This window comes from Bdellovibrio bacteriovorus (assembly GCF_048286975.1).
GTDB lineage: Bacteria > Bdellovibrionota > Bdellovibrionia > Bdellovibrionales > Bdellovibrionaceae > Bdellovibrio > Bdellovibrio bacteriovorus_H.
The window spans coordinates 56,580-285,079 of sequence record NZ_JBLVRT010000001.1 but is presented as its reverse complement, the minus strand read 5'-3'; the positions used below and the strand labels follow the sequence as shown (position 1 = coordinate 285,079).

Here is a 228,500-nt window from a genome sequence, read left to right as displayed (position 1 = left end):
AGTATCATGCGGGCCCGTCCGGTGGGTTGCATGCGCATGCTGGATCAGGGTGAGATGGACGACAAGGTCATTGCGGTGCATGAAGATGATCCCGAGATGGCGCACATCCATTCGATCAAGGATCTGGCGCCGCACCAGTTGAAGGAAATCCGTAATTTCTTTGAGATCTATAAGGGTCTTGAAAACAAAAAGGTCGAAGTCGAAGGCTTCCATGATCTGCCGGAAACCCTGAAGATCATCAAAGAGGCCTTTGATCTGTACAAACAGGAACGAACGACGCTGTTGAAGCAGTCTGAAAGCGGCCATGATTAAAGAAACAGCCCACGACATCGTTGCTGGCGGTATCTATCAGCATTATTCCGGCAAACAGTACCGTGTGATCGGCGTCGGCCGTCACAGTGAAAGTCTGGACGAGATGGTGTTCTATGAATCTCTTTACAACAACTCCGTCGGTCGTCTGTGGTGCCGTCCGCTGCCAATGTGGAATGAGATCGTTGAAGTCGACGGACAAAAAGTCCCGCGTTTTAAATTTCTGTTCAAATAACGAGGTTCGACATGACTGCATCCCGCTGGCCACTGACAAAATTACCTGTGATTCAGGGACCGATGGCCGGGGGATACACCACTGCGGAATTGGTGGCCGCTGTCAGCAATGGCGGGGGACTTGGCTCAATCGGGGCCGGCTATATGTCCCCGGAGTCTTTGCGCACGTTGATTCAAAAGGTAAAGGATCTTACGACAAAACCCTTTGCGGTGAATCTTTTTATTCCGACGTCACCGGCTGTGGATTTGCCCCAGGTTGAAAGAATGAAAAAGCATCTGCTGCCTTATTATCGGCAGCTGGGCTTTGAATCCGTACCAGAGCTTGCCTATGACCCGGGCCTGTTTCAGAAACAGTTCGCTGTCGTACTAGATGAAAAGGTGGCAGCCTTCAGTTTCACTTTTGGAACTTTGAAGCCCGCTGAAATGTCCGCTCTGAAGTCTCAGAATGTTTTTGTCATGGGTACTGCAACCAGCGTGGAAGAAGCCGAGTATTTGCGCAAGCACGGCTGTGATGCGGTGGTGGCGCAGGGCTTGGAGGCCGGTGGGCACCGGGGCTCTTTCCTGAACGGCAAGTTCCCGTTGGTGCCGGCTCTGGAACTGGTGCGTGAGATTTCACTCAAAGTAAAAGTTCCGGTGATCGCGGCCGGTGGCATTGTAACTGCCGATGATCTTCGCAAGATGCTGGAAGCCGGGGCGTGCGCTGTGCAAATCGGAACGGCATTTTTGGTTTGTCATGAAAGTGGAGCTGCTCAGGAATACCGCGAGCTTTTGCTGAAGGGAAAACCAGAAGACACGGAACTGATCAAAGGATTCACGGGGCGATGGGCAAGGGGTTTGGCCAATCGTTTTTCTCGCGAAATGAAAGTTTATGATTCCGATGTTCCCGACTATCCAATTCAGCATTGGCTGACCACACCTCTAAGAAAAAAAGCGCAGGAAAGTGGTCGTACCGAGTTTCAGTCACTATGGTCAGGACAAGGTTTGGGCTCTCTGCGACCGTGTTCTGTGGCAGATTATCTGGCCACATTAACCCAGTAGAATTTTCCAATTATTCAGGAGTTTCCGCCACCTAGGGTGGGCTTATCATTAAGCTTTCAGTTGGCGTTCAAGGCCTTCTCACTTATCTCGAAATAGGGTGGGGGCCTTTACAGTTTCCAGGGGCGGGCCTACAAACGGGCCTCACTGGAGAACTAGATAAATGAAATGGGCCCTTGCACTTATTTTTGCCATGTCTTCTGCTGCCCAGGCGCAGGAGCAAACCACTACAACAACCACCACTAACGCGGAAGTGGCTCCGGCAGTCACTCAAGTCGCCACTGTGACAGAAGTTAAGAAGGAATTCCCACAGTTCGAGTTCACATCTTATGGCTACATCTCTTTCACTCAGGGCGAGACTTTCAAAACCGTTCAGAATCTTGAGCCTATCGTTCGTCGTTCCATGGATCTGGCGGAGTTCGCCTTTGAAGGTGAGTACAAACTGACTGACAGCTCCAAAATTGAGTTCGAAGTTGAAATTGAACACGGTGGTGTCGGTACGACCATCGAATTCGACCCATTTGAAGAGTTCGGTGAATTTGAACAGGAAATCGAAAAGGGTGGGGAAATTGTTCTTCACGAAATCTACTATAAAAAGGATTTCAAAAGGACCGACACGTCGGTGCGTTTCGGTAAGTTCCCTTTGTTCATCTCTTTGGGCTCTGTGCTGACCAAGCCGCACAAGTACCCAACCATTCTGGCGTCCGATCTTGAAGGCCGTATGATTCCACTGGGCTGGACTGAAACCGGCGCGGGCATTGAGCAAAAATACAAAGGCTTCACCGGCCGCGTGTCTTTGGTGAGCGGTTTGAATTCAGAGTTCTTCCGTACCTACTCCTGGGTGGGCGGCGGTTATCAGCGCCACTTTGAAAGTATGAACGCCGACAATCTGGCGACGTTATTCAGTCTTGAATTCGGCTCCGTCTCCAAAGGTGCGGGCATCGCGGTTTCCCAGTACTCTGGTGACACCACGGACAACCGCTACAAAGTCGACAAACTGAAAGTTCCTGCTGTAGTCCGCATCACATCCGTGATGGGCAACTACAAATGGAAAGGTCTTGGTATCGCAGCGGAGTACATCGAGGGTTCTCTGGACAATTCAGACAAAGTATCCGCAGCCAACGCCACCTTGGGTGGTCTGGCGAAACCAAAGGCGTTTGCGCCACTGGGTCACAAAGCCCGTCTGGAATCCGTGCAGCTTTCCTATGACTGGGAAACTCCGGGTCTGGTGTTCTTCCTGAAAGCCGAACACGTGAACACCTTTGCAGATGTTCAGGGCAGCATCGTTAAAAATCCGCGTTACGATGTCAGCCGCCGGTCGGGTGGTTTCATGTGGATGTGGGACACGGCGGCCTTCATGAAGGTACAGTATGCCCGCGACAAAACCGAATTGGAAGGTTTGCCTGAGACCTACCAGGCCAACGTGGCCTTCGGTTTCGATCTGTCCGCCTTTGAAAAGTAATTTAAATTTTTTATTAACAACCAAGGAGACTTAAAATGAAAGCTCTTAAAATGATGTTGGCAGCAGTGGCGTTCGCCGGTGCGACGGCTCAAGCTGCAACCAACAAAGAAATTATCAATCACGTTTCTTACAATGTGATTCTTGCGACTTACAACGACCTGGCGGTTAAAACTGCGGAATTGTCTGCAGCCGTTGACGCTTTGGCAGCCAACACCAATCAGGAAAATCTGGATAAAGCTCAAGCCGCTTGGCGTGCAGCTCGTATCCCTTGGGAAAGCTCTGAGTCTTTCCTGTTCGGTCCGGTGGACTCTTTGGGTATCGATCCTTTGTTGGACACTTGGCCTTTGAACAAGTTGGACCTGGACTCTGTTATGTCCTCCAACCGCAAGATCACAGTTGATCTGGTTCGCGCACTGGGTACCAACCTTCAGGGTTTCCACACTTTGGAATATCTGTTGTTCGGTGACGGCAAAGTTTCCAACACAAAACCGGCAGCTTCTTTGACTGCAAAACAACTTGAGTACTTGAAAGCAAGTGCACAACTTTTGGCAGAGCACACGGCGGAACTGGCGCACGCTTGGACGACGAACTATGATCCGGAAAACCCAGCGGCTCCAGGTTATGTAAAAGTGATCAGCACTCCGGGTTTGAACAATGAATTCTACTCTTCTGAAAGAGCCGTCATGGAAGAATTCGTTCAGGGCATGATGGGTATCGTTGACGAAGTTGCCAACGGTAAAATGTCTGACCCAATGGGCGCTGACATCGGTTCTGCGAACATGGCGCTGGTTGAATCTCCATTTGCCTGGAATTCTTTGAAAGACTTCCAGCACAACATCCGTTCCGTTTACAGCATCTACACTGGCCACTACAAAAACAACAAAGGCCCGGGCGTAAAAGCTTTGGTTGAAAAAGTGGATGCGTCTTTGGCGGCTCGTGTTGAAGCTGACATCCTGAACTGCATCGCTTTGATCGAAGCGATCCGTCCAGCAGGTGGTGGTGACTTCGGTCAGGCGATCTTGACTAAAGAAGGCCGCGCCCGCACGCAGGCGGCAATTGATGCTCTGAATGCACTTCACGCAACACTGGAGTCTGAAGTTCTTCCGACTCTGGACATGTAATCGGGAAATATATGAAGGCTTGGATTGTACTGACTGTTTTGAATTTGATGGCAGGGGTGGCGACAGCTGCTCCTCAAATTGACATGGACTATGTTCATGCGGAGAAATCCGGTGGCGAGACCACAGTGTTTTTCAAAGGCCAGTCCATCTGGGCCTTCCGTAACCCGGCTGCAAATTTGTCTGAAGAAGAGATCGCTCGTCACCTGACGGGGGATGCTCTTTTTGAGAGAAATTTCTCTGATGATCCGAACCGCTTTGAATACGGTCTGGGTCCGGTCCACAACAACACCAGCTGTAATGCCTGCCACGCCAAAGATGGCCGCGGGGCTTTGCCGGTAGTCCCCTTCAATAAAGAGTGGGTGCCTTTGCGCCAGAATGAAGCGGTCTTCCTGCGTATCAGCATCGAAGACGGCGTGAAGAAGCCAAAAACAAAAGAAAATAAATTTGGTGCTCCAGTGCCGGTTCCGGGTTTCTCGGATCAATTGTTCCACCTGGGTTCTTTGGGGGTTCGTGAGGATCTGCCGGGGACAGGTCAGGCGCAAGTCTGGATGAAATATGAAAAGACCCAGTTCACCTATCCTGATGGGGAAGTGGTTGAATTGCGCAAGCCGGTGTTCAAAGTCACTGGCGCGTATGACGAATACTTCGACTCTGTGACTGGTGAAATGAAAAGCCGTCTTTATGAAAAAGACGTTCGCATGGGTGCGCGTATCGGGACTCCGATGATTGGTCTCGGTTTGCTTGAGGCGATCAAAGAATCCGATATTCTGGCATTGGCCCAGCGTGATCTTTCTGCGGAAGGTGTTTCTGGAAAAGCCAACTGGGTGTTTGATATCGAAAAAAGCATGGCGGGTGATCCGTACCCGGTTTCCATGGGCCGGTTCGGCTTGAAGAACAACACTCCATCCGTATTGCACCAGTCTTTGGGGGCTTTGCGGGGTGATATCGGCGTGACGAACTATGCCTTCCCGGATGAAAGCATTGCGGGAACTCCTTTGTATGAAGCTTACAGAAGCGGACGTGAACCTCACGCCGGTGTGGAAGCGACTGATCAGGTTGCCAACGATATAGTATTTTATTCTCAGACCCTGGCTGTGCCGGCTCGTCGAGGGGTGACGGAAGCCGAAGTGATCCGCGGTGCGGGGATCTTCCATCAGGTCAGCTGCACAACTTGCCATCAGCCAAGCTTTACGACTGGCGATCATCCGATCAAAGCGTTTGCCAATCAGAAGATCTATCCCTACACCGACATGCTTTTGCATGACATGGGGGATGGTCTGGCTGACGGTCGCCAGGATTTCGATGCTGACGGACGCGAATGGAAGACTCGTCCTCTTTGGGGTATGGGGCACACGCAAACCATCAATCCGCGTGCGGGATTCCTGCATGACGGTCGTGCACGTAATCTGGAAGAAGCGATCTTGTGGCATGGTGGTGAGGCTGAATACTCCAAAAACAAATTTGCACGACTTCCCAAAGCGGATCGTTCCGCTTTGATTCAGTTCATCAAGTCTTTGTAATGACTTGATTCAGTCTGAACTGATTGCGTGAAAACTGGACCTCAGATTTGTGGCAAAACACAGTTCGAACATAGTATCATCTAATCTAAGCTTCTATTGGGGCTGGTAAGGAGGTGATGCTTATGGTTAAAAACGTAGACATAACCAAGGCGGAGGTGACGTCCTCTTAGGACGCCTAGACCTTCGCCGAGGGTTCGAAAGAATCATAAACCTAAGAGCGCCCGTAAGGTCGCTCTTCTTATTTGTACCACTTGTAATTCAAATCTAGCCTAAATAAACCGCCGTCCGTTCTAACTTAAATCCCTGAAATACCGATAAATTCCCTAATATGTCGGACGAAAACAAACCCCAGGACAGCCAAGAGGTGGATCTTTCTGCCTTTATCGACTTTGAACAGGTCGAAGAGGTGTCCCGTGCGTTTTTCGAAGAGTCCAAGGAAATTCTGGAAGACCTCGACACTCTGATCTTGAAGCTGGAAAACAATCCGGAAGATCAGGATCAGGTGAATGTGCTTTTCCGGAAAATTCACACGATCAAAGGCAGTGTTGGCGCTGTTCCCGGCGGTCAGCTGCTGGGCTCCCTGTCACATGAATTCGAAGCGCTGCTTACCCGAATCAAACGCGAATCCCGTCCGGTCACCAAAGCCTGCATCGATCTGTTCCTGAAAAGTTCACGCATCCTGAAAGTTCTGGCGCAAAGCCTGCGCGACAAGCGTGAAGTTTATCCGGAAGAGCTCAGTGAAGCCATTGAGGTTATTTCTGCCTACGGAGTCTTTGATTTCGGGGATGAGTCCGCCGTTCGCAGTCCGCGCCCTCAAGTGGGTCGTGCTGTATCCGCTGCCGATGACGAAGGTGTGTGGCTGTCGGTAAAACAACTGAATGAATTTCTGCGCTTGTCCGGTGAACTTCTGGTGTTGAAAAACTTCTTCCAGATGATGAATCAGACCGTGAACTTCCGCATACAGCCGGAGGTCTTTGAGCGTCGTCAAAATGAATTTGCTCAGAATCTGGGTAAAATCAGCGATCAGTTCCAAAGCCAGGTGCAAAGTGTGCGCAAGGAAAAGGCCAGTGACAGTCTGTCCGGACTGCCGTTGCTGGTGCGTCAGGCTTCGACTGAACTCAACAAAAGTGTTCATTTGGAATTTACCGGCTCAGATCTTCTGATCGACAAGGGTCTCGGTAAGGATCTGTATGAATGCCTGGTGCATCTGGTGCGGAACTCCATCGATCACGGGATCGAGGATCAATTTGAACGAGCCGTGCAGGGGAAACCCACTATTGGTTTGTTAAACCTGGATGTACATGAAAAAAACGGTGCCGTTCATGTGGTCTTTAAAGATGACGGAAAAGGCCTGGATCGCGAGCGCATTCTTCAGAGAGCGGTTAGAAATGCTCTGGTGACAGAAGATGATGCCAAAGCTTTGAGTGATGAACAGATTTACAAATTCATCTTCAGCGCCGGTTTCTCGACCAAAGAAAAAGTCACTACGATTTCAGGTCGCGGTGTCGGGATGGATATTGTTCTTTCCACGGTGGAAAGATACAAAGGCCGTATTCATATCGAAAACAACCCGGGGGCCGGGGCGACATTCCATCTGGAAATACCAATTCCTCAGCACATCATGGTGGAAAGCGCCTTGCTATGTGCGTGGAACTCTTACCAGTTGGCGGTGCCTTTGACATCCGTGGCCCACATCACATCCTGTGACGAATTGCAGATCACCACTGTGGATCATCTGCGCTATTGCCAGTTCAGTGGAATGACTGTGCCTATTTTGAACTATCACGAGATCCTGAACCTGCGCACGTCCATTCCGGAAGAGGCGGTTCGCAGGTCTTCTGCTGTGTTTATCCGCCTGAAAGAGGCTGTGTTTGCCCTTCTCGTGGATCGTATCGAGGCCCAGACGGATCTGGTCGTGAAATCCTTTGGCCCCATGATCGGTGAACAAAAAGGCTTCAAAGGCATTTCCATCCTGGCGGATGAAAAAGTGACTTACATTGTGGATCCGGAAAGAATGATGGCTTTGATGATGTATGAACAGAAGGTGCACGAGGAGGCCGCATGAGTGATTTCTTCGGTGATGACTTTACAGCGGAACTCAAGGCCTATTTCCTGGACAGCGTGATCAGGGAGATCGACAAATTCATCGATCTGACTGATGAAAAGTTGTGGCGCCGTATCTTGTCTGAGGTGAGCGAACAAACGCGCGCCTGGGCCGTGGACGCCAAGACCAATGAGTTTTTATATCTGGCTGCATGGCTGGAAGGTTTTGATGAAAAGAGCCGCAACCTGGAAGGGGCTGCGGAGTTGATCAAAGCTTTGAAAACTCTGAAAGGCTATATTGAGGCTCTGGGAGTTGATAAGACCGACACCGCTGATCTGGCGACGCGTTTTGCACTGAATGCGCAAAACCTGCGTGAAATTCTGCTTCTGCACTGCCGTTCGGGGGCGCAGGAGTTTGCGGTGCCGATTTTAAGTGTGATCGAAATCAGCGGCAAGCTGCCGTTGTTTGATCTGCCTGAAAGAAAAGAGGGGCTTTTGGGGGTGATTCCATTCCGCGGTGAGGCCGTGCCGGTGGTGAACCTTCAGGATCATGGCTTTGCCCGAATGGATGCTGATAATTTCTTCTATGTGATTTGTGAAGAACAGGGGGTTCGCTTCTGTCTGCAGGTTACGGACACCGAGGATATGATCAGTGTTAAAGAAGCCGATCTGCAAAATTTTGAAAACCAATCCACTATGATGTCTGCGAACTTTGTGCACCAGTTTTTCATCAAAGACCGCCGCAGTATTATGGTTCTGGATCTAGAAAAACTGGTGGCTTGATGAACACTCACTATCTGTTTCCCGGTAAACTTGCGGCCTTTAAAGAAGAGACCGTGATTTCCACTTTGTTGGGTTCCTGCGTGGCGGTGGCTTTGCATGATCCCACGACCCGTATTGGTGGCTTGAATCACTATCTGCTGGCCGACGGCATGCCCGATGAACGCGAAAACACCCGCTATGGTGCCCACGCTATTCCCTTGCTGATTGAAGAGTGTGTGCGTCTGGGGGCCAATCGAGGCCGCCTGCAGGCGAAGATTTATGGTGGCGGCAATGTCATCAGCGTTTCCCAGATCGGGGAAGGTATCGGCAAGCGCAATATCGAATTTGCGGAAAAGATGCTGCGTGATTGTGGTATTCCTGTTGTGGAAAGAAATGTTGCCGGTGAATCCGCGCGCACGATCAAAATGAACACCGCGACTTTCGATGTTATTCACAATTCTTCCGGTGGCAGTGTTGATAAACCTGTGGATGTCTCTGGCTTCAGACCCTTGGCAGTGGCCAAAAGCGTGAAGGTGCTGGTGGTCGATGACTCGGCAACTGTGAGAACTTTATTTACAAATATCTTCACGAAAAGCGGACTTGAAGTTGTCGGCTCTGCTGCCGATGCCTATCAGGCCCGTGAAATGATTTTAAGCAAAAAACCCGACGTGCTGACTTTGGATATCGAGATGCCGAAAATGTCCGGCGTGATGTTCCTGGAAAAGCTGATGAAGCATCACCCAATCCCGGTGGTGATGGTCTCTTCACTGGCCAGTACCGGGGAAGCCGCCATGAAATCCCTGGAGCTTGGTGCGGTCGAATTTGTGCACAAGCCTTCGCAATTTGATCCGGCAGTTCTGAAGGATCTGGCGGGCATGCTGGTGGACAAAGTCCGCGCAGCGGCGTCGGTGAATATTCTAAAAAAGCTGAAAGAGACTCCGGCGCCTCAGGAAATCAAGACCACAACCTTTGCGACTCCGACCCGTCGTCGTGCGGCCGAGTTGAAAGTGGTGGTGCTGGGTGGAAATGCCGGCAGCGCGGATGCGCTGGAAAAGTTTGTCAAAGGCCTGGCGGCCGACACGCCTCCAGTGGTGGTGGCGTGCAGTACGGTGGCGAACTTTGTGACGGCTTTCATCAGTAAGTTGAAAGTCGGCTCCAAAGTCACACCGGTGGTGGGTAAAGACGGTGATTTCCTCAGAATGGGTCATGTTTACTTTATCCCGGCTGAACATCACGGAAAAATTGTGACCGGTCCTCAGGGCCCGGTACTGAGTCTTTCAAAAGGGGCTCCCGTGGCGTCACAATTACCGTCAGCGAATGTGCTTTTCAACTCTGCGGCGCAGTCTTACGCACAAGGTGTGTATGCTTTGCTTTTGGGTGGATTCGGCACAGACGGCGTTGATGGCCTGGTGGAAGTGCAAAAACGCGGTGGTGCCAGCGTGGTGCAGCACCCGGAAGAAGCTCAATTTCCCTATGCTCCACAAAAAGCGATTGAACTGGGAGTGGCGGATGAGATACTTAAAGCCGACATGTTGGCGCATCACCTGATGCAGTATCGAAACCAAAACTTATACTAGGATCTTCGTTGGAACTGCAAAACTTTATCGGAGGGGCGTTTGTCCCTTCCGACAGTCAGAAAACCTTCGCAAAAATTTCTCCTTTTGATGGCACGGAACTGGCGCGCGTGACGGCGTCGGATGCCATGGATGTGATCAAAGCCATCCAGTCCGCTAAAAAAGCTGCACCGGTGATGAAGGAACTTCCGTTGTCTGACCGTGCTTCTTTTTTGCTGAAGCTGGCCTCAGCGCTGGAAGAAAAATCCTCTGAGTATGCCTATCAGGAAGCTCTTCATCAGGGCCTGCCACAAAGTTTTGTTCTGCAGCACAGTCTGCTTCCGGCTATCAAAATTCTTAAAGACGTGGCGGCAAGTCTGAATCAGCCTTTGCCAGCTCAGGTGTTGCCTCAGCCCGTGGGGCTTGTGGGTATCATCACGTCGTGGAATCTGTCTTTGCTTTTGGTGATCGAGCGCATGGCCCCTGCTTTGGCGGCGGGGAATGTATGTGTGGTGAAGATCTCGGAACTATCACCGATCACAGCGCAAATTCTGGGCGAAGCTTTGCAGAAAGCAGAAGTCCCGGCGGGTGCGGTGGCGTTGCTTCAAGGTGATGCGGAAGTCGGCAAGATCGTGGCGGGTCACCCCAGCATTCATGCGGTGACAGCTGTAGGGAAGACCTCAACCATGGAACAAATTGCCAAAGCAGGTCTTTCGCAGTTTAAGAAACTTCAACTGGCTGGCAGTGTGAAGAACTCTTCCGTGGTGTTGGCAGGAACTGACTATCAGTCACAGATGGCCGATATTATGAATTCTTTCCTGCTGGGTCAGGGCCAACTTTGCTGGAACAGTTCTCGTTTGTTCCTTCTGGAATCCATGTCGGCTGAGTTTATCGAGGCGATGAAGGCTTATCTTGATAAGCTGGAACCTTTGATGGACCCGAAAGGCCAATCCCCATGGACGCCTCTGATCACGTCCGCCCGTCGCGAAGAACTGCAGAAGAAAGTTCAGGAAGGCAAAGTCGAACACGGCAAAGTTCTTTCCGGTGGCGACAACGGTCCGGGCACAGGTTTTCACATGAAGCCGGTGATGATGCTGGATCTGCCGAACTGTTCGGTGCTGCAGCAGGATGAGTTGCAGGGGCCATTGTTCCTGATGACTCCGGTCAAATATCAACATGAAATTCTAAAATGGGCGAACACGTCTTACCTGGCTCAGTCCGCGGTGGTCTGGGGTCCTCAGGAAAAACTGGGTAAGGTGGTTTCGCAATTGGATTGCGCACAAGTGTGGCTGAATCAATGGCAGCCCAATTCCGAAAGCAATGTCTTTGGATTCAAACAATCCAGCTTCGGAAATCCGGACAGGGCCTGGTCAGGCACCTTCTATTCGGATGTTAAGATCTTGACGGGGACACTGTAACGTCAAAGAGGTGACGAAATCCCCGTCGAAAAGTTGACCGGACCCTAGTTCAGAACGTGGGTGCGGTTGCGGGTTTTGACTTCGCAATGAGGGCAAAAAGCCTCTTCCTTCACTTCAGAAACTTCCCGGTCGGCAATGTGTTTTAGCTCCAGGACAGTGCCGCAAAGTATGCAATTGTTTTGGGAAATGATGAACTCACGGTGTTGTGGAGAGTCCGCTTTTTCAAAGTAGTTGATCTTGTTGTAATTCATGCGCCTCAAATCCTTGGCAGTTCATCGTCATCCTGACGAAGTCTCTTTCCCAGAGCATCTCTGTGCCACTGCAAAACCCGTTCACAGGCCAAGGTCCGGAATCCGACTGCGGTAATCCGCTATACTCAATCGGCCCCGGGGCGGAACTTGTAAGGACCCAAGCGATGTTCAACTTTTGAAAGGAATTAATATGAAATACGGAATGCTTGGATTTTTGGTGGCGGGCCTGACATTAACAACTGGATGCGTGGAGGTGAGGGACAAAGACGACTCAGCCCCTGTAAAACCCATGGTTCAGGTCAATAAGGTCAGTCGCATGGTGGTGGATGGTGAGATGTACCTGTTTAACGGTGCATTTTTGAACAGGGTCGAACTGGAGCTGGAGCTGCGCAAAGCCCCTAAAATCTGGCCTGTGGAGGAACTGGAATTTCACTATAAGGAGGTTATTCTGAAAAAGAACGCCGTCCTATACACCATGGGTCACCGCGTGCGCCTGCATATCGATCGCCTGGAATCCGACGGTGCAAGAATTCAAACCCTGCCCACAGAATTCAAAGCTGGTGTTGGTCAGTCCGGACGCCATGGCGGACATATTCTGTTGGATGTGGGAACGGCTAAAGGCTCTTTGCGAATTCAAATGCTGGGGCAGGACGGCGCAGCTGGGAGCGCCGGAGCCGCGCCAGATGAATCCATGCGAGGACTTGCTGGAGAAAACGGTAAATTCGCCCTGTGCGCGAAATCTGGCGAGGATTTCGAACTGGCCAGTGGAAAAGACGGCGGCAGAGGTCGTACAGGCAAATCCGGCAGCAATGGTTCGCCGGGTGGCGACAGTGGCACTCTGGAAGTGGTGATACAGTCTGGGAAAGAATTTCAGTTGGATCACTATCGCAATCCCGGCATGGGCGGCGCAGGAGGCTCCGGAGCTAAAGGTGGGCCGGGCGGTTATGGCGGGAAAGCGATGGGGATGGTGAAAGGATCGGACGGAACGTTCCTTCTTTGTCCATACAAAGCTTTGGACGGAAACCAAGGACCGGAAGGTCATGCTGGCGTTAATGGTCAGCCAGGCCCCCCGGGGGCTTTGCAGTCTGTCTGCATCACCCGTCAGAAGATCATCGAATGTATCTAAGTGGTTTCCATCGAATAAGTCAAAATCGTATGAATCAGTGATTCCACCTGCACGGGCTTTGTCAGATAGTCCGTGCAGCCAGCTTCAAGGCAGCGGTCGCGATCATCTTTCATCGCGTGCGCCGTCAGGGCGATAATCGGTTTGGTATAACCGGCCTGACGCAATTTGCGGGTGGCTGTGTAGCCATCCATCACGGGCATTTGAATATCCATCAGGATGATATCAAATTCCTTCTCCAGCGCTTTGGTCAGGCCTTCCTGCCCGTTTGTCGCCAATGTCAGATTAGCACCTCGTTTGGCCAGCATTCGCTGAATCAAAAGGCGGTTGTCTTCAACGTCATCGACCAAAAGAATGGAAGTGGATGAAAGCTGTTCGCCCAGATGAACTTCTTTGGCAGGAGCAGGGGCGATTTTCGCCGTGTGGATTTTCGGGATATCCAGAGCGATTCGAACAATGAAAGTGCAGCCCTTGCCTGGTTCAGAGTCTTCCAGAACAACGTCACCACCCATCATCTGCGCCAGGCGGCGGGACAGAACCAGCCCCAGGCCGGTGCCTTCATATTTGCGCGAAACCGAGTTGTCGATCTGCGAGAAGGCCTGGAATAGATTCGATCTTTGCGAAGATGAAATCCCAACACCGGTGTCTTTGATGGTGAACAGCAGGTTGTTGCCGGAGATTTCATAGGTCATGCGCACATACCCTTGATCGGTGAACTTGATGGCGTTCCCGATGATGTTGGTCAGGATCTGGCGCAGACGCAAAGGATCCGTCCGGATCATGTCGGGCACAATGCCGCGGCGGTTGAACTCGACATGCACGGGTTTGTCGCCCACACGAGCCACCATCAGGATGTGCAGGTCCTCCAGCAGTGAATTCAGATTCACCGGATTGCTTTGCATTTCCAAGTGACCCGCTTCCACTTTGGAAAGATCCAGAATGTCATTGATGATGCGGGTCAGATGTTCGCCCGTGCGGTGGATAATGTTCACGTACTGCAGGCGTTCACTTTCATCCAGATTCGATTCTTTCAGCAAATCCGAAAAGCCAATGATCGCCGCTAAAGGTGTGCGTATCTCGTGGGACATGTTGGCCAGGAACAAACTTTTCAGCTGACTTGCTTGTTCCGCCTGCTGTCGTTCACCGATACTGCTGCTTAGATGGTGGGCCATTAAGTTAATCGACTCAGCCAGCTGCCCCAGTTCATCGCCCGAGCGAACCGGCACGTGAACATCAAAGCGACCCTCGCCCACTTCGTGTGCGGCTGTGTTCAGTTCGGAAAGACCTTTGGAAAGATTGCGGCTGAAGCTGATCGTCAGGAACAGGCCGGTGCCTTCGACAATCAGCACGGCAAAGATCAGCGTGACCATCAGCATGTTTTCCAGCCAGCGCGAACCTTCACCCAGAGTGTAAGAAAACGACGCTTCCAGAACGGTCAGGCGGTCATTCAGATCATCGACACTGTTCAGGGCTTTGAAGATTTCTGATTCGGGCGCATTTTTTTGAATCAGCATGTGCAGGTTTTCACCCATGACAATCAGCTCTTGAGTCATCTGGTCACCTTCGCGCCAGATCTCAAGGGCCTTTTTCACGTGTTTGAAATTATGAAATCTCAGCACCAGTGAAATCACACCGGGAATATCATCCGGATGAACTTTTCCTTCCAGCAGACCTTCTTTGGCTTTTGCTGTGTCCGGTGGAGCTTCCTCCAAAGCACTGCGTGCTTTGCTGTCACCCAAAGGCACACGCACGTTTTCCTGGAAGGTGGTGTAAAACTGCGGATCACGGGTGCGGGCATACTTGTGCAAAGTGATGACGGCGTCTTTTTGCCCCTTTGACCACATGCTTTCCCCGGCAACGAATGCGCGCACCGAAGAAAGAGAATTCATGGCAAAATAAAGCGTGAAAAGCTCCAGGGCAATAAGCAGTGCCATGACGCCGATAACGATATACAGCTTATTTGCGACCGAAAGATATTTCCAGAAACGTCTGATGCCCATGATAGTAGTGTATCGACTAAATGGACGACTAAATAAACAAAAATAATTTTTAACGGCGCTTCAGGACATAGGAAGGAAGACCCTGAAAACTTTCAGGGTCTTTAATGCGATTATTGCAGAAAGTTAATCTAAGTAGCTGGTCTTGAGGCTTTGCTCGCTTTCAAACTTTTCAAAGCCCAATTGAATCAGTTGAGTGATCAATTCCTTGTAGTTCAGGCCCGAGGCCTCCCACATTTTAGGATACATTGAAATCTTGGTAAAACCAGGAATGGTGTTGATTTCGTTGATGTACAACTCTCCGTTGGGACGAATAAAGAAGTCCACACGGGTCAACCCATCGCAACCCATGGCCTGATATGTTTGCTCGGCCATCTTTTGCACGGCTTTGGTGGTCTCTGGTGACAGCTCTGCCGGAATTTTCAGAAGGGCGCCGTTGTCATCGATGTATTTGGCTTCATAGGAATAGAATTCGTGCTGCGGGATCACCTCGCCCGGCAAAGAGGCTTTGGGAGCGTGGTTGTGGCCCATCACGGAGCACTCCACTTCGCGGCCCTGGATGAATTCTTCGGCCAGCACCTTGGTATCAAACTGGAAAGCATCTTTCAGCTTCACGACAAAGTCTTCAGCCGTTTTGATTTTATGAACGCCGACAGAAGATCCGGCATTGGCCGGTTTGATAAAGAACGGGGAGCCCAGTTCCTTTACGATTTCGTTGTAATCGTTTTTCTGATGCGGAGTCAGCAGCAGATAGCGGGCATTGGGAATTTTCGCCACGGCCAAAAGACGCTTCATGATCTCTTTGTCCATGCCCGCCGCTGAAGACCACACGCCGCAACCCACAAACGGAAGCTGAACCATCTTAAACAGTCCCTGAATCGTTCCATCTTCACCCATGGTTCCGTGCAGAATAGGGAAGGCCACGTCGACCGCGGTCTTGGACTGATCTTTCAAAGAATAAAGAACCGGCTTACCTTGCAATGACATCAAAGCCACCGGCTCTGCCTTGGAAGGAAGGGCACTATCAACAATCTTGGTCGCTTCAGTGAAAACACCCATATCCGGGAAGCGATACCAGCTGCCTTCTTTGCTGATCCCAATCAAAACGGGCGTAAACTTGTCTTTATCCAAAGCATCCGCCACATTCTTAGCTGAACGCAAAGAAACTTCATGCTCCGCAGACTTGCCACCAAAAATCAAAGCCACAATTTTCTTCATACTCAAAATCCTCTAACGTCCTACGGCTTACGCCAATTTCTAATCTCTAATATCCAATATCTATCAAGCCCATTCCACGATTTCGTGGGCCAAGCCAAAGATGCCGGCAAAGACCTCATTCGGTTTTGCATCTCCGTACATGTAAGCCGGAGTTGTGACCACTTTGCTTTCGCGGTCGGTGATATAGTCATTCACCGGGCACTCTTCGTGAATGGCTCCGGTTTTTTCAATTTCCGCCGCCGTGGCTGCATCATCACCAATGGTCACCGTGACTTTCTTGTCGCCCAGAACTTTTGCCACCAGAACCGGAGCAATACAAAGGGCTCCGATAGGCTTGCTGGCCGAGTGGAATTCCAGAATCACCCGCTTTACATCCGGATTCACTTCACACTGGGCCCCTTTTTCTGCCCAGTTGCTCAGATTCTTCGCAGCACCATAGCCGCCGGGGAACACAACGGCATCGAAATCTTTGGCGTGAAGTTTGTCCAGGCTTTGAATGTGGCCGCGGGCGATGCGGGCTGCTTCAGCCAGCAGACTGCGTTTTTCGTTTTGGGTTTCGCCATTGATGTGATTGGTGATGGGAATCTGAATATCAGGTGCGAAGCAGTGAACTTCGGCACCAGCCTGGTGAAGGCCGATCAACAAACTGACGGATTCAGTGATTTCACTTCCGTCGCGGTGACCGCAGCCGGAAAGTACAACGGCAATTTTTTTCATAAAACCTCCACAGGAGGTTTTAGCCTACAAGATTCACCAGGTGTTGGCAACGAATCGCGGGGCGGACTAGGTGCCGCCCGGTTTATAATTTTTCAATCGAGTGCAGACAGTCACGAGAGCTTTTTGTGATCCGGCTTGCGCCAGCGCACGATAGCAGTAATCCGTCACGCGAGAGAAGAATGGCAGGTCCGGAGTAATGGAGATGCTGTAATTGACCTTCTGCTTCTCGGTGGCTTCGCCTTTTTTATAGTAAGCAGCCCAGTCAAATGAAACGGTTTTCACTTTCATGGTGCAGTTGGCAAGTCCGCCGCAGTTGGCCTGAGTTTTCATCAAATCCGGAGCCGGGCGCATTTCTTCCGTCACCTGCAGGTTGGAACACTTCACCTCGCAGCTGTCATAGCCAAGAGTTTCCGTGCAGATTTTCATCTGTTCGCTTGTCAGCTGGCAGGCATAAGCCAGGCCGATCAAACGCTCAAAGCCCAGAGACATTTGCAGGTCATCGGCTTTGGCGGATATTTCACCTTTCAATTTCGGAGCACGGGCGAAGACTTCCATCGCTGGTTCCGCTTTGGTGACCGAGCGGTGATCTTCCCGGGTGGACTGCTGGGTGTTGCCGTCAGAGGTCAAAGACTCGGTCTGGTACAGGTACGTGTACAACCAGTCATTGGCGCGCTCTTCTTTTTTGGAAATGGTAATGCCTTCCTGCAAAAGCATACGGTCTTCGCCAGTTTCAATTTTGCGGAAGGTCTGCTGCAGCAGGAAATCATTCGGAGTCATGGTCATCGGGTCCGCAGAACCCCAGGCTTCAGACAAAGAATCCTGAACCTGCGCCAAAGATGAAGGGTTTTCCTCCTCTTCCAGCTCCGGAGTTTTAATGCATGACACAGCGGTCGCTGCCAGAAGCAGAGGCAGCAGGGGTTTTAAAAATCGGTTCATATAGAGTCCCATCCCCAGATCCACAGATTCAGTGGCAGTATTTTTTCAAGTTTGTTCGCGGTTTCTTCTTTGAAGATTCCCAGGCCGCGGAAGTCCACCGGGCCAAACAGCAGGCGCACCATGTCTGTTTCGTTATTAATGGTGTAAAGATCCTGGCCCACCCCGAAAACAAAGTGGTTGGGATGTTTTTCCAGCACGATGTCGGCAATGCCTTCAGCGCGGAATGCACGTTTGATCTTGGCTGCCAGCTGGTCAAAGTTCACCAGTTTGATCATGCCCAGATAACCGTGATTCATCGTCACGTCCTTGGTTTGCAAAGCCTGAATCAGGTTGGTTGCATGACGTGGACAGATGATTGTGTAAGGCTGATCTTTTTGGGCGCGAATGAATGCAAACAGTGCCATCAGTTTGGAAACCGAGCCGCCCCATTCATGGATATAGCCACCCAGATCCGCACCTTTGCCTTCAATCGCATAAGCCGCCAGCTGACCGGTCGGTTCCCAGGCAGTGTATACTTTTGTTTGCGGGATTGAGAGGAACTTTCTGGTTTCTTCAATCGTGCGCACAGAGTTGACGGAATGAGCCGCATAAAGGCGGTAAATCGCATCCGGCGACACTTTGTTGTCGGTAGAGAAGCGCAGATTGATCGGCGGAACATCAAAGTTTTCCTCGATCACAAAGCTGACCTCAGATCCCGCAAGTTCAAAGCCCATGCGGCGGTAGAAATCAAACAGGTCCGTCCAAAGAATCGCGATGTCGCAGGATTGCTCGGTCGCGGACTTCAGGCAGTCGTTGATGATCTGCGTGCTGTAGCCCTGACCCTGGTGCTGATCGTCGGTAACAACAGAACCAATCGCGCCCACTTTAAAGATCACATGGGGGCTTTTAATGATAAGCGGTTTCATGACCGCGTGGGATAGTACGGAGCCCTCATCGGCGATGATACGCATATTATGCAAGTTGTTAGAGGAAAAGGCCGTTGGATATTCCGCAGCAATGGACCAAGCGGCATCATTGCGAAGCTTTTTGTTGAGGAAATCCAAAACCTGAGGAAGCTCAGCTTCCAGGGGGGAACGAGGTCCTTCCATGAACTCTCCTTATATCTACATAGAGCGCCCCAGAGGGCCTTTAGGACCAAACCGCTTCGGACACATCCTCGCGGACGTGGTCCCTTTCGGGACCTACTGCTGCGGAACTTGCGGTTTGTTCCTAAAGGCCCTCTGGGGCTCATATATAGATACTATACGAGGGACGGGGTGGGGACCCAGTGAGTAACATAGGACGGCCTGAAAAATGCGACCCAAGTCGGGAAGGGGGTTTGACATCAAGGGCAAAAGCCTTATATTAAGGCGGCTTGGCCCCCCTAAGGAGTTTGTAATGGCAGAGAAAAGTCAGTCTTGGAAAGAAAATAAGCCCGGCAAGATGTTCGTGGATCAATCTTGCATTGCTTGTGATGCCTGCGTTCTGACGGCGCCAAAGAACTTCTCTATGCATGAGGAAGACGGCCACGCGTTCGTATCCCGCCAGCCAGAGACTCCGGAAGAAGAAGCTCTGTGCAAAGAAGCGATGGAAGGTTGCCCGGTTGAGGCAATCGGAAACGATGGCGAGTAAGAAGTCCCCGGCAAAAAAGCCCTCTGCCAAAGAGGCGGCGGCTCTTGCAACTATTGAACTTCTCAAGAGATATTACCCTGACGCTTATTGCGCCCTGAACTATACCAATCCCTTTGAGCTTTTGGTGGCCACCGTTCTTTCTGCCCAGTGCACGGATGAGCGGGTTAATATGGTGACTCCGGCGCTGTTTAAGAAATACCCAACCCCGAAGGCCATGGCGAAAGCGCCGGTCGAATCCCTGGAAGAGCTGATCCGCTCGACCGGTTTTTATAAAAACAAAGCCAAAAATCTGAAAGCCTGTGCGACCACCCTGGTGGAAAAGCACGGGGGCGAAGTCCCGCAAAATCTCGAGGCTTTGGTCGAGCTGGGCGGCGTAGGCCGCAAGACCGCCAATGTGGTGCTGGGAAATGCCTTTAATATTCCAAGCGGGATCGTCGTGGACACCCACGTGACCCGATTGGCCAACCGCTTTGGGTGGGTAAAGACTGACAACGCGGTGATGATTGAGCGTCAACTGTCAAAGTTCGTCCCCGTTGAAGATTGGATCATGTTACCTCATTGGCTGATTTCTCATGGTCGAGCTGTCTGTAAGGCGAGAAAACCTGCGTGCAGTCATTGCTTTCTCGAGGAGACTTGCCCTAAGAAGGGTGTCTAGTTCACAATGGCTTCATGTTAGTTTCATTCTTTGAGAGCGTTAAATACGTAGGTCATCTTCTTCCGATCTCTTTTTTAAGAATCTTCCTGGGTTACTATTATCTGGAACATGCCCTGATGAAATATCGTGGTGATTTCCTGACCCGCCCGCGCATTGCGGATCAAATGGCTGAATGGCTTCCGGCCAGTCATGCTCCGAACTGGTTTAAAATCTTCGCCAGCTCCACGATGATTCCCAACTGGCAGACTGTGGCCTTCATTGTTCTGGGTCTGGAGTTTGCGGTCGCTATTTCCTACATCATCGGATACGTGGTTCGTCCGGTGGCATTCCTTGGGGTGCTGTTGTGTGTGACCATGCTCTTTATCTCGGGCCCGGCTATGGAGGATTTGTATAAAACCTTCCTGGCGATTCACCTGATTCTGGCTTGGGTCGGAGCGGGACGCTGTCTGGGCTTTGACTATTATTTCTTCAAGCGCCGTCGCGGACTTTGGTGGTAGAGCGTGAAGCACTTTGTTCTTTTCCTGACTGTTGTATTTTTGGGCCTGTTCCTGGCAGTGCTGAACCGCACGGATACGTCAGCCCCGAACAGTTCACTTCCCACTGTGCGTGTCTTTGGTTATGCGTCCTTCACCGGTCGCTGGGGACCGGGACCGGCATTGAAAGACCTGTTTGAAAAAAGCTGTAAGTGCAAAGTGGAGTTCATCGAAGGCAGTGATTCTGGAATTTTGCTGCAACGTCTGAAAATCGAAGGTGAAAGCCTTGGTGCGGATGTTGTGGTGGGCCTGGATCAGTTTGATCTTTCCAAAGCGGTGTCTGAGCAAAGCTGGAGAAAACTTAGCCTGGGTCAGCTGGATGTCTATGATGCCGTGAAACCAGCCTTGGCTAACAGCTTCTTTGTTCCTTACGACTGGGGTGCTTTGACCTTCGTTGCCCGCAAAAATGAACTGATGCGCATGCCATCGTCTTTGGATGATTTGCTGGCGCCAGAGCTTGCCAAGAAAATCGCCCTACAAGACCCGCGCACCAGTTCGCCGGGGATGCAGTTCCTGTACTGGGTGATTCGTTCCAAGGGCGAGGAAGAGGGTTTCCGTTATCTGCAAAAGCTGATGACTCAGGTTCATAGCTTTTCCCCGACATGGTCCACGTCATATGGTCTTTTCACCAACAAGCAGGCCAAATTGGTTTACTCCTATGTGACATCGCCGCTGTATCACGAAATCGAAGAAAAAAAGAAAGACTATGTGGCTTTGCCGTTCAGCGAAGCCCTGCCAGTGCAGTTTGAATTTGTGGGCATTCCTGAATTCTGCCGCCACTGCGATTTGGCTGAGCAGTTCGTGAATCTGATGCTTTCCAACGAAGGCCAGAAGATCATCATGGAAAAGAACTATATGTTCCCCGTGATGAAGGGTGTGATGGAAAACACCGCCTTTGCTCCTTTGATGAATGTCAAAACCATGCAACAGGTTGAGATTCTTTCTTCCACCGAAGTGGACCGCCTGCTTCGCCGTTGGACAGAGATCCGCCGGGGCGATCTCAATTGAACCTGCGCCAGTGCCTCAGAATTGGCCTGGTGCTGTTTCTGATTTTTCCATTCCTGTTTTTACTGACTCAGTTTGGTTTTTCCGGCTGGCCCGACATGGGCGAGCTGGTCTGGGCGTTTAAGAACAGCTTCCTGCAGGCATTTTTTTCTTCCGTCTTTTCACTGATCATGGGTTTTTGGGTGGCGCTGGGTTTATTGACCCTGCACTCGGCCCGCGGGACCAGGATTCGCTGGGGGCTTGAGATTCTGTGCCTGCTGCCGAACTTTATGCCGCCGATCTTTATTCTGCTTTCCACTCTGAACGTGATTGATCCGTTCCCGATGGGAATCCCCGGGATTGTGATCGTGCACACATTAATGAATTTCGGCCTGGTGGCGGTTTTGTTGGCGTCGACCATTGAAAACAAACTGGGCGGCATGATCGAGCTTGCTTATGTCGAAGGGGCGGGCCGCTGGCAGTTCCTGCTGCGCGGGTTGTTCCCGATGCTGAAAAAAGATTTCTGGCTGCTGGGTTTGTTTATTTTTGTGATCTGCTTTGGCAGCTTCGCGGTGCCATTGATCGTCGGCGGTGGGCGTGGCACCACCGTGGAAGTTCTGATTTATGAAAAGATCCGTCTTTCCAGCAATTGGGGAGATGCGGTTTTGCTGGCCTTCCTGCAATCGGTGTTTATCTTTGCCCTGTCCTTTGTCGCCAGCCGCGGCAAAGGCGTGCACAGCACTCGCACAGCGAACTTAAGTCTGCTGAAAACACCAACTGGGATCATTGTTATTGCCGGGCTTTCCTTCTTGTATCTGTTTGGGTATGTGCAGGGTTTCTTGTCAGGACTTTCGCAGATTTCCACTTTCTATGAATTGCAGTCCGCTCTAATCTGGAACTTTATTGGCAGTCTGACATTGGGAATGAGTGTGGGGATTTTATCCTATGCCGGCCTGATGCTGATTGCTTACTGCTGGCCGAAGGCTTGGTTTGAAAGATTCCTCAATGGCTATGTGGCGCCGTCAACTTCCTTGGCCTGTTTCTGTCTTTTGATTTTAGGCCCCAATGAAGGTTTCTATCCGTTTATCAAAATTCCTGTGGCATTGACGTTGCTCAGTCTGAACAGTTTGTTCCGCATGGGCTGGGACAGCGAGCTGCACGCTTTGCAAAATCAGATGACGGTGGCTTATTCCATGGGGGCTTCCAAGGCGCAGATATTTAAAGAAATCCTGTTCCCACAGCTTTCAGGGCGTGCGGGGTTGCTGGCGGGGATTGCGTCGATCTGGGCTGCGGGTGACTTCGCCGTATCGCGGATTCTGGCACACCGGGATCTTAGCATCGCCATGATGACGGAAACTTTGATGTCAGGTTATCGCCTGAATCAGGCCATCGTCTTAAGCAGTTTGATTATTGTCGCCGGTTTGATTTGTTTTGTTTTATGTGTGGGAGGCAGCCGTGTCCTTGGTCGAAAATTTGCACCGTGATTACGGAGACTTCAAGTTGGACATCGATACCTGGGAAATCCTGGATGAGGGCGTCACCGTGTTGTGGGGGCCGTCGGGCTCTGGAAAAACCTCGGTGTTTCGCATCCTGCTGGGGCTTGAGAACTGCCCGGGATTTAAGTGGACTTATCAGGGGACGGATCTGGCAAAGCTGAAAACTCCGGATCGTCATTTGGGCGTGGTGTTTCAGACTTTGGATCTTTTTCCGCACCTGAGTGCTGAAGAAAACATGATGTTTGCGGCCCGGGCCCGCAAAGTGGATCCGGCGAAATCCAGTGCGCGATTAAAGGAACTTTCATCAATCCTGAAAATGGAGTCCTTCCTGCAAAGGCCGGCGGCGGTTCTTTCCGGTGGAGAAAAGCAGCGTGTTGCCATTGCGCGCGCCTTGATGGGCGAGCCTCGTTTGCTTTTGCTGGATGAACCTTTTTCCGCTTTGGATCAGGAGCTGCGCGATGAAAGCCGTAAACTGGTGAAAAGTGTGATTGAGACCGAGAAAATTCCAACCTTGCTTGTGACCCACGACCAGCGTGACGTGGAGATCCTTGGCAACAAGGTCACCACCATCCGCAACGGCCGCTTCGCTTAACCGGCTGGTGAAAAAGGCCCATCTGCTGCGTTGTCGGGCGGCCTTCTCGCTCCGACGTGCTTGGAGCACGCCTGCGCTGCGAGGGCCTACTCCGCCTTGCATCTGAACCTTTTTGACCAGCCTTAAATTTTGGTAGGCTGTTATCCCAGGTATCTTTGAATCATTTCCAGCAGGGCTGATTTTTTGATGGGCTTTGTGACGTGTTCGCTGCAGCCCACATCCAGGGATTTTTGCATGTCTTCAGCCATGGCATTGGCGCTCACTGCGATGATCGGAATCGGTTTTAAGCCCTGGTCTTTTTCCCACTGACGGATCTTGCGGGTGGCCGCATAGCCATCCATCACCGGCATCTGAATGTCCATCAGAATCAAATCAAATGGTTCAGCCAGAACTTTTTCAACAGCTTCTTTGCCGTTTTCGGCCTGCACAACTTCAAAGGGCAGTTTCTTCAGGTAAGTCAAAAGCAGGAAGCGGTTGTCTTCGGTGTCATCCACCACCAGAATGCGCGCAGAACGGGTGACCGTCAGTTCACTCATCGGTGTTCGTGGTGTGGTGTCGGCCACCGGCATTTTTTCCGGTGCCGCCAGCTCTCGCGGAGCTTCGGTTGGAACGTAAGGAACTGTGAAATAGAACGAACTTCCGGTGCCTTCTTCACTCTGGAACCAGATGCGGCCGCCCATCAGCTCAACCAGATTTTTTGAAATGGTCAGGCCCAGTCCGCTGCCGCCGAATTTGCGGGTGATGGAACTGTCTGCCTGAACAAAGCTTTGGAACAGCAGATGTTGTTTGTCTTTAGGGATCCCGGTGCCGGTATCACGGATCGTGAAGCGCACAAACTTTTGCGAATTGCTGTCAAAGTCCAAGGACACGGCGATCTCGCCTTGCTGGGTGAACTTGATGGCATTCCCGATCAGGTTGAACAGAATCTGGCGCAGACGGGTCGGATCCCCGATGACCAGAGGAGCGCGGTTCTTCGGCAGATTCACACTCAAAGAGAACTTCAGATCTTTTTCCGTCGCCTTTTGTTTCAGGATGTCGCAGATATTCGTGGTCGTTGATTCCAGGTCAAATGCGATTTTTTCCAGACGAACTTCACGGGCTTCGATTTTGGAAATATCCAGAATATCGTTGATCAGCGCCAGCAGATTTTCACCGGCATTCGCACACACACGCACCAGCTGGGATTGCTCCGGCTTCAAATCGGATTCCGCCAGGATGTCGGTGATACCGATGATGGCATTCAGCGGGGTGCGGATCTCGTGACTCATACGAGCCAGGAATTCGGATTTTGCCTGAGATGCTTTCACGGCCTGTTCACGCGCCTCGATCAGGGCGGTTTCTGCGGTGATACGGTCGGTGATGTCGGTGCAGACGAACACGAAGGTCAGATCTTTGCTGGTTCGGTTGGGAAGGGCCGCCCAGTTCATCAGGACCGGCAGGCGACGTCCGTCCTGAGCCGTGATCTCGGCTTCGATACTGTGACGGGTTTGCAGCAGCCAGGTGTAGTTATTGAATTCTTCCTGTGTGTTGATCAGTTGTTTAAGATCCACATGGGAAATCTGATTCATGGAATAGCCCAGGAACTTCAGCGCCGATTCATTGGCCTGGGAGATCATGTACGACGCCTGTCTCCAGTCGTCGTGATGGCTCACTTTGACGATGAACAGGAAGGCCTTGATGGATTGAATGACACTGTCCAGGAACTCTTTGGAAACGGTGGTGGTTTCCAAACGGTCGGCCAGCTGATTGTACTTGCTTACCAGCAAACCGATTTCGTCTTTGGAATTGTAATTGATCTTCTGGGTCAGGTTGCTTGTTCCCAGCTTTTCCAGGCGGTCGGTCAGAAGCTGGATCGGTTCCACGACTTTTCCGGTGGCGGCAAAGGTTGCGAAGAAGAACAGGATAAAGATCAAAACAGCCGCAGCACTGGAGGCAATGGCGATGCGATCCAAAACGGCAAAGGCTTCGCTTTCGTCAATCTTGGTCTGGATGTACCAAAGCTCTCCGTTGGGCAGATAAATCTTTCCGATGGAACGAATGACTTTTTGCCCGCGATAGTCGGTGCCCAGTTCGCGCACCTCGCTCAGGTTTTCAATTTTCTTGATGTCTTCATCGCCGCGGTTGGAGGAAAGGACTTCGGCTTCAAGGCTGCCTTGGGCGGCTTGGCTGGCCTCGACACGGAATCTTCCGGTGTTGCGCAGACTCCAGTCTTCACCGTAGATCAGCGTCTCGCCCGTTTGGCCCATGCCGTGGGTTGGCCACGCGAAGTTGTCACTGGTGATACGATCGATCTCCGAGATTGAGATTTTCAGGACCAGAACACCAACGGGGCGCAGGTTGCGATAAATCGGAGAGGCAACAAATCCGGTGGCAGAGTTGGGGTTCAGGCTGTCCTTGTCGAAGTCCAGGAAAAGGGTTGAGCCCTCTTGAGCCTTCACACCCCAAGTGTAGATGTCCTTGAGTTTTGATCCTGGTGCCAGACCGGTGGACACCGAAGAGCCGTCTTCGATGTCTTTGCGGGTCGTGTAGACCACAACGCCCTGATTGTTGATCAGCGCCATGTCGTAAATGTTGAAGTCCAGGACATAGTTGTCCAGCAGGCGGCGGAACTCAGGCAGGCTGTCGACTTTCTTTTCGTGCAGCAGATCGTCCGTCAATTCGTGAGAAGAAATCAAATTGATCGCCGTTTGCAGATCACGGAAATAGTTTTCAATGGAGCTGGTCTTGCTGATACGGATTTGAGTCAGACGTTCATAGGTGCTGTCGATAACAGTGGATTCGACAATTTTGAGGCCAATAAGCGCAACAACAAACGTCGCAAGAAAGACGGAGATTAAATTGAATAAGAAAATTCTTAAACGTAATGTCATGCTTATTGATTAGCCTATGCATTTTTAGTGATATCGTATACGTCTTCCTAGTTCAATCAGCGAGTGACATACAAGCAGGAAACTAGGCTTGGGAGTAGAGGTTAAATGAATGTAATCAAGGCGATCTTTCTGACGGCAGTGCTGCTGCTCACAAGCTCGCGGTCCTATGCGGAACGCTGGGTTGTGATGACACTGGAATGGCCTCCTTTCACCTGTTCTCGCTGTCCCGAAAACGGAGCGGCAGCAAAGGCTTTGAAAGACACTCTCAACAAGGCCGGTGTGAGTGTCGAGTTTGTCTTCTATCCTTGGACTCAAACACAGAAAAAAGCCGAACAGCCCGATGTGATCGGCTATTTTCCTTCTTGGAAAGAGGTGCTGCCGGGTTTTACTCGCTCGGAGCCTTTGTTTAAATCTCCTTTGGGTTTCATTCAGCAAAGAAGCAAGCCTCTGGTCTGGTCAAAGCTGCCGGATCTCAAGGGAAAGAAGTTGGGAGTCACAGACGGGTACAGTAACACCACGGAGTTCAATCGTCTGGTAAAGGAAAAAGTGCTGACTGTCGAATCTGTGCAAAGTGACGACACCAACGTAAGACGGGTGGCGCTGGGGCAGATTGATGGTGCCTTGATGGATATCAACAACGCCCGGTATCTGATTTCAAGAACTCATCCGGACTATGTGGGCCGGGTTTCTGTCAATCAGAGAATCCTGGAAGACAAAGAGCTTTACGTTGCCTTTAACACCCATAATCGTGATAAGGCGGCTAAGCTTAAAAAGGCCCTGGAGAAGGTCAATTTTCAGCGCATCGTCGATGACTATCTGCTGAAATACTTTCTGCGCATTGATTAAACTTTTGCCATCAGTGTAAGCCTTACATGTGCTCTCTGTATTTTTCCTGCCAAGTCGGAAAACCCCTCTGAAGTTTGCTATAAATAGCAGGAACAAAGGAGGGCCTAAATATGAAAATTTCCATTCAGATTCTGGCTCTTCTTGCGTCTGCCTTGTTGCTTAATGCCTGCGCGGCTTCGAAATCCAGCGACGGTTCGGGGTTAAGTCCGACCATTTACTACAAACCCACAATTCAGCTTGATAAAAACAAGTGCTCTTCTGCATCACTGCGCGATCTGCTTTCACCCGACGGGCGTGTGCTGACGACCCTGTGTGATTCTGATTATGCCCAGTGTCTGCTTCAAGGTTCCTGCCTGATAGAGGATGATGGTGTGGCGACCTCTTACAACTATCATTCAACCAAAGACGGCGTGGCTCGTTTTATCGTGACGGACACCAAGGCTTGTCCTTTCGGTTACGGTGTCAGCAATGCATGTCTGGATCCTTATTTCTCGGCGGCGGCGGATTTGAAAATCTATAAGTTGGGTGATGTGCTTTACATTCCACGCCTGGTGGGTGCAAAGATGCCAAATGGTGAAGTTCATGACGGGTACATCGTCATTCGCGATGCCGGTGGTGGAGTCAAAGGGGCGGGCCGTTTTGATTTCTTCACGGGATACATGGATCATCGCAATAAGAAAAACACCATGGCGCGGCTCGGTTTTGGGGATCCCAAGAATCGCATTGAATATCGTGTGGTCCGGGGTGAAGAAGCGGCCAGTGCACGAGAACGCCGGGGATTCCCGGGGCTAAAAAAATCCATTCTTGAAGAACAGCAAAACTAGGTTAAAAGCTCTAATTTTTTGCTGTTGCCAACACCCAGAGCCTTTGTTACTTCCAGCTTCATGAAAACAATCGCTCTGTTCATTTCAGTTTTTCTGGTATCACTGACAGCCGCGGCCAAGGTTCAACATCTTCGTTTGGGAACAGGCAGGGTGATTGCCTATGAATACATCCAAACCAATAAAGCCTCTTCCACTTTGATTTTACTTCCCGGAGTCAACCGCGCCCTTGGTGCGGGCGATCGGTCGGTGCAACTGCTGGCAGAACAGGGGTGGAATCTTTTGCTGCCTTCATTGCCAGCCCATCCTCTTTCCATTGAAGGCCTTTCAGCAAGTGAGACGCCGTACTTCCTGTACGATTCGACAATTCGTTCTGCGGATTTTTCTTCTGACATTGAAAAACTGGTTGCGGCTTTGAAAATCAAAGACGCCGTTCCGGTCACGTTGTCTTACACGTCGACCGTAGGGGCATTTTTAAATCCAAAACTTTTCCCGCATGTGATTGAAACTGTGCCGTTGGGCATTCCCACTGAAACTAATCCTGAAGCGGCCAGGAACGCCGAGCTTTGGGAAGGCTGGCTGCGCATGAATCCGCTGATGGCTCCGTTCTGGATTCGTCAGTTCCGTGATCAGGCTTACACTAAGCACTGGGGGGCGACTGTTGATGCGAATCTTGCCAGTGACCCCGAATACTACGGCGCAAATCCGCGCACGGCGGATATCAAGGCGGGATACGTGACGATTGCCCGCGCGGCGGAAGATTTTGATCTGACCAAGGTGGATTATAAAGCAGACGCGGTGACTCGTGATTTTATTCTGGCGGGCGAGGAAAATTCGGAACGTTTAAAAAATCAGATTGTGGCTTTGAAAAACTATCTGCGCACAGGTAAGCCCGTGCGTGTGATTGTGGTGGCAAATGCCGGGCATGTGCTGCCGTCGGAATCCCCGTCGGTGTATGCGGCGGCGATTGGATTACTTGCGCAGGAACCAGTGTCTGCGACGGTGTCTTTCATGGTGGTGCGCAAGGCAGCGGATGTGCGCAAAACCCAGTGGCTGGGGGCTTCTGAACTGGAGGCCTGGATGAGCGAGGCCGTGAAGTAGCGGCTTTAAATGTCGCTGTGTCAAAGTGATACACAGTTTTTGTCGGCGAGAATGAATTAAACGGGGGCTCTTTGAGTCCCCGTTTTGCTTTGTAGGGGAATGCTGGATTTTCATGAGGTGACTATGAAACGTTCTCTGCTTCGATCACTGCTTGTGTCCTCCCTGATTATGGGGATGGTGCCGGCTTATGCGTTGGCCGAAGTCACCGGGACAGAGCAGCGCCTGCAAAGCCTTTACACCTCAACAGCGCAATTGAATCAGGGGCAGGGCAAAGACCGTGTGTCGTTGTTTGCTTTGCAGTTCCTTTCTGAAAAAAGCCCGTACATCGTGGATCCTCTGGGTGAAGGCCAAGGCGGTGATGTCAGCCAGGGACCGCTTTATCGCTTTGATGGTTTTGACTGCACGACGTTTGTGGAAACAGTGCTGGCATTGTCGTTGTCGTCGACTCCGGAGCAGTTCCGTGTTCGGATGAATCAGATTCGCTATGAAAAAGCGGTGGTGTCATACGAGTCGCGCAATCACTTTCCGAGTATCGACTGGATTCCCAACAATATCGAAAACGGCTTTGTGAAAGACATCACCGGGTCTATTGCCGGGTCTAAAACCAAGTGGTCGCAGACGTGGATTGAGAAAGACGTGTGGTTTGCAAAGAAGGGGCAGGCTTTTGTGGGCATGAGCCGCGACTTCAAACCCGAGCTGGGACAGCTTCCTTATATCGCCAAAGAGGATCTGCTGAAAAGTCCTGAGCTGATGGATAAAATCCCCTCTGGGACCATCTTCCATGTGGTACGCCCGAACTGGGATTTGCGCAAAGCTATCGGTACGCGTCTGGATGTTTCGCACATGGGCTTTTTGATTCGTGAAAAGGGTGTGCTTTACATGGTTCACGCCAGCAACGGGGCTTCTCGTGATGGCAGTGACGACGATAAACGTGTGAAGAAAGAGTCTTTGCACGGCTATGTCGAGCGCGTGATGATGGCTTCGCCGACCACCGCGGGAGTCAACATCCTGGCCGTTCGTAAAACACCTTAGGGTTTTATGCGTGTAACATAAGTCTTCGATAAAACATCGTTTTTTAGCCCTTGGTCGGGCCTCACCTAGACCTTGGTCAAAAATTTTTGAGTCCTTAATATCCAGTAAAATCAAGCACTAGCAAAACCGCCAAAAAAAATCCTAGACCTTGGGCTAAAGTTTTCTGGACCTAGGTCCGAAGAGTTTGTTGTACACGTTGGGCAAGCTAAAAAGGATCTCCAGATCAAATCAGGATACCTCCTCTCGAAGCTCAAGCTCCTCTCAAGAAACGTCCAATCACCGTTTCTTAAGAGGGGCGGCTCCAACCTTAAATAAATTTTTTAAAAGTTTTAAGAGTTACTAAAAACAAAATCAGATCACGGGACGTAGGCGGATTTCGGGTGTTCAAAGGGTAAGTGGTGCTACCTTAGATCATTTTAGATTCCATCAAAAACCAGCGGCTCGGATCTCTAATCCCAAGGGGGGTTCTATGGGCTTAAGAATCGCAACAAACACCGCATCTATCGCAGCACAACGCGTGCTATCCAAACAACAGAAACGCGCAGAGCATGCCGCACAGGCATTGGCTTCTGGTAGCCGTATCGTAAATGCGGCCGACGACGCCGCGGGCTTGGCGATTTCTGAGAACTTCAAAGGACAATTGAAAGGTATCGGTCAGGCGCGAAACAACGCCAACAATGCCATCTCATTTGTTCAGGTCAGTGAGGGGGGCTTGAATGAGGTCTCCAACATTCTGGTGCGTCTGCGAGAGCTGGGCGTACAGGCCGCTTCCGATACTGTGAGTGACACAGAGAGGGAGTTCCTAAATAAAGAAACCCAACAACTTATCCAAGAGGCGGATCGTATTGCCAAGACGACAGTCTTCGGTACGAAGAAAATGCTTGATGGTTCTGCCGGAGCTATGGAGTTCCAGGTGGGTGCCTACTCGGATGAGAATAACGTAATCAAATTTGAATTCGATGCTGATGCCACTTCAAGTGCGCTGGGGATTGATGGTATTGCGATGGCCGAAAGGGGCGATGCGCGAGACTCTTTGGAAACGGTGGATAAGGCCATCGAAAAGGTCTCGGGTATGCGCGCGAACTTCGGTGCGATGCAATCCCGAATGGAGTCCGCAGTGAGTAACCTGGATGTGTCCTATGAGAACTTGTCAGCGGCAAATTCTCGTATCCGTGACACCGACGTGGCCAAAGAAACTGCCGAAATGACGTCTGCAAGTATTTTGCAGAATACGGCGGTGTCGGTACTGGCACAAGCCAACCAGTTGCCTCAAGTGGCGATGAAACTGGTCTAATTATAAAAAAACAAAATTTTTAAGATTCACATTCGCGATTAAGGAATGTCGGGAGAAGCCTGTTCTGGGATAAGGCTTCTCTCGGGAAGAGGGGTCGCCCACATATACTCCTCGTCTTAAGCCCACCCCGGGGACACCCGTCCCCGGGGATTTTTAGAAGGTGCCTGGTGATTTTTTACACCTACAGCGCGTCAACTTCTAAATGGGACGGACGACTTTTATAGGGGCTGATTTTAAAAATACTTCTTCTCAGACCTTTTTGAATCTTTTCCCAATCTTCGTGTCCGGGATCCGTATTTAGCCACTCTAATGTGGCAAACCGTGAGCCCCAGGTCTCCCAGTGAGTGTCATCACATACGGGAACTTCCATCTTTTCCAATCCAAGAAGGCTTCTTAATGTCGAATATCGATAGTCTTCGACTCTTTCGCAAAGCCCCGCCATGACCGGATTTCTATATAAGTATTTATAGGCATGTTGATAGTAGAGCTGGTTCGACAGCAGACTGCGGTGAAACCTTGATCCGTAGGTGACGTTGATTCGGTCGCTGAATGTCCGAAGGTCTCTTCCGGATTCCGACATGAAGAAGCGCATTGCTTCACTTAAATTTCCATCGGGTGCTGAGGCAATCAGATGGAAGTGGTTACTCATCAATACAAATGCATGAATTCGAATTCCAAACGCCAGATGTATGAAGTGCAGATGCGTGGTCATCACTCTCCAAACATTCTCTGGCTCTACAGAAAACCAGTCGCGATTAATGCATCTGGCAGTGATGTGATATGGCAGTTCCGTATGACAAATGAATCTGTTTCTTCCCATACATAAGTAGTCATTCAAATGAAATTCCTAGATCAAAGCCTTTCAGACCTTCGTTTTAGATCCGGATTCTGACTTTTTGATGCGGTGTAGGTGTAAAAAGTCACCAGGCACCTTTCTTTTGGTCGGGTTGGACGTTGGGTGGGACTGGACCTTGGTATTGAAAAAGGCAGGGTTTTGGTCTGTTTTTCAGGATCTTAGTCCAACTTTTACTGGATCATGGTCCAGAAGTGCTGGACGCGACTAAAGCCTTTCAAGACCTCGCCGAAAGGTATGTCAGAAGCAACGACGCAAACCAAGTCGAAGCTCTCGAGGAACCCGCAAGGAGTGATTGCCTTACGAAGATTCGCTTGAGAGAGCCAGACAAAAGTTTGGGTCAACAACGTGTACAAACTGGCTAGCCTAAGTAGGTATAAGGCGGCCGATTTAATGGAGGTCCCAAATGGGAATGAGAATTTCTACGAACGTATCCGCTATCAACGCACAGAGAACAATGGTGAACTCTCAGCGTGAAATCGGTAAATCAATGTCACAACTTGCATCCGGCTCCCGCATCAATAAAGCGGCGGACGACGCAGCAGGGTTGGCGATCAGTGAAAACTTGAAATCACAGATCAGATCCCTGGGCCAAGCTTCCCGAAATGCGAACGATGGTATCTCCATGGTTCAGACGGCAGAGGGTGGTTTGTCCGAAATTTCCAACATCCTGACTCGTATGAGAGAATTGGGTGTACAGGCTTCCTCTGACACTATCGGTGATACAGAGCGCGGCTTCCTGGATAAAGAGGTTCAGCAACTTAAATCTGAGGCTCAGCGTATTACTCAGACTACTAGATTCGGTACAACAAAACTTCTGGATGGTTCCGGCGACAAGTTCGACTTCCAGGTAGGTATCAACAATGACCCTGAAGCAGATAGAATCTCCTTCAACGCCGGTGAAACAAATGCATCCACGTCTTCTTTGGGAATTGACGGTTTCGACTTCTCTTCCAAAGAAGGTGCACAAGAGGCACTGGCAGCAGTGGACTCTGCACAATCTCAAGTGAACGGTTACCGCGCAAATCTTGGTGCCCTTCAGAACAGATTGCAGTCCACAGTTGATAACTTGGGTGTGCAACACGAGAACATCTCCGCAGCTAACTCTCGTATCCGTGATACAGACGTAGCAGCAGCAACTGCAGAGACGACTCGTAACCAGGTTCTATTGCAGGCGAATACATCAGTGTTGTCTCAAGCCAACGCGATGCCAAACTCTGCACTAAGACTGATTGGTTAATATTAGAATTGTTTTATAAGGATTTGACCTGAGAGGATACCTCCGTTTCCTCTCGGTACCAACCTACCCAGGAAGACATGGGTCTTCCTGGGGTACTTTACGGGTTGGGATTCCTCGCAACATAATTAGGATCATACGGTTGCCTCGGTTCACGGGGTTTTTTGCGTTTGGTCTGTCAGTCTGATGTCAGCCTAAGCCGTGGAGCAGTTCTTGCTTTGCTGTAATTCCTGAAAGTTTAAGCCTGTTAAGTTGGATATGGTGTCCGGCTTAGACCCAATTTTGGGTTCGCTGTCTCGTTTTTAGACGGCGGCAAGTGGTTTAAATCGATTTGGGAGTACGTATGCTGTCCTGGAGCCGTTCTGCATTTGCCATGCTTCTTTGCTCATCCATGCTGGTTGCTTGTAGCAAAGAGACTGAAAAAATCATCGTCAAGGACTCTCTGCCTCCCGGGAAAATCGAGGCATCCGCCAAGGTCAGTAAAAATCATGTGACCTTTGAAAAGTCCTCTTTGGGAAAGCTGTTCATGCTGGTTCCGACGGTTATCGAGTCGTCCAGGTCCGCTGCGCCCAGCTTCTTCCGCCCTCAGTTGATTTCTTTTGAAAGAAGCGGAGATCGCATCGCGATTTTCAATCAGACCGTCAAAGACGTCGTCGAGACTGTCACCGCTGACCAGCTGATCCAGAGTTTTGCAATTGTCGATGAAACCGCCGATCAGGTGGTGTTCGACATGGGTCAGGGCTTCCTGTCCATGAATTTACAGGATTCGATGGAAATAGTTCTGCCGTACACGTATTCCGACGTGATCGAACGTGGCGAACGCAAGCTGGAATCTCATCTGGATATCAAGGATTCTTACGTTAGTTCTTTGTCCCTGCGTAACAACTCGATCTTTATGAAGCAGGTGATCCGTGTTGTGGAAAAGGCCCGTGAAGCGGGCGACGCAAGCAAGGAGGCCGAAGAAAAGCTGAAACAGATCGGTATGAAAAAGCCTGAAAAGTTTGAGACCAGCAAAACTCTTTTCTTCGAGATCAAACCTTACGTTCAGAACGATGAGTTTAAGTCCAAGCCCATGGATGCGCAGAATCGTTTTGGGTTCTTCATCAACAACACCTTCAAGAAAGGTGAAGACAACATGAAAACCCAGATCATCCGCTGGAACACCGATGAAAAAGCCGGTGACATCCGCGTATTGATCGACGCCAACGTTCCGAAGAAAATGGAGACAGCAGTCAGAGAGGGCGTGACATACTGGAACCGCGTTCTGGGGCGTGACGTTCTGAAGATTGAAACCGGCTACAAGGATTCCGATCCGCAAACAGACCGTTCAATCGTGATTCGCTGGATTCACTGGGATAACGGGTTTGGTGCTTACGCCAATGCCCAGGTGGATCCCCTGACGGGCGAGGCCTTCCGGGGCTTTGTTTATATGACGTCCTCTTTCACCAAAAAAGAAGACATGACGGGCGGTGGACAGAACGATTTGTTCTCGTTCAAACATGGCGATCTGTGCGGGATGAGAGTCGATATGAATCAGCCGGATCAGGAAGACAATGTGCGTGCTGTGATAGCCCATGAAATGGGTCACGTTCTGGGGCTTCGCCATAACTTCGCAGGCAGTTCTTCCGTCGACCATTCGGATGCCGAAATCAAAGAGGCTCTGGAACAGCGTAAGAATGGAAATCCAGTCGCGGAAAAGTCTGTCGTTACCACGGTAATGGATTATACGGATAATGCCGCATCTTTGGTGTCGGGGGCTTTCATCAAAGACAAGGTCATGCCTTATGATCAAAAAGCCATCGACTGGGCTTATAAAGGCATCGAGTCCGTGAAAAGCAAAGGCATGTATTGTTCGGACGAACATATTCTGGAAGCGGGAACTGGCGGAAGAAATATCATTGGTTGTGATCGTCAGGACACGTACCGCAATGTCTTCTTTGCAGAGCGTGAAAAGATTCTCAGCAGTGCGAAGGACAGTTTGAATGGCACCATTTCTTCTTTGGAGTACATGAAGAAGGCCGGATACAAGATCGAGCACAAAGCCTATGTTCAGGTCACCTTCAATCCGTCATTGGAGATTGCAGAACTCCTGTACAAAAGCGACAAGAAAAATCCTCTTTTGACAATTGCCGATGTGGTTGAGGACTACATTACTCCGTACATGCGTTGGGGCTACACTGGGAAAGACTTTAACAGTGGGAGTACAACAGGGGACGCTGAAATCAGCGAGCAACTGAAAGAAGTGGGCGGATTGACGGCTTATCTGAAGAGCTTAAGTCCGACGGTGAACGATCCTGAATTCTTCCAGAATCTTGCCAAAGAAGCCCTGGCGGCGGGCAAGTTCGACAAGATCGGTTTGACCCCTGAAGAGCTTGTCGTGGTTAAAGAAGGCCTGTTGGAAAATTCGGCGAAACTTGACGCCGAAGCCACAGACCTTGCCATGAAGGCCATCGACGTTAACAAGCTTCGCGACACCATCACTAACCGGTAGTCAGCATCCCACTGGCAACACCGGTGACTGTTTCCCGCAGCAGCTTGATATCTTTGGTTTCAAGGGCGACAAGCTGCAGGACGTTCAAGGGATGAATCAGCGGCGAGCGCAGGCCGATGCTGGTTTCAAGCCACGGGCGGTACCATAAAAGACTTTTCTCCCGGGCGATTTCCCGGATGCATTTGACAGCTTCCGCATACTCTTTGCGGAAGCTGTTTTCGTATTTAGCGATGGTGCCTTTGCTTAAGCGTGAAGAGCGCAGATACATAAAGAACACGTCCATCTCGATTTTTTCCAAGGTGAAACCCACGGCCTTGATATAGCTGCGGAACATCGCGGATTCTTTAAAGGCACTGCGGTACTGGTTCTTCTCTGAAGCTGTTAGATCTTTCCAGTGACTTCCCAATCCCCACCATGTCGGGAACAGGGCGCGGGTTTGGGTCCAGCACAGAACCCAGGGAATGGCGCGCAAGCTTTTAAGTTGCACCGGCCCCTGGCGCTTGGAAGGACGTGAACCCATGCGCAGGTCCTTCATGAACGAATAGGGCGTCGCTTTTTCAATCAGCTCCAGAAAGTCCGGCTGTTGCAAAGTCTGCTGATAGCTTTGTTGAATTGAATCTGACAGCTTCTGCAGGACTTTGCGGTTGATGGTTGAAGTCCGTGTTGCCGGGGCCTGTTTGCGTGCATCGCGGTTTTGAACCAGCAAGTTCAGTTGTCGCTGCAAAATAGCCGGAGAATTGTAACTGCGATAGATCATTTCCCCTTGAACCGTCATCTTAACATTCTTCAGGGCCGAAAGCGGCCACCACTCGGTCTGCTCTTGAATCGAACCGCCACCGCGTTCGATGCTGCCACCGGACCCGTGGAAGAAGATCGGAACCAAGCCCTGTTTTTCAATGACGGACTCAAGCCCCTGCATCGCAGACTGGATCAGGAATCGAGACGGGAAGGATCCATTTTCTTTGGCCGAGTCAGAATACCCCAACATCACTTCCAGCTGAGCTGACCAGTGCTTTTTGATCAGGGCTTTGTTTTTCTTTACGGCCAGGAACGTGCTTATGATTTCCGTACTGTTTTTCAAAGAATGCGAACTTTCAAACAGCGGCACCACCGGCAGTCGGGGGCCTTTTAGCATTTTTGAGCTAAGCTGGATCCCAGCCTCGATGTCTTTTGCGGATTCGCACTGACTCAAGATAAAGCCACGCACATAGTTGCGCGGACTATGGTCAGGACTTAGGCGTGCCAGGGTCTTTAACATGCGGCTGATGTTCATACGCGACCTTGAATCACCCAAAGCCTCATGCACCAGGCTGCTGTCTTCGCGAATTTCAAGCGGCACCACAAGGCCCGGAAAGATTTTTAGCAGATAGCGGATGCGGTTCAGGGTCGGGGACTCGGCTCCAAAAATGCTCTGCTGTTCCATCGCAAGGTCATGGACTGATTTGCTTAAGGCGTGCACCCGATTGGCATCGCCGGTGGAAATACGACGGGTTTTTATCAGGTTTCTTTTTACAGCCACAGCGTGCCTTTGCAGTTTTCGAATGTCGTTTTTTTGCTGCAACCCAGATCGTGACAGCGGAGCCAGGTCGGCAAGATAAGCAGTGAATTGTGTTTTGACCCAGCTGTGCAGGCGGGCCCGGGACATACTAAGGCTTCCCAGCATGGTTTTGTCATTTACTCCCGGATGTCCGTCCTTGTCTCCGCCCACCCAGGTGCGGATGTAAAACGGAATCTGGGCATGGCGTTGTTGCAGATAGATTTCAATGATGTCGTCTTGAAGCACCAGTGAGTAGATGTACTCGGCCTCGTTCATGACTGAGGGCTTTCGCTGCTTGGACATCGGAAGCTGCCAGGCCATCCGAAGCAGTGCATGCAGTTCTGCGGTCTGATCATGCCTTTCTGTGGTCAGACGCTGCAAAAGCAGCTGATGAATCTTGCGGAAGTAAAAAATGATGTCGCTGTTGCGGGATTCCGTCGGGTGCGCCGTCAGCACATGAATAATGCGCCCATAAGCGTGGCCTTCTTCACTCAGCGGCGCTGTCTTTTCTTCCAGCAGGCGGTGAGTGCGATACGCAGATTCGCAGGCATTGATCAGCTCCAGCATCAGAGCAAAGGAATGGGCGATCTCAAAGCGCTGCTGGGGCGAAAGAATTTCCATGTCGTTCTTCAGTTTCTGCAAACCCTTAAGCTGTCCGCCTTCTTTGGACTTCACAAAGCGGCGGATATTCTCGATTCGCTGAGACTGCTTGGCACCCAGTTCGGCTTCGATGACGTGTCCGAGTTCCGTCACAGCCCAGTTCACAAGTGAGGTTAATTCTTTTGCCAGAGCTTTTTGCATGCTTGCTCCTATCCGTTGGAATAGTTTAGGACCCTTTCCTTCGTCGAGGGAAGTCGTATATTGGGACGACTTCTGTCTGGTTATGATGCGGTGTAGGTGTAAAAAGTCACCAGGCACCTTTTGGGGAGGGGGGAATGTGCCGATATGTTGGGCATGAATATCAAGGGACTGATTTCCAACATTATACCGAACAATGAAGTTCGCCATGTTGATTCGATCGGAAAGACGATTCAGTCCGACTCTACTCACGATCGTGATGCCAATGGGCAAGAGCAATATCAGAATCAACAGCAGCAGCGCGAGCCGATGACGGAAGAGCAGCTTGAAAAAGCCATGGAGCATCTTCGTAATTTGCCTGCGATGAAAGAACACAAGTGGACTGTCGAGCTTGAAGACGAAGGCGACGGCCGCTTTGTTGTCGTGAAGGACAACCTGGGAACGATCATCCGCCGAATTCCTGAATTGGAATTATGGACCTTGCCATCTGATAACTCTCCTCGAGGACAGCTACTTAAGCGTTCGGCTTAAGTTTTAATTTCAAAAGTGCATAAGATTCCCGGCAGGAGGTCCAGCAAATCAGGACCCTGTCAAAATCCCTGTGGGTTTATTTTCATTAGAGCCCTGAAAGCCTCTCCGCTGGCCTTTCCTAGAGACATTTAATTGACTCACGGTCACTGAATCATTTTGACACAATGAATTCATGGCAGGGATTCGTATAACCGGCATGGCCTCTGGGCTACCACCAAATATCGTTGAGCAGCTGATGGAAGCTGAGCGAATTCCCGTGAAACAAATGGAAGTCGGTCGCGCCAAGCAGGAAGACAAGCTCAAGTTGGTGCAGGATCTGGAATCAAAGGTGAATGATATCACCAAGAATCTGGGTGAGATGACTTCCACCAGCGGTTTTGTCGACAAAAAGTTTCTGAGTGGCGATCCCAATGTAGTGGAGGGCCAAGTCGACCCGCAAATGGCTATTCCCGGCGAATACTCTGTGGAAGTAGTGCAGCTGGCGCAAAAACCAGCGGCCATGTCCAATGGATTCCCGGATAAGGATCAGACTCAGATCGGTGTTGGCTACATCAAATTCCAAACCCCCGAGGGGACGAAAGAGGTGTACATCAACGGATCCAATTCCACTCTGGAAGGCGTGATGAAGCAAATCAACGCTGCCAACGTGGGATTAAAAGCCCAGGTGCTGGAAGACCGCAAAGACAAGGAAAACCCGTTCAAGCTGCTGGTGTCGGGTCTTTCCACCGGTAACGACAGTCAGGTGACCTTCCCGAAGATTTATCTTCTGGACGGGGATCAGGACATGTACTTCGAAGAGTCGCGCAAGGCGCAGAACGCGAAGGTCAAAGTCGACGGCTTTGAGATTGAACTTCCCGACAACAAATCCACGGATTTGGTGCCGGGTGTGACTTTGGATTTTAAATCTGCGGCGCCGGGACGCGAGATTCGTCTTTCTGTGAAGGAAAATCTCGAGGTCATCAGCGGCAAGATCAAAAGCTTCGTGGACGCTTACAATGCGGCTCTGGATTTTATCCAGAAGCAGAGCAAGCTCCAGGCTGGTAACGGTAAGAATCCGTCTCTGGGCCCTTTGGGTGGTGACGGTATGCTGCGCTCGATTGAGAACAGCCTGCGCCGGGTGATTCTTAATCCGCAGATGGGTGTGGAATCTCCGATTCGCCGTGTGGGTGAGCTGGGGATTGAGTTCAACAGAAACGGTACCCTGAACTTCTCGCAAGACAAGTTCAACAAAGTACTGCAGGCCAACCCTCAGGCGGTGGCGGCGTTCCTGCGCGGAGACGGTTTTAACACAGGTTTTGTGGCGACCGTGAAGCGTGAGATCGGGAATCTGGTGAACGGGCAGTTCGGCACCATCTCCAATCGTAAGCGCGGTTTGGAGGATCGTATCAAGCAGGTGAACAACCGTATTGAAACGAAAGAACGCCAGTTGGAAAGAAAAGAAGACAGTCTGCGACGCAAATTCGCGGATCTGGAATCAAAGATGTCGGACCTCAATGCGCAGCAGGCACGCTTCGCAGCGATGGCACCCAAGGCATAAGAACGTTGAATAAGTGAAGGACGGAGTGAGGGGTCTATGAATAAAAATGCATATCAGAAGTACAAAACGACTTCGGTACAAAGCGCCAGCCGCGAAAAAATCCTGCTGATGCTTTACGAGGGTGCCATTAAATTCACGAAGCTGGCAATCAAGGCCGCTGAGGAAAAGAAGATCGCGGATCGCGGTATGAATATCGGACGCGCCTTCGATATCATTATGGAACTCAACAACACTCTGGATCACAAGGTCGGTGGTGATGTCGCGAACCAGCTTGAACAGCTTTATATGTTCATGATGGAGCAATACACCAAAGCCAATATCACAGGCAGTCCTGAGCCATTGAAAGAAAACTTGAAGCTTCTGAACACGCTGTATGACGGCTGGGTTCAGGCAGTGGAAAAGTTGAAGCAGGAAACCAACAATTCACCAGATAAAAAAGCAGGCTAAGAATGAGTCACTGTGGAGGGGACATGACCAGAATTATCACCTTGTTGAACGAAAAGAATCATTACCTGGAAAAGTTCTATGCACTGAATGAAGTGGAGCTTGCAAACTTCGCCCAAGGGCAGTTTGACAATCTGGAGCACTTCTATCAGACCCGTGACCGTATTCTGGATGTGCTTAAATATGTGGATGCCCAGATTGAAAAGGCGCACTCCGAGATCGGTGCCGAAAGCGTCATCGCTGAAAACGAACGCCGCGAGGTGAAGTCCGCGTTGTCCATCAAGGATGAATATGTTGCCCGCATTATCGAGCAGGATATTCAAGTGTTGGCATGCATTGAAATGGCCAAGAACTCGATTATCCGTGAACTGCAGGAGGTTCGCCGCAACCGCAAGGCTGTGGGTGGTTACAAGACCAAGACCTTCAATCAGCGTCTGGATGAAGAGGTCTAGGAAAAAATTTCCTGACAAAAACATGACGGCGAGTTTGGCCAAAGAGTCAAACAACTGGCTGAACTTGCCTCAGATTCAATTAAATCACCAACGACCCATTGGCATCTGTGTTGCTCCATCAAGTCTTCGCGAGGAGAGCACAACAGATGTTGGAAAATCAGATCGTTCAAAAGTCCAGTGAAATTTCCGGTGACCATTCCGGTCCTGAGTTTGTTCAGGAATCCACTAAAATTTATTTTGATCCGCAACAGGCTATTGCCGATTTCGATGCGGAACTGCCGGAAGTCAAAGAAGAGAGAATCACGGACCCTCGTGTTGCCAACTTCATTCGTCACGCTCAAGTATTGATGAAACATCGCGAATACCCTCTGGCGATGAATCTGTTGCGCGAAGCCAGCAAAAAAGATTCCAAAAATCCTGCGACTTTGAACATGCTGGCAAACTGCCTGGACAAGATGTCCCGCAATTCCGAAGCTTTGATCGTCAGAAAGACCCTGGCACAAGTGGATTATGGCTTTGAAAGCCTGCATGGCTACGCCACGTCTCTCTATAAATCCGGTCGTGATCAGGAAGCTTTGGACAAGTACTTTGAAGCTTTGGCGGTTCTGACTGATGAAACTGACACGCTTTTTGAGACCTATAAAAACATGGGCAATATTTTCGTGCGTCAGGGCGACTTCGACGGTGCGGAAGAATACTATAATAAAGCCTATACCATGAACCCGCAGTCCGATGTGCTGCTGGTGAATTTCGGCACTTTGGAAGTTCAGCGTGGCGACTATGACAAGTCCCTGTACTGCTTCCGTAAAGCCGTTGAAATCAATCCGGAAAATGACAAAGCCTGGGTTGGTCTTGCCATGGTACACAGTCAATTCGGTGATATGGAACTGGCTTGGGCCAATATTGAAACGGCCATCGATATCAATCCACAAAACCGTACGGCCGTTCATCTGGCGGCGAACTGGGGCCTTCGTGATGGTAAGTTACAAAAAGCCATCGAAGCTCTTCAGGGTTATCTTGCAAGTGTGGAAGAAGACGAAGACATGTCTCTGGTTCTGATCAATCTGCTGTGCAGCGCGGGTCAAGTGGACCAGGCGATGCTCGAGATCGAGCGTGTCCTTCTTTGGAATCCAGATCACAAAGAAGTCAGAAATCTGAAAAAGAAAATCACCGCATCACAGAAGGTTGCTTAAAATGCCTATGATCACATTCTCTGAAAATCACGAATCATCCTTGGTTGCTTTTGAAGAGGGTCAAGCCCTGGCTTCTCTGCGCGATCCGCGCGGTGAAGGTTTGAAGTGGGCATATTCTTTGGGGGTTTTACCGGCAGAGCATGTTGTCGTCGTGGGCCTTGGTGCCGGATTTCATGTGGCGGCTCTGGCGGATGTGGATCCTGATGTGCGTATCACGGTGATTGAATCCCGCGAATCCCTGATTCCGGTGTTCCGTTCTCAGTTCCCTGATCTTGAAGACCGTGTGGAGATTCGTGTGGTGCAAACCGCTCAGGATCTTTTCAAGTCTGAACTTTTCCAGGAAGTGCTGAATCACCGCTCTTTTGTTCTTTCCTTCCAGGAATGCTGGGGGGCGCAGGCTCAGTTCTTTACTGAGTGTTTTGCGCACCTGACCGGTCGTTCAGTGGAATCCGTTCGCTACCATTTCGAAGAATTCGGAATCAACATGAAAGCCCTTTACCTGCAGCCAAATCAGTTGTTGTCCATCAACGACGTGATTCCGGTGATTGAGGCTTCTGCGATGCCTGAAACTAATAAACAGATTTTCCGCGTGCTCGGTGAATTGGTGAAATAAATGAAGATTCTGGTTGTCTCTCTTCTGAGGCTTGGTGACATCATCCAGCAGGAACCTCTGCTGCGCGGACTGCGGGAAAAACATCCCACTGCCGAGATTCATCTGCTGATGAACCGTCAATTTGCAAATGTCGAACGCATCCTTCATGGCGTGGTGGATAAGTACATCCATTTTGACCGGGAAACTTTGCAACGGGGCTTGGGCGAGAGCGGCTTTAATATTCTGTATTCCTATTCTGTGCTGGAAGAACTTGTGCAATCGCTGAATGGCGAGAAGTACGATCTGGCTTATAATTTTACGCACAATAGGCTGAGTGCCTATTTGCTTGGGGCTTTGGAAATCCCGGAAAAGCGCGGTCTTCATCAAGAAGACGGCCGCTTCCGTGGCATGGACAACCGCTGGCTTAAGTACTTTAACGACCGCTTTTCAGGAAGCCAAAAGTCTCTGTTCCATTATGTGGAGCTTTTGGGAAATTCCTTCAACCTTCCGGTTCGCCCTCAGGCGGCCGGGGTTCGCAAGAAAAGCAAATCCATTTTGTTCCAGTGTCTGACCAGTCAGGCTGCGAAAAACTGGGGCCTGGATAATTTCGTTCAGCTGAAAAGAACCATTGAAATGTCCCTCGTGGACTACAAGGTTCAGATTCTGGGGGCGCCGTTTGAACGGGAGACTTTGTTAACTGCATTTTCTGAAAAAGATCTTTTGATCTGCGATCTATCTGAAGCCCGCAAACATTTGCAAGACTGTGCTTTGCTGGTCACGGGCGACACCAGTATCAAACATCTGGCGGCGCAAATGGGCGTTCCTTTGGTGGAACTTGTTCTGGGCACCAGTGATGCCGTAAAAACCGGTGCGTTTTCTGAAAACGCAAGAATCCTGACTGAAGACATCACCGTCGAGCGCGTGTTTGGTGAAGTCTGGGATGAACTCAGTGGTGAATCCAAAAATATTGAAAATACGGCAGGCTCTTTGGAGCGTGTGACTTGGAAGCTCTATTTGGATAAAGCCTCCCGAGATGCAGAGCCGGCGTATGTTGCGGCTTTGCAACAGCTCTTGGATTCTCATCCGGAAAAGAACCTGTTGCAGGCTTTGTCCGGCTATCAGGAAAAGACGCAAGTTTATCTTTCCTGGCAAAAACGCATCATCGCGGCGCTACCGTCGCGGGAAGTGCTGGCCAGCCGCAAGGCAGTTTCAGCAACAGATGTGGCTGAACTGATTTTGGTGGCTCAGGATATAATTAAAAGTAAAAAAGATGACGCGGGATATTTCCAGGGGTTCGTGGAATCCCTGTTGGCCCGGTATTCACAGGCGACCCAGATTTTGGATCGCGTGCAGGCGGACCTGGAAGATCAAGCCGAGCTTCTGGCAATTCGTGAAACATTGACTCGTCATTTGCAATCTCTCTCCATGGAAGGAGCGTACTATGCAAAAGGAATTGGACAACTATCTATCAGTGGCTTTGAAGAGACTGGAAAAAGCCTACAGCGAGATCTTGAAGACGCAAAGTTATAGCAAGGAAGCTGAAAAAGTTCAGTTGTTGAAAGAACTCGTTAAGGAACAGATTAAAAATGAAAATACTCATCCTGCAACTCGCTAGGCTCGGGGATATCTATATGACCTGGCCTGTTTTGCAGGGCCTGCGTCGTACTTATCCCACGGCAGAGATTCATATTCTGACTCGTCCGCGCTTTGAAAGCGCCCTTGAAGGGTTGCAGGCGGTGGATCGTCATTGGTCCCTGCCTTCAAGTCATATTCTGACGCCGCTGATTCAGGCCGAGCCGGATCTGGAAGCGTCTTTGAGTCATATGGATGAATTCGTGACGACTTTGAAGTCCGAACAATTCGACCGCATTATTAATTTCACATTCTCGCCCTTCTCAAGCTATCTGACTCACGCGTTGTCTGGCGCGAACACCGTGGTGAACGGGTACACCCGCAACGCCGACGGCAGTTTGTGTTTTGCTGATGACGTCAGTGCTTATTTCTATGCTCAGGTGGGGCTAGATAAGCCCAACCGCGTTCACGTGGCTGACATTCTGGCGTCGATGGTGGATGTGCAGTACACGGAAGAAGACTGGGGCATTTCCACTTATCAGGAAGTTTCAGTGACTTTGCCAGAACGCTACATGGTTTTGCATGTCGGTGCCAGTGATCCACAGAAAGCTTTAAGCCCCGATGCGTGGGTGCGCGCCTTGAAGGTGACTTCGCAGAGATACGCGCATCTGCCGGTGGTGCTGATTGGTTCCGCCGCGGAAGCCCCATTGGCGCTGCAGATTGAATCCCAGGTGCCGGATATGACGTTTGTGAATCTGGCGGGCCGCACGCAAGTGTCCGAACTGCCAGCAATCATCAAAAAAGCCGAAGTGCTGGTGGGGTGCGACAGTGCGCCAATTCATATCGCCTCTTTGACGGACACACCGACTTTGAACGTCAGTGTGGGTCCGGTGAATTTCTGGGAGACCGGCCCGAAAGCAAGTCTGTCCTTTATCTATCGCCGTGAAAGTGAAGCCGAAGTGGTGGCCGAGGATCTGGGCGCTGTGCTGGGGGATCTTTTGGATGGTCAGGTGCGCGAAGGACTGATCGTCAGAACGGGCGGCCTTGTGAGCTATGCTCGCGAAGAGGCGCCTGCTGAAAGCTTCCAGTGGCAGCTGGTGGAGGCCCTTTATATGGGCGGCAATTTCCCGATCGCCGACCGCATGGAGATCCTGCAGGGGGCGATGAAGCTGAATGATATCAATACTTTTGCTATGGAGCAGCTGGCGTTGATTCCCGAGCTGGGGGTGGCCAAGGTTGCTCCTTTCCTGGACAGCGCCGAAGAAGTTATCAACAACATTAGCCGAATGGTTCCGGAATTGAGTCCTCTAGTAAGCTGGTATCACGCGGAAAGAATCCGCATTGCTCCCGGCTCGCTCGAGGAAATCCGTACCGCAACATTGAATGTGCATGAGCGATTCAAACGCTACCTTCATGTATACATTCCGCATGAGGCACTCAAGGAAGAGGCAGGCAATGGAGCGGTTTAAAGTCAGCGGAGACGATCTTCGCAATTTCTATAATGAGAATATTCCCTTAGCGCGTGTGTTCAGTGATATCGAATCAGACCTGCGCCATACCAATCAGGTTGTTTGCCGTTACATCGTCAACGGCCTGGAAGTGGCTGAAGCCGATGAGGCGCGTTTTTCAACAGTGACTTTGGAGCAGATTGAAACTCTGGAGTACCTGACTGAAAACAGCCGCGATCTGACGGGCATTGTTTTGCGCGGCTGGATTGAGGCGATGCCGGAACTGATTCAACAGACCGAAAACCTGGCCAAGCGCATGCGTGCTCAGGGCCTGAGCGGTCTTTTAAAATCCATTCACGATCTGGTTCACAATTGTGAGTTCCTGATCGACAGTGCCATGACGATCAAAGAAACCATGGGGGATCAGTTCTTTGGCGCCACACCTCTGGACTGGGGAAAAACCGAAGCTGAGAGCAAAAGAACAGTTCTTGAGGCTTTGCGCGCTCTGGAAAATAAGGATTTTGTTCTTTTAGCGGATGTCCTGGAGTATGATTTAAACAATGTTCTTCAGATGTGGCTGGACCACCTGAAGGTGTTGGAGAAATCACTTAATGGCGAATACACAGGAAATCAGTTCGATTCCGAACAAGCTCGATCCCATTCTATGGGTCGGAAACGTATCGCCAATTAGACTTCCGCACTTCTTCCCGTTTCAAAAGCGGGAAGTGGAGATCATTTTCAGGGCCTCTATTGCTGAGGCCCTTTTGCTTTTGCAGAATCAGCGCTTTTCCTCGATCTTAGTCCAGGAAGTCGGCAACTCCGATGCGTTGGAGTTCCTGTACCAAGCCCGCCTGTTGCAGCCGATGGCTCCGCGTATTTTGATCGCAGAAGAGCTTAACGAACAGGAAGTCCGTGAGGGCATCAACAAAGCCCAGGTGTATCGTTTCATGCGTTGGCCTTTGACGGAGCATGAGATCTGGGAACAGCTTGAAAACGCTTTGCAAAAGCACGCGATGTTTCTGTCGCGCTCTTTGCTTCTGAAAGAATCTTCGCACCAGAACAAACAGTTGGAAGCTCTGACCCATTCCCTGGAGGGCATGGTTGAAGAGCGCACCCAGTACATTGAAATGTCCCACCACGAGGAAAGCGAAAAGCTGACCCGGGAGCGCCAGCTGATTCGTTTCATCAAGGATCTGGCGACGCAGACGTCGTTTGAAGAAATCCTGGCGATCCTGCGTAAGGAGCTTCGCAAGTTCCACAAGATGGGGGATCCGATCTTGGCCTTCCGCTTGGGTGGATCAAAAACCTTCTTCTTAAGTTTTCAGTCCGGGCATTTTACGCAAACGGAGTCTTCGAGTTATTTTGAGTTCCCCAAGACCGCTCAGGTACCCAGCGCCGAGCTGATTCGCTCGTTTGCCAATCACTTTGGCCGTCCATTCGTTAAAGCCTATGTCGTGCCTTTTGAACTGCGTATGACCAGTCACCTGACCAGCGGTGAAGGTGAAGCGATTTTGTGCATTGAAAACTCGCTGAACGACAAAGAGATGGGCCCGTTCATGGATTTCATGAATGACCGGGTTCGTCCGCTAAGTATGGCTTTGGATCGTGTTCTTTTGGAAAACCAGCTTTCCAGTTTCTCGTATCGTTGGGAAAAGACCTTCGATGGCATGCGCGACCCTATTGCGATTGTGGACATCGATTACAACGTGGTTCGTGCCAATCGCAAATTCAGTGATCGTTTCATGCATCACAAATGTTATGAAAGCTTTGCTCACCGCAAGGCCGCTTGTGAAGGCTGCCCGGTGCCTCAGGCTTTGAAAGAAGGCGCGCCGGCCGCAGGCCAGATCCAGGTGGATGGGCGCATCTATCAGGTGCACAGCTATCCGGTGCTTTTGGATCAGGGCAGTCGTCCCACGAATATTGTGAACCAGTATGTGGATATCACCCAGTCCCGCGAACTTTACCTGCGCATGCTGCAAAGTGAAAAAATGGGAGCCATTGGTTTGCTGGCTGGAAACATCGCCCATGAGCTGAACAATCCTTTAACGGGTCTTCGCTCGTTGTCGCAGGTGCTGCTGCAGGAAGCCGAAGAGGGCAGCAATCTGCATTCTGATCTGGTCGAGATTGAAAAAGCCACCGCACGGTCTCAGCGCATTATTAAAAACCTGCTCGATTTCTCGAAAGGGGAAGACCAGCCGTCTGAATATATCAGTGTGGACGAGGTTGTCGAGCGCACGTTGCCGATGTTGAAGTCAGCGTTGCGCACCCACCGCCTGGAGGTGGATTTACAAACTTTGGGCTCCACGGTTTATGTGGAGCCGCATTTGCTGCAACAGGTGGTGTTTAATCTGATTAACAATGCCTGTCAGGCCATGAAAGATCCGGGCCGCTTGAGCTTGCGCACCAGTTTGGTCAATGGCTCGGTGGTGCTGGAGATTGAAGACTCCGGGCCGGGCATTCCGGAAGACATCCGCCGCCGCATCTTTGAACCTTTCTTTACGACAAAAAAAGAGGGACTTGGTACCGGTCTTGGGTTAAGTATGTCTAAGTCAGTCATTGAAAAATTCGGAGGCACCATCGAGTTCCGAAACGTGGATCCCCACGGGACCTGTTTCACGATCGTGCTTCCGCAAAGGAATTCGCCTTGAAGATTTTAATTGTTGATGATGAAGCTCTGGTCCGCCGCTCTTTGAGCCGTGCCTTGAAAGGCAAGGGTCATGAAGTGCTGGAGGCCGGTGATGGCAATGAAGGCCTGCAACTGTGGCAGACTTCAAATCCGGATCTGGTGTTTTTGGACGTGCTGATGCCGGGTCGTACCGGTCCTGAAGTTTTGAAGGAAATGCGCGATCAATCCAAGGCCAAGGTGATTCTGATGTCGGCTTTCGCCGGTGAACACAACATGGAAACCGCTCAGCAGATGGGCGCGAATCTTTTTGTGCCGAAGCCTTTTGAAGATATTTTTGCCGTTGTGAAAATGGCAGAGGATTTGTAGTCATGAGAATTATTGCGGGGAAATATCGTGGACATCAGCTGGTGGCATTTGATGCCGACCACATCCGCCCCACAACGGACCGGGTGAAAGAAACCCTGTTCAATAAATTGCAATTTGATATCGACGGCGCCCGTGTGGTGGATTTGTTCTGCGGCACCGGCAATCTGGGCATTGAAGCTTTGTCCCGCGGGGCGGAGTTCTGCACCTTCGTTGAAAAGAACCCCAAGTCTTTGGTCATCACGCGCAAGAATTTTGAAAAGCTGCGTGTGCCGGCTTCGGATTACAAGATCGTCAATATGGACGTGATCGCTTATTTGAAATCCTACGAGGGCGAACCGTTTAATATTATCTTTGCCGATCCTCCGTTTACTGAAAAGATGGCCCACTTCGTAATGGAAGCCGCCAGTACCAGTGCAGCGTTTGGGAAAACGACCCTGCTGGCGATTGAATCCCAGGCCAAAGAACGCATGGAAGATCGTTACGGCTCTGTGGTTCGTTACAGCAAAAAAGAATATGGCGATAAAATCCTAAGTCTGTTCTGCCACGAAAGTGCCTTGGAGCAGGATGAAGAACCGGCAGCCGAAGAGGAACATCATGAGTAAAATTGCCGTTTACCCAGGAAGCTTTGACCCCATCACAATGGGGCATGTGGATATCATCAACCGTATTTCCCCTTTGTATGACGAAGTCATCGTGTTGGTTGCACAATCTTCACAGAAGCAAAGCATGTTTTCTGTTGAAGAACGAAAGACTTTGATCGAAAAAGCCTTGTCCCATCTGAAAAACGTCAAAGTCGATATATTTGGCGGCCTGACGGTGGAGTACATGAAAAAAGCCAAAGCCCAGGTGATCGTACGGGGCTTGCGTGCGGTTTCGGATTTCGAGTACGAGATGACCATGGCGAACATGAATCGCAAGTTGGCGCCGGACTTTGAAACCCTTTTGGTCTTTGCCAGCCCCGAGTTCTATTATATTTCTTCGCGCGGGGTGAAAGAGGTCGCCATCAACGGTGGCGCCTTGAAAGGCCTGGTTCCCGACGTGGTGGTCGAAGCCATGGAGAAAAAAATCAGAAAGTAAGGAGCGAATCTTGATTCAGCTTTCCAAACGAGCGCAAAATCTGAAGCCTTCTCCAACTCTGTTTCTGGTGGCAAAGGCCAAAGAGCTGGCGGCCCAGGGGCACGATGTGATTTCCCTGACTGTTGGAGAGCCCGATTGGCCCACTTTCAAGGGGGCTTCCGACGCAGGCATTGAAGCCATCCAAAAAGGCATCACCAAATACACACCGGCCAACGGCACGGTGGAGCTTAGAAAATCCATTTCTGAAAAATTGAAATCTGAACTGGGGTTTGAATATTCCCCAAAAGAAATCACCGTGGCTTCGGGTGCGAAGTACATCATCTTTTCGGCGCTGCAGATGATCTGCTCGCCGGGGGATGAGGTGGTGATTGCGACGCCTTACTGGGTCAGTTATCCCGCGATGGTGGAGCTGGCGGACGGTGTGCCCCACATCGTTGAATGCGGAGAAATGGAAAACTTCAAGATCACCCCAGCCAAACTGGAAGCGGCGATCAATGCCAAAACCAAAGGTTTCCTGTTCTGTTCACCGAGCAACCCGACGGGTTTGCAGTATTCTGCGGAAGAACTAAAAGCCCTGGCTGAAGTTCTGCGTAAGCACCCGCAGGTTGTGATTATTTCTGACGACATCTACAACCGCCTGGTCTTTGACGGCACCAAGGTGGCTCCGCACATTCTGACGGTGGCACCGGATCTGAAGGATCGCACGGTGCTGGTGAATGGCGGTTCTAAGGCCTATTCCATGACCGGCTGGCGCATTGGCTGGGCTTCGGGCCCTGAGCGCCTGATCACGGCGATGGCGGACTATCAAAGCCAAAGCACGGGTTCACCTTCCAGTATTTCCCAGCATGCTTTGCTGGCGGCGATTAAGACTTCTGAGGCGGACATCAAAGGTGTCGTGGATAAACTGGTGGCCCGCAAGAATTCAGGTTTGAAAGAGCTTGAAACCGTGCCGGGCTTTAAAACCGCAGAACCGCAAGGGGCTTTCTATTTCTGGGTCGACATCCGCGCGCACTTGGGTAAGTCCTATCAAGACCGCGTGATCCGAACTTCAAAAGACTTCTGTGATGTGCTGCTGGAAAAATTCTTTGTGGCGACCGTGCCGGGGGCAGAATGCGGAACCGAAGGGTTCATGCGTTTAAGCTTTGCGGTTTCAGAAGAGACCATGAAGCGGGGAGTGGCCCGCATGAAAGATCTGGTCAGCCAGCTAGTTTAATCTCGAGGCCTTGGTTCCCAAGGCCTGCGGAACACTTCCCTGTTCAATTGAAGGAGTCTGAGCTGGAGGGAAAGGGCAAGGGAAAGTACTTGGTAGTGCTGTATCAAGCCTCCCAGTCAGTTGCGGATAATTCATGTGAACTTGTAGTAATTAAAGTTAATGGAGGTGTTGTGGGGGATAGGACGGTCCTTCATGATAGTCTATCAATTGGTAATTGCGCTTTCTTTGAGATGCGAGATTTGGACGGCAATGGGATTGAAGAGGCTTTAGTTACTACTGTAAATCTAAAGGCTGTAGAGAACCCACCTAGTATTTTTCATTGGAACGGTCGTGGCTTTGTTGAAGTAACGCCTGTTGATTCAAAAAAAATGAATTTGCTGAATAGCTTTTTAATTACCGATGCTAAGGTTGGGAAAAGTGCTTTGATGGTTGGCTATAGCGATGAAATGGCTATTCCAGACCGATTTACTCGGACATTTATCCTGAAGGATTCAAAAGTCAGTCAATTGGGAGTCTTCGATTGGTATTTGTTCAGGAAGAAAGCTGCGGCATTGCCAGAGGTTGATACGGGAGGTTTCAGTCTTCCTGCAGGCGACTACACAATCAATGTAGAAAGCCGATCAGCAGATCCAACAAAGGCCGTTCGTGTGGAATTTAAAGTTGGAGACAACGTTATAGTTAAGGCCTCAGACATGTGCTCCGGCCCAGCGCCGAAGGGTTATAAGCCACCAAACGACGGTGATGGCAATGAGGATAAGAACAAAGGTTGTATCGCCAGAAAGTCCACCTATACGGTTGTGAAGTTGACAGGTAAAGAGACCTTCAAAATGACCGTCTATGGGGCGACGGGATCCATGGTGGATGTTTCTTTGAAGAAAAAATAGGAACTACGGTAAATCCAAAAAGAAAAGGCCTTGATCGCTCAAGGCCTTTTTTATTTTCATTTATTATCGCGGATTAGAACAAGTTACGGAAGAAGCTCAGCATTCGGCTTAAGAAGCCTTCTTCTTTCAGCGGGGTCACTTTGCCGCCTACAGAGCTTGGGCTGCGGCTGTCATCGGCACACTTATAAGTGATGTCGATGGTGCGGCCTGCAGGAACCGCCGTGCTAAAGACGATGCTTTGACCTTCCACGCGGGATTCAACAGTCCCGATACTTGGTGTGATGGTCACATTCACAGTACCCACCGGAGTACACTCCAAAGGCACAGAGCTTAAAGAGTCTTTGATCTTATCAATGAACAGATTCAAGTTCGTGGAATAGTCACTGTCACAGATACTGCCGATCCCACCACCAGTCAGCTGGGACAGTTCCGCGTACTTAAAGCCGTAATGGCTTTTCGCGCCGCCAGCGTCCTGGGACGCCTTACAGGAAGAATCACCCGGCTTTACGATGATGGAATTCACCGTGAAACGCTGAGTAGCTCCGAAAGTGGAGCGAACATAGTCGACAAACACTTGTGGCTTGTCTTCATTTTCAAGAGCTTTCAATTCACCCGCGTAAACCTGCTGGGAAGCATCGCCACCGATACTGCGCTCGTCTTCGTCAGAGATAATGATATAAGCGATACCGGCATCCGCACGATAGCAGCCGTTGTTTGGATTGTAGTGATAGTCACCGTTATAAACATGGTGATAAGCGGCTTTGATCGCGCGCTCATCGTCAGAGTTCTTATAACCGGCACCAATGTATTCAATAGTGTGGGCGAATACGGTGTTCAAATCCACGTTGCTGGATTTTTTAAGCACCATGCCCAGGGAAGTGGAAGCAGTGGCGTTTTTCTGCCAGTAAATGGAAGCACCCCACGCATTTGTCGTGTCAGTCACCGGAAGGGCGCGGGTGACGGTGGCACACATCTGCCAGTCGATATTGGAGTTTTGCAGTTTGGTGATAAAAGCTGAAAGATTCGCCGCCAGTTTGCGGTTGTCCGGAAGCATGGAGTTGGAATCGTCGATCACCAGAATGATATCCAGCTTATTGTCAGAGGCTTGAACCGTGCTGTTATAGTGAACGTCACGAAGAGTGGCGCCCGGAGTTGGAACCGGATCGGGAGTTTTTCCATCTGTACCGACATCATCTTTGGAAGGGGCAGAAAATTTTACAGGTCCACAGGCACTCAAAGCCAACACCAGCAACACAGAGGCCCAACGCGCCCCTTGCCATTTTTTCAACGACATAATCCACACTCCCCTTTGTTGCATAATAACACACGGGTTTTTGTGTCCCAAAGCGAGTTAGGGTCTAGGTCCTGCTTTGATACATTTAGGACCTTGGTCTCATTGTGAGACGGACCTTCGCCAGTCTAAAATAAATAACAGAATAGCCGGGGAGGCCATGGGTGAGCTTTTGGGTCTTGCTTCAAGTACTTGTGAATTTGATTTTGTTGGCGGGCGTTGTAGGTATGTGGGTGCGCTTGAACCGACCTCCTAAAGACGATCCAAGACTGAGCAAAGGTTTGCAGTTGCTGCAATCCAAGATCGCCGTTTTGGAAGACCTTTCCGATCGCACGGAAACTCAAGTCAATCAGCTGACCGCGCTGCTTGAACAAAAAGTAAAAGACATCCAGGCCAAGATTCAGGCTGCCGACAAACAAATCGGCAAGATCGACCAGAACATGCAAAAGAGCATGGAAGTAGCCAAGATCTTCCAGGATCGTATTCCCCACACGGAAATCATCGAACGCCAGAACACCGTAAAATATGTGAAGGCTGCGCGCATGGCCCATCAGGGTTCCAGCGTGGATGAGATCGCCCGGGAAGTGGATCTGTCCCGCGGTGAAATTGAATTCATCGCCAAAGTGAATCGCGATCAGTTGATGTTCTGCGAAGACAGCCTGCCAGAATGGGCGAACGAAGAAATGGAAGAATCCGCTCAATCTGACTTGAGCGACGTGGATAACATCAGCTTCATGACCCCGCTGCAAAGAGAAATCCCGATTGAAATCAGCACCGCTTTTGAGGTTCCAAAAACTGATCAGGAAGCTTTGAAAAAATTGGGTGATGCCTTTAAAGCTGCCTGCAATGAAGTGAAAGCTGAAGAAGCCGCCGCTCAGCAGACCGCGAACAACGTATCTGCTTTGTTCAACGTGACCCAGAATATCGCGCAAACTTTCCTGAGCGAAAAGCCAACTCCGGCAGCGCCGACGGCGGCTCCGGTGGAAAAGAAAAGACCGGTCCTGCATATCGGTGAACCAGAGATCCGTCCGGTTCAGTTCCGCCGTATTGATCTGGCGAAGGACTTGGACTAAATGGCATCCCGGGCCTTTCTTAAGTCTTTGGAGAAAGGCCAGATCCTGCGCGCCCAGGTGGAAGAGGTCACATCCCCCACCGAAGTTCTGTGTAACTTTCAAGGGGAGCTGCTTCTTATCTTTAATCACACGGGCAGCAAATTTAAAAAGAACGACCCTATTTCCTTGCAGGTTCTCAGTATCAATCCCTTGAGATTTCAGGTGTTTTCGCCCTCCAGCCCCAAGTTTCAGCGGGTTGTGTAATTAGGTAAATCGGCCCTTTCAGACAAAAACCCCACAAAAGTGTCAACCAATACGCTGGAGTATCCAGGCCCTGTGTAATAAACCTCCGCCCATACAAACGGAGGCTTTATGAACAAAGCATTACTATTGGTTTCTTCCCTTTTCCTGATGGCTGCTTGTGCGCCACAGAATTCCCCGAATCTGACCGTAGCGGATAACGCAGCTATCGTAGGTGGTGACAAGGTTGAAGCTGCCAGCAACATCGGTCGCAGCACCGTGGGCATCTATGAATCCAAAATCGGTTACATCTGCTCTGGAACTTTGATTGCAAAAAATCTGGTTCTGACCGCGGCTCACTGCGTGGATCCCAACGCGAAAGACCTGGCGATCTACTTTACTGCTGAAATGAAGAAAGCCAGCAAAGAACAAATCCGCCGCGTGACTGGTCAGGTTGTGCATGATGGTTACACGGGTGCGGTTCAAACCAAAGACACCAACGACATCGCGGTTCTGCGCTTTGAAGGCGAAGCTCCAGCGGGTTACACTGTGGCGCCAATCTTGTTTGAACAAGGTCACCTGAACAACGACGTAAAAACGATCGTTGCTGGTTATGGCTTGAACTGGACAATTGTGATGAGCAAAGGTGCGGGCACTCTGCGCACGACAAGACTTTCCATCGACGATATCAATTTTTCCAGAACCGAAGTGATGCTGGGTCAGTCCCTGCGTAAAGGGATCTGCAGCGGTGACTCCGGTGGTCCGGCGTACCTTGAAATCAACGGCCGTCTGCATGTGTGGGGTGTGGCAAGTCGCGGAGACTCTTTGCCGGGTCTATTGACTCCGAAGTGCATGCTGTTCTCTGTGTTCACTCGTGTGGATGCTCATCAGACATTCATTCAAGATGCTGTAGCGGAACTGTCCCGCTAGAGAATACAAAGAAGATCGACGAAGGCTAAAGATGAATTGTCTTTAGCCTTTGAGTATCCAGGCGCTCAAGTTCGCCTGCATTGCCTTCTCGAAGGACATGTTTAAATTCTGAACTCTGTCTTTATGTACAAATACTGTGAATCCCCCGCCGACCATGTAGGCCAGAGGGATATAAACGGCCACCAGTTCGTCCATCGAGTCCGCCGTCGGCAGGGTGTTCAGATCTGTTCTTGTCAGGAATCCCGCAATTCTAAATTCCGGATTTTCAAACCTCACAATGACCGCTTGTCCGTGGGGACTGCCTTCGGCTTTTCGAAAGAAGTCCGTTAAGTCGCTGATAGAAACAAAGATGGATCCCAACACGGGGATTCTCTTGATTGTTCGTGTAAGCCATTCCTTGATAAATTTGGCGACAAAAAGATCCGAGGTTCTTCCCAGCACATAGATCAAAATGAGTCCCCCGACAATGCCAGAACCGAAAGGCAGGGTGATTCCAAGTGGGACAAGTATTCCGGAAAAAACTTTGTCAAAAAAATCTGCCATCCAGTAAAGAAAATAGAAGCTCAGGATAAACGGAAGAAGGACAATAGCCCCTTTGAGCATATTGTCAGAAAGGTTTTGTCTGAGTCCGTTGGTTTTCATAGGCTGCCATTCCTTTCCCGCTTCGACAAAGTTCGCTTGATCGCACACAACAGTCCTACCCTTGCCGGGACGACAAAGGAACTAGGACCTTGATTACATTTTTATTAGTCGCGGCTCAGGAGATAATTGCGTTCGCTCTTCCTTTGATTGGATGGCTCTGCAAAAATGAAAAAGGCCCCTTCCGGGGCCTTTCTTATTTGGAGCTCTCTTTGATGAAGAGAGTCAGATAATGGCGAACCATGTATTCCAGCTTTGCCGGCTGGTTCTGGTATGTCCAGATGACTTCGCCGAAGGCACCCCATTTGGCTTCGATGATGTGTTCGTCCATCACGTTGGTCGCCGCCTGAGCCGCTTCCGCGCCCGGAGTAGGGATGTAGTTGGTTCCGATAAAGTTAAAACGAATGCTGATCTGGCCCGGAGCTTTCAAAGAGAAGATCATCTTGAAGCCGTTACGGAACAGCATGAAGTCAGCGTGGGTCTTCGCGATACCGTAGATTTTGATGCGCCCCAGAGCCGAAGGTTTTAGTTCGTTGAAGGATGTGGATGCATCCACGAACTCAGTTTTCATAGCTAGAAGGAACTGAATCGTCTCGTTGATCAGAATCTTTTCGGCATCAAAGCCGAAACTCATGTCCACAAGACCGGACTCTTCCATCTGTTGTTCAGCCTTCACAAGTTCTTTAATCCAGCTGATTTTTTCCATGAATCCCCCCAAAATGACAGCGCAGCATCCTCGCCGCTAGTTGTCGATATTCTCAATAATTTCGAGGGGCTGTGTCTTTGTCAAGATGGAGCGGTTTGGCTCACCGCAATAACAGGGTCTAGAACCCCGTTATTTGCAATGCCGTCGCCAGAACACCCTCGGGTCCCTTCGGCGCTTGGAAGGCGACATAGTAACCAAGGACCACATTCACCGGGATCACGTAACCCAAAGTCGTTTCCAGTTTGGCTTCGACTCCGGCGCTGTAATACGGCTTGTTCATGCTGGTGACTTCATAAACCAGATCCACGTCGTTCACGAAGCGGCCCTCGGCAGCAGCGGCATCACCCACCACGGCGGCAGATAGGCGGCGCAAGAACAGGGCATCCGTGCCCGAGCCGCGATAAAGATCCTTCAGTGGCAGGCGGTACTCGGCATTGACGGTTACCAGATTTCGGCCAAACAACTGCCCGCGTTTGTAGCCACGCAAAATATACTGAGGCAGGGGACTGTTCGGGATAAAGACCATGGATTCAGTGGAAACCCCGTAAATCGGCGACACCTTTTCCGGAGTGTACACGCCGTTCAGTCTTAGCATGATCGCATGGTGTTTCGGCAAGAAGCGGGAAAGATAGATTTCCCCACCCGCCAAAAACTGCGAGTGGTTCAGATAACCTTCCTGCGCGATATAGTTGTAGGCCCCCAAGTACGCTCCGCCTCCGGATTCAGGAGAAATTTGCGCGCCGGACTGGGAATAGTTCGCGTAACTTAAATAAGCAAAAGGCCCCGTGCGTTTCACCTCGGTCGTCAGGGTGGATCTTTCCAGATACTGCCAGCCCACTTGCAGGTTGGAATAAATCGACGCCCAGTGGGTGTCAGGAAGCACGGACAGTTGTGCGCCGAAGTCTTCAATCTCGTTCGACACCGTTCCCAGATAATAGCTGCGTTTATAACTTAAAACCGCAAACGGCCACGGGGTTGTCTGGTTGATGTAGCTTCCTAGGATGCTTCCTTTGTTGATACCCGTGTCCCAGGAGGCGGCAATTTCATACATGTGCTTTTTGAGCGGATCAAAGCCCGAGGTTTGAGCTTCCAGCACCAGACCGGTTTCGCTGGAAGAACCTGAGATGAACGGCATCCAATACCGTGGCAGCAGATAGCCATAAGGAGAATAGTCATCAAGCTCGGAAGCTTTCACGGCATTCTTAGCTTCTTCTTCGGCCTGAGGGTTGCGTTCAGCTTTGCTGTAGCGATCCCCCATCAAAGAGCTGACCTGAGGCAGAGTGTTCGGTGTTTTCTGCCATTCATCGGGTTTGATTGCCGAAACACGCAAGCCTTGGGAGGTCATCTCGGTGACAAAGATCTCTTTGTTTAAAGGATCCATGTCGGCGGTGAAAAGGGCGGTCAGGGTGTGGGAAATCGGGCGGACGTTTTTAAATTCTGAATCTGACAAATAAAGATTCGGCACGCCGTTTTTAGCCGAGGCAAAGATCACACCATCGGCCGTCTTTCGTGCAAAGCGGGCGTTGGGGTAGTCCGTCAGCACCGCTTCGGAAGTTTTGGTTGAAATGGAATAGCGGTGCAGATTTTCACGGCCATCTTCGGTGCGAAGGGAAAACACGATCGTGTCTTCGTCCAGGAATGTCGGATAGGACACCCGCTGCTGCATCGGCGGGGAGAAAAGCAATTCTGATGGCGGATTCTTTTCGCCCGTCAGGCGAAGCAACCCCAAGTGAGTGCGATTGCCATCCAATTTAACGAACACCACCTGGTTGCCGGACGGGGACACGGCAGGTTCACGTCCGCGAAGTCCCTTGGTCAGGGCCTTGGCTTTTCTTTCCCCCAGCTCATACACGAACAGGTCGGAATATCTTTGGATGCGGTTGGTGTAGTCGATCTTGTCGTAAATCAAACGCTTGGAATCCGGGAACCAGCTGATGCGCTGAATGCTTCCCGTTGGTGGGCCGTCTTTTTGGGTGGCCGGGATGAAGCTTTCACTAAACCGTTCAATGGTGTCGGTCATGCGCGAATCCAGGAAGCTTTGACCTTCCTTTTCTTTGGTCAGGATTTTCACCGCGCGGGAATTGCCGTCATCTTCGGTGATCAGGGCCAGATGCTTTCCGTCAGGTGAAATCGCTGGTGCACTGACCGATTGGAAGTTGTTTTGTGGGGTGATCGTGGCAGTCGGTGAAACTTCGCGCAGGGTTTTTAGCTGCTCCAGGGCGCGCAGTTCGGTTTCTTTCATCATGCTGTCGTATTCGGTGCTGTAGCTGGCACCCAAATAGTCCCGAGCCGGGGTTTCAATAAAGTACGGAACCCGGCCGCCCTGGCGTTCGTGCAGTTCGCCGACAACTTTGGTGCCTTTGTCTGCGATCATCTGACTCCACATCAAAGAGCCAAACAGATAAGGCCGTGCCCCTTGGGGCCAGGTGTAGATGTTTTCGTTAGCTTCGGCGATATCAAAATCATGCAGGGTTTTGGCGTCGACCATCGCCCGCAAGGTGGCATCCTGATAGTGCGAACGCAGACGGCCGTGATCAGACAGGCGGGTTTCCATTTCTACGGCCACACCCTCTTTCCACCACTGGGGCATCAGGATGTTCGGCGCGATGATGGTTCCAAAAACCGCACGCAGGGGTTTCATGATCCCGTTGGCGGGTTCGAACGTCAGGATGTGGGTGTATTCATGGGCCAGAAGCTCAAACGCCCAGTCGCCTGTATCAGAAAGACTTTCTTCGGGGCCGGGCAGAACCGGATAGACCATGATGTGTGGATATGGGATTCGGGTGGCGTATCCATTTGTGACATCGGTTTTGTCATTGATAATGACGATTGTTTTGTCAGGGCGGGAATGAAAGTAAGAGCGAAGTTCTGAATAGGCTTTCTCTAATTTTTCCGCATACAGGTACCCAAGGTCCTGCTGCTCGGCATTAAAGATCGCTTCGAAGTGAGGAGTTCTGAGAGTTTTCCATTTTAACTGCGGAGGCACTTCAAGTTGTGCCTTGGCTTGGGACATTGAAAGTAGAATTGTCAGAAATAGAGACGCCAAGCTGTAAACTGCGGAGTATTTTTGCATAAATCTCTGTTCGTGGTCCGGCTGTACAGCAACGCAACATCAATTTTGGAAATCTAAGGTTTGACAATGAGCTGCTATAAATTAAAGTTTTTAATGTTATAATAACGACTCGAAGTTCATAGGAGGACATCATGGTTCGTAAATTGGCTCTTGGTCTTGTTGCCATCGCATTCGTAGCAGGTTGTAAAGGAAAACAAACTCAGTCTGATCAGTCTATCGAGACTTTGCCTACGGGCGGTCAGTCCACAGCGATTGACTCCACTCCGCTGAATTTTGATCCAATGGGTTCTGATTCCGGCAAGATTTCTGGTTTGGTAACTGTTCACTTCGGTTATGACAAATCCAGCCTGGATGCTTCTTCCAAAAAAGATATCGCGACTAACGTCGAGTGGATGAAGGCAAATCCTTCTGTTCGCGTTCAAATCGAAGGTCACTGCGATTCTCGTGGTACTATCGAATACAACGTGGCTTTGGGTGAAAGACGTGCCAACGCGGTGAAAGCTTACATGGTATCTTTGGGTATCGCGGCTGACCGTTTGAGCACTATCAGCTACGGTAAAGAAAAACCACTTGAGACAGGCGACACTGAAGCTGCATGGGCGAAAAACCGCCGTGCGAACTTCGTACCTGCTCAGTAACATCTAAGCAGAAAGGCGCAGAGTGAACCTACAGAGACTTTTCATCGGAGTTTTACTTTTCACGGTGATCGTCAGCTGTCAAACTGCGCCTGTTCCCCTGGATGACTATTCCTTAGCTCGAGCCGCACTGGATGCGGCTCGTTCTGTTCAAGCGGCCCGCCATTCCCCCGGATACTGGCATCAGGCGGAAGAGGCCTATCGTAAAGGCCGCATCTATTTCGAAGACCGTGATTACGGCAAAGCCAAAGAACAATTCATCCGCGCCCGCATGGCAGCTGAAAAAGCTGAGAACTCGGCTCGTCTGATTCGTCAAAAAACTGGAGATGTCTTATGAAGTTGATCATTCTTGTTGTCGCTGCCGCGACTTTGTTGACGGGCTGTTTGAAAACCCGCACCGATGTTCGTGAAAATGAACAGCGTCAGGTGATGCAGCAGCAGGTTGTGACTTTGCAAAAGACCAATGCGGATGCTTCCGGCCGTGTGGCCGACCTTGAAGAGCAAATGCGTGAGCTGAACGGCCGCGTGGATGTGGTTGAAAACAAGCTGGGCTCCAGCCACTCGGGTGTGGAAAATGCCCTGAAAAGTTCTCAGCAGCAGAATCAGGATCTGAACGGCAAAGTGGCCATAATGCAAGAAGCCCTCACAACCATGGAAAAACAAATCTATGCGTTGAATGCCGAAGTAAATGCCCTGCGCGCTGAAAAAGCCGCGGTTCAGGCTGAAAAGTCCGCGAAACAGGCTAAAAGGGACGCTTTTGAAGCGGCTCAGGAGTTCTTTGGTAAAAAAGACTGGAAACAGTCCATCCTGAACTTCCAAAAATACCGTGATGAAAACCCGAAAGGTCCTAAGTTTGCGGATGCGACCTATAAAATCGGGGTGTCCTTCCAGGAATTGGGCATGAAAGACGAGGCAAAAACCTTCTATGACGAGGTGGTCAGCAAGTTTCCGAAGTCAGAAGAGGCTCGTCGTGCTAAGATCCGTTTGAAGGGTTTAAAAAAGTAATACTGTGATTGAAAGAGTTCTCGCCATTGAAACCAGCTGTGATGACACCTCTGTCGCGATCGTCGATCGTACCGGCTGGGTTCACTCTGTGGTGGCGGCCTCTCAGGATCTGGATCACGAAATCTATGGCGGCATCGTCCCTGAAATTGCCGCCCGCAACCATTCCATCGCTTTAATTCCATTAATCGAAGAAGCCTTTAAGAAAGCCAATATGAATTGGTCTGACGTGCAGGGAATTGCCGTCACCAATCGTCCGGGTTTGATTGGCGCTTTGATTGTGGGGCTGGTGACAGCGAAGTCCTTGTCTCAGGCAAAACATTTGCCGTTTCTGGGTGTGAACCACCTGGAAGGGCATCTGCTGGCGCCGTTCTTGCGCGATGATAAATATGCTCCACCGGAAGATTTTGGTTACCCGTATGTGGGTCTGGCCATCAGCGGGGGGCACACAAGTTTGTATCAAATCAAAGGACTGGGCGACTATCGTATCTTGGGTGCTACCAAGGATGATGCGGCCGGGGAGTGTTTCGATAAATTTGCAAAGATGGCAGGCCTGGGGTTCCCGGGTGGTGTGCGCGTCGATCAAATGGCCAAGGCGGGTAATCCGCAGGCGTTCGAATTCCCCCGCAGCATGATCCATGATGACACTTTCGACATGAGCTTCTCGGGGTTGAAAAGTTCCGGTCAGCGCATGCTTGAACAACTGGGACCAGAACTTGTGCAGGAACGTCTGCCGGATCTGTGCGCCTCGTTCCAGGAAGCCATCGTGGACGTCCTGATCGCAAAGCTGGATCGGGCGGCGAAAGTCTTCCGCTCCAAGCGTGTGATTCTGACCGGCGGGGTCAGCGCGAATTCGCGCCTTCGTCAGCGTGCTCAGGAATGGGCCGACAAAAAAGGTTATACGTTGGTGATCCCACCTCTGCGTTATTGCACTGATAATGCTGCTATGATCGGCTATGTCGGAGCTTTGCGTATGGCTCGCGGTGAAGTGTCGGCTTTGGATCTGGGACCGTCCCCTCAAGCTCTTGCATCGGATTTTAAATGAGTTATTCACGCGAACGTCTGCAGCGCGCGCAAGAAGCCATGGGCATTGCCGCGAAAAAATCTTTGGGCCAGAACTTTCTGGTCAGCGACACGGTCATCAATCGTATCATCGATCAGGTGAAGGCCTTTGCGCCGGAAGAACTGCTCGAAGTGGGCCCCGGCCCGGGGGCATTGACGGATCTGTTGTTAGAGCTGAATCTGCCGATGCAGGTTATTGAACTGGATTCTGCGATTGCGGCTTACTGGCGCGAAAAAGGTCTGACGGTTATCGAAAAGGACGCCCTTCGCTTGGACTGGAAGCAGTTCTATACCGGCAAGCGCGTGGTCTTTGTCAGCAATCTGCCGTATCAGATTTCATCCAGCATCGTGATTGAGCGTTCGTTGGAAAATGAAGGTGTGGCGGCGATGGTGCTGATGTTCCAAAAGGAAGTCGCCCAGAAAATTCGCGGAACCGTGGATAGCGACCTGTACGGTCTTTTAAGTGTCTTTGCACAAGCTTTCTGGAAGATTGAAACCGTGACCGATGCGGGGCCAAGGGATTTCCAGCCGCCTCCCAAGGTGGCCAGCCGGGTGCTGTCCTTTGAGCGTATTGAGTCTGACGTTAAAAACCGCAAGGCTTTCCTGACATTTGTAAAGTGCGCCTTCGCGCAAAGACGTAAGCTTTTGAAGAAAAATTTGTCTGGTCTTTTAAGTCAAAAGAAGCTAACTGAAGAGCAACTGGTCGGCTGGTTGGCCGAGCTGGGCTTTAAAGAAACGGCCCGCGCGGAGGAGCTTTCTCCAAAGCAGTTTGTGGCCCTGTATAAGCATTTTGGATTTGAGTAAATGAGCGAAAACATCCTGATTGTTCATGAGAACAAAAAAGCACGCTTTGACTACACGATCGTGGAAACCTACGAGGCGGGTCTGCAGCTTATGGGCAGCGAGGTGAAATCCCTGCGCAACAAGGATGTTCAGTTGAAGGATTCCTACATCTCTTTCAAAGGGGATGAAGCGTATCTGCAAAATGCGCACATCGCGGAATACAAGGCTTCCAGTTACAACAATCACGTGCCTGAAAGACATCGCAAACTTCTGATGCACAGAAGTGAGCTTGATGAAATTTTCGAGGCTTTGCGTGAAAAGGGTTATTCTTGTGTGCCGCTGAAGATCTACTTCAAAAACGGCCGCGCCAAGCTTCAGATTGCATTGGTTAAGGGTAAAAAGACCCACGACAAGCGCGAGGCGATCAAGAAACGCGACGTTTCTGATCAAATTCGTTCTTCTCTACGACGTTCTAGATAGTTCCTTAATCCCGGAATCGGGAATTAACTCAGAAAGAATTACAGCGAAACAGTGCTCAACTCCATTTTACGATGGACCGGGCCCGATTTGGCGTGGGCATGAGCTATGCAATACTTTGATTCGGAGGCTTCGTATGGAATCAAAGATCAGAACTTGGGCCAATACTGGAATTTCCGTTCCGATGGGCGTGGTTGTTGTAGCAGCTCTTATTTCGAGTTTTGCGCCTGAAAGGGTCAGTCACTATGGATGGTCTTTGGTGATGGTGGCGATTTCGTTTCAGTTTCTGGCGACGAAGAATGTGGGAGCTGCTGTCGGAGGTATCAATAAATTCCTACGTCTTTGTCTCGCAGGTCTTTGGATCGCAGGGTTTGTTTTGAACATCAGTATTAGAAAATGAAAAAGCCCTCTCCGGAGGGCTTTTTTTATGAAACTCTTCGTTTCTGATCAAATTCGTTCATCTCTACGACGTTCTCGTTAAGGATAAACTCTTCTTTGATGCCCAAGCGGGCCCGTTTTTCAGACAAAAGGTGTTTCCACGCGGCATAGGCCTCGCGGTTTTGTGGATCGATGCTGAGCTTTTCCAGTAGCTTCAGTTCGGTCTCGGTGTTGGCTTTCAAAGCACGATAGAAATAGTCATAAGTCATGGACAGGTCGCGGAAGTCATCTTCTTCCGGCAGGTGATAATCCGGAATATGCCACTGACCCAGCATCAACTGGTGCATGTGTTTTTCCATCGCCACCAGCGGGGACAGCAGATTTTTGGTCATGCGGATCACCAGGAATAGAGTCACTCCGGTCAGGACGATAAAGCTTGCTGCCAAGAACACTTGCAGCCAGGTGATCTCACGCTCCAGATGCTGAACCAGCGTGGGATGGGTATCGTAGGCAAGACTTTTGAACAGTTCGTAGTTCTGATTGATGAAGTAATAAGCCGGAAGCAGGAACAAGATAGCGCCACCCGCAACGGCCGTGATCATGTACCAGCAATACTTGTACTGGAAGGCTTTGTTCAATATGAAGCGGCGGGGACCCTGTCCCTGAGGCACGCGTTGAGGTTCGATCACTCTTCTTCCATACAACATATGTCCCACTTATCGGCGGGTTGTGTTTTGTGTAGAGTCCAATTATTCTCAAAAAGAAGCAAATTCACGGAGGACAGCATGAGTTTATCACCGGCTTTCGCAACTGCGGGGTCCAAGCCGCAAGATACATTGAGACTAAGGTCTCATGAAAATCAGAGACTAAGGTCTTTGATTTACGTTCTATTTCTTACCTTGGTCGTCCTGCTGTCAGCGATCGAGTCCCGCGCTCAGAACGAAGGTCCTGAATCGACCACCCTGGTCGATGAAAGTTACTCTTTGAAAGCCGACCGCGAGGCTTTTGAAGAGCTTCGTAAAAACATCCCGGCCAATGTAAAAAAAGACAACGATGAAAAGGCCTTCATGGATGGTCTGGTTTCGGATTTGTCCCGCACACCTTCCGAGGTGCGCGGCAAGTTCAGCTCTATCGTGAACAAGAAGCGTGATCTGTTTAATAAGGACATGACCAAGGCGCGCGAACAGTTCGGCAAGATTCAGAAAAAAGAGCGTGATGAATTTACCAAGGATCTGGCGGACAAACGCAAGGCCTTCGCCAAAACCAAGTCGACATCCGATGAGCGCAAAGAGTTCTATGACGAGCACGAATCCAAGCGCAAAGACTTCTACGAAAACCAGAAAGAAAAGCGCGACGAGTTTGAAGCCGACATGCGCGACAAACGTAAAAACTTCGACGACTACATCCGTTCAAAGACGGACGAGTTCAATCAGCTTCACCGCGATTACACCAAGCGCTTCGATGAAAACAAAAAAGCCCTGGCAGATCAGAAGAAACAAGCCGAGCTAAAAAAGAAACAGCAGCAGCAGGATCTGGAAAAAGAATACGAAGCGATCCGCAAACAGGATCCGACGATTCTCGGACCCACCGGCGAATAACGCGCTGTAGGTGTAAAAAGTCACCAGGCACCTTTTAGCGGCGGAAGACTTCTTTGTGGATTTCTAGGGTGATGGCGAAGAGTTTGTTTTCCAGGATTGTTGGCAGGGGGGTGAACTCTATGCCGAAGGTTTGGATGACCTTGTTGCCGTCGTCGACTTTGATGTGGCGGACTTCGCCTTGGACTTCGATTGGACTTCTTTTGCCGATCAGGAGGTGGCCTGTGACTTTGTCGCCCATCTTTAGTAACGGAGCGTCCATACGGTAAACCACGCGGCAGCCCTGGCTGCTCAGATCGGCCAGCTGGCCGGTGATCTTCTGGGGTTTATCGTTCACCAGAATAATATTATAGAAAGCCTGATAACCATCCGGGATGCGCACGCGATAGTTCTGGCGGCGCTGCAGGTGATACAGCTCCTGCGGGACCGGGATCAGCACCTTGCCGTTAACGACTTGGGCTTTGGCTTGGAAATAGTATTTTTCACCACCCAAAAAGAAATGACCCAGGTATTCTTCCTGATCTTTCATCAGTGTCGGGGATTCAAAGGTGCACTCCAAAGCCTGATGTTTGGAATTGAACAGCACCACACGCAACTTACAAATCGAATCTTCCGTGCCCTTGCACAGAAACTCGCCGCGAGCTTTGGCCATATCATCCCAAAGTTTCGCTCGTTCATCAGCGCGTGCTATCAGCTTGAAGGTGCTTTGATCCATACCGTGACCTCGTGCTTGTTGTGGTGCAAGTGCAGTATACGTACGTTCTCGAGCGCCAGAAACTTTTTCAAGGTTTCAAAGTCGGTCTTACCTTGGAATTTTATAGTGCAAACGAAGTTTGAGCAAAGTCCTGAAGCTTGCCAGCTTAGAACTAATTCGAGCAATTTCTCGGGATAGCAGATGATATCGGAGTAGAACCAATCAATGGCCCCAATGTCCTCGGGCTTCACGTTGAAGGCATTGGTCTTGATGAACTTCACACGTGGCAGTTTTTCAATTCTTGGCTCCAGCGGGGCACGGTCGATACTGATGACCTCGCAACCCATCTGTTGCAGCACCCATGTCCATCCACCCGGGCAGCTGCCAAAGTCGACGACCTTCTGCCCCGGTTTCGGGCGAACGCCATAGACGGTGAAAAGCTCCCACAGTTTCAGGTAAGCGCGCGAAGGCGGGGTGTTCTTGTCTTCATTGAACTGAACCTCACCCAGCGGAAAACGCGAATTCGTGGTCGGAGAGGCCAGCAGGGTGTTTTTATCCAACAGCATCCAGGCACCCAGATTGTCTTCAGGCAGGGGCGACAGGAAGTCCATCACGCGCGGGCGCAGCTTTGGCAGCTGGTCCTGAATCAGTTGGGCGCGGCGGTGATTTTCAGTGGAGTAAAGGGCCCAGAACTTACCCAGAGCCTTTAAAGCCTTGGAAGCCTGAGTGATGGATTCAAAAGGAATGATTTGAGCATCGAGCCAAATGCATTGGGCCCACACAGAGTTCTGCAGGGGCCCATCAGTAAGAACCAGGTTTCCGTGAACAGACTTTACGTCTTTAAGTTCCTCTAGAAGCTCTGGCAGAAATTTATCCGGGGCAAGGTAAGCGATCATGCCGCCTTAGTTGCCACAGCCGGAGTCAGAAGTCCACGGTTATCCCAAACAACCATGCAGTCTGCCCAGAACTTCTCTTTTAGTTTTACATCCGCAGGACCCATTTTCACTTTTGGGAAATCCTGTTTTTCAAAGTGTTCAGTGAACTGGGATTCGTTGCACGCGCGAACCACTTTCATCATCAGATTAAAGTGCGCTTCTGTGAACGGCTTGTTGTCCACGAGCATTTTTCTGAGACCGCCCTCTGGAGTGTGCAGAAGGAAATTAAAGAGGTTCGGTACATCATATTTTTGACTCATATTGAGACTCCCTTTTTGTTGTTTACCTACCCCTTTATTATCGGAGGACCGTTGGCAGTTCTTAAACCCAAAGTACGGTCCAAGGTCCAGAGGGTTTCTGTTTATTAATTTTTCAGTTTTCCCAGACTTTACCAAGATCCTGAAAACTGGACCTTAAAATGGTCCAGAACGCCTTTAGTCGCGCGACCTAACTCCGATCTAGGAGGTATGAAAACACAAAAAAGCACAACCAACATCCTGATGGCTCTTCTAGTAACAACAACTGTTTCCTCCACGACCTTCGCCATGGCGAAGAAGCCGGTGAACTCCGGCGGTGGCAGCAACGCAGGGACAACTCCTCCTGCTACGACGCCTCCGACAACAACTCCACCAACGACAACCCCTCCGGTTCGTGAACCCGCGGCGGTGACCGACTCTATCACTCCAGAAGGTTTCAACGTCTTTACAGAAGTTGCATACCCAGTGGGTGGTGTGGTTGATGCGAAGTACAGCAACTACCGCGAGCTTTTGCCGGTGCGTAACGCCCAGGAAGCACACACTACAGATAAGTGTGACACGAACCTTGATACTAATGACCGTTTCGCAGATCGTATTGCTTACGCAGTTGAACTGAAAATGCAGCCAAGCAAAGCGCAACTGGGTTATGTGGCTTCTTATTTCAATCTGAATAAAGACGTGAATACATATCTGCCAAACAGTTTGATTTCACATCCACTGTGTAACGTGACGTCCTCCACTTTGAACACGACCTTTGCGGGTAAAAACATTCCCAGTGCAGCGACAATCAAAAAGATCAATGACTTCACAAATCTGATGAACGGCTATCGCCGTGAAGCTTTGTCCGGCAACCGCGAAGGTTACGTGAAAGCTTCCAAACTTTGGTCCAAGTTCATGATGTGTCTGTCTTACATGGAGTCCTTGACGACAGCAGATACAGCGAAAGCTCAGAAAGTGGCGGATAAGTATGGTCCATCCGGTTATCGCCGCCCAGCTGGTGTGAACTTCTATGAAGATCCAAATCAGCCAGCTGAATCCCGCTTGAACATCGGTCTGTTCCAGTTCACTCCGGACGCCGGTGGTAACATCCAGGCTTGTATCCGTGAATGGAATCAGCTGTATCCTAAGTGCGGTATCAAAACGAATGCATCCCAGTCTGAATTGATCCGTGTTCTGGGAAGCTCTTTGCAAACCTTCAATGCCTTCTGTGCGGCAGCGAAAGTGACAGGCAGCTTCGCAGTTCAGGTGAATGCGACCAGCTCCAAGAACACGCACCCGTACAACGTGAACTCCAATGGTTCTTTGAAAGCACCGGCAGAGCGTTGCGTGAGCCCGCACATGTCCGTGGGCAGATCTTATAACCACTTCGGTCCGTTCCAGAATACATCTGGCTTTACTTTGGACAACATCATCAGCTGTACGATGGCTGGCGAGTAGTCACTGGAAACTGGAAGTGTGAGAAAGAAAAAGCCCGCTGTTGTAAGCGGGCTTTTTTTATCTATTCGGCAGCGGGTTTTTGGCCGATTTCTTTCATTTGTTTGATCAGGCGTTCGAAGTAGCCGTTGATTTGATCTTTTTCCTGGGATGGGAATTCACTCCAGAATTTGTTGATGCGGGTTTGATACTCCGGCAGGATTTCGCCGGTTTGTTTCTTGCCCTTTTCCGTCAGCTTGATCACGTAAGAGCGACCGTCTTTTTCGTGCGTGGTTCTTTGCACAATCTCGGCCTTCTCAAGACTGTTGATCAGCCCAGAAATAGTGGCTTGAGTCACACCCACCATCTGCGCCAACTCTGAAGGCATCAGGCCATTCACATATTTGTTCAGCAAAATCATCAGCGTGAAACGACCTGAGGACAAACTGTACTGCGAGAAAAATTTGTCCAGGTTGATTTCAAACTCCGTGGTGATTTTGCGCAAAAGAATATGCGAGTACCACGCCTCGGGATTTACCTGAGGATAAAGAACACCGGCCTCTTCTTGAATGGCTTCACGGGAGGGGATTTCAGTAAGAAACAGCTTTGCCATAGAACCTCCTAGAACTGTCAGCAAGCATACTAAAGCTTCCTTATCATTTTAATTAGGGGGCTAAGATGAGGCAAGTAAAAGGACGCAAAAAAAGCATAAGGTCTCTCGCCTTTTCAGGTGAGATCGCACTTAATCGAGATGAGCGAAGACGAAAAAAAGGAAGAAGTGTTGAAGCACTTCTTCCTGCAAATGAAATGATAATCGCGTTGAGCAATTATTCCAGAGTGTAAACGATCACTTTCACGAAATCTTTGTCGCTCAGAGATCTTTCAAGGCACGCACGGGAAGTTTCAAAAGAGGATGGAGACTTTGTGCCAGCGAAAGTGATCAGCACAACGCCGTTCATCGCTTCACCCACAACCTGACAACGATCATCCAACAGCTTCATCACGCGGCCTTTGGTCACAGGAAGCTCACCATCAGTTGTGAACTTGATAGCGCAAGAGAAGAAGCTTTGAGGTTTGTCTGTCGCACCAGATACGTTCTTCAAGCACGTGTTGTAAAGGTTGGAGATTTCTCTTTCAACTGCGATGATGTTTCCGACTTTACGGTCAGAAGCTTGAGCAGAGAAAGCCACTAGCAAAGAAGCGATAGCAAAAAACAGTTTCATACAGTCCTCCGATTATTTTGGAACGACATCAGCCTTTCACCTTTTTCCTCTGGCTCAAAGCCTTTCGGCAGTGTGTCGCGGAATCTTGTGTTTCAATTTCCTAGTCGATCCTTGATTTTGTCGATTCCAGCTTGAGCGCACTGGTCGTCCAAAGGACCGCCTGGAGCACCACCCACGCCAATAGCACCAATGACGATACTGCCAGCTCGAATGGGAAGGCCCCCGCCGAGCAATAGGAATCCGTCAATGGCGCCAAGATTCTGGGCGGCAGGATTGCTTTGAGATGCTGCAAGCATTGCGGAGGTTCCGTTCTTTGCAGAAGCGGAAGTGTAGGCTTTGCGACGGCTGGCATCGACGGTGTGAGGGCCCGCGCCATCGGCGCGAAACATCGCTTTAACGTCGCCTGCCTTATCGACGACGGTAGCGGCCACTTGATAGCCCTTGGTTGCGCAGTTGGCGACAGCTTCTTTGGCAGCTTCTTCAGCCAGGGCCAGAGTGATGTTGGATTCTATTTTGAATCCTGCGGAAGGGGATGCGGCTTGTGCGATGGGGCTGGCCATCAAAGCCACGGTCAGAGCGGCGATGCGTTTGTTCATAAGGTCTCCTAAGGGTGAGGAGAAAATCTTAGAACTTTTAAAAGGCTCTCTGCAAAGAAAGCCCTCGTGTATTTAAACAGAGTCAGGAATGGTCACGATCAGAGCGCGGTCCTTCAGAACCACCATAGTGTGTTCGAACTGGGCGGTGCGATGTTCTTTGCCGGCCACCAGTGTCCAGTTGTCGGGTTCTTCATCGACGAATCTTGCGCCGGTGGAAACAAAAGGCTCAATGGTGATGACATGGCCTTCTTTCAGTTTGCGTTTGTCGGCCTTATCAAAATAACCCGCGATGAATTTTGGTTCTTCGTGCAGGCCGCGGCCCACACCATGACTGCCCAGATTTTCAATAACGGTGTAACCGTGGGACTTGGCGACTTTTTCGATATTGTAGCCGATCACATTGATCAGCTCTCCGGCTTTCACGGCCTTGATCGCTGTGTCGAGCGCCAGACGGGTGACTTTCAAAAGATCTTCGTCCGTTTTCTTTGCCGGAGGCACGATGAAGGATCCGCCGTTATCCGCAAAGTAGCCGCCGAATTCAGCCGACACGTCGATGTTGATCAGGTCACCGGCTTTGATGATCTTCTTGTCAGAGGGCACGCCGTGGGCGACTTCGTGATTCAGGCTGATGCAGTTATAGCCAGGGAAGTTGTACGTTGCCATGGGGCCGGACTTGGCTCCATGCAATTCCAAATAATTACCACCCAGCTGATCCAGCTCTTTGGTGCTCATACCGGGTTCCATTTTGCGAGCCATGTATTGCAGGCAGTTGGCGACGATTTTCCCGATTTTTTTAAGACCTTCCAGGTCGGCTTCTGTCTTTACGATCATGGATTTGGTTTATACACTAAGGTTTATGGAAAAAGCCAATGATCCCGTTCGCATCCTGAAGAAATCAACTGCGCGGAAACTTTTACCCGCTGTCAGCGCCCATGATAATAAAGCCACAAGGGGCCGCAGTCTTTTGCTGGCGGGAAGTGCCCAGTACCCCGGAGCCGGGATTCTGGCCGCCCGCGGGGCTTTGCGCATGGGCAGTGGCTATGTGATGCTGGCCCCGCAAGGGGTGACGATTTCGTCTTTGGAAAATCCGGATTTTTTGGTTTTGGACCTTAAGAAAAGCAATTGGCAGCAGCAAAAATTCGATGCGCTTTTGTGCGGACCTGGATTTGGAGTCACTCCATTCACTGCCGAGGTGATTCGCGATCTGAAAGCCCGCAAAGTTGAGCGAGTGGTGCTGGATGCCGATGCCCTGACCGTGTGTGCGGAACAGGATCTGTTTCCGCTGCCCGCAAGCTGGATAGTCACACCTCATACCGGGGAGCTTGCGCGCTGCCTGGGGGTGGAGGCTGAAGAAATCGCCGACAACCGCTATGGATTTATTCGCATTGCTCAGGAGCTGATGGGCTGCGTGGTTTTATTGAAAGGCGCACAAACTTTGGTGGCCGGTCCCAACCGGGTTTATGGGATTTCCACCGGAAACGCCGCCTTGGCGAAATCCGGAACCGGTGATGTGCTGGCGGGGATTATAACGGCTTTGAGGGCGCAAAAGGTGCCCCCTTTGCGGGCAGCTCTGCTGGGGGCCTACGTTCACGGAGCCACCGCGAACCTGTGGAAGTCGCGAAAGAGGGATCTTTTAAGCATGACGGCGTCCGACGTGGTCGAATATCTGCCTCAGGTGCTCTATAAGTTACGTGAGGGATTTTAGAAAAAACTACCTGCCCCGTTCCATAACAAAAGCATGACTTTCCTTTTCCCTCTTGGGCGGGTACAACCTGCCGAAACTTTGGGGGATTTAATGACTAAAGGGCTTTTGTTCGCGGCAGTGCTGGGTCTTTCGTTGGCAGCCAACGCTCAGACTTCTTCTACCACTCTTTCCACTCCATCTGTGGAATCCGGAACTCAGAAAACAACCACTTCTGTGGGCGACGTTCTGAAAAACAAAAAATTCGAAGACGACAAAGACATCACTGATTCCAAGCTGAAAGCGGAATCCGGTTCCTTGTCCCGTTACTCTTTGAAATTCTCTTTGTCTTACTTCGGTCCTCCAATTGGCGATCTTGACAGCAAACTTCAGCCGAATCCAGATGGATCCATCGGTGTGAATCAGGTTTCCCTGAGCGGTTCCATCAGCGGTCGTTACCGTTTGGACTCCAAAGCAGCGATCAGCGCGGGCACGGGCATCAATGTTTTGACTCCATTCCAGGGTGCTGAGCGCACGGATGTTAAAACTCCTTTCATCAGCTATGACCGCAATGCGCGTTTGGGCGATGTTCAGGTTCGTAACTCTTACGGTGCCTCCCTGACGACAGTTCCCAACTTCCGTGACGTGGGTCAGTACTCTTCTCTTTCTTATGACAACTCTCTGGTTTACAACATCGGTTCTTCCGGTGTGGCCGTGGGTCTGGATACAGGCTTGAGCGTGTTCTTGTATGAGCGCGGTTATGAGCCCAAAGACGGTAAAGCTTCCCGTTACCACCTGGGCTTCTATCCACAAGTGAAATACAACTTCTCTGACAAGCTGAACGTTTACACTTCTGTGGCGATGAACTTCTGGAATCCACGTTACCGTGACGGCGAGATGGATTTGCTGAACAAAACCCTGAGCGGCCGTGTGGGCATGGGTTATGCGTTCTCTCGTGACATCTACTTTGCACCTTACCTGAATTACTACCCTAAAGATGCTCGTACAGAGTCCACGACTCTGAGCTTCTCCACGATCTTCTCGATCCTGTAGTTTCGGACGGCATTTAAAAAACAAAAAAACCAGGGCGCCTTAATCGCTCTGGTTTTTTTATTTAATCACCAATCAAAAATCTGATCTTGTCGCTTAAGGTGGACCCGTCTCTGTCAGGAGAGCCAATTCACGAATCTCCCGGTTCCAGATATATTCCTTACGTACGACATGCTTTTTAGCCATTCAAGGCTCCTTTCGCAGAACCTAACCTGAGGTTCATAAAACTTATCGGCCAGACCTTTGGATAGTTGAGCGACTTTTTTTAAATTCTGGAAAAAAACGAACGTCGTCCAAGCGTGAGACGTAAAATTCACTGCGAACAGCGATAAAAAAGGGGTGTCGTTCTTTTTGACGATCAGTGGTGAGACAATTTGATGGTTATTTGTTCGCGGCTGCCAGAACTTCGAGCAGATTCAGGGTCATCATGTACGACAATCCCCATAGTGGCGGCTCACGATCCAGATGCACGGCAGGAAGTTCAAGGCCGATATTTTCCCGTTGCAGACGATAGGTGGTCTTTCTTTGCGGATTCTGGATTTCTTTGATTGGAATCCAGAAAAAATCAGCCACTTCTGTCGGATCCAGCACAATATTGAAGTCACGCTCGGTGAAAAACACGAACGGGCGGATATAAAAATCCAGCATCGTTCCGGCCTTGCGGGCCTGAATATCATTCAAGCGACCCAGCAGTTCCGGGTTGGTCAGATCAATGCCGACCTCTTCCAGCGTTTCACGAAGGGCGGCATCCAGATCGGTTTTGTCGGTGTCTTCGCGTTTGCCGCCGGGAAAAGCCAGTTGACCTGACCAGCGGTCGGAATCACTGAAAGCCCGCTGGATAAAACCCAGCTCCAGACTTTCCAAAGAATCTCCGCGCAGGATCAAGGCCACGCAGGCATGACGACCCAGCTGCGTGGAAAGATCCACGGGCATGGTCACATTGATGGCGGAATAAAGAGATTCTTTGAGGGAATTCATGACTCCCTCAAAGATAACCGGAAATTCGAACTAGCGGCAAGATCTGCGCGACACTGTTTCATTCTTTTCGTTGCAGGAAGTGATGCGGCAGTTGCTGTAGCGGTAGTGGCAGCGGTCAATGGCCTCGCGTTCAGCAGCGTACTGAGTGTTGCCACGGCTTTCGATCGTCATGCGATAACCGCGATAGTCGACACCTTCGGCAGTGCAGGCATAATATTTGGCAGAACAAGTTTCGATACAGTTGCCGTGTTTTTTCAAACACTCGCGACAATCACGGTGTCCGCTCCAGTGTTCCTCCCAGCCATCATCGCTGGCCGAACAGCTGACTTGCGGGCGTCCATAACCAGGGCGGTCTCCTGGGCGGTCAGGCTTCACCCAGTCAAAGATACTGGCGGCAAACACGTTCATCGAGAACAGACAGATCATTGCGAAAGTCATTAGTGGTTTCATTTTTCCTCCGTTATTGGTTCACGCAGGAAAATATTTCAAAGAAAGTGCCAGTCCGTTCAGGGTCAATGTGACACTTAAATCAGATACAAGAGAATGCAGAAGTACTGACACGCACTTCCACCCAGAACGAACAGATGCCAAATGCCATGGAAGTGTTTGACCTTTTCATCATACAAAAAGAATCCGATGCCGCCAGTGTACAACAGTCCACCCAACGCCAACCAGAAAATCCCGGCTGATGGCAATGCCGCCGTCAGTGGTTTCATCGCGACTACCACCAGCCATCCCATCAGAACGTAAATAATCAATGAAGGGATGCGCGTGCGATGTGACAGCGTAAGTTCATAAATGATTCCCACAAGTGCCAGCGTCCAGTTGATACCAAACAGCCACCAACCCCAGGGGCCGCGCAAAGTAATCAGTGTGAAAGGAGTGTAAGTTCCGGCAATCAAAAGATAGATCGCTATGTGATCCAGCTTTTGAAAGATCTGTTTCGAGCGCCCCTGAAAGCTGTGGTACAGAGTCGAGATGGTGTAGAGCAATACCAGCATGCCACCATAAACGCTGGTGGCGACGATCTTCCAGATGTCCCCAGTGACCGTAGCCAGGGTGATCAGGACAGAAGTGCCTGCTACTGACAAAGCGGCGCCAACCAAGTGAGTGATGCTGTTAAAGCGTTCGCCGTGGTAGATATGGACCTCCCGTTTTCTTGAGCATAGCATGATTGCCGCAAGAACGAGAGGTCAAGATTTGATGTAAGCGCATCGAGAAAGTTAGCAAATCTCTGGTTAGGCTTTGCGGCGATACATGATTGCCCATGAGATGAAGCAAATCAGTGCGCCGAAGTAATACGGTGCCCCCGGGAGGTAGAGAGTTCCCGGATTTCCCGAAGAGAAGTGTGCGAACAGTTTGGTCGTGACCAGCGGCGTGATGATCGCGGCCAGGCTGGACAGACTGACCAAAGAACCCTGCAGTTCGCCTTGTTCCTGGGGCGGTGTTTTGTGGCTGATCAATGATTGCAGCGCCGGAGGTGAAGTCCAGAACACCGCTGACAAAATCAGAATTGCATACATCATCCAACCTTCTGTGGCCATGCCATAGAAAATAAAAGAAACTGCGTAACCAAAAGCCCCAATCACCACGGTGCGATGTTCACCAAACTTTGGAATCACCAATCGCGTCAGCCAGCCTTGGGCGACGGCAGATAACAATCCGACCACTGCCAAAGAAAGTCCCACCTGTGCCGTCGTCCATCCGTAACGGGTTTCCGTGTAGAGCGTCCAGATGGATGGATGCGTCTGGCCTGCCAGCTGGAAGAAGAAGTAAACCAGCAACAGAGCCAACAGGTGTTTAGAACGCAAAACCCCCAATAGGGAGTACAGCGGATTGGTACGGCGCAAATCGATTTTGCGTCGCAGGTTTTTGGGAAGTGATTCCGGCAGAATCAGCAATCCAAAGAGGAAATTCAGCAGATTCAGTCCCGCGGCCACCAAGAACGGGTATTCTGGTCCTAAATGTCCTAGCAGTCCCCCGATAGCTGGTCCAATGATAAAACCCAGGCCGAAGGCGGCGCCCACCATCCCGAAGTTGGCTGAACGGTTTTCATCATTGCTGACGTCGGCAATATAGGCCATTGCCACGGTGATGTTGGCTCCGGTCAGACCCGCGATGATTCTACCGGCAAAAAGGATTTCTAACGTCGGCGCATAAGCCATCAGGATATAGTCAAAGCCCGCCACCAAAAGTGAAATCAACAAGACGGATCGGCGACCGAAACGGTCTGATAAAGCTCCCAATAGTGGCGAGGCCAAAAACTGCATCAGCGCATAGATCGAAATGAAATAGCCAAAGTATTCCGTGACCGAGGTTTCGCTGGATACAAAACGGCGCATAATGTCCGGAAGGGACGGGATCACCAAACCCAGTCCGATCATGTCCAAAGTCACGGTGATAAAAATAAACCAGATGCCTGCAGTTTTCTTTGTCATAGGCCTCAGACTAAAAGATCGTTCCCGGCTTGTCACAGGAATCTTGCCGGGATCAAAACAGCTTGATACCTTCGTTATCATGATTTTACATGAGCAGCTTCTGCAGATTCTTGCGTTCCTTGGTTTTTCCGTCGTTCTTGTTTCTTTGTTTCAAAAGCTGGGCTTGGGAACCATTTTGGGTTACCTGGCAGCCGGGATTCTGATTGGTCCTTTGGGATGGGGATTGATTTCAGACTTCCAGTTTGTGCAGACCATTGCGGAATTTGGCGTGGTCTTCCTGCTCTTTATTATCGGTTTGGAGCTTCAACCTAAAAAACTATGGGGCTTGCGAAAAACCCTTTTGGGTTTCGGTGGCCTGCAGATCCTGTTTTGTACCGTGGTTTTCACGGTTGCGGGACATCAACTGGGGATTTCCTGGGCCAGTGCCGCCGTGGTGGGATTTGCCCTTTCACTGTCGTCAACGGCATTTGCCCTGCAAAGTCTTTCTGAAAGAAAAGTTTTAAACACCGAATTTGGCCGGGCTTCATTTGCGATCCTGCTGATGCAGGACGTGGTGGCCATTCCGGCCTTGGCAGTGATCCCAAGTCTGGGGCTGGTGACAGCCTCCACCCGCGAAGTGAACTGGGGCGGGGCTTTGGCGATCTTTATTGGACTGGCACTGGGCAGTCGTATCTTGATGGGCCGGTTCCTGCAAGTGGTGGCCGAAACCCGCAGCCGAGAGCTTTTTACCGGGGTGACTTTGCTGACGGTGATCGGTGTGGCTTTCTTGATGGAAAGTGTGGGCTTGTCCATGGCTTTGGGGGCCTTTCTGGCCGGGGTGCTGTTGTCTGAATCAGAATACCGTCACGAACTGGAAGCCGACCTTGAGCCTTTCAAAGGTTTGCTGATGGGTCTGTTCTTTGTTTCCGTGGGTATGTCAGTCAAGCTGTCACTGCTGCTTGAAAGTCCGGGACTGATTCTGGGAATCACCGTGGGCTACATGGTGTTGAAAGGCTTCCTGATTTATGGCGTGGGTCGGGTGATGAAGCTTCACCGTCCGGCCTCCAATAATCTGGCGGTGTATCTGGTGCAAGGCGGGGAGTTTGCCTTTGTGATCTTCGGGGTGGGTCAAAGCGCGCAAGTGCTTTCGCCGGAATGGACTCAAAGATTCACTTTGGTGGTGACCCTTTCCATGATCGCAAGCCCGATCATCATCGTACTGAATGAAAAGATTCAGGCCATGATTGCCTGCAAGACTCCGGCAGGGGGGCCTCAGTACGATAAGATTGATGAAGCGGACAATGGCAACACCGTGATTATCGCAGGCTTTGGCCGTGTCGGTCAGATCTTTGGCCGTATTCTGCGCACGCAGAATGTGAAATTCACCGCGATTGAACATGACACTGAACAGATCGATATGCTTCGTCGTTTTGGCAACAAGGTTTATTATGGTGATGCCTCCCGCCCCGAGATTCTGGAGGCGGCAGGTATTAAAAATGCGAAGTACTTTGTACTGGCGGTGGACGATGTCGAGACCTCGAACAACATCGCGCAGATTCTGCGCACCGAGTACCCGCACGTGAAAGTGTTTGCCCGGTCCCGCAACCGTCAGCACACGTTTGATCTGATGGAAGCCGGTATCACCCATGTTCGCCGTGAAACGATTGATTCCAGCGTGGCGCTATCTGAACAGCTGCTGGTGGCGATGGGGACCCCTGCCAAACGCGCGCATGAAATTATCGAACGCTTCCGTTTGCACGATGAACTGATGTTGCAGGAGCAATTCAAGGTTCGCCACGACCAGAAATCCTTTATCGACGTTTCCCGCCAGGCGACGCAGCAACTGGCTCAGGTTCTTAAAGAGGACGCGGAAAAGACGTATATTGATCCTCAGCACCCGCCAGAGGCCACTAAATAATTATTTAACCGACCGAAGCCCTGCTTGTTTCCTATAAATAGGAACAGGAGGGCACGGATGCGCTTCTTAATAATTTCACTGATTTTAATGTCTGCTTCGTTATCCCAAGCTGAGGTTCAGGGATTCAACGAAATGATCAAGGAAGCCTCAATCAGCGAAAAGATTCTGCGCAAAAGGTTGCTCAGAATTCTGAATAGCTCGGAAGTGGCGATTGCCGCCAACGAACAGGCCCAGGAACAGCTTCAAAAAAGCCCCTCCCAGGATTTTGAAGTGAAACTGGTGCGAGTGAATCAATAAGTTATCCCCCCAAAGACCGCCATCCCCCGGCGGTCTTTTTTTTGGCCTTGTGAAAAGGGCCCATCTCCTTCGTTGTCAGCCGGCCTTCTCGCTCCGACGTGCTTGGAGCACGCCTGCGCTGCGAGGGCAGGCTTCCGCCTCGGACCTGAGCCCTTTTGACAAGGCCTCGTCCGGGCAGTTTCGGTCTTTTTTAGTAGATGTCTTTGTAGAAGGTTCGTTCTGGATTATTCGTTTCTAATTTAATCACTTTGAAATAGATGCGTCCGATTTCGCGGCCGTCGGTGGTTTCCACGCTGATTCGCCAGTCTCCGGCAGAATAGTTTTGCTTTGAGGCGAAACCGCGATAGCCGTTCTTGCGGCCTCCGGTGATGTTCATCGGAATCTTGTCGGTGGTTTGCCAGCCGCGGACCGGGTCTTTGAAGTACCAGTGCAGGATCACGGAATCGCTGAATCTTGCCGGGGAAAAGATCTCGGCAAAGAAGTAAACTGTGTCACCGGGTTCAGCATAGAACTCCTGATCCCCGCGGCGCCAGAATCTCCATGAAGCCTGTTCGTGGGAAAGGATGTATTTGCCCTCGGATTTTTCCACGCTGTGATAGATACCCATGTTTTGAATCGACAGGGGCACCGGCGGAATCCAGCCCACCAGATAGAAAGCCAAAAACAGAACCAGGATTGTGGCGCCGGGAAGCAGCAGGGACTTTTGCAGGGTGCGCTGATCCTGGATTTTTCTTTTCAGCAGCAGGAAGGCCCCATAAATCGCAACCCCGGTAAAGGCGATGGACAGCAGGAACGGGAACAGTCCGACAAACCCCAGGATCACCGGGATCGTCATGGAAAAGAATGAAAACACGCAGATCACATACAAGCCGATCTTGATGTTGATTTCACTGCGTTGAACCCGCTTCATTTCATTGGCGACCATCAGACCCATCAACAGGGCGACAAAGACCACGGATGAAAACAGCGATGCACTTTTCAGGAAGAACAGTGAATACACGCTGAGAAGGCTGCCCAGCAGGAAGTGCACGATCAGTTGGCGGTACTCCCAGACTTTACCTAAGCGACGGGAAGGTTGAAACAGTCCGTGGGTGAACAGGAAGTCATAATAAAGCACCGACCCCAAAATCAGCAGATAGATGATTTGTTGGGAAACACCCCACAGATCATCTATGGCCGACAGGGTCAGGATATCAAAGAAGAAACCACCCAGGAAAAAGGCGATGTCGACCTTAATTTCGTTTTCTTCGTAGAATTTTAACAAGCGCTCTTTAATCTCGGTCATGAAACGAAGCTACCACATGACAGTCCGTTAATGAAGGCATGTTAATTTGTCTCAAGAAAAGTTCTGCACTATCCCTTATGTTCCTCACGATAAGGAGTTCTTCTAATGAAAACATGGATTGTGCTATCCATTCTGGGTTCTTTTGTCTTTTCTTCCGCCGCATTTGCCGCAGAAAGCCGCCAGTTTACCAAAGTTGATGCTGAAAAGGCTGTGGTCAAAATCGTCACTGATGAAGGGCAAGGAATTCAGGCAGCCATGTTTGTCGATGGTGAAGAAAACGAAAAGTTCATGAAGATGCTTTTGGAGGACTCCAACACTCGTTTGGCCAGTCTGCGCGATGAGCTGGAAAAGGAAAACTGTGATCCTTCCGCCCAACGCTATGACAGCTGGATCGAGGATTGTGGCTCTGTTGAGTTCACAGATCCGGTTCAAACTTCATTTGCTCGTGGTGGGTGGATGAGTGCCGGGGCTCAGTACACTTACTTTGTGGGCTTCCGTCATGCGGGGACCGGTCATATCTTTGAAGCGACTTATATGGTTGTGATTCAAGAGGAAGTGAACGCTGAAATGAATCAGCAAAACGGAACTCCCAGTGTTCTGAAGAAGGACTTGTCCCTGGTTCGCATCGTGCGCATGCCGGGTCAGATCCGGATTCTTCCTATCCGCTAGATTTCGCATGGGATCCAACTTTTGTGCTATCGGTCTATGCTCTGGTTCATCTTGAGATGAACCAGATGTGAGTTAATTCAGAGAACTGTCCCAACTTTACAATTTCGTCCAAGTCCTTCAGATGGTCCTGTTTTCCTCCGAAAGAAGAGAGAATCTTTTAAATCAACTCTTTTAGAGGTTTTCAAAAAAGCTATGACAATCACTTCTTGGTTCAAAGGAATTAAAGGCAAGCTCTTTGTGTGTGCTCTGATCCCGATGGCGGGCTTTGCAGCTCTTGGTTGGGTCGCCTATCAAGACATGAACATCGTGGGCACAATGCTGAACGACGCTTATGTTAATGTCATTCCGAACATGAAGGCTCTTGGCGAGATCGAAGGAAGTCGAGCCCGCATCGGTCAATATCTTTGGGGGGCGCTGGCGAACAAAGATGTTCCCAAGCACCGCGACAGTTATGTAGGCAAAGCGAAAACCGCTATCAATGAATATAAGGACGCGATCAAGGCCTACGAAGCGGCCTCCTTCCAGCCCGGTGAAGCCGAGATGTATGAGCCGGCAAAGAAAATCAATGCGGAATATATTCAGGAGGTTGAAGCACTAATTGCTGCTTTGGAAAAGCCGGGTGCCGACTTCGACAAGTTGCGTGAGGTGATGACGGAAGGTTCCTACTTGAAGCATTCCACGGTCATTAAAAAAGTGGCAGGCGACGTGGTGGTGATGTATGAAAAACTTGCTGCCGATAAAAACCTTTTGCAAAAAGCTGAAATCCACAAAGGCCTGATCATGCTGGCTGTCATTGGCGGTGCATCAGCGGTCTTGGTGTTTGGTCTGTTGATGTTTATTGGTATGTCATTGAGCCGTACAGTGAACAGCACCGTATCCCGTCTTGCGGGAGCAGGCCACCAGGTGAATGAAGCCATCACCCAGCTGACACTGGCGGGGCAGGGCTTGTCCCAGTCTTCTACATCCGCAGCGGCATCTTTGGAAGAAACAGTGGCATCGCTGGAAGAAATGACTTCCATGGTTAAAATGAACTCGGACAATGCAAAACAAGCGGCGACTTTGTCCCAGTCCTCCCGTACTGCGGCTGAAGACGGCGAACGCGAAATCAAGAATCTGGTCGAATCCATGCGTGATATCTCTCAATCGTCCAAAAAGATCGAAGAGATTATCAACGTCATTGATGATATCGCCTTCCAGACCAATCTGCTGGCCCTGAATGCGGCCGTCGAGGCGGCCCGTGCTGGCGAGCAGGGGAAAGGATTTGCGGTTGTGGCGGAAGCGGTTCGTGCATTGGCACAAAGATCCGCGTCGGCGGCGAAGGATATCACTTCCCTGATCAAGGATTCGGTGGAAAAAATCGAAAATGGAACCCACATTGCTGATAAGTCCGGGGATGTTTTGAACAACATCGTGAATTCCATCAAAAAAGTGGCGGATCTGAATAACGAGATTTCCGCAGCCAGCGCCGAGCAGACGACGGGCATTCAGCAGATCAATAAGGCCATGAACCAGCTGGATCAAAGTTCTCAGTCCAATGCGGCTTCGTCTGAAGAGATCGCGGCGACGTCTGAAGAGATTTCCTCTCAGTCCGAGCAAATGCAGGTCATGGTTCGTGAATTGAGCAACTTTGTGACCGGTTCAACTGAGGTTGAGGCGAAGGCCGATGCACCGGCGCGTATGCCATCTGCCAAGTCTGCAAAGAAGCCTGAAGTGAAATCGGCGAAGGTGATGAAATTCACACCTCCACCGAAGAAGGCGGCGCCCGTACCGGCTGCAGCAGTCATTCCATTTGACACAGATGAAGACCCGCGCGCCAAAGTGGGCACCACCGACGGCTTCTAGGCGGTTGAAACACAAATGGACCCAGTATAGTCGCCCTTATATTGTGAAGGGATGGGAAAAAAGACTCTGCTGGTCCTGGTTGCTGTGCTGGTTGGAGCCAGCTGGATCACCATGCAAATAACACCATGGCCGAAGGCCATGGTGATTCGCTGGCTCTTTGATGAAGGGGCCGAAGAGGCCTCTGCGGTGCTGGCCAAGCACCTTCCCGCCAATATTGGTCAAAAGCTTGATGTCTCTTATGATCCCGGAGATAAAGACGCCTTTGTGGATTTCTATTTTCCGACTGAAGCAGAAGCTCAGGGGACATTGCTGCCTTTGATTGTCTGGGTTCATGGGGGCGCCTGGATTTCGGGAGACAAGGCGGATGTTGGCAACTATGCCCGGATCCTGGCCTCGCGCGGATTTGTGGTGGCCTCGGTCGGATATTCAATAGCACCCGAGTTTCAATATCCCACACCTCTTCGTCAGATTCTGTTGGCACTTTCTTTTATTGAAGAACATGCCTCTGAATATCATGGCGACTCAAGCCGGATTTTTTTGGCCGGAGATTCTGCCGGCGCCCAATTGGTCGCACAAGCGGCCAACATTCTGACCTCGTCAACGTACGCCGAACAAATGGAAATGCTGCCAACTCTGGCGAAGGATAAACTGAAAGGTCTGCTGTTGTACTGTGGGGCTTATGATCCCACGCTGGTGAACTTTGAAGGATCCTTCGGTGGCTTTCTGAAAACGGTTTTTTGGTCCTACTTCGGGACCAGGGACTTTCTCAAGGATGAAAGGATGAAAGAGTTCTCGGTCCTTCAGAATATCACCCGGGATTTTCCGGCGATGTTTGTCTCTGCCGGTAATGCAGATCCATTGCTGGGGCAATCCACAGCCCTGGCTGAAACCGCAACACGCTTGGGAGTTCCGGTGCAGACTCTGTTCTTTGCGCAGGATCACGCCCCGGGTTTAGGCCATGAATATCAATTCAATCTGGATACAGCGGCAGGGCAGGAGGCCTTGCAACGGTCTGTTGAATTTATGCAAAACCAATTGAAAAAGGAGACGTCTTTATGAAGGTGCTATCCGTTTTTTTAAGTCTGCTCTTGGCAGTTCCCGCCTATCCGTGCACCCGCATTTTGTGGGACGGGAAAAACCAGGATGTTATTGTGGGTCGTAACATGGATTGGTCCGAGGACACCGGTTCCAACATGTGGTTGTTCCCGCGGGGGATGGAGCGCGACGGGATGGCCGCGACCAATCCAGCAAAATGGACATCAAAGTATGGCAGTGTGATTCTGTCCATGTACGATGTGGGGACGGCCGATGGGCTGAACGAAAAAGGACTGACTGCCAATTTGCTGTACTTGTCCGAAAGTCATTTCGGTACGCGCGATGAAAGGCTGCCGGGTTTGTCGGTAAGTCAGTGGGCGCAGTATTTCCTGGATAACTTTGCCACTGTAGCGGAAGCCATGGCGTCCCTGGAAAAATCACCGATTCAGGTGCTGATGGCCAGTGTGCCGACAGCGCATGGGGTGCGCCAAGGCACTGTGCATCTGGCCTTGTCAGACAAGACGGGTGATTCCGTGGTGATGGAGTATATCGATGGCAAAACCAGAATTTATCACGGCAAAGAATATCGTTTTATGACGAATTCTCCGCCGTTTGATCAGCAGCTGAAATCCATGAAGCAGTATCAGGGCTTTGGCGGCAGTAAAAAACTGCCGGGAACAACTGAGGCGGCAGATCGCTTTGTGCGCGCCGCCTTTTATACCGAACGTCTGCCTGAACCCAAAGACTATCGCGAGGCGGTGGCCGGGGTTTTGAGTGTGATGCGAAATGTGTCGCAGCCTTTTGGAACACCGGATCCGGCGCGTCCGTATATTTCAACCACGCGCTGGCGCACGGTTGCGGATCTGACCCGCGGTCTTTACTTTTATGAAAGTACTTTGAGCCCCTATCTGGTTTGGGTTGAACTGCCGAAACTGGATTTCAAAAAGGGCGCAGCCGTTAAAAAGATCAATCTGGTTAAGAACTATGACTTGATCGGGGATATCACTGGAAAATTCAAAACCACGCCGGTGTTCCGGTTCTTAAAACCTGACGCCGAGGGATCTTTGAAGGCGCAAAACTAAGTCCGTTTTGACTTCGTAAAGCCCCGCTTGTTAGGCTGTATATCGGCCCAGGGGCTTTCGAGGTTTCTATGAATCTGTTTTTTCGTCTTTTGCATGTTCTGATTTTTTCCCGCTTCCGTTCCCGCGTGGGGATTATGGATGAATGCGCAACACCTTTTCGGGTGTGGCCGACGGATCTGGATGTGCTTCGTCACATGAACAACGGGGTTTACCTGTCTTTGCAGGACTTGGCGCGAACGGATTATATGATCCGCGCTCAGGCGGCCGGTGCGATCGCCGCTGAAGGCTGGTATCCGGTGGTGGCTTCTGAAACCATCCGCTTTCGCAGATCTCTGAAGGTCTTTCAGAAATTCCATCTGCACACACGACTGATCACCTGGGATGACAAATACCTGTATCTTGAACACAAATTCACCAGCCGCGGAGAGCTCATTGCCATCGGTATGATTCGCGCCCGTTTTCTTAGCAAGAAAGGCGGGACGGTATCACCCGTGGAGCTGATGAAGGCTGTGGGGGAAAACCTGACTGCGCCAGCTATGCCGGAATACCTGCAGGCCTGGATCACGGCCGATCAGGGGCAGTCGAAGGCCGCCGGAGTTTGATTCAGAACTTGTACCCCAAAACGACATAGTGTCCGAAGCCGGAGGTTTCTCCGGCGACACCACCGTCGACAAATTGTCCATAGTCTTTGTAGTACTTCAAGCCGTAGCCCAAAGAATAGTCGGTTTGATGCCAGTAAAAACCATTATACCATGCCACTGAGCTGGTGGTTCTGCCGGGCTCCTGGCCGATTTGATCAGCTGAAAAAATAAAATCCAGATATCCCTGATAAGATAAAAAGCTTTCGTTGGCGAAGCGCAAGAAAGGTGCAAACCAGTTCACCGCCAGAAAGTATCCGTCCCAGGTATGTTCGTTAACGGCCCCATAGTTTTCGCGGACGTAGCGGGCCATCAGATTCGCACCCAGCTTGCCAGACCACGGCACTTTGAAGTCCACACCCACGCCGATGCACTCTTCAAAAAGGGAGCGGTCACCGACGATCAGCAGCGTTGCCAGGTACCATTCTTGGACCGGACCCCAGGAAAGATCTTTTTGTGCGATATGGTTGATGGAAAAGCGCGGAAAGGTTTTCAAAAACAAATTGTCGCTATTGTGAAAGTCGCTGTCCTTGGAATCAAAAATGTCAAAGACATCAAAGAATCCGTAAAAGTCCAAAAAGCCTGAGCGGCCCCCGAATTCCATCTCGACGTAGGTGTCGTCCTGTTGATCGAAGGGATTCTTGTTATCAAAGCCTTTGTAAAGATTGAACTGCAACCATTGAAAGTTGCGGGATTTGTCCGGCTGCTGGGCCAGTGACATTTCCGGAAGCAGAGTTATGACAAGTAAAAGCAGCGGCAATAATGCCGTGTTCATATAGCCTCCTGTCAAAGCAGATAGGAAGGTGCAAAAATCTTCCGCATCCGGCCGGATTTTTCCAGATCATGGATGGCCGAGTTAATTTCCTCAATTTTCAAAGTGGACTTTTTGGATAGGGCGCACTTCACGTCGACGGGGTCGATTTCCAAAGGGGCCTTTTGCAGTCGTGAATCCTTGCTTTTGTAATAGCTGTATTCAAGGCTGTTCAAAAGAATCAGGGGGACGCGGTTTACGCTGAGCTTTTCCACGTTGGCGGCACCAGAGCCAGCGTCCTCGCGTTGCAAGCTTTTGCCTTCAAAAAAAGGCGTCAGAGCCGGGTAGACAAAGTTCAGGACCGCGCCGATGCGCTTGCCTTTAAGGTCTTCCAGTGTGCGGATCCTGGCGATCTCGGCGTCCCCCTTGTGCCCGACGATGAAGTCACTTTGACGGAAGATCGGGGTGCTCCAGTGGTATTGTTTGGCGTATTCTCCGGCCCAGGCTTCGGTGTCATAGCAAACTAGTTCAATCTGTCCTGATGCCAGACGTGCATCAAGACGACCGCGCGGCAGCAGGACAAAATTGATGGGGCGCTGGATTCTTTTGCCGATTTCCAGAGCGATATCAAAAAAGACTCCGCCACGGACAATGCCTTCGCTGGACGAGGTCTTGTCAAAATGGATGAATGGAGGAGAATCGTTGCTGTTCAAACCATAAGTCACTGGTTTTGGTGTGGTGTCCGGATCTGAGTAGCGCTTGATGATTTTTGCAAATATTTGCTTTTCATGCAGGCGCTCAATCGCCCGATTGAGCCTGGCAAGAGTCAATGTGGACTTTTTGGAAAGGGAGCACTGGATGTCGGTTTTATCCATGGCAAACGTGCTTCGCTGCAAGCGCGGGTACTGGCTTTTGAAGTAGGTGTATTCAAGATCACTCAAAAGAATGTACGGCACCCGCCCGGTCAGCAGTTTCTTCACACTGACTTCGATATTTGGACTGTCGTTGCGAAGCAGCTCCAAAGTTTTGAATCTTTCCTCGAGATCGGCGTAGACATAGTTTTCCACGGTGCCGATGCTGCCCTTGATTTGCTCGGCAGAAGTGAACGGAATGGCCGTCAGCCCCACCAAAACATTGGTGTGAGTGAAGAGTGGTTTGCTCCATAAAGCGCCGTCTGCAAACGGATGACGCCATCTAAGGCTGTTGTGGCAGATCAGGTCAATTTTGTTGTTGATGATATTGGTGGCAATGCGTTTGCGCGGAATTCGGGCAATAGAATACTCACCGCCCAGTTCTTCGCCGATAGCGACGGAGACTTCGTAAATCAACCCCCCGGTGGGAATGGGATTGTTCTGATTATCGAACTGAAAAAGCAACGGCGGAGCATTGCTGGAATTAAAACCAAACTTAATGCCGCCACCGGCCTCTGCTGGGCGGCCCTGACAAATAACAAGAAATACAAGAATCAGGTAAATGCGGCATGAATCCATGATCACTAGATAGTGAGTACGGGCATCTCTTGTCAAAATTATTTCTTGGTCTCTGTCACGCTCGTCAAGAAATCAACGTAAACCTATTGATGACATAAAAAAAGGCCGCAGGATTCACGGCCTTTTATCGGTTCTGATACCAGGGCCTATTTGCAGGTCAAGGTGCCTTTTTCAGTGTTGAATCCTGGTGTGTTGCTTTCCTGGGAAACATAAGCTTTATCAGCACCCAAAGCGAACTGCACAACGTACTTGTTGCCGCCCGGGATGATTTCCACGCACGCATAAACAGGGATGTCAGCTGCATAGCCTTGGCAGCTCATGTCGATCACGAATTCACGATAGTCAAAAGCCAAAGTCGCGTTGCCAGTTGCAGGCATTTCGAATTCTGCGTAAGTGCCAGAGTTCAGAGTGCCCTCGCATTTAATAGAATCAGCGAAAGCCGGGCCAGAGATCAAAAGAGCGGAAAGTGCGATCAGGTGTTTCATAAATCCTCTTGGTTAAAGTGTGTTTTGCACGGACCTTGTAACCTAAAAGGGGAGCTTTGAGTGTTTGGATCCCGTTAAGACGCCGGGAAACGTTCCGCTTTGTTCCGGAGATAAAAAAAGCCACCCTGGGGTGGCTTTGAGAGCACAACGGCGAATTTATTACTATTCTTCGAAGTCTTCGATCGCGTTTTCGTCACGCAGGTGGAATTTGAAGTCCGGGCTGACATAGATGCCGCTGGAGATATAACCTCGAATGCAGTTTTCTTTCATGTAGTCCTGAATCACACGGTCTTCTTCCTCGTAAGGAATGTCACAGCTGCCAGTGTCGTAGGCTTCGTGCTGGATGATGCCCTTATAGGCAATGAATTCACCTTTTGCAGAGTAAACCTTGCTCAGAGAGCCATAACCCACGCTGGCGTCGGCTTTCAGCTGATAGTCGCCTTCAAGAATGGTGTCGTACCAGATGTTGGATTCATATTCAGCGGCCTTCAAAAGTGCAGCTTGTTCTTGTGCGCTCAGGCTATTCAGGTCAATTTCTTCAAATGTCTCAGTGCCGGATTCGACCACAGCATACAATTTTTTTAGGAAGGCTTGTTCTGCTTTGGAAGAAGCAAAGGCATTTACAGAGAAAACAGAAAGCATCAGTGCCAATAGCATTTTCATGGGGACTCCAGTTCGTTAGATGGCCCGTTGTAGTCCCCCAAGGAGGCGAAGTATATTGCATAGATAGAATGTATATATGCTTTTAAAGAATAATAATCAGTGGTGGAGCCCTGCCCATTCAGGTGATATGGCTGGTTTTGCTGCGGAAGCTGCTACAGAATGAGACTGGGAAAAGCAGAATTTTTCCCACGTAAATTTGGTAATGCCTAGTGCTTGTTCACTTTACTCCGGACAAAAGACGAAGAAAGTGTAAATGCCATGAATAACTCGTAATTTAGGGTCTATTCCCTCAGTTATCTGCCGAAAAGCAGATATCACGAGGTAAACTCTAACTATGAACGTTAAAGCTGCTTACAGACTTGGAGCCTTTTTGGTCGTCACGCTGCCGATGATGGTGGCCTTTCAGAACTGTAGCGCCTTGGATATGGGGCCTGCAGAGTTAAGGACGGGCACACCTGTTGTCACGGAAGAAGTGCAGCAGGGGCAAAAGCTGTATGTTGAAAACTGTGCAAGCTGCCATGGTTCGGTGAAGTCGACGGCGAAACGCTCACGCACGGCTGAGCAGATATCCATTGCCATCAAAACAGAATCCCAGATGCGTATGATCTCGTTAAGTCAAAGCGAGCTTGAGTTGATCGCAAAGGCCTTGTCGCCGGAATCTTACAATCCTCCACCAGTGGTGAACGAAGACAACCGTCAGGAATTTGCGTGCACGCCGGGACAGCTGCAAAAGACACCGATGACCCGGTTGACAAACCGCGAGTATAAAACAGCTCTGTTTGCATTGCTGGATGATTTTGCGACCACTTTGAAAAGTGACGCCACATTGGTTTCCAAGATCAATGCCATTCCAACAGATGTCGCCACGGAAAATCGTGACACCTTGAAAGAACAGTCTTTGCTGATGACGGCGCCTATTTCCAATGCGCTGTTTGAATCTGCATTCCGAGCTTCAGAACTGGTGGCCGGTGCAACGACGGGTCTGAGAAATTATCCAAATACCGGTCAGTGTCTGAATGCGGGCAGCATCACTCAGTCCTGCCATCAGTTGTTTGTGAAGGAACTGGGCAGCCGTGCCTTCCGTCGCCCGCTCGGTACGACCGAGGCCAACGAAGTGGCGGCCCGTTTCTGGGACGCCTCGATGTCCAAATCCGAACTGTTGCAGGTGACCTTTACCGGTGTTGCGACTATGCCGGACTTCCTTTACAAAATCTACGACCGTGGCAGTGCCGTTGTAGGCAGCACCACAGTGCTGAGTTTGTCGGCTCATGAGCTGGCGACCAAGATGGCGTTTTTCTTGACAGGGGCACCACCGGATACCGCACTGAAAGCTCTGGCCGACAATGGTCAGATTCTGGATGACACTGTTCTTGCGCAGCAGGCGGACAGACTTCTCGGGACTGCCGGGGCCAAAGACATGATTCGCCGTTTGTTCCGCGAATCTTACGGATATGACGTTTTTGATCGTCTGCAATATGATTCGGCTTTCATCAATGGTGTCAACACCAGTGGTCTTGGCGAAGTGATGTCGGCCGAACTGGATGGCTTCTTTGAAGAGGTTGTATTGAACCGTTCAGGCACCTTCCAGGACATCATGACGTCCCGCTATACCAATGCCACTGACGCTCGCATGGGTGTGATTTACAACGTCAGTGCTGTGACAAACACACTGGCGGAAGACCGTTCCGGATTCTTAAGTCGCGCGGCGATGTTGACCAAACGGTCGGGTTTCACGGCGTCTCCGATCAAGCGTGGTTTGAGTATTGTTGAACACGTGCTTTGTCAGGACATCGGTTTGCCGCCTCCAAGTGCGCCAACATCGTTGCCAGTACTCACTGAAGACATGATCACCACACGCTACCGCACCGCTCATTCCACGGAAGCGTCGGGGACGACTTGCGTGGGTTGCCATTCCAGATTCAATACTTTGGGTTATGCTTTCGAGGGCTTCGACAGCTTTGGCCGTTCCCGCACGTCAGAAACCATCTACAAGAACAATCAGGCCCTTGGTTCAATACCGGTGGACACCTCTTACACGACCAAAGAAATCACCGGAAACTCGGTTTCAGGAACCGGGGCTCGCCAGATGTCAGAACAACTGGGGATGAGCGATCGCGCCATGATGTGCTTTGCAAAACATTTGAAACGCTTTGAAGCCAGAATTCCAGCAGACACGAATGCCAACTGTCAGATGAATCGCAGTTTGACGACACTGTACGGAAAAGACGGCACTCAAGGCTCTATTGTCGGAGCTATCAAGAGCCTGGTGCTGTCACCGGAATTCAGACGCTGGAAATACTAAGGGGACGTTATGTCGATGTACTACTGTAAGAAAACCCGTCGTCAGTTTTTGGTAGGGTCCGGAAAAACACTTCTGGCTTTGCCGCTATTGCCAAGTCTGATGCCGGTTGAAGCGTTCGCGCAGGCCGCAACGCCGCCTAAACGCATGATGATGTTCTGGTTCGACCACGGCAATCTGAACGCCCTTTGGCCGGCAAAAAGTGCGGCGACGACGGCGGTTGGCTCCAGTGGAATGCGTGAAGTATTGTTGCGAAACCTGGGCACGGCCAGCACGATCAGTCCGGTGCTGAACAATCCTTTGTATGAAACTTTGAAAAACAACGACCAGATGACGATTGTTCGCGGGCTGGATGCCTCAGTTCGTTGGGGCTCGGCGCACGGGAACTTCGTGGTGGCTTCCGCGCAGGATCGAAATTCCGAGGGTGGATTCCCTTCCATTGAATCTGTGTTGGAGTCTTCCAAGACGCTTTACCCGGATTCAACCCCGGCCTATGTTCGGAAAGCCATCCGCGTGGGGCTTCTGGGAGCCGGGTTGTTTTATCAAAAGGTGGGCAGTGGAGTTCAGGTGATCCCGCATTACGAAGACTGGACGATTCGAAACTTTTATAACGAAGTCTTTGGCAGTCTGACGGCGGGTACAACGGCTCCGGCTGATAACACCAATGAGCTCAAATCAAATATTCTGAATCGAGTTTTTGGCGCTTACACAGGCTTTAAAAACAGCCGTAAAATTTCTGCCGAAGACAAAGCCCGTCTTGAACAGCACATGGGTTACATTTCTGATCTGCAGAAATCTTTGGTGCAAGCGGCACCGACACCAACGTGTTCAAAACCAGCGGATCCGGGCTCGGTTTCCGATCCGGCGCTGTGCAACCGAATTTATATGGACCTGCTGGCTGTGGCCTTTAAGTGCGGATTGACCAAAGTGGGGGTTATGGCTTTGGAAGCCCAGGATCCTCAGTGGATTCCGGGCTTGAGTGGATTGGGCACGAACGTTCACGATGCCATGCATGGCAGCCGCGGCAGCGCTATTCAAAGAACGGCGTTTGAGGTTTGGTGGAAATACTTTGCCAATATGATTGCCGACCGTTTCCTGGCGCCTTTGAATGTTGAAGAGGGTGTTACGGGGCGCACATATCTTGAAAACATGGTGACCGGGATGTTGTGTGCTGGTGGCATGGGGGATCTTGGTGATGACAACGGACATCAGGGCTACGATTCCCAGCAGTTGTTGATCGGAAATATGGGCGGGGCTTTGCGCTCGGGTCGCTATGTGACGATGCCGTCATCGGGGTTGCCGTATAACTGTTTCCTGATCACGTTGTTGCAGTTGATGGGTGTGCCTCCGTCTGAATATGCGTTTGCGACTCCGAACGGTCAGGGGTTTGGTTATTATGGGGAATTCCCGGCCAATCACGTTTTGAAGGGCCGATTCTATCAGCCGATTTCAGAGATTCTGACTTAAAAGAAGGATCCCTGAAAGCGGATATCGCCGCAGAATTTGGACAATAAAAAAGCCGACTTTGCAGTCGGCTTTTTTGTATTTGGAATGTATCAACAACTAAAAATTAGAAGTTGAAACGACCTGCTACAGACAGAACGATCACATTGTATTTATCAGCTTCGCTGTTAGAAAAGTCATAGTCCAAACGAGGGATCAGCGCGAAAGTGCCCATTGGCATTACAGAGTAAGCAGACAGGCCCAATTTGTTGTAAGAGTCGGTAGCTGTGCTGCCATTTTCATTTTCAGATTCTGCGAAGCTTACGTAGTTCAAAGCACCACCGAAAGTGATGTCAGTGACTTTTGTTTCGTAGAAAGCAGACAGGCCCATTGCATTGCCGCCTTTCACTTTTGCATCGCCAGCGCCTTCGATTTCAATAGTGCGCTCCATGTTGATGGTGTAGTTCAAACGACCACCGATAACGCCGCCAGCTGCTTCAGTGTCCATACCTACATACGGGTTGAAGGAGAATCCACCAGATGCCGCGGAAGCCTCATTACCATCGATTTTAGCTTTTTGTAGAGCCAAACCAACACCCAAACCGTAACGAAGAGTGGAAGCTCCCATTGCGGAGTTACCTTTCAAAGTGACTGTTGGATCTTGAAGACCGTTGATTTTGCTTTTTGGAGAAGAATCGCTTTCGATGGAAGTGAAAGCCAAAGCGCCTTCTACAGAGAACTGGTCATTGATACCGTACTCGTAAGAAGCACCTGTGTTGATAAGACCAGAGAACTTGGTGTCTTCGGTATCATCTTTGTCTTTAGTGTTTGTGGAAAGAAGACCCAAACGTGCAGTCACGTCAGACTGACCCGCTTTGGATTGGAAGAAGAATTCATTGTCTGCTGCGTTTGCAGATACGGAAGCCAATACGATGGCGGCTGCGATAACTTTTGAAAACATTTGTTGCTCCTTAAGCTGTTATTACTCAGTTGAGTCCAAATATTCCATGCCTGTTTAACCAAATAGTCAACAGTCGACGTTCTCCTGAAGCCAACAAGTTACCTAAAATATTGAGTATTTTCCCACATAAGACACCTCCACTTAAGCGGGGAGCCTTGGGGTGAGGCTCCTGTCGAAGCCCAAGGCACTGAAAAGCAGTTTTTTCATGGTGCGGTTGTCAGTTCGAATAGGATGGCGTCGGGGACCGTTTTTGGCTGGCACAGGATTTGGAGTAAAGGGCACAAAACAAGGAAACACTATGAAAAATATGTTTGGAAAAATTCTGGCTTCGACTCTTCTTTTGTCTTCCATTTCCGCTTCTGCTGGTGGCAATGACTTTGTGAGCCGCCTAAAATCACTTGATGGCCGTGAAGGTAAAATCGTGTCTTCTTATGATGACGAAAATACCGGCCGTTGCCGTCTTGAGCTGCAAAAATATGAACTTGAAGATGGCAGCCAGGGCCTAGCTGTTTATCTGCAAGACACCGGTATGTACTTCACTCCAAGTGCAGGTCTAGATAAAGAAACGAAACTGAAAGATGCCAACACAGCTGTTGTTAGCACCAATTCTGAGCGTCCGGGTGGCGATGCGTGCGGTGATTTCGGAGGAGCTCTTGGTTACAAAAAAGTTCTTATCCTGAAAGACAATCAAGTGACCATTCGTGAGACATTCCGTTGTGTGATGGATGGCTTTAAGAAATACGATCTTTCCACGACTTGCCAGTTCTAATCTGAACTGAACAAGATAGTGAAAACTGAACCCACACTGAAAAGGTGTGGGTTTTTTATTTGCAGAGGGCGAAGTCTCAATCCGAGACAACAATCTTCACAAAAGTCCGGTCAGTTTACGGCTGCAGATCACCGATAAGTTCGGAATGCACGTCCCTGCGTTTGTGATGCTATTCCTGCTTGTCCTGTGTTCGCCGATTCTGGCGACAGCTGAATCTAATTTGGAGTTGCTGTACACGAAACAAATCGCCTGGACGGCCGCCAATCTGGAAGACCCCAAGGTCGTCAGTGCTTTCCGCACTTCATTTCAGGACCTGGTCGCTGATAAATCCAAAGTCGCCCAGTTACAGACCAATGAAGGCAAAAAGATTCTGCAGCAGGGACAAAGCCTGCTGTCAGTCATTCAGCTGAAAGAGAACCTGCAAAAGTGTCTGCTGTCGCACGCGGCCGCCAAGGGTGTTTCCGAGGCCTTGGCCAGGGCTTTGGATTCCCAAGTCTTTAATGGAGCTGTGTGTGCCGAGGTTGTGGCAGAAGAAAAGAAGATACAGAACTTTGGCAAAGACATGGAAAAGGCATTCAAAGAAGATGCTCGCAATAAGATCCTGAATACGGCAAAAAAGCAGCTGAATGTCACACTGACATACTGGAAAGAAGCCGCCAATCAAGACGCCCTGGATATCGCGGTGGAGCTGACGGACCGCGAGCGTGAAATGAAGGTCAAGCCTCCGCAAGCCGGAACTGAACTGCTGCTTTATACCAAAGCCATTCGCGAACGAAGAAACAAAAACGTGATCGTTCAAAACGATGTGAAGAAAGCCTTCGCCGAAGTTCAGACCGAGCTAAAAAATCACGAGGACTATTTAAACGAAGCGGCCAAGGGCAGTGTTGACGAAACTTTGCAAAGTCTGCTGGTGACGAACCCCGCGGCCAGTGCGCAGTTCCTGATGGAAAACCCGGGAGCTTCCGATCTGATCTGTAAGATCCTGCAGGGTTACGACAAGAAGGCCCAGAAAAACGAGATCCTGGATAAGGCCATGTTCTGGGGCGGACTTGTCGTCGGTGGTGTTTTGCTGGCGACAGGTATTGGTGCCGGTGTGGGCGCAATGGTTCTGTCTGGAACCGCTGCGGCTGGAACCCTGACAACGGTTGCGGCCGGCGCTGCCTTGGCAGGCACTATTGCTGCTGGCGGTGAAACGGTCTATGCCTCCTCTAAAGCCCATGAATCCTTTATCGAAGCCCGAAATCTGCGAGCTTCGGCATTTGCGGAAGGGTCTTCCAACGAATCCTTTAGCAAGGCGGATGCAGCAAAAGATCAGGCTTACTCCGATCTGGCAGAGGCCGGTTTTTCTGCGGCTTCCATCATTCCGTTTGGGGCAGGTTTGAAAGCTATGAAAAATGCCGCTCAGGCTTCGCGCCTGGGATCTTACGCGAAAGTGGCCAAAGAAGGCGCCAAGGTCGAAACGGACGCTGTGAAGTCCATGGCGACGTCGCTAAAAGAAATCTCTTCCGACAAAGATGTTTTAAAGGTTCTGGAAACCAGTCAGAAGCAGGTGAATTCAGAAGAGATGGGGATGTTCCTGGGTTATCTGTCCGATTTGCCTAAAGAACAGCGTAAAGAAGTTCTGGCGTTGTTGAAGAAGAAGCCAGAGAAGGCCGCGGATGCCATTCGTGAATCTTCCAAATCCGGGGTGTGCAAATGAAGAATCTGATTCTGCTGGTCTTGCTATCGTTGATTTTGTCAGTCGGGACAATGGCGCAAACTGCGGATGAAGTTCGTCGCATCATGAATTCGCAAAGCAGCCATTACGATATTTTGAATGTCAGTAAAAACGCTTCCGCGGACGAGATCCGCACGGCCTATCGCCGCCTGATGAAAACCTATCATCCTGATCGCTATCAGAACGACCCGCAAAAACTGCGAGCCGCAACTGAAGTGATGAAAAAGCTGAACGTGTCCCGCGACATCCTGATGGACCCGATGGCCCGCCAAAGATACGACGCCACGGTGAAGTCCGCGCCAAAAACGACTGCCAAGCCAACGACGACGGCGCAGGCTTCGGCAAAACCAGAATCCGTGAATCCAAAACCGGACGCCAAAAAATGGACGGGACCGGATTTTGAAGCTGAAGCCAAAGCCAAGGCCGAAGCTGCCGCAAAGGCGAAAGCCGAGGCCGCAATGAAAGCCAACGCCAAAACCTCCGAGCCCCCAAAGCAAGAAACAAAGTCCTCTGCGAAGGAAGCTCCAAAGGCCGCAACTGAATCCGGTGTTTCCAGCGCAAGGGCAGAGTCTTCGAGGCCCACGACCGTGGAGACTGCGAAAGACGCCACCGTGCGAACCGAGCAGCCTATGAACCACCGAACCAAACAAGCCGTGAAGTTCTATGAAGACACCGCGAAATGCGGCGCTGGCTTCTATAAGAGTTTTGTAGACATGATGCTTTAGGCTTAACGCACTTCACCTCCGCTACGGCGAAGCGCTGCATCCCGATCTTGCGAAGCAGCTCTCATTCTGAGTCACTCTGTACCTGGCTAATGGTCCAGCTTGTTTCGCCGATAAGTCTTCCATGAGATCTCGAAGACGACGCCTCACTCTAAGCCGCCTTGTCTGGTTTATCGTAAGCCTTCCCTTCAATTTGATCTTTCTACCGTTGGCGTGGCTTCTGTCTTCAAAAAAACAAGATGGTTATGTTCTTAGAAAATCAACCTATGGAAGACCCAGGTACGAGCATCGCGTGGTCGCTGAAAGAATCCTGGGGCGCCGATTGAAGCCGTGGGAGGTCGTCCACCACATCAATGGCCGTCGCAGTGATAACAGACCTTCCAACCTATGTGTTATGTCGCGAAACGATCACGATCGATATCATCGGTGGTACGACCGAATCCGCACAAGCTATGGCAGGTACCCCAAAAAGGAAACTCAGCTCACCAAGCTCAAAGACCGATTCAACGGAATACTGCTGGGCGAACCGGTAAATAGAAAAGCGGGATAAATGAAAGAAGCCGACTTATTCAGTCGGCTTCTTTGCGTTTGGCACTATTGGCAAGTGGCGATGTTTTCAACCTTATAGCCTACAATTGCATCGTTGGAGATGACGTACGTCAAACCTACGAGCGTTTGGCAGCTGCCAGAAGTGATTTGAACGTCAAGATTGTCGTCGCCACCCACTTCCACCTTCTTAACAGCCTCGCCGTTCAGAGCGGAAGCTACGCTCGCATCAGAAAGAGCTGCATTGATTTTTTGCAGAGAATCGCTGAATGCTGAATTTGCAAATGCGGAAGAAGTTGTCATTACTGTGAGTAGAGATACCAAAATCATTTTTTTCATAAAGTTCCTTTATTTAGTTTGTTCTTTTTTCTGTTTATTATTTGCAAGTGTAGCGAGCCCAGATGCCGCCCATAAAGATGTTATCCAATTCCACCGTTGAATTTGGATGAAGGGAGGCGAAGCCTTCGTTGGTAGAGTACCACTGGATGTTGTCAAACTTGTTGCAGTTCGCATTGGCTTTCCCGTATTGGCCACCAAAGCTGAAGGTTGTTCCGTAGTGACCGTCATTGCCCATGTACTTCACTTCGCCAATGCAGGTTCCTGTGGCCTCAGCGCCCTTGATGGCGATCAGGCCACCTTTGAACTGAATTAAGATTTCGGCATCGGCTTGCACTGAATTGCCAGCGCTTTGCAGACTGCAGACATAGTAAGGCTTAGCCGCGAAGGCTGTAGAACCAAGACCCAACATCAAAAGTGCACAGAATACTTGTTTCATTGAAAACTCCTATTTGGTTTAGATGGCTTTTTTCTATTTGTAATCTCAAACGCAATTTACCCTTGGTGTTGTCTCAAAAACAGATAGATGTTATTAATTAGTAAACGTTATGTTCATTATTAGTGTACAATTGTCTAAACTTTAGCGAGTGGGTATTGGCTGGTGAATATATTTGATTTCAAGTCTTATAAGACGTTCTTAAGAGCCTATTGCGACTCTGAAAGGGGTGCGCTGACCCGGTTGTCAGAGGCCGCCAATACCCAAAAGTCTTATTTGTCTGCCTGCCTGAATGGAAAGGGTCAGCTGAGCCTGGATCAGGCCTTCGGAGTTGCTGAGTATCTGAATATGTCTGACTATGAGCAGGACTATTTCTATTTACTGATTGATAAAGAAAAGGCAGTCACTCCGGCGCTTCGTCGCCGCCTTGAATCCAAGGCCAAGGACATGAGCCGCGAGGCTTTCAGGCTTAAGAATCAGCAGAAGGACTCTGTGATCGTTACGGAGCAGGATTCAAACATCGGCTTCTATTATGCCACCTGGCTTGCGACGGCCATCCATACCCTGACGTCGGTGCCGCAGTTTCAAAGTATAGCGAGCCTTGAAAAGCGGCTGAATCTAAATAAAGCCAGTGTTGCCACGATTATCGGCTATCTTGAGAAAATGGAACTTATCAAAAAAAGTGGTGATAAATATCGTTGGAACTCATCGAACATTCATCTGGAAGACAGCAGTGTCTGGATCAGCAGTCATCATACGAACTGGCGTGCGCGTGCCATGGACAATGTTCAGAAGAATGATCGGGAAGCGACTCACTATAGTTCTATTCAGTCCTTCTCTGAAGAGGACTTTGAAAAGTTGAAGAAAAAGATCGCCTACTTTATCAGTGATTTTAACAAAGTCGCTGATCCGTCAGAGCCCGAAGACGCTTATTGCTTTAATATCGATCTTTTCCGGGTTTAAGCGGATGTCTCATTTTGAGACATGGTCGTGGTATGTCCTTTGCTTTCTTAAAAACTAAAGAATGCAAAGGACACTTCAATGATCTGCACGAAATTTTGCGAAAAAATTTTGATCACCTGTGTGACGCTTTTTGCGTTGAATGCCTTTGCATCGGATGCTGGTACCGAAAAGTTAAAGCTGCCTCAGCTGCCGCAGATCAAGGCGCCCGAAGCCGGTCGTATTGAAGTTAAGCCCGTGGCTCGACCGGAAGGATCTTTGATTCTGGACAATGCTCTGGGGAAAAATCTTAAGGACTTTCAGACTTTTTTGAAAACTCAGGGGCCTCGTACTGGAGGCGGTGGAAATTCCTGTGCTCTTTCCATTCACCAGAACACAGAGAAGCTTGTCAGTTTGCTTTCTGAGATGCCCACGCTGTTGAGCGAGGGGCAAAGAGCTTTCTTGCTGCACAAGATATCCGTGGCTAAGTTTTACCTAAGTGAAGATCTGACTCTGGATGGGCAGACAAAGGACGCCATTAACTATCCTGAGACCAATGAGATTTATTTATCTAATAAGCTATGCGGGCTGGACTTGCTGGAAGTGCAGAGCCGTGCGATGGCTATCCTTCTGCATGAATATTTGGGGCTTGCTAACTTTGATGATCGTCGGTACCAGATATCCGGTGCCTTCCTGCAAAACTATTCAACCTTCAATGCCCGTGGATATACCTTCACCGCTGATAATTCATATAAAGCACATACGGGACAATGTGTTCAGTCTGTTCTTCAGATGCAGCAAATCGGAAACAATTTAATTATTTCAACTTCGTCGAAACCTGGCGCGAGGATCATCCCATTAACGCGCCAACATGTTGAAGAGTTCCAGGCCTTGGGTGAACGAATTTGGGGAGCTGAAAAGACGGTAACCGTAGCCGACAGGGAAATGGGTGTGGACTATGTGTTTTCCAGCGAAAATTGCGGTACCCTAAGTTGTGAATACTTAAGAATTAAAAAGGGCGAAGTAACCATAAAGACTATTAAGAATGCCACCAATGGGCTGTCGACTATTGATTGCAAACGCTAGTGGACCCAGATTTTGGACATAAAAAAAGCCGACTTATTCAGTCAGCTTTCTTTGCGGATCTTCCTATTTGGAAGATTTGGTGCCCCGCGAGGGACTTGAACCCCCACGCTTGCGCACTAGATCCTAAGTCTAGCGTGTCTGCCAATTTCACCAGCGGGGCACACCTTAAATTCGAAGAACATTGATAGCCTAGTTGCCTAGGCTAATGCAAGAAAATTACTTCTCGCTGATCAATTTTTTGTAATCTGGAGCTCTCATCAGGTTTGCGAGCTCTTTTTCAGTATCCATTTCGATACGAACCAACCAGCCTTCATTTACTGGATCGTCGTTCAAAACAGAAGGATCGTCGCCCAGGGACGCGTTTACTTCGATTACAGTGCCGGAAACAGGAGCGTAAAGGTCGCTCACAGCTTTTACGGACTCAATAACACCGAAAGTTTGGCCTTGAGTGATTTTTTGACCTTCTTCTGGAAGTTCCACGTAAACCACTTCACCCAATTGGTCTTGAGCGAACTCAGTGATGCCTACGGTTACGATGTTCTCGTCAACTTGAGCCCATTCGTGTTCTTTTGTGTAGTAGTAATCTTCAGGAATATGAAATCCCATGTCTGGCTCCTTATTTCGTTACAAACGGTGTTTTGCAAACCACGGCTTTCACTTTACGGCCGCGGATATCCAGAAGGAATTCAGTTCCTTCTTTCGCGTAAGCCACATCGATAAAAGCAATACCGATAGGCTCGTCCAGGGTCGGTGAGTGTGTACCACTAGTTACCTTGCCGATTTCTTTGTTGTCAAAAGAAAACAGGCTGTATCCCTGACGGGGGATGCCCTTCTCAAGCATCTTAAATCCCACAAGATTTCTGGTTAGACCGGCTTCTTTTTTGCCCACGATTTGGGCTTTGTTCATGAAGTCCTTTTTAGCCGGTTTAATAACCCAGCCAAGGCCCGCTTCGTATGGATTCGTCGTGTCATCGATTTCGTGGCCATACAGGGAATACTTCATTTCGGTTCTTAGGGTGTCACGAGCGCCCAAACCGATGCCCATGCAGCCCAGGTCTTTGCCTTTTTCCAGCAAAGTCATCCACAGGTCCGCCGTGCCTGCCGCCTCGACAAAGACTTCACAGCCTTTTTCGCCAGTGTAGCCGGTGGTGGCGATCATGATCTTGTGGCCCTTGAAAGTGCCGGATTTTACGGTGAAGGACTTCATTTCGCTGACTTTGATGTCAAAGACACGGTCGCACAGTTCCAAAGCTTTCGGGCCCTGGATGGCGATCTGACCCCAAAGGTCGGATTCGTCCGTCATGTCAGCGCCTTTGTTGTGTTTGGTCATCCAGGCAAAGTCTTTGTCTTTGTTGGAGGCGTTCACACACACCAGATAGTCGGAATCTTTAGACAGGCAGTAAACGATGATATCGTCGACCAGACCGCCCTGATCATTCGGCAACAGAGAATACTGAGCTTCGCCGTCGTTCAGTTTGGAAACGTCGTTGGTGGTCAGCCACTCCAGAGTCTCCAGGGCTTTAGGGCCTTTCACACGGATTTCGCCCATGTGAGAAACGTCGAACAGGCCTACGTTCGTGCGCACATTGTTGTGCTCTTCACGAAGACCGATGTATTGAACGGGCATATACCAACCGGCAAAGTCGACCATGCGGGCGCCCAGCTTTTCATGTGTGTCTGCTAAAGGTGTCTTTTTCATGCGGTTGCATAATCCTTTCCCCGTGACATTCAGTCAATGAGGATTCTATCTTGCGCCCTATGTTCAAACTCTCGCGCCGCATGCAGCTTATTTACGATCATCTTGTGCCCGGAAAGCCGGTCTGGGACTTCTGCTGCGACCACGGCTATATGGGTTTAAACGCCTATGAAAGCGGTTTGTTCACTGAGGTTCACTTTGTCGACCAGGTCCCGCACATCATCGAGCGTCTGGAGCAGCGCTTTCAGAATGAATACTACCGCGACGATTCGGCCTGTCAGGCGTTTTTCCACCCGCGGCCGGGAGGGCAGTTGGGGCAAGCCGTTCAAGGCAGCGTGGTGATCGCAGGTGTTGGGGCACACACGATTTTGGAAATTGTTCGCTCTTTGACTGAAAAGGGCGTGTTGAGTGCGGACCGATTGATTTTGGGTCCACAACGTGACGAAGAAAAACTGCTTGTGTGGCTGCAAAATTTGGCGAATTTTTCGTATAAAAGTGATTCCGAAATCATTGCGATCGATGAAAGAGGTCGAAACCGTAAGTTGTTGATATTCGATAAAATTCTGTAATGTTCGGTGAGTTTTTGACGCGCTCCGAATAGCTATATTAAATGTCTGTAAGACTGTGAACAAAATATTGATTATCAGGGGACCTGCACATAATTGTGTCCTCATGCAGGATGTAAATAAAAACTCAGATTTTAGACAATTTCTTGAAGATGAATTGGCTCGTCGTAGCCAAAACTATCCCCGTTACTCTTTGCGTGCGTTCGCCCGTCACTTGGAAGTGGACTCGTCTTTCCTGTCCAAAATCCTCAACGGCAAACGTACCGTGACGATGAGAACAATTCGTATGTTCGGGGAGCGTTTGAACCTCAACTCGGATGAACTTCAGCGTTTTGGTGAAATCAGCCGTGAGAAAAAAATGAAGCGCAAGCTGGAGCGTCTATTGGAGAAGATGCCTAGTGAAGAGCGCGAGCATTCCACGATCACTATCAATGTGGATGAAGCTCGTTTGGACGAAGCTAAAGAGAGAATCAAAGGCTTCCGTCGTGAACTGGCTCAGTTCCTTGATAATGGCGTGATTCAGGGCAAAACCTACCAGATTTCTGTTTCTTTGATTCCTGTTGCCAGCTACGCAGCTGAATAAGCGCGCGTTTTAAAAATCAACTCGACACTGAAAACCGAGGGAATCCCCCTCGGTTTTTTTATTTTCAATGAAGCTGCTCCAGCTTGCGTGCCTGCCGGCACTCCAGCACTGCCCCTGGCGGGCTATTGCACGTCAAAGATTGGGTTGGGCACCATCAGGCGGGGATATGGGACGACGTTGTTTAAGCGGGTGTCGTATTTGAAAACCAGATTTCCCACCGCGAACAGGGCCCATGGTGAAATCACCGAGCCGCGGAATTCTCCATAGTACCGGCTGTGCACGTTTTGCGCGTTGATGCGCACGTGATCGAAGATCGTTGAATGGCGGGTGGCATTGACCGAAGCTGCGCCCACTCGATCGGGTTGTTCACCCCAGTATCCGGACCAAGCCCAGCTGTGGGCGGCATAGTTCGACATTTGATAAGCACCATTCACGCGGCACATGGTTTCGTAAGCCACCACCGGGTTCACCAGGGTGCCGCTGCGGTTGATGACCTTTTCATCCAGAACGTGATCATAGTTTGAAACGACGCCGACCCAATTGTTGAAAAGCTCTTTGGCGAACGCACACTTCCATGGATCGACGGAAGCATCGCAAGACCCATAGTTTCCGTTCGAGATGTATTTGCCTTCCAAATAAAGTGCGTGTTCCGGGCGCAGAGGGCAGCGCATCCATTCCCAGGCGCCAGCATCGTTGTTGGATTTGATCGTCAGTGCGCCTTCGGCAGCGTCACGAAGACCGGCCGGGTTTGCAGCATTCACAATCTTCTGCGCATCTTCAAAGTTATTCAAAGAGCGGCGAATATAGCGGATGTCATACAAGCCCACACCCATGTGCAGATTGCGCGAACTGGTGATTTGCAGGGTCGGAGAGGCGGCTCCTCCCACATACTGGATGGCCGTGCCGCGATTGGTTTCAATGAACACATTCCCCGCAACATAGATAGAACAGCCCACATCATCTGTTTGGATGTCGGGGTTGTTCAGGTACAGAGTTCCGCTGATGATAATGCTGCCGTGGCAGACGATGGTTCCGTTGTTGCGCACGAACGGACCATAACCAAAGTTATGAATCTGCAAACCACTGAAGGCCGGTTTGGAATTCGGGCCTTTGTACACGAAAGCTGTGGTGCCTGCAGACAGCGAACTGTCCAGGGCCAGAACTTCGGCATCGGAAGGCGCGCGGATGGTGATGGCTGTTTTTAACTGCAAGCCCCCTTGAACTTTCGGGGCCACCAGTTGCGGTGCCTTTGCAACAGGGGTTGGATCCACCTGCATAAAGCCGTCACCATCCATCAGAATCGTGCCCTGACTGTCGGTGATCGGAGAATACTGATTCCAGCTGTTTTGCAGGAAGGTTCTTAAATTCACCGGTGCGGAGTTCGGATTCCCGGTCGTTTGTTTGATAAAGTTTTTATCCGTCACGGTGATGTTCGGCATATAGATCGAGCCGGTCACCGAGAAATCAATCACCGAGTTGTCGTTGTGATACATATGGGATCCGGCCAGGTTGGCGACACCAAGAATGTTGTTGGCATTGCCGTAGTTCGCCGGGGCGATACCGAAGTCCGTCACGATATCCGCCTGAATATTGGCGTGACACAAAATACACGACAGCTGACGGCTGACCGCCAGGGCCGGGTACATGCTCATTACATAGTTATCAACATGCAGGCTGAAGGATTCAGAGTCATTCCCGATGCCATCATTCACTGTAAGCGTGATTGATGTGCCGTCAGTAGAGGACGCGTGCGCACTGCCCATCTGAACAGACAAGGTGCCGGTGTTGCCGGAAATGGAACAGCTGGCGATGTCCACGTAATAGGCGTCCGCTGTGATTGCTGAACAGGTGACTGTCTGCGGGTCCGGATAAGTGGCGTTGCCGCCCGGGGATACCGTGAAGCTCAAATCAAAGATCGAATTGGCGTAACACTTGTTGCCGCACTTTTCCAAAGCGCTGCCACTGGTGCCGGGCCATGCCGTGATCTGCACCGGTTCATTCACAAAATTCACAGTGACAGCCACGTCGGCAGTCACACTGTGGGCTGTAGGAAGCACTCGGTCCGCAAATTGAATTTTGATGTTACATGGTCCTCCATGGTGATCAGCGCCGCCGTAGCGATTGAAATAGTGAGCCGCTGGCGCAAACGTCAACGCCCCCGTCGAAGCATTGATCGAAACCGAGCCATGATCCGCACAGGCCGGAGCCGTAGCGGCAACTAAAGAATAGGTTCCCAGACCCTCTTCGTCAGAGTCCACGATAGCATCGGCAAATAATTCAGTGCTGCCGCTATTGCGGTTTAAGCTGGCGGTGGCTGGAACGGTCAGGCTTGGCGTTGAGGTGTCCAGGGTGATCGTAATCTGGTTGCTGGATGAGATATTTCCAGCCTCGTCCCGCGCCCACATAATAAGGGTGTGATCTCCATCAGCTCCGGTCAAAGTCAGGTTGTTGATTCCGGCAGCACATGTCTTCCAGTCAGGATTGTTCAAATCCGGCGGAGTTGAATTGTCTTGAGCAAATAGCACCTGATAATAGGAGTCCGGAGTCTGGTTGTCGTCATCACACGATATTACATCCACACCGACAGGGTTGTCCTGAATGGTGCCATGGGCGACAGCAATAACCGGCAGGGAGGGCTCAGTTTGATCCAGAGTGTAGGCCAGAGGGAATGGATAACAGTGAATGTTGCCAGCGGCGTCGCGGGCTTGCACGCTCCAGGCATAAGCGCCTTCTGCGGTCAGGGCGTTTCCGAGAGGGAATTCGAAGCTTCCAGTCACGGCGTCGGCAGTGGCATCAGCCAGTTTGTCCCCGGTGCACGCCAGGGAATTAAACAAGGTCACGATGGCTTTGGGTTCAGTCGTTCCCCCCACTGACGGTTGAGGGTTGGGACTGACGGCGGCAGGCAGGATAGTTGCGGCGCCGATGGTCGGAAGAATGCTGTCATAGTGGACCTTGAAGACATCAGACTCTGTGTTTTCTTCTCCCCGGTTGCCAATGGCCGTGCCCTTCGGAAGATTCATTTGAACCGCGCCTTGGGATGAGGGGATCAACTGCACCCGGTAGGTGGTTTTATCAACCTGCTCGATGGCTCCCATTGTCGCATTTTGCAGCGCAAATTGTTCGGGATAGAATTTATCGGGAGGTCGGTTGAAAGTGATCAGGACTTCGATCGGGTTCTTGTTCGTGTAATAGGATGAGCCACTTTCAGAGGCCAGCTCGGCCTTTAACTCTCCATTGTGAACGCTTGCTTTAATACAACCGGTCAGTCCCAAATAAGACATAGCCAGCAATACAATGAATGTTTCAGTAACGTACCGTGTATTCAATTGTGTGTTCCTCGTGCTCTCTATATCGGAATGTTTATGCCGGAATTAAAGTGTTTTTTGCTGAATGGCAGTCGGGTAATGGGCTTGTCTCAACTTTGCCCACTCGCGGAACATGCGATGTGGTAGAATGACAGTACAGACCAAGGGGAATACTATGCGTCTGCTCTGGATCGTATTGGCACTGCTTTGCTATTCCATCGTCACTTCCGCGGCGCAAGTGATTGAGATGATTTCGCCTTATGACAATCCTCCATTTGTGGTTGATCAAAAAAAAGAGCAGGGTCTTGTCTATGATCTGGCATCGTTGCTGACGGTGCGTTCCCAAGGGAAGTATCAATTCAAAGTTGTTGTCGTACCGCGGGCTCGGTTGCAGAAAATGCTTCTGCGCAGTGGGGTCTATGTGGTGCCTTTGGTTTCTCCGAAGTGGTTTGGGGATGAAAATGAGAAGAAAAATCTGTGGACCTCCGCCTTGATAGAGGATGAAAATCTGGTGCTGTCACCGCGCAAGAGGGCTTTGGAGTACGAGAACTCGGCGTCGCTCCAGGGAAAACGGACCTCCATTGTGCTGGGACATGCCATTGAGCCTCTTGACCAGCTGGAAAAGGGAGGCACGGTCAAAACTGAATCCACTCAATCACTGAACAATGGTCTGCGTATGCTGGCGCGAGGTCGCATTGACTTTATGGTGATGGGCCGGATGGTGGCCATTTATCTGATCCGGGATCTGGGGCTGGAGGACGAGATTCATATCTCTGATAAATCGCTGGAGCGATTTGACCGGAAGATCATGGTGTCGCCGCAGTCCCAAAAAGAACTGCACAAGTGGCTGGAAGGTGAAATCCAGCGCCTGCGCAGATCCGGTCAGTGGAAAAAGTATTTGCGGGCTAACGGCGAGCTAGAGAACTTCGATTTCGTGACTTACGCGAAGCTCATTTGAAACTTTTTGAATGTCGTCAGGAATATCGACCAGAACTCCACGCGGGATGTCCTGTTCGATTTTTGTTTTATGTAGCCACGCCAAAAACTCACGCTCGGAACCCCGGCAGATCATCTGACGGTCCTTGCCTTTTTCTTTCAGGCGATCGCCCACCACACGCGCCGCCTTAATGGCTTCGGGTTTGGTTTTTCTCATCAGCACATAGCTCATGGTCAACGTGCGGTTTTTCATTGGCAGTTCCGCTTCCAGGGCCGTGAACCAGGACGGTGCTTTGAAATGTACCCGGTCATGGCACCAGTCTGTTTTGGACTGGGTTAATAGGGGACAAGCCTGTTCGTGCGTGCACGGGGCCCACACGTGATAGCCTTTTTCCAGAAGCTTCTGGCGCAGCTGTAAAAGCTTGCGACCATCCTGCTGAGTGGAGGGTTCGACCAGCATCAGGGCTTCGCATTGATAGGCCCAGTCTGGAAGGTCTGTCAGTTCCGTCAAAGAATAAGAAAACAGCGCCAGGGTTTTTGCGCCGTCTTTCAGGCGGGCTCCGCTGAAGGTGCGCAGCCATTCCTGAGGCGGGAACTGCGGGAAATGTTTTTCAATCAGGTTCTGTGGTTCGGCCGCGCGTTCGATCAGCTGATAGCTGAACTTGTGTTTTTCATTCAAGGTCATTGAAGCCGTCGCCAAGCCCGCACCGAAATCAATCACATGGGAAAGGCCGTTGAAGAATCCACGCTTGTCGGCCTCTTCCATCAGTCCGGTCAAGCGGGTGGAATTCAGCGGCAGGTAATAACAAAGATACGCCACCTGCGCCCAGGATTCGTTCCATGGGGTGGGGCTGTCCGGTTTCGCAATAAAGAAGTCCGACAAAGCCAGCACACATTTGGCCAGGGCTTTGGAATCCTTCAACGACAACTTGTAAGTCGCCAGGGCACGGTTGATGGATTCTTCAAAAGAAGCGGGACAGGTGAATTCTCTTTGCATGGGGGTATTCTAAAGGGAGGACAGGGTCTGAAGCAAATCTTCGACCTTAATTTTTGCCATACAGTGAAATTCTTCACAGTGGGTGCCGTCGCAGACACTGCCGTCGGCATTTTGGGTCGGGGCTTCGAAAATATGCACTTTAGGTCCACGGGCCGCCCAGCGCAGGGGCTTTTGCACGCGCACGTGCGGGTAAATACCCAGAACCGGAGTGCTCAGCGACGCCGCCATGTGAGCGACTCCTGTGCTTGGCACCACAACCGCTTTGGCGTTCTTAAGCACGGTGAACAGCTCGGTGGCTGAAAGCAGGCTTTGCAGGCTTAAGACGTTCTTGTGGTCTTTGAAAGTGGCTTTGATCTCCGTCAGCCATTTTTCATCAGCCGGGGTGCCGGTCAGAACCACTTGCGTGGTTTCAGACACCTTTCGGATCAGTTCGATGTAATTGCCAATCGGCCAGTTTAGGGCGGATCCTGCCATGCCGGGGTGAACCACGACATAGTTTTGGGCGGTCAGGTGGTATTTGGAAAGAAGCGCCGGGTTTTCCGGGGCCGTCAGTTTCAAAACCGGGGTTTTTACATTTTCGCTGATATTCAGGGCGTGCTTCAGGACATCCAGATTGTAATCAGCCTCGTGTTGAACCGCGAGACTGCGGCGCTGGCGCAGGCCTTTATTCAAAAACAAAAAGCTGTGCCACTGCGAACGTACACCCGCGCGAACGGGCACGCCTTCTGCCCACAGTGCATAGCTGACCCACCACGGGGCCTGCAGGCTGACGGCGACATCAGGGCGGTATTCACGCAAGAAGGCTCTGAGTTTTGGCAGAGATTCCTTGGCGTCGTCTTTTTTCAGTTCCAGAAATTTTCTTTGAGGGTCGGCGTTTTCAGGGACGAATCCCAATCCTTTGGCGATCACCCAGTGCTTATCCCAGCCCTCTAAAAAAGAAACCTGATCTACAGGCATGCTGCAGATCAGGTCACCGATTTTATCTAAGCGGATAAGAAGGATGCGCTTCATTACGCCTGATAGTCTTCGATCGAAGGGCAGGAGCAAATCAGGTTTCTGTCACCGTAAGCGTTGTCGACACGGCCAACAACCGGCCAGAACTTGTTACCACGCAACCATTCCACCGGGTACACGGCCTCTTCACGGCTGTACGGATGATTCCATTCAGGTTTCATCAGCATCTGCGCTGTGTGAGGAGCGTTTTTAAGCGCATTGTTTTCTTTGTCCATCTTGCCGGTTTCAACCGCAGCGATTTCTTTGCGGATGGTCACCATGGATTCAATGAAACGATCCAGTTCTTTTTTGGATTCAGATTCAGTTGGCTCGATCATCAAAGTGCCCGCTACCGGGAAGCTCATGGTTGGAGCATGGAAGCCGAAGTCCATCAGACGTTTTGCAACGTCAGTCACGTCAATGCCAGAGGTCTTTTTGATCTCGCGAACATCCACGATACACTCGTGCGCCACCAGACCGTTTTTACCTTTGTAAAGAACAGGGTAATGAGCTTCCAGTTTCTTTGCGATGTAGTTCGCACTCAGGATACTGACCAAAGTGGCTTTGCGCAGACCTTGAGCGCCCATCATGGTGATGTAAGCCCAAGAGATTGGCAGGATGCTGGCGCTGCCCCAAGGAGCCGACGTCGTTGCAGAGATCCCGTTGGCAGGACCCGCTTCAGGCACCAAAGAGTGCTTCGGCAGGAATTCTGCCAAGTGTGCGCCCACACCGATAGGACCGACACCCGGACCGCCACCACCGTGAGGGATCGAGAAGGTCTTGTGCAGATTCATGTGGGAAACGTCCGGACCGAACACGCCTGGGCGGCACATGCCAACCAAAGCATTCATGTTCGCGCCGTCCATGTAAACCTGACCGCCGTTGTCGTGGATGATCTTGCAGATTTCCACGATACCTTCCTCGAACACACCGTGTGTGGAAGGGTAAGTGATCATCAATGCTGCCAGATTGTCTTTGTGCTGTTCGGCTTTGGCTTTCAGGTCCGCCACATCGACGTTACCCTGATCGTCACACGCCACTACCACAACCTGCATGTTCACCAGTGCTGCTGACGCCGGATTGGTTCCGTGCGCAGAAGACGGGATCAAGCAGATGTTACGATGACCCTGACCGCGTGATTGGTGGTACTTGCGGATCACCAAAAGGCCCGCGTATTCACCTTGAGAACCCGCGTTCGGCTGCAGACTGACTGCTGCAAAACCAGTGATGTCGCAAAGTTTTTTCTCAAGATCATGGATCATTTCAATCAGGCCCACGGCTTGCGCAGTTGGCGCAAACGGGTGCAGCTTGCTGATTTCAGGCCATGAAACCGGCACAAGCTCTGTTGTCGCATTCAGTTTCATCGTGCAAGAACCCAGCGGAATCATGGAATGAGTCAGCGTCAGATCCTTGTTTTGCAGATGATGAATGTAGCGAAGCATTTCTGTTTCGCTGTGGTGAGAATTAAACACCTGATGAGTCATGTAAGCTGTAGAGCGAGTCAAATTCGCTGGCAAAGTGACATCGGCCAAAGACTCATCCACAGACAAGGCTGTGAAGCCTGCGGCTTTGCCAAGGTTGAAGGCAGCCCAGATTTGTTCAACGTCTTCCAAAGTCGTTGCTTCGTTCAGGGAAACACCCAGTTTGCCGCCCCCATAGTTGCGGAAGTTCATTTGCATCTTTTCAGCCTGAGCGATGATCTCTGCCGCTTTATCGGTTTTCACTGTCACGGTGTCAAACACGTGACCCGCACCAACTTCAAGATTCAATTTTTTAAGACCCGCAGAAAGGATCGCCGTCAGACGCTGAACGCGCAGAGCGATTTTCTTCAAGCCTGCAGGGCCGTGGTAAACCGCGTACATGGAAGCCATGTTCGCCAGAAGCACCTGAGCCGTACAGATGTTGGAAGTCGCTTTTTCACGACGGATGTGCTGTTCACGAGTTTGCAAAGCCAGACGCAAAGCAGACTTGCCTTGAGAATCCACGCTGACACCCACCAAACGGCCTGGCATCAAACGCTTGAAAGCGTCTTTCGTCGCCAGGAAACCGGCGTGAGGACCACCGAAGCCCAGTGGCACACCAAAGCGCTGGGAATTACCCACCACCATGTCAGCACCCCATTCACCCGGAGGAGTCAGCAAAGTCATCGCCAGAAGATCCGTGGAAGCCGTCACCAGCGCGCCATGGTCTTTGTATTTTTTTGCGATGGCAGCATAGTCTTCAACCGTGCCGTTGGTGTTTGGATACTGGAAGAACACACCGAACACTGGTTTTGCGAAATCATATTTCGCAGGATCCATCACGATCATCTCAAAGCCCAGCGGCTCTGCACGAGTGCCGATAACCTCGATCACATGCGGGTGCATGTCCGGGGATACGACAAAGGCGTTTGCTTTGTTTTTGCAAAGAGAGTGCGCCATGAACATTGCTTCAGCCGCGGCCGTGCCTTCATCAAGCAAAGAGGCGTTGGCGATTTCCATGCCGTTCAGATCAGCGATCATCGTTTGGAAGTTCAACAGAGCTTCCAGACGGCCTTGAGAGATCTCTGGCTGATAAGGAGTGTAGGCTGTGTACCACACTGGATTTTCAAAGATGTTTCTTTGAATCACAGTCGGGGTGATGGTGTCGTGGTAACCCATGCCGATATAGTTTTTGTAAACTTTGTTTTTGGAAACCATCTGCTTCAGATGATTCAAAAGACCGTGCTCAGAAATGCCGTTGCCCACATCTGCGTAAGCGTGGGTTGTGCGGATTTGTGCCGGGATCACTTTGTCAGCCATTTGATCCAGGGAATTAAAACCCAGAGTTTTCAGCATCTCGTGGATGTCTGAATCTGTGGGACCAATGTGACGGGGGATAAACTCATTCGTAGGAGAAAGATCAGCGATTTTCATTCACACCTCTATAAACGCCCCGAGACTAACATAACCACCCTCATGGATGAAAGTTCTGCAACGAGAGCGCTTGAGCTAATGCGAGGCGAAATGGGTATAGATTAGGCTATTTTGGCGGCAGCCGCTCGGTTTTTCTGCCCCCGGCGGAAAATGAGGGTCGCGATAAGGCAAAAGCCGAGGCCACCCAGGCTGACGGCAGGCCATTGGCCCCAACTCCAAAGAGTCGAACCCACGTAAGACCCGAGACTTCCTCCGGTAAAGTAGGCAAAGATGTAAATTGTGTTCAGACGGGAGTGGTATTCGGGCGCATGGCTAAACACGCGGGACTGATTGGAGATATGGGCCACTTGAATGCCCAAATCAAGCACCAAAACGCCCAGGATGATTCCGGCTACAAACGTGGAGGAAAGCGCCAGCAGGGCAAAGGCCCCCATGGAGCAATAAAGACCCATGCGGATGGTCGCCGCAGCGCCTTTTTTGTCGGCATAGCGTCCAGCCAGTGGGGCCGCCAAAGCACCAATCATTCCCAAGGCCCCAAACAGACCGATGGTTTTCGGATCATAATTAAACGGAGCAGCTTCCAGCAGGAAAGTCAGCGTTGTCCAGAAAGCCGAGAACGTTCCAAACAAGATCGCGCCCATCAAAGCCGCTTCACGCATGGTGGGAAGTTCGCGGAAAAGTTTTGCCGTGGAAAGCAGCAGCTGTTTGTAGGTGCCTTTGAAGTTAGGTTCGGACATCGGCAGCACGAATTGCGATACGATGGAAAGAATCAGGCTGACCGCGCCGGCAAAAATGAACACTGTCTTCCAGCCGAAGTACTGCGCGATGAAACCCGCAAGGGTTCTTGCCATCAAAGAGCCAATCAGAATACCGGAAAGCACGATGCCAACGACTTTGCCGCGCTCTTCAGGTTTGGCGAGGTTTGCAGCAAAGGGAATCAGTACAGATTGGGACACATTGAAGAAGCCCATCACGCAGCTGATCGCGCAGAACACGCCCAGGGTTGGACTGAACGGAAGTGCGATAGCCAGCAGGCCTGCCATTGTCATAGAGCCCTGGATCAGTTTACGGCGTTCAATCATGTCGCCCATCGGAACCAGGAACAGAATCCCCAGCGCATAGCCGATCAATGTGAAGGCGGGAACCAAAGACACCTTGCTTTCAGTCACACCAAATTCACGCGCCAGAATCCCCAGCAGCGGTTGGTTGTAGTACATATTGCCCACGACCAGAATGCAGGTCAGGGTCATGAAGAAAACTTGAGTGCGAGAGAGGCCTTTTCCCATAGGATCCTATAGGTAGTTCATTTGAATGTGATATTCAATCAATAGATGCGAATGTGAACTATTGCTGCGACATTGCTGAGTCGCACTCTGAAATAATCTGTTTTATGGGTTTGCCTTTGTGGCAGGATTTGCGCAGATCACGAATCAGCTTCATTTTTTTGTCTTCGGATTTCAGTGCTTCAACGTCGTGAACAAATCCATAGAAGTCACTCAGCACGGCGCCTTGAATCTCTGCGGTGATAACCAGTTTGTCCGTGGTGCTGACTCCGTCGGGATTTTGCTGACGTTCTTTCAGTCGATCAATTTTACTCATGATCTTTTGGGCCGGAACCATCAGGCGGTGAATGCGGCTGATGTCGTCCGTGATCAGGCGGAAATCGGGATCTTGCAGGGCGCGGGTGCCTTGTTGCTGATAGTACTTTTCCAGATAAGCGACTTTGTTTTCTCTCAGTTGTTCACGGTCCATGTGGCTGGCATCGCACAACGAGGGGCACAGGGGTGGCATATTGGCTTTTTCAAGCTTGCGCACCAGATCGCCGATTTCGGCACTCATCATCACAAATGACCGTGAAGTATCGAAGGCTTTGCGGAAGTTTTCTTTGGAGGATGCCGGAATCAGCTCTTGCGCCGGAGCCTGATCAGCGGTTTTCAAATCCGGAGTCAAAGTGGCTTTGGCCACGGGGTAAGGTTTCTTCTGAACAGAGGTGGTGGTCGCGGGATCTTGAATCAGATAGTCGACCGTGTAGTAGGTGATGACAGCCATTCCGACAAAGGCGCAGGTCACGATCCCCAACGTGAAAAACATCAGATACTTCAATGTGCTGCGCAGAAACTTCATGAACAGAAAGCTAACAGAAGCCGTGTAATCTGTCAGCCTTATTGATCTCTTTCCATGGATTCATCGCCCACAGTCTCGTCCGGGGAAGGCAGTGCCTTCAAATTGCGTTTATTTGCTTCCTGGGTTACGGACCGGGCTGACTGTTGGTACAGATATCCGAACAGACCTCGGGCTTGTTCCACGATGGCGGCATCTTTAACGATCACGATCTGCTCGTTGTTGTTTTCGGCGTTTTCACTCGGATTAAAGGATGTTCCCAAAACAGCCGTCGAATCTTCAGGGAAGATAAACACCTTGTGATGAATTTTGGACGTGGTCTTCACAGCCGTGCCGTCTTCCAGACGGAAGTGGCGTTCACCGTAAATTGCGGGCGCTGTGCGGATTTTGTTCTGAAGGTCCGTTACACCTGCGGCACCCAGGGCTTGCAGAATCGGAGCTTCCGTATCAGTCAGGTATTTGCCGGAGGTCAGATCTTTTTTAAGACCGGACAGCAGCAGGAACGCACTCCATTCGCGCATGGCAAACGGGGTGTCACCGACAGAGCGGAATTCAAACTGACCTTTTTCAGTCATGTCACGGGCCGCACGTTCAATCAGTGCGCTTTGAATTTGCTTGGAAGAAAACGCAAAGTGCACCGCTTCGATCGGACCTTTGGAGTTTTGAATCAGCGGCACGAAGATGCTTTTATTCACATCACCTTCACCGCCGTTTGGCGAGAATGACAGGACGATGTAAGAGGCTTCCTCATTCGGGCTTTTCTTTTCACCCATGATTTTGTAACTGCCACTGATCGGGTACTGGCTTTGGCCACGGATTTTGTATTCCAGGGTTTTCTTAAGTTCGGCCTTGGTGGCTTGAGCTGGCAAAGTTCCCAGAATCATCAAGGCATGATTGGCGTTGGGGATGGAAAATTCATTGCGTTTTTCCGGAGGCAGATTCACCAGGTCCCCTTCAGGACCGATGCAGCTTTGCGTGAAGTTGCCGGACAGGAACAGCACGGCGGCCTTTGGGCCAAACGGGTCGCGCAGAATGATTTTCTGGTGATTTAGTCCCACGGATTTAACGGCGACAGTTTTAAAGTTTTCACCTTCCAAAGTGGCAAGATCATCAAAGATGGCTTTCACTTCAGCACGGGTGTTGATCGTGCCGGCATCAATGCCTCCGGTGACCTTCACACCTTTTTTCGTGTGCTGGTTTTTCAAAGCATCGGCGATCACTTTCAGATCGAAATCAAAAACATTGTACCAGATTTCCTGCTCGGCCCCGGCGATGAAGTCCACCACGACTTTGCGCAGATCATCGCCCGGCAAGGTGCGGGTTTTGCCGTTGATGGTTTTTAAGTGCGGGTGATTGATGAACAAACGCATGCCTCGGAAGCCCGGGGATCCACCTGGCAGATCCATCGTCAGGGGCTGGGACGGGCTTTCGTACTTCGCCAGTTGTTCGGCAAAACGCGGGGTTTGCACCACGGTCTTCAGTTGGGCTTTAACTTCTTTTAAATAGGCGGCGTAGGCCTCGGGTGATTCACTTTGGGTTTTGGCCAGTTTCGCTGTGGTGTCTTCAAGGATCGCGATGTATTCAGGATTTTTTTTCAGCAAGAACACCAGCTGACTTTGAGTCAGTGGATTTTTCTGCTGCACGATGGATTCGTTCAGAGCCTTATAAAGGTCTTTTTGGGTCATGGTCTTAAAGGCCACATCAAAGATCCGGGCATAGTCATAGCTGTCGGCCAGGGCCGGGGCGACCAGGATCTGAAGAACGAACAAACTAAATAAAATTAACTTCTTAACCATTCTCTGAAATACAGCAAATCCCCCGCCATTCGGAGGAAAGCTTATATTTGATATGGAACCCATAGGCCGGGGTTTGAGGGCCCAAAACCGTCACCGCGAGGCCTTTTAGGGAATAAAAAAACGGACCGAAGGTGGTTCGGTCCGTTTCAGTTTTTGGTTCGAACGGATGAAAACTAGATCGCCAGACGGCAGGAAGCTTCCATCAGAATTTCACGACTCCACAGGGTCCATTTGGTTTCGTCCTCTTCTGTGCGCAGAACGCCGTCAGCATAAGAACGGGACACGTTGGTTTCGTAAACTTCAATATAGAATTTGCCAGCGCCCTGATTGCGCACGCTGATTTGATAGTTGTCGTAAGTGCCGATAGCAGCATTCTTACCGACAACAGTGGACACCTTGGTGTCGACCATCACTTCGCTGTTCACCGTAAGCTTGCAGAAAAGATCCTGTGCCTGAGCCGCAGCGCCAGACAACAAAACTGTGAGTGAAAGAAGCAGGTGTTTCATAGTAGTCCCTCCATGGATGTCTATTTATGCTGTCAGGGGCAAACACAAAGTGTCCACAGTTTATCGCGGAACAAGACAAAAGGTCCCAGAGCCACAAGATCAAGGACCGGGAAAAAAAAGGTACCTGCTTACTTTTGCATAAACATCGCGTTGGGAGCGCCGCTTCTGCAAAAGTAAGCAGGTACCTTTTGGGGGTTGGGAATAAAAAAAGGAAGGCTTTGGGCCTTCCTTTTTTGTGACTTAAGTTTTTTCGAGAGGAATTACTTCTTATTGGAAACTTTCTTAGTCGTTTTTTTAACGGCAGCTTTTTTTACTGTCGCTTTTTTCTTTGTTGTTGCAGCTGGTTTAGCAGCGGCTTTTTTGGAAGTAGCTTTTTTAGTCGTTTGTTTTTTGAACAAGGACTTTTCCAGCTTGGTCTTTTGAACGATGGCTTTCTTTTTGTAAGCCTGGATGTTTTTTTCCAGATCGTCCGCAGACTTTTTGATTTTGGAAATAGTGCTGTTCACTTCTTTTTCCAATTTCGCTTCGGAAGTGGACAGAACTTTTACGATTTCCTGATATTTCTTCCAAGCCAGTTCGATCTTGTCTTCTTTTTCCTGATCAAAACGGCCTTTAAGTTCAGACTCTTTCTTTTTGATCTCGTCGCTCAGCTTCTGGAAGCTTTCAAGAAGGTTTTGAACGTTTTTGTTGCCAGAAAGATTTTCTAGAATTTTTTGGAAAGCTGCAGTTGCCACAAGGTCTCCTTTGTTTACATTCCCAACATACACCCGCAAGAGGGGAATTCATAGCCCCTTAGGGCTATTTTGACGTAAAATTAATAGTTTCAAGCCATACTTCGCGTTGGGCAGAAAACTGACCAGAGAATTTCTCCAGCCCCTTTTCGCGCATTTGCATCGCGTACTCAGACATATAGGTCTTGATCGCGTCTTCATCCTTGAGGGTGTAAATGATCTTCACATCTTTACTGGAAGCCTCCATGGCGCCGCCTTTACGCAAGCAAAGCTCCGCTTTGATAAAGCCGGGTAGAGCAAGTACTTCAGCGATGTGTTCGTTTTTAAGCCATTCGACGTACTCAGGGTATGTCTCCCAACGAATTGCCAGTTGAACGATATAGGTAACCATGACGCTCCTTAAAGAGTAAATTTGAAGTCTTTGATTAGCATGCCCGGCACTTTTTTGCCACCTAAAGCACGGCTTTCGTAAGTGGAAACCATCGGGTCCACCTCTTGGAAGTCCGTCACCGCCAGCAGGTTTTCACCCAAGCAGTCGAACAGGCTTTCATCAAAACGCAGATCCGCGATCGGCGCCACGATTTCACCGTTTTCCACCCAGAAGCACGCATAGCGGGTCATCCCCGTGATACGTGCATTCAGACGGTCGGACCAGTTCAGATAATGCAGGTTCGACAAATAGAGTCCGGTGCCTAGTTCTTTCAAAATGTCGTCTTTTTTCAAGGCCCCAGGCAGGATCTCCATCGCGCGAGGACCTTCATGGGAATCCCCGGCGTTGCCTTCCACACCGTATTCCTTGGCTGAACGGCTGCTGATCACGTAGCTGTCCAACTGGCCGTTGGAGATCAGTTTCAGCGTTTCCGGAGCCAGTTCCCCCAACGAGTTATAACGATGGGTCAGGCCCATGCCATAGTTTTCACGCATATTGAACAACGGCGACAGGGACTTTTCCTTGTCCGCCAGTTTCATCAAAGCGCTGCCCCCTTGTTTGTAGGCATTAAAGCTCAACGCCCCCCAAGAGAACATCGAAGCCAACTCCGCCACCGCGCCCGGCGCCAGATAAGTGCGGTAAGCACCTGGCTGCAGGACTTTCTTCGGGCGGTCCATCAGGCTCAGTTGATTTTTACTTTGGGCAATATTCGCCTCAAACTGTTTTTGGTCCCAGTGAGTGCCGGCATAGATCGACTTCACGGCTTTTTCACCCATGTACAGGGAATAATCCACGAAGAAGTTTTCCGTCGCAAACCAGTGGCTTTGGCCGGCCGAATTTTTGTTCGCAGAAATGATCGGACCCGCACAGTAAAGACCGGCAAAGTCAGCACCCGTTGCCGGAGTGGTGATGGCCTTGATCACCTCTTCGTCTTTCAGCAAAGAGCCTTTGAATGTGCTGTCGCTGGTGCCGTTGTTGACGATGGCCACCTGGTACGGATCTTCCGGCAGCAGGGCGCATTCCTGACGGGCTTGATCCAGCCAGAACTCGACACGCTGTTTGTCTTCATCGATTTCGCCTGTGATCGAGAAGTTGATATTCGCGGTCTTGCCGTCTTTTTGGAGGGTCAAAGTCAGAGAGCGCTGTTCAACGTGGGTGTTCTGACGGACTTTGTTCGCGTTGAAGCGCACGAACAGGGATTCTTCCGCGTGCAGGTTCACGTTGGCAGCCTCATCTTTTTTCAGAAGTGCCAAAAGGTGGTCGGCCACGATGTTGAAGGACTGTTTTGTTTTTTCTGTAAAATTAAGCACCGAACACCTCGACATCAGCAAATAGACAGTACGGTGTGGTGTGGCCCACACGGATCACCTGATTTGGTTCACCTTTACCGCAGTAAGGGGAGCCAAAGGTCTCGCGATTTTCGCTGACGGCCTTCAGGTTGTTCCAGAACTTCACGGTGGTGCCGCGATAGTTTGGATTTTTGACGGTCTTGGTCAGTTTGCCGTTTTCAATCAGCTTCCCGTATTCGCAGCCGAACTGGAATTTGTTGCGATAGTCATCAATCGACCAGGACTTGTTCGCCAGCATGAACACGCCACGCTCGACAGAGGCGATCATGTCTTCCAGTTTGGAAGTGCCCGGCTCCAGGTTGATGTTCGCCATACGATCAATCGGTGCACGATTCCAGGATGAGGATCTGGAGTTTGCCACACCCGGCAGGTTCAGACGGCTTTGCGATTCAAGTCCGCCCAGACCGCGCACCAACAACCCGTTGTGAATCAGGAATTCTTTGGTCGCGGGATGACCGGAATCATCAAACGCGTAAGAAGCCAGAGCGTCTTCGATGGTCGGATCGAAGGTCACGTTCATCAGTTTGGAGCCGTATTGCAGGTGCCCGAAGTCATCAGGTTTTACGAAGCTCCAGCCGGCATAGTTTCTTTCATCACCTAAAATTCTGTCATATTCCAGCGGGTGACCGATGGATTCATGCACTTGCAAAGTCATCTGGTCCGGGGCCAGCAACAAATCCATGGAAGTGTCCGGGCAGTTGTCGGCAGAAAGCAGCTCAACCGCTTCTTCCGCCAGTTTTTTGGAACGCTCCAGGATGGACGCGCGGTCAAAGACCTCGGCACCCACCTGAAGACAGCGGGCCAAGCCGCCGCTGTCAGAACGGGTCTGGGTTTCACCACCGGCAGCAGCTGTTGCCGAGAAGTCCGTGTTCACGATCGAGAAGCTTTGTTCGAAATCGGAACCAGAAGATGTCACAGTATGGAAGTGAGTTTCCACGATCATCGCCGTGGCCGAACGGCTGACGATTTTATCGGAGACTTTCATGGCGCGAGTTGCGTCCACGAAAATGTCCGAGATCTCTTTGGCTGAGAAAGAATCCAGAGGTTTTACCACCGGGGACTTGTAAGTTCCTTTTGCCATCGGACGCTGGTCCACAGAGAAGTTGTGAACTTTGTGTGAGCTTGCAGCTTTGGCCATCATGATGGCTTTATCCAAAGCTCGCTTGATGCCGGTGTTACTCAGGTCACTGGTACCGGAAAAGCCAAAATGGCCCTCGACCAAAACCTCGACCATGACGCCTTGATCGAAACTGATCACGTTACGGTCCGGCTTTTCATCGCGAACCATGCGGTAGGTGGTTTTTTCAGTCACGTGACGCAAACTGACCCAGTCAGCGGATCCTTTGAGCGTGTGGAGGGTTCTTTGCAAATCCATTAAAGACCTCTTTTCCGAGTAGAATTAAGCACTTCCAATAACCAATCATGCCCTAAAAGACAACCTCGAAGGGCCGTTTGTGAAAAGTCTTATCGACCGATACCCGACGGGGCGAGGGTGGGGAGGGAGTGCCAGAAAGGGTTGGCAAGGGCTTTGCTTTATACATTCTCAGGGAGGTTGCTGGTGTCATAAGGAACCAGCACATAAAAGGGGATGGATATGAGAGTTATTCTGGCACTTTTAGCAACAGGTTTCATGGTGATGGTGGCTTACTTGGGTCCGGCAAATGCTTCGACTTTGGCGACTCCAAGCTGCAAGATGACTTCCGAAGGTATCTTTGATGGTTCGTGGGTGAAGCACCGTATCGTGGTGAACGAAGATGTTGTCTATGGTGCGAATGACATGGATTCCATCCTGTCCCAGCTTGATTCCTTGCGTGATCAGGGCCTTTGCCATTAAAGTGGCAGGGCTTTGAGCCGAAATGACTTTTTAACCCAGATTTGGAAGCCCTATCCCGCGATGCCTGAAAATGCTCAGGCGGCAGGGCGTATTTATCAGATCGAACGCGAAGGCGATGCTTTAAAGCTGGTCCTGCACCGCGATTCCGAAACTCACAAAATCCAATTTGAAAAAGCCCCGAAACACTCTGAATTTTTAATTGAGGGTGACATCGTCGCGGTTGTTTCGGCCGCTGAAGTGGTGCTGCTGGCGCCGCAAAGGCAATCCCTGCCGAATCGATCCTACGACAAGGACCTGACCCAGAAATGGGGCACTTATCTGCAAGCTTTGCGTGAATTCTTTGTTTCTCAGGGTTTTGTGGAATTGAAGACGCCTTCGCTGGTGGTGTGCCCGGGCACGGAACCCAGTCTTGATGTTTTTTCCACGAACTTGAAGGTCGGCTCACGCCAGCAGAAATTGTTTTTACCCACCAGCCCGGAATTGCATCTGAAAAAGGCCCTGGCTTTGGGGGCAGAGAAAATCTTTGAGCTGGCTCCGTGTTTCCGTAACGGCGAAGTCACGGAAAGACATCAGCCCGAATTTTTGATGCTGGAGTGGTACCGCGCATACGCCTCCTTGAAGTTGATCAAAGAAGACACAATCAAGTTGGTAAACCACCTGGCGCAAGCGATGAAAGTCGCAGGCCCGGCGAAGGTGACTTCGTATTCCGTGGCCGAGCTGTTCAAGATCTACTGCGGTTTTGATTTGAAACCGGACACTTCAAAAGAAGAGCTGAAAACGCTGGCGGAAAAAATCGGTGTCGATGTTCGCAGCGCTGAAAGCATTGATGACTATTTCTTTCTGATCTTCATGGATAAAATTGAAAGCCAACTGCCTGCCGATGAGCTGGTGTTTGTCGAAAAGTACCCTCCGTATCAAGCCGCTCTGGCGCGTTTGACATCGGATGGCTGGGGCGACCGCTTTGAGGCTTATTGGAAAGGCATGGAGCTTTGCAATGCCTTCCATGAGCTGAACGACCCGACGGTGCAGCGTCTGCGTTCCCAGGAAGACCTGCAGAAGAAATCTGAAATGCACAAAGAGCCTGTAACGTTGGATGAAGAGTTCTTCCAGTGTTTGGAAGCTGGACTTCCTCCTAGCGGCGGCATCGCTTTGGGAGTCGAACGTTTGTTCATGGCTCTGACCAACATCCCGAAAATTTCAGACCTTCGTTTGTTCTCTCAACAATAGTTCATTCATTTTTGTTACATCTCGTGCAGATCAGTCTAGTTCGGGCTCCGAAGGACTGCCTTTCTTTACTGTTCTTTGTCAGTCTTTCTTAGCGATAAATGTGAATTGAATTCCATTAAACAAGACTCAATAAGAGTGAAAGGACAAGGGAATGTTTGCTAAGACTTCTCGAGTAAAATTCGTGGCTGGTATGGCCACAGCATTGGTGGGAACGGCGTTGTTGATATCTGCATGCAGTGGCGGAGGTTCTTCGGACAGCCCCTCTGACAGCGCCGCGCTGGTGATCAGTGGTGGTTTTTCGGGCGTGAGCCTGCAGTCTTTGAAAAAGCCGATGGCCAAAGGCGGTGATTTCACCACATTTGCGGCCACAGACTATACGGTTATTTGTGCGATGATGGTGGATCCATTCACAACTGGAAACAGTGCTTTGTCTGATGATGGCAGCTTTTCTTTGTCCATCGCGGGCGGCGCGGGACAGCCGATTGGTTGTATGATTGTTAAATCTGGCAAGCGTGTGGCGGACTTCGAGTTCACGGCTGCAGAAGCCGGTATGACAGGGGCCACTGGTGGTTCCGGTCTGGCGGTGAATCAGGGTGCAACAACGATCCAGTTGCCAACCGATTTGTCCATTTCAGATGCGAAAGTGTCTGTGCCTGTGGCGAACATCACTCAGAACTCGGCGGTGGCGCCGGCAGTTGTCTGGGCGGATCCGACGGGCACTTGGAGCATTACAGGGGCATGTGAAACCTCTTTGAATCAAAGCGGTATTCCAGTGACCACTTGTAACGGAGCTCAGAGTGCAGACGACATTCCAACATCCGTGTATTTGAAGCAGTTGCAAGCCACCAAGAATGGTGCGACCAAAACAGGTCTTTCAGTCTGGAAAGATTCTGCGGCCCGCACGGCGTGCGGTGACAAAGAAGGTATCACGCTGGATGGCGGCTGGACGGCAACGGGCGGCTGGGCTGGTGCAATGACCGGTGGTGTGTCCATGGATATCAGTGACACTGGAAAACTGGATGCGCTGACCGTGAAAGCCAAAGTCAGAACTCATCCGGATCATCAAAACAACATGACCGCTGTGTGTGGCAAGACGACGAAAACTGTCGCCGCTGGCGGTGGTGCGATTGTTTCCGGAACCACTCTGTGCAGCGAAGTGGATTTTGCTGGTGGCGGCTGGGGTATGAGCGAAGACGCCTGCAAACTTTATTGTGTGATGGGTGCTTTGAGCAACGGCGGCGACAATCCGGACTTTGACTGGGGTGCAGCGACTTGTAAAAAACGTTACAGAGTCTTCTGGGAGAACAACAACGAGCTTGCTACGGACAAAGACTATCAGGGCCCGGGCAACACAGCGGGTGTCTTCTCGGCAGGTACTTGCTCTGACACGTCCTTTGATGGCTGCCGCGATACAGGTTCTGGCAAAGTATTGTTCCAGATGGAAAAAGCCCAGGACCAGTTCATGCTGGGTGAATTGTTCATCATCGGCAACGTGGGCACTGTGATGGAAAATCATCATTTCAATTCCACTTTCCCGAATGCAGACCGCACCGGTACGATCACTTGCGGTGGTACTTACATCGACAAGATGACCATGACCCAAATCAGTGCGACAACAGCGTCTGTGACAGTTGAGAACAACTTTGTTGCCGATCTTTCAAATCCGGCAGAGTGTGCGACTAACGAGCACTTCTCCAAAAACTCGGATGAAGAACGCAGCATGACTTTGAAGCTGGTTAAACAGTAATCTGAAATCGGAAAGACCAATTTTTGAAAAGCCCCTGCAAAGATGCTGGGGCTTTATTTTTAGGTGCCTGGTTGTTTTTTCTGGCTACAATGTATCATTGTGCTACAAGCCCGCTGTCTTTGACTTCAGGCCCTCTGAAGGCGGTCTGGCTGCATATGAATTATCCTTCTGAAATCTAGCTAAAGCCTCAGTAATAACAAGCCGTTAAGTCAGTTATGGGAACATTAAAGACGGCACGTACTTGTATCCTCAGTGTATTCCTCATTCTTTTTACGGTGATGGCGCCGGCTACACCTACAACTCTGAACTATCAGGGACGCATTCTTAAAACTGACGGATCGGCATTGGAATACAACAATGTCAGCTTTGCCTTTGAAGTGACGAACGTCAGCGGGTCTTGCGTGTTCTATCGTGAACAAAGAAATGCCGTGAACATGCAAGGGTCCAAAGGGGTCTTTGATATTCCGATTGGTGAGGGCACGAAACTTTATCCTTCAAATCCTGGCTACAGCCTGCGTGATGTGTTCAATAACGCCATTGAACACGATTGTGACGGCGGGACCAAATACACTCCGTCGCACGATGAAGTGCGGGTCTTGCGTGTGCAGTTCCATGACGGTAGCGGCTGGAAAGCGATCACTCCGAATAACATTATCCGCTCGGTTCCTTTTGCCAATTTTGCTTATTCCTCGGCCCGTCTGGGCGACAAGATGGCGGCGGACTTTGTATTGAAGGATTCCGTGTCCACTTGTCTTAGTGGACAGTACCTGACGTTTGATGGCACGGACTTCGTCTGTCAAAACGACGCGGGTGGAGCGGGGATGGTGTCGGATGTGAATGCGACAGGTCCCTATCTGACCAAGACTGGAACAGCCAGCATCCCGGTGATTTCTGCCAACGTGGGAACGGCGGCAGGGTCTTTGGCGGCAGGGAACGATGCGCGCTTCTTGAACGCGGAAAAAATACGTGGGCAGGATGTCAGTGTGACCTTGGCAACCAGTGGTCAGGTTCTGAAAATGAACGGTTCTAACACTTGGGTGCCAGCAACTCTGACCGCGGCGGATATTTCAGGGCTGACGACTTCTTTGAATAACAAAATCGATGCGACGATGTTCCCGACTTCCTGTACGGCGGGGCAGTCGTTGGTGTTTGTGACTCCGGCGAACAAGTTTGATTGTTATAGTATTTCAATCACGGAATCCCAGATTACGGGCTCTATTTCCGGTGCGAAGATTTCTGGAAACATTTCCGGCAAAGCGGCGGGAATCAACGGGGTTTTGCCGGTCAGCGAAGGCGGTACCGGAAGTGGTGTGACGTTGAACAACAACCGCTTGATGGTTTCATCGGCGGGTAAAATTATTGAAGCCGCGGCTTTGACCGATGGTCAGATTTTGATTGGTAAAACCGGGGATGCTCCACAAGCAGCCAATATTCAGGCCGGCTCGGGTGTCAGTATCACCAATGGCTCAGGCGGGATCACCATCAGTGCCACCGGAGCCGGAGGCACCATCACCGGTGTGACAGCCGGAACCGGTTTAAGCGGCGGCGGCAGTAGTGGCAACGTGACCTTGAATCTGGCCAATACCACGGTGGCAGCTGGAACTTACGGAACGGCGACAAAAGTTCCGCAAGTGGTGGTCGATGCACAAGGCCGTCTGACTTCGGTGACTGAGGTGACGGTGTCTGGTGTCGCGCCTGCGGGAGCTGCGGGTGGTGATCTGGGTGGAACGTATCCAAATCCTGATGTTGTAAAACTTCGTGGTAAATCCATTTCTGCAACGGCACCGACGACCGCCGGGCAGTTGCTTCGATATGATGGAACAAACTATGTGGCAAATTTCCTGAGCCTTGCGGACATTCGTTCGACGGTGACTCCGGCCAACACTATTTTTCCGGCGGCGGGATGTGGTGCGGATAAAACTTTGAACTGGTCGGTTCTGACTGACACCTTCACTTGCCAAAGCATTTCCATAACTGAAAGTGGCATCTCGGGCACCATCGCGTCTGCAAAGCTGAATTTTGGTACGCCCGCAGCCAGAACTTTCTGGGCGGCGCCAACTGGCGCGGCGGGGGCCCCGACGTTCAGGGGCCTGGCGGCGGTAGACCTGCCAACTAGCGGTGTTTCTGCAGGCACCTATTCTTCTGTGACAGTGGATATCTATGGGCGTGTGACCGCAGCGACGAATCCCACAACAGCCGCTGGGTATGGAATCACGGATGCCTTTGTTCAGAATGGAAACTCGTTTGGGGCCACGGCCGTGCTGGGAACCAATGATGCTCAAAGCCTGCAATTTGAAACTGGTGGTTCCGCTCGTATGACGTTGTTGACGACAGGGAATGTGGGTGTTGGAACCGCGACTCCGTCGACTCTGCTTCATATCAGCCGCAGTCTGCCGGATGGGACAAATCCTTTGGCGGTATTTGAAAACACCAATTCGACAATTTCAGGTCTGACCACGTTTGCAGCCCTGGCTCCGAATATCGGAGATACTTACAGCAAGACCAACATCATTGTTGGTAAAGCGCACACCAACTATCAGGCAGGAAGTATCGAGTACAACTATAACTCGACGGATTCTGCACAAAGACGACTGAGCCTGGGGCATAAAGGTTACTCTCCGAACTTCCACATCACCGAACCTGGCAATGTAGGTATTGGGACGACCACTCCGACGGCAGATCTTGTGGTGACCGACGGAGGAACAGCGGCGCCGTATGTGTCAGTGGATAAATTGGCAGTAGTTGGGAACTCCAATACCGTTTTGCAGGTGACAGCACCGAATACGGCGGCCTCCGCACTGTATTTTTCGGATCCTGACAGCCGTGATCCCGGTGGGCTTTCTTATTCTCACACCAATGATCAGATGTCCTTCAGAGCGGGGGGGGCATTCCATATGTTCTTGGGAAGCACGGGCAAGCTGGGGATTGGAACCTCTGCTCCGGAGACGGACTTGCATGTCTATAGCTCCGGCAACAGCGGGGCGTTGCACCCTCAGCGTGCCGGAGTGATCGCGGAAGCCGAAGGCGCCGATGTTGGAGCAAGGTTTGCGGCCCGCCATTATGGTCCGACCGAAGTTCCAATGTTTATCGCTTATAAGGCCAAGGGCACGAAAGCGGCTCCGACGGCGGTGACAAATGGGATGGGCCTGATGGCGTTGGTTCCTGCGGCGTATGATGGCACGAACTGGGTGAACGGCAGTGGATCGACGGATTCGATGACGGTTCTAGCCTCTGAAGACTGGTCGGCGACCGCTCGCGGGAATAAAATTAATTTTGCCACTGTTGCCAATGGAACCACGCAAGGTCTGGTTCGTATGACGGTGGATCAGACGGGTCGAGTCGGCATCGGAACTTCGGTTCCAGCAACTAATTTGCACGTGGCTTCAAGCGAGGCTTACACAATCATCACCAATCAGAGTGCTGCAGCAGGTGGTCAGTCCTGGAGATGGTACTCGTCGTCGACGGGGGCTCCATTGGGCGCCAATGCCATGTGTTTTGGTGTTGGGACTTGTTTGTTCACTTTAAGAACAGATGGAACCGCGACTTTGGCGGGGACGTTGACTCAGGGATCTGACAGAAGACTGAAACGTGATATTGCCACTATCGACGGTGCTTTGGATTCTATCCTTCAAATTAACGGTGTGACTTATAACTGGATTGACCCTTCCAAAGGTGACAAACGTGATATCGGTCTGATTGCCCAGGAAGTTGAAAAGGTCTTTCCGGAAGTGGTTAAGACGGATTCCAAAGGGATGAAGTCCGTAGCCTATCAGAATCTGGTATCGCCGATTATTCAGGCGGTCAAAGAGTTCTATGCCCAGTGGCAGAATGATTCAAGAACCTTGCATGCGAAAGTAGTTCAGCAGGAAAAAGAAATCAGTGCTCTGAAGGAAGAAAACAAAGATCTGAAAACCCGTGTGGATGAAATTGATGCGATGAAAAAAGCACTTTGTTCCAAAGACGCTTCTTTGGAGTTCTGCTCTTAATAAGCTTTTCTATTTGCTGTGGCCTACGACCTTCTGAATCCATGGGAGGGCGTGGGAAACGGCAGCGTATCCACCGACCGAAGAGCCTTTGGCGCGGAAGCCAGAACAGGCTGAACCCCAACTGACGACACCCACTTGAACAACCTGACCGTTTTTTTGCAGGAACACCGGGCCACCACTGTCGCCCGGGCACGAGGACTGCTGATGATTGAAGGTATCAATACAAAGTGTTTCCGGTCCCAGCTCATAGCCGCGCTTTTTCGGGAAATCATCCAGGGCACACTGGGCGCGGGGAAGCAAAGGGGCTTCCAGCTTTTTAAGCTGGATACTTTCATGAAGTCCTTCGTTGTCCGTAAGACCCCATCCGGTGATCACAATTTTTTGAGTTGAACCACCCAAATCCGCAGTATTCAAATCAACAGGCTTGATGTCGGTGACTGCTTCAGAAAGTTCAATCAGCGCGATATCAGATTTTGGCCAGTTAAACTCAGGATGAACCCTGATGGAGCGGATTTTTAGTGAACGCGCATCCTGGCCGGAGCGGGCTATGCCGCCAATAAACAGCATCAATTTGGCCGGTGCTACGACGCGCTGGCGGGTTTCTGATTCTTCTTCCAGCACACAATGAGCCGCAGTCAGCACCCAGCGCGGGGCGATCAAACTGCCGCCGCAGTGGTGAGAAACATAGTTCTCTTTTGGGTCATTGAACCAGATATTGACCATAAATGGGAATTCACCTGCAGACGCGAACTCGCCTCCAATGATGGCATTTGCTGACAGGCTTAAAAGCACAAGGATGGTGGGAAGAAAAATACGGAACATACGTCTGTCATATTCGAGTCTTGCTTGGACATCACATGAAATAGTTGGGACGGCGTAGGACTTGTATATTTTTCCAAATCAGTCCTATAAGCCCTGAACCTAAGTCTTAAATTGAGAGTCTGGCATTCCACAATCTCCCATCAGTCTTTCCTTATCCTTACGGTGTTGACTCGCCTGTGAGTGAACGATGCAATAATGCTGATGAGATTTAGAATGATAAAACCACAGACTTTAATTTTAATTCTGACTCTGACCTCCACGCCCGCCTTGGCTGCAAATGTTTACACGTTTGCAGACTGTCTGGAGCTGGTAAAAAAGAACAATGCCGAGCTCATCGCTGCCGAACAAAGTCTGGAATCCGCCCGTTACAATCTGAATGCCTCTTACAGCAACTATCTGCCGCAGATTTCCGCGAACCTGGGATATCAAAAAGGTGAAACGGATCAGGTGGAAAGTGAAGGCTACACGGCGACTTTGAATGCCACTCAGAATGTCTTTAATGGATTTGCGGACATGGCCAAGGTCTCTGAAAACGAGGGCAAGCTGAAGGTCGCGGAAGCCAGCCTGCGCACAGTGAAAGCCAAGATCAGCTTTGATCTGAAATCCGCCTTTGCCAATGTCATTTATGCCCAGGAATCTCTGAAGCTGACCAGAAGCATTCAAAAGCGCCGGGCAGACAATTTGAACATGGTTGAACTGCGCTTTCAAAGCGGGCGCGAGAACAAAGGTTCGGTGCTTCTGTCCAAAGCCTACCTGAAACAAGCCCAGTTGGATGTGCTGAAAGCCGAAAACTTTTTTAACACCTCTCGAAGCTCCCTGATTCGTGTGACGGGTTTAAGTCCCGATGCAGAATTTGAAGTTCAAGGCAGAGCCCCGGAAAGCAATCCTCCCTTTGTGACTCCATCCTTTGCAAAGCTTGCAGAGCAAACCCCGGAACGCCAACAGGCCCAAGGGCAGATTCAAAGTGCCGAAGCGGGCTTAAGCAGTTCCCGATCTGAATTTTTACCGTCTTTGGATTTAAGTGGCTCTGTGGGTAACACGGGGGAAAGCTGGTATCCGGAACGTGATCGCTGGAGTGTTGGAGCCACCTTGTCCTGGTCTCTGTTTTCCGGGGGCAAAGACTATTTCACCAATAAAAGTGCATTTGCCCAAAAGCTGGTCGCCGAAAGCACCTGGAAGAATTCAGAACTTGAAATCATCGTGAAGCTTCGTCAGGCTTTCGCCGAATTCACTGAAGCGGTAGAACAGGTCAAAGTCAGCGATGCCTTTGTCGAAGCGGGCAGTGTGCGCGCTGAAATCGGGCGCAGCAAATATAATAATGGTCTGACGACTTTTGACGACTGGGACAAGATTGAAAATGATCTGATTTCCTATCAAAAGGATCAGACCCTGAAACGTCGTGATCGGGTGGTGGCGGAAGCCAACTGGGAAAAAACACAAGGTGTAGGAGTGCTGCCATGAAATCTTCAACCAAGAAACTAAGCTGGATCCTGGGGAGCCTTGTCGTCGTTGTCGCTGCGGGCTTTTACCTTTGGAAAAAGGAAGATGGCGGTGCGCCGGCCTTTCGTGAAATCCCGGTCACCGCAGGTGATTTGGACGTGACGATTCTTTCCACGGGCACGGTGCAACCGAAAAACCGTCTTGAAATCAAAGCTCCGGTTGCGGGCCGCATTGAACAGATTCTGGCGAAAGAAGGCCAGCAGATCCGCAAGGGTCAGATCCTGGCATGGATGAGTTCCACCGAACGAGCCGCCATGTTGGACGCCGCCCGCGCACAAGGGGCGGATGAATATAAAAAATGGTCCGAGCTTTATCTGGCAACACCGGTGATTGCGCCGATTGCAGGTACTCTGATCCTGAAGAATGTTGAACCGGGACAGACTTTCACGAACACCGACGCGATTTTTGTGATGTCCGATCGCCTGACTGTAAAAGCGCAGGTGGATGAAACCGATATTGCCCAAATCAAACTGAAAGAAAAAGCCACCATCGTATTGGATGCTTATCCGCAAAGCCCATTGCCAGCGACGGTGGATCAGATCGCCTTTGATGCGACCACGGTCAATAACGTCACCACGTATCTGGTGGATGTGATTCCTGATAACACTCCGGATTTCATGCGAAGCGGGATGACGGCGAATGTGACTTTCACGATAGCATCAAAAAAAGGTGTCCTGCTGGTGCCAAGTGAAGCTTTGCGTGTCAGTCAGGGGCGCACTGAAGTTCTGGTGAAAGTGCCAGGCTCCAAACCTGCTCTGCGTGAAGTGCGCACGGGCATTACCGATGGTCGCAATACCGAAGTGGTGGAAGGCTTGGTTGAAGGTGATGTGGTTTTGGTGACCCAGTTCAAGCTGGGGGAAAAATCCTCTGCAGGTTCCAATCCGTTTGGTCCTCCCTCAAGTCCGCGCCGGGGTCGTCAATGATTGATATCAAAGGCATACGCAAATCCTATCAGATGGGCGACACGAAAGTGGACGTTCTTAAGGGCATCAGTCTGAAGATTGAGCGCGGGGATTTCGTGGCCATCATGGGGCCTTCAGGTTCCGGCAAATCAACCCTGATGCACATTCTGGGGCTGTTGGATGTTCCCAGTGAAGGCAGCTATAACCTGAATGGCCGTGAAGTGGCGGATCTCAGTGAAGACGAGCTGGCCATTGTTCGCCGGGAAGAAATCGGTTTTATTTTTCAGCAGTTCAATCTGCTTCCGCGTATGGAAGCCTGGCAAAACGTGTCGCTGCCGCTGATTTACAGCGAGGACGGGTTTAGCTATGACAAGGCTCAAGCGCTTTTGGATAAGGTCGGTCTGGCCGAAAGAATTCATCATAAATCCAACGAACTGTCCGGGGGCCAGCAACAGCGTATCGCCATTGCCAGATCGCTGATCAACAATCCCCGTATTATTTTCGCCGATGAACCAACAGGAAATCTGGATTCAAAAAGCGAAAAAGAAATCATGCATATTCTGCACAAGCTGAATGATCAGGGGATCACAGTTATTGTTGTCACCCACGAAGAAGAAATCGGCCAGCAGGCCAAGCGTTTGATCCGTCTGCGTGACGGTGTGATTCAATCCGACGAGCGCCTTCAGGCATTGCCAGCAGTGCCAACAACCGCGCAGGAAAAACGTCAGCAACAACCGGCAAAATGGCCGGTGCGCGAGATGATTGAGCATCTTCATCAGGGATTCCAAACCCTGGCGGCAAACAAAGTCCGCTCTGGACTTTCCATGCTGGGGATCTTAATCGGAGTCGCCGCCGTTGTGGGAATGCTGGCGCTGGGGACGGGTGCTCGTCAAAGCATTGAAAAACAATTGTCCTCTTTGGGTTCGAATCTTCTGGTCCTGCGCGCAGGCAATGTGCGTGTGGGCGGGGTGATGCAGGAATCCGGTGTGCGCATTCGGATTTCTTTGGATGATGTCAGCACGATTAAAAATCAAATCAGCGGTATTAAGGATGTTTCGCCATCGTCTTCAGGACGCGGGCAGATCACTTACCTGAATAAAAACTGGAACACGCAAGTCATGGGCGTGGCGCCAGCCTATGAACAAATGCGCGCAAGCACGCCGATCTTTGGCCGCTTCTTTTCCGAGGAAGAAAATCAGCGCCGCACTCTTGTGGCGGTGATTGGAACCACAGTGGCCCGCGAGCTTTTCGGAGATAAGTCCCCGATTGGCGAGATGATTAAAATCAACAAAGTGAACTTCCGCGTGATCGGGGTTCTGCCGGAAAAAGGGGCCGCGGGTCCGCAGGATCAGGACGACCGGATTTTAGTTCCAGTGGTCACCGCGATGTACCGCCTGTTTGGAAGAAACTATGTGGACTCGGTGGATATTGAAGTTCGCGATGCCGCTGACATTCCGGATGTGCAGGATTCACTGCAGGAGCTGATGAACAAACGTCATCGTGTCCCGGTGTCATCACAAGGTGACGCATTTAATGTTTTCAATATGGCCGATATTCAGCAGGCGCTGAATTCCACCAGCAAGACCATGTCGATGCTGCTGGCTTCGATCGCGGCAATTTCATTGGTGGTGGGTGGCATCGGGATTATGAACATCATGCTGGTGTCCGTGACGGAACGAACCAAAGAAATCGGCCTGCGCAAAGCCATCGGTGCCCGCAGGCGGGATATTCTTTTGCAGTTCCTGGCTGAATCCATTGTGGTCAGTGTGTGCGGCGGACTTTTGGGGATCGCCCTGGGGGTTGGATTCTCGCTGTTGATTTCCAAGGTTCTGGGGTGGTCGACGGTGGTTTCTGCGGGCTCCGTGATACTTTCTTTTGGATTTTCTGCCCTGATTGGGATCGTTTTCGGCAGTTATCCAGCCAGCAAGGCATCAAAACTGCACCCAATTGAAGCGCTTCGATATGAATAACCGGAAAAAATGACAGAAAAGGCAATCTTGACTGTCTTTAGGGGCCTTCATCCGTTAGAACTTCCGCATTAAATAAACCACCGGAGGTTCCTATGAAGGCTTTATTGATCGCCGCTTTGATGTTTGTTTCCGCACCTGCATTTGCTGGAAAAATGAAAGAAATCTATATCATGACGACAGATAGCATTCTTGAAAACTTCGGTTTCGATGATTCTCAAGTTCAGATTGATGACTATAAATTCGTGACTGTTGAAGGTGAAGATCTGGCAGTTCAAACGACTGTTCGTGTTTACTACACTCGTGCAGTTTACACTTGCGTGACCACTTTCAAAAAGACTGAACACTTCTACGACGTAAAAAATCTGCGTTGCAAATAGTAGTTCCGCTGCACATCTTGAAAATAGAAAAGGGGCTGAAAAGCCCCTTTTTTCATTCTTAAAGACCCCGAAAGGTCTTTTGAATTTAGCCCTTTTCTTCCGGGCCGCCGTTGATGTCTTCTTTCAGTTCTTTACCAACTTTGAAGAACGGAAGTTTCTTTTCATCGACGTTGATGATTTCGCCAGTGCGTGGATTACGACCCTTGTAGGCACCGTACTGACGGTTCACAAATGAACCGAAGCCACGGATTTCAATACGGTCATCGCGCATCAAAGCTTCCACCATAGAATCGAAAATAGTGTTTACTACAGTTTCTGCTTTTACACGGGTGATGCCCGCTTTTTCAGAAATCAAATTTATCAAATCTGCTTTTGTCATTCTGACCTACTTAAAGTATTGATAACACTCTCGATTATACAGAAGAGAAGGGGGCTGACTACCACTTTTCAATGATTTAACTCAATGCTTCTTATACAGACCCGTGTTGAGCAGGATTTTACGGTAAGCATCAAGCACGGACTGGACCATTTTGGCCGTATCAAACAGGTCAACGACCTTCTGGCGGGCCCGATCGCCGATTTCATCCGCCGGCATGGTGCCGGAGAAGATCTCGACCAATAGGTTCGACATAGAGTCCACATCCGCCGGGCGAAGCAGGAATCCGTCCCGTCCATCCTCGATAATATTGGCGATTGGGGACACTTCTGAGCCCAAAACGACCTTCTTTTGGGCCATTGCTTCCAGGGTGGAGGGCTCAAAACCCGTGGTTCGGGAGCCCATATTCACAAAGGCATCGCCCAAAACGATATAATCTTCCAGTTCTCCGGCCGGAATCGCTCCGGTCAGAATCACGCGGTTCCCCAGGGCCAGATTCAAAACTTGGAATTCAATGTCTTTGTATTTCGGGCCATTACCGACCAACAGCAGATAGCTGCCTGGTTTTTTGATGGCGACTTTTTCAAAGGCCCGCAACAATGGAATCACTTCCTGCACATCGGTCATGTCGGTGATTGAAACCGCCACGTGGGCATTTTCAGGAATTCCCAGTTTCTTACGCAATTCCAGGGACTTTTCCTTCGGCGTCAGATCTCCAAGTTCAATCCCATAAGGCACCGTGTAGGTGTGGAAATCCGGATAAAGATAATATCTTTCCAGAATAATGCGCTGCTGGGGATTGGTGACAAAGATGCCGTCGGCGGAGGAAAGTAACTGACGGTCCCCACCATAGTAAGTAGTCAGAAATTTATACGCCGTTGCGACCGCCGTGGTCAGCATGCTGCCCAATGTGTCTTGCTTCATCGCCAAAATGGCAAAAAGCTGGGACATCTGAGTCGCTTCAACGTCATAAGCCACCGCCACTTTGAAATCATCTTTGCGGGAGGCGATGCGATAGCCGGATTTATCAATGCTGTGAACGATATGAAACGGATCTTCCTTGTGCAGTTGTGCAAACTTCTGACGAACTGCCATTTGGAAATTCAGATGCGAAAGATTTTTTGCGCCTTCGTGAAGATAAAACACCTTCACGCCATCACGGGTGACTTCCGGTTTTTTCAGTGCGGAACTGGCGGCAAGAACTGTGACTTTGTGACCTTCGCGGGCCAAACCACGGGCGATAGGCCACAAGAAACCATGATCGGTGGCACGACTGAGAATCGGAAAACGTTGGGACGTCAGACAGATATTGAGTGTTTCCGGCAGTCGGGACTTTTTAGCCATGAAACTATCTTAGATGATTCAAGGCCTTGTTGTACAGACGATTGAGTTCATTCATCGAGGAGTCGATCAGATGGCGGTCTTCGGCCAGTTTTTCAGACAGGGATTCCGGCAGACGCAGATGGCTTTTGGCCAGCAGTTTGATCAGATCTTTTTGCAGTTGAGAATGATTCAGCACCCAGCAGTTGACGGTGTTTTTCCAAAGATCGGAATGAACACTGGTCTGGCGCGTGTCCAGAATCAGCACGGCGTGGGACTGAATCGCACGCAGATAATATTCCGTCATTTCAACCGGTGTAAAATTCTGTCCCGCCAGCATCAAAGCAGTACTGCCACTTAGAAGTTGTTGGGTCACCGGGGCAGACAGAGGTCCAGTCAGAACCCAGCGATCTGCGCACTGGAATTCAGCCATCCATGCGGCAAATTTTTTACGATCACGCAGGGTCCAGTGAGCGTAAGTTCCCCACAGGGCCACTTTGTATTTTTGCGCTACAGCCCGCAGACGGATGAAATAATCCGAGTCCGGATTGAAGCGTGTTTCGTTGAAGGGCATCACCACGTAAGGGGACTTTTTCAGGTTCGCGACCAGTGGCAGTTCGCTGCTGTCGATGGCCTCGTCGTTGAGTTCGTTTTTTAAATCCAGCACCGGCGGCAAAATTCCGCGGCCCTGACGATTGGATCGGACATCCAAACCACGAAGCTGTCCCAGTGTTTCCACGGTCGGGCAGGTGATGATGTCACTTTCTTCAACCAGATAACGAACCGGGTTTCGGCGGGACAGGCCGTTTTTGATATTCAGTAAAGAGGTCGTCAGAACACAGGTGGGGTGGGATTTTGCAAAGGTGGAAAGCACCATTTGCGCCGCATTCATTTTATCATCATCCAAAAGCACATGCAGAATCTGGGGTTGCAGGCCGAATAAACCTGGGATGATGCGTACACCTTCCAGGAAACTCCATTTTTTGAAATAGCCCATGAACTCGATGCCGCTGGTGTCGCGGGGAGTTTCGCCATAACTGGTCAGCAGAACCACCTCGTGCTGCTGGGCTTTTAAAGCTTGCGCCAGCTGCCACGAAGTCGCGTTCACATGTTTGCTAACCAGGATTATTTTCGCCATTCCAGTCCCAACGCTTTATAGATCTTGTGAAGGATTTTGCGGTTGGCTTCGGGGATATTGCGGTGCTTGAGTTCTTCCGGATGGATCCATTCCAGCATCATGTGATGCTTGGCCCGAGGCTCGCCCTTCCAATACAGGATTTCATAGAACAATATGAGAATCCCTACATCTCCGTAGGAATGCGTGCAGGCCAGCTTCAATTCACCGACCTCAGCCTCAATACCGAGCTCTTCATTCAGTTCGCGGGCCAAAGCTTCTTCAGGGGTTTCGCCGTTTTCAATCTTGCCGCCCGGGAATTCCCATTGGCCGGCCAAAGAGTTGTTTTCAGGACGCTGGCCCACCAGGATCTTGCCGTCTTTACGCAGAAATCCAGCCACCACCGGGATCCAATGACCCTTGCGGATTTTAGATTTTTTTTGCTTTGATTCAACTGCGCTATCGTCCGTCATTATACCTTCTAGCAACGTCATGGAAGAAACCGGGTCCATGAAACACAAGTGCAGAATAAATTTGAACAAGATCGGCGCCCATTTGCAATCTTTCAAAGACATCTTCTGGGCTCATAATGCCCCCAACACTGACTAAAAGCAGGCCTTCGCGTTTTTTGCCCAAAGTTTGAACAGCAATCTGAAGGGCGCGCTGCGAAAGTTGCTTTAAAGGAGCGCCAGAAAGGCCCCCTTCAGCTGGGAAATGGCATCCTGCGGGACGGGACAATGTGGTGTTCGTCAAAACAAAACCGTCCACGCCCAATTCCTGGCAGTTGGACACGGCTTCAGCCAGGCCCTCATCACCCATGTCGGGGGAAAGCTTCACCAGCACCGGCGTGGGCTCGAAGTGAGAAACGCGGTCCACGATAGGACCGATCAAGGCACGCAGATTCTCTTTTTTCTGAAGATCTCGCAGGCCCGCCGTATTGGGGCTTGAGATATTCACAACAAAGGCATCTGCAAACGGGCGGAACTGGTCCACCAAAGTCAGGTAATCAGCCACAGCTCCGTTGTTCGGGGTGTGACGGTTTTTTCCGATGTTTACAAAAATCGGGGTGCGGTAGTTCGGCGCATAGGACGTTAGATTGTGAAAAACTTCATCGCCGCCGTCAGAAGGAAAACCCATCTTGTTCCACATGGCCTGAAGTTCCAGGTCGCGGTCCATGATTTTTCCAGGATTCGGAGTTTGCGCGCGGGGAGTGATGGTGCCGACTTCAACAAAGCCGCAACCCAACGCCCACCATTCTTTCAGATGTTCCGCATTTTTATCAACACCGCCGGCAATACCCATGGGATTGGCGAATTCTAGACCTCGCCAGGTAAAGCTCTTCCAGTGCGGAGTTTTTCGTCCGTGAATCAGAGAGTAGAGAGGAAGACCCAGTGAGCTCAGATCGTGAGCCCACTGGGGTGGTAAAAGCAACCAAGGACGCATTATCTTGGGTACAAGCCTCTGAGCAGCATCGCGCGCTCAAGACGTTGAACAGAAACCGCCATTGCAGCAGATCTCATATCAATGTTCTTTTCTTTGGCCAAAGAATAACCCTTGTCGAAGGCTTTGGTGATGATGCCTTTCAGGCGGCCATTCACTTCTTCCTCGTCCCAGAAATAAGACATGGTGTCTTGAACCCACTCGAAGTAGGAAACGATCACACCACCGCCGTTGGCGATAACGTCCGGAGCAATAAAGACACCGCGTTTATGAAGGATTTTTGTCGCCGCATTGGTGATAGGACCGTTGGCGCCTTCCACGATGATCTTTGCCTGGATTTTTTCTGCATTGTGCGTGTCGATCTGATTTTCCAGAGCGCACGGGAACAAAGCATCACATTTCACTTCAAGCAGCTCTTCATTGCTGATCGGCTGAGCTTTTGGATAACCCTTCAGGAACTTGTGGGCTTTGATGTATTCGTTCACTTCGTTGATGTCCAGACCGTCGCCGTTGAAGATACCACCGGAAACGTCGCTGACAGCCACGATGCGGGCACCGCGTTCATGCGCAAATTTCGCCGCGAAGGAACCCACGTTACCGAAGCCCTGGATCGCGATGGAAGCGCCTTTCATGCTCATGTTGCAAACTTCGAAAGCTTTTTCTGCAACATACACAACACCCAAACCGGTCGCATGGTTACGACCCAAAGAACCACCGATTTCCACCGGCTTGCCAGTCACCACGCCCGGTTGAGCGAAGCCACCTTGTTCTTGAGAATAAGTGTCCATGAACCAAGCCATCGTCTGTGGATCAGTGCCCACGTCCGGAGCTGGAATATCTTTTGTCGGGCCTACGAAAGGACCGATTTCAGAAGCATAACGACGAGTCAGGTTTTGTTTTTCAGTGCGGGAAAGTTTGGTCGGATCAACAGTGATACCGCCTTTTGCGCCGCCCAAAGGAAGACCCAAAACAGAGTTTTTGAAGGTCATCAAAGCCGCCAGGCCGACAACTTCGGAAAGGTCCACGTTCTGGTGATAACGGATGCCGCCTTTGTAGGGGCCCAACGTCGGAGAGTATTGAACACGGTAGCCCGTGAATACTTTCACGCTGTGGTCGTCCATACGGACAGGGACAGAAACTGTGATGCAACGACGAGGTCTTTTCAGACGCTCAAGGATATTGGGATCGCAGTTGATAATTTTAGCAGCTTCATCGAGAGTTTGAATGGCGTTTCTGAAAAGAGGCCCGTCATAGAGAGGCTCTATCTTGTGTTCCATGATATGTGTCTCCTTAAGTACACGGTGAAATTTTAGTGAAGTAAATACTCAAAGTCACTCCGGAAAAAGGTGATGACTCAGTGGTTCTTTTTGACCACAATGGGCCTATGCTTCAGTCGTGGTTTAGCCTATTTAGCGTCCTATTAATCAGTCCCCAACTTTATGCCGAAAGCCCGCAAAGAGCTTTCATGGAGCAGTTCCAAAGTTCCCGCATCAGCTTTCCGGCGGAGGACTCTCCTTTACTGGGTGACAGCCCGGGGCGTTATCCTGAGCCTCTGAATTTTATCATGACGAATGTCATCAGCTGGATCCCGACTGGTGAACCAAAATTGATGTCATCAGGTTGTGCGCCGGAAGTGTGGGCGGCACGCATGCAGGACACGCGGGTTCAAAAATCAGCCCAGCTGCAAGGGGCCCTGGTGCAGAAGTATTTCCAGGACTGTCGTTCTGAGCTTGAGACCGGAGACAACGGTTACCTGGTCAATATGCGCCGGATGATGACGATGAAGTACGATCCGCAAGGGCATCCGTTCCTGCGCCGGGTGGTGGTGAATCTTCCGGGCAACGTAAAACTGAAAGGTCTGCTGGGATTGAAGGGCGATATGAAACGTCGCCCGCTGGTGATCGTGCGTCTGGGGATTTTCTCCAACGTCGAGGACTTCAAACCAGAACGGGCGTGGCTGATGATGTTGTTTGAACAGTCGCCATTCAATGTGTTGATGCTTGAAAATATGTCCAGTCCGGACTTTGTTGCTAACAACAGCCGCTTCTCATTCGGCGGTTACGATGAAGGAATTCAAAACATATTGGTAGCGCGCCTGCTGCAAGATCCAATTGAGCCCCTGTCACAGATGGTGGACAGCGTGCATGTGTTCGGCGTCAGCTTGGGTGGTCACGGTGTGCTTTATTCCTCGCTGCTGAACAAATACAATTCACCGAAACGCGGTCCGCTGATCAACAGTTTCACGGCGCTGTGCCCGGTGGTGAACCTGCGTTCGACGATGGAGTCCCTGACCCACAGCGGAGTGAAGTCCGCCTTTGTCGACCTGTGGAGCCGTCAGCGTCTGAAAGGTCTGGAGCAGAAGATCCCGTCCCTGGTCACTTATGACAACTTTTCATTCCTGAACAAAGCCATTTCCGAGATCGCACGCACTTATCACGGTGGGCTTTCTTATGTGAATGCCGTGAAGCTGCCACCGGGACAGGAAGACAGCATTCATTTCTGGGAGCTGAATGATTTCTGGCGCTACTACAAGCAGGTGGAAGAGCCGGTTCTGATTTATGCGACCGAACAGGATCCGGCCGTTCCTTATGATGTGAATGCCCAGATGCTTTTGAACAAGGAATTGAAGGTCGACAGTAAAAACATCCGCGTGGTGGAACTGCCCCAAGGGGTGCACTGCACGCTGCCTGTTCCGTATGACTGGAGTGCTTTGACGTCACTGTTCCAGTCGTATGTTTTGTCGCATTCTCCAAATTTCAAAATGACTGAACAGAAACTGGAGATGGATCTTTCTGACGAGGAATGGACCGGGTTCTTTGATTCCGGTTCCAGTGTGAAGTTTGAGGTGGAAGAGCCGGGTAAAAAGCAGGGCTTCGTGACTGTCAGTTTGGAAGTGGAAAATGCCAGGGGCAAAACCAAATCCATGAACTTAAGTTTGCCACTGTCGCAGTTTGACTTCCGTTTCTTTAACAAGGACATGACCGGATCTGAACAAGAGATGATTGTGCGCTGGCTGAATCAAAATTTGAAAGTGCGGATTGATCAAAGCAAAGGCAAGGCGCTGCTTGTGGCCTCGTGGCCGGTGGCCCTTTGATTATTTGGACAGTTCTTCTTTGAAGAAGTCTGAATGCTCCGCCAGCTTTGCCATATAGCCCTGCACATCCTCTTTTGCTTCAGCCGACAGGCGATTGAAAGGGGTGATGTGCTCATCCGGCACATAGCGGAAGGTGAAGTTGATCCGGCGGGTTTCAAAGTTTGAGATCTCGTTCAAAGGGAAAGAATCCCCGGACTTGCGGTCCACGCGCTGAACACGGTGGAAAAGATGTTTCTTGAATTTATCCCCGCCAAAAATCTGCAGCGAACAGTCTTCCAGCCATTGTTGAAAGACGGCATTGGATTTGGATTCCGTGCCCTGGCTTGAAACAAACTGGAAGAAAGCACGTTCCCCGAAAGAAATCGACGCCACCGGGCCCGGCTCAAAATCCTTGTGCTCGCCCACGCGGGCGCAGTCATTTTTTTTACCGTCTTCACCAATCTGATCGCCGTAATAGTTGATCAGGCAGGTGTTCAAATGCCAGCCGCGTGGAATATCCCGGGGTGCATAGGTGTCATGGACCAGGGCTTCGATCTTTTGGATCAGATATTCCAAAATCGGTGGATATCCTTCAGCAGTGACACAGCGGTTGTAGATGCCTTTTGGAGGATGATAATAGTTCAGGCAGGCAAACTGCCAGTTTCCCAGCCAGTATACCGGGCGCAGAAGAGGGCGTTGCTTTTGGTTTTCCGGCGGTGGGTTGTTTTTGGAATAACGCATTTCCCAGATCGGATAAAGCGTTTTCAGATAGGCCATAATCTCGGCCTTTTCCCTCGCCGAGATATAGTTCTGCTTATAGATCAATCCATAGGGCAGGGACTTTTCGCCGCCGTCATTGCCGCCTTTTTTCGGGCCTGTGCTCGCGGAACGCGGGGCGGGTTTGGTTGGGAATCTGCCTTTGGGTTTAAACATAGGTCATGGGTTCTATCACGAGGCCCCCGGGGCCGCCAAGTGCGGGGTTTTGGGGGTGACAGGCCGGGCCTTTTTGGGCTACAAGGGAAGCTCAATTGCTCCGGGAGAATGAAAAAATGACAACACCCGTAAAGGCCTCCGTGGGTCCTCAGGAAAAAGAACTTCTTCTAAATCAGATTCCTTTCCTAAAAGGCAAAAAAATCCTCATCATCGGCGATGTGGGTCTGGATGAGTATGTCATGGGCCAGGTTCGCCGTATCAGCCCCGAAGCACCGGTCCCGGTTCTGGAAGTGGAAGAAGAAGACATGCGCCTGGGGCTTGCTGCCAACGTGGCTCAAAACGTGGCAAGCCTTGGCGGGGAAGCCATGCTGGTTTCTGTTGTGGGTGATGACACTGGTGCGAACCTTCTGCGTGAGCTGTTCACGAAAAGTGGTGTCAGCTGGGACTACATGATCGTCGACAAGGCTCGTCCCACCACACGTAAAACCCGGGTGATGGCCAAACACCATCACTTGGTGCGTGTGGACTATGAACTGCGCAAATATCTTTCTGCTGAAGCCGAAGCCCGCCTGATTGAGACTGTTGAAAAGAATGTGGCTAAAGCAGACTGCGTGGTGATTGAGGATTACGCCAAGGGTGTGATTTCCCGCAACGTGGTTGAAAAGGTTTCTGCGATCTGTAAAAAGCACGGTAAAAAACTGATGGTTGATCCACATCGCAACAACCACGGTTCCTTCTATCAGGGTGTGGACCTGATCAAGCCCAATTACGATGAAGCGGTTGTATTGACGGGCATGGATTTCGATGATCTGCGTGACAACCCGAACAAGGTAGTGGATGTCGCACGCGCCTTGCAAAAACTGACCGGTGCCAAAGATGTGGTTCTGACTCGTGGTAAAGACGGTATGACCATTGTTTCTGGTGATGAAATCACGGAAGTTCCAACTTATGCCCGCAAGGTCTTTGACGTGACGGGTGCGGGGGACACGGTCATTGCAGCTCTTTCTTTGGGGCTGGTGTCGGGCTTGTCTTTGGTTCATTCCTGTATGCTGGCGAACTATGCCGCCGGTGTGGTGGTCGGTAAAGTGGGCTGCGTGCCTTGCGAAATCCCGGAACTGAAGGAATACATCCAAACTGCGCACTAAAGGAGCCTGCCATGCAAAAGACTTATACTGTGAACAGCAAGCTTTTGCCGGCGGGTTTTCCTCGCGAGTTCGATGCCCATATCTACTTTGAAAGTGCCAGCCTCACCAAAGCGGAGCATCTTCGCGACGAGGCCATTCGCATGTTTGAAGGCAAAAAAGTCTTCGTCGGCGAAATGATTCCGGAAGCCATCGGTCCGCATCCGGTCCCTATGTTTGAAATCAATTTTCCCAAAGAGCATTTTACGGAAGTGGTCCTGTGGCTTATGCACGAGCGCGGGGATCTTTCGGTCCTGGTCCATGAATTGACCGGGGATGACCTGTATGACCATACCCAGGCTGCCATGTGGCTGGGTCCGGCTGTTGAGCTCAAATACGACAGATTTAAGTGATCTTCTGTTTTTTTTTGATTTTCGGACTGGTACTGGGGCTTCATGATGTTATACTGGGGTTCAGGCAGCACGGAAGTCTTTGGCTGCTCGTCTTAAAATGATACTCGATTCTGTACGCTGATACTCGATATTCGTTTCCTGGTAACTACCGATACTGAACCACAGGTGATTTCGTCCCAACAATGTTTCGCCAACAAAGGACATGCTATGAACGTTCAGATTGTATCGTTTCACTGTGTTCTTAAAAACAAGCTGGGTAAGGTCATCAGTTCGACCTACAATCGTGATGTGCTGACTTCTTTGAATGGAGCTGAAGATCAGCTTCAGGCTCTTTCGAAGGGTTTGACGAACATCCGCAAGGGTGAAAAACGACAGATCGCTGTCAGGGCCGAAGAGGCCTACGGTTACTATGACACATCCAAGGTTTTGGAAGTATCCCGTGATTCTCTGGTGGGCGGCAGCAAGCTGCGTCTGGGGGAAAGTGTGATCTTCGCAAGAGAAGGTCATAAGACTGAAAAATTCCGAGTGACAAAGCTGTCCTCAGATCAGGTCACTCTTGATGCCAATCACCCGCTGGCTGGGCAGGATTTGGTTTTTGAGATTGAGGCTTTGGAGGTGCGGGAAGCGACTCCGGAAGAAATCCGCGAATCGCTGCCGGACGAGGATGATGGAGTGGTACTTCATTAAACAAAAAAAGGGCGCTGTGCGCCCCTTTTTTATTCGCAACCCATGGCTAAACTCAGTTCAGCCTGGTAGGGATTGCCCATTTTCTTGACCTGATCACAGCTGTTATTGGCCTTGTGAGCGCAGACTTTGAAGGTGGGCACACCTTGAGAACGCAGCGTTTTCAGGATTTCAACAGCGGCAGGGACACTTCGAATGTGACTTCTTAAGAACCAGTTGGTCAGACTGAGCGAACCAATGCACAGATCCATGCTGATCTTCCAGTCGTTCATCTTTTCAATGAAGGCCGGACACTCATGATCCAAAGACTTTAAGATCAGGGCGTCGATTTCAGGTCTGGCGATCATTCTTTTGAAGCGTGATTCTGAAACTGACCCGATCATCTCGCGATCACAGCGGACAATAGCTGTTTCCATGGCTGAAACTGTAATGGGATTTTCTGGCTGAAGCAGCTGCCAAAGGGCGGTGGAGTTTCTATAGTCTTCGTCAAAGATTCCCACGATTGGCAGCAGTTCGTGCAGGACCAGCAAAGTCCTTTGTTTTTCGTTCAACTTTTTCCAGGCCGTTCGCGACATGACGATCTTTGGAGGAATGGCCAGAGGCTGGTTGACGGCGGCGACTTCGCGCCCATCCAGTGTCAGGGACTCGACGGAAGAAAACACCACTGACAGTCTTGCCTGATCCAGAACTTCACGTTTGATCGCAGCACCGTTTTCCAGTGGCAGATTCAAAGGCAGCCGTTCCAGAGCCGAATCCAGGGCAATCAAAAACTCTGCAACAAAAGGGTCACCGCCGTTGGTTTCCTGACCGTCGTTCAGCGGCGAGGCCCACACAGGGGAAAGCATTCCGATCAGCAGGAAAGACAGAATCAGTTTCATAGAATCTCCTCTTTAACAGGATACAGGGCGCTGCTGAAGTTATAGACGGCATTCAGTTGATGTCTTCTTTTTTCAGCCAGGCGGTGAATGCGGTGGCGGGCTTCGCGGATGATGTCTTTAATGGCGGGAATATCGTCGGTATGAATGGCGACGGTCAGAGTGCTGTTGTCGCGTTTTTCCATGGGCACTTCTTCCAGGGCTTTTTGTGCCATCTCCAGATATTTCTTCTGCAGGCCCCGGCGCAGTTCGGTGGTGTAGGGAATGGTGACAGTGGTCAGATTTGAAGGCAGGTAGTTTCCGTTATCAGTGCTTCTGTGCAGAATTTTATGACTTTCCAGATACTCGATGGTTTTTTGGATCTGTTCTTCTGTCATGCCGAAAAGATCCGCCAGCGCCGACATGTTGCGGGTGGCATTAGGCAACTTCAGCGTTTCCAGCAGAATCGGGTGAACCCAGCTATAAGTGGATTCAAAGAACTCTGAATTCAGCGGGTTGAACGAATTGGCGCCATTCACGACACCCTTAAGCTGTTCAGTTTCTTCCGGCGTGAGCTTCATGCAGTCCACCCACTTTTCGACGGTTTCATCTGAAGGGATGCGCAGACCGTTTAACACTTTGGATAAAGAGCTGGGGTCCGTCTTTAGCAAGCGGGCAAAGGATCTCAGAGAGAATTTGGGATTCTTCTCCTGACGTTTTTTTAACTGTAACTGCATAAACTGTTGGACTGTCATGGAGCAATTAATTCATGACTATGATTCGCTTTAAAACAAAAAAGTGAAATGAAGCGTGGAATTGTGGCTTTAACGCGAGCCACATTGTGCGTTGCGATGCGCTTGGGGAGCGGATTTGAGGGCTGGACGAAAGGCTTCTCAGTTCGTTCTCAGCTCCGTTTTAAATGCATTTCTACAACATAATGTGGCGACGAAATAGAGCAACACTGAGAAAAACCCGAACCTTTCTATAGATTTGAATGCAGTACGTTTTACGACGGAGTCAGGGATGTTTTGGGTTGTGACTTTAACAATGTCAGTTCTGATGTTTTTTGCCAGTGGATGTTCGCTGGAGGCCAACATTAGTGATTTGAATCAGCAGGTGCTGCCGACACCCGCAGCCGTCCGTCACGACAAAGACTATCAAAATACAGAATTGGCCGTATCAGGTCATTATCAAGTTCAAGGTCAAATTGCAGAAACAACGGAAAGACGGAATAGCGGGAACTACGTTGTAGAAGGAGTTATCGCTTATGAATAGATCCAAAATTCTGATTTTGAATCTGTTGTTGTTTTCGTCCGTGGCTTTTGCACAAACCAATGGCAACAAAGGGATCACCTTTCAGGGGGTGATCAAGGACAACTCCAATCCCTCCAGTCCCGCGTTTCCCACTGTGACCTCCAATGTGGTGGTGCAGATCCTGGGTGTTCGCAGCGATGGCAATTCCTGCATTCTGTGGGAAGAAATGCACTCGGGTGTGCAAATTGAAAAGGGTTATCTTTATCTTGTCGTCGGGCGCGGGAGTAAAACCGCTCAGCCGACCTTAAGCTTTAAAGACGTCTTTAACGACAAGCCTAAAACCAGTCTGACGTGTTCAAATGGATTTACCGATTACACGCCGCTGGCGACTGACAGTCGCAAACTGCGCGTCGTGGTCAGCAGCCTGGGTATCACTGCCGACTTTAATATGCGGTCGGCTCCGTTGGCTGTGCATTCTGAAACTGCAGGAAGTGCGGAAGCTCTGAATGGCAAAGCCAGTGCCGACTTTATTAACGTGAATACGCCAGGCGGGTTGACTCAAGCAGCGGCAGAGTCCTGGTTTGGCAGCACCATGATGGCCGATATTCTGGCGGGGACATACGTGGCCCCCACGGCAACCACCGCCGGCAATGTGACCGGAGTTGTTGCTGTGGTTAACGGTGGAACCGGAGCCAGCACCGCCGCGGGTGCTCGTACAAATCTGGGCCTGGGGTCTTTGGCGGTGATCAATCCCACAGGGACTGCAGACGGCACGACTTATCTGCGTGGTGATGGGACGTGGGCGGGATTGCCGTCAGCACCCACATTGGCGGGTGACGTCAGTGGGTCCGTGGGCGCAAACACCGTTGATAAGATCAAAGGCACGGCGGTGAATACCACGGCTTTGGCTGACGGTCATTTCCTGCGCTTTGAGAGCGGAGCCTGGATTAACGGCGCCTTGGTGGCGGCGGATGTCCCGGCTTTGGATTGGGCCAAGATCACCACGGGGAAACCCACGAACTTGGCAGGGTACGGGATCACTGATGCCGTCAGTAAAAACGGCGACACCATGGCCGGCGCATTGAACATGGGTTCTAACGACGTGACTGCAACAGGTTATATTTTGATGAGCCCGCAGCGCGCCTTGGGTTTGGGAACATACACGAATGCGCAAGAAGCCACTTTGACAGGCGGACTTTCAGCTGCTCACAAAGGTTACACCTGGTACAACAGTGAAGCCCATCAGGTGAAATTCTGGAATGGAACGACTGTGCAGGCTTTGGGTGTTGCAGGTTCCGGGATCACCAGCATTGGTGGTCAGACGGGTGGTACGCAAGCGTTTGCGACCGGCACCGTGGGCACGGCTCCTGCCTGGTCTTCGGGTTCTGACACTCACACTTTGAACATCCCTATGGCCGCGACGGGTTCGGTGACGGCGGGTTTACTGAGCAACGCCGACTATGCGGCTTTCGCGGCGAAGCTGGGAACATCGACCAACTTTGGCGGTGATGTCACCGGGACTTATAACGCCATCACTCTGAACACGGTACCGATTGCTAAAGGTGGTACGGGACAAACCACAGCGACAGCGGCCTTCGATGCGCTGTCTCCGCTAACCACCAAAGGGGATGTGCTTGTTCATGATGGAACGGCCAACCTGCGTATGGCGGTGGGTTCCAACGGCAAGGCGTTGATCGCCGACAGCGCTGAAGCTGCCGGAGTTAAATGGGGCGACATTTTCGCCACCGATTTGCTTTCTATGGTCAGCACGGGAATTGTTCAGCGCAATGGGGCGGGATCTTATTCTGCGGTGACGGTGAATGGGCCGTTGACTTATTCCTCCGGAGCTTTGGGTGTGAACGTCGGCACGGGCGCTGGAAGCGTGGCTGCGGGGGATGATGCCCGCATCACAGGTGCTTTGCAGCGCAGTGGTGGTACCATGACTGGCGTCCTGGGTTTGGGAACTTACTCCAATGCGCAGGAAGCCACTTTGGTGGGGACCTTGAATGTGACCCACAAAGGATATGCCTGGTTTAACAGTGACGCCAATCAAGTGAAAATCTGGAATGGGTCAGCGGCCCAAGCGCTGGGCATTGCCGGTTCCGGTATTACTTCCTTTGGTGGCCAGTCCGGGAATTCCCAGTCTTTGGCTATCGGCACGTCTGGAAATTCACCCGCGTGGAGTTCGGCTTCAGACACGCACACCTTGAATATCCCGATGGCTTCTGCCGCGAGTGTGACCGCGGGTCTTTTAAGCAAAACAGACTACGATGCCTTTGCAGCAAAGCAGGCCGCAGGAAATTACGTGACCGCGTTGACCGGGGATGTGACGGCGGCGGGACCTGGTTCTGCGGCGGCAACAATCGCCGCAGACGCGGTGACTTCGGCGAAGATCGCCAATGGCACTATAGTTGGTGCGGATATGGACTTTACCGGAGTCAACACGGCGACGACTTCGTTTGCAATGAAAGACGGCACCGGCAAGTTCTTTAATTTCGCGTGCGCGACGACTGGCCACGTTCCAACGTGGACCGTGGCGGGCTTTGTCTGTCAGGCGGCGGCTTCGGGGGACTTTAAAGCAGATGGCACGGTGAACATGACGGGGCCGTTAAAGGCCGTGGTCGGCTCGGCGGCAGCTCCAGGCTACACTTTTGTTGGAGACACCAACACGGGCATGTTCGGTGCGGCGGCGGATGCTCTAGGATTTTCCACTGCCGGTGTTGAGAGGATGAGGCTTGATGGCTCCGGGATGACGGTGCAGGGGCCCAGTTCGTTTCTTGTTGTTAAAGATACAGTTTCGGGTGGGGACACTGAAAGCGGTCTTTTCATTGAGGGTGATGGGGCCACAGGAGGACTGACAGCTTTGTCTGATGGGTATAGCAATCATCCGGCGTGGGCCGATTCATTGATGCTGTATTCTGATACAGTCAATTCTGGTGGTTTAAGACTTCATGCTAACGCCGGAAATATCACCTTAAGTAATGGCTGGTCGCCCAATGTAGACCGGATGGTGCTTTTGCCTTCTGGAAATGTCGGTATCGGCACCTTAACTCCGGGTTCTGCCTTGGACGTGAAAGGTGAGATCAGAACATCAGGAACAACTTCCGGCTATACGGGCTTTAGAGCTCCCGCATCCGGAAATAATATCACTTATACTCTTCCCGGCGCTGACGGCACCAATAACCAGGTTTTGACCACCAATGGTTCCGGCACGCTGTCGTGGACCAGCCCCGCAGCTGGCGGAATCACGTCCCTGGGCGGATTGACAGCAGGGACACAGACTTTTGCGATCGGCACCAGTGGAAATGCGCCGGCATTTAGTTCAGCGACCAGCACACACACATTGAATATTCCAATGGCGGCAACGGCGTCAGTGACGGCGGGTTTGATATCCAAAGCAGAATACGATTCCTTCGCCGCCAAACAGGCAGCGGGAAATTATGTGACCGCCCTGACCGGTGACGTCACGGCCACAGGTCCCGGGTCAGTAGCAGCGACAATTGCGGCAAATGCGGTGACGTCGGCCAAGATTGCCAATGGCACGATTGTCGGCGCGGATCTGGATTTCACGGGAGTGAACACCGCAACGACTTCGTTTGCCATGAAAGACAGCACTGGCAAGTTCTACAACTTCGCCTGTGCGACCACGAGCCATGTTCCGACTTGGACAGCAACTGGCTTTGCCTGCCAGGCGCCTGGGGCGAATATCACTTCAGGAAATGTGACTACGGCTTTGGGCTACACTCCGGTGAACGACGCCGGAGACACAATGACTGGTGATTTAACTTTTGATGCCACCAAAGGAATTTACTTCAAAGACTCTTCGGGGCCAGAGAAAGTATATTTAAAAGCACCGACGGCTTTGGCCGCCAGTTACAATCTGACCTGGCCAGCGGCGGTGCCGACAGCGGGGCAGTCCCTGCAGTCAGATGCTTCGGGGAATTTAAGCTGGTACACGCCCAGTGCTGGTGCGGGCGATTTCAAAGCTGACGGTACAGTGAATATGACCGGCACCTTGAAAGCGGTTGCGGGAACCGCCGCGGCTCCGGGTTACGCTCTGGTTGGTGACACCAACACCGGTATGTTCGGTGCGGCGGCCGACACGCTTGGTTTAGCTACGGCGGGTGTTGAAAGAATGAGGCTCGGTGCTACTGGGATGACCGTTTCGGGGACTTCCGATGACAACGTAAGCCTGAGTGTTGAAAGCCCGGATAACTTTTCCGGATATTCCACCAAGATGCAGATCACAGACTATGGCGGCGCGGGTCCCGTGGGGCTGTGGATTCAAAATGCGGGTGGCACCAAAGCTTCCCCGACAGCAACAACGGCAGGAACGATCATCGGAAGACTTTGGTATTCGGGCTATGCTACTGGCTTCCGACCGGCGGCGGGTATCAACGTCACGGCTCATCAAAACTTCACCGCCACCAACACGCCAACAAATATGATTTTCTACACCGGCCCCGTGGGAAGCTCCACGGCCTTGGAACGTATGAGAATTGATTACGCCGGGAACGTCGGTATTGGCACGGTGGCTCCGGGCTCGGCTCTGGATGTGAAAGGCGAAATCAGAACCTCCGGAACAACATCAGGCTATTCGGGTTTCAGAGCGCCAGCTTCCGGGAATAATATCACTTACACGCTCCCAGGAGCTGATGGCACAAACAACCAAGTCCTGACGACGAATGGCTCAGGGACACTGTCTTGGACAACGCCGGCGGCTGGCGGTATCACCTCCTTGGGTGGATTGACAGCGGCGACGCAGACCTTTGCGATTGGCACCAGCGGCAATTCTCCGGCATTCAGTTCAGCGACCAGCACGCATACTTTGAATATTCCGATGGCGTCGGCAGCTTCAGTGACCGCCGGTCTGATCAGTAAAACGGACTATGACAACTTCAACGGCAAGTTGTCGGCCACGGTCACGTCCCCGTTGGCGGGGCACCATATTCGGTATAATGGTTCAGCCTGGGTGAACGCACTGGTGGCTTTGTCGTCAGATGTGACGGGGACTTTGTCCATTGCCAACGGCGGTACCGGCGCCACCAGTGCGGGATCGGCCCGGACAAGTTTGGGCATCGGATCTGCCGGTACAAGAGACACGGGGGCAGTTTCTGGAAATGTGCCGCTGATTGGTGTCTCGGGGATCACGGCGAACAAGATGTGTACTTCGGATGGGACCAGTTCGATCATTTGTAACACGAACATTCCCACCAGCCAGTGGGGAGTCTCGGGTTCCGACATCTACTATAATGCGGGCAAGGTGGCTATCGGCACCACAGTTGCGGATCGCAATTTGACCGTAACGAACAACTCTTCGGGGCAGGGGTCAATCAGTGTTCAGAACAATAGCGGCAGCGGAGTAAGCTCAGTCGAATTCTTTAATAGCAGTGGCGGGCCGGAAGGTTTCGTGGGTTGGGGGAACAGCAGTGCCAGCGGTGTTTCCAATACTGTTGTTCTTGGATCCAATGGAGTAAGGCAAGTGGCTTTATTTACCAATAACACCAAAGTTCTGACGGCCTATTCTTCGGGTAATGTCGGCATTGGCGTGGCTAGTGATCCGGACGCAAAGTTGAAGGTGAACGGGACTATCGCTTCTTCGTTGGTGAACGACTTAAGTCCCACCAGTTTTGATCTATCATTGGGGAACTTTCAGTATACGTCCACAGGATGTTCTGGAGCGTCGTGGGACTTGGTGAATATGGTAGAAGGTGCTTCGTATACGCTCGTTGTACAGAATAATACTCATACGGGCGCTTGTGTTTTCACGAACTCCGGATCGACCTTCCGTTATCAACCTAGTAACACCACACCCAGTGTTGGGCATGTTGTCTATTCCTTTGTGAAGGTCGGAACAGTTGTCTATGTCTCTTGGGTCGAAGGATTCAACTAGTTGGCACTGGGAGGGGGGGAATAATGTTTAAAAGAACGGCGGCATTCACTGCGGCGGCCTATTTACTTTTGTCGTCCATCAGCTCCTACGCATTTGGCATTTCGTTTTGGAAGAAAAGAGACGTCGGTTTGCAGATTCTGGCAGGACATTCTCCTGCAGAAGGCATGATCAATGGCCCTGTAAGTATCGCAAGATTTATGGAGCCTCGTGATGTGGCGGTTAATGCTGCCGGCGACATTTTTGTTGCGGACAGCAATGCTCACGTCATTCGCAAAATTTCCAACGGAGTGGTGTCCACCTTCGCGGGCAGATTCGGCAGCTCCGGACATGTGAACGGTGTTGGTGAAGTCGCCCGTTTCAATTACCCGACCGGCCTCACCATCGATGGAGCCGGAAATCTATTTGTAGCGGAAGGAAACAATCATACCATTCGTAAAATTACTCCAGATGGTGTGGTAACAACCATGGCGGGATCTCCGGGAAGTCCAGGGACTACTAACGGTACTGGAGCCGCTGCCAGATTCAGAGCTCCCACCGATATTACGTTATCAGTTGACGGTAACTTTTATATCACTGACCGAGATAACAATCGGATCCGTAAAATGACTCCTGCAGGAGTCGTGACTACGTTTGCAGGATCTTCGGGTGGTTGTGATGATGGAACCGGAGTGGCAGCACAGTTCAGCTATCCTACCGGAATCGCTTCTGACTCCGCGGGGAATATTTTTGTTGCGAGTTCGAGTTGCTATACAATTCGTAAAATCACACCCGCGGGTGTCGTGACGACGTTTGCAGGACAGGCTTATATGAGTGATGCTGTGGACGGAACAGGTGGGGCAGCTCGATTTAAATGGCCTGTCGGACTTGTTATCGACAGCTTTGACAATTTGTATGTGGCGGATAGTGATAGTACGGCGATTCGAAAAATTACCTCTGCGGGAGTGGTAAGTAATTTCGCTGGTGACTACAATTCTTATGGCAGTGTGGATGGAACAGGGACGGCTGCACAGTTTTCAGCTCCGACAGGTCTGTCTATTGATACTTCAGGAAATTTGTATGTTGTAGATTCCTCGAGTATGAGTGTCAGAAAAATTAGTCCGGCCCGTGTTGCGACCCTTGTGGCTGGGACGCATTTCTGGGATGGAGATGGTACGGCGGACGGAACAGCAACGGCAGCAAGGTTTTTTGACCCGGCAGGTATCTCTGCGGACCCTGCTGGGAATGTCTATGTCTCGGATTCCATGAATAAAACCATCCGCAGGATTTCTGTTTCTGGGGTCGTAACCACGATTGCAGGATCTCCAGGTCAGGAAGGATCTGCTGACGGCACTGGAGCGGCAGCGCGTTTCTTTTACCCGACTCATATGACGGTTGCCGAAGATGGAAATATCTATGTTTTGGATCAATATCGTATAAGAAAGGTCACGCCCGCCGGCGTCGTGACGACTTTAGCAGGAGCTTACGATATCTCCGATCAAGTGGACGGAACTGGGACAGCGGCTCGATTTTCTGGAGTATCCGGTATTGCCAGCGATGGTGCTGGAAGCCTCTATGTTGGTGATGCTTATGCTATTCGAAAAGTTACTTTGGCAGGTGTAGTAACAACTTTTGCCGGGCAGGCCGGACAGGGCTATACCGATGGAACGGGAAGTAGCGCTGCCTTTACTCGTATTGGGGGAGTCACTGTAACGAAAGCGGGTCATATCTTCGTTGCTGATAGGGACAATCAGGTGATTAGAAAAATTACTTCCGGGGGAGTCGTAACCACTTTTGCAGGAATTGCTGGTGATAGTGGGGAAAATGACGGAAGTGGTAGTAGTGCCCGCTTCTCTGAACCTATGGGTATAACTTCGGATGCGTCTGGTAATCTTTATGTCGCTCAAGGGGGAGCTAACGTGATTCGTAAAGTGACTCCGGAAGCCATTGTATCCACTGTGGCTGGAGTTGGTCCCAGTAGTCCTGGGTATACAGGAAAGCTTTCTACCAGTGGCAATAGATTTTCTGAAATTGGTTTTGTGAGGGATATTTGCCTGTCAGGAAAAAAGATTCTTTTTGTAGGTGAAGATATCGTAAAGTGGGTGCCGCGCCCCTAGTCGGCTATCGGTATTCTCTGAAGATACTGTCAATCGTGCCATTGGTCTTCAGCTGAGCAATGGCTCGGTTCAAGTCCAAAATTTTTAAAGACGAACCTCGACGCAACCAGCAGCGCACCGGGATTTCCTCGATGATCAGCCCTCGGCTGCGAATTTTGGATTTTTTATGTCTTTTCAGATAGTACGCCAGATGTACTTCCTCCACGACAGCATAGCTAAAGCGTGAAGCATCCAGCTTTTGCAGGTTGGCATCTTCGTTCGGGGAGTCGTCCCGAATAAGTGTTCCCGCATTAAAGCTGTCTTGAAGCGCCGGGTAGCGATACTTTAACACCGTTCCGACTCGTTGTTTTTTCAGTTGATCCAGAGACTTTACCGCCGCGGTATTTGAAACAATCAGGTTTTTTGAAATAAAAAGAGGTTCCGACCAAAACACGTCCGCCTCGCTAACCTGGGCCCATTCACGGGAAGTATAGCAATTCAGATCAATTCTGTTTTTTTGGGAATACTCGCGAATGCGGAATTTCGGCAGGACAAGAATGTCAATTTGCCGTCCCAGTTCTGAAGCCAGTGCGCGCATATAGTCAGCGGTAATTCCCTTTGGAGATGCCGCCGAATCTGCAAAATACCATGGCGCCGACATATTTTCCCCAATCACGGTTTTTAACGGTGAAGAGGCCTGTGTCTGCAGGTGAAAAACGGAAACAAAAATGAAGGCGAAAATTTTTCGGAATTGCACTACCTATCTTAGTCACTAAAATAAGGAACTTCAACTATTGCGCGAAATCCTTTCCGAGCTGAAATGGAAGAGATAAGGGTTCGGATCGCGCCGATGTTTTTGCCTTTGGATCCCAGTATTTGTCCAATGCATTCTTTTTTGCAGCCGACGTGATATACGGTGGTTCTTTCTCCAACCTCGATATCAATGGACAGGCTTGAACTGTCTGTGACCAGTTCAGTCAGTAACCCCAGAATCAGTTTGCGTCCGTTTTCCCGTTCCGCTGCAAGATCAGTCGAAGACGGGGACACATCCACTTTGGGTGCTGAAGATGAGGAGGCGGATCTGGTAATAATTTTCGGCAAACTCATAGAACTCCCGCAATAACAGTTGCTCTTTAAAGAGTATGCGGGTTTGCAGAAACAATCATGACTGAAGCAGCAAAAACGAGACCTTGTCGACGGTAAACTGAGGCTTTGGGTTAAGCCCCGAACGTTCGTTCAGGGATTCTTTTCGATTGCTGAAAGCGCCGTCCAGATCAGCAGTCCGCCTCCAGAGAAGCTGACCAGGTCCCTTGCTGAGTGCGGCAGCAAACGCACTTCCGGCTTTTGGTTGCGGGGATTGGTGCGAATTTCAAGACGGGCGCGGGAATAATGGCCCGGATTTTCGGGATCGATAAATAATATTTCCTGTGTTGCCGAGTCTGCAGCGACCTTCAGGACGAAGTGAAAACCGCGGATCTCGTTTTCATCCAGAATAGGAATTCCCATATCACGACCACCCTCTCGATCACCGCCAATGCGCGGGCTGCGGCCGCGTCCCATCGGCGGTTGCACCGGTCGAGGACGGGAGTCATAGCGCAGCAGCAGAATCTGTGGTTCGGAAGACAGCAGATCAGAAACCGTCAGGTCAGTGCCACCAAAGTGACGGCCTTTTCCACCGTAGTGGTTGTTTCGTCCCGTCAGTTGATCCAGATTCTTCAAGTATTGCACCAGTTGCGGTTCGATCAGCCCCTGATTCACATCGGTGCCCTGGGTTAGACTGACACTTGCGGCCTGGGCCAAAAGGTCAATCTGCTGGGACTTTGAAAGTGACTTTTTTTCAAGCTGCAACCAGTTGATCGCACTTGCGGGACCACATAATGAACTGGGGCGGGAATGAGGAATCACTCCTCGCAGATAGAGTTCATCATCATTCTGGTTCAGCATCAGTGCAGACAACTGGCTTTCGTGGGGAAGTTCAAGTGCTGCGAAGGCCAGATTGAAACCAAACAGGAAAAGTGCCAACAGTGTTAAGCGCATTTGGACCTCTTAAACAGCCACGCATAGCTGTTCACCATTACAAATGATCCGACCAGAAAGACCGAGCCAGCCAGGATCGCATTTTGAATGCCGAAGAAATCAGTCAGTTTGCCAATTCCCACGTGCATCAGGATCAGCATCAGAGAATCCGTGGTCATCATGTAAGTTACAGCTGTGTCGAGATCTTCCGGAAACTCGGATGAAATCCACGAAATCGCCAAGGGGTAAAAAGGCGCGATGGCGAGGCCCGTTCCCGCAAGGAACAGAGGATGAATATAGATGCCTGCCAGCAGCACCAGCAAACAGATCACGGCAGAGGCCGACAGCAGAAAACGCGCCGTTTGACGGAAGCGAATCACAGCAAAAGCAAAACGTCCCAGCACCATGCAGACAAAGAAGTAAGTCACATAGATGCTGGAAGCCTCCATGGAATAGTTCCACGTTCTTTGCATATACAGAGCCAGGCGCGAGGACACCATGATCTCCGCAGCAACTGCGAAGCTTAGCATGATGGCCAGGAACAACTGGGGCTTCAGGTTTTTCTTTTTGTTCGCGCGGTGCTGGTCGTCCGTCACCGAAGAGCGGGTATGCAGGGACTTGTGACTTGAATGAAACATGTAAAGGTAAAGTGCTATCGGACCAATTGTGGCGGCGGCAAAGGTCCATCTCCAGCTTCCGGTCAGATACTCAATGGCGGCGGCCATCAACGGGGCCATCAAACTGGCAAGTCCGTACATGGTGTGAAGACCCGCCAGCATCTGTTGCTTGCGCTCTGGACTGGAACCCATCGGAACCAGGACGTTGGGAACAAGGCCTAAAATCCCCATGCTGAAGCCAAAACCGAAGCTGAAGATCAAAAACATCGGGAAGACCGGGGATGCCGCAAGCCCCAGCAGGGAAATGATCAACCCCAGAGTGCCAGCCTTCAAAACGGTCAAACGGTCATAGCGACGCAAAAGATAGCGGCAGGCGTAACTTGAGATAAGGCCTGAGATATTGGAAAACGCAAACATCAGCGAGCCCATGCCGTCACTGACCCCGAACTGCTTTAGGATTTCAGGAAATAGAGGCCCGCGAATGTTGTCGGTCAGGCCGAAAACAAACAGGCTGGCATAGGATAGGAATATAAAGGGCCAAATCATGTTCGCCAATATAGAGGCCGGCTTAAGAAAAACAAGGGGGGCTAAAGGGGAGTGGATTCTTTGCAGTGTTGGTCAGGGCTTGGGCAGATGGTGTAAGAATTCCTGAAAAAGCCTCTGAAGACCCCCGAACCGGTCCCCAATTATATGAAATCCCTAGGAAAAGAGGGGGGCTTGTGCTACAAACGCCGCACACATAATCCTTTAACCAACGGGATCAGCCTTAGTGAAGGTAAGGTCCCAGCTGTAACAAGCAAGGCTGTAAAAAGCCAAGGAGCCCGAAGATGGAAGCAAACGCCGGCAGCACTCTTGCGCCCGTTAACTATTCTGACGACAACGTCGCCAAACCCCTTGAAAATCAACCTGTCAATTTTTACTCCCTGACACTGGAAGATCTGAAAGCCTATATCAAAAGTAAAGGCAAAGAGCAGTTCCGTGCCCAGCAGATTTTCAAATGGGTTTATGAGCAGCGTGTGACGGACCCGGAACAGATGACCAATCTTTCCAAGGAGTTCCGTCAGGATCTTCCCTCCATGCTTTCTTTCGACCTGCCTCCGGTTCTTCAGCATTTGAAATCTGTCGACGGCACCCAGAAGTTCCTGTTCGACATGAAAGACGGTATGTCTGTTGAAGCGGTGGTGATTCCTTCCGAAGACCGCCTGACTTTGTGTATTTCCTCTGAAGTGGGCTGTAACATGGCCTGCAAATTCTGCTTCACTGGCAAACAAAAACTGAAACGCCGTTTGCGCACAGAAGACATCGTGGGTCAGTTCATGCAGGTTCACGATCGCTTGGCGGAAGGCCAGCGCATCACCAATATCGTATTCATGGGCATGGGCGAGCCGCTGGACAATCCGGAAGCAGTCTTCAAAACCATCGACGTGATTCATTCTCCGTGGGGTATCAACCTGTCCCGCAAAAAGATCACGGTCTCCACTTCCGGTATCGTGCCGGAAATGTGGCGTGTGGCTGATGCGAAAGTGCGTCTGGCCGTCAGCCTGAACGGTCCTAACGATGAAATCCGCACTCAGGTGATGCCGATCAATAAACGCTGGGACACCAAAGCGTTGCTGGAAGCTTGTAAAGAGCACTACCGTGTTTCCAAGGACAAGATCACTTTCGAGTACGTGTTGCTGAAAGGGATCACCGATCAGTTGGAGCACGCTCGTCAGTTGGTGAAACTGGTGAAAGACGTTCCCTGCAAAATCAATATCATCCCGTTCAACGAACACCCGGGTTCTGGTTACGAGCGTCCTGATGACGACACAATCCAGGCGTTCCATACGGAGCTGATGAATCTGGGCGCGCACGTTCTTCTTCGTCGCTCCATGGGTCGTGATATCTTCGCGGCTTGCGGTCAGTTGACCACGGTGAAAGAGCGTCCTCAGACGATGGATATATCCAACTCTCGTCTGGCGGGTTTGCCAAAATACAAACGTGAACTCTTGGCGGCTCAAGAAGCTCAAGATAACAATCAACAATAGAGGTAACATTATGTCTGAAATTCTTGTTGTCGGCAGTCTGGCGTACGATTCCATTGAAACTCCGTCCGGTAAAGTGGACCGCGCTTTGGGTGGTTCCGCGAATTACTTCTCTTTGGCAGCGTCTTTGTTCTCCAAAGTGCGTGTTGTCGGTGTGGTCGGTGAGGACTATGACCAGAAGGACTATGATCTTCTGAACAACCGTGGTGTGGATCTGGCGGGTCTTTCCAAAGTTCCAGGTAAGACCTTCCACTGGGCGGGTTCCTATGAAGGTGACCTGAACGAAGCTAAAACTTTGAAAACCGATCTGAACGTGTTTGCGGATTTCAATCCGCAATTGCCAGAGCATTTCAAAGATTCTTCTTTCGTGTTCCTGGCAAATATCGCCCCTGAACTGCAATTGCAGGTACTGGAGCAGGTGAAATCCCCTAAGTTTGTTGGCATGGACACCATGAACTTCTGGATCTCCATCAAAAAGGACAAGCTGATTGATGTTCTGAAAAAGGTGGATCTGGTTTTGATCAATGAAGGTGAAGCAAAGATGCTGACGGGCGCTGCCAATGCGATCTCCGCAGCTCCGCTCATCACAGCTATGGGCCCTAAGGCGGTGGTTATCAAACGCGGCGAGTACGGCTTTGCGATGTACACGAAGGACGAAGGTTACTTCATCCTGCCGGCGATGCCAATCCCGACAGTTGTTGATCCAACGGGTGCGGGTGACACGTTTGCGGGTGGTTTCTTCGGTTACCTGGCTGCGCAGAAGGAAGTTCCGACGATTGCGAACCTGAAGCAAGCCTGCATCATGGGATCCATGATGGCCTCCCACACAATCCAGGATTTCTCTGTGAAAGCTCTGGCGAAAGTGACCTTGGGCGATCTTGAAAAACGCCTGACTGAATACAAAAAAGTCATCACTGTTTAAATTCCTGTCAAAGGCCTCCACTCTGGAGGCCTTTTTTCTTTGTTAAGATGTCTTGTGAATTGAAGATAAATTGAAAAATGTTTGTTGCTGAAAGTCCGGTTTTTAGACAAGAAGCAAACAATTGTTGTTTAGTCCTCTTTTGGGAAGATCTGCGATTCCGATGCGTAGATTATGAAAACAGCATTATATTTATTAACTGCGTTCTTGTTTTTGGCGATGTCAGCGATCTCTTGCTCTGAAGAACCAAAGGCTTTGGTTCCGACCGATACTCCAAGCACTGAAACTCCTACAACCCCTACGACCCCGGAAGTGACAGAGCCCGGTGTGACAGCGGGAACCTTTGTATTTCTAAAAGTCGGCACTCGGTGGGAATCGGCTGGAGATGGAGACGAGTTTCAAAACTGGAAGACTTGTGCCGTGACCCCGAATTCTCCAAGTTCTGATATTACCTGTGATGTATCTATTCCCGAGGCTCAATTGTATCGCAGCAAAGTTGAATTCAAGGTTGGCTCATTGAATCCGGATTATTGTCCGATTCTGACTTTCCGCCCGTACTACTATAAACGATCAGACTCTTCGCCACAGACTACAAATACAGGTCCACCAGATGGAAGTGGCAATCCAACTCCGGTGACCACCGGTGGTTATGTTCCTTATGGATCAGATAGTGGGGCGACGGTTCTGAGTTGTGCACCAGGCACTACAGTGAAAGAGTGTTTTGGAGGGGCGGCGCCAGTGATGATTGATGATTTCCCAAAAAATTCGGGGAAATATTTCCTTACGAATGTACAGTCGGTCAGAAGTTTTGTGTTGGATGCCTCAAATCAAGCCAGATACTACGGAAATAATCTTGTGAACTATATGGTTATTAATGATCTGAGTGCCGTGAATCGCGCGATACCACTGACAAATGATCCGCGGGAGCGAGTCGCAGATAAGTATTATGACTATGAAATCGAATGCACAAGTTATTGGGGGGAGCGTCTGTTTGGTATTACATTAACTATTTCAGACGAAAACTGGGATGCTTCTGGTGGATTCGACCACTATCTTGATTGGAACTAAGTCCTTATAAAATACATAGTAATTACAAAGAGACCTAGGCTTCCTGGGTCTCTTTGCTTTTTGTGGTTACCTTGTTTGGAATCTGTTCAGCGATGTACTCTGCAACCGCCGCAATGGTCAGGGACGGGTTTGGGCCGGTCGAAGTGGGCAGGATGCTGCCATCCACCACGTACAAACCTTTGTATCCATACACTTCACCCAGCGGATTGACGAAGCCGCTGTCTGCAGTCTCGCCCATCGGACAGCCGCCCAGGGGATGAACGGCCACGACCTTGTTCAAGTGAGTCAGCGGATTGTCGACAAAAACACCGCCAATACGCTCGGCGATCTTCTTCATTTGCGTGCGCAGACGATCAAAGTGCAGTTTACTGCCGTCCATCTTCCATTTGATGATGGCCTGGTTATCGGAACGCAGGCGGATTTCCCCGTCGGGTTTGTCTCTTCCCATACCCAAAAGCACAAAGCAGCGTTTGGTGAAATCCGCGCGATCAATGGCCTGCGCGAACTCATCTCCGACGTTGACCTGATCACGGCTTTCGATATTCAGAATTTTGAAGATGTACTTCTTGATACTGTGAGCGAACAAGGTCCCCAGTCCACGAATGCCAGGCAGTTGAGGTATTTTCCCAGAAAGATACCAGGCAAAGCCTACCGGGAATCCGGCCTCCTGCAGATACATTCCATGGTGATAACGATCCTCATAGTCTTTGAAATTGTATTCGATGGCACCCGTTATGACCGGGCCGTTGGTGGCATCAATATTTTCGCGGGATCCAAAAATCAAACCCAGCAGATCGCCGTTGCCACTCCATTTCTTTCCCAGCCAGATATTCAAATTCGGCAGGTGCCCCTGCTTCTTCATTTTCAAAAGCAGGGATGTTGAGCCAATGGAGCCGGCAGACAGAACCACATTTTTCGCAGTGAAGGTGGTTTCCTGCTGTGGAAATTCCGGAATGACGTACGTCACTTTATAGTAATCACCACAGTGCTCGATACGCACGACATCCGCGTGGGTGCGAATATCGGCGGGATGCTCGGCCGTTTTCAGGTTCCGGGCCCGGAAAATATAGTTCAGATCCAAAGAGTTCTTGGCATTGATGTTACAGCCGATGTCGCAGTCGCCACACTTGTTGCACTTGGACTGCAAAGCCCCATGCATGTTGTGGGTTTGATGTCCGGGAAAGCTTCCCTCAAACCGCACACCCAGGGGCGGCAAATTGAAACTGGGCTTTCCGACTGAATCCGGCGGAGGCGGCATTTCTTCTGCCAGTCTTTTCAAAAGTGCCGTCTTGGGTGTCGCCTTGTAATAATTCTGCGTTTCATAAGGGTAGGGCTTCGCCTCCATCATGTGCAGCACGCGATCGTAAAATGGGTCCAGACTTTTGCGATTGTAAATCTGAGGCCACCCTTGAAAGAATCTTTCAGGCATCCGGTAAAGGACGTTGGCATAAATCAGGCTGCCGCCGCCAAGTCCGCTGGCGGTCAGTGACAGCACGTCACTTTCCGGGGTGTCCCGCAACTCCATCAGACCGTATTTTTGGTCTTCAGGGTCCCAGAACATGCGCTGTTGAACATCATGAGGGCGCCGCGGGAACTGGCCTATTTTCCACTGGCGGCCTCGTTCCATTAAACAGACCTTGTAGCCTTTTTCAACCAGGCGGCAGGTCATGACCGAGCCACCAAAACCAGAGCCGATCACAATATAGTCATAATCCAATTTCATAGAGCCTCAGGCAATGCGCAGTTTCGGCTTTTCGACGGCCGGAGTTTGTTGCAAAGAGTGCTGTTTCAGGAATTCCACCAGTTGCGGGAAAACTTCGTTGTGACAGTACTGTCCCATAAAAACGTCCTGATGCCCGTACTGGGAAAATTCCTTGTACTGAATGCGTTCGGCGTTTTTTGTGGTCTTTAATTCTTCATAGGTCTTTTTGTTTGAGCCGGGGAAGATGTGATTGTCGCCCCCGGAAATCAGCAGCGTTGGTGGCATTTCCCGCATCTTCATTTTTTCCAGATAGTTGATCTGTCCATCAAATGACAGCGAATGACGAGCCAGCAGCATTTTGCGAATGTGTTTGTGATAGTGGAAGCTCGTGCCCCCGAACAGATCCATCAAACGACGATGAGTCACCGGATGAATGTTGCGATGATTGTACACCGCCGGAAACCCCCAGCCCCACATGAAGCTCACCATATGACAGGCGGGCTCGCGGCACTCGCTGCGCAGGGATCTTTCCATCCAATAAAGCCATTTGCCGAAAGCCCGGCCAGGCATGTAAGGGATGCGCGGACTGACATAGGCATAACCAAAGACGGTTTCAAAGATTTCCGGTCCCACCATCATCTTCAGCATCGATTGCCAGCGCACCTGCGGAGTCAGCGACACACTGTTGGAAATGATGCTGGTGATGTTCGTCACGTACTCTGCAGCGTATGAGGCCATAAAGGCCAATGAGCCAACACAATGGGCAATCACATGGATGCGCACGTCGTTTCCGCACTGTTCACGGATGAATTCAACGGCACGGGGGATGTCGTATTTGGCGATATCATCAATAGTGTAACCGTGCGGGGAAAGGTTGTAGTTAAATCTGCCACTTCCGCGCCAGTCCAGCGACCACACGTCGGTGTAGCCCGAGCCATGCAGGTGATTCACAAGATTTTCATGCTCAGGCATAATGAACATGTCGGTCGATGTTGTCAGTCCGTGCAGCAGCAGCACAACATCTTTTTGTGCCCCACAGTTAAATCGTTGAATTGAAATACTCAGTCCATCTCGGGTATCCAATGGGTGCAGGGTCTTTTCCCCCAAGGTGACGCCTTGAGTGGTGTGCGGAGGATAAATATGTTCATTCCAGCGCGCCGATGTGGTTGTGAAAATAAATGGTGCATAGACCTCCCATAGATTTCCCAGGAAGGATTTGAAGTATTTTAAGATGGCCTCTTTATTTTCCAAAGTGCTGTCAGCATTGGTTTTGAAGCTTCCCATCTGCTTGATGAAGTCTTTCAGGGAAATGCGCAGGACCCCCACGCCCTGAACCTTCTTTTCACCAAAGTTTTCATAGGTGGAATGGCCTTCCCACAAATAGAAATACAAGGTCGTGGTCTGCTCCCAGATTTCCCGGGCGTCTTCTTTAATGACGTCTTTAAAGCCGAACAAGGTCCACTTTTTTTCTTCGCGGTCCTGGAAGAAAAGCGTGTAGTGCATTTCTTTGGCCGTATCCACATTGGGGCTGGCGGCAGGGCGGGTGAATAAATGAAAGTGGCCTTCCAAAATGGGAAGTTCATCTCCAAAGCGGATGTCGGTCACCGTTCCGGAAACTTTGGACGGAGTGCTGTTGTCGGCATGAAACTTTGCCAGATCCGGAACACAAATTTGCAGATTGAACTCGAAGGGCAGCTTGTCGAACCGTTCGGCTTCCTGTTGAAAGTCAGTTTGGGCCAGTGGAGTCGAGGGGTGCAGAGTAAATTTTTTGGCGACAAAAAATCCGGCCATTCTTTCGCTGAACTCAAGAGAGGTCGCTTGCGCGCTCATGTAAATATCCTTTGTTTATTTAGAATGTTACGGATTTTTCGCAAAAACATGAATATGTCTCAAGCCTAGGATTGCTGGACGCAACAGTAAATTGTCGGACGCAAGGGTGTTTTTTGTATTGTCGTAAAGGTCCGGTCAAATATCGGAGCTCATAGAATCGGGTTTTATGGACAAGGTTTTGGTATTCCTTTACTATCAGGTTAACTGAATAGTTTCTGTGGGTTCCACTGCATCAGTGGAAGTTTATGGATGGTAGGGTCGCCATTAAAAGGAGCCCCTATGGAACTTCCACAGAAGTTTATCAACCTATTGGTGATCATCATCCCTCTTTGCCTGTTTATCGCGGCCTTCTTTGTGCTGGATCATCTGCAGAAGTCCCGTAAATCCGGGAAAGAGGATCTCAATTCGAGACACCCCGGACCTAGATCCTGATATTGATCCGGCTTTGTTTTATATTTAAAGGGAAGTCCGGAAAATTCCGATATTTCCCTTAGACATGAGCAAAAAGAAAAAGAAATCTTCAGCCGCAGAGAATCTGATTGAGTCATTGATGGATGATCTCAAGGAGATTCAATCCGAGTCTTCGTATCGTGCGAACGATACAGGCGAGGAATATAATGGGCTGCCTGCTCTTGCCACAGACGAAAACCGTCTGGATGCGACGGCCGTGGGCGGAAACATCTGGGACAGTCTGGAACAGGGACTTGGGAAAGATGCTGCCAAAGACATCGACTCTTCAGAGTTTGTCGGTGGTGCTGACTATTCCGCCGAGTCCAATGAAAGCTCTTACGACGGTTCTTACAACACACCGGAGATTCCTGAAGTGGAGTCATCCGATTCCGACGATTTTGAAATGCCCGAGGGCTTCGGCGACCTGCCACCTTCCGAGCGTTTCATGATGGGCCCTTCCGTGGGTGAAGAGGAGCGTTACGACGGTCCTTCTGCGGATGCAGGTTATCAGTCCGCAGATGATCTTGATGCGATGCCAGTGTCGGCGATGGATGATGATTCCACTCGTCCGGTGTTCAGCTCTCAACCTGCCGGTGAAGACAAAACTGTTTCCATTCAACAGGACTTCAACGCCACCAGCTCTGCTGTGGGTGGCACTGATGCGGATAAAACCGTTGCAGTCGAAGGTTTTGCCAATGCCCGTGTGGGTTCGCGCAAAGCCCAGCCCGATGTGGACGTTAAAGTCAGTGTAGGAAACTTCCGTGGCAGCCGTGGGGCCGCCAATGTGATGACGTCCGTGGATGCCAGCCTGGCTCAGGCCGAAAACCTGAAGCTGGCGCAACAGCGCATCCTGGAGCTTGAGCGCGAAGTGGAACATCTGCGTGGTGAAAATGAAGAGCTGGCTTCTGCCGGTGAAATCATCCGTTCCCGCACTGATGACCTGACCGTCCGTATTTCTGAAATTGAAAAAGAGAAAACCGAAATGCAGGAATCCGCGCAAAGCGAGATCCTGATCCTGAAAGGGAACCTTCAGTACAAAGAGAACGAGGTTGCCAAGGCGCGCATCAAGGTTGAAGAACTTGAAACTAGACTTAAATCCGACTTCAAAAAGATTCGCGTCCGCGAACGGGAATTGGAAAACCGCCTGGAATTGCTCCGTGCGGAAAAGTCCGCCCTTGTTCGGTCCAAAGATGAGTATATTTTAGAACAAAAAAGAAAGATTGATCAGCTCTCTCAGGAACTCGATAATTACCGTAAGAAATGTCTTGAGCTTAACAAGACGATCGAGGCCAATCAGGATCAAGTCAAACGAACCGAGCGCGCACTGCGTTTGGCTTTGACGAACCTGGAGGCGAAAGAAGAGAATCTCGTTCCGTTGAAGAAAGCTGAGTAGTATGGAGTCCGCTTCCCAGGTAGAAAGTAGCGAGGGCACCGCCGTCGCGAAACCTGCTCCCGTAAAAAAGATCAAGATCATCGTCAGTGATCTCCATTTGGGGAAGGGCCGCCTGTTGGAAAAAGGCGGAATCAATTCGCTTGAAGAATTCTATTACGGGGAAAAGCTTGTGGAGTTCATCCACTTCTATTCCACCGGTGTCTATCGCGACTATGAAGTCGAACTGATCATCAACGGGGACTTCCTGAACTTCCTGCAGTGTGATTACAAAGGCCACTTCCTGTCAGTAATCACTGAATCCGTGACTTTGGAGATTCTGAAAGACTGCGTGAACGGTCATAAAGCCGTCTTCACCGCGCTGTCTGAATTCGCCGCGAAACCCGGTAACACCATCACTTACATCGTCGGTAATCACGATCAAGGGATGCTGTGGCCCGCCTGTCGCGCCTACCTGAATCAGGTCATCGGCACGCCGATTCGCTTTAAAAACATCGTTTATTTCTTTGATGGAGTTCACATCGAACACGGCCATATGCATGAGGCCGCCAATCGTATGGACCCCAAAAAGTTCTTCCTGAAAAAGGATCTGGTGGAACCAATCCTGAATCTGCCGTTTGGATCCCATTTCTTCCTGGAAGTCGTGTTGAAAATCAAACAACACTACCCCCATGTCGACAAGATCCGCCCTTTCGGCAAAATGGTCCGCTGGGCTTTCCTGAACGAAACCGGAACAATGGTTCGCGCCTTCTTTATGGCCATGGGGTATTTCCTGAAAAGCATCCTGGTCAAGGATCCGCGCCGTCATTGGCCTTTGAAACGAATTATCCAGGTGATTGCCGAAAGCGCGATCTTCCCGGATTTAAGTGAATCAGCGCGTAAAATTCTGGGGGATGACCGCGTGCACACCGTGATCTTTGGTCACACGCACGTTTATCAGTATCGCCAGTGGTCAGAGAATAAAGAATATTTCAATACGGGAACATGGACTGAGATCACTTCTTTGGATATTGTGTCCTTGGGAAAGATCACGAAACTAACCTATGTTCTTATCGAATACCCTGAAGACGGAGGCCGGCCGCGAGGTAGGTTGAAGGAGTGGAAGGGTTACCACAAAATCGAAGAAGACGTAGCCATCTCGTGAGCGGGCGATGAAAACGGCCCATCCGACTGCGTTGTCGGACAGCCTTCTCGCTTCGACGTGCTTGGAGCACGCCTGCGCTGCGAGGGCTGTCCTCCGCCTTGCGGCTGGACCGTTTTGATCACCCGCTTATTTTCCGTTGGTTTCTGGCTGGCCCTTCGGGCGCCGCGGGGATGGGGAGTGCTGGCTCCCTTTGGGAGCGTCGCTGGGTTGGGACTAACTTTTTAGAAAGAGATGCACGTTATGTTGGAGATTTCGCATTCGTTTCATAAGATTGATGAATCTGTTTTGGTGAAGTGTCAGGAGTCTTTGAAGTTGTTTTTGCAACGTAAAGAGATTGGCTTTCCGCAGGTGATGGAGCGGGTTTCTTTGTGGCAGCAGTCTTATAAAGTTGGGACTGAGCTGGCGGAGAAATTTAAGAAGATTGTTATCGTGGGTCTTGGTGGTAGTTCGCTGGGGACTCGTGTGATTGCGGAAGTTTTTTGTGCTCGCAATATGTTCTTTGTCGACAATGTGGATGCTCTGGAATTTGAAACTTTGATTGAAGAGCTGGGGGACCTGAAAGAGGTTGCTTGGGTCTTCATTTCCAAGAGCGGAACTACGATTGAATCTTTGTGTGCTTTGGAGCTTGTGGATCAGATTTACACTGAAGAGAAACTGAATCTTCCCAAGCACAGTGTGGTTATTTCTGAAACCAAAGACAGCAGTTTGATGGCTTGGGCTCGCAAGCATTCTATTCCTACTTGTGAAATTCCTTTGGATGTTGGGGGGCGCTTCTCGGTGCTTTCTCCGGTGGGGATGATGCCGGCGGCGTTCCTGGGGTTGGATCTTGAAAAGTTCCGTGTGGGGGCGATGCGTGCCTTGAATGACACGGCGGTTGTGACTCAGACGATGGCTCAAGTGGCGCAGAGTTATAAGCGGGAAGAATGGATCACTCTGCTTTGGATTTACAATTCTCGTATGAAGTCTTTCGGGGCTTGGTATCAGCAGCTGTGGGCCGAGTCATTGGGGAAACCTGAGACTCGTGCGGGGAAACCGGCTCCGCGTGTGAGCACGCCGATGTCTGCCGTCGGGGCTTCGGATCAGCATTCGATTTTGCAGCAGGTGATGGAAGGAACCAAAGACAAGTTCGTTGTGTTCCAGCGTGTGGAAGAATCCGAGGCGGGTTCTTTGCGCATCAAGAAAGCTCAGTTCAAAGAAACTCAGGACCTTGAAGGTCGCACGATGGGTGAACTGCTGCGGGCAGAAGGTTTGGCCACGCAGGAGGCTTTGAATCAGAGTGGTGTTTCCACGATGACTCTTAAGACTAAAGTCCTAGATGAGCACTCTTTGGGTTACATGTTCATGTTCTGGCAACTTGTGGTTGCGGGGCTTGGAGATTACCTGGAAATCGACGCCTTCAATCAGCCGGGTGTCGAGCTGGGCAAGAGACTAGCGAAAGAGAAATTGAAGAAAGCTTGATTGTCAGGTGACGGGGGGAAGTTTTATACTTTTCCCTATGGCTCACAACGATGACAACTCAGACAACTTAGAAAAAACCAGTATTGTTGCCAGCGACACTTTCAAGGGTCGTCTTAAAGAGGCGGATGATGTTCCGCCGGCAATTGTTGTTTTGATCGGCCCTCCGGGCTACGTCGGTAAACAATATCCTATCACGGCCAGTGACATCGTCATCGGCCGCTCTGTGGAAAGCCAAGTCTACATTGATGATAAAAGTTTGAGCCGCTCTCACGCAAAGTTCGCTGTCAATGGCAGTGAAGTGTCCGTGATCGATTTGGGTTCCACCAATAAAACCATCGTGAATGGTCAGGTGATCCCGCCCCTGGCATCGTGCCTTTTGAAAAACAATGACCAGATTAAAACCGGCAACGTGATCTTCAAGTTCCTTGAAAAAGGCAGCATTGAAGCCATGACCAATGCGGCGATGTACGATCGTGCGCAGAAGGATGCTTTGACGGGTGCTCATTCCAAAGGGGCACTATTGGACAAGGGCCCTGAGGCGATGAAACGCGCCGAAGTTCTGAACGAGCCGTTCAGTCTTGTCACTTTTGATATTGATCACTTTAAAAAGATCAACGACAGCTACGGACATCCGGGCGGTGACTATGTTCTGAAAGAACTGTGCCGTATCGTGATCACCAAGCTGATCCGCTCCAACGACTTCTTTGCCCGTTACGGTGGTGAAGAGTTTGTGCTGCTGCTTTCCGGTTCACCAAGCAAAACAGCCGGCGAAGTGGGCGAGCGTATTCGTCAGACGATTGAAGCCCATGACTTTACATTTGAAGGCAAGAAGATCCCGGTGACCATCTCCGTGGGTGTTGCCACCAAGCTTCCAAATGAAACCGAATGGACTCAAGTGTACGACCGTGCAGACAAGGCGCTGTACCAGTCCAAACAAGGTGGCCGTAACCGTACGACCATCGTCGCTTAATTTTAGTTTTTATCCCGGGGTTGGCTTCTTACAAGACTTTACTGAAGACACTCCAAACCTGGGATTCTTAAAGCCGCAGCCCAAAAGGTTGCGGCTTTTTTTCATATTACCTTGGTCTAGGGCCGCTTTGGCCAACTTTACAGTCCCTCTATATATAGACATAAAACTGCTGCCTTCCGTCAGCTCTGCTTAAAACTTAGTACAGGTTTTGATCCATAAGAAATGATTATGGGTGTCATAACAAAATGCGTAATTCCTAAGTTGTTTCATATATTTAGGGCCACTTTGACTCTTCAAAATCAGGCATCATCGTTGCATTAGTGAAAGAGTGTAGGCATCGCGGGTTTGGGGGCGAATTTACCGGGTGCTGGGGGGAGCAGAATGGCTCTTTCGGGAAAAAAATTCAGAACGTTAACCGAATTTAGACAGAAACGAGTCAAAGTATGGAGAGAGATCTAAACGTAACGGATCTTGAACTGGTAGAAAAAGTGAAGTCTGGCGACAGACGTTCTTTTTCCGAACTCGTGAAACGACATCAGAGAAGTGTGCTGCGTATGAGTTTGCGGTTCGTAAAGGACATGGACACAGCTGAGGACGTGACGCAAGAAGCGTTCATCAAGGCTTACGAAAAGCTGAACACCTTCGAAGGTCGTTCTTCTTTCAAAAGCTGGTTGTTCCAGATCGCCGTGAACACGGCACGCAACAAGCTGCGTGAGTGGAAACGCGACACCGTGGATATCGACGATGTGCAATTGGCTGTAGATGCGGAGGCCGAAACTACACTCGTCCATACGGCGGTTTCTGACATACTTAAAAATGAAGTAGAGAAGCTGCCGTTCAAGCAGAAAACAGCCCTGGTTCTTCGTGTGTACGAGGACCTGAGCTTTAACGAGATCGCTGATATTATGGAGTGCCCATACGATACAGCGAAGGCGAACTACAGACATGCTCTGATGAAACTTCGTCAGACATTCGAACAACAGGCTGAATTGAAGAACTGGACGGAAGAAGTAGGTGGCTTCTTCCTCGAGGTTAACCAAAGATTTGCGGAAGCAGAAGGATAAGAATCGATGGACAACGTGGACCGTATGGATCGCATGGATAAAGTGCGCAAAGGCCTTAAAGCCGCCGACGATATGGAACTGCCCATGAACGATGATTTCTTCGATCGTTTGCATGATAAAATCATGGCAGAGGTGGAAACCGTGGAAATCAAACCGGCTCCGGTATTGATGACGCCGCGGAATCTGCTTCGCTCTCACTGGCGAGGATGGCTTTATCCCGTCAGCGGCGTAGCTTCGCTGATGGCCTTCGCTGTTCTTTTGATGCCGCAGGTGTCAAAAGTAAACCAGTCGATGACCAGAGCCGGGCTTCTGAGCGACGGGCATGAGCGCATTGTCTCTGAGGCCCTTTTGTCCCCAGAGGAGATTTCCCAGACCTTGATCAGCACGCAGAGCGAATCTGACTTTTTTATGGACGTAGCTCGCGAATCATTCGAAAATTTATCTGTAGATAAATTCAATAAAATCATGGGTGAAAGCGGACGCTAATCACCCTGACTCGGGTGAGACAACGTGCTGCTGAAGACTCTGTTCCCAATAATCCTATTATGTCTAAATTCGGCTTTCTCCGTGGCTGTGGCTGCGGAGAAACGCAATCAGCTGGAAGAGCTTCTGATCTGGAAGATGAGTGATGAGCTGAAGCTGAACACTTCTGACGAAAAGAAATTCACTGAAATTGTCCGTGACATCAATAAACGCAAAGCCCAGTTCAGCCAGGAGCTGCAGGCCTCTGTCGAAAAAATGAACAAGGCCACCACGGCAAAATCCAAAGATGAAGAGCTGACCCGCTATCGCAAGTCCCTGCAAAGCTATGGTCGAATGAATGAAGAGGAGTTCGACAAGCTCAAGCCCCTGTTGGGACCTGAGCGCATGGTGCAGTATCTGTTGATCAAGCAGGATCTGACCAACCGGATTAAAACCATGCTGGCGAATCCTGAAGTCACTCCCGGGAAGACCGCCAAGCCTTTACCTTCTCCAAAACTGATCGAAGAAAAATAACCAGCGAAATAACAAAAAAGCCGTCATTAAGACGGCTTTTTTCGTTTAGAATATCTCCCAACCGGAAATGACATCAATTCCAGAGTCACAGGGCTGAAACTGGTAAGGGCAATGGATCAGCGCCTTGAAGCGCTCGTCATTGCCATCATCAAAGACAAACACCCCTTGAGAGGTGCCGTCGTTGGCGCGGTACATTCCCTTGACGGCAGCATAGCGGCCTTTGGAATCGCGGGCGATGATGGAGTTCGGGCACTGATCCAGATTGTATTGTTCAATTTTGAAATCATAACTTTCAAACTGAGAAACCTGGTTGCGGGCCAATGTGGTGATGCGACCATCCTGGATCTGCAGCGGTTGCAGGATCTTGTAGTTGTTCACATTGTCGCGGGATTGAGCCGGACCATAAACCACACAAGCCATAACCAAAGCACTTGTCACTAGCGACATTGCTGACCTCCATAGCGGGATGTTTCACCCCAGCGGACTGCCGGGCTCCAGCGGGCATCGGCGACCAGATGGCCGTCGATCATTTTTAAAAACAATTCCCAGGCGTTGTTGGCGGCAAAGCCCGTCATTACATGACAAGCTATCAGAACCTCTTTGGCGTCCTTGATGTCACCAATCGCACCAGGCACGTCATAGTTGTTCTTGCGCCAGTGCATCAGATCGTTCAATTGCCCATAGGCTTCGCGCAGGCGGGCATCGCGACGGTTGGTGGAGTGTTCATCCAAAAGGCCTGCAGACGGGCAACGGCCTCCGGCATCACGCACGGCCTTCCACGCGGCATTCACAGCGTCCACGCGGCCTTGCCACAGGTTGCAGATGCTTTCCACGACCACATCAATACGCTCGTCGATTGTCGGCGGGCGCAGGCGCAGTTCTTTTCTGATGCCTTCGTGCCATTGGTAAATTTGCTTACGGGTGGGACGACCATAAGAAGTCCATCCAGCCATTTCAAACTGCTGATTGTTCGGCGCAGGTGAAGCTGATGTTTTCCAGATACGGAATCCACCCAGACGACTGATTGGCCAAGTGTATGGATTGCGAGTAGTGATCAATTCACGCACCTTGGAAGGTGTTGTGGAATACAGTGAGCGGATGAAACCGTTTTCATTCACATCGATGATCATTTCGGCATGTCCACCACGGGTGCCGACGATGTTTTCTTCTTCCGGTGTCAGGGTTGGATTCAGGAAGATCGCACCAGGGCGCACATATTCACGTTTGATTGCCACTGGAGCCGTGTCATGGCCCAGCGTTTGGGTGCTGGTCAGATCTGAAACCAACTGGATGAATTTGCGAACGCGGTCTTTTTCAGGCAGGCGATCCCAGTTGGTCATGGAGTTGGTCAGGCTGCGCTTCATGTTTTCAATATTCGTGAAGGCCACCGGCAAAGAGTTTTCATAGGCAAAGATAATACGGGCCGCATAGACTGCATCGGCGCAGTCTGTGGAAATTCCATACCAAGGGTTCTTAGGGTTTGAGAATATGTCGGCCTTGAAGTTTTCAACCACCCATAGGGAATAGCGGTCTTCCTGAGCCTGAGACCACACGTTCTGGGAACTCCAGACCGCAGCTTGGGCCATCAGCCCGGTTGACATTATCAGAGCAAACAACAGCGCCTTCACGTTCACACCTAGAAGATATCGACGGCGAGTTCGATTTCGTTATCAGTCAGCACATTTGAGCGAGGTGCTGCAGAGGCTTCTTTGAATTCGAAAACCACTTCGCAAAACTTCGGAACACGCTGTGGCCAGTTGGCGTTTAGTACCATCACATTGTCACGGAAGGTGCCGTCAAAGGCCGCCCAGTTCGTGGTGTAAGAATAATCAACTTGCATGCTGTCGCCGGGGCCGACTTGATTTTCCTGACGAGCATCCAGCTTGCTGGAGCGCAAATCACAGGAAGTTGTCACGCGGTAGTACAGATTTGCTGCCGCCGTGTAGGTATTGGCAGAATTTCGGACGTTGGCCGCCAATGAATAGATTCTCTCGCTGAGATCGTCCTCATTGCTGTTGCCGTTACCATTTCCATTGCCGTTGTTGCCATTGTTTTTGCAGTTTCCGTAGCCATGACCGCCGCCATTGCCATTATTGCCTTTGCATTGATACAAAGGCCCCAGATAGCAGACGTGAACTTTGTATCCCACGCCCATGGTTTCATAGGAAAAAGACATGTTCAGACGGGTGATACGGGACAGCCACTGATTGCCGAAAGAAAACACTTTGTTTGTGCTGTCATCGAATGCCAGACCCACACTGCGGTTGCGCCACGGGGAATTCGCCGGGGAGTTCAGATCCACGTAGTCCAGGCTGCCAGCGAATGAACCTGGCGTCGGGTTTTGAGGCCACGCTGTGCGAGTCACGTTGCAGACGAAGATGTCGTCAGAACTGGATGAAACAGACACGTCCACACCAGCGAAGGCCTGAATGGAGAATACTGTAAGTAAGATCGCCAGAAGTGCTTTCATGTTTACGGCTCGCATCTGTAACGAGGCAGTGTCTGAACCTTTTTGTTCATCACCACTCCGGCTGGAGATTCTTTGATCACGCGGATATCGGTCAGGTCAAAGATGCCGCCGTTGCCCTTGTCACCCACTGTGAACTCAGCAGAAAAACGGTTCCAGAATTTCTGTTTTCCGGAAAGGTAACACTGGCCATGACTTGGATCGCACAGGCGCTCATAATAAGTCGGCCACAAACGGGTGGAACCCAGCTTTTTGAAATAGCTCAAAGACATATCCAGGTCTGAATTCAGATCACCGGAAGAAATATGCGGCAAACCGGCCAAACGAGGCAGGCCCAGCAGATCGGCCAGTGGCTGGATGGACTGGATCTGATCAAGCCCCGCAACGCCGGTAGCGGCTTTAAGGTCGATCAGGAACTGCTCAGCCTGGTTCAGGTAGATATAGAAATCCTCAAACGGGTCGATCATGGTGACCACAACTTTATAGCGTTCACCTTTGACGAAGTTCAGACCATCGATGCTCTGTTGCGGGAAGCGCATCAGACCCTGCCAGTTGCCCTGAATAGTTCCACCGCTGGTCCAACCGTCGACGAAAACGGATTTTTGCGAGCCGACTTTAAAGACTTCAACTTCAGCAGCCACGGGAATGTTGTAAGCGGACGGGGCAGTGCAAAGGCCCGCCTGGTTGCAGAACAATGGCTGTCTGTTATCCACAGACAGATACATGTTCAGGTCCACGCGCTCTTCACCGGCTTGGCGGAACTGAAGGTCGCCCATGTTGAATTCCGCATTGTAAGTGGTCGGGAAGCGCGGAGCTTCCATTCCCACATCTTCGCTCAATTCCATCATGCCGGCCGGAGCCTGCAAGGTGAAACGGTAACGGGATGAACCGATGGCAGTTACGTCAGGGCTTAGACCTGAATCGTCACCTGCAACATAAGAATTCAAAGCCGCTTCGATGTCTCCGAACTCAAGACCCAGTTCTTTCATTTTTTCCTGGGTTGCGCACTCAGGCTTCAAACCCATCGTGATGGAAAGATTGTAGCTTGGGTTGATGGTCAGGAAACAGTATTCGCCTTCCATTTGAACCATGCTGGCACCCTGCGGGGTGGTTTTGCAGTATTCCTGGTCGGACTTATAGCGAAGAGGGCGGCCATTGACTTCGGCCACAGTCACAAAGGCGCATTGCTGCAGGAACTTGTGCTGTCTTTTAACCAGAGATTTCTTTTGATTGTGATCCATCGGTTTGCTGAAAATCGCATTTTCGATTTTGCAGATATTTTCGTCCGGTAGGTCACCATCAAGGGAAATATCGGCCACGTCAGAAACATCACTCGGCATATAGACGCCTTTGGAAAGCATCAGGAAGCTGCCGGCACTTTCAGTGCACTTGTCGATCATTTGCGGAAGAATCGTGGAACCTTCGCCATCGCCGTAAATACGGATCGGCGGGTTGGATTCAAAGTTCACCGCAAAATTGTGTTTCATATCGCGAGAAGCGCGGCAGGCGAAAGCTTCGCCTGCCAGCATAAATACAACCCCTGAAAGGATCAGAACCGTAAGATTTTTGAATTTCATAAGACCGATCCTTTCAGAGACCAAAGAGGAGGCGATTAGTTCGCAGCGCCTTCTTCAATTTTAGTGTAAGTACACATTTCAGCACCGTGACGTTGCCATTTTCTCAAGTTTTTGATGGCAGCAGCATGGTTTGTCTCTTTGAACACATAGCGTACACGGCAGAAGCGTGGAGTTTTTGTGTTTTGGTTGATCCATGTGTTGTAAAGGTCTTTAGCCGCGCCAACAGAAGTAGCTTGGTTAGTGCCAGTGAAGAAGTCACCACCACCATTTTGTGGAGCATTCCAGTCAGAGAACTTCGCTTCGTTATCCAGCATGTTGTACTGGTTAGCGTTGTTGCGAGCGTATTTGAATGTGTTCATACCTTGAAGGTCGCACACAGTGTAAGACTCAACAGTCAAGCCAGACAAAGTCGTGTACTTGATGTTTGGAGTCATGTTCAAACCATCACGACCGTGGTTGAAACCTGGACCGTCTGGGTTGTTGTCGCCTGGGTTAACGCCAGTAGCAACGAAGTCAGTTGCAGAAACTTGAGCCAACAGGCTGAAGTTAGCAACTACGTTGTCTTCCCAGTATTCAATCTGAGGGCCACGGTAGCAGATATCAACGAAGTATTCAGCGCCGTAAAGCTCGGAACCAAGGTTGAAGCTCAGTTCTTTGATACGGTTGGCGAAAGCGTCTTCGTGGTTAACCAATGTTGCGAAAGAACCCTGACCAGCTTGACGAGTAGTCGCTGTCCAGTTTGTGTTCCATTTGGAATCACCAGTGTTCCAAGAGCTGTATTGACCTTTCATGTAGTCCATCAGGTACTCACCACCGTTGTCGTTAGTACAAACGCAACGAGTGTGGCAGGTAGCATCAGTACAAGTACCAGCAGTACAAGCGATCTGAGTGTCTTCGAAGTAGCACGCTTTGTGAGCGGATGCATTGTGCTTCAAACCAGCATTACAAGCGTAGATGTCTGGACCAGAGCTGAAGGTTTTGAATTTGAAACGCAAAGAGATTGCGTTCGCGCTTTGTGCAGAGATCAATAGCATAGCTACTGCTGCAAATTTCATCAAGTTAGTCATTGTTTTCTCCTTTTGATCTAACGTTCTGTTTTTAAGGTTTACTGTTCACTTTAATTTCGTTGTTCGTTCCGGTTTCCACTTGAGGGTTGTACTCCAAAACGTACATTCCCTGGTTGTATTGGCCGGTCCCTTCGCAAACTATGAATTTGATCCGGGATGGTTCCTGAAACTTGTTCTTTTCCAGGACAATCAGTGGTTGGCCGGTGCCAGTCGGGCACAGCCCTTGGAATCTTGCTATCACTTCCTGATTGTCGATGGCGGAGTAGAAGTTATAGATGCTCTTGGCAGCCACAAAGATATGATCTTTTGTGAACACCTTGGCCACCTCCGCCTCCGGCAGAACACGCTGGCTGTTGCGGTACAGGCGGTCGATTTCAGTAAACACTGTGCGCAGGATCGGGTTGGTCGTCCCCAGGCAGTTGAAGCAAAGCTCCTGCTCTTTCCAGCAGGAATTCTGATTTTTGCACACTTCCTGGCACAGGGTTTCGTCCGGGCGGCAGTAAAGTGTGACGGTATCCTGGAACTCACCACGCGAGCCGGCTCCCACCGTGGACTCAACCGACCAGGCAAAGGCCGCTTGCGCATTCACAATCAAAAGCAGGGACAGCAACATTGATTTCATTATTTCCCCATCGCTCTTCTGCAGGATTTGTGGAATCCGTACATGGAATGTGTTCTGAAGTTTTCAACTTTGCGCTCGTTGCAGGTGAAGCGAATGACCGCTTCGCCTTTGCACAGGTCTGATTTGATCCAGGCTTCTTTGGTGTCAGAGGGTGGCCACTGGCTGTCATCGTCCTCGCGGATGTAAACTTCGTTGACCTTGGTGTTATAGGCTTTCTCAAAGACATCGGCGGCTTTTGCGGCACAGCTGTCTCGGAAGCATTTCAGGCCTTTGCTTAGCTGATCCACGCAGTGGGTCGGGATCTGGCCGTATTTTTTGTAAACTTCAGCTGCGTAAGCGGCATTCACTTCCCAGGACTTCGGGATATTCACCTTGTCTTTTTTGGCAGAGAAGTACTTCTGGAATGTTCTGAACAGATAAACCACGAATTTCGCAGGATTCACGATGCCGAAAGTGGAGCTGGAAGCCGCGGCCACCGCCGTGAAGTTCAAGGTACAGCCGCCGCAGAATGAACGTGCCGTTTTGGTGCCTGTCGCGAAGTCACTTGGATTGTTGGAAACCACTTCGTTGGACTGCTTGGAATCACAATAATTCACAGTCAGACCCGAGAAGGAATAGAAATTATAGTTCTTGATGCCGTTGTTGTTCAGGGAAACCGCGCAAGGAGCACCCAGCAAAGGACCGAAGTCCGCAACCAAAGAGGTTTGCATTTTGGATTTTTCCACGCGTGGATCGAACTTGATTTTCCCGTCTTTCACCAGTTGGTTGAAAGAAGCCACTTTGGGTGCTGTGAAGTTCACATCCACATAAATTGGCAGGATATTCCAGCCAAACAGCGCCGTGTTCGCCAGGTCGACCATCAGCACCTTGTTCATGCGCTGGGTCTGGAACCAAGGATCGTACATTTTGCAGGTTTTAAGTTCAGAATAAGGATTGAACAGATTCGGATCCGAGGTTTTGCCTGCCAGTGGCACCAAGGCGTCGGCATAAGTGGAAACCGCATACAGATCCACCATGCTTTTCACCATCAGGCGGGTGCAGTCCACAGAACTGTAGCAGATCGCCTGGGCACCTGCCACAGACTGGTTGTTCCAGGACAGCAAAGGCTGACTGTTGAACGCTGTCGGGATGAATTTGGCTTCTTCCGGATTGGCCTGAAGCTGCATCATCTCTTTGGCCCATGGGGCGAAGCCGGATTTGTTCACGGTGTAGCCGGACTTGTTCCAGTAGTTCTGTTTTTCAAGCTCGTTACAGAATGGCAGAACCTGGGATGAAACCGCGTTGAAGAAATTCACGTGCTCCTGCAAAGAGCGGCGGTCCGAGTACTGCATCTGTGTCATGTTTTTAAGTTGAGCGATACGGTCAATGTCAGACTTCAGGAAGTCCAGCGTCTCGTCACCAGCCAGGCGGATCTCCGTACACATGTAGTACAGTTCATTCATCATGGCTTCGTTGCCACGATGAGTGCTGATGTCTTTGGAAACCACGGTGCTTAGCACCGCCGCCCCCAGCTGATCCTGCAGCAGGTTCAGATTTGTGATGGCAGCCTGATACTTGGTTTTCATCAGGGCACGGGACTGAACAACATTTTTGCGGAAGTTTGCCAGCCACTCCTGAGCGCTGTCGAAGGACTGGGTGCCGAGGAAGTCATTGTTCACGCCGCGAACGCCTTTTTCCAGCATTTCAGCTTCGGTGCCCACAGGGACAGTGTCGAAGTGTTCAGGTGTCGGGCCGCTGATTTTAGCCAGTTCACGGATGCTGTTGGAGGAAAGATATTCGCTGTCACAGGAAGGTTTCGTCATGCTCTTGCAACCGTTTGGTGTGAACATGATGGACTCTTCAAGAGCAATGGAGCGGAAGATGCGACCGAAAGACGGGCTGAGTTGCTCGACTTCGTTAGTGTGTCTCCAGGCCCAGGAAAGATAGATTTTCAAACTGTTCCAGAAATCGAAACCTTGTTGCGCCAACGAGTTCGGGTTGGTTTCCCAGTCGATCTGTAAAGTCACGAAGCGGTTGTTCAGTTTGTCGTCGGCATTAAAGCAGCCGGTGATATAGTCTGCTTCATTCAGGTACGCCAGGGCGATATCCTGAAGATTGGCCTGATTGACCTCCGGATTTTGCAGGTGTCCCTGCAGTGCCGAGAATTTCTTGATGTAATAGCAGCCCAGACGGTCTTTGGAGGCATGCAATGGGAAGTTTGCCTGAGTGAAGCTGTCAAAGGCCAGCAGATCGGCGCGTTTACCTGCGCGGGCCCAGATTTGAGAAAGGTAATCGTTCAGCTCAGAGCAGTTTCCGCCGCTGGCTTCGCAGCTGCGGTTGACCTGCAAATACTTCGGAAGATTTGCAGTTTTCAGATTCATAGGCAGCACCGGAAGCTGCCCACGAATCATTTTGTTCATGATATTCAGGGTCATGTAAGCGACAGAAAGACGGAATTCCTTCATCGCTTTGTTGCTGTATTCCTCTGTGTTCAGGCCGCGCAGTTTGGCAACCGAGTTCGCAGTTTTCCCGGCGTTGTATCCATCAATCATGATCATGATTGAAGACGTCGGTTTTTCAGAATCCAGCGCGCACTGAGCGCGGTTGGTGAATTTCAGAGGACTCAGGAGGCTTGTCTGATGTGCAGGCACTTCCGCGCGGCTTAGAACCGGCAGGGTGAAGGCAATCAGTAAGGTTCCTAGAATGAATTTGTGCATGAGTCCTCTGTGTTTCGTTAGCCGGGTTTAGTTCAGTGCTTTGCAGTTATCGACTTTGTTCAACATGGTTGTGTAGAACAGAATCACAGTTTGGTCTGCCGGGGAGAAGTTACGCTTTGTGGAACCGTCTGCGTTCACCATGTTGTACATGTAAGTGTTCACGAAACGATAAACAGAAGGAGTCACGCGCAGTGTGGAGTTACAAGAGTAGTTTTTGTAAGTCACAGTGATACCTGCGTAGTAGTCACCACCGTTGTTCGTGGAATTCTTGCTGTCACCGATGTAGAAGTTGTTGCCGCCGCTGTTTGGGTTGTCGCCATAGCCAACCTGGAAGCTCACTGTCCAGCCTTCGCCGTGACCATCAGTTCCTACGATAGAGCAAAGGTTGCCTCTGCAAGCCACTGCCATTTCGTTTTCAATTTTTCTTTGGATCTCTGCTTCTGTGTAATGTGGGTTTGGACGTGGATCGTAGTCGGGACTGCCACCGTCAAATTCATCAGCGTGGACAGTAAGGGACATTGCCAGTGCTACAAGGGCAGCACCAAGGAACTTCAATTTCATGTTGTCTCCGGTTTCTTTGTGACTTGTCAGGGTCCTGTTACGTTCTGTTGCTTCCCGACAGTGTTTTTTTAAAAGTGAGCGAGTTTTAGTCGGTTTCCTCGGGTTCCGCTAGGGGAGACACAGTGCGCGTGTAAAGAATTCTTCAAAGGTTTCAAAGGTTCACATCACCCAAATGGAGTAGGCGGATTTTGCTGAAAAAATCTTGTTCGTTTTTTGATGTTGCAGGTTGGTTTTTATAACAGGAATTTGATCACCTATTCACACACTTACGGGAGTGTTACAGGGCTGTCATCAATGAACGGTGAATTTCCACGTAAACAAAAGGCAGTGGGAATGCCCTGTTTTTGAAGGTTTAACCCTTATGGGGGAGGCAGCATTTTTTTGAGTTCTGCGGACGGATCCTTGGCTTTTTCAAGCCCGCGACAGGCTTCTATGAAGGAAAAATAGTTGCGATCCCTTAGTTCGTACAGCTTTTCAAAGTCACTGAGGTCTTGCATGTAGGTGCGATACACCAGCAGACGAGCGTTGTTGAGCTTCGCTTCAGCGAATTTTTTGTAGCTGTCTGTCTTCAGCTGCGGCGCGATTTCTGAGGCGAATTTGCTCTGAATCTGCTGAATTCTCTGCGCACGTTTTTCTTCAGATCTTTCGTTTGCCGGAAGGTCTTTGTACCATTTTTCCAGCGCATCCAGCTCTGCGGAAATGAATTTCGAAAACACTTTGCTGTCGTCATTTTCTGACTGAATCAGCTTCAGCGTCGGAGAGTCTGTGCCTTCTTTTTTCAAATAGAATAGTTCCGCACCTTTATTGCCCAGAAAGGTGGCCAGGCGCTCATTGAAGTCCGCGGAATTTTTAATATACAAAGTGGCGTGCACGGTTTCGTGAATGATGGTGTTCACAAGGTCATAATCATCATACCGAAGCATCGAACTTAAAATCGGATCATTGAACCAGCCCAGAGTGCTATAGGCCGAAACACCGCGCATGTAAGTGTCGAGGTTGTCCTTTTGCAGGGCTTTTTCCTCTTCCTTGGCATCGCCTTCATTGAAGTAGCCCTTGTAGGGCATCTTGCCCATGAATGGGTAAGACCACTGATGGTGCTTCAGTTCCCACTTTGGTGCCGCGCTGACCACGTAGGTGACATAGGGGCGGCCCAGTTCGACGTAGGAAGTGTAGTTTTTGGTGGGTTTCAGATGCAGTTCGGTTTCAGCAAAAGAGCGGGCTTCCTGCGCCAGCAGCAGCTTTTTCTTTTTGCCTTCATCCAGATTTGGATCTTTCAGCGCTTCGTCGACGGGGACACGGCTGTTCAGAAGCTTCATCTGTCCATAGCCGGACTTCATCAGATAACCCATCTGGCATCCGCTGTTCAGCGTGGCTGCGGTAAGAAGTACCAGGCCAAGTTTCAGGCTCATAGCGCCCAGGTGACGCCGGCACGGATAGAGCTGTCATCAGTTTGCAGACCATCGCCAATCGGTGTTTTCCACACGTCATAGCTTAGTTTGATACCCAGAGACTCGGTGACTTTGATTTTCAAACCCACGCCATAGCTGGGAACAGTGACGGATTCAGGTTCGATAGTGTAGGTGTCCTGACCTTCGATTTTGATCTGCTGATAACGGCTGATCTGGGCGCCGCCACCTTTGATGTACGGCTGGAACAAGGCTGTTTTATCAGCAAATACCAGAATCAAATCCGCGCCCAGGATTTGGGATTTCTGTGTCGTTGTACGGCGTGCATCTGACGGACTGGCTTTTTCTTCACGCAGGCCGGTGGCGTCGGTGTAGCTGAGCTCCAAAGCCAGGCGCTCTAGGAAATAAAGAGAAAGAGAGCCGGTGATGGATTCAGAGTCAAAAGAGTTGTCTTTGTCGAAGGTGGTGGTTTTTCTTCCGTAGGACAGGCCCAGTTCAGTAAACATTGCATAAGCGGGCAAAGAGGTCGAAATCAGAACGGCCAGTAGGGTCAGGGATAAAAACTTCTTCATTCCCACATAGTAGCAAGGTTGATTGGCGAACGACATGAATTCGGCCACACTCTGGACTAAAGCTCCTGGACCGGGTACAACCAAGGTATGGCTGACAAGGTTTTAAAATGCGGGCTGCCCTCGGATGAAGGGGAGCTTAAAAAGATTCTGACCCCTGAACAATATCGCATCATGGTTGAAAACGGCACCGAGCGTCCGTTCCAGAATGCGTATTGGAATCATCATGAACACGGCATCTATGTTGATGCTATTTCCGGTGTGCCACTTTTTTCCAGTGACGATAAGTTTGATTCCGGCTCCGGCTGGCCCAGCTTCACGCGTCCGATTTCTGCGGATGTGGTGAAAGAGATCGCTGACTACTCCCATGGCATGACTCGTATTGAGGTGCGGGCGTCGTCTTCGAATTCCCACTTGGGGCATGTGTTTGATGATGGACCGGAGCCAACGGGACTGCGTTACTGCATCAATTCGGCGTCGCTCAAATTCATTCCGCGCAAAGCTTAAGTCCTGAGCTGACCTCAGTATTTAATCCCGCAAAGAATTAAAAAATAGTCCATACTGGTGAAATGAAATTCATCGGTTCTTTTATTGCTTTCATGTTGTTGGGGTTTCAATCTCAAGCGCAAGACTGGCGCACGGCCACGCGGGACAGTGCGCATCTGGCGCCCAAGCCTCAGGAAGAAAAAGGCGCCGTGGTGCAGGTGTATGCGGCCCGCACGGTCAGCTGGCGTGGTTACTTCGCGGTTCACTCCTGGATTGCCACCAAAGCCAAAGATGCGGATCACTATATGACCTATCACGTGATCGGGTGGCGAGTGAAAAGAGGTTTGGAGGCTGTTCGCATCGAGGCGGACATTCCGGATCGTCACTGGTTTGGTGCCAAGCCCGAACTGATCGAAGACCTGCGTGGTGCCGAGGCGGAAGCCGCCATTCCCCAGATCGACAAGCTGGCAAAGGACTATGCCTACAAGAACACCTATCGCGCTTATCCGGGCCCGAACAGCAACACCTTTATTTCCCATATCATCCGCAACGTGCCGGAACTGAAGGTGGAACTTCCTCCGCACGCTATCGGCAAGGACTGGATCAATCAGGCGGACATTGTCGGCTGGAGTGAATCCAAGACCGGCGTGCAGTTTTCCTTGTTTGGGATGCTGGGGCTGACAGTGGGATTGGGTGAGGGTGTTGAACTGAATGTGCTGGGTCTGAACTTCGGAGTTGATTTCTTGCGACCGGCATTGAAGCTGCCGATGGTGGGCCGGGTTGGAATGAGCGACAAGCCTTAGTCGTGATCTTTAGTTGCGGTTCACCAGAGCTGGTGGGCTGTAGCGCACAGTGAAAGAAAACACGAGGTGAATGTAGCCATCCTCTTTCACCATCTCTTGCGGTGGGTTCGGGAAAATGCGGGCTTCTTTGAAAGCGTTCACCGCTGCCATATCAAAGTTTTTGATTCCTGAGCTTTTCATAATCAAAGCCGAACGCAGATTGCCGTTGCGATCCAGAATAAATTCAGCCTGAGTCACCCAGTTGCGGTTTCCGGCGTTGATCCGGTCAATCCGATCGAACTGATCGATGGCCTGCTGGACGCGGGTTTCCCAGCGGTAACGGATCAGTTCTTCCACGCGGGCATAGAAAGTATAAAACAAATAGCGGTCGGTGTTCAGTGCCGTGAAGGATCCCACTTTCACGTCCGTTGGCAGGGATTCGCCGACGGAAGAAAAGCCGTCGTTGTAGCGCTTCATCTCGGCCAGTTCTTTGGAAATATCCACATTGCGATAGCCGTCTTTGTCGACATCTTCGGTGTTGTGCTGCTGTTTTTTCTGTTCAGCCATTTTGGGCGGCGTCGGCTCGGGTTTGTTCACCGCACTTTCGCGGTTGCTGCGATTTTGAGTCATGCCGTTTTGGGCAGCCTGGGTTTCTTCCTTCACGCGCTGTTTTTGTTCGGACAGGAAGCGCGCCAGAGTTTCATCCTCGGGCAGTTTCATCTTTTCCGGCACCACGGCCTGGCGCACGACCGAGCGATCTTTGGGTTTCAGGGCGTTGAAGATTTTTTGTTCTTCTGAAAGTGTGACTTCGATTACGTCCGGCTCGGGCAATTGCAATTTGGGCGCAAGCCAGATCAGGCCCACGATAACCAAAAAATGGAACATAAAACTGCAGAGAATCGCCCTAAGGACTGCCATTGTCTCATTTTAAGCCGAAACTGGACCTTTGGGCAAGACGGCTAAAGTTGAAACACATTCTGCCGATAAGAAATGAGTCAACAGGGGGAAAAATGGGGAAAGTTCTCGATATTACGCCACGTCTAAGATCTCAGAATTCTTTGGAAAACAAGGAAATTGAGGTCCGCGCGGAAGTCCTCGACATTACAGAGGCCCGCCAGGAAATTTTGAGCCGTGACCGTCGTGACGTAAAAAGAACAATTTTAACTGAGTTTGTGGGAGCTTTTGTCGTACTTCCTGAGAAGGGCCTTTTGAAGGCCGCACTTTACGACATTTCTGAAAACGGTTTGGCTTTCGATCTGGAGCTGGCTGAAGGCGGTTTTGTGGCTGGTGACGAAGTGGCGATGCGAGTGTATTTGAATCACTCCACGTACTTCCCATTCACGATCACTGTGTCCAACAGCCGTGCTATCGAAGATGAGGGCGTTGTTCGCCATGGTGCTGGTTTTGTCAAAGGCACGATGAATGATGTAGCGCTTCATCACTTTGTGAAGTTCATTGAAAACGTCAGTGCCAGTCTGAAAACAGATTCCGGCGATGTTCTTGTTTCTCACATTTCATAAATTGTCCTGACATTTTGTAAGTTGCAAAGGCCCGGTGATTTTTTCGCCGGGTCTTTTTATTTTTTGGGACGCCGTTTTGCGTGGACTTTGGTCCTGCGATTTGTTGCAATTTAGCTGTGGAGTATCTGCAGCTAACAAGCGGGCAGATCGCATGGACTATAACTACGGAGGGTGTCCATTGAGCAAAGCTAAGCGCAGAAAAATTGTTGTCGATACGAACGTGATCCTTTTCGACTCCCAGGCGATCCTGAGATTCGGTGAGGCCGATGTTCATATTCCTATCTCTGTTATCGAGGAAGTCGACAAGTTCAAACGTGACCAGGGTGAAAACGGTCGAAATGCGCGTCAGTTCAGCCGTTTTATCGACGTCCTGCGCTCCAAGGGCTCTTTGGCCAGTGGTGTTCAGATCGACAACTCCGAAACCATGGTTTACATCAATACGGATCTGATGCTGGCAGGTATGCCGTCAGAGCTGGATCATCAGAAGGCGGACAACCGCATCCTGAACACCGCTCTGGCTTTGCAGAAGCAGCACCCGCGCTACAAAGTTGAGTTGATCACCAAAGACATCAACCTGCGTATCAAGGCCGACGTTTACGGCGTTGTTGCCAATGACTATGATGCCAACGACATCAATCGTGATGATCTTTACGAAGGTTATCAGGAGATCATGGTGTCTCCGGAGCAGATTGATGCCTTCTATCGCGAAAAGCGCTTCATCACGGATATTAAGCTTTACGGCAATCAGTACGTGATCATGAAAGATGCGGGAAACCCGAATCATTCTGCGATCGGTCGTTACAGCCTGGCGGATAAAGCCATCGTTCCTTTGATGCAGGCCGCTGATTCCATCTGGGGTATTCATGCTCGAAATGTCGAGCAAGCCTTCGCATTGGACTGTTTGCTGAACGATGAAATCATGTTTGTTTCCCTGGTGGGCAAAGCCGGTACGGGTAAAACATTGATGGCGATTGCTGCGGGTCTTCATAAAACTTTGGATCAGGGGCAGTTCCAGCGTTTGCTGGTTTCCCGTCCGATTTTCCCTATGGGACGCGATATCGGTTACCTGCCTGGTGACATCGAGCAGAAATTGAATCCTTGGATGCAACCTATCTTCGATAACGTAGAGTTTTTGATGGGTGCGGACAAAAAAGCTGCCGGTCGTGCGCAAGAATTGATCAATCAGGGGATGTTGAATATTGAGCCTCTGACTTACATTCGCGGTCGCAGCATTCCGAAGCAGTACCTGATCGTCGACGAAGCACAAAACTTGACTCCGCACGAGATCAAGACAATTGTTACGCGTGCCGGTCGAGGGACGAAGGTTGTCCTTACGGGCGACGTCTATCAGATCGATAATCCCTACGTGGATTCCGCGAACAGCGGTTTGACCTATGCGGTAGAGAGATTCAAAGGCCATCCAATTGCGGCCCATGTGACTCTGACCAAAGGTGAAAGATCTGAGCTGGCCGAGCTGGCAGCAAATATCTTGTAGGTTTTTAGGAGTTTTTTCATGGCTGAAGTGATTGATGTAGGATTTGAAGCAAAGGTAACTGTGCAAGTGACGGACAAAATGATCCAGCAATTTGCGGAGCTTTCCGGAGATCACAATCCAATTCATTTGAATGATGAATACGCATCAAAAACCCGTTTTGGTCGCCGTATTGCCCACGGTATGATCGTTGGCGCTCTGATTTCCAGAGCGCTTGTTGATGGTATCGGTCAGGGTGGTATTTACCTTGCTCAAAATATGAAATTCGTAAACCCGGTGTTCGTTGATGATACAATTGTTATCACCATCAAAATCACGGGTTTGAGAAAAGAAAAAGGCATCGCGACGGTTGAGACCAATGTGGCGAAAGCTAATGGCGACGTGGTAGTTAAAGGTGACGCTGTTATCATGATGTCCACGACGGGCCCCGCCGGCATATGAGTGGAGTCTTCCACCTGGTCTACTTCAGCAAGGCGGCCGAGGATCTAAGTTACACGGACATCCGTGAGATCCTTGAAGTCTCACGCCGGAATAATGCCCGACTGGGCATTACCGGTCTGCTGATTTTCCGAGATGGATTTTTTCTGCAGCTTTTGGAAGGCGCTGAGGATGCAGTTCGTAAGGTGCTTTCTGCAATTCGCGACGATGATCGCAACTATTCCGTCAAAGTTCTGATTGAAACCAACGGTGATGAACGTCTGTTCGGTGAATGGTCCATGGCCTTTCACGATGGCGATATCACCACGGCATCTACAGAACATCTGGTGGATCTATTTGAATCAGTGACCTCTTCTGAGTTGAGCCGTAGAGCCCTGATTATGCCAATCTTAAAAAAATTCCGCGCCTCCGCCCCAGAACTCCGATAAAAGGTTCCTGGTTCTTTTTTTTGTCCCCTGCTGCGTCATAGAATGAACATCAACGAAAGGATTCAACGATGAAAACTCTTTTAAGTAAACTGATTGCACCTCGAAACTTCAACACCAAGATGGACGATTTTGCGTTGACCATGCTGCGCGTGTTTATTGGTCTGACGATGGCGTTTTCTCATGGTTTGGGGAAAATTCCACCTCCAGAAATGCTGGTGGAAGGCGTGCGTTCTATGGGTTTCCCGGCGCCGGAGCTGTTCGCATGGTGTGCGGGCTTGGCTGAATTTGCCGGCGGTATCCTGCTTGCCTTGGGCCTGCTGACCCGTCCAGCTGCGGCCTTCATGGTGTTCACCATGGTCGTGGCAGTGTTTGGTGTGCATGCTGCTGATCCGTTTGGCCAAAAGGAAATGGGCCTGCTGTATTTGTTCACAGGTTTGTTCTTTGTGTTGCACGGGGCAGGGCGCTGGTCCGTAGATCACCTGATCGCGAAAAAGAAATAGTTCCTGACTTAAGGGGAAAAAAATAAAGGAGCCGCAAGGCTCCTTTTGTTTTTTTGGATTTAGAGAACTTCCAGCAGCCGGCGTTTCAGCTTTTCTTTGAATTCGTTTACGTCGACCGGGGTCTTTAGCAACTGTTCAAGGCTGATCATCACTTCCGGTGGGAAGCCGCAGGGGCGAAGCCCTTGGAAGGCTTTTTCATCATGGGTCAGATTGATGGCGGCTCCGTGGAAGGCCACCCATTTGCGCACACCCACGCCGACAGAGGCAATCTTGTGATCCTTCACCCACACTCCAGTGTCATCGGCATCCGTGCGGTTAAAGCTGCTTTTCGATGAAGAGCGCGCCTCGATACCCGACAGGCCATAGGTTTTCAGTACGTCGACAATGGCGTCTTCAAACACTTTCAAGTAAGGGTTGATCTCGCGGTCCTTGCGGCCCTTGCGGGTGTGGGCCAGATTCAAAATTGGATAGATCACAACCTGGCTGGGACCGTGATAAGTGGCGCGGCCTCCACGAGTGACTTCCACCAGCGGGCCCTGCCAGGCAAAGACATCTTCGGCCTGAGTGGCGCGGCCCACAGTCACCACCGGAGGATGTGTGCAGAACACCAGAAAGCCCGGAAGGTCTTCCGTGTTCACCTTTTCCACCAGGTCATTTTGTTTTTTCAGAGCCTCATCATAGTTGATAAGTCCCCAATCCTGAAAAATCAGATCAGCCATATTTTGTTTGTGCCACCGATTTAGGTCCAAGTCATTCTTTCTCTTCAAAGGTCCAATTCAAAGGGCAGTGTGCAACCTTTGGACAGCAATTTCATTCGAGGTGTAAACGCACTAGTCACAAAAATTTCAAAATGAGATTCGTTTGAAAAGCCACAGAACATGCCCCCAAAATGGTTTCAGGAACACAAAGAAGCAGGGAGAGGGTATGAAGAATCTAGGACTGATGGGCACATTGATAGCAGCAATTGCTCTGACAGGATGTCTGGACAACGGCGGTGGCACTGAGGTGAAGCAAGACCTCAACAACGGTGACTTCAGTGTCATCACTGAGCCGGAAACAGGCTCAGGTGGCGGCTCTAACGGTGGCGGCAGCTCAGAAGGCGGCAGTACTGGTGGTGATAATGGTGGCAGTGTGCCAGCTCCATCAGAACCCGAAGGTTTTGATATCAACAAAGGTGCTGTGTTGACAGCTTCCACAAGCCTCAGCCTTGATTTTTATCCTCCTTTCCATACTGCTTATACCAAGATTTCTGAAAATGAATCCTGCGGTGGTGGTAGCTGGGTGGACTATGCGGACTCCGGCACTATGGTCAGTTCCAAGACCAATCAGAATGTTCCTTTGAGCGTGCAGTTCCGCGATCATGATGGTCGCACCAGCTCCTGCTATGTTCGCCGTATCTATATCGACCAGATCGGTCCTGACATTGTGTTTGCAAAGTATCCATCTGCTCCGGTTGAAGAAGGCACTGATGTTGAGCTGATCTTCACGGTGACTGATGCGGGTGCCGGTGTGGCTTCTGTGACTTGTGCTATGGGTTCTTCCACCAAAGCGTGTGCTGCCGGTCAGAACAAGATCGTTCTGCCGAAGCTTGCCGGTGGCGATTACACCCTGAAAGTTTCAGCGACCGACAAACTGGGTCATGCTTCTGAAAAATCCATCTCTTTCAAAGTTTCCTCCATGTACAAACAGATGGTGAACAACGTGAAGGTGAACGAATACCAGAAAGTGGATATTCTGTTCGTGATCGACAACTCGGGCTCTATGGAATACGAGCAAAAAAGCATGGCGTCCCGTGTTCGTAACTTCCTGGATGTGGTGAAGGGCCTTGACTGGCAGATCGCTGTGACAACAACAGATCCTGTGCATAAGACCCTGGGTGACGGTCGCTTGGTGCCTTTGTATAACAAGCCCGGCCAGTATATTCTGACTTCCTCCATGAACGACACCGACGCCCGCAACACCTTGAGCAACACTCTGCAAAGAAGCGAAACAGGCTCCGGCAGTGAGCAAGGTATCTTCGCTGCTTACCGCGCGATAGAACGTTCCATGAGTGCTTCTGGTGGTAACGCGAACTTCATCCGTAATGATTCTCAACTGGCTGTTGTGGTGATTTCAGACGAAGATGAATCTGCCAATGGTGCGAAGAACGATCCTGCGAACTTTGTGAAGTTCGTGGCTGACAGCTTCGGTTCCCAGAAAGCCATGAGCTTCCATTCCATCATTGCTCGTCCTGACGATCAGGCGTGTTTGAAGGGTGAAGGTTATTCGGCCGGATTCCGCTATGAACAGATTTCCAAACTGACCGGTGGTGTGATCGGGGACGTGTGTGCATCTGATTATGCGGCTCAAGTTCAGGGTATCGCCGAAGGTGTACGCAAGACTTTGAAGTCAATCACCTTGTCTTGTGCGCCAGTTGTGGATGCGATGAGATCGATCCTGGTTCTGAAAGATGGGCAGGTATATGATGGCACTCGCAAGATGGAAGGACTGAACCTGGTATTCGACCAAATGCTGCCACAGGGGAATTACGAAGTTTACTACTCATGCATTAAGTAAGCTGCGGTTGGTGAAAAGGGCCCAATCGACTGCGTTGTCGGGCCCTGTCCTCGCTCCGACGTGCTTGGAGCACGCCTCCGCTGCGGTAGGACCCTCCGCCTTGCGCTTGAACCCTTTTGACCAACCGCCGTTCCAGGTGGTTGGTTTTTTGCGTTTTGGTGGGTGGGTGGGTTTTGGCTGGCCCTGTGGGCGCCGCTTTTGGGGAGGGCTGGCGCTATCGCGCGCCGCTTTGGGGAGCCTGCGCTCGTGCAGAGCTATTTTAGGATTTGATTGAGGGTTGTGGCTACTTCGGCGGATTCGTTGATGACTCGTTGGCTGATGGCTGGGTTTTCCAGGAAATAGCCGAAGGCTCGGATGATTTGGGTGTTTTTTTGGTCGGGGCTTACGTTTGTTAAATCATAAGCTGGGTTTTTGTAGGCGTGGGTGTTCCACAGACTTTCCAGGTTTAGATCTGTGCGGTTTCTTTCCAGCCATACTCTTGCGGGCTGGGCTACGTGGCAACTGGCGCAGTCCATGTTTTCTGGGTTGAAGCTGTGGGGGTTTTCGGCGCGGTGAATGGCGCGCAGTTCTTTTCTGAGCAGGTCTTCGTTGCCTGCTTTCATGCGGGCGGAATTGCCGATGACTTTATTGAATGAATCTTCTCCGGTGGCTTCGGGGGAAATCAGGCCGCGTTCGAAGTGGTCTGATGGGACTGCGAAGTTGACGAAGGCTTGGGCTGATCTGTCTACGCGTGGGATCTTCATCAATTTTAACTGACCATTGCGCACTTCAAAGCCCTGGAAGGACCACATGTCGCCGGCGCCTCGGACCACCATTGCAGTGATGCGGGTTAGATTTGCAGGGCCTGCGTATTTGCGCACGATGTGGTTGAACTCTAACAACGCTGGGGATTTGTCGGCTTGTACGGCCCATGCGGGATGAACCTGCAATGGCAGACCTTTGGTTTCTACTTTGTTGCGGGTTTTCCACGCCATCAGATCTTTTGTCAGGGAATCAAATTCGGCGTCGGTCAGCACATAAAAACTGTGAAGGGCAGCATCGACCGTCTGTACGCGGTTGCGGAAACCTGGTTCCAGCGGTTGCCACACCAAGCGGATTTGTTTTTGGCAGGACTGTGGGGTTGGCAGGGGGAAGCACGGGTCGATGCGCACGGCGATCACGCGCAGGGATGTGGCCACGTCGTTTTCACTCATCACCGGAGTCAGTGGGGGAATCGTGCCCATGAAGGCCGGGTTCAGCAGCGGGCCGCCGCGGCCGGGAGTGGTGATACCCATCAGATTGTCGTCGCCAAAACGGGCTGGCAACGGCATCAGATAAGAGACGTCATTCAGATCCCAGGCAGCGTTGGCCTGAAGACCCAGGAACAGGGCAAAAACGAATGCGAATTTGGCTTTCATGCGACGCAAATTTCCATTTTTGATGCGCCAATTCAACAAGATTCCCAAAAAGCGCCGGGCCAAGGACCTAATTGAAAATGAAATAAACGCGCTTCGTGTTATCATGGGTTCTTACGGAAAGGTGTGGAATGAAACTTCAGGGCGGAATCAATTTCAGGGACATGGGTGGGTATCTGACAACGGACGGCAGACGGGTTAAAAAAAACCGTCTATATCGTTCCGGCTCCCTGTCTCGTTTGACGGCTGCAGACTGTGCTCAGCTCGAAGCCCTCGGTGTTACAGAGATCCATGATTACCGTGATCTGAAGGAATCCGCTGCCGATAAGGACGTTGTCTGGAACGGCGCTGTCTATGAATGTCATCCGGCGAATCCGGATTCTCACGCTGTGAAAAATGACAACCACGATTTCTGGGCGGATGAAAATCTGCGCGTGGTTCCCAGCGATTTTATGGAAACTCTGTACAAACAACTGCCGTTCGCCAATCGTTCCTATCAAAGATTGTTTGAACGCGTGCAGCCTCTGGAAAAAGGCGCACTGGTTCAGCATTGTGCTGTCGGCAAAGATCGCACGGGTGTAGGTTCTGCACTGACATTGTTGTCTTTGGGAGTTTCGCGTGAAGCTGTTCTTGAAGACTATCTGCGCACAGAACAAACCTTGCAGCCGTTCCGTGAACAGGTCTTAAATAAAGTTGAATCCAAACTTTCCAGCAAAGGCCTTGAGAATCTGCACTATTTGATGTCAGTGAAAGAGCACTTCCTGGGCTCAGCCCTGGACGCCATTCACCAACGCTACGGCAGCCTTGAGCGCTACTTCGCCGTGGAATTCTCACTGACCCCGGAAAAGCTGTCCGCTTTGAAAAGCAACTACCTGGAGTAAATCCCCCTCTTTCGACTTTTAGTTTACTGGAATTCGATCTTAAAAATAAGAAAACCTGGTGTTGCAGTGACGTCAAACCTAATAAATTGGATTTGGCGTTGGCCCTTTATTGGCAATTTGAGACCTATGCTCAACTGATTGAGGGTCTATGAAGCTGCCAAAAGAACATACATTGAAGTTTTCGATTCATATTCTTGTATTCATCCCAATCATCATATTATTGATCTTTGGCTCCCTAAAACGAGTGCCGGTTCCGGCTGAATTCTTGTTTCAAGCGATGATGTCCGGGACACTCTATGATGATGCGAAGACTAAGGCTGAAAACAAGAAGCTTCACTATGGACTTGCGCTAGGTACTGGAGCTGCTGCCATTTTGAGTTTGGTTGATTACCTTAAGGCAGCAGGTGTTTTTTAGTTCTATTTCAAGATCACTACAATATTAGGTTCACTGACGATGACCAGTTTTCCGTCTTTGGTGAACGTCATTCCTTCGTATTGATCTGGAAGCAGTGGCAGATCCATGGTGCTGACCACCTGCCCTTGGCGAGTCAGGCGCATCACGCGGGAAGATTCGTGGCTTAGCAGCAGCAACTGGTCATTTTTATCGTCATAAATGCACGCCGACAGATCGCTCATCACATGTTTTAGAATTTTTTCGGTATCGAACGGTTCTTTCACACCCAAAGCCGCAGCGTCGGCGATGTCATTGCCATGAGAAGGGCGGGCCCATTCAAAGATGCGCTTGGGCTTTTTCTCCTGAACGGCATAGAACGTGTTGTGCTTCTTTGAAAAACAAACTCCTTCCAGTCCCTTGTTGTGCTTCGCTGGCGCCGGGAGCTGCATCAGTTGCACATCTTCGCGGGAGTCGCGAACATCCACCGTCGTTTGAGCCTCATCAATTTTCAAAATCAGCACCTGGTTTGATTCCGTGCTGATCGCATACTGATTGTTGCCCAGATATACGATGTCTTCGGTGTCTGCGTCAGTCAGATTGGTCATGCGAATCGTGCGCACGGGTTTGGTGAAGTCGACTTTGTACTCAAAAATGTTTCCTGAATTGTTCTGAATCAGGAAGTAAGAATCACTGTCATAATTGTATGTGATCCCGGAAAGATTGCTGCCCACCTCGGGCAGGGCTTTTTGGACCGAAACTGCTTCGGCTGCGAAGGCAGATGTGGATAAGGACAGCAAAGTGGTCAGAACGATTTGAGTTTTCATGAATATCTCCCGCGCGGAATTCTTAACCTGAGACAGTAGGGCCTGAAAGAATATTCTGACTGAGTTTCGACTTTGTAAAGATTTAAACAGCCCCCCTTTAGTCCAGTTGGCTTTTTCCGAAACTGGAGGGGCAAGTTTGTTCGTTCAACCAAGGAGTGCGTTTCAATGATCTCATCCATGATTCAAAAATCAGTGCTGCTGGCTGCCACGGTGTTGACCCTGGCCGCTTGTTCGCAGGAAGGCCTTATTAAAGGGGCGGCCCTTTCCACCAAAATCACCCAAGGCGACGTGTATGTGTCGCTAAAAACCCAGGTGGACTCCAACAACCTGCAGATCATGAGTGTGCAGTTGCCGATTTATAATCCGGAAAATCCAGTGGAGATGCTGGGAATGCTCAATGTCTCGTCCCTGGTACCGGGGATTACCGATATCGATCTGGTATTGAACTTTTCCCGGGTGACCAAGATTCCCGCTTTGCAGGCCGAAAAAGGACTGCCCAACGGAACCCTGTTCCCGGTCATGGGAGTGAAGGCGGACGAGTGGTATTCCATTCCCCTCAGCGACAGCCGTGTCTCGAAGTTGTATTTGAATCTGGATTTGCAGGCTTCCAAGGTGGTTCTGGGATATGCACTGGGTACAGACTCACTCAGTGCCGGGATCGTCGCGAATCTGTTCACCGGGTTTAGTGCTCAAGGGGTGACGGGTTACGGAGGAGTTTACAGCGGACTGTTGCCTGGCCAAAGCGGGGTGGCGGTGTTTGCCGACGTGAGTTCGATCTTAAAATCATCAGCGTCGGGTGTGGCCTTTGTCGATCGCACATCGAAAAGTCGACAGAATAAGGTGGCTGAAAAACTGATGCAGTTGAATCAGCGCAAGTCCTTCTTGCGCGTTCGCTAGAAAATCACTGGCGTTAAAAACAAAAAAGCCGACCCCTGCAAGGTCGGCCTTTTTGTTTGAATGTATCTGAAACCTAGTAGCGGATCACTTCAAAGATGGCGCGGCAACCGCGGTTCACCCACACGCGATCCCCATAGATGCCGTACGTGTTGTTGTACAGGCACGCATCGTAAGAGATCACATTGTAAAGTCTTACAGAGTGAATTCTGTACGGGTTGAAGTAGCACTCTTGATAATAGTAATTCCATGATTCGCAAGTGATGTATTCAACGCCTGGGCCCGGACCTGGATATGGATTCGGGTACGGAGCTGGTGGGTTTGGGCGTGGATTTGGATGTGGGTATGGATCCGGGCGCGGGTTGCCTGGATAAGGCGCTGGGCGCGGTCCTGGGCGGATGTAGCTTGTTTCCGCGTCCTGATACTGGCTTTCCAAAACATCAGCCTGAGCCCATGGTGCCAAGCCAAAGACAATTAGTATTGCAAAGAATAGGTTTTTCATCGTTTCCCCCAAAAAAGGTGTCATTGTGACTACAAAAATCTTGTACCCCGCAATTATGCAGGAATGGTGCCGTCGTTTTTCGGTGTCAGAATGACTAAAACTTCCAGTCTTCGATCAAAAGGGCCGCCTGCAGCTTTCCCTGACGGGTCAAGGCGCTCAGGGATTTGATGCGATAATCAAAAGAGAATTGATGGGCCGAATTGATCTCGGTCACGCGGTGATAAGGGAAGCTCAGACGCAGCTTTGTGAACTTTACGATCTTCAAAGCCGTGGCCGCCAATCCAAAGCACGCGTAATAAAACAGGCTGTCACGTTCCCACAGGTCAAACCAGGTGTGCGTCGTCAGTTGTTCCAGTGTGAAGGAGCAGCGGTCATAACAGCTTAAGGAGCGGAAGATCTGGAATTGATCGGCATTGTAGATCTGGATGTACTTTTCTTTGTCCAGAGTGTCGTGCAGATCCGATGGCGGAACGATGCCCATGCGAAACAGAAACTGCAGAACAAAACGCTCGTTGGAAAAACTATTTTCCAAATACTCCGAGCGCAGGGCGCCCACATAGGCTTCCAGTGCCTGTGTCACAGAGGATTGCTGGCTAGGCGACAGCTTGGTAAAATAACGCATTTGAGGGTTGTCATAGGCGCGCATTTCAATGCCAATGCACTTCAGCAGGGATGCCAGCTCGACAAGGTGTGAGCGATAGATGGATGTCTGTGTGTTTAAAGCTAATTCCATAATCTAATCCGTATTTAGGCATCTTTCATACCGGATATGGACTGAAAGTGGGTGCACTTTTGAACTTACTTACAGATTTGTAAGGCAGATGGGGGAGAAACGGGCAAAAATCTCACGACTGTCTGTAGGAATTATCGATCATTTGTACTGTGCCTGTTGGTCGAAGGCAGAAATGAAAAAGGCCGGCTTGGGGCCGGCCTTTTCGAAGAAAGCTTATGCTTTCAAAGGTTTTTGAATGATATGGATCGCGTGACCCAAAGTCGCCTCTGCGGCTTCCATCATTGTTTCACCCAAAGTTGGGTGAGGGTGGATGGAAAGTGCCAGGTCTTCAATGCGTGCACCCATTTCGATCGCCAAAACAGCTTCAGAGATCAAGTTGGAAGCTTCCGGACCGACGATGTGAACGCCCAACAAAACGTGGGTTTTCTTATCAGCGATCATTTTCACGAAACCGTCTGTTTCCATCATGCTCACCGCGCGGCCGTTGGCTGCGAACGGGAACTTGCTGATCAGAAGGTCGGTGTGACCTTTGGCTTTCGCTTCAGCTTCAGTCATGCCGGCTGCCGCGATTTCAGGATCGGTGAAGACAACTGCCGGAACTGTTTTCGCATCGTAAACACGGTTATGCCCCGCGATCACTTCAGCAACCAGAACACCCTCGTGGGATGCTTTGTGCGCCAGCATCGGCTGACCGGCGATATCACCGATAGCAAAGATGTTGGAAACATTCGTGCGGCGTTGAGCATCGACTTTCACGAAGCCACGCTCATCCACGGCAATGCCAGCAGCTTTCAGGTTTGCCTGATCGCCATTTGGACGACGGCCGACAGTCACAAGGATCTTGTCGCATTTTACAACTTCGTCTTTGCCGTTGATCTCAACAGTGACTTCGTAACCGTCTTTGACTTTTTTCTGACCTTTGGCTTTTGCTCCGTAAAGAACATTCACGCCTGCTTTAGTCAGTTTGCGAGTCACGATCTGAGCGCAGTCTGGATCAACCACACCCGCCAACAATGCGGATTGTGCTTCGATCACAGTCACTTCCGTGCCCAGCTTGCGCAGGTAGGAAGAGATCTCAAGACCGATGTAACCACCACCGATAACCGCCACGCGCTTAGGGATGGTATCAAACGCCAAAGCGCCTGTGGAAGAGCAGATGTCTTTTTCGTCGAATTTGAAACCAGGGATTTCAATTGGACGGGAACCTGTTGCCACAACAAAGTATTTCGCCTGAACTGACTCAGTCCCTGCAGAAGACTTCACAGAGATTTCTTTGGAAGACTTGAATTCAGCTTCACCTTTGATGATGGTAACGCCATAGCCTTTAAGAAGCTGATTCACACCGCCGGACATCTTGTCAGAAACGGATTGTTTCCATTTCACAAGTTGTTTCATGTCCACGTCGATGCCACCTTTGATGTTCAAGCCCATTTCTTTGAAATTGTGCTGGGCTTTGTGCAAAAGGTGAGTCGCAGTGATCATGGCTTTGGACGGGATACAACCCACGTTCAAGCACACGCCACCCAGGAATTCACGTTCGATAACTGCTGTTTTAAAACCAAGTTGTGCGGAACGGATCGCAGCCACATAACCGCCAGGACCCGCACCAATAACTACTACGTCAAAATTTTGCATAATAAATCTCCAATTAAGTCCGGTTGAAACACCTGCCGGTGCTTCAGCCTCCTCCGGGCGAGCCGGCTAGATCAACTCCACCAATAGTTTGCCTGGGTTTTCGATGCGGCCGATGAAGGCAGCAAGGAATCTTGCAGCGACAGCGCCGTCGATCAGACGGTGATCGGCAGTCATCGTGTAGTTCATAACTTTAATCGCGGAAACCTGGCCGTTTTTCAGAACCACTTTTTCGTCGATTTTGTACATGCCCAGGATCGCCACTTCAGGGTGGTTGATCACTGGAGTCGCGTATGTGCCACCGATAGAACCGATGTTCGTCACAGTGATAGTTGCACCCTTCATTTCATCCGGTTTCAACTTGCCGTCACGAGCACGCTTGGAAAGATCCAGGATCTCTTTGGAGATTTCCAGGATGGATTTCTGGTCTGCGTTTTTGATCACTGGAACGACAAGGCCGTTTGGAGTGTCTGCTGCGAAGCCCAGGTTGAAGTACTTTTTGTAAACGATTTCGCCAGCGGCATCGTCGATGGATGCATTGAACATCGGGAATTCGCGGATCGTAGCGATCAAAGCCTTCATGACGATAGGAAGGTAAGTGATCTTCGTGCCGTTTTTCTCTGCGTGTTCTTTCAGGCTTTCGCGAAGAGCAACCATCGCATCCACTTTCGCTTCATCCATGATGGTGAAGTGCGGGATCACGTGTTTAGAACGCTGCATGTTTTCAGCGATCTTCTTGCGGATACCGATCAGAGGAACGCGCTCTTCCGCTGCGCCCGCCGGGCCTTGGTAAGAAGGTTTAGGGATAGTCATGGAAGCTGCCGCTGGAGCCGCTTTCGCTGCTGCCGGAGCAGCGCCACCACCGGAAGACATAACGTCTTCACGAGTCACGCGACCAGCAAGACCAGTTCCGGAAAGAGAGTTGATATCAACGCCCATTTCACGAGCCAGACGACGAGTCGCCGGAGTCGCCAATACTTTGGAATCTGCCACAGGTGGGAAGATGTCGCTGGAAGCAGTCGCCACTGGAGCCGCTGCTTTCGCCGCTGGTGCTGCTGCTGGAGTCGGAGCTGCCGCCGCTGCAGGAGCCGCTTTCGGAGCCGCTGCGCCACCTGCACCCTCAAGGATGATCATGGTGGAACCGACTTTTACAACTTCGCCGGATTTGAATTTCAATTCTTTTACAACACCAGCTACTGGAGTCGGAACTTCCACAGTCGCTTTGTCAGTCAGAACTTCAGCAATCGCCTGGTCTGCTTTTACAGAGTCACCTGGTTTTACCAACCATTTAACAAGTTCGCCTTCAGTCACGCCCTCGCCCAGTTCAGGAAGTTTAACATCCTGAGCTTTACCGCCACCTGCTGCCGGAGCTGGAGTGGAAGCTGCTGGAGCCGGAGCTGCCGCTGCCGGTTGAGCGGCTGCTGGTTTTGCAGCGCCTGCACCATCAAGAGTGATCATAGTCGCGCCGACTTTAACTACGTCGCCGGATTTGAATTTAAGATCTTTTACGACACCCGCAACCGGTGACGGAACCTCTACCGTTGCCTTGTCAGTCAATACTTCAGCGATAGCCTGGTCCGCTTTGACCGCATCGCCTGGTTTTACCAACCATTTTACCAATTCACCTTCAGTAACGCCTTCTCCAAGCTCGGGCAGTTTCACATCAGTTGCCATGTTGCGAGAGTTCCTTTCGTTGTTCATATCTAAATCTAAAACACCTCGTTCTAGACGCACCCTAGAGCATTTGCACGGGATAACACGCAGCATAAACGGTATTGAAAATCAGTCGTCACAGGATGCCACGTAACAGTGTGATTTTTCCACGGTTTACAATAGGTTGCGGGCGGGCAGGGGGGCTTTGAAAGGGGTCGACAAAAGGCCCTTTCAGGGACTAATTTCAGGGTGTTGATTTTGACTTGAAGATTGGGGTTCCTATGAAGTTTCACAGTAAGCTGCAAGAAGGTATTTTTCTAAAGCGTTATAAGCGCTTTTTTGCGGATATTGAATTCCAGGGGCAGCAGGTGACCGCCCACGTTCCCAACACCGGCAGTTTGAAGAGCGTGAACAATCCCGGACAGCACTGTCTGTTCTCTGAAAGCACCAATCCGGAACGAAAACTGAAATACACTCTGGAAATGATCAAGTCTCCGGGGGGCTCATGGGTGGGCGTGAACACGGCCACTCCAAATACAGTTGTGCGTGAAACCCTTCATCATGTTGTCGGCCACAAAAAAGAAGTGGTGGGTGGCTTTGCTCATTGGGCGGCCTTTGACGAAGTAAAGCCGGAATATAAAATCAGCGCGGAAACCCGTCTGGATTTTGCCTTAAAGAAAAACAACAGTGATAAAATGCACTTCATCGAAGTTAAAAACGTGACCCTGGCAGAAGAAAGCACAGCCAAGTTCCCGGATGCAGTGACCGAGCGCGGACAAAAGCATTTGCGCGAGTTGATGGCGTTGATAGAGCAAGGCCACACTGCGGAAATCGTGTTCACAATCCAGCGTCACGACTGCGGATCATTTTCTCCGGCAGATGACATTGATCCGGAATATGGTCGTCTGCTGCGCGAAGCTCATCAAAAAGGTTTGCGCGTGTCGCCTTTCGTGCTGGATCTGACTCCAGAATCAGTCGAGTTGTCTGAGACACTGCTGCCTCTGAAAATGTAGTTTCCTGCAGTCCCACATTCTTTGTGGGCCAAAGTTTTAATCTCGGGGTCATGGGTTGTCATGACCTCAATACGAGCCTAACCTCTCATTATCTTGAAGGAGAAACTCGTATGATTCCTGTGAATGCCTACGCCGCATACCAATCCAAAGAACCTCTGAAACCTTTTAAATTTGAGCGTCGTGATCCTGGCGTCGACGATGTCCAGATCGACATCCACTTTTGCGGAGTTTGTCACTCGGACCTGCATCAGGTGCGTGATGAATGGGGCGGCTCCAAGTTCCCGATGGTTCCGGGCCATGAAATCGTCGGCAAGGTCGTTAAAGTCGGCAGCAACGTGAAGAAATTCAAAATCGGTGATGCTGTCGGTGTGGGTTGCCTGGTGGATTCCTGCCGTCACTGCAGCTCTTGTGATGAGGGGCTTGAGCAATACTGTGAAAACGGCTCTGTCGGCACTTACAACTCGCTTGAAAAAGATGGCAAGACAGTCACTCAAGGCGGGTATTCCACGCAAATCGTGGTGAATCAGGATTTTGTCCTGAGTATTTCACCGAAACTGCCTTTGGATAAAGCGGCACCATTGTTGTGTGCGGGGATCACCACCTATTCACCGCTTCGTCATTGGAAGGTGGGTCCGGGCAGCAAGGTGGCGGTGATGGGCTTGGGAGGCCTTGGTCATATGGCGGTCAAACTGGCTGCTGCGATGGGTGCGGAAGTGACGGTGCTCAGTTCTTCGAACAAGAAAAAAGACGATGCTCATCGTCTGGGAGCGCATGATTATGCAGCGACCTCTGAAAAAGAAACTTTCAAAAAGTACAACCGCAAGTTTGATCTGATTATCAACACCGTGTCGGCACCGATTGATCTGGGCGCGCATCTGCAACTGCTTAAACGTGACGGAACGATGGTGTTGCTGGGGGTTCCTGACAAGCCGGAAGCCATTCACGCATTCCCTCTGATTGGCGCACGCCGCAGTCTTGCGGGTTCATTGATCGGAGGCATCGCGGAAACTCAGGAGATGCTGGATTTCTGTGCCGCCAAAGGTGTCACGTCAGACATTGAACTGATTGCCATCGACAAGATCAATGAAGCTTACGAAAGAATGTTGAAGGGGGATGTGCGCTATCGCTTTGTCATCGACATTGCGTCGCTGAAGTAAGGCCAGCAGAGCATCTGTTCGACAGTTTTTCTGGACCTGTTTTTTAGTCGGGAAAGTGTCAATAAAGGTGACACTTTCCCTCTGAAACGCTGATAAATATTCAGCCAATTCCACAGTCTTTAAAGTTTTGAATATGAGTGACCGATTTCCTCTGTGAACAACCAACGGAGGATCGGCACGATGTCTTTCTTACGCGCTAAAACACTCGCAGTACTTTCCACAACACTCCTGCTGGCAGCCTGCGGACCTGGAATTCCGGTTCTGCCAGATGATCCCAATAATGAACCCGCAGCCCAACAGCCGGCGGATGGAAACTCTGCTCAAGGTGGCACCGAGCTGCCAAGCACTGAAACGCCAGGCATTGTGGAACCTGAAACTCCACCACCTGTTGCGACAAACCCCAACGACGATGTGCTAAGTCAGTATCAGCATCTGGATCCAAATCACATTGTTCCGACCAAAGCTTTGGAAACAGCCGTTTTGTACTTCCACGAAAACAAGGCGAAGTTCAAGAATCAGGCGGTGATCTCAGTGTTGGATTTCAGTCAGAAGTCCACACAGAAACGCTGGTACTTCATCGACATGAAAACAGGCGCAGTGTGGAATGTTCACGTTTCTCACGGCAAAGGCTCTGACAGCAATCACGATGGCTTCGCAGAAAAGTTCAGCAACGTTGAAGGTTCCAACGCCTCTTCTTTGGGCTTCTATAAAACGGCAGAGACTTATCAGGGCAGCAACGGTTACTCCCTGCGCCTGGATGGTCTGTCCACGACGAACTCCAATGCCCGCTCGCGCGCGATTGTCGTGCACGGGGCAAGTTACGTTCAGGATTCCAACGTGATTCAAGGGCGTAGCTGGGGTTGCCCGGCGGTTTCCCAGGCCAATCGTGATAAGGTTATCAACCTGATCAAGGGTGGCAGCCTGCTTTACGCCTTTAAATAAATGGTCACGGGCGTTTCGGCGCTTTTTGGGAACAGGGAGAATTTATATATACTCCCAGGTTCCCATTGATAGGTCCGACAGTATCAAAACAGTTGTGGTAAGCATATGCTCCTTTCAGAAAGGATGTTTATGCTTACCACTTTTCGTTTATTTGTTGTCACTCTGGGGCTTTCTCTGCTTTCAAGTGCTTCCCTGGCTCAGACACAGATGCAGCTGGTTCTAAAAAAAGACATTGTTTTTGATGCTCAGAACAGCCGGTCCAGTCAGTCTTTATATACACAATACAAGAATGACCACTGTTACATCAGTCTGGTGGGAAACAACCTGCGCAACAGTCAGTATGTAAATGCTCAGGGTTTGATTGTTTTACCAGCGGGTTTGAAGTTTACAGTGGTGAGTGTTGTTGATAATGACAAGGGCCTGGATCTGGAGACTCAAAAAATCTATACCAAATCGTTCATCTATTCCGTGAACAGAGATATTGACACGTCCCTGAACCTTAATTGCTCTCGCAAGTACAGCCTGTTTAAACGCATTGAAAAACCCAAAGAAGTTCTGGGTCTGTTTACAGATGTTGTAAGTCTGCAGCAATAAGAGCGGGCGCGAAATCTGTTTTGCGCCTTCAAATAAAAGTCTGATTCACTTTTTTCTTTTCGCTCATAGGAGTTTATCGTTCCTCCGATAAGAAGTCCTATGAGCATCCTGTTTTCTTTCCTGCTGACATTCCTGTTAATGACTGTGTGCCTGCCTGTGCAGGCCAAAGAAACGGACAATTTGACCGGCAGGAGCAAGAATCTTCCCGACAGCACTGAAATTTTTGATCGCGAGATGAACAAGCGTCTGCAGGAGCTGCAGGACGAGGCAGGCTCTGAGGGCATTTCGTGCAATGATCCGCGCAAGCTGCGTATTCTGTTTCACGATCTGAACGATGCGAGATTTTTTATTGGATCCTTGGAGTCCTGGGCCGAAGACAATTCGCAGATTGCCAAGCGTGAGTTGACAGCACAGCAGTCAGTCTATGACGGAGTTCTGGATAATGGCTGGATTTTCAACCGTCTGAAGCTGGCTTCGACGGTCAAAGTAAACGGCCAGTTGGTGGGTACCGATAAGTTCGGGCACTTCATCGATCAGGGTTTTGAGTTCTACACACCTTATCGTCAAAGTGGCTATCGTATGTCCACAGCCCTGCATTCCAGTTTGGGGTCTGAAAAAGGCTATTCAGGTGGGGCGTCCACCGGGACGATTTCCTATGCTGATGCCATGGCGAACTATCAGGGCATTTTGTTTTATCATGCGCTGGCCGAGGGCCCGAATCCTTACTTCCGCTGTTCTCAAGGCAAGTGGACTCAAGTGAGGGAATTCCGCTGGGCTGATTACGTGGACGCGGGGTGGGACGAGGGCATCAATTGCAGCGTGATGGCATCGCCTGAAGCTCAGGCCAAGTTCAGCGCCAATCTGGCGAAGCAGGGGCAGACCTGTCCCGCCGACACCAGTGCTTGTGCTCAGTTGAACACGCGGTACGCGGTCTTTGATGAATATGTCCTTTCGCCGGAGTGTCGAAAGGTGGCTAAGGCCCCGGTGGGAACTTATGGCTCGGGTAAATCCCCAGCGGTAAAAGCCTCGACGGGTAAAAGCGGGAAGGGGACACGCTAATGGAGTTGTTATCTTTGGTGGAAGCCCAGAGGTCTTTGGATGCGTTGTTGAAGTGCCCGGGTTTGCGTTGTGTGCTGGATGCCTTCGCCGTGGATCTGTCTAAAAATACCAGGGAAGACATTTACGTGTATCTGAAAGACGGTGGCAGCCCGCAGGTGCAGCGCCTGTGTCTGCCGATGGAGCGCCCGCGCAGAGCGGAAGCCAATGAAGTTTGTTATATGGTGAAACTAAAGCGCGCCGGGGAAACACAGGTGCTTTGGCGCAATGAACGGGGTCAGTGGAAACTTAGCAACGCCTCTAAAAGGCCTCTCACAGTTGGTGAAAAGGCCCCTTCCGACGGCGTTGTCGGGAAATAGCGACTAAAGAAGGCGAAGTTGTTCGCCGACCAGCTTTTTCAAGTTTTCGACGTATCCCATGTACTCTTCCATGTCCAGGCGCTCATCTTTGCGGATGTGGGCGCTAGGGGAGTTGTATGGAGTCAGTTCAATGACGTCCGCGTGGGATGAAATGGCAGAAAAATTGCTTTCTTCCAGAACCTGCATCAGGGCGTCCAGATCGTGACCCTCGTCATCGTGAGGGTATTCAAGTCCGCGCATTTCACACAAAGCTTTCAGAAACTTTTCGCAGGCTTGCGCCAGATTATAACCCACCAAATCGTGCTGGGTATCATCGGACAAATGCTTCTTGGCGGTATCGAGGTCGTCCTGCGCTTTAAGGATCATGGACTTTGCGTGTGCGCTCATAGGAGCTCCTTGGTGTTGTTAGGATTACTGTAGTGGCTGGACCTGGACCGCGCAAATAAAAAACCCACAGTTTTTTCAAACTGTGGGTTTTTGAAGATCGATCTTTAAAAAAGACTACTTCGCTTCAGCCAAGTGACGGTCGATGATTTCTTTGAAATCAGCGAACGGATAAGCGCCACGCAGGGAAACACCGTTGATCAGGAAGCCTGGAGTACCGGAGAAGTTGAATTTACGAGCTTCTTCCATGTCCGCTTCGATACGTTTCTTAACCACTTCAGAGTTAAGATCTTTTTCAAGCTTCTTCATGTCCGCGCCAGCTTTTTTAGCTGCATCTTTCAATGCGCCTTCTTTTTTAGTTCTCAACTCACCTTGGTTTTCGAATACCAAGTTGTAGAACTTTTCAGCTTTAGCAGCGTCTTGCAAAGCGATAGCTTCGAAGTACTGAGCTGCAGGCATTGCCATTGGGTGGAAATCCAAAGGAAGGTGCTTGTAAACAACGCGAACGTCCTTAGGGTAAGCTTTCATCACTTCATCAACAGTTGCGTGACCTTTAGCGCAGTATGGGCACTCGAAGTCAGAGTATTCAATGATAGTAACTTTAGCGTCTTTAGGGCCAAAGATAACGCGGCCTTCTTCGATAGCCGGTTTCAATGGGTTCTTGAATTCGTCGTCACGCTTTTTGCCTTCTTCGGCAACAGCTTTTTCCTGAGCTTTACGTTGAGCATTTTGAGCGGCTTTGTTCACCACTTCAATGAATTGTTCTGGATCTTTTTCGATCGCTGCGAACACGATGCTCGGATCTTTTTCTACTGCTTCCTTGAGTTGTTTAGCTGAAGGGGCACAGTTTACCAATGTAAGTGCCAGTGCTGAAATTCCAAATAACTTAAGTGCTTTCAATGTCTTCCTCCAAGATGGATGATTGTAATTTTTTGAGCCCCTTTATATTGACATCATTTTCAGTTTAGAGGGAAGGAAAAAATCCCGGTCCAAGGTCCTGCTAATTAGGACTTGTCTCACTCTAAGACCCCTTTAAACTGACTTCTATGAATAAATCAAATTTCCTTTTAACAATGTTCGCGGTTATGTTTCTTAGCGGCACGGCGCATGCGGGTCTGCTGTTTAACTATTCTCAATTGGCCTTGAAGGATCTGGATCAGATGAATCAGCTGGTCAGTGACAAGGTTAAAGAATCGAAAAAGTCTTCCAGCGGCAAAGCTGTGCCACTCAAAGAGGCACTTCAGGCAGTGTACGCACGCCCCAATGATGACGAGATGATCGAGAAAGTGGTGTCTCCTTTGCGTTCAAATCTGGATGAATTGGAGTCCTGGGAAAAAACGATCAGTCAACTTACTGACGAAGCGATCAACGCCCTGAAGAATCCTCGTGCTTTTAAGCCTGTCGTGCAAGTGACGTACGTCATTTTCCTCGAGAATTTGCTGGCGGAAATCAAGCCCCATGCGAAAAATGACGGATTTGAAAGAAAGATTGCCGAGCGTATTCGTGACGCAAAAATCGAAGTCACGAAGGACGCCATCAGCGAAAGAAAGCTGCGCATGATGAAGGACACGACATCTCCTTCTGAGATCGCCGGCAGTATTCTGTCCCACAAAAACGAAACTCCGTCTGAAAAACCGGCAGAATCTGCCGCCTCCGAACAGTAATTTCCCTCGACCGGACCGGGCCCAAGTCTGTTTCGACTCTGGGCCAGCGTCAAACGATAGATCTCCTCAAGTCTTCAAAAATCGCCTCAAATTGACTCAAGTTCTTATGAACTCCTACCGATAGAAACACCATGTGGGCTGGATGCCCTTGAGCAATTAGGAGGATTCAATGTTTCTGCAAGGCGATTTGCAATTAGTGTTCGATGCTCTCTACACAGTAGGGGCTATTGACCCTGTATTGAAACTTGATTGGTCCGAAGTGACGCGGGAGATGATGGCAAACCCACAAATCCTGAGTGACGCTTTCCAGACAATCAACGGCTGCCGTGGCAACAAAGACCTTCTGGTTCAGAAGCTCCACATGATGGATCCAAGATCCGTGAATTATATCGCTATGGAGGTGGCCCGTGAGTTTTGTGAGTTCCAGGATCGCACAGAGTTGCACTAAGGTTCTTTGCCTGTTGTTGCTTTCGTCTGTCGCGAATGCGTGGGAAGTGGACTTCTCCCGTCGTCAGGTAGAATTCAACAAGGTTAAAAATGAAGACCGCCTGCCGGCAAGCGTGCAGGAGGATCAGTCCGTCAATATTCTCAGCAAGGTGTTTGACTCGGTGGAGCCGACTCAGGACATCGTCATCATGAATACGGAAAAAGGTTTCGTTCCTGCGCAGGTGCGCCTTAAAAAGGGCGGCAACTATCGCATTCACGTGGTGAACGTGAACAACAAGGAAAAGAACGTCAGCTTCGTGCTGGATGCTTTCTCAGAGCATCACAACACGGTGTTTGGCGAACAGAAGACCTTCCATGTGACGCCAAAAACGGACGGAATATTCTCGTACCAGTGCCCGGAAACGGCCGTGCAGGGAAAGTTTATCATCTATTCCGATGCGGCAGCGCCTGATCGTATGCCGGCGTCCAAGTAATTTTTTTATCTGAGGAAAGGCACCCATGTCTGACCAGTCGAACGTTTTCAAACAGACCATTCAGCAGAATCTCGGTCCTGTTGCGAAATACCTGGAAGACAAGGGTGTGTCCGAAATTCTTATCAATGGCCATAAGGAAATTTTCGTTGAAAGAAAGGGTAAGCTCGAAAGAGTTTCCGAGTTTTTCCCGTCCGAGGATGATCTGCGTGCAGCGGTGAACAGCATCGCGCAAAGTGTGGGTCGCCGTATCGATGACGAATCGCCTCGTCTGGATGCGCGTCTTCCGGATGGTTCACGTATTGCAGCGGTGATTCCGCCGATGTCCCGTAAGGGCACGACACTTTCCATTCGTAAATTCACGAACAACAAAATCACTTTTGCCGACTATATCCGCTTCGGTGCGATCACCGAGGATGGTGCGCGTTTCCTGGATATTTGCATGTTCCTGGGGAAAAACATCATCGTCAGCGGTGGTACCGGTTCCGGTAAAACGACATTGCTTTCACTTTTGTGCACGCGCATTCCGAAAGGTCAGCGTGTGATGGTGATTGAGGACTCATCCGAGCTGCAGGTTGATTACGAGCACGTGGTGATGTTTGAAACCCGCCAGGCTGATGCCATGGGCAAGGGTGAGGTCACGATCAAGGATCTTTTAAAGTCCGCCCTGCGTTTGCGTCCCGATAGAATTATTGTCGGGGAGGTTCGTTCCAGTGAAGCCATGGAACTGCTGAACGCCATGAATACGGGCCATAAAGGATGTATGGGAACGGTCCACGCCAATACGCCGGAAGATGCGATTGTGCGTTTGGAAGCCCTGGCTCAAGGTGGTGATGCGAAGATCAGTGAGAAGGCTTTGCGCTCTCAGGTGTCTTCGGCGATTGAAATTATTATCCAGGTCTCACGTTTTTCGGACGGATCTCGCCGTATTGCAGCAATCAGCGAAGTGCGCGGATTCAGTGCGGATGGTTCATACAACGTAATCCCGATCTTTGAGATGTCTCGCCTGACGCGTCGTCCTGACGGAACCCTGGAAGGAAAACTCCAGCCCACAGGCAACGTGCCGTCGTTCATGGAAGAAATCATCGACAACAACCTGCCCTTCCCAAAATCCAAGTTCGCAAAAGTCGCCTAAAAGGTGCCTGGTGACTTTTTACACCTACACCGCGTCAACCCCATAACGCAGCTGCTCTGCGCAGAGTGAAATATCGTTCGTTTTTTTGTGTTTAAAGAGTGGAAAAACTAGGCTAAGACCTTCTTCGTGCACTTTAGTTGTAAGATTTCAAACGCAGTTTTAACCGTTCTGGAGCAGCAAGGCGAAGACCTCAGCCCGCTGTATGAGCAGATCCATCTTCCGATGGAATTGCTCAAAGACTCGTCTTATTGGATGACTGCGCCTGAAATGGAAAACTTTCTGGAAACCGTACTGCGCCTTCCGCTGAAGCGGGAAGAAAACATTCTGCAGCGTGCGGGACATGAAGGGCCGGAGTTGCGTGCGTGGGGAGTGCTGGACAGCGTTCTGCGCATGATGCCGCATCCTCAGGAAATCTTTAATCAACCAGAGCAGTTCCTCTCTTACTTTATCTCTCCAAAACCACCGATTGAAAATCTTCGCCGTGATGAGGCCAGCATCTCGTTTGATCTGCCTTTGCCGGCAGAACAATACCCGCTGGTGACGACTTATCTGAAGGCGGCGTTCGAGTCGCTGCCGGTTTATGTCGGTCAGCCGGCGGCGGTCTGTAACTGGGAAGGCATCACCATTCAGCTGAACTGGTCGACTCAGCAAAGTTCGATCTTCAGCGAATCGGTCGGCCATCAGGTCAGCCCGGCTTTGTTCCAAAGTCTGATCGATGATCTTCAGCGCACCCAGCGTGAACGCGAAGATCTGCAAAAATATGTCGGTGACCTTGAAGAAAGAATCCGTACAATTGAAAAACAGAATCTGAAGTCCGCCACCGGCGTTCAGGCGGAAGTGCCAGAGAATGCAGCGTCTTCGCTGCTGCCTCACGAAGGCTCTTTGTCCCACCTGAATTTCGACAGCGAAACTCCGGGCTATGTTTTGAGTCAGAATCTGGCGCGCCTGCACGACTATATGGTGCGCGCCCAGCAGCTGATCACCATGCTTGCAGCCCAGGGGAAAATGACCCCGGCGGTGAAAGAAGCCATGAGACGCGTTGACTGGGAGTTCGTAAAAACCCAGTACCCGCGCACGGTCTTTGAAAGCATGGATCTGGTTAAGAAAACGATGAATAAAAACGCCGACAAAGAAGGAAATCAACATGTCTGAAATCATCAGTGTCATCTCTCGTGAAATCCTGGACAGCCGTGGAAACCCGACTGTAGAGGTTGAAGTTACAACAGCTGACGGCAATATGGGCCGCGCAGCAGTTCCATCTGGTGCCTCCACCGGTGCTCACGAAGCTTGCGAGCTTCGCGATGGCGACAAAAACCGTTTCCTGGGTAAAGGCGTTTACAAAGCTGTCGACAATGTTCGTGAAAAAATCGCTCCGGAAATCGTGGGCCTTCAGGCAACAGAACAGGTTTACATCGATAAAATCCTGCGCGACATCGACGGCACTGAAAATAAATCCAACTTGGGCGCAAATGCGATCCTGGGTGTGTCTTTGGCAGTTGCTAAAGCAGCGGCTCAAGACTGCCGTTTGCCGCTTTACCGTTACGTTGGTGGCTCTCAGGCTTCTCGCCTGCCAGTGCCATTGATGAACGTTCTGAACGGTGGCGCGCACGCGAACAACGGTTTGGACATTCAGGAATTCATGATCGTTCCAACTGTGAACAACTCTTACGCTGAGTCCCTGCGTGCAGGTACTGAGATCTTCCACACTCTGAAAAAGATCCTGGCGAAAAAAGGTCTTTCCACAGCAGTAGGTGACGAAGGTGGCTTCGCTCCGAAATTGGGTTCCAATCAGGAAGCTCTTGATTTGCTGATGAATGCGATTGTGGATGCTGGTTACGATCCAGGTCAGAACGTGTTCCTGGCGTTGGACGTGGCTGCAACTGAAATGTTCAAAGAAGGCAAATACGAATGGCAGGGTGGTCACATCAGCCCGACCGAACTTCTTGGCATCTACAAATCCTGGGCAGAGAAATATCCTCTTGTTTCCATCGAAGACGGCTTCGCTGAAGACGATTGGGATTCTTGGGTTCAGTCCACAGCTCAAATGGGCTCCACTATGCAGTTGATTGGTGATGATTTGTTTGTGACCAATCCAAAACGTCTGCGCATGGGTCTTGAGAAAAAAGCGGGTAACGCTTTGTTGGTGAAAGTTAACCAAATCGGTACTTTGACTGAAACTTACGAAGCCGTGAACCTGGCTCAACGTAACAAATTCCGCACAATCATGTCCCACCGCTCTGGTGAGACGGAAGATGTGACAATTGCAGATCTGGCTGTAGGCCTGAACTGCCATCAGATCAAAACAGGCAGCTTGTGCCGTGGTGAAAGAACCGCGAAGTACAACCAGCTTCTGAGAATCGAAGAAGACTTGGGTGGTATGGGCCTATACTGGGACAAAGCAGCCTTCCGATAGGCGGCCGCTGAAAAGAGTCCGACTGACTTCGTTGTCGGGCTCTCTCCTTCTCTCCGACGTGCTTGGAGCACGCCTCCGTTTCGGAGAGAACCCTCCGCCTTGCATTCGAACCCTTTTGAGCGACCTTGGTTTTGGGGTGGCTTTTGGGGGACTGGCTCAAAAGCTCGCCTTTGGCGGGCTTTTTTGCGTTTTGGGAGGGAGTGATGTGTGTTCGTAAGTTTTTTGTTGAGGATACTTAGATGGAAATAAATAGATTAGCCGATAGAAGTTTTCTTCAGTTGACGTCGTCGAAGACTGGTGAGGAGTTTTCCTTGTCGGCGGTGATCTCAGGTGCTTTGGGGGCTCAGGGGCTTTTTATTTCTCATGAGATATTGGAGCCTGGGAAGTCTTCGTCGGCACCTCACTTTCATAACGGCACGGATGAAGTGGTTTTCGTTACCAAAGGCAGTGTCGTTGCCAAGGAAGGTTCCGAAGAGCTGATCTTGCTGGTCGGTGACAGTGCTTGCTTTAAGGCTCAAAGTGGGTTGCCACATTTTATTTCTAATCAATCCAGTGAGGTGGCCGAGTTTGTTCTGATTCGTTCTCGTCTTGACCAATCCGATGTCGTTTATGGCTAAAAGGCCCGTTGCGCAAGTTGTGCAACGAGCCCTTTCGTTAGTCTAATCCCAATTTGGCGGCGATGCGGCTGCCATAATCCGGGTCGCATCTCTTGAAGTGTTCTATGTTTTTGGCTTGCAGGTCCTCTGAAATGGTTTTCATCGTGCCTGCGATGTTGGATGTTAATCGGTCTTTTTCTTCTTCGCTGAGCATTCGATACAAATTTCCGGCCTGAGTGAAGTCGTCATTGTCTTTGTGGGAATCATGACGATCCAGAGTGCCTGACAAATTCAAGGCAGGTTCTTTGAAGCTTTCATTCTGTGACGGACCGCCAAAACCATTGGGTTCATAGTTGTCCTGTCTTCCTCCGTTGCCGTCGAATCTCATGCTGCCGTCGCGGTGATAACTGTTTACTTCCGAGTGCGGGCGATTCACTGGCATGTACTGATAGTTTACCCCCAGGCGATAGCGTTGGGCATCCGGATAGGCGAACAGTCGTCCTTGCAGCATCTTATCCGGGGAAAAGCCCACGCCCGGTGGGACGTTGCTTGGTGAAAAGGCGGCTTGCTCGACTTCAGCAAAATAGTTTTCCGGATTTCTGTTCAGCTCAAGAATCCCGACATCCAACAGTGGGAATTCGCTGTGTGGCCACACCTTGGTAAGATCAAACGGATCAAACCGGAATTGTTCGGCCTGACGTTCAGTCATAATTTGAACCTTCAAAGCCCAGCGTGGGAATTCCTTTCTTTCAATCGCCTCGAACAGATCGCGACCGGCATAATCCGGGTCAGATCCAGCCAGTTCGGTTGCTTTGGCGACAGAAAGATTTTTGATCCCTTGCATGGATTTGAAGTGGAACTTCACCCACACGCGTTCGTTTTTATCATTGATAAAGCTGAACGTGTGGCTGCCGTAGCCATTCATAAAGCGATAGCCATCTGGGATTCCGCGATCACCGAATAAGATCGTGATCTGGTGCAAAGCTTCAGGGGCTTTGGACCAGTAATCCCACATACGCACCGGGTTTTTATATCCTGTTTGCGGATCGCGTTTCTGCGAGTGGATGAAGTCCGGGAACTTCAAGGGATCTCGTTCAAAGAAGACCGGCGTGTTGTTGCCCACGATGTCCCAGTTGCCTTCTTCGGTATAGAACTTTAAGGCAAAGCCGCGCGGGTCGCGCTCGGTATCTGCGGATCCCTTTTCTCCTGCGACAGTTGAAAAGCGCAGGAAGGCTTCGGTCTTTTTGCCGATCTTTGAAAAGATCGCCGCTTTGGTGAAGCGCGTGATGTCATGAGTGACGGTGAAGGTGCCATAGGCACCAGAGCCCTTGGCGTGCACCACGCGCTCTGGAATGCGTTCGCGGTTGAAGTGCGCCAGCTTTTCAATCAGGTGATAGTCCTGCAAAGCCACCGGGCCGCGCGGGCCGGAAGTAAGGCTGTGCTGGTTTTCAGAAACGGGAATGCCTGCGGATGTTGTGAGTGTCTTTTTCATAAATTAACCTCGTGCGGGGATGAAGAATTGGGATAAAGCCTGCAGACGGCGCCAGAGGCGCGATCCAGGGGCGGGTGGTTCAGTTTGAAGTTCGTTAAACAGTCGCACCAGATCGTCGCGGCCAAAGGCTTCGGCAAAGCTCAAAGCAGTCTGCCCCTTGGGGTTGCGGGCATTCAGGTCGGCGCCGGCACGGAGCAACTGGCGGGCGATTTTGTCATGGCCCTTAAAAGCCACACCCATAAGAATTGTATTGCCACTGTTGTCGCGCGAATTGACGTCGGCGCGACAGGATATCAGAAGGCTTACCAACGAAAGGTGACCATTATAGGCTGCCAGCATCAGCAGCGAGTGACCCTTGTGATTTTTCATATCGGGATTTCCCAGATTTTTTAAATATGTCATGACTTGGTTGTAGTCATTGTGGCGAACGGCCTCAAAAACCGGGTCTTCGGTTTGTGCCGTCTTAAGATAGTCTGCCCACGTTCTCATAACACCTCTCTTGCTTACATTAAGATCGGTGAAATCAGCCCATAAATCGAATCGATATTAAATATGAGAACTATCGATATTAACTATAAAGACATGGCTGGACCTAGGCTTCGGTCCTGTAGCCTTCGTCTGAGGATATAGCTAGAATGAACTCATGTCTTACACACAGTTTGCGGTTGGTTTACGTCGATTTCTGAATAGTCCCACGAAGGTGGCGCTGGTTTGTTTGCTGATCTTTTCCGTTTCAATCGTTGTGAATGGAAATGCCTTCCGCCTGTGGGGTTTGCACCGTGATTTTGATAGAATCACATTTGAAATCCAGCAGACGCGTCAGAACATTGCGGCTCTGACCGGCCAACTTAAGCAGGCTAAGGATCCTTCCTTTATTGAGCGCCAGGCTCGCGATAAATTGGATCTGGCGGGCGAGCATGACCTGGTTTTCGTTTTCCCAGAGCAATAGTCTATAACTCATCGCATTATCTAGTGTTTTCCGGGTATAATACAAATAGTATTCCTGCTCTATAAAGGGATACTTTTGAAGTAATCCCAGGGGTTTATATGCTAGATAATAATCAGCAGCTTGATTGGAATAAAGAATCTCTCCGTGACCTCCGCCTGCGTTTGGGCTGGAGCCGATCCGATCTTGCCCGTCGTTTGCATTGTTCAATTGGTGACATCGAAGCTTGGGAAGAAGGACGCCGTTCCGTTGAGTCCTCCATCCGTGGCGATCTGGAGATCATTCTTCGTCAGGCGGAAGCTTGCAGCGATGAAGTCAAATACACTCCGGCTGCGGAAAACGAGCTGGATAAAAATGCCCTGGAACAAATCGATTTCACTCGCGTGAAAGCCGAATTGAAATAGGCATCAATCATCGACAATCAGGCCTGTGCGGTGTAGACCTTTGGTTTACATCCGGAGGCCTTCATGAAGAAAATCTACCTTATTGACGTCAGTGCCATGTTCTTTCGCGCCTTCTACGCGATTCGTGCCCTTTCGTCTCCAAGCGGAGTTCCGGTTAACGCCGTTTACGGCTTCCTCTCCATGATGATCAAACTTCTGAAAGAGGAAAAACCCGAGTATCTGGTTTTCTGCTATGACCGCAAAGAACCCTCTTTCCGAAAAACCATGTACGATGGCTACAAAGCTCACCGTACCGAGATGCCGGACGAACTGGCCCAACAAATCCCTTATATCAAAAGACTGGCAGACCTGCTGGGAGTTCCCGCATTTGAAGTCGAATCCTTCGAGGCCGATGACATCATCGGGACATTGACTAAATGGAGCCGTCGCAATGGCATGGAAGTGTTCATTGTCAGCGGCGATAAAGACTTCGGCCAGTTGATCGAAGACGGTGTCACGTTGTACGACACGATGAAGGGTGTTCGCTACAACGCTGAAGGTGTCTTTGAAAAGTGGGGTGTGCGCCCGGATCAGTTTATCGACTATCTGGCGATTGTGGGGGATGCTTCGGACAACGTTCCGGGCGTAAAGGGTGTCGGGGAAAAAGGCGCCATCAAGCTTTTGGAGCAGTTCAAACACGTTGAAGACATCTATGAAAATATCGACAAAGTTGAAAGCAAAAGCGTTCGTGAAAAGCTGATTGCCTCCAAAGACAACGCGCTATTGTCCAAAAAGCTGGTGACTATTTCCTGTGACGTACCGATGCCGGATGACCTTGAGGCCTACAAACTCAAGCCATTCAAGGCGGACGAACTGCGTGCCTTCCTGCATGAGCTGAATTTTAAATCCTTCGAAAAAAGTCTGTTTGGAACAGTGGACACGACCCCGGTGGCGTCGACACCTGCGGCTCCGGCCGGTCCGTTGATCAAGACGGCAGCCCCATCCGCGCCATTGAGTATTGCCGATGATGTTGCGCCAACCATCGTGATTGCCAAAGAAGAGCGTCAGTTCACTGAAAAAAGCATGACAACCCGTGAACTAGCCGACTTCCTGGCGGAACACCAAAGTCTTTGGGGCTTTAGCGACATGCGTGGAGTCTTCATCGGAACTGAGTCCCAGATCATCCAGGTCCCTGATCATGAATATCTGGGGAAGTTGACCGACACTTTCCAAGTTCAATGGCATGGCTATGACCTGAAGTCCTTCTGGCACAAGATCGGAGCGAAAACTCCGGTGGCGGCCTGGGATTCCCAGTTGGCGGCTTACGTGTTGAAGGCCGGTGACACCTCCGATTTTTCCAAGATCTACACTCGCTTTATGGCCGATGTGTTGCCGGATCTGGCTTCACCATCGCAGCTGTACAATGCTCAATTGAATTTTGCCACAACCCTGAAATCCCAGTTGCAGACCGTGCAGGGTGAAAAGGTTTATCAGGAACTGGACCTTCCATTGGCCCGTGTGCTTTTGTCCATGGAGCGTCTGGGGGTTCGCATCGACAAGGATCTTTTGGCCAAACAAAGTGAAGAGCTGGCGAAAGACATCGCAGAAATCGAAAAACAAATCCACGAAGCGGCAGGGGAGTCCTTTAACGTCGGAAGCCCGAAACAGCTGGGCGTGATCCTGTTTGAAAAACTGGGCCTGCCTGCCGGGAAAAAAACAAAAACCGGCTATTCCACAGACGAAGAAGTGTTGTTGGGTCTGGAGCATCCGATTGCAAAACTGGTTTTGCAATGGCGTGAGATGTCCAAGCTGAAGTCCACTTACGTCGATGCCTTGCCAACCATGATTGATCCTAAAGACGAGCGCGTGCACACGAGCTTTAATCAGGCCCTGACCACCACGGGCCGTCTTTCCAGCACGCAGCCGAATTTGCAGAATATTCCAATTCGTACCGCGCGCGGCCAGCAGGTACGCAAGGCGTTCATCGCGGCTCCGCGCATGAAGCTTTTGTCGGTGGACTATTCCCAGATCGAATTGCGTATTCTGGCGCATATTTCCGAAGACCCGAACTTGTGCAAAGCCTTTGCTGAAGACCTCGATATTCATGCGGCCACCGCAGCGGAAGTGTTCGGGGTGCCTTTGAAAGATGTGACTGCTGAACACCGTCGTTCTGCCAAGGCCGTGAACTTTGGTATTGCTTACGGGCAGGGAGCTTTCGGTCTGGCAGAAAACCTGGGTATTTCACGCACGGAAGCCAAGGATATTATCGATCGCTATTTCAACCGCTTTAAAAACGTGCGCGAATATATTGATGGCACGGTAAAAACAGCCCACGAAAAAGGTTATGTCGAAACACTGTTTGGTCGCCGCCGTTACATCGACGAACTTCAGTCCAAGAACATGGCTTTGAAGAAGTTCGGCGAGCGCGCCGCAATCAATGCCCCGATTCAGGGGACTGCCAGCGATCTGGTGAAAAAGGCGATGATCGAAGTGTTTGAAAAAGTGCCGGTGCGCATGCTGTTGCAGGTGCACGATGAATTGATCTTCGAGGATTTCGAGGAGAATCTGCAAAAGCACTCCCCTCAGTTGGTTTCAATCATGGAAAACGTGATGAAGCTGAAAGTGCCGTTGAAGGTCAATTATGCGATCGGGAACAACTGGGACGAAGCTCACTAGGGCTTCGTCTTATTCAGTTTCCCAGCCAACCACACGTCCGCCTTCAAAGTACACATAACGTGTTTCTTTGCGGTAGCCCTCCGGGGCGGACACAAATTTCTGATATTTCCAGCGTTCGTTTTTGTACAGAGGATTGCCCGAGACTTCGACACTCATCGGGTCCCCCCAGGATCTTTTGACATAATCCTGTGGCATTCCCACGGCGATATCCTGGGATTCGATCAAACCCTTCATTTCCTCCTGCGGAGCCTGAGATCGGTTCCACACGCTGTTGCGGTTCACCCAAGCCTGACGGCCTTCGATGGACGGAATGGACAGGACTTCGATTTTTTCTGCATCATTTTTAAGCCAAGGCAGGATCTTGGAGTACTGTTCGCGCTCTTTGCGCGAGGACAGGCTGCGTTCCAACTGGCGCAGTTGCTGACGATCGCGAACGGCCTGCAGGTCGCGGCTACTCAGTGAGCCTGGGTCCAAACCCAACTCATAAGCTGTCTGGCGAGTTTGGCGGTCATAGACTCCACGATTGGAGTTGTCGCTATAGCGGACATCTTCCGGTGCCGGGGCATAGCCGCTGTCCGCGGAACGGTGAAGATGGGAACAACCACTCAAGGCCCCCAGGGCCACAATGACGGATACAAGGACTTTCATCAAAGATATCTCCTGCAGTCTTAATGCTAGCCGATGGACTTCTGTTTATAAATTGTTCTTGCGACGTATTTGATTCCTTCCTTACAATCGTCTTGGGGGAATCGCATTGGCTGAACAGGAAAACACGACCAAGGTAGAGGAAGAGATCAAGGACGGCGCTCCGGAAGGGGAAGCTGAAGATTTGATGTCCCTTGAGTCCTTGGACTCTGCACTGGCGGAAGCAGACCCCGAGTTTGCTCAGTCGCTGAATGAAATCGGCCCCGATATGGCCGGTGATGCCTTGATTTACGAAGAAGGCATCGAGCTTGAATACACCCTCGCAGAAGAAGAAAAGCTGTGGCAGTCCGCGACCGGATTCCGCAAGAAGCTTTTGAAAATTCTGCCCTTCCTTCCGCGCATTTCCTATAAAGTAAAAATGAAGCGCACCGTGATGCGCTTAAGTTGGAGAAAATTCAAAGAGCAGCTTCGTCATCGCATTGTGAATGCCGGACCGCTTCTGCTGGCGTGGGCGAAAAGAACTGCTCAGGGCTTTAAATCCGGCCTTGGCGAATTCATGGCGACGTTCAAGTCATTCTCGCTGGTGAAAAAGCTCGCCTTGGCGGGCTTGCTGGTGGTGACGGCGGGTGCTGGTGTGGTGCTTTATCGTCTGGCCACGAAAGGCCTGATTCCTCAGCACGAGGATCTGTTCATTCATTCTATGGCGGACTGGTCATCCCAGAAATACCAGTACGATCCCAAAACCGAAGTGGAGTCGTTCTATGACTCCACCCGTGCCGCGCAAAATGTGTTTCTGATGCAAAGAATGGTGGTGAACCTGCGCCGTTCCGCAGAGTCCGGCACCAATCCCATGGGGGCTTTTGAGTTCTATGTGGAAGGCGCGGCCTCTGATGTCGTTGTCGAAATCAAAGACCGCGAAGCGGAAGTGGAAGACCTGTTCCTGAGAACGATCGAGGAGATGACTTTCGATCAGGCAGCCTCAGGGGAGGGCAAACAAGAGCTTTGCGAACGTCTGCGCAAAGAAGTGAACAAGATCCTGACCAAGGGTTACGTGCGCCGGATCTTTATCAAAACCGCGATCGTTAAACCTTAAAGCTCGTGATATCGATGTCATAGTATTTCAAACGGTCATGCAGCGTGCTTTTGGGCATGCCCAGATCCTGAGCCGTTCTTCGCTGGTTTCCTTTATTCGCCTGCAGGCGTTTGATGATCATCTGTTTTTCAATCTCTTTAATCACCGGCATGTCGTTGCTGACGCGTTCTTCGGATTTTTCCAGAAGCGTTTTATCCAGCAGTTTTTCGACATGGTTCTCTGTGATATGAATGCGCGGGTAAAGAGCCGCTGCGCGACTGACCAGATTTTTCAATTCTCGAATATTCCCCGGCCATGGATGCTTTTTCAGGCGGGCAATGGCACCGAATGAAAAGCGCACACGCATTTTGCGGGCAAAGGTGTAAAGCAGCTCTTCAAAGTCCTCCATGCGCAAAGCCAAAGCAGGTGGCGCCACCGACACTACATTCAGGCGGAAATAAAGATCCGACCGGAACAGACCTTCGCGGATTTTTTCAGACAGATTCTGGTGGGTGGCGGCGATGATGCGAACATCGGTGCGCACATTGCGATCCGCACCCACTGGGCGGATTTCGTTGTTTTCCAGGGCGCGCAGCAGTTTTGCCTGGAGACTGTAGGAAAGATCCCCGATTTCATCCAGGAACAATGTGCCGCCGCGGGCGGCTTCAAAAGCCCCTTTGCGGTCGTTGATAGCGCCGGTGAAGCTGCCTTTCACGTGACCGAAAAGCTCACTTTCAATCAGGGTTTCGCTCAAGGCACTGCAGTTCACGCTGACGAAGGGGCCCTTGTCGCGAAGGCTGTTTTCATGCAGAGCCTGGGCAATGACATCCTTGCCTGTTCCGGAAGGGCCCAGAATCAGGACCGGGAACTCGGTTTTGGCGACATTGGAAAGGGCCTGCAGTTCTTCATTCCAGACATCGTTGCGACTTTTGATTGGGAAGGGGGTGGTGGTCTCTTCCTGGGTTAAGAACAGGAATTCCTGTTCCCCCAACCTGATGACGTCACCTTCTTGCAGGAACGCTTCCATCACGCGGGCATCATTCACATAGGTGCCTTGCGGGGTGCGCAGATCGCGGATCAAATATGATTGATCTTTCTTTTCGATGCGAGCGTGGCGTTCGGCGACTTGTTCACCCAGGATTTGGATCTGGCATTGCGAGTCTTTGCCCAGGGTAACGAATTCCTGCAAAGTCAGGGTTTTGGGGTTTTCGTCCATTGTTTTCAGAAAGGCTTGTGACATGGGGTCTCCTGCTTAAAAAGTGCCCACCTTTGTGGTGGGGAATGCGATGACCCACCACTTCAAGACTTTGACCGGGCTGGATTCAAATATAAGTGGGGCTCGGGCTTTTCGACTCGCCAAATTATCCTGCGACGGACTAGGTTCTCGGAATTGAGAAATGGGGGGAGCTCTGATAGTCTTGGCTATGCCAAAGACGATTCAGTTCATTAAAAGCGCCGTTCTGGAAAAAGACTTCCCTGTACATAAGAAAGCCGAGGTGGCCATCGCTGGTCGGTCCAACGCCGGAAAGTCGTCTTTCATCAATGCCCTGACCAAAAACAAGATTGCGAAAGTCAGCTCCACGCCGGGTAAAACCCGTCTGCTCAATTTCTTTGAGCTGGATCAGTCCTATGTGATGGTGGATATGCCGGGTTACGGCTTTGCGGCTCGTTCCGGTGATGAAATGCGTGAATGGCACCGCATGATTGAAACTTATCTGATGAACCGTGAACAACTTCGTGGACTGCTTCTGGTGATGGACATCCGTCGCTCGTGGACTGAAGACGAAGAGCTTTTGAAAGAGTTCTCTGAACGTCGTGGCTTCCCGCTGGCTGTGGTGCTGACCAAAGCCGACAAGATGTCGCGCAGTCAGATGCTGCAGGCGGTGGCGAAAGTGAAGAAGGCCTCGGGCCTGAGTGCCGTGTTCGGTGTTTCCGCCCTGAAAAAAGAGGGCCAGGACGCGGTTGAAGACTACATCTATGAAAATTGGATAAAAGAATGAAAATTGTCGGTGTGATCCCCGCTCGTTTTGGCTCTACACGCTTCCCCGGAAAACCCCTGGTGAGCTTGAAAGGCCGCCCCCTGATTCAGTGGACGGTTGAAGGAGCCAAGAAGTCGAAACTTCTGAGCGAGGTGATTGTCGCCACCGATCACGAAGGCATCAAAGCCGCCGCCGAAGCTGTCGGTGTTAAAGTCGTCATGACGGACAGCGATCTTCCCACCGGAAGCGACCGAATCAATGCTGCCATTAAAGATGTTGCCTGTGATGTTGTTGTCAACATCCAGGGGGATGAACCGCTGGTGACCGGCGAGTTGATTGACCGCCTGGCGCAGGTGTTTGTCGATGATCCGAAAATGGACATGGCCACGCTGGCTCATCCGATCAGTGCTGAAGAGCTGCAATCCATGAACTCGGTGAAAGTTGTTGTGAACTGCCGTGATGAGGCTCTTTATTTCAGCCGCTATCCAATGCCTTATTCCCGTATGTCGGCCACAGAGGCCGGCAGCATGGATGGTTGTCTGAAACACATCGGCATGTATGCCTATTCCAGAAATTTTTTAAAACAGTTCTGCGAAGCTCCTCCGGCCCTCATTGAAAAAGCCGAGAGTCTGGAGCAGCTGCGCGCTCTGTATTTAGGTGCAAAAATCAAAGTAATCAGAGTCAAGGAAGCCAGTGTCGGGGTGGATACTCCCGAAGATCTGGCGCGACTCGAAAAACTCTTAAGCTCACAGGGGATGTAATGGCAAAGAGAAAGACCACCACAAAGAAGGTGTCGACAGCGAAGTCGACCAAGAAAACGTTGAAGCAAAAATTTATTTTTGTCACCGGGGGCGTTGTTTCCTCGATTGGCAAAGGACTGACAGCAGCCAGCCTTGGTGCTTTGCTGGAAGGCCGCGGTCACAAAGTGACCATCATGAAATTTGATCCTTATTTGAACGTGGATCCTGGCACAATGTCGCCATTGCAGCACGGTGAAGTTTATGTGACTGAAGACGGGGCGGAAACCGATCTGGATCTGGGGCACTATGAGCGTTTCACATCCGCTTTGATGAACCGCTCAAACTCTGTTTCCACCGGTCAGATCTATGACACGGTTTTGAACCGCGAGCGTCGCGGGGACTACCTGGGTGGCACTGTGCAGGTCATTCCGCACATCACGGAAGAAATCAAAGCTCGTATCTATGAAGCCGCTCAGGGCAGTGAAATCATTCTGGTTGAAATCGGCGGGACAGTCGGGGATATCGAAAGTCAGCCGTTCCTGGAAGCCATTCGTCAGATGCGTATCGATGTGGGGCAGGAAAACTCTGTGCTGGTGCATGTGACTTATGTCCCGTACATCGCGGCGGCGGGTGAGTTGAAATCCAAGCCGACTCAGCACTCAGTGAAAGAGCTGCGTGAAATCGGTCTGCAACCCGACTTCCTGGTCTGCCGCAGTGAAAAAGTCATTGATGACAATCTGAAGGCCAAAATCGGTCTGTTCTGTTCCGTGAAACCGGAAAATGTTATCGCCGCTCAGGACAGTCGTTTTATCTATGAAGTCCCTCTGGCTTTGCACAGAGAAAAGCTGGATGAGCTGATCGTGGCACGTCTGGGCCTTTCTGCTGGCAAACTGAACATGAAAGGCTGGCAGAATCTGGTGAAGATTCTGGGGAACCCAAGTCATACCGTGAAAATCGGTGTGGTTGGCAAGTATGTCGATTTGAAGGAATCCTACAAATCCCTGCATGAAGCCTTGGTTCACGGTGGCGTTGCCAACAATGCCCGCGTGGAAATCATTTACGTGGATTCCGAAAAGGTCACCGACAAGACTGTGCACTCTTTATTGGGCAAGGTCGACGGCATTCTGGTGCCGGGGGGCTTCGGCACCCGTGGTGTGGAAGGCAAGATCACGGCCATCAAGTATGCCCGTGAAAAGCGGGTTCCATTCTTTGGTATCTGCTTTGGTATGCAGTTGTCGGCGATTGAGTTTGCGCGCAACGTGTGTGGTATCAAAGATGCCACCAGCCGTGAATTCCACGCTGAAAACAAACGCACTGGCAACTTCGTGATTGATTCCATGGCCGAGCAGCGCGGAGTGATCAACAAGGGGGGCACCATGCGCCTGGGCGCTTTCCCATGCGCTATTGCCTCGGGCTCGCGCGCCTATCAGGTGTACAAGGCGTCGTCCATTATGGAACGTCACCGACACCGTTTTGAGTTCAACAACAAGTATAAAGACTTGTTTGAAAAGAACGGCATGATGGCTTCCGGTATCTGCAAAGAACGTGACCTGGTCGAGATTGTGGAACTTCCTGATCACCCATGGTTTGTCGGCGTGCAGTTCCATCCGGAATTCAAATCAAAGCCCTTGGCTCCGCACCCTCTCTTCGTGCATTTTGTTAAAGCAAGCCTGAAGAAGAAGTAAGAAAGGTTCGTTAGAATATGTCCAAAGTTATTCAACAGGGTCTGAAAGTTCTAGAGGTTGAGGCCCAGGCCATTCTGGCATTGAAAGAGCGCCTTGGTGACTCTTTTGAACAAGTGGTGAAGATGATCACAGCCTGTGACGGCAAAATCGTTCTGACGGGCATGGGTAAATCCGGCCAGATCGCCAGAAAGCTTGCCAGCACTTTTTCTTCCACCGGAACTCCGGCGGTGTTTCTGCATCCGGCAGAAAGCTCACACGGGGATTTGGGCCTTGTTGAAAACAACGATGTGGTGATTGCGCTGTCTTATGGCGGCGAGTCCCCTGAGTTCGCAGGCATCTTAAGATTTGTTTCCCGCAAAGGCATTCCTTTGATCGCGATCACCGGCAAACCGGAATCGTCATTGGCGAAAGCCGCTCAGGTCACTTTGAATGTTCATGTGTCAGAAGAAGCTTGTCCATTGGGTCTTGCACCCACGGCCAGCAGTACAGCGACCCTGGCAATGGGCGACGCTGTGGCAATGGCGGTGATGGCGGAAAAAGGCTTCAGCTCTGAAGACTTTGCTGAATTTCATCCCGGCGGCAGTCTGGGGTATCGCCTGTTGACCCGCGTGCGCGATGTTATGCACGGTGGGGATGCCTTGCCGACAGTGACCCTGGATACACCGATTCGTCAGGTGTTCTCGATCATGACCCACAAGGATGTTCGCGGCGCTGCCGGTATCGTCGATGAAAAAGGCGATTTGGTCGGGGTGATCACGGATGGTGATATTCGTCGTCGCCTGGAAAAATCCAATGACCCGCTGACCGGTCTTGCGAAAGATCTGATGACCACCAATCCCAGAACCATTGATGCCAACGAATTGGCTGAAAAAGCCTTGTTCGTCATGGAGCAGTTCCAAATTCAAATGGTCTTTGTGCTGGATAAAGAGTCCTCAAATCCGCGCAAACCCGTGGGAATCCTGCACATCCAGGATCTATTGCGCGCCAAGGTTCGTTAATTTGTGAGGCCGCCTTTGGTTGTCACAAAAGGTGGCTTTGATTCCTAATACCTGAAAACAGGCAAAACGCAGGAGTCTGATATGTCCCTAAAGAAGTCATTGTTAGTTTTTGTAATGGGTGTGTTTGTTGTTTTGGCGGGTATGATCAGTCCGGCCAAGGCTGCTGAAGCATTGGAAATTGTGCCGAATCAAAAAGTCTGCATGGTGACCAATATGGTTTTTCCACGCGATCAGATTCCGGTAAAGCAGGGTGGTAAAACTTATTATGGCTGCTGCGAAAATTGCAAAAAGACCCTGGCTGAAGACGCGACCGCCCGTACAGCGATCGACCCGGTATCAGGTAAGTCCGTCGACAAAGCGACAGCGGTGATTGCCGCTCGTGCCGATGGTTCCGTGGTTTATTTCCAGAATAAAAAGAACTTTGAAAAATTCCGCACCCGAAAATAGCTTCAAGGAGATCCCGTGACCCATTCCTTCACGCAAAAGGCAGATATCAAGATTGTCGGTATTTCAGTTCGCACCAGCAACGGCGCTGAAATGAAGGGAAGTGGCAAGATCGGGGCCCATTGGCAGAAGTTCTTCAGTGATGGGGTGATGCAAAAGATCCCGAATCAAATCGCTGAAGGACCGATTTATGCCATTTACACCGACTATGAAAGTGATGTGAACGGCGAGTATTCATTCGTTCTGGGTAAAGAGGTTTCTTCTTTTGATAATTTGCCGGATGGCCTGATTGCGAAAGTGCTGCCGGCATCCAGATATGCCGCGTTCACTTCCAAACAGGGGCAGATGCCCAATGTCGTGATCGAGCTTTGGCAGCACATCTGGGGCTTGAGCCCAGCGGATTTGGGGACTGAACGCGCCTACAAGGCAGACTTTGAGGTTTATGATCAGCGCAGCGCGGATCCTCAAAACTGCCAGGTGGATGTGTTTTTGTCGGTTCGTTAAATCTTGTCGCTGCGGTCCTGAACTTTGTCGATCAGGCCTTCGATGGCGTCTTCCAGAATATCCAACACGTGATCAAAACCGTCGACGCCTCCATAGTAAGGGTCAGGCACACCTTTGAGTTTAAATTCTGAACAGTAATCGGTGACCAAAGAAATCTTGTCCAACAGGGTTCTATCCGGGCAGCGTTGGCGCAGATGTTCAAGGTTGCTGGAGTCCATCGCCAGGATCCAGTCAAAGTCATAGTAGTCTGATTCACGAATCGCACGGGAAATACTTGTCAGGTCATACCCCCGGCGTTCGCCATGCAGGATGCTGCGTGGATCGGCCTTTTCTCCATCGTGGGCTCCGGATGTTCCCGCGGAATCAACCACCCATGGCAGGTCTCGTTGTTTGATGAGATGCGCTGCCACGGCTTCCGCAGTGGGTGAGCGACAGATGTTTCCTAGGCAGACAAAGAGTAATTTTTGGCTTTTCATTTGAATTATTTTAGGGCTATTATTTTGTCTTGTCATTATAAGTGGGGCCGTAGCTCAGCTGGGAGAGCGCAACGCTGGCAGTGTTGAGGTCGTCGGTTCGATCCCGATCGGCTCCACCAAATTCTCTTTATCATCGTAAAATTTGTTAGATAGCAGGCTTCGTGTTGGATTTTCCTGCCGATCGGGATGCGAGACCGCCGACGTCGGGCGCCGGCCCGCCTTCGCGGGACGGCTTCCTCCTTGCTCCACGCCAAAAAGCGCCACTGGCGCTTTTTACCGCGGGCATAAGGTTCGATCCCGATCAGTCATCAAGCAAAGTTGGTTTAATTTTTCTGCTAAAAGACTTGTCATGATTTTGTTTTGGGTTCTTTAGACTGGATGCTGCGACACAATTACAAGGAGAATATTTTTATGAAGTCATTGGTTATGGCTTTTGTTCTTTTGTTTTCTGGGGCGGCGTTGGCTGTGGATACCGAGGCGCGGGAATATACGGCGGCTCGGGAAGCTTATCGGCAGTGGTATCCTACTGTTTCTATGGAAGGCATCATGAATGGGATGCGGCAGTTGGGGGTGCGGGACAATGTGAATATGTTCAGTGCTCAGGCGGATTCCAAGACTTTGGGGTTTACGGCCAATCAGGATACTCCGTACGGCGCGGCGGTGGTGGATCTTACCAAAGGACCTTTTGTTGTGGATATGCCGGCGGGTCCTTTCATGGGGCTTGTGAATGCTCATGATCAGTCGTGGATTATTGATATGGGGATTCCGGGTCAGGATGCTGGTAAAGGTGGAAAGTACTTGATTGTACCTGAAGGGTATAAAGGTCAGATCCCGCAGGGGTACTATGTTGGCAAGTCGGATACTAACAAGGTGTTTGTGGTTGCTCGAATTATTCCGCAGGGTAATGACCTGAACAAAGCGCAGAAGCAGTTGGCGGGGATCAAAATTTATCCGCTGTCGGCAGCCAAGAATCCGAAGCCTTTATCCATCATTGATATCTCGGGTCGCGATGGTGATCTTAGTTCTTTGAAGTGGGAAGGCAATATTCAGTTCTGGGAAAAACTGGCCAAGGTTATCAATGAAGAGCCGGTGAATAAAAAGAAGCAGGCGGCCTATGATCAGTTGAAAGCTTTGGGTATTGAAAAAGGCAAAGCCTTTAAGCCGAATGCCAGTTTAAGATCCACTTTGGACCGCGCAGCTCAAGACAGCCAGAAAGAATTGTTGGCAAGTTCTTACGCGACGACAGGCCGACCTGACAAAGTGAAGTGGTCTGATCGCAAATGGGAATGGCTGCTTCTAAGCAGCAAGCCCGAGTGGGCGGCAGATCATGACAGCGATGCCGTGGCCCGAGACCGCTATTTCGCTCAGGCGATTGTGATGTCTCCGGCTATGTTGCGCCGGGACTCCACGGCGGGGTCGTTGTATTGGGGGGCGTTCAAGGATTCAAATAACAATGCTCTGGATGGTGGAAAGTCCTATAAGTTGACAGTCCCATTGCCGGTGCCAAGTCGTCTGTTCTGGTCAGTGACTTTGTATGACTCTGACACGCGCAGCTTGATTGCCAATGGCACCAAAAAGTCTTCTTTAAGATCATTGGTCGAACTGGCGGATTTGAAGGGTGCGAAGTCCGTGGATCTGTTCTTTGGTCCTCAGGCGCCGGCAGGGAAAGAAGCCCATTGGGTGAAAACCAGCCCGGGAAAAACCTGGTTTGCATATTTCCGTATTTATGGACCTGAAAAAGCCGCGTTTGATAATACGTGGAAGCCAGGGGACTTTGTGCAAATTCAGTCTG

Annotated in this window: 220 protein-coding genes and 2 tRNA genes (2 of these 222 cut by a window edge); 133 read left to right on the top strand and 89 right to left on the bottom strand. The window is 50.5% G+C overall.

Annotation, left to right across the window (positions count from 1 at the left end; genetic code table 11):
• From ACNQKP_RS01400 to ACNQKP_RS01355, 10 genes are all read left to right on the top strand, one after another.
• Positions 1-312 carry the 3' portion of an inorganic diphosphatase gene (locus tag ACNQKP_RS01400; protein WP_011163142.1) on the top strand. It extends 249 nt beyond the left edge of the window, so only the last 312 of its 561 coding nucleotides appear in the window; its start codon lies off the left edge, out of view; its stop codon occupies positions 310-312.
• On the top strand, positions 305-544 hold the full coding sequence (locus tag ACNQKP_RS01395) for a DUF1653 domain-containing protein (protein ID WP_417862342.1): 240 nt from the start codon (positions 305-307) through the stop codon (positions 542-544). Before ACNQKP_RS01400 ends, ACNQKP_RS01395 begins: the two co-directional genes overlap by 8 nt.
• Positions 545-555: 11 nt before the next feature.
• Complete coding sequence (locus ACNQKP_RS01390; RefSeq protein WP_417862340.1) at positions 556-1,581, top strand: NAD(P)H-dependent flavin oxidoreductase; 1,026 nt, start codon at positions 556-558, stop codon at positions 1,579-1,581.
• A 160-nt stretch (positions 1,582-1,741) separates the two neighbouring features.
• On the top strand, positions 1,742-3,040 hold the full coding sequence (locus ACNQKP_RS01385; RefSeq protein ID WP_417862339.1) for a hypothetical protein: 1,299 nt from the start codon (positions 1,742-1,744) through the stop codon (positions 3,038-3,040).
• 35 nt (positions 3,041-3,075) lie between these two features.
• Positions 3,076-4,161, top strand: a complete 1,086-nt coding sequence (locus tag ACNQKP_RS01380; RefSeq protein WP_417862338.1) for an imelysin family protein — start codon at positions 3,076-3,078, stop codon at positions 4,159-4,161.
• An 11-nt stretch (positions 4,162-4,172) separates the two neighbouring features.
• Entirely contained in the window at positions 4,173-5,681 is a 1,509-nt protein-coding gene (locus ACNQKP_RS01375; protein ID WP_417862337.1) for a di-heme oxidoredictase family protein, read from the top strand.
• Positions 5,682-6,009: 328 nt separating this feature from the next.
• The gene (locus ACNQKP_RS01370) at positions 6,010-7,746 is read left to right on the top strand and encodes a chemotaxis protein CheA (RefSeq protein ID WP_417862336.1); all 1,737 of its coding nucleotides are present in this window, start codon (positions 6,010-6,012) and stop codon (positions 7,744-7,746) included.
• Positions 7,743-8,507, top strand: a complete 765-nt coding sequence (locus ACNQKP_RS01365) for a chemotaxis protein CheW (protein ID WP_417862335.1) — start codon at positions 7,743-7,745, stop codon at positions 8,505-8,507. Before ACNQKP_RS01370 ends, ACNQKP_RS01365 begins: the two co-directional genes overlap by 4 nt.
• On the top strand, positions 8,507-10,063 hold the full coding sequence (locus tag ACNQKP_RS01360) for a chemotaxis protein CheB (protein WP_417862334.1): 1,557 nt from the start codon (positions 8,507-8,509) through the stop codon (positions 10,061-10,063). The genes ACNQKP_RS01365 and ACNQKP_RS01360 overlap by 1 nt, the downstream gene beginning before the upstream one ends.
• 8 nt (positions 10,064-10,071) lie before the next feature.
• On the top strand, positions 10,072-11,457 hold the full coding sequence (locus ACNQKP_RS01355; RefSeq protein ID WP_417862332.1) for an aldehyde dehydrogenase family protein: 1,386 nt from the start codon (positions 10,072-10,074) through the stop codon (positions 11,455-11,457).
• Between the two features lie 44 nt (positions 11,458-11,501).
• Here ACNQKP_RS01355 and ACNQKP_RS01350 read toward each other — a convergent pair whose 3' ends face one another.
• Positions 11,502-11,708, bottom strand: a complete 207-nt coding sequence (locus ACNQKP_RS01350; protein WP_417862331.1) for a hypothetical protein — start codon at positions 11,706-11,708, stop codon at positions 11,502-11,504.
• A 190-nt stretch (positions 11,709-11,898) separates the two neighbouring features.
• Between ACNQKP_RS01350 and ACNQKP_RS01345 the strand changes: the two genes are divergently transcribed.
• The gene (locus ACNQKP_RS01345; RefSeq protein WP_417862330.1) at positions 11,899-12,834 is read left to right on the top strand and encodes a hypothetical protein; all 936 of its coding nucleotides are present in this window, start codon (positions 11,899-11,901) and stop codon (positions 12,832-12,834) included.
• On the opposite strand, the gene ACNQKP_RS01340 is transcribed toward ACNQKP_RS01345, so the two are convergent.
• From ACNQKP_RS01340 to ACNQKP_RS01320, 5 genes are all read right to left on the bottom strand, one after another.
• Positions 12,831-14,831: a response regulator gene (locus ACNQKP_RS01340; RefSeq protein WP_417862329.1), complete on the bottom strand. Its 2,001-nt coding sequence runs from the start codon at positions 14,829-14,831 to the stop codon at positions 12,831-12,833. The two genes, ACNQKP_RS01345 and ACNQKP_RS01340, sit on opposite strands and share 4 nt — an antisense overlap.
• Before the next feature lie 123 nt (positions 14,832-14,954).
• On the bottom strand, positions 14,955-16,046 hold the full coding sequence (locus tag ACNQKP_RS01335; RefSeq protein ID WP_417862328.1) for a D-alanine--D-alanine ligase family protein: 1,092 nt from the start codon (positions 16,044-16,046) through the stop codon (positions 14,955-14,957).
• Positions 16,047-16,109: 63 nt separating this feature from the next.
• Positions 16,110-16,763 (bottom strand): isoprenoid biosynthesis glyoxalase ElbB, encoded by a 654-nt coding sequence (elbB, locus tag ACNQKP_RS01330; RefSeq protein ID WP_417862326.1) that lies wholly within the window; start codon positions 16,761-16,763, stop codon positions 16,110-16,112.
• Between the two features lie 66 nt (positions 16,764-16,829).
• Positions 16,830-17,699, bottom strand: coding sequence for a hypothetical protein (locus ACNQKP_RS01325; RefSeq protein ID WP_417862324.1), 870 nt, complete (start codon positions 17,697-17,699; stop codon positions 16,830-16,832).
• Positions 17,696-18,787 (bottom strand): GNAT family N-acetyltransferase, encoded by a 1,092-nt coding sequence (locus ACNQKP_RS01320; protein ID WP_417862321.1) that lies wholly within the window; start codon positions 18,785-18,787, stop codon positions 17,696-17,698. Before ACNQKP_RS01320 ends, ACNQKP_RS01325 begins: the two co-directional genes overlap by 4 nt.
• 289 nt (positions 18,788-19,076) lie before the next feature.
• Here ACNQKP_RS01320 and ACNQKP_RS01315 point away from each other — a divergent pair, with 289 nt between their 5' ends.
• Genes ACNQKP_RS01315 through ACNQKP_RS01290 form a run of 6 tightly spaced genes read left to right on the top strand, consistent with a single transcriptional unit; the run spans position 19,077 to position 23,570 of the window.
• Positions 19,077-19,310: a ferredoxin gene (locus ACNQKP_RS01315; RefSeq protein ID WP_011163159.1), complete on the top strand. Its 234-nt coding sequence runs from the start codon at positions 19,077-19,079 to the stop codon at positions 19,308-19,310.
• Entirely contained in the window at positions 19,300-19,965 is a 666-nt protein-coding gene (gene nth, locus ACNQKP_RS01310; RefSeq protein WP_088566288.1) for an endonuclease III, read from the top strand. Before ACNQKP_RS01315 ends, nth begins: the two co-directional genes overlap by 11 nt.
• A gap of 14 nt (positions 19,966-19,979) precedes the next feature.
• On the top strand, positions 19,980-20,462 hold the full coding sequence (locus tag ACNQKP_RS01305) for a DoxX family membrane protein (RefSeq protein ID WP_417862320.1): 483 nt from the start codon (positions 19,980-19,982) through the stop codon (positions 20,460-20,462).
• A gap of 3 nt (positions 20,463-20,465) precedes the next feature.
• Positions 20,466-21,506, top strand: coding sequence for a thiamine ABC transporter substrate-binding protein (locus tag ACNQKP_RS01300; protein WP_417862318.1), 1,041 nt, complete (start codon positions 20,466-20,468; stop codon positions 21,504-21,506).
• A gap of 29 nt (positions 21,507-21,535) precedes the next feature.
• Entirely contained in the window at positions 21,536-22,966 is a 1,431-nt protein-coding gene (locus ACNQKP_RS01295) for an ABC transporter permease (RefSeq protein WP_417862316.1), read from the top strand.
• Positions 22,938-23,570 (top strand): ATP-binding cassette domain-containing protein, encoded by a 633-nt coding sequence (locus ACNQKP_RS01290; RefSeq protein WP_417862314.1) that lies wholly within the window; start codon positions 22,938-22,940, stop codon positions 23,568-23,570. Before ACNQKP_RS01295 ends, ACNQKP_RS01290 begins: the two co-directional genes overlap by 29 nt.
• Positions 23,571-23,710: 140 nt before the next feature.
• Here the strand turns inward: ACNQKP_RS01290 and ACNQKP_RS01285 are convergent, their stop codons facing one another.
• Positions 23,711-26,440: an ATP-binding protein gene (locus ACNQKP_RS01285; RefSeq protein ID WP_417862312.1), complete on the bottom strand. Its 2,730-nt coding sequence runs from the start codon at positions 26,438-26,440 to the stop codon at positions 23,711-23,713.
• Between the two features lie 105 nt (positions 26,441-26,545).
• On the opposite strand from ACNQKP_RS01285, the gene ACNQKP_RS01280 reads away from it, so the two are divergent.
• From ACNQKP_RS01280 to ACNQKP_RS01260, 5 genes are all read left to right on the top strand, one after another.
• Positions 26,546-27,286, top strand: a complete 741-nt coding sequence (locus tag ACNQKP_RS01280) for a substrate-binding periplasmic protein (RefSeq protein WP_417862310.1) — start codon at positions 26,546-26,548, stop codon at positions 27,284-27,286.
• Between the two features lie 110 nt (positions 27,287-27,396).
• Entirely contained in the window at positions 27,397-28,110 is a 714-nt protein-coding gene (locus tag ACNQKP_RS01275; protein WP_417862308.1) for a 3D domain-containing protein, read from the top strand.
• A 60-nt stretch (positions 28,111-28,170) separates the two neighbouring features.
• Positions 28,171-29,208, top strand: coding sequence for an alpha/beta fold hydrolase (locus ACNQKP_RS01270; protein ID WP_417862306.1), 1,038 nt, complete (start codon positions 28,171-28,173; stop codon positions 29,206-29,208).
• A 123-nt stretch (positions 29,209-29,331) separates the two neighbouring features.
• Positions 29,332-30,240 (top strand): N-acetylmuramoyl-L-alanine amidase-like domain-containing protein, encoded by a 909-nt coding sequence (locus ACNQKP_RS01265; protein WP_417862305.1) that lies wholly within the window; start codon positions 29,332-29,334, stop codon positions 30,238-30,240.
• A 469-nt stretch (positions 30,241-30,709) separates the two neighbouring features.
• Positions 30,710-31,534, top strand: a complete 825-nt coding sequence (locus ACNQKP_RS01260) for a flagellin (protein WP_417862303.1) — start codon at positions 30,710-30,712, stop codon at positions 31,532-31,534.
• Between the two features lie 181 nt (positions 31,535-31,715).
• On the opposite strand, the gene ACNQKP_RS01255 is transcribed toward ACNQKP_RS01260, so the two are convergent.
• Positions 31,716-32,354: a transposase gene (locus ACNQKP_RS01255; RefSeq protein WP_417864078.1), complete on the bottom strand. Its 639-nt coding sequence runs from the start codon at positions 32,352-32,354 to the stop codon at positions 31,716-31,718.
• A gap of 439 nt (positions 32,355-32,793) precedes the next feature.
• Here ACNQKP_RS01255 and ACNQKP_RS01250 point away from each other — a divergent pair, with 439 nt between their 5' ends.
• Positions 32,794-33,627 carry a flagellin gene (locus ACNQKP_RS01250; RefSeq protein ID WP_417862301.1) on the top strand — a complete coding sequence of 278 codons (834 nt, stop codon included), beginning with the start codon at positions 32,794-32,796 and terminating at the stop codon, positions 33,625-33,627.
• Positions 33,628-33,967: 340 nt separating this feature from the next.
• Positions 33,968-36,115: a zinc-dependent metalloprotease gene (locus ACNQKP_RS01245; protein WP_417862299.1), complete on the top strand. Its 2,148-nt coding sequence runs from the start codon at positions 33,968-33,970 to the stop codon at positions 36,113-36,115.
• Here the strand turns inward: ACNQKP_RS01245 and ACNQKP_RS01240 are convergent.
• Entirely contained in the window at positions 36,105-38,453 is a 2,349-nt protein-coding gene (locus ACNQKP_RS01240; protein ID WP_417862297.1) for a phosphoenolpyruvate carboxylase, read from the bottom strand. The two genes, ACNQKP_RS01245 and ACNQKP_RS01240, sit on opposite strands and share 11 nt — an antisense overlap.
• 144 nt (positions 38,454-38,597) lie before the next feature.
• On the opposite strand from ACNQKP_RS01240, the gene ACNQKP_RS01235 reads away from it, so the two are divergent.
• The 15 genes from ACNQKP_RS01235 to ACNQKP_RS01165 all read left to right on the top strand — a co-directional run bounded on the left by ACNQKP_RS01235 (position 38,598) and on the right by ACNQKP_RS01165 (position 52,385).
• Entirely contained in the window at positions 38,598-38,981 is a 384-nt protein-coding gene (locus ACNQKP_RS01235) for a flagellar protein FlaG (RefSeq protein WP_417862295.1), read from the top strand.
• A gap of 172 nt (positions 38,982-39,153) precedes the next feature.
• Positions 39,154-40,518, top strand: a complete 1,365-nt coding sequence (fliD, locus tag ACNQKP_RS01230; RefSeq protein WP_417862294.1) for a flagellar filament capping protein FliD — start codon at positions 39,154-39,156, stop codon at positions 40,516-40,518.
• Positions 40,519-40,554: 36 nt separating this feature from the next.
• The gene (gene fliS, locus ACNQKP_RS01225) at positions 40,555-40,965 is read left to right on the top strand and encodes a flagellar export chaperone FliS (RefSeq protein ID WP_011163179.1); all 411 of its coding nucleotides are present in this window, start codon (positions 40,555-40,557) and stop codon (positions 40,963-40,965) included.
• 23 nt (positions 40,966-40,988) lie between these two features.
• Positions 40,989-41,414 (top strand): hypothetical protein, encoded by a 426-nt coding sequence (locus ACNQKP_RS01220; protein WP_011163180.1) that lies wholly within the window; start codon positions 40,989-40,991, stop codon positions 41,412-41,414.
• Between the two features lie 146 nt (positions 41,415-41,560).
• Positions 41,561-42,607: a tetratricopeptide repeat protein gene (locus ACNQKP_RS01215; protein ID WP_417862291.1), complete on the top strand. Its 1,047-nt coding sequence runs from the start codon at positions 41,561-41,563 to the stop codon at positions 42,605-42,607.
• Between the two features lie 7 nt (positions 42,608-42,614).
• Positions 42,615-43,220: a hypothetical protein gene (locus ACNQKP_RS01210; RefSeq protein WP_157865770.1), complete on the top strand. Its 606-nt coding sequence runs from the start codon at positions 42,615-42,617 to the stop codon at positions 43,218-43,220.
• Positions 43,221-44,729: a glycosyltransferase family 9 protein gene (locus tag ACNQKP_RS01205; RefSeq protein ID WP_417862289.1), complete on the top strand. Its 1,509-nt coding sequence runs from the start codon at positions 43,221-43,223 to the stop codon at positions 44,727-44,729.
• A gap of 101 nt (positions 44,730-44,830) precedes the next feature.
• The gene (locus ACNQKP_RS01200) at positions 44,831-46,240 is read left to right on the top strand and encodes a glycosyltransferase family 9 protein (RefSeq protein ID WP_417862287.1); all 1,410 of its coding nucleotides are present in this window, start codon (positions 44,831-44,833) and stop codon (positions 46,238-46,240) included.
• Entirely contained in the window at positions 46,227-46,910 is a 684-nt protein-coding gene (locus tag ACNQKP_RS01195) for a hypothetical protein (protein ID WP_011163185.1), read from the top strand. The genes ACNQKP_RS01200 and ACNQKP_RS01195 overlap by 14 nt, the downstream gene beginning before the upstream one ends.
• Entirely contained in the window at positions 46,831-48,867 is a 2,037-nt protein-coding gene (locus ACNQKP_RS01190) for an ATP-binding protein (protein ID WP_417862284.1), read from the top strand. Before ACNQKP_RS01195 ends, ACNQKP_RS01190 begins: the two co-directional genes overlap by 80 nt.
• Positions 48,864-49,211, top strand: coding sequence for a response regulator (locus ACNQKP_RS01185; RefSeq protein WP_011163187.1), 348 nt, complete (start codon positions 48,864-48,866; stop codon positions 49,209-49,211). Before ACNQKP_RS01190 ends, ACNQKP_RS01185 begins: the two co-directional genes overlap by 4 nt.
• Positions 49,212-49,213: 2 nt before the next feature.
• On the top strand, positions 49,214-49,813 hold the full coding sequence (rsmD, locus tag ACNQKP_RS01180; protein WP_011163188.1) for a 16S rRNA (guanine(966)-N(2))-methyltransferase RsmD: 600 nt from the start codon (positions 49,214-49,216) through the stop codon (positions 49,811-49,813).
• The gene (gene coaD / locus ACNQKP_RS01175) at positions 49,806-50,288 is read left to right on the top strand and encodes a pantetheine-phosphate adenylyltransferase (protein ID WP_088566265.1); all 483 of its coding nucleotides are present in this window, start codon (positions 49,806-49,808) and stop codon (positions 50,286-50,288) included. The genes rsmD and coaD overlap by 8 nt, the downstream gene beginning before the upstream one ends.
• Before the next feature lie 10 nt (positions 50,289-50,298).
• Positions 50,299-51,501: a pyridoxal phosphate-dependent aminotransferase gene (locus ACNQKP_RS01170; RefSeq protein ID WP_417862281.1), complete on the top strand. Its 1,203-nt coding sequence runs from the start codon at positions 50,299-50,301 to the stop codon at positions 51,499-51,501.
• Between the two features lie 47 nt (positions 51,502-51,548).
• Positions 51,549-52,385, top strand: coding sequence for a hypothetical protein (locus tag ACNQKP_RS01165; protein WP_417862279.1), 837 nt, complete (start codon positions 51,549-51,551; stop codon positions 52,383-52,385).
• A gap of 73 nt (positions 52,386-52,458) precedes the next feature.
• On the opposite strand, the gene ACNQKP_RS01160 is transcribed toward ACNQKP_RS01165, so the two are convergent.
• Entirely contained in the window at positions 52,459-53,679 is a 1,221-nt protein-coding gene (locus ACNQKP_RS01160) for a hypothetical protein (RefSeq protein WP_374032005.1), read from the bottom strand.
• Positions 53,680-53,840: 161 nt separating this feature from the next.
• Between ACNQKP_RS01160 and ACNQKP_RS01155 the strand changes: the two genes are divergently transcribed.
• The 3 genes from ACNQKP_RS01155 (at position 53,841) to ACNQKP_RS01145 (ending at position 55,898) form a co-directional block, all read left to right on the top strand.
• A complete protein-coding gene (locus tag ACNQKP_RS01155) occupies positions 53,841-54,749 on the top strand; it encodes a DUF2802 domain-containing protein (protein WP_011163192.1) in 909 nt (302 codons plus the stop codon).
• Positions 54,750-54,992, top strand: coding sequence for a hypothetical protein (locus ACNQKP_RS01150; protein ID WP_038451412.1), 243 nt, complete (start codon positions 54,750-54,752; stop codon positions 54,990-54,992).
• Positions 54,993-55,100: 108 nt separating this feature from the next.
• Positions 55,101-55,898 carry a S1 family peptidase gene (locus ACNQKP_RS01145; protein WP_011163194.1) on the top strand — a complete coding sequence of 266 codons (798 nt, stop codon included), beginning with the start codon at positions 55,101-55,103 and terminating at the stop codon, positions 55,896-55,898.
• A gap of 42 nt (positions 55,899-55,940) precedes the next feature.
• On the opposite strand, the gene ACNQKP_RS01140 is transcribed toward ACNQKP_RS01145, so the two are convergent.
• The 3 genes from ACNQKP_RS01140 to ACNQKP_RS01130 form a co-directional block, all read right to left on the bottom strand.
• Positions 55,941-56,540, bottom strand: a complete 600-nt coding sequence (locus ACNQKP_RS01140) for a DUF502 domain-containing protein (protein WP_038451413.1) — start codon at positions 56,538-56,540, stop codon at positions 55,941-55,943.
• Positions 56,541-56,733: 193 nt separating this feature from the next.
• Positions 56,734-57,243 carry a hypothetical protein gene (locus tag ACNQKP_RS01135; protein ID WP_038451415.1) on the bottom strand — a complete coding sequence of 170 codons (510 nt, stop codon included), beginning with the start codon at positions 57,241-57,243 and terminating at the stop codon, positions 56,734-56,736.
• Between the two features lie 118 nt (positions 57,244-57,361).
• On the bottom strand, positions 57,362-60,256 hold the full coding sequence (locus tag ACNQKP_RS01130) for a TolB family protein (RefSeq protein WP_417862275.1): 2,895 nt from the start codon (positions 60,254-60,256) through the stop codon (positions 57,362-57,364).
• A 191-nt stretch (positions 60,257-60,447) separates the two neighbouring features.
• Here ACNQKP_RS01130 and pal point away from each other — a divergent pair, with 191 nt between their 5' ends.
• The 7 genes from pal to ACNQKP_RS01095 all read left to right on the top strand — a co-directional run bounded on the left by pal (position 60,448) and on the right by ACNQKP_RS01095 (position 64,675).
• Positions 60,448-60,954 (top strand): peptidoglycan-associated lipoprotein Pal, encoded by a 507-nt coding sequence (pal, locus tag ACNQKP_RS01125; protein WP_011163198.1) that lies wholly within the window; start codon positions 60,448-60,450, stop codon positions 60,952-60,954.
• Positions 60,955-60,976: 22 nt separating this feature from the next.
• Entirely contained in the window at positions 60,977-61,288 is a 312-nt protein-coding gene (locus ACNQKP_RS01120; protein WP_011163199.1) for a DUF4398 domain-containing protein, read from the top strand.
• Positions 61,285-61,956, top strand: coding sequence for a tetratricopeptide repeat protein (locus ACNQKP_RS01115; RefSeq protein ID WP_417862272.1), 672 nt, complete (start codon positions 61,285-61,287; stop codon positions 61,954-61,956). The genes ACNQKP_RS01120 and ACNQKP_RS01115 overlap by 4 nt, the downstream gene beginning before the upstream one ends.
• A 4-nt stretch (positions 61,957-61,960) precedes the next feature.
• Entirely contained in the window at positions 61,961-62,998 is a 1,038-nt protein-coding gene (gene tsaD / locus ACNQKP_RS01110) for a tRNA (adenosine(37)-N6)-threonylcarbamoyltransferase complex transferase subunit TsaD (RefSeq protein ID WP_011163201.1), read from the top strand.
• Entirely contained in the window at positions 62,995-63,819 is an 825-nt protein-coding gene (rsmA, locus tag ACNQKP_RS01105) for a 16S rRNA (adenine(1518)-N(6)/adenine(1519)-N(6))-dimethyltransferase RsmA (RefSeq protein ID WP_417862270.1), read from the top strand. The genes tsaD and rsmA overlap by 4 nt, the downstream gene beginning before the upstream one ends.
• Complete coding sequence (smpB, locus tag ACNQKP_RS01100; protein ID WP_088566252.1) at positions 63,820-64,278, top strand: SsrA-binding protein SmpB; 459 nt, start codon at positions 63,820-63,822, stop codon at positions 64,276-64,278. It abuts the gene before it with no gap.
• 133 nt (positions 64,279-64,411) lie between these two features.
• On the top strand, positions 64,412-64,675 hold the full coding sequence (locus ACNQKP_RS01095; RefSeq protein WP_417862268.1) for a hypothetical protein: 264 nt from the start codon (positions 64,412-64,414) through the stop codon (positions 64,673-64,675).
• A 25-nt stretch (positions 64,676-64,700) separates the two neighbouring features.
• Here ACNQKP_RS01095 and ACNQKP_RS01090 read toward each other — a convergent pair whose 3' ends face one another.
• Positions 64,701-65,342, bottom strand: coding sequence for a hypothetical protein (locus tag ACNQKP_RS01090; protein WP_417862266.1), 642 nt, complete (start codon positions 65,340-65,342; stop codon positions 64,701-64,703).
• A 186-nt stretch (positions 65,343-65,528) separates the two neighbouring features.
• Here ACNQKP_RS01090 and ACNQKP_RS01085 point away from each other — a divergent pair, with 186 nt between their 5' ends.
• The gene (locus ACNQKP_RS01085; RefSeq protein WP_417862265.1) at positions 65,529-66,251 is read left to right on the top strand and encodes a hypothetical protein; all 723 of its coding nucleotides are present in this window, start codon (positions 65,529-65,531) and stop codon (positions 66,249-66,251) included.
• 34 nt (positions 66,252-66,285) lie between these two features.
• Here ACNQKP_RS01085 and ACNQKP_RS01080 read toward each other — a convergent pair whose 3' ends face one another.
• Genes ACNQKP_RS01080 through ACNQKP_RS01070 form a run of 3 tightly spaced genes read right to left on the bottom strand, consistent with a single transcriptional unit; the run spans position 66,286 to position 68,137 of the window.
• Positions 66,286-66,963: a flagellar brake protein gene (locus ACNQKP_RS01080; RefSeq protein ID WP_417862263.1), complete on the bottom strand. Its 678-nt coding sequence runs from the start codon at positions 66,961-66,963 to the stop codon at positions 66,286-66,288.
• A complete protein-coding gene (locus ACNQKP_RS01075) occupies positions 66,939-67,838 on the bottom strand; it encodes an SAM-dependent methyltransferase (RefSeq protein WP_417862262.1) in 900 nt (299 codons plus the stop codon). Before ACNQKP_RS01075 ends, ACNQKP_RS01080 begins: the two co-directional genes overlap by 25 nt.
• Positions 67,835-68,137, bottom strand: a complete 303-nt coding sequence (locus ACNQKP_RS01070; protein WP_038451423.1) for a hypothetical protein — start codon at positions 68,135-68,137, stop codon at positions 67,835-67,837. Before ACNQKP_RS01070 ends, ACNQKP_RS01075 begins: the two co-directional genes overlap by 4 nt.
• A 207-nt stretch (positions 68,138-68,344) precedes the next feature.
• On the opposite strand from ACNQKP_RS01070, the gene ACNQKP_RS01065 reads away from it, so the two are divergent.
• Positions 68,345-69,571 carry a hypothetical protein gene (locus ACNQKP_RS01065; protein WP_417862260.1) on the top strand — a complete coding sequence of 409 codons (1,227 nt, stop codon included), beginning with the start codon at positions 68,345-68,347 and terminating at the stop codon, positions 69,569-69,571.
• A gap of 61 nt (positions 69,572-69,632) precedes the next feature.
• Here ACNQKP_RS01065 and ACNQKP_RS01060 read toward each other — a convergent pair whose 3' ends face one another.
• The 4 genes from ACNQKP_RS01060 to map form a co-directional block, all read right to left on the bottom strand.
• Positions 69,633-70,160, bottom strand: coding sequence for a MarR family winged helix-turn-helix transcriptional regulator (locus ACNQKP_RS01060; protein ID WP_417862258.1), 528 nt, complete (start codon positions 70,158-70,160; stop codon positions 69,633-69,635).
• 214 nt (positions 70,161-70,374) lie between these two features.
• Positions 70,375-70,770: a hypothetical protein gene (locus tag ACNQKP_RS01055; protein WP_417862257.1), complete on the bottom strand. Its 396-nt coding sequence runs from the start codon at positions 70,768-70,770 to the stop codon at positions 70,375-70,377.
• A gap of 92 nt (positions 70,771-70,862) precedes the next feature.
• A complete protein-coding gene (locus ACNQKP_RS01050) occupies positions 70,863-71,366 on the bottom strand; it encodes a GlcG/HbpS family heme-binding protein (RefSeq protein ID WP_417862255.1) in 504 nt (167 codons plus the stop codon).
• A gap of 72 nt (positions 71,367-71,438) precedes the next feature.
• Positions 71,439-72,197, bottom strand: a complete 759-nt coding sequence (gene map, locus ACNQKP_RS01045; RefSeq protein WP_417862254.1) for a type I methionyl aminopeptidase — start codon at positions 72,195-72,197, stop codon at positions 71,439-71,441.
• Positions 72,198-72,222: 25 nt separating this feature from the next.
• On the opposite strand from map, the gene ACNQKP_RS01040 reads away from it, so the two are divergent.
• Both ACNQKP_RS01040 and ACNQKP_RS01035 read left to right on the top strand, forming a co-directional pair.
• The gene (locus ACNQKP_RS01040; protein WP_417862252.1) at positions 72,223-73,071 is read left to right on the top strand and encodes an NAD(P)H-hydrate dehydratase; all 849 of its coding nucleotides are present in this window, start codon (positions 72,223-72,225) and stop codon (positions 73,069-73,071) included.
• A 90-nt stretch (positions 73,072-73,161) separates the two neighbouring features.
• Entirely contained in the window at positions 73,162-74,100 is a 939-nt protein-coding gene (locus ACNQKP_RS01035; RefSeq protein ID WP_015089805.1) for a hypothetical protein, read from the top strand.
• A 378-nt stretch (positions 74,101-74,478) separates the two neighbouring features.
• Here ACNQKP_RS01035 and ACNQKP_RS01030 read toward each other — a convergent pair whose 3' ends face one another.
• From ACNQKP_RS01030 to ACNQKP_RS01015, 4 genes are all read right to left on the bottom strand, one after another.
• A complete protein-coding gene (locus ACNQKP_RS01030; RefSeq protein WP_417862250.1) occupies positions 74,479-75,075 on the bottom strand; it encodes an NUDIX hydrolase in 597 nt (198 codons plus the stop codon).
• A gap of 30 nt (positions 75,076-75,105) precedes the next feature.
• Positions 75,106-75,525, bottom strand: coding sequence for a hypothetical protein (locus tag ACNQKP_RS01025; protein ID WP_011163217.1), 420 nt, complete (start codon positions 75,523-75,525; stop codon positions 75,106-75,108).
• A 74-nt stretch (positions 75,526-75,599) separates the two neighbouring features.
• On the bottom strand, positions 75,600-76,217 hold the full coding sequence (trhA, locus tag ACNQKP_RS01020) for a PAQR family membrane homeostasis protein TrhA (protein WP_417864077.1): 618 nt from the start codon (positions 76,215-76,217) through the stop codon (positions 75,600-75,602).
• Between the two features lie 96 nt (positions 76,218-76,313).
• The gene (locus tag ACNQKP_RS01015; RefSeq protein ID WP_417862248.1) at positions 76,314-77,513 is read right to left on the bottom strand and encodes a TCR/Tet family MFS transporter; all 1,200 of its coding nucleotides are present in this window, start codon (positions 77,511-77,513) and stop codon (positions 76,314-76,316) included.
• 79 nt (positions 77,514-77,592) lie between these two features.
• Here ACNQKP_RS01015 and ACNQKP_RS01010 point away from each other — a divergent pair, with 79 nt between their 5' ends.
• Together ACNQKP_RS01010 and ACNQKP_RS01005 are read left to right on the top strand one after the other, a co-directional pair.
• Positions 77,593-79,410: a monovalent cation:proton antiporter-2 (CPA2) family protein gene (locus tag ACNQKP_RS01010; RefSeq protein WP_417862247.1), complete on the top strand. Its 1,818-nt coding sequence runs from the start codon at positions 77,593-77,595 to the stop codon at positions 79,408-79,410.
• 87 nt (positions 79,411-79,497) lie between these two features.
• Positions 79,498-79,707 (top strand): hypothetical protein, encoded by a 210-nt coding sequence (locus ACNQKP_RS01005; RefSeq protein WP_417862245.1) that lies wholly within the window; start codon positions 79,498-79,500, stop codon positions 79,705-79,707.
• Positions 79,708-79,897: 190 nt separating this feature from the next.
• Here ACNQKP_RS01005 and ACNQKP_RS01000 read toward each other — a convergent pair whose 3' ends face one another.
• Positions 79,898-80,992 carry a DUF2914 domain-containing protein gene (locus ACNQKP_RS01000; RefSeq protein ID WP_417862244.1) on the bottom strand — a complete coding sequence of 365 codons (1,095 nt, stop codon included), beginning with the start codon at positions 80,990-80,992 and terminating at the stop codon, positions 79,898-79,900.
• A gap of 105 nt (positions 80,993-81,097) precedes the next feature.
• Here ACNQKP_RS01000 and ACNQKP_RS00995 point away from each other — a divergent pair, with 105 nt between their 5' ends.
• The 5 genes from ACNQKP_RS00995 to ACNQKP_RS00975 all read left to right on the top strand — a co-directional run bounded on the left by ACNQKP_RS00995 (position 81,098) and on the right by ACNQKP_RS00975 (position 86,222).
• Positions 81,098-81,661: a hypothetical protein gene (locus ACNQKP_RS00995; protein ID WP_417862243.1), complete on the top strand. Its 564-nt coding sequence runs from the start codon at positions 81,098-81,100 to the stop codon at positions 81,659-81,661.
• A gap of 192 nt (positions 81,662-81,853) precedes the next feature.
• Positions 81,854-83,503, top strand: coding sequence for a methyl-accepting chemotaxis protein (locus tag ACNQKP_RS00990; RefSeq protein ID WP_417862242.1), 1,650 nt, complete (start codon positions 81,854-81,856; stop codon positions 83,501-83,503).
• 51 nt (positions 83,504-83,554) lie between these two features.
• Positions 83,555-84,562: an alpha/beta hydrolase gene (locus ACNQKP_RS00985; RefSeq protein ID WP_417862241.1), complete on the top strand. Its 1,008-nt coding sequence runs from the start codon at positions 83,555-83,557 to the stop codon at positions 84,560-84,562.
• Positions 84,559-85,620 carry a linear amide C-N hydrolase gene (locus ACNQKP_RS00980; protein ID WP_417862239.1) on the top strand — a complete coding sequence of 354 codons (1,062 nt, stop codon included), beginning with the start codon at positions 84,559-84,561 and terminating at the stop codon, positions 85,618-85,620. The genes ACNQKP_RS00985 and ACNQKP_RS00980 overlap by 4 nt, the downstream gene beginning before the upstream one ends.
• A 68-nt stretch (positions 85,621-85,688) precedes the next feature.
• Complete coding sequence (locus tag ACNQKP_RS00975; RefSeq protein ID WP_417862238.1) at positions 85,689-86,222, top strand: acyl-CoA thioesterase; 534 nt, start codon at positions 85,689-85,691, stop codon at positions 86,220-86,222.
• A 1-nt stretch (position 86,223) separates the two neighbouring features.
• Here the strand turns inward: ACNQKP_RS00975 and ACNQKP_RS00970 are convergent, their stop codons facing one another.
• The 4 genes from ACNQKP_RS00970 to ACNQKP_RS00955 all read right to left on the bottom strand — a co-directional run bounded on the left by ACNQKP_RS00970 (position 86,224) and on the right by ACNQKP_RS00955 (position 89,647).
• Positions 86,224-87,033, bottom strand: coding sequence for an outer membrane protein OmpK (locus ACNQKP_RS00970; protein ID WP_417862237.1), 810 nt, complete (start codon positions 87,031-87,033; stop codon positions 86,224-86,226).
• An 11-nt stretch (positions 87,034-87,044) separates the two neighbouring features.
• Positions 87,045-88,499 (bottom strand): substrate-binding periplasmic protein, encoded by a 1,455-nt coding sequence (locus ACNQKP_RS00965; protein WP_417862236.1) that lies wholly within the window; start codon positions 88,497-88,499, stop codon positions 87,045-87,047.
• 146 nt (positions 88,500-88,645) lie between these two features.
• The gene (locus ACNQKP_RS00960; protein WP_417862234.1) at positions 88,646-88,984 is read right to left on the bottom strand and encodes a hypothetical protein; all 339 of its coding nucleotides are present in this window, start codon (positions 88,982-88,984) and stop codon (positions 88,646-88,648) included.
• Positions 88,985-89,146: 162 nt separating this feature from the next.
• A complete protein-coding gene (locus ACNQKP_RS00955; protein ID WP_417862233.1) occupies positions 89,147-89,647 on the bottom strand; it encodes a hypothetical protein in 501 nt (166 codons plus the stop codon).
• Positions 89,648-89,981: 334 nt separating this feature from the next.
• Between ACNQKP_RS00955 and ACNQKP_RS00950 the strand changes: the two genes are divergently transcribed.
• Positions 89,982-91,949, top strand: a complete 1,968-nt coding sequence (locus tag ACNQKP_RS00950; RefSeq protein WP_417862232.1) for a DUF1588 domain-containing protein — start codon at positions 89,982-89,984, stop codon at positions 91,947-91,949.
• A 9-nt stretch (positions 91,950-91,958) separates the two neighbouring features.
• Positions 91,959-93,413: a DUF1552 domain-containing protein gene (locus ACNQKP_RS00945; protein ID WP_417862230.1), complete on the top strand. Its 1,455-nt coding sequence runs from the start codon at positions 91,959-91,961 to the stop codon at positions 93,411-93,413.
• A gap of 103 nt (positions 93,414-93,516) precedes the next feature.
• Here ACNQKP_RS00945 and ACNQKP_RS00940 read toward each other — a convergent pair whose 3' ends face one another.
• A complete protein-coding gene (locus ACNQKP_RS00940) occupies positions 93,517-94,350 on the bottom strand; it encodes an outer membrane beta-barrel protein (RefSeq protein ID WP_417862228.1) in 834 nt (277 codons plus the stop codon).
• Positions 94,351-94,648: 298 nt separating this feature from the next.
• Here ACNQKP_RS00940 and ACNQKP_RS00935 point away from each other — a divergent pair, with 298 nt between their 5' ends.
• From ACNQKP_RS00935 to ACNQKP_RS00920, 4 genes are all read left to right on the top strand, one after another.
• Positions 94,649-95,119 carry a hypothetical protein gene (locus tag ACNQKP_RS00935; protein WP_417862226.1) on the top strand — a complete coding sequence of 157 codons (471 nt, stop codon included), beginning with the start codon at positions 94,649-94,651 and terminating at the stop codon, positions 95,117-95,119.
• 46 nt (positions 95,120-95,165) lie between these two features.
• Positions 95,166-96,818 (top strand): tolA protein, encoded by a 1,653-nt coding sequence (locus tag ACNQKP_RS00930; RefSeq protein ID WP_417862224.1) that lies wholly within the window; start codon positions 95,166-95,168, stop codon positions 96,816-96,818.
• Positions 96,815-97,561, top strand: a complete 747-nt coding sequence (locus ACNQKP_RS00925) for a J domain-containing protein (protein ID WP_417862222.1) — start codon at positions 96,815-96,817, stop codon at positions 97,559-97,561. Before ACNQKP_RS00930 ends, ACNQKP_RS00925 begins: the two co-directional genes overlap by 4 nt.
• Before the next feature lie 121 nt (positions 97,562-97,682).
• Entirely contained in the window at positions 97,683-98,108 is a 426-nt protein-coding gene (locus ACNQKP_RS00920) for an HNH endonuclease signature motif containing protein (protein WP_417862220.1), read from the top strand.
• Between the two features lie 44 nt (positions 98,109-98,152).
• Here ACNQKP_RS00920 and ACNQKP_RS00915 read toward each other — a convergent pair whose 3' ends face one another.
• Both ACNQKP_RS00915 and ACNQKP_RS00910 read right to left on the bottom strand, forming a co-directional pair.
• A complete protein-coding gene (locus tag ACNQKP_RS00915; RefSeq protein WP_417862218.1) occupies positions 98,153-98,407 on the bottom strand; it encodes a hypothetical protein in 255 nt (84 codons plus the stop codon).
• 73 nt (positions 98,408-98,480) lie between these two features.
• A complete protein-coding gene (locus ACNQKP_RS00910) occupies positions 98,481-98,879 on the bottom strand; it encodes a hypothetical protein (RefSeq protein ID WP_417862217.1) in 399 nt (132 codons plus the stop codon).
• A 162-nt stretch (positions 98,880-99,041) separates the two neighbouring features.
• On the opposite strand from ACNQKP_RS00910, the gene ACNQKP_RS00905 reads away from it, so the two are divergent.
• Together ACNQKP_RS00905 and ACNQKP_RS00900 are read left to right on the top strand one after the other, a co-directional pair.
• Entirely contained in the window at positions 99,042-99,839 is a 798-nt protein-coding gene (locus tag ACNQKP_RS00905; RefSeq protein WP_417862216.1) for a DUF4423 domain-containing protein, read from the top strand.
• 78 nt (positions 99,840-99,917) lie between these two features.
• A complete protein-coding gene (locus ACNQKP_RS00900) occupies positions 99,918-100,901 on the top strand; it encodes a hypothetical protein (protein ID WP_417862214.1) in 984 nt (327 codons plus the stop codon).
• Between the two features lie 77 nt (positions 100,902-100,978).
• Here the strand turns inward: ACNQKP_RS00900 and ACNQKP_RS00895 are convergent.
• The 3 genes from ACNQKP_RS00895 to gcvT all read right to left on the bottom strand — a co-directional run bounded on the left by ACNQKP_RS00895 (position 100,979) and on the right by gcvT (position 102,600).
• Positions 100,979-101,061: transfer RNA gene (locus ACNQKP_RS00895), tRNA-Leu, on the bottom strand.
• A 56-nt stretch (positions 101,062-101,117) separates the two neighbouring features.
• The gene (gcvH, locus tag ACNQKP_RS00890) at positions 101,118-101,507 is read right to left on the bottom strand and encodes a glycine cleavage system protein GcvH (RefSeq protein WP_011163245.1); all 390 of its coding nucleotides are present in this window, start codon (positions 101,505-101,507) and stop codon (positions 101,118-101,120) included.
• Positions 101,508-101,517: 10 nt separating this feature from the next.
• Positions 101,518-102,600 carry a glycine cleavage system aminomethyltransferase GcvT gene (gene gcvT, locus ACNQKP_RS00885; RefSeq protein WP_417862213.1) on the bottom strand — a complete coding sequence of 361 codons (1,083 nt, stop codon included), beginning with the start codon at positions 102,598-102,600 and terminating at the stop codon, positions 101,518-101,520.
• A gap of 59 nt (positions 102,601-102,659) precedes the next feature.
• Between gcvT and ACNQKP_RS00880 the strand changes: the two genes are divergently transcribed.
• Both ACNQKP_RS00880 and ACNQKP_RS00875 read left to right on the top strand, forming a co-directional pair.
• Complete coding sequence (locus ACNQKP_RS00880) at positions 102,660-103,166, top strand: SAM-dependent methyltransferase (protein ID WP_417862211.1); 507 nt, start codon at positions 102,660-102,662, stop codon at positions 103,164-103,166.
• A 154-nt stretch (positions 103,167-103,320) separates the two neighbouring features.
• Positions 103,321-103,746 (top strand): DUF4423 domain-containing protein, encoded by a 426-nt coding sequence (locus ACNQKP_RS00875; protein WP_417862209.1) that lies wholly within the window; start codon positions 103,321-103,323, stop codon positions 103,744-103,746.
• 122 nt (positions 103,747-103,868) lie between these two features.
• On the opposite strand, the gene ACNQKP_RS00870 is transcribed toward ACNQKP_RS00875, so the two are convergent.
• Positions 103,869-107,072 carry a hemagglutinin gene (locus ACNQKP_RS00870; RefSeq protein ID WP_417862208.1) on the bottom strand — a complete coding sequence of 1,068 codons (3,204 nt, stop codon included), beginning with the start codon at positions 107,070-107,072 and terminating at the stop codon, positions 103,869-103,871.
• A gap of 154 nt (positions 107,073-107,226) precedes the next feature.
• Between ACNQKP_RS00870 and ACNQKP_RS00865 the strand changes: the two genes are divergently transcribed.
• A complete protein-coding gene (locus tag ACNQKP_RS00865; protein ID WP_417862206.1) occupies positions 107,227-108,009 on the top strand; it encodes a substrate-binding periplasmic protein in 783 nt (260 codons plus the stop codon).
• On the opposite strand, the gene ACNQKP_RS00860 is transcribed toward ACNQKP_RS00865, so the two are convergent.
• From ACNQKP_RS00860 to ACNQKP_RS00810, 11 genes are all read right to left on the bottom strand, one after another.
• Positions 107,968-108,984, bottom strand: a complete 1,017-nt coding sequence (locus tag ACNQKP_RS00860) for a small ribosomal subunit Rsm22 family protein (RefSeq protein ID WP_417862205.1) — start codon at positions 108,982-108,984, stop codon at positions 107,968-107,970. The genes ACNQKP_RS00865 and ACNQKP_RS00860 overlap by 42 nt on opposite strands.
• A 9-nt stretch (positions 108,985-108,993) precedes the next feature.
• Positions 108,994-109,995 (bottom strand): glycosyltransferase family 9 protein, encoded by a 1,002-nt coding sequence (locus tag ACNQKP_RS00855; protein ID WP_417862204.1) that lies wholly within the window; start codon positions 109,993-109,995, stop codon positions 108,994-108,996.
• Positions 109,995-112,871, bottom strand: coding sequence for an aminomethyl-transferring glycine dehydrogenase (gcvP, locus tag ACNQKP_RS00850; protein WP_011163253.1), 2,877 nt, complete (start codon positions 112,869-112,871; stop codon positions 109,995-109,997). Before gcvP ends, ACNQKP_RS00855 begins: the two co-directional genes overlap by 1 nt.
• 101 nt (positions 112,872-112,972) lie before the next feature.
• Positions 112,973-114,157, bottom strand: a complete 1,185-nt coding sequence (locus ACNQKP_RS00845; protein ID WP_417862202.1) for an MFS transporter — start codon at positions 114,155-114,157, stop codon at positions 112,973-112,975.
• A gap of 58 nt (positions 114,158-114,215) precedes the next feature.
• Complete coding sequence (locus tag ACNQKP_RS00840) at positions 114,216-114,995, bottom strand: hypothetical protein (protein WP_417862200.1); 780 nt, start codon at positions 114,993-114,995, stop codon at positions 114,216-114,218.
• Positions 114,996-115,033: 38 nt separating this feature from the next.
• The gene (locus ACNQKP_RS00835) at positions 115,034-116,788 is read right to left on the bottom strand and encodes a hypothetical protein (RefSeq protein ID WP_417862198.1); all 1,755 of its coding nucleotides are present in this window, start codon (positions 116,786-116,788) and stop codon (positions 115,034-115,036) included.
• A gap of 173 nt (positions 116,789-116,961) precedes the next feature.
• On the bottom strand, positions 116,962-117,294 hold the full coding sequence (locus tag ACNQKP_RS00830) for a hypothetical protein (RefSeq protein ID WP_015089851.1): 333 nt from the start codon (positions 117,292-117,294) through the stop codon (positions 116,962-116,964).
• Positions 117,295-117,554: 260 nt separating this feature from the next.
• A complete protein-coding gene (locus tag ACNQKP_RS00825; protein WP_417862196.1) occupies positions 117,555-118,028 on the bottom strand; it encodes an actin-binding protein in 474 nt (157 codons plus the stop codon).
• Between the two features lie 64 nt (positions 118,029-118,092).
• Positions 118,093-118,416 carry a DUF4286 family protein gene (locus ACNQKP_RS00820; RefSeq protein ID WP_417862194.1) on the bottom strand — a complete coding sequence of 108 codons (324 nt, stop codon included), beginning with the start codon at positions 118,414-118,416 and terminating at the stop codon, positions 118,093-118,095.
• 8 nt (positions 118,417-118,424) lie between these two features.
• On the bottom strand, positions 118,425-119,765 hold the full coding sequence (locus ACNQKP_RS00815; protein ID WP_417862192.1) for a TldD/PmbA family protein: 1,341 nt from the start codon (positions 119,763-119,765) through the stop codon (positions 118,425-118,427).
• Positions 119,758-121,179 carry a TldD/PmbA family protein gene (locus ACNQKP_RS00810; RefSeq protein ID WP_417862190.1) on the bottom strand — a complete coding sequence of 474 codons (1,422 nt, stop codon included), beginning with the start codon at positions 121,177-121,179 and terminating at the stop codon, positions 119,758-119,760. The genes ACNQKP_RS00815 and ACNQKP_RS00810 overlap by 8 nt, the downstream gene beginning before the upstream one ends.
• Before the next feature lie 219 nt (positions 121,180-121,398).
• On the opposite strand from ACNQKP_RS00810, the gene ACNQKP_RS00805 reads away from it, so the two are divergent.
• From ACNQKP_RS00805 to ACNQKP_RS00790, 4 genes are all read left to right on the top strand, one after another.
• Positions 121,399-121,638, top strand: coding sequence for a hypothetical protein (locus ACNQKP_RS00805; RefSeq protein ID WP_417862188.1), 240 nt, complete (start codon positions 121,399-121,401; stop codon positions 121,636-121,638).
• Positions 121,639-121,698: 60 nt separating this feature from the next.
• Complete coding sequence (gene epmA, locus ACNQKP_RS00800; RefSeq protein WP_417862186.1) at positions 121,699-122,865, top strand: EF-P lysine aminoacylase EpmA; 1,167 nt, start codon at positions 121,699-121,701, stop codon at positions 122,863-122,865.
• A gap of 151 nt (positions 122,866-123,016) precedes the next feature.
• A complete protein-coding gene (locus ACNQKP_RS00795) occupies positions 123,017-124,612 on the top strand; it encodes a hypothetical protein (protein WP_417862185.1) in 1,596 nt (531 codons plus the stop codon).
• A 215-nt stretch (positions 124,613-124,827) separates the two neighbouring features.
• On the top strand, positions 124,828-128,598 hold the full coding sequence (locus ACNQKP_RS00790; protein ID WP_417862183.1) for a tail fiber domain-containing protein: 3,771 nt from the start codon (positions 124,828-124,830) through the stop codon (positions 128,596-128,598).
• 9 nt (positions 128,599-128,607) lie between these two features.
• Here the strand turns inward: ACNQKP_RS00790 and ACNQKP_RS00785 are convergent, their stop codons facing one another.
• On the bottom strand, positions 128,608-129,420 hold the full coding sequence (locus tag ACNQKP_RS00785) for a S1 family peptidase (RefSeq protein ID WP_417862181.1): 813 nt from the start codon (positions 129,418-129,420) through the stop codon (positions 128,608-128,610).
• 213 nt (positions 129,421-129,633) lie between these two features.
• Here ACNQKP_RS00785 and ACNQKP_RS00780 point away from each other — a divergent pair, with 213 nt between their 5' ends.
• The 4 genes from ACNQKP_RS00780 (at position 129,634) to ACNQKP_RS00765 (ending at position 134,169) form a co-directional block, all read left to right on the top strand.
• Positions 129,634-130,881, top strand: coding sequence for a TolC family protein (locus ACNQKP_RS00780; RefSeq protein WP_417862179.1), 1,248 nt, complete (start codon positions 129,634-129,636; stop codon positions 130,879-130,881).
• Positions 130,878-131,843 (top strand): efflux RND transporter periplasmic adaptor subunit, encoded by a 966-nt coding sequence (locus ACNQKP_RS00775; protein ID WP_417862177.1) that lies wholly within the window; start codon positions 130,878-130,880, stop codon positions 131,841-131,843. Before ACNQKP_RS00780 ends, ACNQKP_RS00775 begins: the two co-directional genes overlap by 4 nt.
• Positions 131,840-133,792, top strand: coding sequence for an ABC transporter permease (locus ACNQKP_RS00770; protein WP_417862175.1), 1,953 nt, complete (start codon positions 131,840-131,842; stop codon positions 133,790-133,792). The genes ACNQKP_RS00775 and ACNQKP_RS00770 overlap by 4 nt, the downstream gene beginning before the upstream one ends.
• 92 nt (positions 133,793-133,884) lie before the next feature.
• Entirely contained in the window at positions 133,885-134,169 is a 285-nt protein-coding gene (locus tag ACNQKP_RS00765; protein WP_011163271.1) for a hypothetical protein, read from the top strand.
• 85 nt (positions 134,170-134,254) lie between these two features.
• On the opposite strand, the gene ACNQKP_RS00760 is transcribed toward ACNQKP_RS00765, so the two are convergent.
• From ACNQKP_RS00760 to ACNQKP_RS00735, 6 genes are all read right to left on the bottom strand, one after another.
• Positions 134,255-134,548 (bottom strand): HU family DNA-binding protein, encoded by a 294-nt coding sequence (locus ACNQKP_RS00760; protein ID WP_011163272.1) that lies wholly within the window; start codon positions 134,546-134,548, stop codon positions 134,255-134,257.
• An 81-nt stretch (positions 134,549-134,629) separates the two neighbouring features.
• Complete coding sequence (locus ACNQKP_RS00755; RefSeq protein WP_417862173.1) at positions 134,630-135,889, bottom strand: glycosyltransferase family 4 protein; 1,260 nt, start codon at positions 135,887-135,889, stop codon at positions 134,630-134,632.
• A gap of 4 nt (positions 135,890-135,893) precedes the next feature.
• Positions 135,894-137,003 carry a hypothetical protein gene (locus ACNQKP_RS00750; protein ID WP_417862172.1) on the bottom strand — a complete coding sequence of 370 codons (1,110 nt, stop codon included), beginning with the start codon at positions 137,001-137,003 and terminating at the stop codon, positions 135,894-135,896.
• Positions 136,991-137,452, bottom strand: coding sequence for an 8-oxo-dGTP diphosphatase MutT (mutT, locus tag ACNQKP_RS00745; RefSeq protein WP_011163275.1), 462 nt, complete (start codon positions 137,450-137,452; stop codon positions 136,991-136,993). Before mutT ends, ACNQKP_RS00750 begins: the two co-directional genes overlap by 13 nt.
• Positions 137,439-138,422 (bottom strand): quinone-dependent dihydroorotate dehydrogenase, encoded by a 984-nt coding sequence (locus ACNQKP_RS00740; protein ID WP_417862169.1) that lies wholly within the window; start codon positions 138,420-138,422, stop codon positions 137,439-137,441. Before ACNQKP_RS00740 ends, mutT begins: the two co-directional genes overlap by 14 nt.
• Entirely contained in the window at positions 138,422-139,696 is a 1,275-nt protein-coding gene (locus ACNQKP_RS00735; protein WP_417862168.1) for a Glu/Leu/Phe/Val family dehydrogenase, read from the bottom strand. Before ACNQKP_RS00735 ends, ACNQKP_RS00740 begins: the two co-directional genes overlap by 1 nt.
• A 188-nt stretch (positions 139,697-139,884) precedes the next feature.
• Here ACNQKP_RS00735 and ACNQKP_RS00730 point away from each other — a divergent pair, with 188 nt between their 5' ends.
• Positions 139,885-141,513 carry a hypothetical protein gene (locus ACNQKP_RS00730; protein WP_417862166.1) on the top strand — a complete coding sequence of 543 codons (1,629 nt, stop codon included), beginning with the start codon at positions 139,885-139,887 and terminating at the stop codon, positions 141,511-141,513.
• Here the strand turns inward: ACNQKP_RS00730 and ACNQKP_RS00725 are convergent, their stop codons facing one another.
• Positions 141,514-142,425 carry an alpha-ketoglutarate-dependent dioxygenase AlkB gene (locus ACNQKP_RS00725; RefSeq protein ID WP_417862165.1) on the bottom strand — a complete coding sequence of 304 codons (912 nt, stop codon included), beginning with the start codon at positions 142,423-142,425 and terminating at the stop codon, positions 141,514-141,516. It lies immediately after the preceding gene.
• Between the two features lie 116 nt (positions 142,426-142,541).
• Between ACNQKP_RS00725 and rfaE1 the strand changes: the two genes are divergently transcribed.
• The 3 genes from rfaE1 to ACNQKP_RS00710 all read left to right on the top strand — a co-directional run bounded on the left by rfaE1 (position 142,542) and on the right by ACNQKP_RS00710 (position 144,646).
• Positions 142,542-143,570 (top strand): D-glycero-beta-D-manno-heptose-7-phosphate kinase, encoded by a 1,029-nt coding sequence (rfaE1, locus tag ACNQKP_RS00720; RefSeq protein ID WP_015089869.1) that lies wholly within the window; start codon positions 142,542-142,544, stop codon positions 143,568-143,570.
• 11 nt (positions 143,571-143,581) lie between these two features.
• A complete protein-coding gene (locus ACNQKP_RS00715; protein ID WP_011163281.1) occupies positions 143,582-143,959 on the top strand; it encodes a DOPA 4,5-dioxygenase family protein in 378 nt (125 codons plus the stop codon).
• A gap of 207 nt (positions 143,960-144,166) precedes the next feature.
• Entirely contained in the window at positions 144,167-144,646 is a 480-nt protein-coding gene (locus ACNQKP_RS00710) for an FKBP-type peptidyl-prolyl cis-trans isomerase (protein WP_417862162.1), read from the top strand.
• A gap of 29 nt (positions 144,647-144,675) precedes the next feature.
• On the opposite strand, the gene ACNQKP_RS00705 is transcribed toward ACNQKP_RS00710, so the two are convergent.
• Both ACNQKP_RS00705 and ACNQKP_RS00700 read right to left on the bottom strand, forming a co-directional pair.
• Positions 144,676-145,521 carry a hypothetical protein gene (locus ACNQKP_RS00705; protein ID WP_417862160.1) on the bottom strand — a complete coding sequence of 282 codons (846 nt, stop codon included), beginning with the start codon at positions 145,519-145,521 and terminating at the stop codon, positions 144,676-144,678.
• On the bottom strand, positions 145,518-146,234 hold the full coding sequence (locus ACNQKP_RS00700; protein ID WP_015089873.1) for a TIGR02147 family protein: 717 nt from the start codon (positions 146,232-146,234) through the stop codon (positions 145,518-145,520). Before ACNQKP_RS00700 ends, ACNQKP_RS00705 begins: the two co-directional genes overlap by 4 nt.
• A gap of 310 nt (positions 146,235-146,544) precedes the next feature.
• Here ACNQKP_RS00700 and ACNQKP_RS00695 point away from each other — a divergent pair, with 310 nt between their 5' ends.
• Genes ACNQKP_RS00695 through ACNQKP_RS00685 form a run of 3 tightly spaced genes read left to right on the top strand, consistent with a single transcriptional unit; the run spans position 146,545 to position 154,737 of the window.
• Positions 146,545-146,772, top strand: coding sequence for a hypothetical protein (locus ACNQKP_RS00695; protein ID WP_417862159.1), 228 nt, complete (start codon positions 146,545-146,547; stop codon positions 146,770-146,772).
• Positions 146,765-152,644, top strand: coding sequence for a beta strand repeat-containing protein (locus ACNQKP_RS00690; protein ID WP_417862157.1), 5,880 nt, complete (start codon positions 146,765-146,767; stop codon positions 152,642-152,644). Before ACNQKP_RS00695 ends, ACNQKP_RS00690 begins: the two co-directional genes overlap by 8 nt.
• A gap of 23 nt (positions 152,645-152,667) precedes the next feature.
• Positions 152,668-154,737 carry a hypothetical protein gene (locus ACNQKP_RS00685; RefSeq protein WP_417862155.1) on the top strand — a complete coding sequence of 690 codons (2,070 nt, stop codon included), beginning with the start codon at positions 152,668-152,670 and terminating at the stop codon, positions 154,735-154,737.
• A gap of 4 nt (positions 154,738-154,741) precedes the next feature.
• Here the strand turns inward: ACNQKP_RS00685 and ACNQKP_RS00680 are convergent, their stop codons facing one another.
• The 4 genes from ACNQKP_RS00680 to ACNQKP_RS00665 form a co-directional block, all read right to left on the bottom strand.
• Positions 154,742-155,377, bottom strand: a complete 636-nt coding sequence (locus tag ACNQKP_RS00680; RefSeq protein WP_417862154.1) for a substrate-binding periplasmic protein — start codon at positions 155,375-155,377, stop codon at positions 154,742-154,744.
• 104 nt (positions 155,378-155,481) lie between these two features.
• A complete protein-coding gene (locus ACNQKP_RS00675; protein ID WP_417862152.1) occupies positions 155,482-155,823 on the bottom strand; it encodes a KH domain-containing protein in 342 nt (113 codons plus the stop codon).
• 129 nt (positions 155,824-155,952) lie between these two features.
• Complete coding sequence (locus ACNQKP_RS00670) at positions 155,953-156,753, bottom strand: hypothetical protein (RefSeq protein WP_417862150.1); 801 nt, start codon at positions 156,751-156,753, stop codon at positions 155,953-155,955.
• Positions 156,744-157,895, bottom strand: a complete 1,152-nt coding sequence (locus ACNQKP_RS00665) for an MFS transporter (RefSeq protein WP_417862148.1) — start codon at positions 157,893-157,895, stop codon at positions 156,744-156,746. The genes ACNQKP_RS00670 and ACNQKP_RS00665 overlap by 10 nt, the downstream gene beginning before the upstream one ends.
• A gap of 281 nt (positions 157,896-158,176) precedes the next feature.
• Between ACNQKP_RS00665 and rlmN the strand changes: the two genes are divergently transcribed.
• The 3 genes from rlmN (at position 158,177) to ACNQKP_RS00650 (ending at position 161,360) form a co-directional block, all read left to right on the top strand.
• Positions 158,177-159,376 carry a 23S rRNA (adenine(2503)-C(2))-methyltransferase RlmN gene (gene rlmN / locus ACNQKP_RS00660; RefSeq protein ID WP_417862146.1) on the top strand — a complete coding sequence of 400 codons (1,200 nt, stop codon included), beginning with the start codon at positions 158,177-158,179 and terminating at the stop codon, positions 159,374-159,376.
• 10 nt (positions 159,377-159,386) lie between these two features.
• Entirely contained in the window at positions 159,387-160,295 is a 909-nt protein-coding gene (locus ACNQKP_RS00655) for a PfkB family carbohydrate kinase (protein WP_011163293.1), read from the top strand.
• Positions 160,296-160,466: 171 nt separating this feature from the next.
• The gene (locus ACNQKP_RS00650; protein ID WP_417862144.1) at positions 160,467-161,360 is read left to right on the top strand and encodes a hypothetical protein; all 894 of its coding nucleotides are present in this window, start codon (positions 160,467-160,469) and stop codon (positions 161,358-161,360) included.
• Positions 161,361-161,394: 34 nt separating this feature from the next.
• On the opposite strand, the gene ACNQKP_RS00645 is transcribed toward ACNQKP_RS00650, so the two are convergent.
• Both ACNQKP_RS00645 and ACNQKP_RS00640 read right to left on the bottom strand, forming a co-directional pair.
• Complete coding sequence (locus ACNQKP_RS00645) at positions 161,395-163,083, bottom strand: GMC oxidoreductase (RefSeq protein WP_417862142.1); 1,689 nt, start codon at positions 163,081-163,083, stop codon at positions 161,395-161,397.
• Positions 163,084-163,089: 6 nt separating this feature from the next.
• Complete coding sequence (locus tag ACNQKP_RS00640; protein ID WP_417862140.1) at positions 163,090-164,892, bottom strand: alpha/beta fold hydrolase; 1,803 nt, start codon at positions 164,890-164,892, stop codon at positions 163,090-163,092.
• 279 nt (positions 164,893-165,171) lie between these two features.
• Here ACNQKP_RS00640 and ACNQKP_RS00635 point away from each other — a divergent pair, with 279 nt between their 5' ends.
• From ACNQKP_RS00635 to ACNQKP_RS00600, 8 genes are all read left to right on the top strand, one after another.
• Positions 165,172-165,324, top strand: coding sequence for a hypothetical protein (locus ACNQKP_RS00635; RefSeq protein WP_417862138.1), 153 nt, complete (start codon positions 165,172-165,174; stop codon positions 165,322-165,324).
• A 64-nt stretch (positions 165,325-165,388) separates the two neighbouring features.
• Positions 165,389-166,735 carry a hypothetical protein gene (locus tag ACNQKP_RS00630; RefSeq protein WP_417862137.1) on the top strand — a complete coding sequence of 449 codons (1,347 nt, stop codon included), beginning with the start codon at positions 165,389-165,391 and terminating at the stop codon, positions 166,733-166,735.
• A gap of 1 nt (position 166,736) precedes the next feature.
• Complete coding sequence (locus tag ACNQKP_RS00625; RefSeq protein ID WP_417862136.1) at positions 166,737-167,876, top strand: hypothetical protein; 1,140 nt, start codon at positions 166,737-166,739, stop codon at positions 167,874-167,876.
• A 240-nt stretch (positions 167,877-168,116) separates the two neighbouring features.
• Positions 168,117-169,334 (top strand): glucose-6-phosphate isomerase, encoded by a 1,218-nt coding sequence (locus tag ACNQKP_RS00620; RefSeq protein WP_088566180.1) that lies wholly within the window; start codon positions 168,117-168,119, stop codon positions 169,332-169,334.
• A gap of 37 nt (positions 169,335-169,371) precedes the next feature.
• The gene (locus ACNQKP_RS00615; RefSeq protein WP_041583460.1) at positions 169,372-170,304 is read left to right on the top strand and encodes a diguanylate cyclase; all 933 of its coding nucleotides are present in this window, start codon (positions 169,372-169,374) and stop codon (positions 170,302-170,304) included.
• Between the two features lie 443 nt (positions 170,305-170,747).
• Positions 170,748-171,368 carry an RNA polymerase sigma factor gene (locus tag ACNQKP_RS00610; RefSeq protein WP_011163302.1) on the top strand — a complete coding sequence of 207 codons (621 nt, stop codon included), beginning with the start codon at positions 170,748-170,750 and terminating at the stop codon, positions 171,366-171,368.
• A gap of 6 nt (positions 171,369-171,374) precedes the next feature.
• A complete protein-coding gene (locus ACNQKP_RS00605) occupies positions 171,375-171,854 on the top strand; it encodes a hypothetical protein (protein WP_011163303.1) in 480 nt (159 codons plus the stop codon).
• A gap of 81 nt (positions 171,855-171,935) precedes the next feature.
• Positions 171,936-172,364, top strand: coding sequence for a hypothetical protein (locus ACNQKP_RS00600; protein WP_417862134.1), 429 nt, complete (start codon positions 171,936-171,938; stop codon positions 172,362-172,364).
• A gap of 45 nt (positions 172,365-172,409) precedes the next feature.
• Here the strand turns inward: ACNQKP_RS00600 and ACNQKP_RS00595 are convergent, their stop codons facing one another.
• The 10 genes from ACNQKP_RS00595 to ACNQKP_RS00550 form a co-directional block, all read right to left on the bottom strand.
• Positions 172,410-172,811, bottom strand: a complete 402-nt coding sequence (locus tag ACNQKP_RS00595) for a hypothetical protein (protein ID WP_417862133.1) — start codon at positions 172,809-172,811, stop codon at positions 172,410-172,412.
• Complete coding sequence (locus ACNQKP_RS00590; RefSeq protein ID WP_417862131.1) at positions 172,802-173,965, bottom strand: hypothetical protein; 1,164 nt, start codon at positions 173,963-173,965, stop codon at positions 172,802-172,804. Before ACNQKP_RS00590 ends, ACNQKP_RS00595 begins: the two co-directional genes overlap by 10 nt.
• A 35-nt stretch (positions 173,966-174,000) precedes the next feature.
• On the bottom strand, positions 174,001-174,834 hold the full coding sequence (locus tag ACNQKP_RS00585; RefSeq protein WP_417862129.1) for a pilus assembly protein: 834 nt from the start codon (positions 174,832-174,834) through the stop codon (positions 174,001-174,003).
• Between the two features lie 2 nt (positions 174,835-174,836).
• Positions 174,837-176,408, bottom strand: coding sequence for a hypothetical protein (locus ACNQKP_RS00580; RefSeq protein ID WP_417862128.1), 1,572 nt, complete (start codon positions 176,406-176,408; stop codon positions 174,837-174,839).
• Between the two features lie 35 nt (positions 176,409-176,443).
• Positions 176,444-177,475, bottom strand: a complete 1,032-nt coding sequence (locus ACNQKP_RS00575; RefSeq protein WP_041576974.1) for a hypothetical protein — start codon at positions 177,473-177,475, stop codon at positions 176,444-176,446.
• A 31-nt stretch (positions 177,476-177,506) separates the two neighbouring features.
• Positions 177,507-178,097 (bottom strand): cation-transporting ATPase, encoded by a 591-nt coding sequence (locus ACNQKP_RS00570; RefSeq protein WP_417862126.1) that lies wholly within the window; start codon positions 178,095-178,097, stop codon positions 177,507-177,509.
• Positions 178,097-180,793, bottom strand: a complete 2,697-nt coding sequence (locus tag ACNQKP_RS00565; protein ID WP_417862124.1) for a hypothetical protein — start codon at positions 180,791-180,793, stop codon at positions 178,097-178,099. Before ACNQKP_RS00565 ends, ACNQKP_RS00570 begins: the two co-directional genes overlap by 1 nt.
• A 27-nt stretch (positions 180,794-180,820) precedes the next feature.
• Complete coding sequence (locus ACNQKP_RS00560; RefSeq protein ID WP_011163312.1) at positions 180,821-181,354, bottom strand: hypothetical protein; 534 nt, start codon at positions 181,352-181,354, stop codon at positions 180,821-180,823.
• Positions 181,355-181,713: 359 nt separating this feature from the next.
• Positions 181,714-182,763: an aminopeptidase gene (locus ACNQKP_RS00555; protein ID WP_417862122.1), complete on the bottom strand. Its 1,050-nt coding sequence runs from the start codon at positions 182,761-182,763 to the stop codon at positions 181,714-181,716.
• Entirely contained in the window at positions 182,760-183,332 is a 573-nt protein-coding gene (locus ACNQKP_RS00550; RefSeq protein WP_015089905.1) for an outer membrane beta-barrel protein, read from the bottom strand. Before ACNQKP_RS00550 ends, ACNQKP_RS00555 begins: the two co-directional genes overlap by 4 nt.
• Positions 183,333-183,419: 87 nt before the next feature.
• On the opposite strand from ACNQKP_RS00550, the gene msrB reads away from it, so the two are divergent.
• Positions 183,420-183,836, top strand: coding sequence for a peptide-methionine (R)-S-oxide reductase MsrB (msrB, locus tag ACNQKP_RS00545; RefSeq protein WP_417862119.1), 417 nt, complete (start codon positions 183,420-183,422; stop codon positions 183,834-183,836).
• A gap of 62 nt (positions 183,837-183,898) precedes the next feature.
• Positions 183,899-184,618 carry a DUF3750 domain-containing protein gene (locus ACNQKP_RS00540; protein ID WP_417862117.1) on the top strand — a complete coding sequence of 240 codons (720 nt, stop codon included), beginning with the start codon at positions 183,899-183,901 and terminating at the stop codon, positions 184,616-184,618.
• A gap of 9 nt (positions 184,619-184,627) precedes the next feature.
• Here ACNQKP_RS00540 and ACNQKP_RS00535 read toward each other — a convergent pair whose 3' ends face one another.
• The gene (locus ACNQKP_RS00535) at positions 184,628-185,515 is read right to left on the bottom strand and encodes an energy transducer TonB family protein (protein WP_417862115.1); all 888 of its coding nucleotides are present in this window, start codon (positions 185,513-185,515) and stop codon (positions 184,628-184,630) included.
• Between the two features lie 92 nt (positions 185,516-185,607).
• Here ACNQKP_RS00535 and ACNQKP_RS00530 point away from each other — a divergent pair, with 92 nt between their 5' ends.
• From ACNQKP_RS00530 to ACNQKP_RS00510, 5 genes are all read left to right on the top strand, one after another.
• Complete coding sequence (locus ACNQKP_RS00530; protein ID WP_417862113.1) at positions 185,608-186,117, top strand: PilZ domain-containing protein; 510 nt, start codon at positions 185,608-185,610, stop codon at positions 186,115-186,117.
• Positions 186,118-186,268: 151 nt separating this feature from the next.
• The gene (locus ACNQKP_RS00525; protein ID WP_417862111.1) at positions 186,269-187,612 is read left to right on the top strand and encodes a PhoH family protein; all 1,344 of its coding nucleotides are present in this window, start codon (positions 186,269-186,271) and stop codon (positions 187,610-187,612) included.
• 18 nt (positions 187,613-187,630) lie between these two features.
• Positions 187,631-188,050 carry a MaoC family dehydratase gene (locus tag ACNQKP_RS00520; protein ID WP_417862109.1) on the top strand — a complete coding sequence of 140 codons (420 nt, stop codon included), beginning with the start codon at positions 187,631-187,633 and terminating at the stop codon, positions 188,048-188,050.
• Positions 188,047-188,475 (top strand): BLUF domain-containing protein, encoded by a 429-nt coding sequence (locus ACNQKP_RS00515; protein ID WP_417862107.1) that lies wholly within the window; start codon positions 188,047-188,049, stop codon positions 188,473-188,475. Before ACNQKP_RS00520 ends, ACNQKP_RS00515 begins: the two co-directional genes overlap by 4 nt.
• A 68-nt stretch (positions 188,476-188,543) precedes the next feature.
• Entirely contained in the window at positions 188,544-188,975 is a 432-nt protein-coding gene (locus tag ACNQKP_RS00510; RefSeq protein ID WP_417862105.1) for a DoxX family protein, read from the top strand.
• A gap of 59 nt (positions 188,976-189,034) precedes the next feature.
• On the opposite strand, the gene lipB is transcribed toward ACNQKP_RS00510, so the two are convergent.
• Positions 189,035-189,694 (bottom strand): lipoyl(octanoyl) transferase LipB, encoded by a 660-nt coding sequence (lipB, locus tag ACNQKP_RS00505; RefSeq protein WP_417862103.1) that lies wholly within the window; start codon positions 189,692-189,694, stop codon positions 189,035-189,037.
• Positions 189,695-189,899: 205 nt separating this feature from the next.
• On the opposite strand from lipB, the gene ACNQKP_RS00500 reads away from it, so the two are divergent.
• Positions 189,900-191,531 carry a hypothetical protein gene (locus ACNQKP_RS00500; protein ID WP_417862102.1) on the top strand — a complete coding sequence of 544 codons (1,632 nt, stop codon included), beginning with the start codon at positions 189,900-189,902 and terminating at the stop codon, positions 191,529-191,531.
• A 254-nt stretch (positions 191,532-191,785) separates the two neighbouring features.
• On the opposite strand, the gene ACNQKP_RS00495 is transcribed toward ACNQKP_RS00500, so the two are convergent.
• A complete protein-coding gene (locus ACNQKP_RS00495) occupies positions 191,786-192,928 on the bottom strand; it encodes a hypothetical protein (RefSeq protein WP_417862101.1) in 1,143 nt (380 codons plus the stop codon).
• A gap of 128 nt (positions 192,929-193,056) precedes the next feature.
• Between ACNQKP_RS00495 and ACNQKP_RS00490 the strand changes: the two genes are divergently transcribed.
• Positions 193,057-193,806: a tyrosine-protein phosphatase gene (locus ACNQKP_RS00490; RefSeq protein WP_417862100.1), complete on the top strand. Its 750-nt coding sequence runs from the start codon at positions 193,057-193,059 to the stop codon at positions 193,804-193,806.
• Positions 193,807-193,954: 148 nt separating this feature from the next.
• A complete protein-coding gene (locus ACNQKP_RS00485; protein WP_417862099.1) occupies positions 193,955-194,221 on the top strand; it encodes a hypothetical protein in 267 nt (88 codons plus the stop codon).
• Positions 194,222-194,223: 2 nt separating this feature from the next.
• On the opposite strand, the gene ACNQKP_RS00480 is transcribed toward ACNQKP_RS00485, so the two are convergent.
• Positions 194,224-195,024: an SdiA-regulated domain-containing protein gene (locus tag ACNQKP_RS00480; protein ID WP_417862097.1), complete on the bottom strand. Its 801-nt coding sequence runs from the start codon at positions 195,022-195,024 to the stop codon at positions 194,224-194,226.
• Positions 195,025-195,189: 165 nt separating this feature from the next.
• On the opposite strand from ACNQKP_RS00480, the gene ACNQKP_RS00475 reads away from it, so the two are divergent.
• Positions 195,190-195,921, top strand: coding sequence for a hypothetical protein (locus tag ACNQKP_RS00475; RefSeq protein ID WP_417862096.1), 732 nt, complete (start codon positions 195,190-195,192; stop codon positions 195,919-195,921).
• A gap of 73 nt (positions 195,922-195,994) precedes the next feature.
• On the opposite strand, the gene ACNQKP_RS00470 is transcribed toward ACNQKP_RS00475, so the two are convergent.
• The 4 genes from ACNQKP_RS00470 to ACNQKP_RS00455 all read right to left on the bottom strand — a co-directional run bounded on the left by ACNQKP_RS00470 (position 195,995) and on the right by ACNQKP_RS00455 (position 200,486).
• On the bottom strand, positions 195,995-196,420 hold the full coding sequence (locus ACNQKP_RS00470; protein ID WP_417862095.1) for a DUF3011 domain-containing protein: 426 nt from the start codon (positions 196,418-196,420) through the stop codon (positions 195,995-195,997).
• A 94-nt stretch (positions 196,421-196,514) separates the two neighbouring features.
• Entirely contained in the window at positions 196,515-197,153 is a 639-nt protein-coding gene (locus ACNQKP_RS00465) for a hypothetical protein (RefSeq protein WP_417862093.1), read from the bottom strand.
• 213 nt (positions 197,154-197,366) lie between these two features.
• A complete protein-coding gene (gene lpdA, locus ACNQKP_RS00460; RefSeq protein ID WP_417862091.1) occupies positions 197,367-198,788 on the bottom strand; it encodes a dihydrolipoyl dehydrogenase in 1,422 nt (473 codons plus the stop codon).
• Between the two features lie 66 nt (positions 198,789-198,854).
• Positions 198,855-200,486, bottom strand: coding sequence for a 2-oxo acid dehydrogenase subunit E2 (locus ACNQKP_RS00455; protein ID WP_417862090.1), 1,632 nt, complete (start codon positions 200,484-200,486; stop codon positions 198,855-198,857).
• A gap of 233 nt (positions 200,487-200,719) precedes the next feature.
• Between ACNQKP_RS00455 and sfsA the strand changes: the two genes are divergently transcribed.
• The 6 genes from sfsA (at position 200,720) to ACNQKP_RS00425 (ending at position 205,559) form a co-directional block, all read left to right on the top strand.
• Positions 200,720-201,451: a DNA/RNA nuclease SfsA gene (gene sfsA / locus ACNQKP_RS00450; protein WP_417862088.1), complete on the top strand. Its 732-nt coding sequence runs from the start codon at positions 200,720-200,722 to the stop codon at positions 201,449-201,451.
• 110 nt (positions 201,452-201,561) lie between these two features.
• Positions 201,562-202,608: an NAD(P)-dependent alcohol dehydrogenase gene (locus tag ACNQKP_RS00445; RefSeq protein ID WP_417862087.1), complete on the top strand. Its 1,047-nt coding sequence runs from the start codon at positions 201,562-201,564 to the stop codon at positions 202,606-202,608.
• 180 nt (positions 202,609-202,788) lie between these two features.
• Positions 202,789-203,550 (top strand): murein L,D-transpeptidase catalytic domain family protein, encoded by a 762-nt coding sequence (locus ACNQKP_RS00440; RefSeq protein ID WP_417862085.1) that lies wholly within the window; start codon positions 202,789-202,791, stop codon positions 203,548-203,550.
• A gap of 129 nt (positions 203,551-203,679) precedes the next feature.
• Complete coding sequence (locus tag ACNQKP_RS00435; protein WP_417862084.1) at positions 203,680-204,144, top strand: hypothetical protein; 465 nt, start codon at positions 203,680-203,682, stop codon at positions 204,142-204,144.
• A gap of 99 nt (positions 204,145-204,243) precedes the next feature.
• Positions 204,244-205,203: a TonB-dependent receptor gene (locus ACNQKP_RS00430; RefSeq protein ID WP_417862082.1), complete on the top strand. Its 960-nt coding sequence runs from the start codon at positions 204,244-204,246 to the stop codon at positions 205,201-205,203.
• Positions 205,203-205,559, top strand: a complete 357-nt coding sequence (locus tag ACNQKP_RS00425; RefSeq protein ID WP_417862080.1) for a hypothetical protein — start codon at positions 205,203-205,205, stop codon at positions 205,557-205,559. The genes ACNQKP_RS00430 and ACNQKP_RS00425 overlap by 1 nt, the downstream gene beginning before the upstream one ends.
• 3 nt (positions 205,560-205,562) lie before the next feature.
• On the opposite strand, the gene ACNQKP_RS00420 is transcribed toward ACNQKP_RS00425, so the two are convergent.
• Positions 205,563-205,946, bottom strand: a complete 384-nt coding sequence (locus ACNQKP_RS00420) for a HEPN domain-containing protein (RefSeq protein ID WP_417862079.1) — start codon at positions 205,944-205,946, stop codon at positions 205,563-205,565.
• 114 nt (positions 205,947-206,060) lie between these two features.
• Positions 206,061-206,843, bottom strand: coding sequence for a DsbA family protein (locus ACNQKP_RS00415; RefSeq protein WP_041576989.1), 783 nt, complete (start codon positions 206,841-206,843; stop codon positions 206,061-206,063).
• 146 nt (positions 206,844-206,989) lie between these two features.
• Here ACNQKP_RS00415 and ACNQKP_RS00410 point away from each other — a divergent pair, with 146 nt between their 5' ends.
• The 7 genes from ACNQKP_RS00410 (at position 206,990) to ACNQKP_RS00380 (ending at position 212,689) form a co-directional block, all read left to right on the top strand.
• Entirely contained in the window at positions 206,990-207,607 is a 618-nt protein-coding gene (locus tag ACNQKP_RS00410; protein ID WP_417862076.1) for a hypothetical protein, read from the top strand.
• Positions 207,608-207,776: 169 nt separating this feature from the next.
• Positions 207,777-208,055 (top strand): cytochrome P450, encoded by a 279-nt coding sequence (locus tag ACNQKP_RS00405; protein ID WP_041576993.1) that lies wholly within the window; start codon positions 207,777-207,779, stop codon positions 208,053-208,055.
• Positions 208,015-208,527 carry a cupredoxin domain-containing protein gene (locus tag ACNQKP_RS00400; protein WP_226988005.1) on the top strand — a complete coding sequence of 171 codons (513 nt, stop codon included), beginning with the start codon at positions 208,015-208,017 and terminating at the stop codon, positions 208,525-208,527. The genes ACNQKP_RS00405 and ACNQKP_RS00400 overlap by 41 nt, the downstream gene beginning before the upstream one ends.
• A 25-nt stretch (positions 208,528-208,552) precedes the next feature.
• Positions 208,553-209,659, top strand: a complete 1,107-nt coding sequence (locus ACNQKP_RS00395) for a CpaF family protein (RefSeq protein ID WP_417862074.1) — start codon at positions 208,553-208,555, stop codon at positions 209,657-209,659.
• 222 nt (positions 209,660-209,881) lie between these two features.
• Positions 209,882-210,811, top strand: a complete 930-nt coding sequence (locus ACNQKP_RS00390) for a hypothetical protein (RefSeq protein ID WP_226988006.1) — start codon at positions 209,882-209,884, stop codon at positions 210,809-210,811.
• A complete protein-coding gene (gene eno / locus ACNQKP_RS00385) occupies positions 210,804-212,072 on the top strand; it encodes a phosphopyruvate hydratase (RefSeq protein ID WP_038451531.1) in 1,269 nt (422 codons plus the stop codon). The genes ACNQKP_RS00390 and eno overlap by 8 nt, the downstream gene beginning before the upstream one ends.
• A gap of 239 nt (positions 212,073-212,311) precedes the next feature.
• Positions 212,312-212,689 (top strand): cupin domain-containing protein, encoded by a 378-nt coding sequence (locus tag ACNQKP_RS00380; protein WP_417862071.1) that lies wholly within the window; start codon positions 212,312-212,314, stop codon positions 212,687-212,689.
• A 37-nt stretch (positions 212,690-212,726) separates the two neighbouring features.
• Here ACNQKP_RS00380 and ACNQKP_RS00375 read toward each other — a convergent pair whose 3' ends face one another.
• Positions 212,727-214,160, bottom strand: coding sequence for a catalase (locus tag ACNQKP_RS00375; RefSeq protein WP_417862069.1), 1,434 nt, complete (start codon positions 214,158-214,160; stop codon positions 212,727-212,729).
• A 3-nt stretch (positions 214,161-214,163) separates the two neighbouring features.
• Positions 214,164-214,649, bottom strand: a complete 486-nt coding sequence (locus tag ACNQKP_RS00370; protein ID WP_417862067.1) for an ankyrin repeat domain-containing protein — start codon at positions 214,647-214,649, stop codon at positions 214,164-214,166.
• 154 nt (positions 214,650-214,803) lie between these two features.
• On the opposite strand from ACNQKP_RS00370, the gene ACNQKP_RS00365 reads away from it, so the two are divergent.
• From ACNQKP_RS00365 to polA, 3 genes are all read left to right on the top strand, one after another.
• The gene (locus tag ACNQKP_RS00365; protein ID WP_011163351.1) at positions 214,804-215,109 is read left to right on the top strand and encodes a septum formation initiator family protein; all 306 of its coding nucleotides are present in this window, start codon (positions 214,804-214,806) and stop codon (positions 215,107-215,109) included.
• Positions 215,110-215,207: 98 nt separating this feature from the next.
• On the top strand, positions 215,208-215,510 hold the full coding sequence (locus ACNQKP_RS00360; protein ID WP_088566139.1) for a helix-turn-helix domain-containing protein: 303 nt from the start codon (positions 215,208-215,210) through the stop codon (positions 215,508-215,510).
• Between the two features lie 63 nt (positions 215,511-215,573).
• Entirely contained in the window at positions 215,574-218,165 is a 2,592-nt protein-coding gene (gene polA / locus ACNQKP_RS00355) for a DNA polymerase I (protein ID WP_417862065.1), read from the top strand.
• A 9-nt stretch (positions 218,166-218,174) separates the two neighbouring features.
• On the opposite strand, the gene ACNQKP_RS00350 is transcribed toward polA, so the two are convergent.
• Positions 218,175-218,813, bottom strand: a complete 639-nt coding sequence (locus tag ACNQKP_RS00350) for a hypothetical protein (protein WP_417862063.1) — start codon at positions 218,811-218,813, stop codon at positions 218,175-218,177.
• Positions 218,814-218,919: 106 nt separating this feature from the next.
• Here ACNQKP_RS00350 and ACNQKP_RS00345 point away from each other — a divergent pair, with 106 nt between their 5' ends.
• The gene (locus ACNQKP_RS00345) at positions 218,920-219,903 is read left to right on the top strand and encodes a flagellar basal body-associated FliL family protein (RefSeq protein WP_417862062.1); all 984 of its coding nucleotides are present in this window, start codon (positions 218,920-218,922) and stop codon (positions 219,901-219,903) included.
• Here the strand turns inward: ACNQKP_RS00345 and ACNQKP_RS00340 are convergent.
• On the bottom strand, positions 219,893-221,122 hold the full coding sequence (locus ACNQKP_RS00340; protein ID WP_038451538.1) for a sigma 54-interacting transcriptional regulator: 1,230 nt from the start codon (positions 221,120-221,122) through the stop codon (positions 219,893-219,895). The genes ACNQKP_RS00345 and ACNQKP_RS00340 overlap by 11 nt on opposite strands.
• Before the next feature lie 184 nt (positions 221,123-221,306).
• Between ACNQKP_RS00340 and yihA the strand changes: the two genes are divergently transcribed.
• The 6 genes from yihA to ACNQKP_RS00310 all read left to right on the top strand — a co-directional run bounded on the left by yihA (position 221,307) and on the right by ACNQKP_RS00310 (position 226,232).
• Positions 221,307-221,882, top strand: coding sequence for a ribosome biogenesis GTP-binding protein YihA/YsxC (gene yihA / locus ACNQKP_RS00335; protein ID WP_038451540.1), 576 nt, complete (start codon positions 221,307-221,309; stop codon positions 221,880-221,882).
• Positions 221,879-222,622 (top strand): 3-deoxy-manno-octulosonate cytidylyltransferase, encoded by a 744-nt coding sequence (gene kdsB / locus ACNQKP_RS00330; RefSeq protein ID WP_417862061.1) that lies wholly within the window; start codon positions 221,879-221,881, stop codon positions 222,620-222,622. Before yihA ends, kdsB begins: the two co-directional genes overlap by 4 nt.
• Complete coding sequence (locus ACNQKP_RS00325) at positions 222,622-224,286, top strand: CTP synthase (RefSeq protein WP_264358378.1); 1,665 nt, start codon at positions 222,622-222,624, stop codon at positions 224,284-224,286. The genes kdsB and ACNQKP_RS00325 overlap by 1 nt, the downstream gene beginning before the upstream one ends.
• A 17-nt stretch (positions 224,287-224,303) precedes the next feature.
• Positions 224,304-225,284 carry a KpsF/GutQ family sugar-phosphate isomerase gene (locus tag ACNQKP_RS00320; RefSeq protein ID WP_011163360.1) on the top strand — a complete coding sequence of 327 codons (981 nt, stop codon included), beginning with the start codon at positions 224,304-224,306 and terminating at the stop codon, positions 225,282-225,284.
• Positions 225,285-225,365: 81 nt separating this feature from the next.
• The gene (locus ACNQKP_RS00315; protein WP_417862060.1) at positions 225,366-225,731 is read left to right on the top strand and encodes a TRASH domain-containing protein; all 366 of its coding nucleotides are present in this window, start codon (positions 225,366-225,368) and stop codon (positions 225,729-225,731) included.
• Positions 225,732-225,746: 15 nt separating this feature from the next.
• Positions 225,747-226,232 carry a GyrI-like domain-containing protein gene (locus tag ACNQKP_RS00310; protein WP_417862058.1) on the top strand — a complete coding sequence of 162 codons (486 nt, stop codon included), beginning with the start codon at positions 225,747-225,749 and terminating at the stop codon, positions 226,230-226,232.
• On the opposite strand, the gene ACNQKP_RS00305 is transcribed toward ACNQKP_RS00310, so the two are convergent.
• Complete coding sequence (locus ACNQKP_RS00305) at positions 226,229-226,708, bottom strand: low molecular weight protein-tyrosine-phosphatase (protein WP_417862057.1); 480 nt, start codon at positions 226,706-226,708, stop codon at positions 226,229-226,231. The genes ACNQKP_RS00310 and ACNQKP_RS00305 overlap by 4 nt on opposite strands.
• 43 nt (positions 226,709-226,751) lie before the next feature.
• On the opposite strand from ACNQKP_RS00305, the gene ACNQKP_RS00300 reads away from it, so the two are divergent.
• Together ACNQKP_RS00300 and ACNQKP_RS00295 are read left to right on the top strand one after the other, a co-directional pair.
• Positions 226,752-226,827: transfer RNA gene (locus ACNQKP_RS00300), tRNA-Ala, on the top strand.
• Between the two features lie 292 nt (positions 226,828-227,119).
• Positions 227,120-228,500 carry the 5' portion of a DUF1254 domain-containing protein gene (locus ACNQKP_RS00295; RefSeq protein ID WP_417862056.1) on the top strand. The gene runs 23 nt beyond the window's last position, so 1,381 of the gene's 1,404 nt are visible here — the first part of the coding sequence; its start codon is at positions 227,120-227,122; its stop codon lies beyond the right edge, outside the window.

Coding starts and splice junctions, on each gene's coding strand:
- ACNQKP_RS01210 (WP_157865770.1), top strand. CDS start 42,615: ATGATCACATTCTCTGAAAATCACGAATCATCCTTGGTTGCTTTTGAA.
- ACNQKP_RS00425 (WP_417862080.1), top strand. CDS start 205,203: ATGGAGTTGTTATCTTTGGTGGAAGCCCAGAGGTCTTTGGATGCGTTG.
- ACNQKP_RS00540 (WP_417862117.1), top strand. CDS start 183,899: ATGAAATTCATCGGTTCTTTTATTGCTTTCATGTTGTTGGGGTTTCAA.
- ACNQKP_RS00675 (WP_417862152.1), bottom strand. CDS start 155,823: ATGAGTTTGCCGAAAATTATTACCAGATCCGCCTCCTCATCTTCAGCA.
- ACNQKP_RS00435 (WP_417862084.1), top strand. CDS start 203,680: ATGCTTACCACTTTTCGTTTATTTGTTGTCACTCTGGGGCTTTCTCTG.
- ACNQKP_RS00490 (WP_417862100.1), top strand. CDS start 193,057: ATGAAACTTCAGGGCGGAATCAATTTCAGGGACATGGGTGGGTATCTG.
- ACNQKP_RS00420 (WP_417862079.1), bottom strand. CDS start 205,946: ATGAGCGCACACGCAAAGTCCATGATCCTTAAAGCGCAGGACGACCTC.
- ACNQKP_RS00395 (WP_417862074.1), top strand. CDS start 208,553: ATGTCTGACCAGTCGAACGTTTTCAAACAGACCATTCAGCAGAATCTC.
- ACNQKP_RS00790 (WP_417862183.1), top strand. CDS start 124,828: ATGGGAACATTAAAGACGGCACGTACTTGTATCCTCAGTGTATTCCTC.
- ACNQKP_RS01250 (WP_417862301.1), top strand. CDS start 32,794: ATGGGAATGAGAATTTCTACGAACGTATCCGCTATCAACGCACAGAGA.
- map (WP_417862254.1), bottom strand. CDS start 72,197: ATGATCGTAAAGACAGAAGCCGACCTGGAAGGTCTTAAAAAAATCGGG.
- ACNQKP_RS00755 (WP_417862173.1), bottom strand. CDS start 135,889: ATGGCTAAAAAGTCCCGACTGCCGGAAACACTCAATATCTGTCTGACG.
- ACNQKP_RS01260 (WP_417862303.1), top strand. CDS start 30,710: ATGGGCTTAAGAATCGCAACAAACACCGCATCTATCGCAGCACAACGC.
- ACNQKP_RS00680 (WP_417862154.1), bottom strand. CDS start 155,377: ATGTCGGCGCCATGGTATTTTGCAGATTCGGCGGCATCTCCAAAGGGA.
- ACNQKP_RS00835 (WP_417862198.1), bottom strand. CDS start 116,788: ATGGTTAAGAAGTTAATTTTATTTAGTTTGTTCGTTCTTCAGATCCTG.
- ACNQKP_RS01115 (WP_417862272.1), top strand. CDS start 61,285: ATGAAGTTGATCATTCTTGTTGTCGCTGCCGCGACTTTGTTGACGGGC.
- ACNQKP_RS00560 (WP_011163312.1), bottom strand. CDS start 181,354: ATGAAATTGAAGTTCCTTGGTGCTGCCCTTGTAGCACTGGCAATGTCC.
- ACNQKP_RS00995 (WP_417862243.1), top strand. CDS start 81,098: ATGAAAACATGGATTGTGCTATCCATTCTGGGTTCTTTTGTCTTTTCT.
- ACNQKP_RS00555 (WP_417862122.1), bottom strand. CDS start 182,763: ATGAGCCTGAAACTTGGCCTGGTACTTCTTACCGCAGCCACGCTGAAC.
- ACNQKP_RS01385 (WP_417862339.1), top strand. CDS start 1,742: ATGAAATGGGCCCTTGCACTTATTTTTGCCATGTCTTCTGCTGCCCAG.
- ACNQKP_RS00915 (WP_417862218.1), bottom strand. CDS start 98,407: ATGACAACTTCTTCCGCATTTGCAAATTCAGCATTCAGCGATTCTCTG.
- ACNQKP_RS00900 (WP_417862214.1), top strand. CDS start 99,918: ATGATCTGCACGAAATTTTGCGAAAAAATTTTGATCACCTGTGTGACG.
- ACNQKP_RS01380 (WP_417862338.1), top strand. CDS start 3,076: ATGAAAGCTCTTAAAATGATGTTGGCAGCAGTGGCGTTCGCCGGTGCG.
- ACNQKP_RS01135 (WP_038451415.1), bottom strand. CDS start 57,243: ATGGAAAAAATCAGCTGGATTAAAGAACTTGTGAAGGCTGAACAACAG.
- ACNQKP_RS00315 (WP_417862060.1), top strand. CDS start 225,366: ATGTCCCTAAAGAAGTCATTGTTAGTTTTTGTAATGGGTGTGTTTGTT.
- ACNQKP_RS00390 (WP_226988006.1), top strand. CDS start 209,882: ATGGAATTGCTCAAAGACTCGTCTTATTGGATGACTGCGCCTGAAATG.
- pal (WP_011163198.1), top strand. CDS start 60,448: ATGGTTCGTAAATTGGCTCTTGGTCTTGTTGCCATCGCATTCGTAGCA.
- ACNQKP_RS01275 (WP_417862308.1), top strand. CDS start 27,397: ATGAAAATTTCCATTCAGATTCTGGCTCTTCTTGCGTCTGCCTTGTTG.
- ACNQKP_RS01190 (WP_417862284.1), top strand. CDS start 46,831: ATGGCGAATACACAGGAAATCAGTTCGATTCCGAACAAGCTCGATCCC.
- ACNQKP_RS01070 (WP_038451423.1), bottom strand. CDS start 68,137: ATGAGTCAAAAATATGATGTACCGAACCTCTTTAATTTCCTTCTGCAC.
- ACNQKP_RS01065 (WP_417862260.1), top strand. CDS start 68,345: ATGAAAACACAAAAAAGCACAACCAACATCCTGATGGCTCTTCTAGTA.
- ACNQKP_RS00320 (WP_011163360.1), top strand. CDS start 224,304: ATGTCCAAAGTTATTCAACAGGGTCTGAAAGTTCTAGAGGTTGAGGCC.
- ACNQKP_RS01215 (WP_417862291.1), top strand. CDS start 41,561: ATGTTGGAAAATCAGATCGTTCAAAAGTCCAGTGAAATTTCCGGTGAC.
- ACNQKP_RS00980 (WP_417862239.1), top strand. CDS start 84,559: ATGAAGGTGCTATCCGTTTTTTTAAGTCTGCTCTTGGCAGTTCCCGCC.
- ACNQKP_RS00515 (WP_417862107.1), top strand. CDS start 188,047: ATGAGTGGAGTCTTCCACCTGGTCTACTTCAGCAAGGCGGCCGAGGAT.
- ACNQKP_RS00920 (WP_417862220.1), top strand. CDS start 97,683: ATGAGATCTCGAAGACGACGCCTCACTCTAAGCCGCCTTGTCTGGTTT.
- ACNQKP_RS01040 (WP_417862252.1), top strand. CDS start 72,223: ATGGAAAAAGCCAATGATCCCGTTCGCATCCTGAAGAAATCAACTGCG.
- lpdA (WP_417862091.1), bottom strand. CDS start 198,788: ATGCAAAATTTTGACGTAGTAGTTATTGGTGCGGGTCCTGGCGGTTAT.
- ACNQKP_RS01220 (WP_011163180.1), top strand. CDS start 40,989: ATGACCAGAATTATCACCTTGTTGAACGAAAAGAATCATTACCTGGAA.
- ACNQKP_RS00405 (WP_041576993.1), top strand. CDS start 207,777: ATGTTTCTGCAAGGCGATTTGCAATTAGTGTTCGATGCTCTCTACACA.
- ACNQKP_RS00375 (WP_417862069.1), bottom strand. CDS start 214,160: ATGAAAAAGACACTCACAACATCCGCAGGCATTCCCGTTTCTGAAAAC.
- ACNQKP_RS01150 (WP_038451412.1), top strand. CDS start 54,750: ATGGCATCCCGGGCCTTTCTTAAGTCTTTGGAGAAAGGCCAGATCCTG.
- ACNQKP_RS00520 (WP_417862109.1), top strand. CDS start 187,631: ATGGCTGAAGTGATTGATGTAGGATTTGAAGCAAAGGTAACTGTGCAA.
- ACNQKP_RS00445 (WP_417862087.1), top strand. CDS start 201,562: ATGATTCCTGTGAATGCCTACGCCGCATACCAATCCAAAGAACCTCTG.
- rsmD (WP_011163188.1), top strand. CDS start 49,214: ATGAGAATTATTGCGGGGAAATATCGTGGACATCAGCTGGTGGCATTT.
- rfaE1 (WP_015089869.1), top strand. CDS start 142,542: ATGACAACACCCGTAAAGGCCTCCGTGGGTCCTCAGGAAAAAGAACTT.
- ACNQKP_RS00500 (WP_417862102.1), top strand. CDS start 189,900: ATGAAGAATCTAGGACTGATGGGCACATTGATAGCAGCAATTGCTCTG.
- ACNQKP_RS00970 (WP_417862237.1), bottom strand. CDS start 87,033: ATGAACACGGCATTATTGCCGCTGCTTTTACTTGTCATAACTCTGCTT.
- ACNQKP_RS00805 (WP_417862188.1), top strand. CDS start 121,399: ATGAGAGTTATTCTGGCACTTTTAGCAACAGGTTTCATGGTGATGGTG.
- ACNQKP_RS00810 (WP_417862190.1), bottom strand. CDS start 121,179: ATGGATTTGCAAAGAACCCTCCACACGCTCAAAGGATCCGCTGACTGG.
- ACNQKP_RS01060 (WP_417862258.1), bottom strand. CDS start 70,160: ATGGCAAAGCTGTTTCTTACTGAAATCCCCTCCCGTGAAGCCATTCAA.
- ACNQKP_RS00750 (WP_417862172.1), bottom strand. CDS start 137,003: ATGGCGAAAATAATCCTGGTTAGCAAACATGTGAACGCGACTTCGTGG.
- epmA (WP_417862186.1), top strand. CDS start 121,699: ATGCCTGAAAATGCTCAGGCGGCAGGGCGTATTTATCAGATCGAACGC.
- ACNQKP_RS01055 (WP_417862257.1), bottom strand. CDS start 70,770: ATGAAACTGTTTTTTGCTATCGCTTCTTTGCTAGTGGCTTTCTCTGCT.
- ACNQKP_RS00960 (WP_417862234.1), bottom strand. CDS start 88,984: ATGAAACACCTGATCGCACTTTCCGCTCTTTTGATCTCTGGCCCGGCT.
- ACNQKP_RS00360 (WP_088566139.1), top strand. CDS start 215,208: ATGCTAGATAATAATCAGCAGCTTGATTGGAATAAAGAATCTCTCCGT.
- ACNQKP_RS00795 (WP_417862185.1), top strand. CDS start 123,017: ATGTTTGCTAAGACTTCTCGAGTAAAATTCGTGGCTGGTATGGCCACA.
- ACNQKP_RS00775 (WP_417862177.1), top strand. CDS start 130,878: ATGAAATCTTCAACCAAGAAACTAAGCTGGATCCTGGGGAGCCTTGTC.
- ACNQKP_RS00495 (WP_417862101.1), bottom strand. CDS start 192,928: ATGAAAGCCAAATTCGCATTCGTTTTTGCCCTGTTCCTGGGTCTTCAG.
- ACNQKP_RS01235 (WP_417862295.1), top strand. CDS start 38,598: ATGTTGGGCATGAATATCAAGGGACTGATTTCCAACATTATACCGAAC.
- ACNQKP_RS00645 (WP_417862142.1), bottom strand. CDS start 163,083: ATGAAATTGGATTATGACTATATTGTGATCGGCTCTGGTTTTGGTGGC.
- ACNQKP_RS01350 (WP_417862331.1), bottom strand. CDS start 11,708: ATGAATTACAACAAGATCAACTACTTTGAAAAAGCGGACTCTCCACAA.
- ACNQKP_RS00940 (WP_417862228.1), bottom strand. CDS start 94,350: ATGTTTTCAAAAGTTATCGCAGCCGCCATCGTATTGGCTTCCGTATCT.
- ACNQKP_RS01050 (WP_417862255.1), bottom strand. CDS start 71,366: ATGAACAAACGCATCGCCGCTCTGACCGTGGCTTTGATGGCCAGCCCC.
- ACNQKP_RS00325 (WP_264358378.1), top strand. CDS start 222,622: ATGGCAAAGAGAAAGACCACCACAAAGAAGGTGTCGACAGCGAAGTCG.
- mutT (WP_011163275.1), bottom strand. CDS start 137,452: ATGACGGACGATAGCGCAGTTGAATCAAAGCAAAAAAAATCTAAAATC.
- ACNQKP_RS00550 (WP_015089905.1), bottom strand. CDS start 183,332: ATGAAGAAGTTTTTATCCCTGACCCTACTGGCCGTTCTGATTTCGACC.
- ACNQKP_RS00985 (WP_417862241.1), top strand. CDS start 83,555: ATGGGAAAAAAGACTCTGCTGGTCCTGGTTGCTGTGCTGGTTGGAGCC.
- ACNQKP_RS00630 (WP_417862137.1), top strand. CDS start 165,389: ATGAGCAAAAAGAAAAAGAAATCTTCAGCCGCAGAGAATCTGATTGAG.
- ACNQKP_RS01375 (WP_417862337.1), top strand. CDS start 4,173: ATGAAGGCTTGGATTGTACTGACTGTTTTGAATTTGATGGCAGGGGTG.
- ACNQKP_RS00705 (WP_417862160.1), bottom strand. CDS start 145,521: ATGAAACTGATTCTGTCTTTCCTGCTGATCGGAATGCTTTCCCCTGTG.
- ACNQKP_RS01035 (WP_015089805.1), top strand. CDS start 73,162: ATGACTAAAGGGCTTTTGTTCGCGGCAGTGCTGGGTCTTTCGTTGGCA.
- ACNQKP_RS01160 (WP_374032005.1), bottom strand. CDS start 53,679: ATGTCGTTGAAAAAATGGCAAGGGGCGCGTTGGGCCTCTGTGTTGCTG.
- ACNQKP_RS00760 (WP_011163272.1), bottom strand. CDS start 134,548: ATGACAAAAGCAGATTTGATAAATTTGATTTCTGAAAAAGCGGGCATC.
- ACNQKP_RS00370 (WP_417862067.1), bottom strand. CDS start 214,649: ATGAGAACGTGGGCAGACTATCTTAAGACGGCACAAACCGAAGACCCG.
- ACNQKP_RS00410 (WP_417862076.1), top strand. CDS start 206,990: ATGAATAAATCAAATTTCCTTTTAACAATGTTCGCGGTTATGTTTCTT.
- ACNQKP_RS00770 (WP_417862175.1), top strand. CDS start 131,840: ATGATTGATATCAAAGGCATACGCAAATCCTATCAGATGGGCGACACG.
- rsmA (WP_417862270.1), top strand. CDS start 62,995: ATGAGTTATTCACGCGAACGTCTGCAGCGCGCGCAAGAAGCCATGGGC.
- ACNQKP_RS00865 (WP_417862206.1), top strand. CDS start 107,227: ATGCGTCTGCTCTGGATCGTATTGGCACTGCTTTGCTATTCCATCGTC.
- ACNQKP_RS00820 (WP_417862194.1), bottom strand. CDS start 118,416: ATGGTTACCTATATCGTTCAACTGGCAATTCGTTGGGAGACATACCCT.
- ACNQKP_RS00640 (WP_417862140.1), bottom strand. CDS start 164,892: ATGAGCGCGCAAGCGACCTCTCTTGAGTTCAGCGAAAGAATGGCCGGA.
- ACNQKP_RS00830 (WP_015089851.1), bottom strand. CDS start 117,294: ATGAAACACCTGCTTCTTTCACTCACAGTTTTGTTGTCTGGCGCTGCG.
- ACNQKP_RS00965 (WP_417862236.1), bottom strand. CDS start 88,499: ATGGATTCATGCCGCATTTACCTGATTCTTGTATTTCTTGTTATTTGT.
- ACNQKP_RS01270 (WP_417862306.1), top strand. CDS start 28,171: ATGAAAACAATCGCTCTGTTCATTTCAGTTTTTCTGGTATCACTGACA.
- gcvT (WP_417862213.1), bottom strand. CDS start 102,600: ATGAAAAAGACACCTTTAGCAGACACACATGAAAAGCTGGGCGCCCGC.
- yihA (WP_038451540.1), top strand. CDS start 221,307: ATGCCAAAGACGATTCAGTTCATTAAAAGCGCCGTTCTGGAAAAAGAC.
- ACNQKP_RS00695 (WP_417862159.1), top strand. CDS start 146,545: ATGTCAGTTCTGATGTTTTTTGCCAGTGGATGTTCGCTGGAGGCCAAC.
- ACNQKP_RS00580 (WP_417862128.1), bottom strand. CDS start 176,408: ATGAAATTCAAAAATCTTACGGTTCTGATCCTTTCAGGGGTTGTATTT.
- ACNQKP_RS00845 (WP_417862202.1), bottom strand. CDS start 114,157: ATGGGAAAAGGCCTCTCTCGCACTCAAGTTTTCTTCATGACCCTGACC.
- ACNQKP_RS01395 (WP_417862342.1), top strand. CDS start 305: ATGATTAAAGAAACAGCCCACGACATCGTTGCTGGCGGTATCTATCAG.
- ACNQKP_RS00860 (WP_417862205.1), bottom strand. CDS start 108,984: ATGCAAAGAGAATTCACCTGTCCCGCTTCTTTTGAAGAATCCATCAAC.
- ACNQKP_RS01340 (WP_417862329.1), bottom strand. CDS start 14,831: ATGGGCATCAGACGTTTCTGGAAATATCTTTCGGTCGCAAATAAGCTG.
- ACNQKP_RS00730 (WP_417862166.1), top strand. CDS start 139,885: ATGGAGCAGTTCCAAAGTTCCCGCATCAGCTTTCCGGCGGAGGACTCT.
- coaD (WP_088566265.1), top strand. CDS start 49,806: ATGAGTAAAATTGCCGTTTACCCAGGAAGCTTTGACCCCATCACAATG.
- ACNQKP_RS01130 (WP_417862275.1), bottom strand. CDS start 60,256: ATGTCCCAAGCCAAGGCACAACTTGAAGTGCCTCCGCAGTTAAAATGG.
- ACNQKP_RS00880 (WP_417862211.1), top strand. CDS start 102,660: ATGTTCAAACTCTCGCGCCGCATGCAGCTTATTTACGATCATCTTGTG.
- fliS (WP_011163179.1), top strand. CDS start 40,555: ATGAATAAAAATGCATATCAGAAGTACAAAACGACTTCGGTACAAAGC.
- ACNQKP_RS00535 (WP_417862115.1), bottom strand. CDS start 185,515: ATGGCAGTCCTTAGGGCGATTCTCTGCAGTTTTATGTTCCATTTTTTG.
- ACNQKP_RS00945 (WP_417862230.1), top strand. CDS start 91,959: ATGTCGATGTACTACTGTAAGAAAACCCGTCGTCAGTTTTTGGTAGGG.
- ACNQKP_RS01255 (WP_417864078.1), bottom strand. CDS start 32,354: ATGGGAAGAAACAGATTCATTTGTCATACGGAACTGCCATATCACATC.
- polA (WP_417862065.1), top strand. CDS start 215,574: ATGAAGAAAATCTACCTTATTGACGTCAGTGCCATGTTCTTTCGCGCC.
- ACNQKP_RS01265 (WP_417862305.1), top strand. CDS start 29,332: ATGAAACGTTCTCTGCTTCGATCACTGCTTGTGTCCTCCCTGATTATG.
- rlmN (WP_417862146.1), top strand. CDS start 158,177: ATGGAAGCAAACGCCGGCAGCACTCTTGCGCCCGTTAACTATTCTGAC.
- ACNQKP_RS01390 (WP_417862340.1), top strand. CDS start 556: ATGACTGCATCCCGCTGGCCACTGACAAAATTACCTGTGATTCAGGGA.
- ACNQKP_RS00480 (WP_417862097.1), bottom strand. CDS start 195,024: ATGAAAACTCAAATCGTTCTGACCACTTTGCTGTCCTTATCCACATCT.
- ACNQKP_RS01015 (WP_417862248.1), bottom strand. CDS start 77,513: ATGACAAAGAAAACTGCAGGCATCTGGTTTATTTTTATCACCGTGACT.
- ACNQKP_RS01075 (WP_417862262.1), bottom strand. CDS start 67,838: ATGATCGCTTACCTTGCCCCGGATAAATTTCTGCCAGAGCTTCTAGAG.
- ACNQKP_RS01280 (WP_417862310.1), top strand. CDS start 26,546: ATGAATGTAATCAAGGCGATCTTTCTGACGGCAGTGCTGCTGCTCACA.
- ACNQKP_RS00570 (WP_417862126.1), bottom strand. CDS start 178,097: ATGAAATCAATGTTGCTGTCCCTGCTTTTGATTGTGAATGCGCAAGCG.
- ACNQKP_RS00725 (WP_417862165.1), bottom strand. CDS start 142,425: ATGTTTAAACCCAAAGGCAGATTCCCAACCAAACCCGCCCCGCGTTCC.
- ACNQKP_RS00510 (WP_417862105.1), top strand. CDS start 188,544: ATGAAAACTCTTTTAAGTAAACTGATTGCACCTCGAAACTTCAACACC.
- msrB (WP_417862119.1), top strand. CDS start 183,420: ATGGCTGACAAGGTTTTAAAATGCGGGCTGCCCTCGGATGAAGGGGAG.
- ACNQKP_RS00655 (WP_011163293.1), top strand. CDS start 159,387: ATGTCTGAAATTCTTGTTGTCGGCAGTCTGGCGTACGATTCCATTGAA.
- ACNQKP_RS01200 (WP_417862287.1), top strand. CDS start 44,831: ATGACCTGGCCTGTTTTGCAGGGCCTGCGTCGTACTTATCCCACGGCA.
- ACNQKP_RS00485 (WP_417862099.1), top strand. CDS start 193,955: ATGAAGCTGCCAAAAGAACATACATTGAAGTTTTCGATTCATATTCTT.
- eno (WP_038451531.1), top strand. CDS start 210,804: ATGTCTGAAATCATCAGTGTCATCTCTCGTGAAATCCTGGACAGCCGT.
- ACNQKP_RS00590 (WP_417862131.1), bottom strand. CDS start 173,965: ATGTCAACCGGGCTGATGGCCCAAGCTGCGGTCTGGAGTTCCCAGAAC.
- ACNQKP_RS00765 (WP_011163271.1), top strand. CDS start 133,885: ATGAAGGCTTTATTGATCGCCGCTTTGATGTTTGTTTCCGCACCTGCA.
- ACNQKP_RS00975 (WP_417862238.1), top strand. CDS start 85,689: ATGAATCTGTTTTTTCGTCTTTTGCATGTTCTGATTTTTTCCCGCTTC.
- ACNQKP_RS00620 (WP_088566180.1), top strand. CDS start 168,117: ATGTTGGAGATTTCGCATTCGTTTCATAAGATTGATGAATCTGTTTTG.
- ACNQKP_RS00650 (WP_417862144.1), top strand. CDS start 160,467: ATGAAAACAGCATTATATTTATTAACTGCGTTCTTGTTTTTGGCGATG.
- ACNQKP_RS01140 (WP_038451413.1), bottom strand. CDS start 56,540: ATGAAAACCAACGGACTCAGACAAAACCTTTCTGACAATATGCTCAAA.
- ACNQKP_RS01345 (WP_417862330.1), top strand. CDS start 11,899: ATGAAATACGGAATGCTTGGATTTTTGGTGGCGGGCCTGACATTAACA.
- ACNQKP_RS00305 (WP_417862057.1), bottom strand. CDS start 226,708: ATGAAAAGCCAAAAATTACTCTTTGTCTGCCTAGGAAACATCTGTCGC.
- smpB (WP_088566252.1), top strand. CDS start 63,820: ATGAGCGAAAACATCCTGATTGTTCATGAGAACAAAAAAGCACGCTTT.
- ACNQKP_RS00470 (WP_417862095.1), bottom strand. CDS start 196,420: ATGAAAAACCTATTCTTTGCAATACTAATTGTCTTTGGCTTGGCACCA.
- sfsA (WP_417862088.1), top strand. CDS start 200,720: ATGAAGTTTCACAGTAAGCTGCAAGAAGGTATTTTTCTAAAGCGTTAT.
- ACNQKP_RS00365 (WP_011163351.1), top strand. CDS start 214,804: ATGTCTTACACACAGTTTGCGGTTGGTTTACGTCGATTTCTGAATAGT.
- ACNQKP_RS00380 (WP_417862071.1), top strand. CDS start 212,312: ATGGAAATAAATAGATTAGCCGATAGAAGTTTTCTTCAGTTGACGTCG.
- ACNQKP_RS00710 (WP_417862162.1), top strand. CDS start 144,167: ATGAACGTTCAGATTGTATCGTTTCACTGTGTTCTTAAAAACAAGCTG.
- ACNQKP_RS00665 (WP_417862148.1), bottom strand. CDS start 157,895: ATGATTTGGCCCTTTATATTCCTATCCTATGCCAGCCTGTTTGTTTTC.
- ACNQKP_RS00785 (WP_417862181.1), bottom strand. CDS start 129,420: ATGTTCCGTATTTTTCTTCCCACCATCCTTGTGCTTTTAAGCCTGTCA.
- ACNQKP_RS00950 (WP_417862232.1), top strand. CDS start 89,982: ATGAACGTTAAAGCTGCTTACAGACTTGGAGCCTTTTTGGTCGTCACG.
- ACNQKP_RS01315 (WP_011163159.1), top strand. CDS start 19,077: ATGGCAGAGAAAAGTCAGTCTTGGAAAGAAAATAAGCCCGGCAAGATG.
- ACNQKP_RS01325 (WP_417862324.1), bottom strand. CDS start 17,699: ATGAACCGATTTTTAAAACCCCTGCTGCCTCTGCTTCTGGCAGCGACC.
- ACNQKP_RS01320 (WP_417862321.1), bottom strand. CDS start 18,787: ATGGAAGGACCTCGTTCCCCCCTGGAAGCTGAGCTTCCTCAGGTTTTG.
- ACNQKP_RS01240 (WP_417862297.1), bottom strand. CDS start 38,453: ATGCAAAAAGCTCTGGCAAAAGAATTAACCTCACTTGTGAACTGGGCT.
- ACNQKP_RS00585 (WP_417862129.1), bottom strand. CDS start 174,834: ATGAAAGCACTTCTGGCGATCTTACTTACAGTATTCTCCATTCAGGCC.
- ACNQKP_RS00575 (WP_041576974.1), bottom strand. CDS start 177,475: ATGACTAACTTGATGAAATTTGCAGCAGTAGCTATGCTATTGATCTCT.
- ACNQKP_RS00670 (WP_417862150.1), bottom strand. CDS start 156,753: ATGCGCTTAACACTGTTGGCACTTTTCCTGTTTGGTTTCAATCTGGCC.
- ACNQKP_RS00440 (WP_417862085.1), top strand. CDS start 202,789: ATGTCTTTCTTACGCGCTAAAACACTCGCAGTACTTTCCACAACACTC.
- ACNQKP_RS01335 (WP_417862328.1), bottom strand. CDS start 16,046: ATGAAGAAAATTGTGGCTTTGATTTTTGGTGGCAAGTCTGCGGAGCAT.
- ACNQKP_RS00935 (WP_417862226.1), top strand. CDS start 94,649: ATGAAAAATATGTTTGGAAAAATTCTGGCTTCGACTCTTCTTTTGTCT.
- ACNQKP_RS01030 (WP_417862250.1), bottom strand. CDS start 75,075: ATGAATTCCCTCAAAGAATCTCTTTATTCCGCCATCAATGTGACCATG.
- ACNQKP_RS01195 (WP_011163185.1), top strand. CDS start 46,227: ATGGAGCGGTTTAAAGTCAGCGGAGACGATCTTCGCAATTTCTATAAT.
- ACNQKP_RS00700 (WP_015089873.1), bottom strand. CDS start 146,234: ATGCAGTTACAGTTAAAAAAACGTCAGGAGAAGAATCCCAAATTCTCT.
- ACNQKP_RS01000 (WP_417862244.1), bottom strand. CDS start 80,992: ATGACCGAGATTAAAGAGCGCTTGTTAAAATTCTACGAAGAAAACGAA.
- nth (WP_088566288.1), top strand. CDS start 19,300: ATGGCGAGTAAGAAGTCCCCGGCAAAAAAGCCCTCTGCCAAAGAGGCG.
- ACNQKP_RS01145 (WP_011163194.1), top strand. CDS start 55,101: ATGAACAAAGCATTACTATTGGTTTCTTCCCTTTTCCTGATGGCTGCT.
- ACNQKP_RS00715 (WP_011163281.1), top strand. CDS start 143,582: ATGCAAAAGACTTATACTGTGAACAGCAAGCTTTTGCCGGCGGGTTTT.
- ACNQKP_RS00615 (WP_041583460.1), top strand. CDS start 169,372: ATGGCTCACAACGATGACAACTCAGACAACTTAGAAAAAACCAGTATT.
- ACNQKP_RS01025 (WP_011163217.1), bottom strand. CDS start 75,525: ATGAAACCACTAATGACTTTCGCAATGATCTGTCTGTTCTCGATGAAC.
- ACNQKP_RS01080 (WP_417862263.1), bottom strand. CDS start 66,963: ATGGATCAAAGCACCTTCAAGCTGATAGCACGCGCTGATGAACGAGCG.
- ACNQKP_RS01305 (WP_417862320.1), top strand. CDS start 19,980: ATGTTAGTTTCATTCTTTGAGAGCGTTAAATACGTAGGTCATCTTCTT.
- ACNQKP_RS00625 (WP_417862136.1), top strand. CDS start 166,737: ATGGAGTCCGCTTCCCAGGTAGAAAGTAGCGAGGGCACCGCCGTCGCG.
- kdsB (WP_417862061.1), top strand. CDS start 221,879: ATGAAAATTGTCGGTGTGATCCCCGCTCGTTTTGGCTCTACACGCTTC.
- ACNQKP_RS00530 (WP_417862113.1), top strand. CDS start 185,608: ATGGGGAAAGTTCTCGATATTACGCCACGTCTAAGATCTCAGAATTCT.
- ACNQKP_RS00610 (WP_011163302.1), top strand. CDS start 170,748: ATGGAGAGAGATCTAAACGTAACGGATCTTGAACTGGTAGAAAAAGTG.
- ACNQKP_RS00690 (WP_417862157.1), top strand. CDS start 146,765: ATGAATAGATCCAAAATTCTGATTTTGAATCTGTTGTTGTTTTCGTCC.
- ACNQKP_RS00910 (WP_417862217.1), bottom strand. CDS start 98,879: ATGAAACAAGTATTCTGTGCACTTTTGATGTTGGGTCTTGGTTCTACA.
- ACNQKP_RS01245 (WP_417862299.1), top strand. CDS start 33,968: ATGCTGTCCTGGAGCCGTTCTGCATTTGCCATGCTTCTTTGCTCATCC.
- ACNQKP_RS01370 (WP_417862336.1), top strand. CDS start 6,010: ATGTCGGACGAAAACAAACCCCAGGACAGCCAAGAGGTGGATCTTTCT.
- gcvP (WP_011163253.1), bottom strand. CDS start 112,871: ATGAAAATCGCTGATCTTTCTCCTACGAATGAGTTTATCCCCCGTCAC.
- ACNQKP_RS00740 (WP_417862169.1), bottom strand. CDS start 138,422: ATGCGTCCTTGGTTGCTTTTACCACCCCAGTGGGCTCACGATCTGAGC.
- gcvH (WP_011163245.1), bottom strand. CDS start 101,507: ATGGGATTTCATATTCCTGAAGATTACTACTACACAAAAGAACACGAA.
- ACNQKP_RS00685 (WP_417862155.1), top strand. CDS start 152,668: ATGTTTAAAAGAACGGCGGCATTCACTGCGGCGGCCTATTTACTTTTG.
- fliD (WP_417862294.1), top strand. CDS start 39,154: ATGGCAGGGATTCGTATAACCGGCATGGCCTCTGGGCTACCACCAAAT.
- ACNQKP_RS00340 (WP_038451538.1), bottom strand. CDS start 221,122: ATGTCACAAGCCTTTCTGAAAACAATGGACGAAAACCCCAAAACCCTG.
- ACNQKP_RS01010 (WP_417862247.1), top strand. CDS start 77,593: ATGATTTTACATGAGCAGCTTCTGCAGATTCTTGCGTTCCTTGGTTTT.
- ACNQKP_RS01095 (WP_417862268.1), top strand. CDS start 64,412: ATGGAATCAAAGATCAGAACTTGGGCCAATACTGGAATTTCCGTTCCG.
- ACNQKP_RS00955 (WP_417862233.1), bottom strand. CDS start 89,647: ATGAAAATGCTATTGGCACTGATGCTTTCTGTTTTCTCTGTAAATGCC.
- ACNQKP_RS00735 (WP_417862168.1), bottom strand. CDS start 139,696: ATGGAACACAAGATAGAGCCTCTCTATGACGGGCCTCTTTTCAGAAAC.
- ACNQKP_RS00475 (WP_417862096.1), top strand. CDS start 195,190: ATGATCTCATCCATGATTCAAAAATCAGTGCTGCTGGCTGCCACGGTG.
- ACNQKP_RS00635 (WP_417862138.1), top strand. CDS start 165,172: ATGGAACTTCCACAGAAGTTTATCAACCTATTGGTGATCATCATCCCT.
- ACNQKP_RS00925 (WP_417862222.1), top strand. CDS start 96,815: ATGAAGAATCTGATTCTGCTGGTCTTGCTATCGTTGATTTTGTCAGTC.
- ACNQKP_RS01360 (WP_417862334.1), top strand. CDS start 8,507: ATGAACACTCACTATCTGTTTCCCGGTAAACTTGCGGCCTTTAAAGAA.
- ACNQKP_RS00350 (WP_417862063.1), bottom strand. CDS start 218,813: ATGAAAGTCCTTGTATCCGTCATTGTGGCCCTGGGGGCCTTGAGTGGT.
- ACNQKP_RS01005 (WP_417862245.1), top strand. CDS start 79,498: ATGTCTGCTTCGTTATCCCAAGCTGAGGTTCAGGGATTCAACGAAATG.
- ACNQKP_RS01365 (WP_417862335.1), top strand. CDS start 7,743: ATGAGTGATTTCTTCGGTGATGACTTTACAGCGGAACTCAAGGCCTAT.
- ACNQKP_RS01285 (WP_417862312.1), bottom strand. CDS start 26,440: ATGACATTACGTTTAAGAATTTTCTTATTCAATTTAATCTCCGTCTTT.
- ACNQKP_RS00525 (WP_417862111.1), top strand. CDS start 186,269: ATGGACTATAACTACGGAGGGTGTCCATTGAGCAAAGCTAAGCGCAGA.
- ACNQKP_RS00465 (WP_417862093.1), bottom strand. CDS start 197,153: ATGGAATTAGCTTTAAACACACAGACATCCATCTATCGCTCACACCTT.
- ACNQKP_RS01205 (WP_417862289.1), top strand. CDS start 43,221: ATGAAGATTCTGGTTGTCTCTCTTCTGAGGCTTGGTGACATCATCCAG.
- ACNQKP_RS00430 (WP_417862082.1), top strand. CDS start 204,244: ATGAGCATCCTGTTTTCTTTCCTGCTGACATTCCTGTTAATGACTGTG.
- ACNQKP_RS00840 (WP_417862200.1), bottom strand. CDS start 114,995: ATGAAGTTTCTGCGCAGCACATTGAAGTATCTGATGTTTTTCACGTTG.
- ACNQKP_RS00595 (WP_417862133.1), bottom strand. CDS start 172,811: ATGTCGCTAGTGACAAGTGCTTTGGTTATGGCTTGTGTGGTTTATGGT.
- ACNQKP_RS00780 (WP_417862179.1), top strand. CDS start 129,634: ATGATAAAACCACAGACTTTAATTTTAATTCTGACTCTGACCTCCACG.
- ACNQKP_RS00990 (WP_417862242.1), top strand. CDS start 81,854: ATGACAATCACTTCTTGGTTCAAAGGAATTAAAGGCAAGCTCTTTGTG.
- ACNQKP_RS00455 (WP_417862090.1), bottom strand. CDS start 200,486: ATGAACAACGAAAGGAACTCTCGCAACATGGCAACTGATGTGAAACTG.
- ACNQKP_RS00605 (WP_011163303.1), top strand. CDS start 171,375: ATGGACAACGTGGACCGTATGGATCGCATGGATAAAGTGCGCAAAGGC.
- ACNQKP_RS00855 (WP_417862204.1), bottom strand. CDS start 109,995: ATGAAGCGCATCCTTCTTATCCGCTTAGATAAAATCGGTGACCTGATC.
- ACNQKP_RS00565 (WP_417862124.1), bottom strand. CDS start 180,793: ATGCACAAATTCATTCTAGGAACCTTACTGATTGCCTTCACCCTGCCG.
- elbB (WP_417862326.1), bottom strand. CDS start 16,763: ATGAAAAAAATTGCCGTTGTACTTTCCGGCTGCGGTCACCGCGACGGA.
- lipB (WP_417862103.1), bottom strand. CDS start 189,694: ATGGCTGATCTGATTTTTCAGGATTGGGGACTTATCAACTATGATGAG.